The sequence below is a fragment of the Futiania mangrovi genome (genome assembly GCF_024158125.1).
Lineage (GTDB): Bacteria > Pseudomonadota > Alphaproteobacteria > Futianiales > Futianiaceae > Futiania > Futiania mangrovi.
On record NZ_JAMZFT010000001.1, the window covers coordinates 668,624 to 899,309 of the forward strand.

Consider the following 230,686-nt stretch of genomic DNA (forward strand, 5'->3'; position numbering starts at 1 on the left):
TCGTCTTCGCGGTGCTGGTGCTGGGTCTGCGCGCCAACCAGGTGGCGAGCGGACTGGCGCTGGTGCTCTTCGGCGTGGGGCTCTCGTCGCTCGCCGGGCAGGGCTATGTCGGCCAGTCGCTGGGCGCGGCCTGGCGCCTCTTCCCCGAAAGCTGGCGCGAGATCCCGTTCGTGGGGCCGGCGCTGCTGGCACATGGGCCGGTCGTCTATCTCTCGATCGCGCTGGTGCCGCTGACCGTGTGGTTCCTCTACCGGACGCGGGCCGGGCTGATCCTGCGCGCGGTGGGGGAGAACCACGACGCCGCCCACGGCCTCGGCCACGACGTCGTGCGCACGCGCACGCTGGCGATCCTCTGGGGCGGCGCGCTGGCGGGACTGGGCGGGGCCTATCTCTCGCTCGACTACACGCCCATGTGGGCGGAGAACATGACCGCCGGGCGCGGGTGGATCGCGCTCGCCCTCGTCGTGTTCGCCGCGTGGCGGCCTTGGCGGCTGATGGCGGGGGCCTATCTATTCGGCGGCATCACGATCCTCCAGTTGCATGCGCAAGGGGCGGGCTTCGGCATGCCGAGCCAGGTGCTTTCCATGCTGCCATATCTGGCGACGGTCGCCGTTCTCGTTATCATCTCGTCCAACCGGTCCCGGCTGTCGCTCGCCGCGCCGGGCTCGCTCAACAAGACGTTCCATCCGCCGGCCTGAGGGGGCCGGTTCACGAAAGGGGAGAGGTTCCGCATGACCATCACGAGACGCACCTTCACCGGGCTTGCGGCGGGCACGCTCGCCGCTGCCGCGCTGGGCCCGCGCGCCGCGCTTGCCGCGCCGAAGGTCAAGGCCGGCTTCATATACGTCGGCCCGATCGGCGATCATGGCTGGAGCTACCAGCACAATGCCGGGCGCCTCGGCCTGATGGAGGCGCTGGGCGCGGACGTGGCCACGAGCTTCGTGGAGAGCGTGTCCGAGGGTGCCGATGCCGAGCGGGTGATCCGCCAGCTTGCAACCACGGGCCACGACATCATCTTCACCACCTCCTTCGGCTACATGAACCCGACGCTGAAGGTCGCCCGCCAGTTCCCGAAGGTGAAGTTCGAGCATTGCACGGGCTTCAATCGCGCCGGCAACGTGTCGACCTATTCCGGCCGCTTCTACGAGGGTCGCCATGTGGTCGGCCTCATGGCCGCGAAGATGACGAAGACCAAGACACTGGGCTACGTCGCCTCCTTCCCCATCCCGGAGGTCGTGCGCGGCATCAACGCGATCACGCTCGCGGCCCGTTCCATCGATCCGGAGATCACGACGAAGGTGGTCTGGGTGAACGAATGGTACGACCCGGGCAAGGAAGCCGACGCCGCCAAGGCGCTGATCGACCAGGGCGTGGACGTGCTCTTCCAGCACACCGACAGCCCGGCGCCCGTGCAGGTCGCGCAGGAGCGCGGCATCAAGACGGTTGGGCAGGCCTCCGACATGGCGCGGTTCGGACCCGACGCGCACATGACCGCGATCATCGACTATTGGGACGCCTATTACATCGAGCGGGTGAAGGCCGTCATGGACGGCACCTGGGAGAGCAAGGACACCTGGGGCGGGTTCGCCGCCGACATGGTCCACATGGCTCCGTTCAACCCGAACCTTCCTGCCGAGGTCGTCTCGATGGCCGAAGCGGCTGTCGAGGGCATCACGTCCGGCAAGATCCATCCCTTCGCCGGTCCGGTCGTCAAGCAGGGGGGCGAGGTCGTGGCCAAGGCGGGTGAAACCATCTCCGACGAGGCGTTGCTTTCCATGAACTACTATGTCGAGGGCGTGCAGGGCGACCTGCCGGCCTGACGCGGATTTGCGTGCGGTCCGGGCCGTCCCCTCAGGGGGCGGCCCCAAATCCTGCGAGAAGCGGGCCGTCTCCTCAGGGGGCGGCCCGGCGCCGGTCGCTCGCCCGCCAGACGTATTGCAGCGCCATGGGCAGCAGGTAGATCGGGAACTGCACCAGCGCGAAATAGATCCAGGTATCGTGCGGCACGGCCGCGCCCATGCTGGCGATGCCGAGGCCCATGTTCCGCATGCCGCCCGTGAACGCCAGCGTGCGCGACGTGATCACGCCCGTCGCAGCGAAGGCGGCGCGGATCGCGCCCATCAGGCCTAGGCTCATCCCGAAGGCCAGCGCGACGAGGGCGAGCGTGAAGGCCGGCCGGTCGAGCAGGGTCCACAGCACCCCATCCATCGCTGCTACCGCGAAGATCACGATCATGACGACGGCCGCGCCGTCGATCTGCGGGCGACAGGCGGCGAGCCGCTCCGCCCCCATCCAGCCGCGGATCAGCCGCGCGCTCACTGCCGCCGCGCCAACGAGCAGGGCGAGGCGCATGGCAAGCTCCATCGAGGAGATGTCGACCTCGAATCCCGCGAGCGCCACGACGGCTGGGACCACCAGCGGGCTCAGCGCCGTGCCGAGCAGGGTGAGGACCAGCGACAGCGCTCCGTCGAGGCCCATCAGGTAGCAGGTGCTCGATGCCGAGACGAGCGGCGGCGCGCACGCGAACAGCACCAGGGCGAGCGCCACGTCATGCGAGATGACGTCGCCGAAGGCCGCGAGCAGGCCGACGACGACCAGCGGCGTGCCGACAGTCAGCGCCAGCATGAAGGCGATGACGAGGCCGGGCTTGCGCACGTGCTCCAGCGCGCGCACCATGTCGACGCGCACCAGCACGGTCGTCATCAGCCCGAACACCGTGACCGCGAGGAAGGGGCGCACCGCCTCCGCCGCCGGGGGGAACAGCAGCCCGACGAAGATCGCCACCGCAAAGATCGCGGTTCCATGACGGCCGCAGCGCGCCAGCCCGCGAAGCAGCAGGTCGAGCGGCCAGGCATGCGGCATCGGCGTTCCCCCTCCTGTACGGACCCGCCGTCCGAAAGGAACGGCGGCGCAAGGCATTGGCCGATCATAAGCGGAACCACCCCCCTTCTGTCTCGCGGTGTGCGGCGCATGTCTCGTCTGTGCCGGGGCGATGGGGAATTGGCGCGGGGGCAGTGAGACTGGCCGGCCGCCGCGCGTGTGCTATCTCGACGGCAGTCCCGCGACCCATGCGCGGGCGCCATCCGAGAGAGGGAGGTTTTGCCATGCTCGACCGCCGCACCGTTCTGAAGGGCGCGGGCGCACTGCCGCTCGCCGCCGTGCTTGCCGACCCCGTGCTTGCCGCCGCCGTCGCCGGCTCGCTGCCCGAGGTGACGATCACCACCGCGGGCGGCCGCCAGGTCAGTGCGGCTCTCGCGCTGCCCGCGACGACACCCGCGCCGGCCGTGCTGCTGATCCACGAATGGTGGGGGCTGAACGACCAGATCAAGGCCGTGGCGGCGGAGCTTGCGAACCAGGGCTATGTCGCGCTCGCCGTGGACCTGATGGGCGGCGAGGTCGCGACCACGCCGGAGGGCGCGCGCGCCCTGACCCAGGCGGTGAAGCCGGCGGAGGCGACCGACACGCTCGTCTCCTGGATCGGCTGGCTCCGGAGCCACGAGAAGACCACCGGCAAGGTCGCGACCATGGGCTGGTGCTTCGGCGGCGGCTGGTCGTTCAACGCTTCCGCCGCGACGCCGGTCGACGGCACGGTCATCTATTACGGCCGCGTGCCGGGAGAGGTTGCGGCGGTCTCGACCGTCGAAAGTCCCGTGCTCGGCCATTTCGCGACGCAGGACAAGTTCATCGACAAGCAGATGGTGGATGCCTTCGCGCAAGCGATGGAGAAGGCCGGAAAGCGCCTCACCGTCCATTGGTACGAGGCCGACCACGCCTTCGCCAACCCGACCGGCGCGCGCTATGACGAGGCGGACGCGAAACTCGCGTGGGAGCGGACGGCGGCCTTCCTCTCCGAAACGCTGCGCTGAGGCTTGCCTGCACGACGGGGCGCAGGGGCGCTTGCCCTTTGCGCCCCGTTTGCGCATATGTCCGCCCATCATGCGCGTTGACGAGTTCGACTTCGACCTGCCCGAAAGCCTGATCGCCCTGCGGCCCGCCCGGCCGCGGCGCGCCGCGCGCCTGCTCGTGTGCGAGCCGGGCCCCGCGGACGCGCCCTTCGGCGACGCGCGCGTCGAGGATCTGCCCGACCTGCTGACCCCCCGCGACCTCCTCGTCTTCAACGACACGCGCGTCATCCCGGCCCGGCTGAGGGGGGGGCGCTGGCGCGCGGGGGTGGACCTTCCGGTCTCCTGCGAACTGATGCTGCACCGCCGCCTCGACGAGAGCCGCTGGCTCGCCTTCGCGCGGCCTGCCAAGCGCCTGAAGCCCGGCGACCGTATCCGGTTCGGGGGGGAGGGGGGCGTCTGCCTGCTCGGCACGCTCGAAGCCACCGTCGAGGCGCGGGGAGAGCGCGGCGAGGTGACGCTCGCCTTCGACTTCGCGGGCGCGACGCTGGACGAGGCGATCGCAGCCCTGGGGGAGATGCCGCTGCCCCCCTACATCGAGGGGCGGCGCGCCACCGACGAGGCCGATCTCGCCGACTACCAGACCGTGCTCGCCGCGAAGGACGGCGCGGTTGCCGCCCCCACGGCGGCCCTTCATTTCGACGAGGTGCTGCTCGGCGCGCTCGACGCGAAGGGCGTGGGCCGTGTCACGGTCACGTTGCACGTCGGTGCGGGCACCTTCCTTCCCGTGACGGCGGAGGATACTGAGGACCACAAGATGCATGCCGAGTGGGGCGAGATCGCGCCGGAGGCCGCAGACCGCATCAATGCCGCGCGTGCGGCGGGCGGGCGCATCGTCTCGATCGGCACGACCTCGCTGCGCCTGCTGGAAAGCGCGGCTGGCGAGGACGGCATCGTGCGTCCCTTCCGGGGGGAGACCGACATCTTCATCACGCCCGGCTACCGCTTCCGGGCCGTCGACATGCTGATGACCAATTTCCACCTGCCGCGCTCGACGCTGTTCATGCTCGTCTCGGCCTTCTCTGGCACGGCGCGGATGAAGGCGGCCTACGCCCACGCCATCGCGCAAGGCTACCGCTTCTATTCCTACGGCGACTCGAGCCTTCTGAGCCGCGCCTGATGACCGAAACCTTCCGCTTCCAGCTTCACGCCACGCAAGGGCCCGCCCGCACCGGCCTGATCGAGACGCCGCGCGGAGAGATCCGCACGCCCGCCTTCATGCCCGTCGGCACCGCGGCGACCGTGAAGGCCATGACACCGGAGGGGGTGCGCGCGACCGGCGCCGACATCATCCTCGGCAACACCTATCATCTGATGCTGCGCCCGGGGGCGGAGCGGATGGAGCGGCTGGGCGGCCTGCACCGCTTCATGAACTGGCCGCGCCCGATCCTTACCGATTCCGGCGGCTTCCAGGTGATGTCGCTCGCCAACCTGCGCAAGATCACGGAGGAGGGGGTGCGTTTCCGCTCCCACATCGACGGGTCGGCGCACATGCTGACGCCCGAACGCTCGATGGAGATCCAGCGCATGCTCGGCTCCGACATCGTCATGGCGTTCGACGAGTGCACGCCCTTTCCCGCCACGCACGCGGTGGCGGAGGCGTCGATGGAGTTGTCGATGCGCTGGGCTGCTCGCTCGAGAGAGGCGTTCGGCGACCGGCCCGGCCATGCGCTCTTCGGGATCGTGCAGGGCGGCGTCTACGCGGACCTGCGTGCCCGTTCCGCGGATGCGCTGAAAGCCATCGGCTTCGACGGCTATGCCGTCGGCGGCCTCGCGGTGGGGGAGGGGCAGGAGGCGATGTTCGCCACCCTCGACGTGACCGTGCCGCACCTGCCGGCCGACCGGCCGCGCTATCTCATGGGCGTGGGCAAGCCCTCCGACATCGTGGGCGCGGTCGCGCGCGGCATCGACATGTTCGACTGCGTGCTGCCGACGCGGTCGGGCCGGAACGCGCAGGCCTTCACGCGCGAGGGCACCCTCAACATCCGCAACGCGCGCTTTGCCGAGGATCTCTCGCCGCTGGATCCGGGGTGCGCCTGCCCGACGTGCACGAATTACTCCCGCGCCTATCTGCATCACCTCGACCGGTCGAAGGAGATCCTGGGCGCCATGCTGATGACCCAGCACAACCTCACCTTCTACCAGGACATGATGGCCGCGATCCGCACCGCCATCGCGGACGGCACGTTCGATCCCGCGCGCGCCTATCCGGCCTGAGCCTCGCCAGCCATTTTCCGGCGCATGATCGGTTGACAACCGCCCGCGGATTGCCGATAAGCCCGGCCCACGGCGGGTGTATAGCTCAGATGGTAGAGCAGCTGACTCTTAATCAGCGGGTCCAAGGTTCGAGTCCTTGTACACCCACCAAAAATTCCAAAGAGAATCAGGTGACTAACCGAGGGGCCTAAAGCCCCGGGGGCCGATTGTCGCCCTAGGGTAACAGCAGACACAACCCGCGCCCCCCCCCGCACCCGCCCTATAGGCAACCGCCCAGAGTGCTCCTACGGATGCCGCGCGAGGGCCGCGACGGTCACGCTAGCGCCACCTGAAACCAGCCTGGGGAGGTGCCAGAGATGGGCGGCCTGATCGACGTTGCAGGAGAATTGACCGAGGTCGGGGGTTCGCGCCCTGAACGCGGACTTCATCAGGGCCAGCGCCATACGTGCCGCGTCAAGAGGCCGGACCCATGACCGCACCCCGCAACGCGATCAGCCAACGCTCATTTCGACCCTTGCATCAGCGGAGCCGTCCACACATGACAGCTCCCCTTCGGTGGACACACGCCAGACGAGAGGTATCATCAAGACGACCAGCTGACCTCTCCGGGGGATTCGCTGGAGAAGCCTAGTGCGGTAAGTTTTCCAGTATGATCAGGAACCAAACAATAACTTACATTCGCCGCCAGACTGTCCAAAATTTAGAGACAAGCTCTAGCTGATTTTCTCCAGAGATCATCGCTATTTGACGCGATGGATTTCCGTTCGACGGGACATAAGGATGACTCTGACGAAGCTGATTTCCGTGGTCGCAAGCTGTGTGCTCATTCTGAGTGGTTGCGGTGGCGGTGGCACACCGCAGCCGAAGACGCCGGCGGAACCGACCGTCTTTCTCAACAACGGCCCGTTCGAACAAGGCACCGTCAGCATCTTTCAACCTTACGTAGAGGGACATAGCGGCTTCGCCCGCTTGGCCTTGGAGAAATCGCCGCTGCGGAACGCTGCTGACAGTTACAGATGGACGCAGTCTGGGAAGACAGAATACGCAACTCAGCTCGAGGTCGTCCGCTCGGGCGATGCCTTCGCGTGGCGCCTCTTCCTCTATGGCCCGGGCGTGATCGAGGCACAGGCGGCGCCTGACGGCGAGGGCTACCTCTATGTCTGGCACATGCTCTGGCGTCCCGAAAGCACGATCACCGCCACCGAAATACTCGGCGCGGTTGAGTTCAAACGAATGCAGGCGGTCGAAACGCCAATTGGACGGGCCTTGGTCTCGGACTGGACCTGGTCTCCCGTAGCATACGCCATGCGCAAATCCACACACCCAACAGATCTTGCGTCTATGGACCAAGGCTGGCGGAGCGCTGTGCAAAGCATGTCGAAGGAGCGCCCGATCTATACGCCAGGGAAGACGCGGATCCTGATCGGCTGGGCCGATGTGGACTGGATCGCCGAACATCACGACCGCCAAGTCTTCGGAGACGAGGCGCTCGCTGCCATAACCGAGGCTGAAACCCAGTTTGCCGTGCGTGCACCGGAAGCCGGTGGTCGTGCCAAGATCATCATGTGGCTCAAGGAGAACTTCAATCCTGTCGCGCCCTACACGTCCCTCGAGCGCGCCTGCGGACCGCTTCCCGCCGGCTGGCGCGAAGACGGCATCGCGCCAAGCATACTCTCGGGCGATTACAGCCTTGGCGGAGCGCGGAACCGCGCGCGTGCGCTCGACACCTACGCCGTCTGCGTCGAGAAATTCAAGGAAGCCTACGATGTCGGCCCATATGCGGCGATCTATCCGCAGGTCCTTGAAAAGATCAAGGAATGGCAGTCCCTCGGCGGCGAGTTGGTGACTGACGAGAACGTGCCCAGTGCGGGGTTTATCCGCTCCTACGCCAGTCCGGCCCCCGAGGATGTCGAATACGCTTTCGACCAGCGCATCGCCATGGCCTCCGATCCGCGCGCGAAGGTGCGAACGGAACTTGCGGAAGTCGAACGCAGTGCAGCTGCATACCGCTTCCGCGAGGCGCGGAAGCGCCAGGAGCGGAATGAGGCGGAGCGCCGCCGTCGCATCGCGCTCCAGCAGGCCTATATCGCCAATGCCATGACGCTCAACCAGATGCGTGCCGAGAACGCCCGGCTTGAGCGTCAGACCCAGCGGATGATCGCCAGTTCGCTTAATGAGGGTCGCACGAACAACCGCTCCGGCGCAGGCTCGGGCCAGCGGAGCGCGGCGATCGGGTCCACCGGCGGGTCACCGGCATCGGGCGCTTCCGGCACCGGCGCCTCCTCCACGAGTTCGAACAGAAGTCAGCAGAACGCGCCGGGCGCGACGCAGCAGGCCGCCACGACACCCGAGGCTCCACGCAACGACGTGCTCTTCCTGTCGACTGGAACGATGGAGAAGGGCGGCTTCGACTGGAATATCCGCAAATGCCCGCCCTCGCTGTTCACCGGTGTCGGCATCCAGGAGGTCGCACAGCAGCGGTGTCAGATCGTGAACGAGATCAAGCTGTTCCGTCTGGGTCAACGGGCGCGCATCTGCCGAGAGCATGACGATCCGGAACTGAAATTTCCGGAGGCCTATGGCCCTCAGACCTACACCCACATCGTGCGCATCTCGAACCTCACTTCGGAGGAATCGAGCAAACTCCTCAGCCGGTATGGCGGTGCGAACCGCTATGCCCAGATGGCCGTGTCGAAATCCTCCGCCTCGCTTGCAACCGGGGCCGAGACCGCAATCATCAACGAGTACAACGCCAGGCACATGCGAGCCGCAGGCGAGCCTCATCTTTTCCGAGGCTTGCCGGATATGCAGACTTTCGTTCAGAGCAAGGGGTGCCGCGGCGTGCAGTTCGTTGACGGCTTCATGAACAACGGACGCACGGGGCTTTGATGGCACGAATGTCTGGCAGGTCACGTCAGAAGGAAATTCGTTGAGGCCGACAAGCGACGTCCCCAGCCTCCGCGGGGGCCCAGCCCCTTCCGCTATTTCAGGACTTCGCCGAAGGTCATCCGCCTCGCGGTGGCGATGTGCGTCCGGTTCCCGCGGTTGCTCAGAGCAGGCGACTGACCGATTCAGGCTAAGCCCTTCGTTAAAACGGCGGACGGCTTAAGACTCCCTCCCCTTTATCCCCGCTTCGAAGCAGCGCGCTAAGGCAAACCCCTTGTGCGAGCCGATCGCGTTGCCTGGCGGAGAGGCGGCGCCCAAACCCAAAAACGCTTGGAAGGGTCGGCTGCTTGCTATAGAGTGAATGAACAGTCAATCAAAAGATCGGCGCTGGGTGGCGTAGCGCTCATTCATCAACAGGCGCCGAACGAGGGGAGGACCGACATGAGGATCACCAAGCGTTCGCGACTGGCTGTCGCATGCAGTGTGGCTGCCGTAATGGCCTTGGGAGGCTTCGCAGCAAGCGTCGGCAGCATCGCAGGCGCGCATGCTGCCGAGGTCGAGGGGCCGAAGGTGAAATGGCTGCTGTCCGCCTGGGGCAAGCGCCGCGGCATTACCGAGGGGATCGAGTCCCTGGCCAAGCACGTCTCCGATGCCACGGACGGCAATTTCGAGATCTCCATCCAGTACGGCGGCGTTCTGTCGAAGCCGGCAGAGAACCTCGACGGCCTGAAGATCGGAGCGTTCGAGGCGGCGATGTTCTGCCCGGTCTATCATCCGGGCAAGACGCCGGCGTTGACCGGCCTCGACCTCGCGTTCATGCCGATCTTCGACATGGAGGCCCGCGCGAAGGTGCACGAGGCCTATTTCCAGCATCCGGTCGTGCAGCAGGAGTTCGCGAACTGGAACGCCCGCCCGTTGATCTCCGCCCTGATGCCGGGCTACGAGGTCATGGGCAAGGGCGAGCCGCCGCGCGAGATGAAGGACTGGGAGGGCCTGCGCCTGCATGCCGCGGGCGGAATGGGCGACGTGCTGCGCTCGCTGGGCGCGGTGACGACCACGCTGCCGGCGCCGGAAACCTACCAGTCGCTGGAGCGGGGCGTGATCGACGGACTGGCGTTCCCGTTCACCTATGCCTTCGCCGCCTACCGCCTGCACGAGATCTCCGACTGGTACACGTCGGACCTGGCGCTAGGCTCCACCACGTGCCCGGTGGCGGTCAGCCAGCAGGCGTGGGACGCGCTGCCGCAGCAATACAAGGATCTGATCGAGCGGGTGAAGCCGACCGCCTACAAGGAACAGCGTGAGAAGAACGTCGAGATCGACGCGAAGAACCTCGCGGCCTTCAAGGAGGCGGGCCTGACGCCGGTCAGCTATCCGGCAGAGGTGCGCCAGCAGATCATCGACCGGGTGGCAAAGCAGAGCTGGGAGAACTGGGTGAAGACGCGCTCCGAGCAAGGGCTGCCGGGGCAGGAACTGCTCGACTTCATCCTCGCCGAGGCCAAGAGCGCGCAGGGAAGCTGAGGACAAGTGCTGCGGGGGCGGGTCCTGAAGGGTCCGCCCCGGCCCGCAATTCACCGCTGGCCACCGCTGGCGTCCACGCCGCTACCGGCGAGGGCCGCGGCCGGTACAAGGCTACCGCGCGCCATCCCTGTTCCCGCGGCTCGAGCACAAGGGACCACGCCCCATGCGGCACCCGCTTCAGGCCTTGCACGAGGGTCTCCTGCGCCTCGAGATCGGGGGCGCCCTGGTGTCGGGGGCCTTCGTCCTCGTCATCATGCTCGCGGGCTGCGCCGAGATCGTCGGGCGGGGCCTCTTCAACGCCCCGATCCACGGCTATCTCGACATCATCGAACAGACGATGGTCGCGGTCGCGCTGTTCGGCGTTTCCTACTGCCAGGCGACCCTCGGAAACGTCCGGATGACGCTGCTGATCGGCGCGATGTCGGGACGCCCGCGCTGGGTCGCGGAAGCGGTGTCGCTGCTGGTGTGCCTGTTCGTCGCACTCATCCTGATGCAGGGGAGCTGGAACCATTTCCTGCGGGCCTGGCAGATCGGCGGCAGCACGGCGGAGATCGACATTCCGACCTGGATCAGCACGCTGCTGGTGCCGGTGTCGTTCGCGGTGCTCTCGGTGCGCCTCGTCCTGCAGATCCTCGACGCGGTCCGGGTGGCCGTGAACCCGGACACGGACCCGCTGGTGATCCCGGTGATGGACCATGGCCACGGCGCGGCCGACGAGCCCAAGGAGGATGGCGCATGGACCCCGTGACGCTGGGCTTCATCGGAGTGGGACTGCTGGTCGCGCTGATCGTGATCGGCGTGCCGGTCGCGTTCGCCGCCGCCGTCATCGGCATCGGCGGCCTCTGGTACATGCGCGGGATCGACACGGCCATCGGGCTTTCCGGCATCGTGCCGCACGCGACCTCGACATCCTATGAATTGAGCGTGCTCCCGCTGTTCATCGCTATCGGCTTCCTGGCGCTGCACGCGGGCATCACGCGGGGCGCGTTCCAGGCGGCGCGGCTCTGGCTCGGCCGCGCCCCGGGCGGGCTCGCCACGGCGACCATCTTCGCGAGCGCGGGCTTCTCCGCGGTCTCCGGCGCGAGCACGGCGACGGCGGCGGTGTTCACGCGCCTAGCGGTGCCGGAGATGGAACAGCGCGGCTACGACCGGGCGCTGGCCGCGGGCGTGGTGGCAGTAGGGGGCACGCTGGCTGCGCTGATCCCGCCGAGCGCGATCCTGGTGATCTACGGCATCCTGGTGGAGGAATCGATCGGCCGGCTGCTGCTCGCGGGCATCATTCCGGGCATCATCTCGATGGCCATCTACATGGTCGTCATCACCATCGTGGTGAAGCGCAACCCGTCGCTGGCGCCCAGCCTCGAACCGGTGCGGATGATCGAGAAGTTGAAGTCGCTGACGCAGGTGTGGGGCATCCTCGCGGTCGTTGGCGTGATCCTGGGCGGGGTCTATTTCGGCTGGATGACGCCGACGGAATCAGCGGCAGTCGGCACCGCGATCATCCTCTCCATCGCCGCCACGCGGGGCATGCGCCTGGTCGATCTGAAGGCGGGCCTGCTCGAAACCGTCAAGACGACGGCCATGATCTTCATGGTGATCTGGGGCGTCCTGGTGTTCGTGCGCTTCCTCGCCTTCACGGGCATGCCGGCGATGGTCACGGACGCGGTGCTGGAGCTGGACGTCGCGCCTTGGGTGATCCTGATGGGGGTGATCCTGCTCTATCTCGTGATGGGGATGGTGCTCGACGGGCTCGGCATGCTGATCCTGACGCTGCCGGTGATCTATCCGGCGATCATCGCGCTCGGCTACGATCCGATCTGGTTCGGCGTGCTGGTTGTGAAGATGATCGAGATCGGCCTCATCACGCCGCCGGTGGGCCTCAATTGCTATGTCGTGCACGGGGTCCGGCCGGACATCCCGCTTGAGCAGGTGTTCCGCGGCGTCGCGCCCTTCCTCGTGGGCGAGGTGGTGATCGTCGCGATCCTCGTCCTGTTCCCGGAGGTCGTGCTGTTCCTGCCCGACACGATGATGAACTGAGCCCGCCAGAGGGAGGGTCGCCAATGCGCCAAGCGGGTTTCATCGGCCTCGGCGCGATCGGCTGGCCCATGGCTGAGCGGCTTCTGACAGCCGGCGCTTCACTCGCCGTATGGGGACGCAGCGCCGCCCGCCTTCAGCGTGCGCGAGAGGCGGGCGCCGCTCTTGCGGACGATGCCGCCGCACTGGCCCGCGACTGCGAAACGGTCTTCCTGTGCCTGACCGACACCGACGCGGTGGAGGAGGTCGTCTTTGGCCCCTCCGGCATCGCGGAAGGAGTGGGGCGCGCCGGGGCAGGGCGGGTTCTTGTCGATCTCTCGACCGTCGATCCGGGGCGGACGCGCGTCATGGCCGCAAGGTTGACGGACACGACCGGCATGGGCTGGGTGGACGCGCCCGTCTCGGGCGGGCCGGCCGGCGCGCGGGCCGGAACGCTCGCGGTCATGGCGGGCGGGGCGGCGGCGGACGTGGAGAAGGTCCGGCCTGTGCTCGCCGCGTTCGCAGGCCATGTCACGCACATGGGGCCGGCGGGGTGCGGCCAGGCGACGAAGGCGTGCAACCAGATGATCTCGGCCAGCACGCTGGCGGGCGTGGCGGAGGCGCTGACGCTGGCGCGCGGGTTCGGCCTCGACGTGGAGAAACTGCCGCAAGCGTTGAAGGGCGGGTGGGCGGACAGCCCACTCCTCCAGGCCTACATGCCGCGCATGGCGTCGGGCGACCTGTTCGGCCACACGCGCACGATCCTCAAGGACCTGGGGATCGCCCGTGCGCTGGCGGCGGAGCGGGGGCTGAAGCTGCCGGTGCTCGACCATCTGCTGGCGACCTATGCCCGGGTGCTGGAGATGGGACAGGCGGAGAGCGGAATCGGCGGGCTCATCCACGCCTACGACGCGGACCGGACGGGGCGTGGGAGAGGCGGCGGAGAGGGCGGGGACTGAGCCGCGTCCGCCCGCTCAGCTCCGGGCGCGGGCGGCGAACAGCGGTCCGTCGGTGTGGGCGAGGACCACGATTTCCACGGGGGCGTCGAGCGGAATGGGGCCGTCGTCCTCCACCAGCGCGCAGCAGATGCGCAACCTCTCGTCCAGATCGACGATCCCGACATGGATCGGGGCTTGCTCCGCGAAGACCTTGGGTGCGGCGTGGATCACGGTGCGGGAATAGAGCGTGCCCCGGCCCGAAAGGGCCTCCCAGGCGTGCGCCTTCGACCAGCAGTGCGGGCAGAAGGGCTTGGGCGGGAAGGTGAAGCGGCGGCAGTCCCGGCATTTCGTGGTCTGGAAGCGGCCCTCGGCTAGCGCATCCCAGAACACGCGGGTCAGCGAGGTCGGGCGGGGCGGCCAGGCGCGGGGACGGTCGACGCGCAGGATCTCACAGGTCATCGGACGGCCTCCAGAATATGGACAAGGGCGGCGTTGTAGTTGCCCAGCTCGGCGCTGGTCGCGCCGATGGCGGCGCCCTTCACCTGGCGGTCCCCGGCGCGTCCCATCAGCTGCTCGAACGCCTCGACGGTATTGTAGAGTGGCGTGACATAGGCCGGGTGGCCGCGCGACATCAGGCTGCCGGAGGTGGAGACGGGGATGCGGCCGCCGAGCGCGGTCTGCCCCTCGGCCGCCTGCCGGCCGCCCTGGCCCCGGGGCACGAGGCCCATCGCCTCGGTCGCCAGCACCTCGACGATGGTGCAGGGGGCATAAAGCTCGGCGAAGGCGAGATCGGCGGGCCCGACGCCCGCCATGTCGTAGGCGGTGCGGCTCGCAGCCCTGAGCGCGCCAAGCGCGATCATGTCGTTCGGCTGCTCGCTGATCTGGTGCGCGCCCTCGTGATGGAAGCCGCGTCCGCGCACACGGACGTAGGGCTGACCGCTGGCGCGCGCGACGTCTTCGGATGCGACAACGATGCAAACCGCCCCGTCGCCCCGCGGCGGGACCTCGTAGAGGCCCAGCGGCTCGACGATGGGGCGCTGCGCCAGAACCTCCTCCAGCGTGATGGGGTCACGGTACTGGGCAAGCGGGTTCAGCGCGGCGTGGGCGCGGTTCTTGACCGCAACGCTCGCAAGTTCCGCGCGCGACGAGCCATGCTCATGGATGTAGCGCATGGCGTCCATGGCGTACCAGGCGATGGGCGTGAGACCGAAGGGCACGTGGAAGTCGACGTCCCCGGTCGCGCGCATGGAGGAATTCATGTGCTCGCCCGAGGGGGTCGCGCTCTCGAAATTGACGCCGAGAGCCAGGGCCACGCGGGAGCGCCCGCTCTCCACGTCGCGGATCGCCTGTTCTAGCGCGATGCCGCCCGTCATGCCGTTACCCAGCACCTCCATGACCGAGCCGTCGCAGGGCAGGCGGAGATAGTGCGCCATGAAGGTCGAGAAGTATTTCTGCAGCGTGTAGGGGCGGCACTGGGCGAGAATCAGGCTGTTCACGTCGTCCTTGGCTACACCGGCTTGCGCGATGGCGTCGACCACGAGCCCCGCGAGAAGCTCGTGTTCGAGAACGTGAAGGTCGGAATCCGGCTTCGACTGGAACTTGCCGACGGGCGTCGCCGCAGCGCCGATGATGGCCACCGATTGCGTCATGTTCTGACCGTCTCCCCCCGTGCTCACGGCGGCGCACCTTTCCAAGTGGCGCGCACTCATGTAGAATGAATGATCATTCAGCGGCGCGGGCCTGTCAACACGGCGGAACAGTGCGGGACGGGACAGTCGCAGCTGAGGCGCCGCGAGGCCCAGGATGGCAGATCGAATTGACTGTGTGTTCAGTGTGCGGTGCAGTATCGTGGCTTGAGTCGGTTGCGCCGGCTCGCCTGATGACGCAGGGTGCGCCGCCGCCAAGGGCGTGTGTGCAGAGAAACGAGGAAGCGGGCGGGACAAAATGGCCGGTGTCGGAACGTTGAAGCAAGAGCGTACAGGGAATTCCGAGGGCGGGATCGACCGGCGCCAGCAGTTCGTTGACGCGGCGACGCACCTGTTCTCGCGTAATGGCTATCACGAGACGACGGTCAAGGAAGTGGCCCAGTACGCGGGCGTCAGCCCGGGCCTGATCTACAATTATGTGCGGGACAAGGAGGAGCTTCTTTTGCTGGCGCTTGTCGGCGTGCTCGACAAGTACAAGGAGGAACTGCCCAAGGCGGTTGCACAGCACACCGACCCGATCGATCGGTTCGCCGCCGCGCTGGAGGCCTACTGCCGCGTGGTAGCCGCGATGCCGGAGGCGACGCTGCTGGCCTATCGCTATACCGCGCTGCTGCCGCCCGCCATGCGCGACCGCATCAAGGGCATGGAGATCGAGACGAACGAGATCATCTCGGACTGCATCCGGGAATGCATCGCGGCGGGGTATTTTCGCACGGTCAACGTGGAGTTCGTCACCTACCGCGTGGTCATGGTCGCGCACGGCTGGGCGCTGAAGGCCTGGCGGCTCGCCAAGATGCTGACCATCGACGAGTACATAAACGGCTCCATCGACTTGTTCCTGACGGCGCTGCTGACGCCGAAGGGCTTGCGCCGCTATCGCTCCAAGAGCCGCAAACCCGAAGGCGTCTGAAGTCCAGGCTCTCTCTCTCTCTGATTTCCCTGTTGCTGCCTGTGATCTCAAATCCGGGGCAGACCGCGAGCGCGTGCATGACCCCCGGGTGAGGGCAGCAACGTGCATGGGTGGCATACATCCGGGCTTTGCCGTCTTGACAGTGTTTTGCGGCTGAATGATTGTTCATTCGATATGGTCTGCGTCTCTACGCCGTCCGTCACCGCGAGTGGATGAAACGTGCAGACGCCAAAGCGCCGGAACAGACGGGCGGGCAGAATCCGACGCCGGCGAGCATGCGGGAGGGAATGCGCACGATGGGTGTCTTGCGGCCTGTCTACAGCCATAAGGATCTGCATCGGCTGATCGCGCCGAAGGTCGTGGCAGTCGTTGGTGCTTCTCCCGCTCCGGGGTCATTCGGGGAGCGCACGCTCTCCAATCTCAGCGGATTCGACGGCAAGGTCTATGGCGTCAACCCGAAGTACGAGGAGGCAAACGGGGTCCCGTGCTTCGCCTCGGTCACGGCGCTTCCCGAAACACCCGATTGCGTGATCGTCGCCGTGGCCGCGAAGTTCGTGGAAGGCGTGATCACCGAGTGTGCGGAAAGGGGTGTCGGGGGCGCGATCGTCTATGCTTCCGGCTTCGCGGAGACCGGAACGCCGGATGGGATCGCAGCGCAGGAGCGGCTGGTATCCATTGGACGCGAGGGCGGCGTGCGCATCGTCGGCCCGAACTGCGTCGGGCTGGTCAACACGCACCTGCGCGCGGGCCTGAACTTCATGGCGGGCTTCCAGGACATGAAGCTGGTCACGGGGCCGGTCTCGCTGGTCTCGCAGAGTGGCGGTCTCGGCTACACCATGTTCCAGGGAATGGAACGCGGGATCGGCATCGGCCACTACCTCGCGGCGGGCAATTCGGCCGACGTGGACGTGTGCGACCACATCTCCTACCTCGCCGACGACCCGGACACGAAGGTCATCGTCTGCCTGTTCGAGGGCGTGAAGGACGGAAATCGCCTCGTCGAGGCGGCAGAGCGCGCACGAGACCGGGGCAAGCCGCTGATCTTCTACAAGATGGGGACAGGCGAAGCGGCGCGGGAAACCGCCATGTCACACACGGGCACCATGGTCGGCGCGCAGGAAGCCTACCATGCCGCCTTCGAGCGGGCGGGCGCCATCGCCATCGACCGTCTCGACGGGCTGCTGGAGACGGCGAACTTCTTCGCGCGCTCGGGCGCGCCGCGTTCGGGCCGGGGCGTCGGGGTCATGGCGACCTCGGGGGGAGCAGCGGTCATCACTGCGGACAAGGCCGAACAGCATGGCGTGCCGCTGCCGCCGCTGTCGGATGCAACCGCCGAGGCGCTGAAGCAGTTCGTGCCGGGCTTCGGGTCCGTCGCGAACCCATCGGACCTGACAGCGGAGGTGCTGAAGACGCGGGAAACCTTCGTCGGCTGCTTCGAGGCGTTCGCGGCAGACCCCTCCTTTGACGCGTTGATCGTGCCGCTGGTCTTTGCGAGTCCGGTTAGCTCGGGCGCGCGTGCGCCGCTGATGAGCGAGATGGCGCGGCGGACGGGGCTGCCTATCGTCGGCATATGGATGAACGACTGGCTGCAAGGGCCGGGGAGCGAGGTGCTGGATGCGGATACGCACGCGTCGATCTTCCGGTCCTCCGATCACTGTTTTGAGGCCATTGCGCACTGGTTCCGCTGGCACCGGCGCCGCACGGAGGTGCAGGCGCGTGGCACGCCAGCGCGGTTGAGCGGCCGCCAGGCGGGGGAGGCGGCGCGGGCGGCGCTGACGTCGCTGCCCCGGGACACGCGCAGCCCGGACGAGGTGACGGCGAAGGACATCCTCGCGCGCTATGGCATCGGCATTCTCAAGGAGCGGCTGGCGAAGGACGCGCAGGAGGCGGCGCGGGTGGCGCAGGAGATCGGCTTCCCGGTCGCGCTGAAGATCGCCTCGCCCGACATCGCGCACAAGACCGAGGCCGGCGGCGTGGTCCTGAACCTCGCCGATGAAGACGCGGTGCGCACGGCCTTCACGCAGATCGCTGTGGCAGCGAAGGCCTACAATCCCTCGGCGCGGATCGAAGGGTGCGTGGTGCAGGAGATGGTGCCGGGCGGCCTCGAACTGGTACTGGGCGCGCGGATCGACGCGCAGTTCGGGCCGCTGGTGGCGGTCGGCCTCGGCGGGACGCTGGTCGAGCTGCTGCGCGACACCGCCGTCGGGCTCGCGCCGGTGAGCGCGGCGGAGGCGCGGGAGATGCTCGAAAGTCTCAAGGGCGCGGCGCTGCTGAAGGGCTATCGCGGGTCGGAGCCGGTGGACGTCGATGCGCTGGCCGAACAGGTCGCGCGCTTTTCGGAGTTCGTGGCCGACGCCGCGGACCTCGTCGAGGAGGTCGACGTGAACCCGGTCATCGTGCGCGGCGCGCGCGCCGTCGCGGTCGATGCGCTGATCGTGACGAAAAAACACGAGGGGAGGGGCTGATGGCGAAATATATCGAGGACTTCAAGGTCGGCGAAAAGGCGCAGAGCCCCGGCCGGACCATCACCGAAACGGACGTTGTGCTGTTCTCGGGTCTCTCCGGAGACACGAACCCGGCGCACACCGACGCCGTGCACTCGGCGAAAAGCCCGTTCGGACAGAGGATCGCGCACGGCGCGCTGTGCCTGTCGGTCTGCACGGGGTTGAGCGCGCGGATCGGTGACCTCGACGGCACGGCGATCGCCTTCCTCGGCATCGACGAGTGGCGCTTCCACGCGCCGGTGTTCTTCGGCGACACCGTGACGCTCCATACGACCGTGCTGGAAGCGCGCGTGACGTCGAAGGGCGACCGGGGCGTGCTGAAGCGGAAGATGGAACTGGTCAAGCAGGACGGCACGCTGGTGCAGAGCGGGCTGTTCACGACCATGGTCATGACGAGGGCGGGCGCACAGGCGGCCGGCAAGGCGGAGTGAGCGCGATGATGGAAACCGTCAATCTTTACGGGCTGTCGGAAGAGCAGTTGATGATCCGGAAGAACGTGCTCGACCTGCTGGAGCGCGTGCTGCCGCGGGAGAAGATCAAGGCGCTCGACAAGGCGGGCGAGTTTCCGTTCGAGGCCTACCAGGCGCTCGCCGACGCGGGCTGGATGGGGCTCGCCTACCCCGAGAAGTTCGGCGGCATGGGCGCCACGAACAAGGATCTCGCGGTGCTGATCGAGGCCATGGCCTATCACTATGGCGGGATCGCCACGGCCTATCTCACGACCATCGTCTACGCGGGGATGCATGTCTGCCGGCACGCCTCCGACGAGGTGCGCGAGGAGTTCCTGCCGAAGATCATGAGCGGGGAGGTGAAACTCGCGCTCGGCCTGACGGAGCCGTCGGCGGGCTCGGACGCGGCCTCGATCCGCACCCGCGCGGTGCGCGACGGCGACGAGTACGTGATCAACGGGCAGAAGCTCTACACGACCTGCGCCCACGTCGCGGACTACCTTGTCGTGGTTACCAAGACGAAGCCCGACGCGGGCCAGCGAGGCATGACGATCTTCCTCGTCGACGCGCGCCAGCCGGGCGTCACGATCCGGCCGCTCGACATGCTGGGACGGCACACGACGCACGCCAACGAGGTGTTCCTCGACAATGTGCGCACGCCGGCCTCCTGGATGATCGGGGAGGAGAACTGCGGCTGGTACAACCTGATGGACTGCCTGAACGTGGAGCGGATGTGCATCGCCGCCGTCGGCGCGGGCAACACGTTCAAGGTGCTCGACTACGCGCTCGACTATGCCAAGCAGCGCGAGCAGTTCGGCAAGCCGATCACCAAGTTCCAGGCGATCCAGCACAAGCTCGCCGACATGCGGATGATGGCGGAAACCTCGCGCCTGTTCGTCTACCGGGTCGCGGAACTGCTGGATAACGGGCAGCCAGCGGTGCTCGAAACCTCGATGGCGAAGGTCATCGCCACGGAAAATAATTTCACGTGTGCGAACATGGGGCTGCAAATCCTGGGTGGCGCGGGCTACACCACAGCCTACGACATGGAAATGTTCTTCCGCGATTCGCGCATCGGCCCCATCGGCGCGGGTACGAGCGAGATCCAGCGCAACATCATCGCAAAGATGATGGGCATGTGAGGCGGCGGCCGGGGCGCTCCCTTCCCCGGCCGTTCCTTCGGCCCGAGGGATGACGAGGAGAGGCATGGGACCGCTTGCAGGCATGAAGATCATCGAGTTCGGCGGCATCGGCCCCGGACCGTTCGCTGCCATGATGCTGTCGGACATGGGAGCGGACGTGCTGCGCCTTGACCGGACGGCGCCTAGCGGCCTCGGCGTGCCGCGCGCCATCGAGCACGATACCACGCGGCGGGGGCGGCTTTCGGTCGCGGTCGATCTCAAGGCGAAGGGCGCGCGCGAACTCGTGCTGCGATTGCTCAAGGACGCCGACGGCCTGATCGAGGGGTTCCGGCCGGGCGTGATGGAGCGGCTGGGGCTCGGCCCCGCCGACGTGCACGCGGTCAACCCGCGCCTCGTCTACGGACGAATGACCGGGTGGGGGCAGACAGGTCCGCTCGCGCCCGCGGTCGGTCACGACATCAATTACCTGGCGATCAGCGGGGCGCTGTCGATGATCGGACGGCAGGGCCAGCCGCCTGCGATCCCGCTGAATCTCGTGGCAGACCTGGGCGGCGGTGCGCTCTATCTCGTGGTGGGGATGCTTGCCGCGCTGCACTCGGCGCGCAGCACGGGAAAGGGGCAGGTGGTCGACGCGGCCATCGTCGACGGCATCTCCTCGCTGCTCACGACCTATTACGGCTATCACGCGGCGGGGACGTGGCGGCACCGGCTGGAGAGCAACGTCATCGACGGCGGCGCACCCTGGTACAATGTCTATGAAACGAAGGACCGGAAATACGTCAGCGTCGGCGCAGTCGAGGGCAAGTTCTACAAGGATCTGCTGAAGGGCATGGGGCTTGCCGATGCGGACCTGCCGGACCAGTACGACCGTGACAGCTGGCCCGCGATGAAGGTCCGCTTCGCCGAGGTGTTCGCCACGAAGACGCGCGAGGAGTGGGACGCCGAGATGGAGGGGCTCGACGCCTGCTACGCGCCGGTGCTGAGCCTGCCCGAGGCGATGACCCACCCGCACAATGTTGCGCGCGGCATGGTGCGCGACGTGAACGGCATCGACCACCCCGCGCCCGCGCCGCGCTTCGATGTCACGCCCGCGGACATCAAGGGCCCGCCGCGGCCGGAGGGTGCAGACACCGACGCAGGCCTCGACGCCTGGGGCGTGAGCGCGGAGGAGCGCGAGGCGCTCAGGCAGGCGGGAGTGATCGGTTAGGACCGTGGACGCCACCGGCCCCGGTGAACCGGGAGAGCATAGCGAACGTCTGAAAGCACTGGTGCTGAGGGTCCAGGGCGCCGTGCTGCTGAGCATCATGGGGCTTGCGCTGCTGAAAGGTCTCGGCGGTGTCACCGGGCTCGAACCGCTGGCCTTCGCCCTGATGCTGCCGTTCGGCGCGCTGGTCGCGTTCAACGGCACGCGGGTCGCGCGGGTCTTCCTCGCGGCGGCGGCGCTGGCGGTCGTGGCATTGCTGACGCTGGTAGAGACGCCCGGCCCGGTGTTCGGGGAGGCGGTGCGGCGGTCGCTGCTGTTCGTCTCCTTCTTCTCCGCGATCCTGATCCTGCGGGAGGCCACATTCCGTTCCCATCTGCTGCGGCGGCTCAGCGATTATCTTGTGTCGCAGCCGCCGGGGCGACGGTTCATTTCGCTCCTGCTCGGCAGCCATCTGTTCGGCGTGATGATGAACATGGGCGGCATCGTGCTGCTGGGCGCGGTCGCGACGCAGAAGAGCAGGCGCGACGGCACGGGCCTCAGCCCGTTTGACCAGAGGCAGGCGGCGCTCGCCGTGCTGCGCGGGTTCGCACCCACGGCGATGTGGTCGCCGCTGTCGCTCACGCCGGTCGTCGTCTCCTCGCTGGTGCCGGGGGTGCGGATCGGCCAGCTCGTCGCCTGGGGCATCGGGTTCGCCGCAGCGATCCTGGCCATGTCCTTCGTGGTAAACCGGCTGGAGACCTGGACCGAGCGGCGAAAGCGGCAGGCCACGATGACCGCCGCCGCGGCTGCGCCCCCGCGCCCGCCCACGCCGTGGCGCACGCTGTTCGCCGTACTGGGGGTGGTGCTGCTGATCTTCGTGCTGATCGCGGCGGGAGTGCGCCTGACCGGGGCAGGGATCGCCACCGTGGTGACGCTGGTGCTGCCGGTCTTCACGCTGGGCTGGCTTCTGGTGCAGTGCCGCTACTCGCTGCGGGCGTGCGTGCGCGGGCCGCTTGCCAATGTCGCGGCACGGACGCTGCCGGCGCAGTCGTCGGAGATCACGGTCATGATGGTCGCGGCCTTCGTCGGGCCGGTGATCGTCGCCCTTCTCCCAGCCGGGTTGATCGCGGAATGGCTTGCTGGGCACCATTTCGGAGCCATCGCAATCGTCTATGGCAGTTTCCTGATCGTGCTCGTCTCAGGCGCCATCGCCGTCAATCCGATTGTGACGATTGCCGTCATCATGGGGGTCATCGGCGACCCCAGGGACCTTGGCGTGCACCCGCTCTACATCGCGACGACGCTGACCGCAGCGTGGGGGATGGCGGCGCAATTGTCGCCGGTCACGGCCTGCTCGATGATCTCGGCCGGTGCGTTCGGGGTGACGCCGCGCACCCTCGTCTTCGGATGGAACCGGACGTTCGGCGTCGTCGCCATGCTGGCGGCGCTGGTGGTCATCGTCGGGGTGGGGTTGTTGCAGCAGGGCTAGCCCGCTCACGCGGAGCAGACCGGAACAGGGAGGGACAGGTCATGGACGAGGTCAGGGTGGACGAACCGGCCCCGGGGGTCGTGCGGTTGCGGATCGACCGGCCGGAGAAGCGCAACGCACTCTCCATCGCCGTGCGCAGGCGTATCGTCGACGAACTAGCCCGAATCGACGCCGACCCGGCGCTCCATGCCGCGATCCTGGCGGGCGGGGAGAAGATCTTCGCCGCGGGTGCGGACATCGCGGAACTGAAGGGGCTCACCCCCGTCGGCATGGCCGCGCGAGGCACCGACGCGATGTGGGACGCGATCGCGGGCTTCTCCAAGCCGCTGATCGCCGCGGTGCGCGGGGTGGCGTTTGGCGGCGGCTTCGAGCTTGCGATGTGCTGCGACATGATCGTCGCGGGCGAGGGGGCGCGCTTCGGCCTGCCGGAGGTGAAGCTGGGCCTGATCCCCGGCGGGGGCGGGACGCAGCGCCTGATCCGGCTGTGCGGCAAGCATCTCGCGATGGACGTGCTGTTGACAGGCCGGACGCTCACCGGGCCGGAGGCGGAAGCACGCAACGTGGTGAGCCGCTGCGTTCCCGACGCCGAGGTCGATGACACCGCCGTCGCGATGGCCGCGGCCGCCGCAGCGATGGCCCCGCTTGCCGTGCGGCAGGCGAAGGAGGCCGCCCTGCGCGGCGCCGACGGACCCTTGCCGACGGGGCTCGCGCTCGAACGCAAGGCGATCCAGGTGCTGTGCGGCAGCGCGGACTTCGCGGAAGGGGTCGCGGCCTTCCTGGAGAAGCGGCCCGCCCGGTTCGGAGGACGCTGATCCGGCAAAAGACAGCCCCGCCACACGACGGTCTCGCAGGGCGGGGCAGGTGACAGGGAGCGTCGAGCCGACCCTGGAATCAGCCGCGCAAAATGAAGGTTCATTCAGAATCGGTAGCCTGTCAAGGCCCGATCCGGACCCGGGTCGTGGCCGCGTCCCGCCCCATGCATACCCATGAGATCCTGCATGAGATTTCCCATGGAGATGCATGGGGCAGTGCATGGTTAGGACCGTCCGTAAGGGCTCCCGGCCCCTTGACGGGCTTGTCGCCGTGTGACTGAATGAATGTTCAATAAGGGGTGCGGCCGGGTGCAACGGCCGCCCGCGCGGAGACCGGCCGGGCCGGCCCGCGGGAGCGATGGGAGGAGCCGATGACAGCCACCGGAGGGGCCGCGATGCAGGACGCGCTGTCCGGTGTCCGCGTGCTCGATTTCACGACGATGATGGCCGGGCCCTACGGCACGCGGCTGCTCGCCGACCTCGGCGCGGAGGTGATCAAGATCGAGCCGCCGGATGGCGACTACATGCGCTATCAGCCGCCTGTCAAAAACGGGTGCAGCCGCTATTTCGGCCACCTCAACGCAGGCAAGAAGTCCATCGCGCTCGACCTGAAAGCCAAGGCGGCGCAAGAGGTTGTGGCCCGCATGATCGCGAACGCCGACGTGGTGATCGAGAACTTCCGGCCGGGCGTGATGGCGCGGCTGGGCCTCGGCTACGACGCCTGCGCGGCGATCAATCCACGAATCGTCTATTGCTCGATCTCGGGCTACGGGCAGGACGGTCCGGATGCGGAGAAGCCCGCCTACGCCCCGATGATCCACGCCGCCAGCGGCTACGACGTGACGCTCGCGGGCTACCAGCCGGAGGAGGGGCCGCCCGCCGTGACCGGCGTGTTCGTGGCCGATGTGCTGGGGGGCCTCTACAGCGCCTCGGCGATCCAGACCGCGCTCTTCCAGCGGGAGCGGACGGGCCGCGGCCAGGCCATCGACACGACCCTGATGGAGTGCATGCTGAACCTGCTGATCTACGAGATCCAGTTCGAGCAGCAGCCCTCGAACGCGCGCCGCCCGCGCTACGGGCCGCTGCCGACGCGCGACGGCCACGTCATCGTCCTGCCGATCAATTCGCGCAATTTTCTCAATCTTTGCAAGGCGTTGGGGCATGAGGAGTGGGCCACGGACCCGCTGTTTGCCGCCCCGGCTGACAGGGTCCGTAACTGGGACGCGCTGATGGCCCGGATCGCGGAGTGGACGCGCACCCGCACCGCCGCCGACTGCGAGACGACGCTGATGGCGGGGGGCGTGCCGGCCTCGCGTTACCGCACGGTGCGCGAGGCGATGGAGGATCCGCAGCTTGCCTTCCGCGAAGCCTTCTCGGTCGTGGAGGATGCGGCCGGACCCTTCCGGGTGGTGCGCGGTCCCTACACGATGTCGGGCACCTCGACGGCGGTGCGCGCGCATGTGCCGGCGCTGGCGGAGCATACGGAGGCGCTCTTGCGCGATGTGGCAGGGCTCGACGCCGCCGCAATCGCCCGGCTGAGAGACGAGGACGGAGGTGTCCGCTTCCCCGGCTGAGACGGGCGGTACGGACGCGGGCATAGCGGAGAGGGGACTGACATGAAGGTGCGGCAACTGCACGAATGCACGGCGGTGGTCACCGGCTCGACCGCGAGCATCGGGTTCGAGATCGCGGCCCAGCTCGCCGAGGCCGGCGTGCCGCGCGTGATGCTGAACGGCCGCGAACAGGCGCGCTGCGACGCGGCGGTGGACCGCCTCAAGGCCCGGGCGCCGGATGCCGACGTGCGCGCCTGCACCGCCGACAGCGCAACGCACGCGGGCGCGCGCGCCGTGATCGACGCGGCCGTCGGCGCGTTCGGCGCCATCGATATCCTCGTCACCAGCATTCCGGGGCCGAAGAACCTGACGCCGCGTCCCTTCCACGAACTCGATGCGGAGGAGCTCGACGCCCTCGTCGCCGCGCACATGATGAGCGCGATCTACACTTGCCAGGCCGCGCTGCCGCACATGATCGCGCGCGAGGGGGGCGTGATCATCAACATGTCCTCCGACGCCGCCAAGATCGCAACACCGGGCGAGGTCGTGATCGGGGCGAGCAAGGCGGGCACGCTGATGTTCTCGCGCACGCTCGCGCTGGAACAGTCGCGCCACGGCATCCGCGTGCATGCCATCACGCCCTCCATCGTCGCAGGCACCGAGGCCTACGACCGCCTGATGGAGAAGGAATTCAGCCGCAAGCTCTTCAAGAAGGCCGAGGCGAAGGCAAAGCTCGGCGTGGTCACGCCCGCCGACATCGCACCGCTCGCGGTTTTCCTGTGCTCGCCAGGGGCCGCGAAGATGACCGGGCAGGGGATCAGCGTGAACGGCGGTATCTCGGCTGCCTGAACGCGGCTGCCTGAACGCCATCCGCCAGAGGGGAGAAACGCCATGAAGGTACTGATCACGGGGGCGAGCCGGGGCATCGGCCGGGCGACCGCGCTGAAGATGGCGGTTCCCGGCGCGGGGCTGGCGCTCTGCGGCTCGGCGCACGGCGATGAGCTCGCCGACGTGGTGGCTGAGGCGCGCAAGGCCGGGGCGGACGCGCACGCCTTGCTGGGCGACCTCGCGGACGCTGAGGTTCCCGCCCGTCTGGTGGCGGACGCGGTGGAGAAACTCGGCGGTCTCGACGGCGTGGTGGCCAATGCCGGGATCACGTCGCCCGCGCCCCTGCACGAGCTTGAGATCGCCGACTGGCAGCGGGTGTTCGACGTCAATGTCCGCTCGGTCTGGCTGCTCGCGAAGGCGGCGCGGCCCCATCTGATCGCGGCCAAGGGCGCGATGGTCATCATCAGCTCGATGTCGGGAATGCAGCCCTATCAGAACATGGGGCCCTACAGCGCGTCGAAGGCCGCGGTCTCCATGCTCGCCCGCCAGCTTGCGCAGGAATGGGCGCCGCACGGCGCACGGGTGAACGTGGTCGCGCCGGGCCTTTTCGAGACGGGATTGACCGCCTCCACCTATGCAGATCCCGAGAAGCGCCGGGCGCGCGAGGCGCTGGTGCCCCTGCACCGCATCGGCCAGCCGGAGCGGGAGATTGCGGGCCTCATCGCCATGCTGCTCGGTCCCGACGCGGCCTACACCACGGGGGCGGAACTGCGGGTCGACGGCGGCCTGCTCGACTCCATCCAGACGCACCTCGCCGGGCGTCCCCGGACCGGGAGCTGAGGCCCATGTGGATCCCGCGTCCCGATCCCGGTCGCGCGCGCCGCTACCATGCCGAGGGCTGGTGGCGCGACGTCTCCATCGGACAGGCGGTCGCGGCATCCTGTGCAGCGCGGGCGCATCACGTCGCGGTGCTTGATGCGCAAGGGGGCACGCTCACCTATGCCGAACTCGACGCGGCATCTTCACGCCTGGCGGGCTGGCTGCAGAACCAGGGCGTTGGTTCGGGCGACATCGTCACCATCTGCCTGCCGAACCGGGCGGAGGCCATCGTTGCCTTCCTGGGAGCTCTGAAGCTGGGGGCGGTCCTCAATCCCGTGCCCGTGACCTACGGCCCCGCCGACATGGCCTATGTGATTGGCAAGTGCGCCAGCAAGGCCGTGATCGTCGCGGGCCGGTTTCGCAGTGCCGACTACACCGCCTACATGGCCCGCATCCTTCCCGACCTTGGCCACGCGCCCGCCGTCCTCGTGCTGGGCGAGGGCGCGCATGCGGTCGGAACGGCGTGGGAGGAGGCGCTGGCCAGGGCCCCGCTGGCGGACACTGCGGTGCCTGACGCCGACGGGCCTGCCGCGGTGCTCTTCACCTCGGGAACCGAATCCCAGCCCAAGGGGGCCGTGCACAGCCACAACACGATCCTCTTCGGCGAGCGCGCGATGGCCCGCGCGCTTGACCTGACCGCAGACGACATCGCCTTCATGGCGTCGCCGATCTCCCATGCGACGGGTTTCCTGCACGGGTTCGCGATGACCATGATGCTGGGCGGTACGCTCAGCTTGCTCGACGTGTTCACCGCGCCCGCGGCCATCGCGCAGATGCGCGCCCACAAGGCCAGCTGGACGATGGGCGCGACGCCGTTTCTTACCGATACGGTGCGGGAGCTTGCCGCGCGATCCGAGGCGCTGCCCGACCTGCGCTATTTCCTTTGCGGCGGCGCCCCGGTGCCGGAGGAGGCCGTGCGCCGCGCCGCGGACGCAGATATCCGCGTGCTCAGCATCTATGGCTCGACCGAGAGCCCGCCGCACACGCTCGTCCACCCGGACGATCCGGCCGAGAACGCCTGGACCACCGACGGCCGCCCGCTCGCCGGGATCGAGGTGCGTATCGCCGGGGCCGACGGAGGCGGCGTTGCAACCGGCGAGGTGGGGGAGGAGTGGTCGCGCGGGCCCAACACCTTCCTCGGCTATCTCGACGCGCCCGACCTGACGGCGAAGGCGCTGGATGCCGACGGGTGGGTGCATTCCGGCGATCTCGCGCGCGGCTTTCCCGACGGTTCGATCCGCATCGCGGGCCGGATCAAGGAGCTGATCATCCGCGGCGGCCAGAACATCTCCGTGCGCGAGGTCGAGGAGAAGCTGCTGCGCATCCCCGGCTGCCGCCAGGTCGCGGTGGTCGGCATCCCGCACGAGCGGCTGGGCGAGACGGGTTGCGCCGTCTTCACCGTCGATCCCGGCACCACGATCACGCTCGCCGACGTGCAGCGCTTCCTGATCGAGGCCGGGACCGCGAAGTTCAAGATCCCGGAGCGCGTCGAGGTGTGGGAGCGCCTGCCCATGACACCCAGCGGGAAGATCCAGAAATACCTGATCCGCAAGCAACTGACGGACGGCATCGGCGCGGGAGGCACCAGGCCATGATTTCCTACGAGCGCGAGGGGGACCACGGCGCGATCGTCCTGTCACGCCCCCCCGTTAACGCGATGGGCGCCGATTTCGTCGAGACGTTCCATGCCGCCCTCGACCGGGCAGAGGCCGACGGCCCCCGTGCCGCGCTGGTTATCCGCAGCACCCAGCGCTGTTTCTGCGCCGGCGCGGACCTCGCCATGATTTCCGCGCTCTTCGACGCTCCCGACGGTCCCTTGCGAATGCACGACTACGTCGCCGGCCTTCACGCGCTCTTCGACCGGCTGGAGGCGTTTCCCGCCGTCACCGTCGCCGCGATCAACGGCGCAGCCATGGGCGGCGGCCTCGAACTTGCCCTCGCCTGCGACCTGCGGGTCGTTGCCGAGGAGGCCCGCATCGGCCTGCCGGAGGCCGACGTCGGCATGATCCCCGGCGCGGGCGGCACGCAGCGGCTGACACGCCTGTGCGGGGAGGGGACGGCCAAGCGTCTCATCCTCGCCGCCGAGCTTGTCGGCGGGGTCGAGGCAAAGGCTCTCGGCATCGCGCAATACTGCGTTCCAGCTGCCGGGATCTATGACGCCTCGCGCGCGCTCGCGGCCCGCATCTCCGGCCTGTCGGCAGGCGCCTTGCGCGCGTCCAAGTCCTGCATCGCTGCCGCCCTGGACCCGGCCGCGGACGGTTTCGCGCGGGAGCTTGCCGTCCCCCTCGACCTCATGCGGACCGAGGAGGCGCGCGCCCGCGTGAACGCCTTCTTCGCCCGCCGCGCCCAATCGGCGAAAGCCCACAGCTGAGCAAGGGAAGCAACAGATGAATCTCGACGGAAAGACAGCACTCGTCACGGGCGGGGGATCGGGGATCGGCAAGGCGATCTGCGCGGCCTATGCAGAGGCTGGCGCGCACGTCTTCGTGGCCGACATCAATGCCGAAACCGGGCAAGCCACGGCATCCGAACTGACCGCCGCGGGCCGCTCGGCGGTCTTCCTGCCGCTCGACGTGACGGACCGCGCCTCGGTCGAGGCCGCCGCGGCCACGGTCCGCGAGGGGGGCAGGCTCGACATCCTCTGCAATGCGGCGGGCTGGGACATCATCCAGCCCTTCCTGCAGAACACGCCAGAGTACTGGGAGAAGATCATGGCGATCAACTTCATGGGCCCGGTGACACTGACCCGCGCCGTGCTCGAACTGCTGATCGAGAGCGGGCAGGGCCGCATCGTCAACATCGCGTCGGACGCGGGCCGTGTCGGCTCCATGGGCGAGACGGTCTACGCCGGAGCCAAGGGCGGCCTGATCGCCTTCACCAAGTCGCTGGCGCGGGAGACGGCGCGCTACGGCGTCAACGTCAATTGCGTCTGTCCCGGTCCGACAGACACGCCGCTCTTCGCCAGCCAGCCCGAGAAGATGCGCGAGGCGCTGACACGCGCGATTCCGCTGCGTCGCGTGGGCAAGCCCTCGGAGGTGGCGGACGCCGCCCTCTTCTTCGCGAGCCCGCGCGCCGACTACATCACCGGCCAGGTGCTCAGCGTCTCCGGCGGCCTTACGATGGTGGACTGAGCTCATGGACGAGATCTATTTCGACGACCAGACGGTCGAGATTCGAGACATGGTACGCCGTCTGGCGCGCGAGAAGATCGCGCCCCTCGCGCAGGCCAGCGACGACGAGGACCGCTTCCCGGCGGAACTTGTGCAGCCGCTCTACGACGCGGGCATTCTCACCATGCCCATGGAGGAGGCCTACGGCGGCATCGACGCCCCGACCCAGGTCCTCTCCGTGGTGCTGGAGGAGGTGGGCGCGGCCTTTGCCACCATGGGGCCCGTTCTGCTCTCGACCTTCTCGCCGATCAAGATCGTCGCCATGGCGGGCCTGCCGCACCAGCGTGCGGCGATCTTCTCCGCCATGTCCGCGACGCCCTCGATCGGCGCATTCTGCCTGTCGGAGCCGCATTTCGGGTCCGACGCCCGCTCCATGAAGACCACGCTGACGAAGAAGGGCGACCGCTGGGTGCTGAACGGCACCAAGCGCTGGATCACCAATGGCGGGATCGCGCACTGGTACCTCGTCTTCGCGCGCTGCGGCGAGGGGCACGACGACTATGCGGTCTGCATGATCCCGGCAACGCTGCCCGGCATCTCCTTCGGCAAGAAGGAGAAGAAGATGGGCCTCCGCGGCGGGCCGATGTGCGACGTCATCTTCGACAATGTCGAACTGCCGGAGGAATACCTGGTCGGCAAGCCGGGCGACGGCTGGACCATCCTCGACCGCACGGCGAACACCATGCGCTGCTGGGGCGCGGCCTCGATCTGCGCGGGCATCGCGCGCTCCGCCTACGAGGTCGCCGGGAAATACGCCGCCGAGCGGGAGGCGTTCGGGCGTCCGATCGGCAAGTTCCAGGGCATCGGCTTCAAGCTCGCGGACATGGCAACGAACCTGCGCACCACGCAGCTTCTGATCCGCGACACCAACTACCGCGTCGACCGGGAGCTTCCGACCGTGTCCGCCGGGACCATGGCACAGGTCTCCATGGCCAAGTACCGCGCCGCCGACACCGCCATGTCGGTCTCGCTGGAGGCGGTGCAGATCCTCGGCGGCTACGGCTACATGCAGGAGTACGAGGTCGAGCGGATGATGCGCGACGCCAAGGCGTTCCAGATCCTCGACGGTTCGAACGAGATCCAGCGCCTCATCCTCTCGCGCGACATCCTGCGATCGTTCGCCTGAACGCGATTTTCCGGGCGCGGCCGCCGCCGGCACCCGACCCCACAAGAACGGAGACCGACCGATGAACTACACCGACATCCTCTATGAGGTGAGCGAGGAGATCGCCACCATCACCATCAACCGGCCCGACCGGCTCAACTGCTTCCGGGGCCGCACCATCGAAGAGCTGATCCATGCGTTCAAGGCGGCGTGGGCAGATCGCCGGGTCGCCTGCGTGATCCTGACGGCCGCGGGCGAGAAGGCGTTCTGCGTCGGTGGCGACCAGAAGGAGATGCGCGAGAAAGGTACTTACGGTACCAGCGAGAATGGCCTTTGGGAGATCGACGACCTCCACTCCGTTATCCGCAACATTCCAAAGCCCGTGATCGCGGCGGTCAATGGTTACGCCATCGGCGGCGGTCATGTGATCCACGTCATCTGCGACATCACCATCGCCGCCGAGCACGCGAAGTTCGGCCAGGCGGGTCCGCGCGTCGGGTCCTTCGACGCGGGCTGGGGCACGGCGTATCTCGCCCGCACGGTGGGGGAGAAGCGGGCGCGCGAGATCTGGTTCTTCTGCCGCCAGTACAGCGCGCAGCAGGCGCTCGACTGGGGCCTTGCCAACGCCGTTGTGCCGTCTGCCGACCTGATCCCTACCGCGCGCGCCTGGGCGCGGGAGGCTGCGGCGCTCAGCCCGACCGCGCTGCGCTTTCTGAAACATTCCTTCAACGCCGACAGCGCGCACATCTTCGGGCAGGTCAAGATGGCCGCCGATGGCCTTGCCGCCTTCGTCAAATCGGACGAGGCGCGGGAAGGCAACCAGGCGTTCGTGGAGAAGCGCCAGCCCGACTTCTCGCCCTTCCGCTAGGCGAGAGGCGCATCCGAAGGAGATCGTTTACGGCTCGCCAACTGGCGTGGCGCATGACCGCACCGGCCCCTCGCTCAGCTCTACGGGCGAGGGGCGCCCGCCAGCCCTCGGAGGCATCCGGCCGTGAAGGGGACGCCGTGACGGCGGTCGGGTGTAATCGACCTGCGTCCCGAATTGCTATGGGTGAGGGGCAATGTGGTCCTGGTTGCGCTGTGTTCCTAGCGCCACTCCTAATCAGCGGGTCCAAGATTCGAGTCTTTGTACACCCACCAATCGTCTCAAGGACTTGTGGTGAGTTTGGGCGCGGTGCTGCAGAAGCGCGGTACCACATGGTTGCCACGCGCGCGAAATTCGCTGACCAGGTTCGCACCCCGACTCTTTCCATGGTTCCAGCCGCCCGGATGTCCTGCGCATACCTCGGCTCCTTTCGCTTCACATGGTAAGAGCCGGCGCGGCGGTATGGGCGGCGTTCACTGGCCTCGATGCCGGTCGTGCCCGGGCGATCCGGCAGCGGTCGATGCTGCATGGGCCGGCTGCCAATCGTCCGCGCGCATGATCGCGACTTTCGCCTTGTGTATGAATAAGCGGACAACTAGCGTATATACGAAATTCGAAAAGGCGCTTGCCGCGATATGGTGCAAGTGCCGGCAAGGGCGATGCCGGTCACGGTCCGGGACTGGTTGCGCCTCTCCGTTGCTGGGTAGGGATGGAGGAAGCTGCCGCATGGCATACACGCCCGAGCAGGAAGAAATTCGCACAAACATCAAGAAGTTATGCCTGCGCTTCGGCGATGACTACTGGCTTGAGCGTGATACGGACGGCAAATTTCCCGACGAATTCTGCGACGCAATCGCGCGCGAAGGCTGGCTCGGCATCGCCATGCCGGAGGCTTATGGCGGTAGCGGCCTTGGCATCACCGAGGCGGCGACCATGGTTCAGGCGATCACCGAATCCGGGACGGGGAACGCCGGCTTTACCGCGATCGCCATCAATATATTCGGCTTGAATCCGGTAGTCGTGTTCGGCACGGAGGAGCAGAAGCAACGCTGGCTGCCGCCCATCATCGACCGGACGGACACGGCCTGTTTCGGCGTGACCGAGCCCGATGCAGGCCTCGACACGACCCACATCACGACCCGCGCCGTGCGTCAGGGGGATGGTTATGTCGTGCACGGCCAGAAGACCTGGACCTCCACCGCCCAGAAGGCGAACAAGATCCTGCTGCTCGCGCGCACGAAGGCGCTGGGCGAGACGGCGAAGCCGATCGACGGGCTGTCGCTCTTTTATACCGACCTCGACCGGCGGTATGCTGAGATCCGCGAGATCGACAAGATGGGCCGGAAGTGCGTCGACTCCAACCAGGTATTCTTCGACGGTATGCCGATCCCGCGCGAGGATCTTATCGGCGAGGAGGGCAAGGGCTTCCGCTACCTACTCCATGGCCTGAACGCGGAGCGCATCCTGATCTCCGCCTCGATGGTCGGCCTCGGGAGGTGTGCGCTGGACCGGGCGGCAAAGTATGCGCGCGAGCGGGTGGTTTTCGGCCGGCCGATCGGGATGAACCAGGGCATCCAGCACCCGCTGGCGAAGTCCTGGGCGGACCTTGAGGCGGCGAACCTGATGGCCTTCGAGGCGGCGCGTCTCTACGACGCCGGCAGGGAGTGCGGACGGGAGGCGAACGCCGCGAAATATCTTGCCGGCGAGGCGGCGTTCGAGGCGTGCATGAATGCGGTCATGACGCATGGCGGCATGGGCTATGCCAAGGAATACCACGTTGAGCGCTACTTCAGGGAAAGCCTGATCCACCGGATCGCGCCGATCACGCCGCAGCTCATGCTTTGCTACCTGGCCGAGCGCGCGCTCGGTCTGCCGAAGTCCTATTGAGACCGGCGCCGTGGTTCCCCGTCATCCCGGACGGCGCCCGCATTTGGGAGCGGCTGCATGACGACGACATCGAGGCCGCTCGACGGGGTCCGGATCGTTGACCTCTCGAACATGTTGATGGCGCCCTACACGACCCAGATCCTGGGCGACATGGGGGCCGATGTCATCAAGGTCGAAGCCCCGCCCGGCGGCGATCCGGTGCGGGGCATCGGCCCGTTGAGAAGTCCGGGTATGGGGGCGATCTTCCTCAACACCAACCGCAGCAAGCGCAGCATCGTTCTGGATCTCAGGGCGCCTGGCGGACACGAGGCGATGATGCGCCTGCTGAAAACCGCCGACGTCCTCGTCTACAACCGCAGGCCGGCGGTCATGGAACGGCTGGGCCTCTCCTACGAGACGGTCCGGGAGGCCAACCCGGGTCTGATCTACGCGGGGCTGTTCGGCTACGGCCAGGACGGGCCGTACGGTCACAAGCCTGCCTTCGACGACCTGATCCAGGGGGTCGTGGCGATCCCCAGCATGATGCGCCACCCGGGCGATGCCGAACTCCGCTATGTGCCGACCGCGATCGTCGACCGCGGGGTGGCGCTTTGGGCGGTCGGCCAGATCACCGCGGCGCTCTTCCACCGCAGCCGGACAGGGCAGGGTCAGCGGATCGACATGCCCATGTTCGAGATGATGGCGAGCTTCGTGCTCAGCGATCACATGCAGGGCCTGACGTTCGAGCCCCCGCAGGGCCCTGTCGGCTATGCGCGCCTGCTTTCCCCGGAGCGGCGACCGTTCCGGACGAGCGACGGCCACATCTGCGTTGTCATCTACACCGACACCCACTGGCGGAGTTTTTTCGAGGGTCTCGGCAGGCGCGAGGTGGTCGATACCGATCCCCGCTTCCAGTCCATGACGACGCGGACCCGCAACATCGAGACGATCTACCGCGACCTGGGCGAGATCCTGCGGGGCCGCACCACGGCCGAGTGGTTGCGCTTCTTCGAGGAGACGGACATTCCCGCGATGCCTGTGCACACATTGGAGAGCCTGCTCGACGATCCGCACCTGAAGGCGGTCGGCTTTTTCTCGACGAACTCTCACCCGTCCGAGGGGCAGTTGCGCGAGATGGCGTTCCCCAGCACCTGGTCGGAGACTCAGCCGTCGAGCACGCGCCATGCGCCACTCCTGGGCCAGCACAGCTCCGAGATCCTGAGGGAGCTCGGCTACGCCGAGGCAGAGGTCGCGCGCATGATTGCCGACAGGACGACATTGATTGCGTGAACGCCTGAAGGAGGCGCGGGTGCTGCTGGAGCTGGCGGACCGATTTCGAGAGACCGCCAGGATCACATGAAGTCTGCGAATGGTCTTGTGGCGTGCTGCAAAACTGGCGGCGACATTGCCCACGGCAAGAACGGGGACAGCGACCGCCTGGACAAACCCTAGGGAGGATGAAGGCATGAGGATCAAGTCGACAGCACTTTCGGTGGCGTTGGCATCTGCCATTGCACTGTCGCTGCCTGCGCTGGCGCAGACCGTCGATGGCCCGACGGTGGAGTGGAACATTTCCACCTGGGGCAACAAGAGGGCCTTCACCGCCGGCATGGAGAAAACGGCCGAGCTTGTCGCCGAGCGGACCGGCGGCAAGTTCACGATGAAGATCCACTACGGCGAGGCGCTGTCGAAGTCGCGCGAGAATCTCGACGGTCTCAGCATCGGCGCCTTTCAGGGGGCGTCCGTGTGCGGCTTCTACCATCCCGGCAAGAACCCCGCCTGGTCGGTTCTGACCCTTCCGTTCCTGCCGTTCAGCGACTGGAACGTGTCGCGTACCGTTCGCGACAACATGATGAAGCATCCGGCCCTGGTCGCCGACATGGACCGGTGGAACGCCATCTCGTACATGTCGGGCCTGATCCCGCCGAACGAGGCAATGGGACGTGGCAAGCCCCCGGCGACGCTCTCTGACTGGAAGGGCATGCGCGTCCGTGCCGGCGGCGGGTTGGGCGACGCCATGGAGATCCTCGGCGCGGTGCCGACGACGGTTCCCGCGCCGGACGTCTATACCTCCCTCGAGCGCGGAACCATCGAGGCGGCCGTGTTCCCGTTCACCTATGCGTTCTCGGCCTACAAGCTGCCCGAGATCAGCACCTGGTACACGTCCAACATGTCGCTCGGCGTGACGGAATGCTGGATCGTCTTCGGCAAGACCGCGTACGGAAATCTTCCCCAGCAGTACAAGGACCTGCTGGAAGACATCAAGGATGCGGCCTACGAGGCCCAGATCGCCGCCTATGTCGATATCGACAAGAAGAACGTGCCTGTGTTCCGGGAGAAGCTTCAGGAACTCGTCTACACCGACGAACAACTGGCGGAACTGAGGAGGGTTGCCGGGCAGCCTGTCTGGGACAAGTGGGTTGCGGAGAACCAGGACAAGTTTGACGCCCGCGGGCTCCTGGATGCGCTTCTCGCGGAGATCGAGAAGGCGCAGAAGGGCACCTGAACCCCCCTGCATGGACCTGATCGGAAGGGGGCCGCGCCGCATCCTGCGGCTCCTTTCCGGCGGGCCGGCGCGGCAGCGCGTCAGCCTGTCGTGCCCGTTCCTTGCGAGGCGCGTTTGCGCGCGGGGCGCGCACCTTTCGGTTCCGCCCGATCCTGTTCCGGCACGTAGCCGAGGACGGAGGAGATGTCGGCCGCCGTTTCCTTCGCGATCCTCCGGAAGCGGGTGTTCTCCGCCTTGCCACGGGCGATCGGGGCGCCGATGACGAGGCCCCCGCACACGGCGCCGCTCGCATCGCGGATAGGCGTTGCAAAGCCCGCCGCATCCGAGGAGAAGTCGCCCATGGTGACCGAAATGCCGTCCTGCCTGATGGTTTCCAGCAGCTCTTCGAGCTTGTCGCGGTCCACGATTGTCCTGTCGGTCACGGCCGCCATCTTCACCTTCCTGAAGTAGGCATCCCGTTCCGCGTCCGGCATGAAGGCGAGGAAAAGGCGCCCGCACGCCGTCGGATAGAGCGGTCTCTGCTCCCCGATGTGTGCACAGAAGCGGATGGTCTTCGACGTCTCGACAAAGTCGATATAGGCGAAGGCGGTCTGCCCCGATCCCATCTCTGCCAGAAGGACGGTCTCGCCGCACTCCTGCATTGCCTTTTCGAGGTGGGGCCGGGCGATCTGCCTGAGACTGCGCCCGGACATGATCATCGAGGCGAGCGACAGGGCCTCTTCTCCAAGGAGATAGAGCGCCCCCTGTCGCCTGATGAGTCCCTGGTCCGAAAGCCCCTTCAGCGTGCCGGCCAGCGAACTCTTGGGAACGTCGAGTTGGGCTGCAATGGAAGACAGGTTCAGACCGTTCGGCCTCGTCGCGAGCAGTCTCAGCAGAGCAAACCCGCGCGCCAGTGCCATTGGGCCTTCGTTCTTCGTCGCCATGCTGCTCGCGTCGATGTCTGGGATCCTGGGGCGGTGTTTCTATGCACGAACGCTACTTGCCGTGCAACGCCCCTATGCCGGGTAGCAGAGGGGGGAGGGGCTACATGCCCGCTTATGCAGGCCGCTTCTTCATGAGGGCGGTCCGTTCGCATGTCGCCACCAGCTCGTTCCTCTGGTTGAAGGCCTCGTGGTAGAAAACGACGATGCCCTGGGTCGGCCGGGACTTGCTTTCCCGCTTCGACCGGATCGTGGTTCGGGTGTGTATGCTGTCACCATGGAACACGGGTCTCGGGAAATTGATCTCGCCCATCGAGAGGTTCCCGACCGTGGTTCCAAGCGTCGTGTCCGTGACCGTCATGCCGATCATCAGTGCGAGCGTGAAGAGGCTGTTCACGAGGGGCTGTCCGAACTCCGACTCTCTTGCCTTGTGGAAGTCGATGTGCAGCGGCTGCGTGTTGAGCGTGAGATTGCTGAACCAGAGGTTGTCGGTTTCGATCACCGTGCGGGAGATGTCGTGGTCGATGACCATTCCTGCCTCGAAGTCCTCGAACCACATTCCCGCCATCGCCCTTGTCCTCCAGATCCGCGTTGCACCTTGCTTACGAATTTGCGAAAAAAATACGAATATGCGCATTATCGCCGCGTGGCGGCAATCGTCAACGGGCATCTGCCCGTGAAGGCCGGCCAGGCCTGCCGCAGGGTGGGGGCACAACCAACCGCACCGCGGGAGAGCAGGTGGCAGGATCCGAAACCTCACAACCGCCCGAGGGGGTGAGGATCGCCGACTTCCCGATGCTTCTGCCGGGTCCATTGTCGCGCCTGTGGCGTGAGACGCTGATCATGGGAATTGGAACACCGCACCTTTGCCGGGCAGCGAGACATCGGGGGAGATGACATGAAGCAAGGGAATTTGGCGGGCAGGTCAGTAGTCGTGCTCGGCGGTACCAGCGCGCTTGGGCGTGCGATGGTGGAAAGGCTGGCAAGGCACGGCGCATATGTCACCTTCCAGGGCCGGGACGAGGCGGTCGCGGCGGGCATCGCCGACGCGTGCCGCGGCCTTCAGGGTCGCGTGCTCTTCCGCCCCGCAAACCTGATGGATTACGAGGAGGTGCGCGGAGTTTTCCTGGAGGCCGAGGCGGCGTTCGGCAAGGTCGATGTCTCCGTGTGCAGCGGTGGGTCGCTGGAGCCGGGGCCGATGCTCTTCAAGGACATGAGCGTCGCGGACATGATTGCCTGTACGGAAAGCCGGCTGATCCCCCGTCTCAACGGGTTGAAGGCCGCGAGCGAGGTGATGATCCCGCGCGGGTATGGGAAGGTCATCCTGATCACGACCGATGCAGGCCGCACCCCTACGCCGACGGAAACCATCATCGGTGCGACGGGCGCGTTCCTGATCCACCTGACCCGCGCCGCGGGGAGCGAACTTGCCCGCAACGGCATTCGCGTAAACGCTGTCGCCCTGTCACTGACGGCGGGGACGTCGGCCTACGAGCGACTGACGGGACCGGAGGCCGAGAAGGTTCCGGCCAAGGCCAAGGTGTTCCGGAAGATCCGGGACCGCGCGGTATTCGGCCTCGCACACCCTGAGGACATCGCCGCCTATGTCCACTATCTCGCGTCGCCTGAATCCGACCGCGTGTCGGGATCGACGCTCAGCATCAACGGAGGCGTCTCCTTCCCTGGCTACTGACGGCCGGCGGACCTGGTGCGCCTCGATGCCGGTCCATCGCTAGGGCGGCGAGCATATTGACTTTAGGGTCAGTGTAAGTGACTTTGAAGTTGAAATCGGTCGCCCGCCGACCGCGGCACCGTTCCGCACGCCTCGCGGCCGGGCCGCTGCGAACGCTGGCTCCACCCATCCTGAATCCCTGAGGCCGCAGACATGGGCATCTACATCATCGGCACGGGCATGACGCGGTTCGGACGCCTGCCGGACCTGACGGTGAAGGACATGACGGCGCTCGCCGTCAACCAGGCGCTGCGCGATGCGGGCGTACCCATGGACGCCGTCGAGGCCGCCTATTTCGCCAACACCGCCCAGGGGTACATGGAGGGTCAGACCTTCGTGCGCGGCCAGCTTGCGCTGCGCGACATGGGCTTCGAGGATTTGCCCATCGTGAACGTCGAGAACGCATGTGCGTCGGGATCGACTGCCTTGAACCTTGCCGTGCAGCACATCGCTGCGGGAAGGGCGGACGTGGTCCTCGCCGTGGGGGCGGAAAAGCTGTTCAACCCTGACAAGGCCAAGATGCTCAGCCTGTTCGACAGTGGCTGGGACATTTCGACCGTTGAGGAAAACAAGCGGCACCTCCTGGCGCTGGGCGAGGGTGTGGAGCCACCCCCGGGCACCATGTCGGAGCGGCCCTACAGCGTTTTCATGGACGTCTATGCGGCGTTCTGCAGGTTCCATATGCGTGAGTTCGGCACCACGCAGCGCCAGATCGCGGCCGTCGCTGCGAAGAACCACCAGCACTCGGTCGAGAATGAGCTTGCACAGTACCGTGAGCCGATGACCGTCGACGAGGTGATGGCGGCTCCACCGATCTCCTATCCGCTGACCTTGCCCATGTGCTCGCCCATCAGCGATGGCGCCGCGGCAGCGGTCGTCTGCAACGAGGCCGGGCTCAAGCGCTTCGCCGGCGCGCGGAACCGCGCCATCCGGGTGCGTGCCAGCGTCCTGCAGTCCGGGGTGGCGCGCGCGCCCGAAGACTACCGCCGGCACATCACCGTACTCGCCGCAAGAAAGGCGTACGAAGAAGCAGGGATCGCACCGGAGGATGTTTCGGTAGCCGAGGTTCATGACGCAACCGCGATGGGCGAGATCATCCAGAGCGAGAACCTCGGCTTCTTCGCGTTCGGCGAGGGCGGACCCGCAGCGGAACGCGGCGACACTGCAATCGGGGGGCGCATCCCGATCAATCCGTCGGGCGGATTGGAGTCGAAGGGGCATCCGATCGCCGCGACAGGTCTCGGCCAGATCCACGAGCTCGTCAGCCAGTTGCGCGGCGAGGCTGGCAAGCGGCAGGTCGCAGGCGCGCAGCTGGCGCTCGCCGAGAACGGCGGCGGCCTCTACGGGGTGGAAGAAGCCGTCGCGGCGATCACCATACTGTCGAAGTGACAGCGGGAAGACCGGACGGGATCACGCAGAAGAAAGCGAGGTGGGGCAGTGCGGTTGAAGGACAAGGTGGCGGTGGTGACGGGCGGGGCATCGGGCCTCGGCGAGGCGGTCGTGCGCGATTTCGCCGCGCAGGGTGCACGGGTCGCCATATTCGACCTCAATGCGGATCGCGGCGCCGGGATCGTGGCGGACCTCGGCAGCGACAGGGTCTCGTTTCACGCGGTCGACGTGACGGACGAGGCCTCGGTCACCCGCGCGCTTGACGAGGTCGTTGCCGCCCATGGCGCGGTCCATGTCTGCGTCAATTGCGCCGGCGTCGCGGATCCGGGAAAGATCCTCGACCGCGACGGCAACGCCAACCCGCTCTCGAGTTTCGAGCGCGTGGTGCGCATCAACCTGATCGGCACATACAACGTGATGAGCCAGTGCGCCGCGCGCATGGCGCTCAACCCGCCCGAGGACGGCGAGGAGCGCGGCGTGATCGTCAACACCTCGTCCGGCGCGGCCTACGAGGGGCAGATCGGGCAGCCCGCCTATGCCTCGTCCAAGAACGGCGTGATCGGGCTGAACCTGCCGAGCGCGCGCGAACTGGGCCGCCACGGCATCCGCGTGAACGCGATCGCGCCGGGACTGTTCCTCACGCCCATGGCGGCATCGCTCGGCGAAAAGGTCATCGCCGCGCTCACCGACCGCATCGAGAGCCCGAAGCGGCTCGGCCGGCCCGAGGAGTTCGCGCATTGTTGCCGTTTCCTTGTCGAGAACGCCTACATCAACGGCGAGACCATCCGCCTCGACGCGGCAACGCGCCTCACGGCGAAGTGAGACCCATACGCTTTCGCGAATTTGCATCACGGGCAGGAACGGAACCTCGACATGCGCATGGACTGGAATCTTACCGAAGAGCAGGCCTCCATCCAGGAGACCGCGCGAAAGTTCGCCGAGCAGGAGCTGATTCCCATTTCCCGCGAGATCGACCTGACGGACGGCGTCATCCCCGAATCTGTTCTTCAGAAGATGGCGGACAACGGCTTTTTCGGCATGGGGATCAGCCAGGAGTACGGGGGGCTCGGCCTCGACGTTCTGTCCATCGGCCTCGTGACCGAGGAGCTATGCCGCGGCAACCTCGCCATGGGCAGCGTCATTCAGCGCAACCTGCTCTGCGGCAGCATCCTGGAAGCCTTCGGCACCGAGGAGCAGAAACAGCGCTGGCTCCCGGGCATCGCAAGCGGTGAGATCCAGACCTGCACGGCGGGGACCGAGCCCGAGGCCGGATCCGACGCGGCGAACATCAAGACGCGGGCGCGCCGCGACGGCGACCACTATGTCGTCAACGGCGCCAAGCAGTACACGACCTTTGCCGACCGCGCCGACCTGATCTTCACCTATGTCCGCACCAGCGACCATCACAAGCATCGCGGGATCAGCCTTCTCGTGATCGAGAAGGAGCCGGGGCCGAAGTTCCAGCCGCCGGCCATCGAGGGAAGCCATATCCGGACGCCCGGGTTCCACGGCATGCACTCGTTCAGCCTGTCGTTCAACGACCTGCGCGTGCCGGCGGAAAACCTGATTGGCGGAGAGGAGGGGCGCGGCTTCTACCAGCTCATGAACGGTTACGAGCGCGCCCGCGTGCTGATTGGCTTCCGCTGTCTCGGCATCGCGCAGGCGGCCTATGACGCGGCGTTCCGCTACACGCTGGAGCGCGAGCAGTTCGGCCAGAAGATCGCCGATTTCCAGGCCGTCAAGTTCAAGGTGGCGAACATGGCGGCAGAGCTTACGGCGGCGCGAGCGCTTGCGCATGCCGTCGCCAACACGCTGGACCGCGGCGGGCGCTGCGACGCCGAGGCAGGGATGGTGAAGCTCGTCTGTTCGGAAATGGCCGCCAATGTGACCAAGACGGCCATGCTCCTGCACGGCGGCCTCGGCTACTCGATAGAGAGCGATGCAAACCGCTACTGGCGGGACGGCATCCTGATGACCGTCGGCGAGGGGACGAGCGACATCCAGCGCGAGATCATCTCGCGCAGCCTCTACAGGAACGCCTGAGGCGCGGGCGAGGCCCCTTGAGCGCGGAGGCCCGGCGGCGCGCGGTGGTGTCTAGCCGCCGCGCGGCCTCGTCACACCTGCCTCGGCGAGCCGGGCGATCTCCTCCGCGCTGAAGCCCAGTTCCCCAAGCACTTCTTCCGTGTGCTGGCCAAGCCGCGGCGCCAGGTGCCTGATGTCCGACGGCGTTTGCGAGAACGTTACCGGCGGGGCGGTCATGCGGATCTCGCCCTCGCTCTCGTGCTGGGCGGTCCGGTAGAACCCGACGTCCGCGAGGTGCGGGTCGCCCAGCAACTCCTCGGGCTGCGTCACGGGCACGTTCGGTATGTCGTTGGCGGTCAGCAGCTCGATCCACTCTGCCGTGGTCCGCGACCTCATCTCGTCGGCGAGGAGGGTATAGAGCGCGTCGATGTTGACGGTCCGCGACGCCATGTCCGCGAAGCGCGGATCGGCGGCCAGATCCTCGCGCCCGATGGCGGCAAAGAACTTCCGCCACTGCTTGTCGTTGTAGGGCACGACGGTGAGGTATCCGTCCGCCGTCTCGTAGGGCTTGCGGTTGCGGGAGACGACGCGCGCGTAGACGGGGGTTGAGAGCGGGGGCTCGAACGCCGCGCCCGTCATGTGTTCCGCAAGGACGAAGGCGACCATCGTCTCGAACATCGGGACGTCGATGGACTGGCCCAGCCCCGTGCGCTCGCGGGCGAACAGCGCCGCGACGATCGCGTTGGCGGCCATCGCGCCCGTGACCTTGTCGGCGACGACGGTCCCGCAATAGGCGGGGCTTCCGGTCAGGAGCCCCTGGTAGCCGGCAATACCGGAGATGCCCTGAATGGAGTCGTCGAAGGCCGGCCGGCCGGCGTATCGCCCACCTTCCCCGAACCCGAAGGCCGCGCAATAGACGATCTTCTCGTTCAGGGCGCGCGCCCAGGCATAGTCGATCCCCAGCCGTGCCGCGGCTGCGGGGCGCATGTTGTGAACCATCACGTCACAGGACTGCACCATGCGCGCCAGCGTCTCCATTGCGAGCGGCGACTTCAGGTCCAGCACGCAGCTCCGCTTGTTCCTGTTGACGTTGAGGAACGTCCCTCCCATGCCGCGGGACCGCGACGGGCCGAGGTAGCGGGTCGTATCGCCTCCCGGCGGCTCGATCTTGATGACGTCGGCCCCCATGTCGCCCAGTAGCTGTGTGCAATAGGGGCCCAGAAACACGCTTGTAAGGTCGAGGACCCGCACGCCGTCGAGCGCTCCGGCTGCCGTCTTCCCTGCCATGCCTACTGCTCCTTGAAGTTGGGCTCGTCGCCGGACTTGAGTGCGCGCGCGACCTCCGCGGTGTCGTCCAGGCTCTGAACGACGCCCATGTGGGACGAGATCAGGTCGAGGCTCGTCCGCAGGTCGCAGGCCAGCGACTGATAGGTGGCGCGCTTGATCATGCGGACTGCCGACGGCGACTTCGACGCCAGGATCTGGGCGAACGCCATGGTCTCGGCCATCAGCGCGTCGTCCTCGCAGACCCGGTTGGCAAGCCCGATTTCGAGCGCCTCCGCGGCGCCGACCACGCGACCGCTCAGGAGGAGCTCCAGCGCCTTCGGCAGGCCCACGATCCGAGGAAGGTAGTAGCAGCCGCCGTCGCCCGGCACGACGCCGAGGTTGATGTAGGCCTCGCACATGCGGGCGGATGCTCCCACGAAGCGCATGTCGCACATGAGCGCGAGGTCCATGCCCGCCCCGTAGGCTGGTCCGCCGACGGCTGCGATCACCGGCTTGTCGAAGTCGTCGAGCGCCAGCGCGATCTTGTGCACGCGGTCCATCAGAAGGGATTTCCAGCCGCTGGGCGTCGCGCTGCCGTCGGCCCGCATGCCTTCCATGATCGACAGGTCCACGCCGGCGCAGAACGAGTCGCCGGTGCCCGTGAGGATGATGGCCCGGCACGCGGGATCGCGCCTGAGTCTGAGCAGCGTTGAGGCGATCTCCTCCAGCACCTCCAGGGTGAACGCGTTCTTCTTGTGAGGGCGGTTTATGGCAATGACGAAGACATGGCCGTCCCGTTCCACCAAGACGTCTGACATTTTCTTGTTCCTTGGGCTGCGATCACATCATTCCGGGTAGCCAGAGACTGATCTGCGGAAATGCGACCAGGATAATGAGAATAACGACGTCGACGATGAAGAATGGAAATATCGCGCGGAACACCTTTTCGATCGGTGCGCCTGTCGCGCTCGCCGCGACATAGGCATTCATGCCGAGTGGAGGCGTAATCAGTCCGATCTCCACCGTCTTCGTCACGATGATCCCGAACCAGATCGGGTCCATCTCCCACGACATCACGAGCGGGAAGAACAGCGGCAGCGTCAGGAACAGGATCGCGAGCTGATCCATGAAGAAGCCCAGGCAGATGTAGACGACCAGCAGGATGCAGAACAGGATCATCACCGGCTGGTCGATCTGCTCGACCCAGAGCACCAGGTTCCGCGAGACCTGGGAAGCCGACAGGAAATAGCTGAAGATCATCGCCCCGATGACGATGAGGAAGATCACGCCGCAGATGCGGGTCGCGGAGTCGATCGCGCCTGTCAGCCCCTTGATGCCGATGCGCCGATAGAAAACGGCGATGAGGAAGGCGCCCAGGGCGCCGATCGCGGATGCCTCGGTCGGCGTGATCGCGCCGCTGTAGATGCCGCCAAGAACGATCCCGGCCAGAAGAAGGCCGTCCCATGCGCCGATCACCTGGCGAACCGGACGGACGGTGGGGGTGCTGGGCTCATCCTTCGGTGTTGGAGCAATCTCCGGGCGAAGCCAGACCATCAACCAGATCGCTACACAGTATCCCACCGCGGTCAGGAGTCCCGGCAGGATGCCGGCGATCAAGAGTTTTCCGATCGAGGTCTCGGTGATCACGCCGTAGAGAATCAGAGGGATGCTGGGCGGGATCATGATGGCGAGCGTGCCGGAAACCGAAATAACGCCGAGGCTCAGCCGGTCGTCGTAGCCATGGCGCCTCATCTCCGGCAGTGCGACGGAAGCCATGGCCGCCGTCGTCGCCGTGCTGGAGCCCGAAATGGCCGCCATCACAGCGTTCGCAACGACGGTGCCGATTGCGAGGCCGCCCTTGACCTTCCTCAGAAAGGCGTTGGCTGCCTGGAAGATGCCCGTGGCGATCCCGCTGCGGCTCATGAACTCGGCCATGAGCATGAACATGGGAACGGTCACCAGCAGGAAGCTCGCGGTGCTGCGGTAGGACGTGTTCTGAAGGACGCCGAGGACCGCCATCGGGCCAAGGACGAGCCAGAGACCGATGGCACCGGAGATCGCCATCGAGAAGGCGATTGGCGTGCCTACGGTAATCAGTCCGGCGAGCAGAACAAAGACAGAGAAGATTTCGAATGTCACGGCAGCCTCTCGCTCAATGCTCTGGTCTGTCGCCAGGGACGTCCCTGCCGCATACTTCGAAGACCACTTGCAGCAGCAGGCGCAGGGTCATGGCGCCCGATCCGACGGCCACGAAGAACCAGCCGATCCACGTGGGCAGTGTGACTGCGCCGGATGTGGCGTTGCCCATCTCGAACTGCTGCAGCGCCATGCCACCGGTCTTGTAGGCGATGGCGGCGAACAGAGCCGCGCTGAGAACGCGCCCGGTGACGCGCACGACGCGCCGGACCGGACGCGGCATCGCCAGGAAGATGGCGTGCACCGCGATGTGTTCGTCCAGGCGCTGCGCGCGTGCGATGGACAGATAGACGGTCGCGGTCAGGAGGTAGAGTTCATTGAGCTCGTAAACGCCGCGGACGGGTTGTGTGAAAAGGTATCGGCCCAACGCATCCGCGGAGATCGACACCATCATGAGCGCCAACGCTGCGGCCGCGCCGAGGTAAAGCACCCGTTCGAACCAGTCCAGGCCACGGTCCAGGCTGTTGAGCATGTTGGGTGTTCCCGCATCAAACCGACAGGCGAACGGCCCGGCCGAACGGCCGGGCCGCCATCTCTGCGCCCGTCAGTTGAGCAGCGCGCGCCAGCTCTCCAGAACCTTGCGGGCCGGATAGCCACGCGCTTCGAGGCCGGACGCCCAGTCGTCGGCGATCGGCGCGGTTCTCGCACGGAACTCCGCGAGGATGTCCGCAGGCAGTTCGTAGAGGTCCAGTCCCTTTGCGCGCAGTTCCTCCTCGGCCTTTACCGTCCGCGCATCGACATAGGCTCCGAACGTGCCATTCACCTCATCGCTTGCCTGGCGCATCGCCGACTTCACGTCATCCGGCAGGCCGCCCCAGACGCTCGCGTTGATCACGTAGGTGATGGGGAAGGTCCCGAGGTCGGCGTTGGTCGTGATGGACTTGAGCACTTCGTCGAACGCATAGGGCTGGACGCTGGCGAGCGGTGTGATCGTGCCGTCCACCGTGCCCCGCTGCAGCGCGGCGTAGACTTCCGGACCGGCGATCTGCACGGGGATGCCGCCCAGCGCCTCGACCGTCTTTTCCTGCAGGCCGCCCGAGGAGCGCATCTTCTTGCCCTTCAGTGCGTCGGCCGAGTCGATCTTCGGCCCGTTCATGTTGAACTCGTAACCGGCAACCGTCACCGCCATCAGCGGAACCACGTCCTCGCGCGCGAACTCGACCTCGGCAAGCATGTCGTCGACAAGCTGCTGATACGCTGCCGACTTCTGCACCGCATTCCCCGGAACGCCGGGCAGGGCGACGATGCTCGACAACGGCAGGCGGTCACTGATGTAAAGCGGCGCCGCATAGACGATGTCGGCGATCTGGTTCTTTGCGGCGTCGAGCAGATCCTTCGACTTGGCGAGCGCCTCGCCGGGGAAGTAGCTGAAGGCGACCTTCCCCCCGGTGAGTTCCTCGACACGCTTCATCCACGGGACGATCAGCTGTTTCGATACGTAGTGGTTCTCCGAGAAGGAGTCCGCGACGCGAAGCGTTATCTCCTGCGCTGAAGCCGTTGCGCTGCTGCCCGCGAGAACTGCCGCGCCCAGTACGCCGCTCATCAGCGCGCGCAGGGACGTTCTCCTGTTGATCGCTTTCATTTCCTGTTCCTCCCTTCGATTATTGTTTGCGTGCTCCGATACGCAGGTCACGCGGTCTGATGCGCCGAATGCAACCCGGCGATATCTGCTTCCGCGATGCCGAACTCCTTGAGCACCTCGGCCGTGTGTTCACCCCGTCCCGGCGCCGGCATTGCCCTGCCCGAGGACACACCAGGTACCGGGAACGGGAAATAGCCCTTCGGGATACCCTCCGGCGCCCGCGTCCCAAGACCGAGCGCGCCGAGTTGAGGGTTATCCAGCGCCTCGGATGGGGTGAGCACCGGGGCATAGGGGACGCCGTGCAAGATCAGCAGCCGATCCCAGTCTGCCGCGCTCCTCGATGCGATCACGCCGCGCACACTGGCGCTGAGGCGCTGGCCCGCCTCCAGGTCGTGACGTCCTGCGAAGGCGTCATAGTCCCCCGAAGTGAGGATTTCTTCGCAACCCGCGGCCTCGCAGAAGGCACGCAGAAACTTCGGCTCGACCAGCGCCAGCGAGACGAGCTTGCCGTCCTGCGTCTCGTAGATGTCGTTGAGCGGGTTCAGATGAGGCCAGGAGCCATCCTCGGCCGCCAGGTGGTCCGCCGTCCTGACCTGCGCCCAGCTCATCAGCGCCGGCAGCATCGCCACGTCGAGATAGCGCCCGCGCCCGCTCGCGCGGCTGTCGAGGAGGCTTGCCACGATGCTCAGCGCGGCCGTCATTGCTGCAGAGAGATCGGCGACCGGTAACGCACCCCGTGCGATCTTGCGATCCCATTGGCCGGGTATGGAAAGCACGCCTGAGTAGGCAAGATAGTTGATGTCGTGGCCCGGATGAGCCGCGAGGGGTCCGCACGACCCGAACCCGGAAACGGAGGCGTAGACGATTTGCGGGTTGATCTCGCTGAGTCGCTCGTACCCGATGCCGAGCCGGTCGGCCACGCCGGGCCTGAAGCCTTCGATCACGACGTCCGCCCGTTCCACCATCCGGTCGACGATCGCCAAGGCACCGGGGGCTTTGAGATCGATGGAGACGCTGCGCTTGTTCCTGTTCGCAACGGCGAAGAGGCCCGGCAACATCTCGCGGGCATAATCCCCCTGGGGCCCCTCGATCTTGACGACGTCTGCGCCGAGTTCGGCCAGTTGCATGGTGCAGAACGGACCGGGCAGCAGCCAGGAGAAATCGAGCACCCGGATCCCCCGAAGCGGGGGCCTTGCCGTTGCGCTGCGTCCCGGTGTGTCGTTCATCGATGCCCCAGACCGTGCCTTGATTTGTTCGCCTCGCGATGCCCTTCAGCCTACTGGCGCTGGCCCTGTCGCGCCGTGGCGTCCCGGTGGAATCCGCACCGGGATCCGGCTGCAACCGGGGCAAGCATCGCCCCTCGTCGATTGACACGTACTAACCGTGAGGTTAAACAAACTGACTATGAAGTCAATGTCATTGTGGCGTAGGGCGGTTGGAGAGGTCATCTCTCGGGCGGTGTGCCCAGCCCGGACTGCCCCGGCGCCATGTGCAACACGGAAACCCCGGATCTCCGTGGCAGTTTCAGATGCGGGTCGAAAGGAGACAGGATGTCGGCTTCCGAAGCAGCCACCGAGACCCAGCACGCGACCCTCGGCATCAAAGGCCACGTCGCGGTCATCACGCTGAACCGGCCGGAAAAGCGCAACTCGATTTCCCTGCAGATGCTGGACGACATTGAAGCCTGCCTCGATCAAGCCGTGGCGGCTGGGTGCAGGGTTCTGGTTTTCCGCGGCGCGGGTGGAAATTTCTGTGCCGGCGCCGATCTTGCCTATGTGTCCGGGCTGCTGGCCGAGGCGCCCTGGCGCTTCTCCGAAGAGTTCGTGCCCTACGTGCAGCGCGTCATGAACCGTATAGAGGATCTGCCGATGCCCGTCGTTGCGGCCATCGAGGGGTTCTGTCTCGCTGGCGGGTTCGAACTGGCGCTATGTTGCGACATCGTGGTGGCGGCTCGCACTGCGCGGATCGGCGATGGCCACGCGATCTACGGATTCCTGCCGGGCAGCGGGGGCGCCTATCGGCTGACGCGGAAGGCGGGGGTAAACCGCGCCAAGTACATCGCCTTCAGCGGCGACATCTTCACGCCGGACCAGATGTTCGACATGGGGCTCGTGTCCCGGGTCGTCGATGACAGTGCCTTTGACACGGAGCTTGCCTCGCTGACGGAGAAACTTGCCGCGCGAAGCCCGATTGGCCTGAAGAGGATGAAGGAACTCATTCACCTCTCTGATCAGAGCGATCGCGCATCCGGGCTGACCGCCGAGCGTGTGGCATCGGCTGCGCATACCGGGACCGCCGACATGGCAGAGGGCCTCGCTGCGTTTTCCGAGAAGCGCGCCCCGGTGTTCACGGGGCGCTAGCTGGCCAAGTCCGCGTTCTCCGTGTATGGAGAACCCGGCTTGAGCCGGCCGTGTGGACCGCTCGTCGCTGGCTTTCGGCTCTGTGCACGGAGCCATGGCCGGGCTCTTATGATCTGATCCGGGGGCGTGCGTAGGCAGAGATGAGCAGATGGAACGAGCTGGTCGCCACAACAGAAGACCGGCAGCGAGAGAAGCGCGAAATCGTGATCCGTATGGCTGGCGCCGCATTCGGGCGGAACGGTTTCTACAGCACCACGCTCGAAGATGTTGCAAAAAGTATCGGCCTGACAAAGGCTGCGATCTATTATTATTTCAAGAACAAGAATGAAATCCTTTTCGAGTGCCACAAGCTCGCGATCCAGATTGCTCAGAAAGCCTTGGAAGACGCCGAGTCCGAAGGCCGCAATGGCTTCGAGAAACTGACCCTGACGGTGAGGAACTACATTGTCGGGATGACGTCGGAGCTGAATTTCTCGATTCTCGTGGACGTGTCCGCGCTGAAGCCGGAGGAGCGCAGCTACGTCGTCAGCTTCCGGGACAAGTTCGAAGCGCGGATGCGCAGCTTCGTCGAAGAAGGAATCGCGGACGGCAGTATTGCGCCTTGCGAGCCGAAGTTCGCGATCTTCGCGATCATGGGGGCGGTGAGCTGGGTGCCAAGCTGGTATTCGCCCGCGGGCGAACTGACGGGGGAGCAGGTTGCCGACGTACTGATCGGCTTCCTGTCCAATGGGCTGAGCCCCCGCACCTAGGCCGGCGGGGCCGTCGCCCTGCGCAGGCGTCTTGCGGGTGGGGCGGCGAGACGGCCGCTTGTGGACGCGATTGCGCCAAGCGGCGGCTCCCCATACAGGCAAGTCTCGCTGGATGTCCCAAGGTCATTGGCGGTGCGCCTGCTCCGGCCTGGTAACCGGAACGAGCCACTTCCGCATGCGCCACCCCGAGGGGCTTGTCCTCGTGCCGAACGATCCGGAGGGCTGCGCTCGGTCTGCAATAGCGTGCCGCTGTCCATCTCGTGCGTCCAGCCCGTCCACGGCAGGCGGTCTCGCTTCCAGCAGGCTTCGGCGAGTGCCTCCCGGTCGATGACTGCTTCCCGCCCCCGCCGAGGATCGTCGAGAACCTGCGCCACGAGCGAGGCATCGACATCAGCCACGAACGGTGCGGTTCGGGCGGGGCCGGTTCGGGCTTGTGTCTTTCCGTTTGCGATTGCTCCCCTTGCGCGTGCCGGGACCGCTTTTCCTCGATGTGGCTGCCTGCTGGGCAGAACAAGAAATATTAACCCCTTCCCCCAAGCATGTTTGCCGACTTGATTTCATCGAGCCGGACCGGATTTTCCAAAATTTTGCTGACTGCAGGGGGAGTTGATGAAACTCATCGCGCCATTGATTTGCCTCGCCGCGTTTGTTCTCGCGGGCTGTGCCAGCGAGGCACCAAACGTGACCGCTACGAAGTCATTCGTTAGCGAATTCGGTTCCCCAAACAAGGAGCAATCCCCGCTTTTTCAAAGATTTGGAGAAGGCGGGAAGGGGTACTTCATGGATCGCTACTACGCGACTGCCGAGAACCCCCGCGCGTTCCACACATATCTGCTCAAGGAGAACCTGTCTCCTTCCGGCCAGAACCTGGCGATGGACGTGGGGATCGAGGTGCGCGCGGAAGGCGGGATGCCGATCTACCGCATGGTCCTCGTACCCCGCCGGATGACGCAGGCCCAGATCGACGCCTTGCCGGAATACCTCGTCCAGCACGACACCCAGGTTCGCCCTCCCTTCCTCCCGGGCTATACGGTTGCCAGGTTGCCGGCGGACCGCACGCTGGGACCCGACGGGGAGATCGTGACGGAATGGACCTTTTGCAGGCGCTGCATCGGCTTTGACTCCGTCGATCCTGCACAAGGGACGAAAGCCGTCGCGGAAACGCAGCAGAATGTGGCTTATGTCGCAGGCATCGCAAACCGCGAGTCGAAGTTTGCGGAGCCGCCCTCCAAGCCGAAGCCGGGTGACTTCACGCCCTTCCACAAGCGCATGGCATTCGTCGACGGGGCATCCCTCGATATACCGAAATTGATGGGGGAGCCTTATGGCTTCGGCGAAGAGCAGGCCCGCATGGCAGCCCGCGAGGCGCAGACCATTCTGGCCGCACTGCCAGAAGCGGCCGAGCAGGCACAACGGGAGCGCGAGGCAGCCAGGACCGCCTATCGTGACTTCGTGACCAAGGCCTACGAGCCGCGCCAGATGACGACCCATCTGGACGAGGCGTGCAGCAATCCGAAGTCCGCGTGGCAAGGCGCGCTCAGGGGCTCGGACTATGGGCGTGCGCAGGAGCGCGCCATTGCCTATGCCACCTGCATCGGCGAGCAGGCATCCAACTGGGACCTCGTCTACTACGTCGAGAACTACGCAACCTTTGTCGAGCGGGAAGAGGCGCTCGCCGTTCCCGGCATCACGCGCACGACCATCCGGACGCCGGAACAGCAACTGGGCATTCCGGAAGAGCGGGTGAAGGCGATCGAGCGCGATACCCTCGCCATGGGCGACCGGTTGCAGCGCCAGGCGCGCGCGCGCGCCGAAGAGGAACGCAGGAGCGCGGAAGCCAGCAGGCAGGCCGAGATCGACCGGCAGGTCAAGCGGTGCATGCTGGGGCTTGCGTCGACGGGCTCGCTCACACCTTATTCGCAGGGTTTCTGCCGCGCGCAGGCCGAGCGCGGCCTGGACGGCCTGCAGGCCGCCATAATCGGCAGCGCCGGTGCGACGAGCCGGAACCCCGCCGGTTCGGCCGGCACGTCCCCGGTGACCGGAACGACGGCCAGCGGGTTCGGCTCCTCCGGGTTCACGGGCAACCTGGTGCCGCCGCTCGACATCAACGGCATGATCGCGAACGCCCGCGCGGTGGCCAAGGGCGCGGACCCCGGCCTCCTCTTCAACCGCGACGGAACGGTCCGCACCACGATCGCACCGGAAGCGCTCGCCCGGAGCGCATCAAGCTCCCGCGACAGTGGAGGAACCGGCACTCGGACGGCCTCGGCAGAGCCCTCGCGCGACCGCGCCGCAACCACGTCGCGAACGGGCAGCAACACCGGCCGGACCGCATCAGCCGCGGCATCGCAGGACAAGCCCGCGCCTGACCGCAACTCCGTGGTGTTCTTCTCGCCCGGGACGATGGACAGCCGTCTCTACCACTACGATATCAAGCCTTGCGGCAACATCGGCCTGCCGTCGGGTGCTGCACCCATGTGTCAGATGGTGAACGAGATCCGGCTGTTCCGCCTGGGCCAGAGGGCGAAGATCTGCAGCGAGACGGAAAATCCGGACCTGAAGTTTCCCGAGGCTTATGGCGATGTCCGCTATGCGGGTGTGGTGCGGGTGTCGAACCTTACCCAGGAGGAAGCCGCCCAGATGCTGCGCAAGTGGAATGCCGACAGCGAGATCAGCTGGATGATGGCCTCCACCGACCCCGCGTCGCTCGAGACGGCGCTGGAAGCCAAGATCGTCGACGTCACCAACCGCAAGAGCCGTAGCGTCAGCGGCGAGCCGGAACTGTTCCGCGGGGTGCCCGAGTTGCACAGCTTCGTCACGGGCAAGGGCTGCCGCGGCGTGGAGTTCATCAACGGCTACATGGGGAACGGTCGCACCGGGCTCTGAGCCGGACAAGACGCTGCGCGGGGCATGGGGCGCTATGCCCGTGCCCCGCGCGGATATATGGGCTTTGTCGGAGGAAAATCTGTTGAGCCCGGCGAGCGGGATCCCTAGCTTCGGTGGATGCCCGGCCGCCTCCGCTGTTTCAGGACGTCGACTGAGGTCCTCCGCCTCGCGGCGATGATCTCGTCCGGTCTTTCCGCCCGCTGCGGAGGATACCTCGCCTGGCAGATGAAGGATGTGTCGACGTCGGCGCAGCGGCAAATGTTCAAGGGACCAACCGGCGTGCCCTCCCGTGCTGCTATCAGAACCCTTCTGCTTGCAGGCGTCGGGGCGGCTGTCCTTCTGGCCGGCTGCAATGTCACATTGGGCGATCGCAAATTACCTGAAGACCCATATGGCTGGCATGGCGTCGGAAAGGTCGTGACGCTCGTCGCCCCTGGCGGGAACGCGGAGCTTCGACGTGGCTTTTCCGAGATGGCACGTGGCTCGACGTACTTCGGCGCGCTTCATCTGGATCGGGAAAGCGCAAGCTACGCCTACACGCGAAACTGGAACTCGATCGAAGCTGCGATTTCGATAAGTGCTGCGGTTTGCACCGAGGATGCGGGCCGGCCATGCGTCCTGGCAGCCCTGGTCCTGCCGGAGGCACTGCCGTCCACGACCCGCCGCGCCAAGGGCTTCAGCGTCCAGACGCTCAATCAGTTCCGCTTGCTTTATGCGGAGAAACAGGCATCCGGTCTCTGGGGCGCATATGCCATCTCTCCCTTGGCATCGCAGGGTTTCTCGGCGCAGGAGCAGACAGAGAAAGCAGCCAGAGCCAGTGCCCTGCGCAATTGCGAGTTTCGCCTGCAAGCGGAACTCGCTCAGATCGGACCGGTCGGATCCCTCGCGGCAGCACGGGGCGGCTTCGACCGCTGCGAGATCGTGCACGTGACCTCGCCGTAATCTTGCCTCTCAGGGCCTGGGCTGACGTTGATGTCAGCGCCGCCGATGCATCGCTGGGCAGAACGCGCAATTCGTCGAAAGCCGATGCGGCCTGAAAGTCCTCTTCAGCGCGCACCACGCCAGCGGAATTTTCTCCAGGACCGTCCTCTTCAGCGCTAGCCTCTGCCAATCCGCTATCGGCCGCGCGGTGCAGGGGCGGGTTCAAACAGGGGCCTCCTCTGGCAGGCTGACTGCCGGCGGAGAGGGCGCCGAAACCCGATGAATGCGACATGCGATCTAGTCTCGGGGCCGCTTCTGCCGGTCTGCCGCCAAGGCGGACACTTTACTTGTGGCACGTTCTTGCATGCAGCGTTGGCGGGTCCCCATACCCGAGGATGCGGGACTGGTGTACGGGGGAACGCTGGTTGTCGATGGGCCCGGTGGCTTTCTCCTTTTCGAGGATGATTATATCGCCGAATTCAAGAGGATATCTGTCCGCGACGATCGCGTATTGGCAGACGGCCTGCCTTGTCGACATCTGCCGGATGCCGGGCCGATACAGCATGTCATCATGAGCCTGCACAACGGCCCGATCATCTTCTAGGCTGCACGTTGAGTTGCCAGCGGCGGACGGAGTTCGAGATGGTTTGACTTCGCTTTTGGGGCAGGCAACGTGCGTGAGCCCGATGGCGCCCGGAGGGTCATCATGAGAGGAGCGGGGCGACATTACATGGTGGGGGGTGGCATCGCCGCCCTGGCGGCAGCCGTGCTCCTGTTGCGCGATGGCGGCGTGCCGGGCGAGCGCATCACCATTCTCGAACATCGCGGTTCCGCCGGTGGCAGCCTTGACGGGGCGGGTAGTCCTGAGGGTGGGTATCTGACCCGCGGTGGCCGCATGTTCGAGCCGCAATTCGTCTGCACTCTTGATCTGCTGTCGGGGATCCCGGCGCCCGATGACTCCGCCGTTTCGGTGAGGGACGACATCCTCGCCTTCAACCGCATGGTGCCAAGCTGGGCCGACTGCCGTCTTGTCCGCGATGGCCGCAAGGCCGATGACCGGCTGCACCTCGGCCTCGGGCCGGCGGAGATCGTGGCGCTGAACCGCCTGCTGCTCGCGCGGGAGGGGAGTCTCGGCGGGCAGCGCATCGACAGCTGGTTTGCGCCTGGCTTCTTCGACACGAACTTCTGGATCATGTGGTCCACGATGTTCTCGTTCCAGCCGTGGCATTCTTCGGCAGAGATGCGGCGCTACATGCTGCGGTTTCTCCACCTGTTCCCCGGTCTGACGCGGATCGCCGGCATCCTGCGCACCCGCTACAATCAGTACGACTCGATTGTTGCGCCGATCGTCGGCTGGCTGTCTGCCCGCGGCGTCACGCTGCGCACGAATAGCGAAGTCTCCGACGTGACCATCGCCGGAAACACGGACGCACGGCGGGTGACGGAGCTTCATCTTGCGTCAGGAGAGGTCATCGGCATCGCCCCTGAGGACCGGGTTTACCTGACGCTTGGCTCGATGACGGATGCCACGGTCACGGGCTTGGGCGACACCGCGCCCCCCGCCCGGAATGGGTCGAGCCCAGCCTTTGATTTGTGGAGAAAGCTAGCCGCAAGGCATGACGGGCTCGGCCGGCCCGATGTCTTTTCCGGCGCTGCGGACAAGACATCGTGGACCTCCTTCACCGTTACTCTCGCTTCGCCGGCCTTTGTGACCTTCATGGAGGATTTCAGCGGCAACCGCACGGGCACCGGCGGGCTTGTGACTTTCGCGGATTCGGGTTGGCTCATGTCGATCGTGATGTTCCACCAACCGCATTTCCGGGGCCAACCCGCCGACAGGCCAGTGTTCTGGGGCTACGGCCTGCGCGCCGACCGGCCAGGCGATGCGGTGGGAAAGGCGATGGCAGAGGCGACCGGCGTGGAGATGCTGGACGAACTTGCCCACCAGCTCCGGCTGACTGCGGATCAGCGTCGGGTATTCTTCGACGGCGCGCAGGTGATCCCCTGCCGGATGCCTTTCATCACAAGCCAGTTCATGCCGCGTCACACAGGTGACAGGCCGCCGGTGATCCCCCGCGGGGCCGAGAATTTCGCCGTGATCGGCCAGTTCTGCGAGATGCCGCGCGACTGTGTATTCACGGTCGAATACTCGGTCCGCTCCGCCTGGACAGCCGTGAATGGCTTGACTGATCAAGTGCCGTCCCCGCCGCCCGTGGTCCGAAGCGACCGCAATCCCCGGGCGCTTCTGCGGGCCGCCAGGGTGATGTTGTCGGGTGTTGCGAGAGAAAACTGATTGGCCTTGCCCGCCATCCCGTCCCGATCTCGCCACAACATGAAAGCAGGGAAAAACAGGTGGCTGATGCAATTCGCGGCGTCTAGCCCATCCGGTCGCGGAACCGGACGAGGCTCTTGCCGGGCGCATAGACGAATTCCTCGTGATAGATCTTCTGCCCCCGCGCATCGCGCATGATCCAGTCGTAGCGCATGGCGTCCGGGTCGCCCTTGTGGGTTCGGGCGACCTCCTTCACGCGGATCTCGACGGTTCTGTTCACGGGCTTGCCATCCAGGTATTCGACGGTCTGGAAGGTACGCCGCTCGCCCTCCCGCCACGGGCCAAGGGGGAAGAAGGCGTCGTCCTTGAAGCTGCGGTTCGGCTGGCCGGGCCGGGCGTCGAACACGCGGCCGAGTGCGGCGCCGCCATGCGTGACCGCGAAGAGTTGCAGCTTCTCGCCGCGCGAGGTCGGGTTGATGCGCTTGTAGACCTGCATCCGCTCGCCGGTCTGCGGATGCACCCAGGGATACGGGCCGCTGATCTGGCGCTTGTCGCCGGACCCGGACGCCTCGCGCACGCGCGGGAGCGGCCCCTCGCCGTCGGTCTCGGCCCCGGCCCAGAGCGCGATGGTGAGATCGCGGACCGGCTTGCTGGAAGCGCTGTCCTGTGCCGCGACGGCCTGACGGGGCGGAGACGCCGTTCCAGCGGACGCCGGCACGAAGTCGGAGGCGGTGAGCGCGGATACCTCCTGCTTCACGACCTGCAAGTCCTTCTGCATGGAGTCCACGACCGTGCAGCCGGAAAGTCCCAGCGCAACCGTGGCGAGGACAGCGAGGCGGGAAAGGATGGGAGTGCGTTTCGTCATGGCATGGTCCTCGGTTCGATGTCGTGGGCAAGACGGAGGCTGTCGAGCCAGTCCCCCAGCCGAAGAGGCAGGGCGCCGGCCTTCACGCAGTCGGCAAAGCTGTGGGTGCAGCCGGGCAGAAGCTCGAACGTGACCCGTGGCGCAAGCCCGCGCGACAGGGCGGTCTCGGTCACCGCATGGGTCCACCGGGCCGCGCGCTCGACCCGCGTCGCACCCTGGACGGCGTCGAGGTCCGGATCGACCCGGAACACTTCGTCGCGTTCGAGGTCGAGCGCCCCGACATGGACATGCATGGGCAAGCAGAGGAAGCGGTCGAGATTGGCCCGCGCCGCGGCCGCGCGCGGCTCCTCGCCGTCCAGTCCGAAGGGATAGGACAGACCGGGGTCGGGCAGCGTGTACCAACCCGCCGCACCCAGCCCCAGGGCGGCCACCCGCTCCGGGTGCGCCATGGCGAACCGGTGGGCGAACTGCGCCCCGCCCGAGAAGCCGATGAGGATGACCCGCGCCGCCGTGCTGCCTGTCGCCGCGGCGATCTCCTCCAGCGCGCCGATCAGCGCCACATCGGCTGGCCTGCCGGGCGTGCCAAGCCGTTGATAGCGCGGGTGGCCGGACTTCGTGAACCGCGGCGCGACGAGGATCCGCCCGGTGCGCTCCGCAATGGCCCGATAGGCGCGCAGATGCTCGCCCGCATTGCGGGAAACTCCGTGGACCGCGACGATCGGCGCCGCTCCCGGCACCGCGCGTGCGGGGATGTGCAGGCGGTAGGGCAGACGATGCCCGGCAGAGACGTTCCGGCTGGCGGGGGCAATCGGGGAGACCGGCAGGTGCGTCATGAAACCTCCACGAGATGGACGCTACGGCAGGCGGGCGGATGTGCGCTGTCGGGGGCGCCGCTCTCCTCGGCGATGCGGCCCCGATCAAGCCGCAGCGTGCGCCCGGCGCAAAAGCCCGAACCCTGGTGGCTGGCGAACACGACGGTTCCGGGAAACTCTCCGGCGATGGCAGCAAGCGTCCGGCGCGAAGGGGGGTCGAGATGGGCGTCTGCCTCGTCGAGCAGCAGAACCCGGGGCCGGACCATCAGGGCGCGCGCGAGCGCCAGCCGCATGCGCTCCCCGGAGGAGAGGCCGAAGCCCCCCTCCGCGATCCGCGTGTCGAGCCCCCCCGGAAGGCGGGCGAGCAGACCCTCCAGGCCGCAGCGTTCGAGCATGGCGGTGAGCGCCTCGTCCGGCGCGCCCGGCGCCCCATAGGAAAGATTGAGGCGCAGCGATCCCTTCAGCAGCGGCAGGTCGGGCGATACGAGCGTGATCAGGCCGCGGATATCCTCCTCCCGCATCCGGTCGAGCCGGATGCCGTCGAGCCGCACCCGTCCGCGCACCGGCGCGATCAGCCCCGCCATGACCCTCAGCAGGGTCGACTTGCCCGCACCGTTCGCGCCTGTCACGAGGACGCGCTCCCCGGCGGCGATCTCCAGACCGACGGGGCCAAGCCGCCCGGGCACGCGCACCCGGTCGAGGGTCAGCGGCCCCGCCGCCTGCGGCAGGCGCCGGACCCCGCGTGGCCGCACGCCCGCGGGCCGGATCGCCAGGATCTCCTCGATCTTCGCGCGCGCGACCTCGGCGCCCGTGCGATACTCGTAAACGCGGCCGAGATCCTGGAGCCGCGCCGCCAGCAGACCGCCGACCGCCATCGCGGCCGCGACCGTGCCCGGCGTTGCATGGCCGAGGTGCATGAGCACGCCGCCCGACAGCACTGCGCCGCCCGTCGCCGCGCCCGCACTCGCGTCGGCGAGCGCGCGCATCAGTCCGACGCTCCTGGCGCGCAATAGTGCGGCCCCGCGGACAGCCCGGCTGAGGCGGGCGAAGCGCCGCGCCTCTCGCACCTGCTGTCCGAACGCTTCCACCACGCCAAGCCGGACGATGCGGTCGTTGAGAAATCCGGCGAGCCGTCCGCGCCGCGCCCGCAATTCCCGCGTCGTCCGCCGCAGCGGGCGCCCGGAGGCCAGGATCAGGACGCCGGCCAGGGCCACCGACAGGGCCGTCAGTGCCCCGATGACCGGTGCGACGATGCCGAGCGCGAGCAACGCCAGCACGGTTGCGAGCCCGCTGACCGTCAGCCGCGCAAGGCCCAGCGCCGCCCAGTTGCGCAGGGCGCTCAGGTCGCCCGTGAGGCGCAGCGCGAGGCCGCCGCTGCTCATGGTGCGCGCGCGCTCCTCGCCGAGGGCCAGCACATGGCGGAAGAGGCGCATACGAACCGCGTGCACATAGGCCTGCCCCAGCCGTTCGCCATCCACATGCGCGCGCCCGCGCAGCCACGCGCTCGCGCCCAGTGCCACGGCAAGCGCGCTGCCGAGTGCGAGCGGGGAGGCCTCGCCCGCCGCGCCCGCGGAGAACCCGTCGAAGGTTCTCTGCACCAGCACCGCTGCGCCGGCGGCGAGCAGGGCCTGCGCGACCCCGTTCGCCACCAGAGCGGCAAAGGTCCAGCGCCGCGCACCCGCCAGGATCGCGGGTATGCGGACGGGGCCGGTGTGCCTTGCGGGCACGGTCACGCCGCCGCCCCGGCCGCGCGCCGCGCCGCGAGCGCGGGCGCCAGCCACAGGCCGTTGGTCAAGGCATCCAGCGGCACGATCGGGTGGAAAAGCGCCGCGGCCGCTTCCCGCATGGCAAGCGGGCTCGAGGTCAGCTTGCCTGCGACGGCCAGGACCGGCAGGCCGAGCCGGTCGAGGCAGGCAACACTCGCCACCGCACCCAGCGCATCGCCCGCCGCGACGATCACGCCGTCGATCAGCGTGCGCGCCTCCGGCGTCTCGATCAGGCCGACGGTCTCGGGGAAGAGCAGGCCGTCGGCGATCTCGACCACCGCGACGTCGCAGCCCGCCGCGGCCAGGTGAGCGTGCGCCCGGCGCAGGATCGAGGCCGTCTCGCCGACCGGCACGCGATAGGTGGAGGCATGGCCGAAATCGGTGAAGTCGAGGACGGGGGAGGCGCCCGCATCGACCAGCGCCCAGCGGTCGCCGCCCGCGCCGGTGCCTGTGACCTTCACCGCGCCGGGCCGGAACCCCTGTGCGGCGAGACCCCGCACCAGCGCCGCGGCGGTCGTCGTTTTTCCCGCGTTCATCGAGGTGCCGAGCACGGCGATGGTGTAGGGCGAGCGCCTGTCCGTGCGGCATGTGCCCAGCGCATGGTCGGCGAGGTTCAGGACACGCTTCGCGCGGTCCGCGACGAGCCCCAAGGGCTCGATCCGGGTCGGGGCGCGCGTGGCGGAATGGCGCGAGATCGCGCGTGCCGCGATGCCGCCGCCCGCGACCATCTCGCAGGGGCCGAGGTCGCCGGGCACGAGCGCTTCGAACTGGTCGCTCGCATAGCGCGCGCCATAGCACAGCAGCACCTCGTCGCCGATATAGAGTTCTGCACGCCGGCCCTCCGGCGATTCGATGCGCTTGTGATGACCCAGCTGGACGATCCGCGCGAGCACCAGGTCGCCGGGGCGCGGGCACGCATCGCCGCTCAGCAGACCGTCGGCGCGGGCAAGGTCGATCCGCCGCGTCGCATAGGACCGCTTCGCGGCCTTGAGGCGGCGCTGCAGCGTGTCTAGAGCGATCTGCGTGGCAGGGGTGCCGGCAGGCAGCGCGGGCGCAAGGCCCGCGAGGTCGGGTGTGAGAGCGCCGCTTTCGCGGACATCGAGCATGGCGTGCATGTTTGACGGTTTCCCTCGCTGACTGGACGCGCCGGCGGGCGCGGTCGAGGGAACAACGCGCGCCTTGCGTCTCTATTCCGCGGGAAAATGTGCGCGCCAGCGCCGGGCGTCAGTAGCAGCGGTCCGTCGGGGGCGCCTTCAGCAGGCCCCAGCCGTAGATGTCGTCGCGGCCCGGCTGGCCGAGGTCTTCCGCGCCGGTCGAGAGGATGAGGCGCGCCGCGGCCGCGTCGCCGCCGCTCAGCGCGCGTGCCCGCAGCAGGGCGGCGGCCGCGAAGGGGGCGGCAAAGCTCGTCCCCGTCCAGGCGGTGAAGCCCCCGCCGGGGGCTGCGGCGCGGATGCCGACCCCGGGTGCTGCCAGGTCGATATAGGCGCCGCGCGTGCCCTGCCGGTACGGTCGCTTTCGCGCGTCCACGGCGGCGACTGCCAGGACCTCGGGATAGGCCGCGGGATAGCTGGGCGTGCCGCGCGGCCCGGTGTTGCCTGCCGCCGCGACCAGGTTGATGCCGCGCGCCGCGACGGCCGCGATTGCGGCGCCGAGCACCTTGTTCTCCGCACCCGACAGGCTCATCAGCACGACGCGCGCGTCCCGTGTCGCGGCCCAGTCGAGCGCGCGGACGATGGCAATCGTGTCCGCCTGCTCCTGCCCGTCGCGGTTCCGGACCACTTCCGCCGCGAGCAGCGGCGCGCCGGGTGCCAGCGGTCCTGCCGAACCGACCAGCAGCGAGGCGATGGCCGTCGCATGTCCGCTCGGCGCAGAGCCCGCACCGCCTTCGACGAAGCTGCGCGTCTCGATCCGCGCACCCTCCAGCGTCGCGTGCCGCAGGTCGAGCGGCGTGTCCAGCAGCGCCACGGGGCGGCCGGGGGCGCAGGCCTGCGCATCGAGGCGCGACAGGCCGGTCATGGCCGCTTCGGCGCATTGGGCAGCGCCGCACGCCGCCGCGGCTTGCGGGGCATAGAGGTGGTTCGCGTCGAACACGCCCTCCGGCGCGAGGCTGCGGGCGAGGGAGAGCGCGGCCGGAACCTCGATGTTGCGCGGCGTCGCAAGCCGCACCAGCGTCATGCCAAGCACCTCGGAGCGCGATGTCCCGCGCAGCGAGAACCCTTGTGCGGTCAGCGCATTCAGACCGCGCGCGTCGAGGTTCAGGCCGACGATTTCCCGCGACAGGTAGTCTTCCGCCGAGCCGCCCTCGGGGGTAGAGGCATCCTCGTCGTCGGAGCGGTCGTCGTCCTCATCCCGCGAATCGTCGTCGCTGTCGTCTCCATCGTCTCCATCGTCGCTGTCGTCTCCATCGTCGCCGTCGTCCCCGTCGTCCCCGGAATCGCCGTCGTCGCCGTCATCTCCTCCGCTGCTGTCGCCCCCATCGTCACCGCCGTCATCGCCGCCATCGCCGCCGCTGGCAAATGCAACCGTTCGGATGCCCCCGCCCGGGACGGCGTCCAGAAGGGGCAGCAGGGCATAGACCAATGCGGCGGCGAGCAGGAGAAGGCGCATGCTGATAGGATCCGGATGAGCGGCTGTTCCGCATGACAACGCGAAACCGATAAAATTATTCCCAATGCCTGGAATAGGTCGGTCCGCACCGCGTTGTGGGCTTGGAAAGTAGAGCGTACGGCACCCGATGGAAACCGACATCCGGCACGAGATCGCAGCCCTCACACCCCGCCTGCGCAGGTTTGCCTATGCGCTCGCGGGGTCCATCGACGAAGGAGACGACCTTGTGCAGAGCGCGTGCGTGAAGGCGCTGTCGGGTCTCGATCGCTTCCGGCCGGGCACAAGGCTCGACAGCTGGATGTACCGGATCGTCCAGACGCTCTGGATCGACCGGGCGCGAATGGCACGAAGGCGGGCGACGGCTCCCGACCCGGATGCCGTCGCCGCGGCCAGCGACGATGGGCTCGCTGCACGCAGGCCGGACGACCGCCTGACGCTCGCCCGCGTGCGCCAGGCGGTGCAGGACCTGCCGGAGGAGCAGCGTGCCGTGCTCGTCCTGGTGGCGATCGAGGGGCTGTCCTACCGGCAGGCTGCCGAGACGCTCGACATACCCATTGGCACGGTGATGAGCCGGCTTGCCCGCGCACGGGCCCGTCTCGCACCCATGATCGGGGATTGAACCGATGACGACCGAATGGACCGAGGATGAAATCGTGGCCTATGCCGATGGCTCGGCCGAGGGAGACGCGGCCCGGCGCGCGGCCCGTGCGGTGGAGACGGACCCGCGCGCCCGCGCCATCTTCCAGCGCGTTCGGGAGGCGAACGCGATCCTCCGCGCTGCCTTCGACGCGCCCATGCAGGAGGCGACGCCCGCGCCCATCCTGGCCGCGATCCACGGCGAGCCCGGAAAGGTCGCCGCGCTTCACCGGCGCGCGCCGATGCGCCGCCTCGCGTCGCTCGCGATGGCGGCGAGCGTGGTGCTGGCCGTCGGTCTCGCCGTCTATCTGGAGCCGGGGCTGCTCGGCCAGGGCGGACGCGATGCCGCGCCTGCGCTTGCGCTCGGTCCCGTCGCGCAGGGCACGGCGCTCGCCACGGCGCTGGAGACGCGCGCGGCGGGCGCCCCGGAGGGCACGGTCACGGTGCTCGCAACCTTCCGGACGGAAAATGGCCAGGTCTGCCGCGAGTTCGAGCACATGCCGCAGAACGACAGCATCGTGATCGGGGGGATTGCATGCCGCACGTCCGGCGGCTGGGCCGTCGAGGCGCTTGCCGGGATCGAGGGCGATGCGGCCGGCGCGGGCGGATACACGACCGCCAGCGGCGAGGACGACCCGCTGGCGGGCGTCCTGACACGTCTCGGGGCGGGTCCGGCGCTCCCTCCGGCAGAGGAGGGGCGCCTGCTGCAACGCGGCTGGCGGGAAGGGGCGGGGGGCTGATCCGCCTAGTGCTCTTCCAGGAGCCGCCCGCAACCGCCCTTGCGGTCCCCGATCCCCATGCTGCGCAGCGCATGCCAATAGGTCGCGGTGTTGATCGCGATCACCGGCTTGCCCAGCCGCGGTTCCAGTTGTGCCGCCACGCGCCCCATCGGCAGGTTTGCGCCGAACTGCACGATGGCGTCGACGTCGTCGCCGTCGAGCGCGGTGGCGGCGTCGAACAGCTCCTTCTCCGGCACGAAGGCAATCTCGACCGGTCCCTTGCATTCGAGGTGCCGGGAACGGACGAGGCTATAACCGATCGCCTCGATGAATTCCTTCAGGTGCCCTTCCGCCACCGGATGGTAGGGGGTCAGCAGCGCGATGGACTTGCGCACGCCGAGCGCCTTGAGCGCCGCCGGCAGCGCGTCGGCGGCCTGCGTCACGCCGATGTCGCCGGCGCGCGCGCGGATACGTTCGGCGATCCGGCGTGCAGGCTCCAGCCCGCCGCCCCAGATGCTTTCCGCCGAGATGCCGAGGATCAGCCAGTCGGGCCGGCAGGTCATCACGCGGTCGAGCGATTCCTCCAGCGCGATGTCGATCCGGCGGATCAGCTCGTTGAAGTCGTTGTCGTTGTTCACCGGCTCGTCGGGGATGTGCATCCGCGAGATGTGGTTGGTCACGCCCGGAAAGCGCATGTCGTCGTATTCCGGTTGCACCACCGTGTTGGTGGACGGCGTCATGACGCCGAACTTGCAGCGGTATCCCAGCGTGTCCATTGCGTGTCTCCCCGTTTTAATTGTCGTCGATCCTTGCGCGGATCAGTCCGGAAACCCTGCCTCGCGGCGGTTGATGTAGACCGGGTCGCCCGCATCGCGGGTCCCCAGCACCCAGCCCGCGTGCCCCTCGACCGAGCCGTTGTTCGCCCGGGCGTGGGTCGAATCCACCGCGACCCGGCGCCGGGCGATCCGCCATTCCCCGTCCCGCTTCTCGAAGCGGTCGATGTAGCGGCCGAGCACGTCGACCCGGATGCGCCCCTGCGGCGCGCCCTCCTCGCCATCGCCCATCAGCATCTTTCGGTGGTCTTCCGATTCCGCGCCAAGCTCGAGCAGGACCAGCACATAGGTCTCCACCGCCGCGACCGTGTCGGAGGCGAACTCGATCAGGCTGCTGCCCAGCAGGTGCGACGACATGGGGATACCCGCGTGCCGGTCGCTGATCCACGCGATGAAGGCGTCGCGCGGCCCCTTGAAGTCGGTGTGGTCGTCCGTGCCGTCCTCGAAGAAGGTTGAGCGCGCCAGTTCCCAGTCGCGCCGGTCGACGCCGCGCGCATAGCGGGCGATGACGTTGCGGATGTCGCGTTCGTCCAGCAGCCGCTGCACAGGATCGCTCATGCTTCAATGCCTCCCAAGCCGCAGGTTTCGTTTCTCTCGAGGGGGGCGGCGCGCCCCGGCGTGCGTCAGCCGCCACCCGGCAGGCGCACCTCGCGTGTGATCCGCGCAGGAGGCGACCCCCAGGACGGGCAATAGGCATGCTGCGGGATCGGCACGTCGCCCCCCGCCACAACGATCACGATGTCCTCCGGCGCCTTCGTTGGCGGGATCGCGCCTCGCGCCGCGCCTTCCAGCACCCAGTCCTTCCAGCGTCCTTCCGCGACGAGGGCGGACTTGAACCACGACCGCTCCCAGCTTTCCGCAGGCCAGCGGCCGTGCGTGTGCAGCCACGCGCGCACGTCGTCCTTGCTCATGCCCTTGGCGGCAAGCTCCGCCGCCGTCGCGGGGGCGAGGATCACCGTCGGGCGGCCGCTCCACATGATCTGGAAGGCGGAGGCCGCAGTGCCCATCACGGTCGCGATCTCCTCCAGCCCGCCGGTGACGTTGATGACGGTCTCGGCGCGGGTCAGCGTGACGGCGCTCGCCTCCGCGGGCAGGCCGGCTTCGGTATGGATCGCCGGCCAGGGCGACAGGGCTGCGTTCTCCGCGAGGCAGAGCGTGTAGCGCCCGGCCTGGCCGAGGCCCGCGAAGGAGACGAGGCCCGCGCGCCCGCCGCCGAGGTTCAGCATGACGAGGCGGAGCGCACGCCCGATGGTCGCATTGGCCGCCCAGCCGGGCCCCAGCGCGCCGAAGCTCGCATTGAGGCCGATCCGCTCCACGACCGGGCCTGAGACGATCAGCAGGGGCGCCACGTTCTCGTCCGTGGTCTGCACGCCATTGAGGTTGAACTCAGGGTCGAGCAGGGCGTCCACGGCGGCCAGCACGACCGGGAAATAGGCGGGCTTGCACCCGGCCATCACGGCGTTCGCGGCCACCTTCTCGACCGTTGCGAGACCCTTCAACGGTTCGACCGCCCCCAGCACCTCGTTCGCGGACAGATGTCCCCCGGCGATCATCCGGCGCACGCGGACGGTCGTGGGCGCGACGATGGGCAGGCCGTCGGTCCAGCCGCGCCGCTCGAAGAGATCGCGCACGCGCGCCTCCGGGTCGCCGCCCGCCACTGCCTCGACGCGCTGGCGCGGGAAGTCGCCGGTCAGCGGCGCGGCCGCCATCATGCCGCGCTCCACCGCGCGCGCCTTCAGCGTGTCGTCGATCCAGCCGCCGGATGCCTGCTGCCCCGCGGGGATGACGACCCAGACCGGCGCGCCCGTCTCTCCCATCCCTGCCAGGGCCTCAGCCCTGCTCCTCGAGCTTCGTCTCCCAGTCCTTCGGCAGGGCGACACGCTTGGTCACCGGGAAGCCCAGCATGCCGTTGTGCGTGAAGACGTAGCAGTTCGACCGCATCGGGTCGCCCGCGACCGCGATCATGAAATGCTCCGGCTTCGTCACGATGGGTACGAGGCGGTCCGGATCCTTACCCGCGAAGACCTTGGGCGCCTTGCCGAGCCGAACCTGGTCGTCGAGCGTCCGCTTGCCCGGCACCAGGTTGGTCCAGCGCCAGATGTAGTCCTCGAACCGGTGGGCCGGGATGCGCGCGTGCTCGTAGAGCCAGTCCTGCACGTCCTCCTTGCTGAAGCCCGACTTGGCGATGGTCTCGGCGATCAGCGGCGAGAGCACGAGCAGGGGCCGGTAGGTGCCCTTTGCCATGCCGACCGTGAAGATCAGCTCCCATGTCGTATGCGTCGCCAGCGCATTGGCGAGATAGGGCAGGCACTGTTCCGCCGTGGTGCCGAAGACCGACGCGATCACGTTCCCGCCCGTGTAGCGCGAGATGGTGACGGCGCTGTCCTCGCGCCCGACGCCCGCTTCCTCCGCGATGGACGGCCAGCCGATCTGGTGCAGCCGCGCCTCGTTCTCCGCCAGCACCACGCGCCAGGTGTTGCCGAACGTGCCCTTGTCGGTCTCGTGCAGCAGGAAGCCTGCGACGTTGCGGAGATAGAGCCGCCAGAACCGGCCGATGCTGGTGTTCGGCTGGAAGCCGTCGCGCAGCGCGCCCTGCTCGAAATTGAAGTCGAGCGTGCGGATCAGCGGACCGTTGAGGACGATCAGCGTCTCCGCACCCGGCGTGTTGCCCGAATGCTCGTTGCCATAGTCCGGATCGGCCATCGCCTCGGCAAGCGCGCAGAGGATCGGCATGTATTCCGGCCGGCAGCCCGCCATCACGCCGTTGACGGCGACGTTCCAGACGGTGGCAAGCCGGTTGTCCGGCAGCAGCCTTCCGAACACATGGTCCTTCGGCAGGTCGGTGAAGGCCAGGAACTCTGCGATCTTCCCGTGCGTCGGCGGCACGATGGGCAGCCCGTCGGACCAGCGGTTCTCGACGAACAGACGGTTCACGTCCTCGAAACTGCCAGAGAAGACGATCTCCTCAGGGTCGGGTTCTCGTGTTTCGACGACCTCCGCGACGGCGCCTGTCAGGCATTCCACGATCTGGTCGACCGTCACCTTGCGGATATTGGCCTGCAGCTCCTCCTCGGACTGCACGTCCACGTGGCCCGGCACCATGGCGACGGGCAGGTTCGGGAACCCGAGGCCCACGGACGTCGTCCGGGCCTGGCCAATGAAACCTTCGCAGCAGAGAGCGACCGTGGGGACCCCGGCGGCTTCGGCAATCGCGCTCACCCGCAACACGGCGGGAGTGCACGAACCTCAGCAGCCCATCCCGGAGACGACCGCGTCGATCTTCAGCGACTTCAGCTTCTCCGGCAGCGCCGCGAGCACCTCGTGCTCCTCGTCGCCGTGGGTCGAGCCGAATTCCTCGTAGCCGACGAACTCCATGCCCGGGAAGCGCTTGCCCAGTTCTTCGGTGCAGACGTCCCAGATCTCGTCGCCGCGGAACAGATAATCCCACAGGAAGGCGACCTTCGCGCCTTCCATCGAAGCCAGCCGCGGCGCCAGCGGTTTCACGTCAACCGACTTGGCGCTGCGCGGCCAGACAACGTCATATGTCGTCATGACCCCTCCCTCGAGAGCGAACGGCGCTTCTGCGCGCCTTCGTTGCGCTTCTGCCGACTATGAGGAGCGTGAAGGGCCTGTCAAGGCGCGCGTTGTCCACGCGCAACAAAAATGCTTGATTGACAACAAAAATTTCCCGCCGCTACCCTGTCCGGACAAGGCTGGCATCCGGCATCCGGAACCGGCCCGCGCCGCACCTCGAGGGGAGGGCTCAAGGGCAACGTGTCCAACCGCTTCGACATTGCCGTCATCGGCGGCGGTATTGCCGGGCTGACAGCGGCGCATCACGCGGCGCTTGGCGGCGGTTCCGTCGTGCATGTGCGTGGGGAGGATTTCCCCGGCGGCCTCGTCAGCAATGTCGGGCGCATCGAAGGGTTTCCGTCCGGCGGGCGCGACGTGTCGGGCGCCGATCTGGCGCTGGGCATCGCGGAGGCGAACAAGGCGCTCGGCGTCGAGGAATTGGCCGAGAACGCCACGGCGGTCGCGAAGGCGGGTCGCGGCTTTTCGATCGAGACAGGGCAGGGGACGATCCGCGCCGGCCAGGTGATCGCGGCGACGGGTGCGCGGCTGAAGACGCTCGACGTGCCGGGCGCCGCCGCGCTCGAAGGCAAGGGCGTGTCGCAATGCGCCTGGTGCGACGGGGCGCTGAACCGGGGCCGCGACGTGGTGGTCCTGGGGGCGGGCGATGCCGCGCTGGAGGCTGCGCTCTACCTCGCGCCGCTTGCGCGCAAGGTGACCGTCGTGACCCATGGAGAGGGGGTACGCGGCCGGCAGGCCTATGTGACCCGTCTCGCCGACCATGAGAACGTGGATTTCCGCTGGGCCTGCGAGGTGACGGAGATCGTCGGCGGCAACGGTGTCGAGGCCGTCCGGCTCTCCGATACCGACACCGGCGAGACGGAGGACCTGCCCTGCTACGGTGTCTTCGTCTTCATCGGGCAGGTGCCCAATTCGGGCCTGTTCGCCGGGCTGGCGGAGTGCGATGGCGAGGGCCGGATCCTGACGGACACAAGCATGGAAACGGCCTGCGAGGGGCTGTTCGCCGCCGGCGCGGTGCGCGCGGGCTATGGCGGGCGGCTGGTGCATGCCGTGGGCGAGGCGGCAACCGCCGCGATGGCGGCGGCGGCGCGCTGCGACGATTGAACCGGACGCGGACGATCCGCGCACGGCAATTCAAGCCGCGCACAAGACGCGGCATCGAGCACAAGGGAGGACGCTCAATGAACATGATGCCCAACTGGCGGCTCACTGGGGCCGCTGTCGCACTTTCCGCGGCGCTCGCCGGGTCTGCTGCGGCGGAGACGACCTGGGACCTTTACGCCTTCACCGGCGTGACGCACCCGATCACCGTGCGCTACCAGATGTTCGCCGACGAGGTGGCGCAGGCCACGAACGGCGAGTTGAAGATCATCGTGCGCCCGGCGGGCGAACTGCCGTTCAAGGCGACGGAAGTCGTCAAGGCGACGAGCAGCGGGCAGGTGCAGCTTGCCGCCGCCTATCAGGGCTTCATTTCCGGCGCCGTGCCGGTCGCGTCGATCACCAGCCTTCCGTTCCTCGTGCAGAACGCGGACCAGCTGGAGCAGATCGCGCCGAAGCTGATCGCCGCGGCTGACGCGGAATTCGGCAAGCAGGGTGTGCGGACGCTCTTCTGGCACACCTGGCCGGTGCAGAACATCTTCGGCCGGGGCGAGCCGATCCGCAGCCTGGCCGACTTCAAGGGCCGCAAGATCCGCTCCACGGACGGCAAGCAGGCGGAGATGCTGAAGCAGCTCGGCGCATCCTCGATCAGCCTGACGACGGCCGAGGTGCCGGTGGCGGTCGAGCGCGGCGTGGCCGACGGCTACATCACGGCCGCCTTCAACGTGGTGGGCGCGAAGTGGCAGGAGTTCACCGACTGGGCATGGCTCTGCGAGGTGCACATCGGCGGCCCGTCCTACCTGCTGATGAACATCGACGCCTACAACGCGCTGCCCGACGATGTGCGGGCGAAGCTCGACGAGGTCGCAAAGTCCTTCGGGCCGAAGTTCCGGGCGCTAAACCTCGCCGACGAGAAGACGGCGCTGGAGTCGCTCGAGAAGGAGCACGGGGTGACCATGGTGAAGCCCAGCGACGCTGAGATCGCCGAGCTGATCGACCGCATGACGCCCTATTGGGAGACCTGGGCCACCCAGAACGGTGACGCTGCGGTCAAGCTGCTGGCCGAGGTCCGTTCGGAACTCGGGAAATAGGCACCGGCGCGCCAGGGCAGCCGCGCCCGCCCCCGCGGGCGGGCGCGGCCCCTGACGGCAGCGGTACGGATCCGGGAGGGGGGCTGTGCAGCACGGCAACCGCATGACGGACGATGCATCGGAACCGGGCGGCCCAAGGGGGACGGGGCGCCTGGCCCGTGCCGCGGCCGCGCTCTCCGATGTCTTCGGCGCGCTGGCCGGGGTCGCGCTTGCCGGCATCGTGGTCATCGTCTGCACCGAGATCGTGTTGCGCCTGTTCCGCCATTCGCTTCTCGTGACCGACGAGATGGGGGCCTATCTCAATGCGGCGGTGGTGTTTCTCGGGCTCGCATACAGCCTGCGCCACGGCGCGTTCATCCGCATGGAATTCGTCTACGACCGGCTGAGCCGCCCCGTCCGGCGGCTCGCGACATGGTGCTTCGTGCTGATCACGACGGTGTTCGTCGCCGCGCTCGTCTATGTCGCGTGGAAGCACGTGCAGTACGCCTATGTGCAGGATACCCGCGCGATCTCCGTGCTCGCGACGCCCGAATGGATCCCGCAATCCCTGATGCTGCTCGGCCTCGCGGCGCTTCTCGTGCAACTCGTCGCCTTCATCTGGGAGAGGGTGCGCCATGTCCCCTGACAGCCCGCCGCCGTCCAGCACCCTGGCAGGGGGGCGCCGATGAGCCTCGACCTGCTCGTCGCCGTGCTGATCGGCGGGCTCGCCTTCCTGCTGCTGATCGGCCAGTGGACGGCGTTCGCACTGGGCACCACGGGGGTGGTGATCCTCTACCTCAGCAAGGGCGTGATCGGCCTGGAGGCATTGAGCTCGGTCGTCTGGAACAACACCGCGAGCTACATCCTGGTGGCCGTGCCGCTGTTCCTGCTGATGGGCGACCTCATCCTGCGCAGCGGCGTCAGCGGCTATTTCTACCGAGGCGTCGTCGTTCTGCTGCGATGGCTGCCGGGCGGGCTGCTGCACGCCAACATCATGTCTTGCGCCATCTTCTCCGCCGTCTCGGGGTCGAGCGTTGCGACCGCCGCGACGGTCGGAACCGTTGCCATCCCGGAGATGACGCGGCGCCAGTACGCCCCGCGCATGATCTTCGGCTCGCTGGCGGCTGGCGGTACGCTGGGCATCCTGATCCCGCCCTCTATCGTGATGATCCTCTACGGCGCGCTGGTGGAGGAATCGATCGCCCAGCTGTTCATGGCGGGGCTCATCCCCGGGCTAACGCTCGCCGGCATCTTCATGGCCTATATCGCCGTGCGCATCGCACTCAATCCGGCGCTCGCGCCCGAGGGCAAGGCACGCGAGGACATCGGGCAGGAGGAGGCGGAGGAGGCGGGGGAGGAGCCCGGCTGGCGCGACGCGCTGCACGTGCTGCCGATCTTCGCCCTGCTGGCGGTCGTGCTGGGCAGCATCTACGCCGGCATCGCCACCCCGACCGAGGCGGGCGGGATCGGCGTCGCGGGCGCGCTTCTTCTCGCGGCGGGCTATCGCGGACTGAACTGGGAGGTGTTGCGCGGCTCCCTCATGTCGGCGGTGCGCACCACCTGCATGGTGGTGTTCATCATCGTAGGCGCGCAGATCCTCGCGACCGCGCTGACCTATTCGGGGGCGAGCAGGGCGATCAGCGAGTGGGTGCTCGCGCTCGGCCTGTCGAAGTGGATGTTCTTCGCGATGCTGGTCCTGCTTTACGTGGGGCTGGGGTTCTTCGTGGACGGGCTGTCCATGATCTACATGACCCTGCCGGTGCTTCTGCCCCTGGTGCGCACCTTCGGCTTCGACCTCGTGTGGTTCGGCGTCGTGCTGACCATCCTGATCGAGCTTGGCCAGATCACGCCGCCGGTCGGATTGAACCTGTTCACGATCCACGGGATATCGGGGGGAAGCCGGTTCTCCGAGGTGGTGCGGGGCGCGGCGCCCTATGTGGCGCTGATGCTGGCGATGATCCTTCTGCTCGTGCTGTTTCCCGGCCTCGCGCTGTGGCTGCCGGCGACGATGATGAACTAGACGCTGCGGGGTTGGTGGCGGAAGAGGGTGGGAGTCGAACCCACCAGACGCGGCTTGCGCGCCTCAACGGGTTTGAAGCCCGTGCGGACCACCGGGATCCGATCCTCTTCCTGAAAGCGTGTGTGTCTGCATGGCGGCGCGCGTGCCCGTGCCGTCCCCGGTCCCGAACACGGTGCCGGCGGGCCGGACGGTCTTGCGCGTGCCGCCGTCGCGGCGGGTGAAGCCCAGCCGGTCGAAATATTCCAGCATCTCGATCGTCAGGTTGCGGCCGAGGCCCGACCGGTCGCGGAACTCCGCGGCGGTGAAGCCCTCGTCCGCCGCTTGCCGCGTCCCGTCCTCCGCAAGGTCCGCGAGGCGCCGCAGCGTCGCTTGCGTCAGGTAGCGGTTGGGGGTCACGCGGGTCGCCTCTCCCAACATGGCGGCGCGGGCCAGCAGTGCCTCCGCCCGGTCCTGTGCAATGTCGAGCGCGGCCGCAAGTTCGGAGATCACGGGCGGGCGTCCCGGCGCCTCCAGCAGCGGCTTCGCGCGGGCCCAGAGCGCGCCATCCTCGGCGTTCAGGCGCGGCGCGTGGCTCGCAAGCCGCAGGAAGGGGCCGGCGCGCACGGCCTCGCCCGCTGCCACGAGGCCGGAGACGGCGGCGTCGAGCGCTGCGGGCAGGCAGGGCCGGGGCAGCATCCGTGCCAGCGCGGTGCGGTCGGGGCCCGCCCGTTCCGGCTGGCTGCGGTGATGATGGGCAAGGGCGTCCAGGATGGCGCACCTCAGGGCTTCGGCATGGCCGCGCGTCAGGCCTGCGTCCCCGTCCGCCCCGGAGGCGACCACGGGCACGCGCGCGCGCATCGCCTCTGCCTCGGCCGGATCCAGGTTCCAGGCGGTGTCGAGCGCACCCAGCGGCACACCGCCCGGCATCCCTTCCAGCAGTGACTGCAAAGCCGCCGCTCGGCCGCGGCCGCGCAGTGCGGCCAGCCACGCGAGCCGTGCCGGTGCGCCGCGTCCACGCTGCACGCCTTGCGGGTCGACGATACGGCCGCCGCCCAACGTCTCACGTGCTGACTGGTTGCGCAGGATCACGGCGTCGCCTGCCGCCGCGACGGCCGGGCGCGAGAGGACGATCTGCGCGAGGGCGCTTTCCCCAGGTGCAAGCGTTGCGCGGTCCAGCAGGAACAGCCTCCCGGGGATATCCGCGCTGCCCAGGTGCACATGAACCGGCGTGTCCCGCTTCAGCGGGCGATCGTGCGTGGCGAGCAGGCGGACATCGACGTCGAGGCGCGCCGACGCAGGCGCCACGCGCGGCGCCACCAGCCAGTCGCCGCGGTGAATGTCGGCCTTCTCCACCCGGCCCGCCAGGTTGATCGCGCAGCGGTCGCCGGCGCGGGCCACCTCCGCCTGGCGGTTCTGCACCCTCAGCCCGCGGATCCGTACGTCGCGGCCGCTGGGCTCCAGCCGCAGCGTTTCGCCTTGCCCTGCGCGGCCCGACTGGACGAGGCCGGTGACCACCAGCCCCGTGCCGTCGACATGGAAGGCGCGGTCTATCGCAAGACGGAAGTTTCCACGCGGGTCGGGCGCGGGGGCGCTTTCGGCGAGCGCGCGCAGGCGTGCGGCAAGTTCGGCTACTCCCTCGCCGGTCGTGCTGGAGACGGGCAGCACGGGGGCATCCGCCAGGCCCGTCCCCTCCAGCAGGCGCGCGACCTCCCCGCGGGCCGCGTCGAGGCGGGCGGGGCTCACGCGGTCGGCCTTGGTCAGCGCCACCAGCCCTTCGCGCACCCCGACGAGGTCGAGCACGGCGAGGTGCTCCAGCGTCTGCGGCATCGGACCGTCGTCCGCCGCGATCACCAGCAGCGCCGCCCGTATCCCCGTCACCCCCGCCAGCATGTTGCGGACGAAGCGGCTGTGGCCCGGCACGTCGACGAAGCCGATGGTATGGCCCGGCGCGATCTGCGTGTCGTAGACGAAGCCCAGGTCGATGGTCAGGCCGCGCGCCTTCTCTTCCGGCAGGCGGTCTGCGTCCTGCCTGGTCAGCGCGCGCAGAAGGCTCGTCTTGCCGTGGTCGACATGGCCCGCCGTGGCGATGATCATGGCGCCCCGTCCGAAAGGTCGAGCGCGCCGAGTTGCCCGACGAACGCTGCCTCGTCCTCCAGGCAGCGCAGGTCGAACAGCAGCGCACCGCCCGCGATGCGTCCGATCACTGGGCGCGGCAGGCGGCGGAACGCGCGCGCCAGCGCCTCCACCTTGCCGCCCGCCTTCCGCCCCCCGTGCGGGGTGAGCGCGAGCGCCCGGCTCGGCAGAAGGTCCACAGGCAGGGCGCCGCTGCCGATCTGGCTCCGGCACGCCACGATCTCCACGTCCGCGGCCCCGTCGACTGCGGTGCGCACCGGCCCCGCGAGACGCTCGGCCCGCCCGGCGATCTCCGCTTCCGGAACGGTCAGCATCCGCAGCACGGGCAGCCGCGCGGCCAGGCGTTCGGGGCTCTCGTAGAGGCGCAAAGTCGCCGACAGCCCGGCGAGAATGATCTTGTCGAGGCGCAGCGCGCGCTTCATCGGGTTGCGGCGGATGCGGTCCACGAGATCCGCACGACCGGCGACGATCCCGGCTTGCGGGCCGCCTAGCAGCTTGTCGCCGCTGAAGGTGACGAGGTCCATGCCGGCAGCCAGCGACTCGCCGGGCGTAGGCTCGTGCGGCAGGCCGTAGCGTTCGAGATCGACGAGCGTGCCGCTCCCCAGGTCGCAGACGGCGGGAAGCCCGGCCTCATGGGCGATCCGGGCGACGTCGGCTTCGCTCACGGCGGCGGTGAAGCCGGTGACGGCGTAATTGCTGGCATGCACCTTCATCAGCAGTGCCGTTTCGTCCCCGATCGCGCCGGCATAGTCGCGCGGGTGCGTGCGGTTCGTGGTGCCGACCTCCCGCAGCCGGGCGCCGGCGCGCGCCATCACGTCGGGGATGCGGAACGCGCCGCCGATCTCGACAAGCTCGCCGCGGGAGACGATCACCTCCCGGTCCTGCGCCAGCGTGTTGAGCACGAGCAGCACGGCGGCTGCATTGTTGTTGACGAGGGTCGCGGCTTCTGCCCCGGTCAGGCGGCAGACCTGTGCCTCGACACGCGCGTCCCGGTCCCCGCGGCGTCCGGTCTCGAGGTCGTATTCGAGGTCCGATGGCTCGGCCGCCGCCGCTGCGATCTCGCGGATCGCTTCCTCCGCCAGCGGCGCCCGGCCGAGGTTGGTGTGGATCACGGTGCCGGTGAGGTTGAAGACGCTGCGGACCGCCGGTGCGAGCCGCTCCGCGATCCGCGTCCCTGCCATGCCGGCAAGCGCCTGCGGGTCGGAAAACGTCTCCGCGTCCGCTCCGCCCGCGATCCGCGCTCGAGCTTCGGCGAGCACGTCGCGGACGGCATCGCGCACCGCTGTCGCGCCGTGCGCAAGGACGAGCGGTTCGAACGGCGCGCTCTTCAGCAGGGCGTCGATGGATGGCAGCAGATCGTAACGCGGGCGCGCATGTGTCCTGGCGGCATCCATGTTCCGGCACGTGTTCCGATGGCGGGTTGGCAGCTTCCGGTCAGCCTAGGACCCGCGCCAACTCATTGTCAATCAAGTGAATTTATTGCCTATGCGCAACAAGGAGCGTGCCGATGTCTGCCGCCATCGCGCGCCGACAAGGGCCGTGCCAGCCATGCCGCCTTCGTGTAAGAGGGCGGGGGCGGCATGGGTGATGCGGGGAGCGGGACCGAAACGTGTCGATGGAACGCGCCGATACAGCGGGTGCCGCGGTGCTGGTCGCCCATGGGTCGCCCTCCGATCCGGTGACGCAGGAGGCGGCGGTGCAGGCGCTGGCCCGCGCCGTCGCCGCGGAATTGCCGGGCGTCTGGGCGGTGCGCGCCGCCACCCTGGCCGCGGACGGGGCGCTGGAGCGCGTATTCGACGGCCTCGCTTCGGGCGCGTGCGTGTTTCCCCTCTTCATGTCCGACGGCTGGTTCGTCGGGACCGCGCTGCCGCGCCGCCTGCAGGCGCTTGGGCGGGGCGGGGCCAGGATCCTGACCCCGCTCGGCATGCTGCCGGCCTTCCACGACCTGTGCGCGGAGCTCGTGCTTGCCGCGATCGCCGCCGAAGGCTGGCGGCCCGATGACACCGCCGTGATCCTTGCTGCCCACGGATCGCGCCGCGGCGAGGTTCCCGCCCGGCGGACGCGGGAGGCGGCGGAAGCGATTGCCAGCAGGGCCGGGGTGCGGAGCGTGCAGCCGGGCTTCGTCGAGCAAGCGCCGTTCCTCGCCGATACGCTGCGCGCCGCGCCGCCGCAGGCGCTGTGCCTGCCGTTCTTCGCGGCCGATGCAGGGCACGTGACGCACGACCTGCCCGCCGCCGTCGCGGCGAGCGGCTTTCGCGGACCCGTGCTGCCCGCCGCCGGAACGGCGCCCGGCGTGGTCCGGATCGTTGCGCGTGCATTGTGCGAAATTCCCCGGTCCGATGGGTCTTAGGCGCGGGTCTGGCAGACCGTTTCGCCGCAGGGATAACTCGCACGTCGAAAAAGTTACTCAAGAGTCACAAAAACCACTCGACATTTTTTCGGGTGAATGATGAGCTATTTGCAAGCGGGCTCCGGACGGTCATGTTCCCACGCGGAACAGACCATTTCATCGGAGGGGCGGGGGACGATGTCACGCTGGGCGAACGCAGTACCGGATCGCGAGACGCAGCTTGAAAACAAGCGCAAGGCGATCATTCGCGAGGCGGCGAAGGTCTTCAACCGGCGCGGCTCGCACGGCACGACACTCGACGACGTGGCCGAGCGCCTGGGCGTGACCAAGGCTGCGCTCTACCGCTATGTGCGCAACAAGAACGACCTGCTCTACGCCTGCCACGAGGAGGCGATGGAGATCGCGCGCGAGTGCATGGACCGCGGCGAGGCCGAGGGGCGCACCGGCCGCGAGAAGATCGAGATCGGCATGAAGGGCTATCTGCGCGAGATGATCGGCGCGATGGGCGTGCCCGTGCTGATCCTCGAGGAGAACACGCTCACCGGCGAGCGTGCGCGGCGCATCATCGGCCTGCGCGACGCGTTCGAGGCGCGGATGCGCCGGCTGGTGGAGGAGGGGATTGCCGACGGCTCCATCGCGCAGGTGAACCCCAAGCTCGCGATCTTCATGCTGCTGGGCGCGGTGCATTGGGTGACCAAATGGTACTCGCCCAAGGGGGTCTGGACAGCCGACGACGTCTCCGACGCGCTGATCGAGATGGTCATGCGCGGGCTTTCCGCGGCACCGTCGCCGGCGCTCACCGCCCGTATCCATCACACGACGGTTCCGTTCAAGCGGCCGAAATAAAGAAAACGATCAAGGGAGAGGATGCCCATGGATTTCGACCTGACGCCCGACCAGCAGGCCCTTCAGAACAATGTGCGCGAGTTCGCGCAGGCCGAGATCGCGCCGCGGGCCGAGGCGCTGGACCGTGACGGCGTCTTTCCCACGGACCTCTTCCAGAAGCTGGGCGAACTGGGCGTCATGTCGATCCCGTTCTCGCCCGACTACGGGGGCATGGGCCTCGGCATCACCGAGGCCGTGCTGGCGATCGAGGAGGTGGCGCGCGCCGACCAGTCGCTGGCCGTCTCGGCCATGGTCTCCATGGCGACGGGCCTGACGGTCGCCCGCTTCGGCACCGAAGAGCAGAAGCGCCAATGGCTGCCCGACATCGTTTCGGGCCGCAAGATCTGCTCCATCGCCGGGACGGAGCCGGACGCGGGCAGCGACACCGCGGGCTTCAAGACGCGCGCGACGCAGGTGCGCGACGGCGAGTGGTCGATCACGGGCGAGAAGGCCTACATCACCAATCCGGGCACGGACATTTCCAGCTTCACGCTGATCCTCGCCGTCTCAAGCCCGAAGGAGGAGGCGCGCAAGCAGTTCACGCTCTTCCTCGTGCCGAACGACACGCCCGGCTACACGCGCGGCGAGAAGTACCGGAAGATGGGCTGGCGGTCCTCGGACACGCGCCCGCTCTATCTCGACGATTGCCGCCTGCCGTCGAGCGCCATCGTCGGCCAGCCGCACGGCGGGCGTTTCGTGCTGCACAAGGGCTACCAGGCCGCGCGCCTCTTCCTGGCGGCCTGTTCGCTGGGTCTTGCGCAGGCGAGCCTCGACCACTCCATCGCCTACGCGAAGGAGCGGCAGGCGTTCGGCGGCTCCATCGGCAAGCTGCAACTGATCCAGGAGATGATCGCCAAGATGGCGCTGAAGGTGGACAGCGCGCGCCTCGTCACCTACCGCGCCGCGTGGTCGGTGGACGCGGGCCGCGACGACCTGAAGGCGCTCTCCATGGCCAAGCTGCACGCGACCGAGACGGGCTCGGAGGTCGCCAACATGGCGATCCAGGTGCACGGCGGCTGGGGCTTCATGGACGATTGCCCGGTGTCCCGCTATCTGCGCGACAACCGCATCTGCACCATCGGGGACGGCAGTTCGCAGATCCAGACCCTGCTGATCGCGCGGGAGTGCGGTCTGGATGTGACGTTCCAGTAGCGTACGAAAAACAAAGAGAAAAACGACAAGGCGGCGGGCCGTGAATCCGCTGCGAACGGGAGGAGTGTGCCCATGGTCGGGAAACCGGCGGATGCGGGTGCCGTACTGGAGGCGCATGACCTCTGCCTGCGCTTCGGGGCGGTGGAGGCCCTGAAGTCCGTCTCGCTGAGGGTCATGCCACGGCAGATCCACGCGGTGATCGGGCCGAACGGCGCGGGCAAGTCGAGCCTGCTCAACTGCCTGTCGGGCTTCTACCGTCCGCAGTCGGGCGCGGTGCGCTTCATGGGCGAGGACATCTCCACGCTCGCCCCGCACCGGCGCGCGGGCCTGGGCATCAGCCGGACCTTCCAGGGCATCCAGACCTATCCGTCCATGACCGCGCGGGAAAACATCCTGAGCGGTTTCCACAACCGCATGAAGGGGGGCCTCTTCCGCGCGCTGCTCTACTGGGGACCGGCGCGCAAGGAGGAGGAGGCGTTCGCCGCCAGGGCCGAGGACATCATCGAGTTTCTGGAGCTTGAGCAGGAGCGGCACCATCCCGTGGGCGACATGTCCTATGGCATGCGCAAGCGGGTCGACCTCGGCCGCGCGCTCGCGCTCGACCCGCGCATCCTCATCATGGACGAGCCGATGGCCGGCATGAGCCCGGAGGAGAAGGGCGACCTCGCGCGCTTCGTCCTCGACATCCGCGACGGGCTCGACATCCCCATCGTGCTGGTCGAGCACGACATGGAGGTGGTCATGGACATCTCCGATCGCGTGACCGTGATCGACTTCGGACAGGTGATCGCCAGCGGCACGCCCGACGAGGTGCGCGCCAACCCGGCGGTCATCGCCGCCTATCTCGGGGGAGAGGCGGCATGACGGCCCCGGTCCGCACCATGCGCGCCGAACCGGTGGCGACGCCGCGCCAGTCGAACGGGCGCACGCTGCCGCAGCTTCTGGCCGACAATGCACGCGAATTCGGGTTGAGACCCGCCGTGGTGTCCAAGCGCGCCGGCATCTGGCGGCCCAAGACCTGGGCGCAGATCCTGGACGAGGTGCGCATCTGCGCCCGCGGCCTCGCAGCGGAGGGTCTCAAGCGCGGCGAGGTGCTGGCCTTCATCTCCGAGAACATCGAGGAGCAGTTCATCCTCGAGCTTGCCGCGCAGTCGATCGGCGCGATCGCGGTCAGCGTCTATCCGGACGCGACGCCCGACGAGCTTGCCTATGTGCTCACCCATTCCGGCGCCGCGATGGTTATGGGCGAGGACCAGGAGCAGGTCGACAAGATCCTCGCCTGCATCGATCAGGCGCCGGGCTTGCGCCGCATCCTCTATGTCGACGGGCGCGGCCTCTGGGATTATGCGGAGGAGCGGCTCCTCTCGCTCGACGCCTTGCGCAAGGTGGGCGAAGGCTTCCACAGCGACGCCTGGGCCGACGCGCAGATCTCCGAGGGAAAACAAGGAGATGTCGCGGTCTATTGCTACACGTCCGGCACGACGGGCCGGCCCAAGGCCGCGATGCTGAGCCACGCCTTCATCCTCGACAACGCGCACCGGCTCATGGGCGCGCTCGACGTGAAGCCGGGTGGAAATTACCTCTCCTACATCTCGCCTGCGTGGGCGGCGGAGCAGTTCTTCGGCATCGCGCTGCCGCTGCTCGCGCCCATGGTCGTGCACTTCGCCGAGAAGCCGGAGACGATCCAGAACGACCTGCGCGAGATCGGGCCGGAGTTCCTGATGTTCACCCCGCGCCAGTGGGAGATGCAGGCCTCCGACGTCGAAGCCCGCATGATGGACGCAAGCCCCTGGCGCCGCCGGCTCTACCGCTGGGGTCTGGCGCAGGGCCGCGCGCGCATGAAGGGCGAGGGCGGGCTCTTCCACCGCCTGATCGTCTGGCCGCTCGCCGACCAGCTTGTGCTGAAGGGCATCCGAGACCTTCTGGGGCTGACCCGCGCGCGGGCGGTTCTTTCAGGCGGATCAGGGCTTTCGGCGGAACTCTTCGAGCGCTATCGCGCCTTCGGCGTACCCCTTGGCAACCTCTACGGGTCGACCGAATGCGGCCTCATCTCGACCCACCGGCCCGGCAGCAAGACGCCGGAGACGATGGGCACGCTGATGCCGTCCGACCCCACGATCACGCAGCCCATAGAGGCCTGGGTGGACGACCGCGGGCAATTGCGGCTGAAGGTGCTGGCTTTCTCGGGTTACCTCGGCGACTCGCAGTCGACCGCGGAGATGGGCGATCCTGCCGTGGGCCTCGAAACCGGCGACGCGGTGCGGGTCGACGAAAAGGGCGAGCTGATCTTCCTCGACCGGCTGAAGGATCTGCGCCACCTCAAGAGCGGGCTGAGCTATCCGCCGCAGTTCATCGAGAACCATTTGCGCGCCGACGCCATGATCCGCGACGCCATCGTGATCGGCGACGAGAGCCGCGAGCATGTCGTCGCGCTCGTGAACATCGATCCGGAGATCGCCGGCCGCTTCGCAGAGCTCAACGGCCTCGCCTACGGCACCTTCCCGGAGCTGAGCCAGTTGCCCGCGATCCGCGCAGAGATCGGCAAGGCCATCGCGCGGGTCAATGTGCTGGTCGATCCCTGGGCGCGCGTCGTGGCCTTTGCCAACCTGCCCAAGGAACTCGACGCCGACGAGGCGGAACTGACGCGGTCGCGCAAGCTCCGGCGCGAGCACATCCACGCCCGCTACGCCGCGATGATCGAGGCGCTCTACCGCGGCGACGCCACGCTCTCCACCGAGATCGAGGTCAAGTATCAGGACGGCACGACGAGCCTGCTCAGGGCCGAGGTCGCGCTCAACCGCATCGACGAGACCGGCGTGGCCGGGGAGGGCCGCCCATGACCAACCTCATCCAGATCCTGATCGACGGCGTGCTGGTCGGCCTGGTCTACGGCCTCGTCGCGATCTCCTTCGTCGTCATCTACCGCGCCTCGCGCATCGTGAACCTGGCGCAGGGCGAGGTGCTGGTGTTCGGCGCGCTGTTCCTGTGGACCTTCACGCTGGGGTTGGAGCACGTGGGCGCCGGGCTTCCGCTCGTCGTGGGCATCCTGTTGACGCTCGCCGCTTGCGTGGTGCTGGGCCTGATCCTTGAGCGGTTCGTGTTCCGCCCGCTGATCGGCCAGCCGGCCTTCGCGATCTTCATGGCGAGCATCGCGCTGCTGATCCTGCTGCGCGGCCTCGCACAGCTCGTCTGGACGGCGGAGACGCGCTCCTTCCCCGTGATCCTGCCAGAGGGCGCGTTCGAGATCGGCCCCTTCCTCATCAACACGCGGCTGTTCCTCGGCGCGCTGTTCACGGTAGCGCTGACCTTCGGGCTCCATGCCTTCTTCACCCGCTCGCGCCGGGGCCTGCGCCTCGCGGCGGTGGCGGAGGACCACAACACCGCCCTGTCGCTTGGCGTCTCGGTCCGGGGCGCGATCGCGGTCGCCTGGATCCTGGGCGCGATCGTCGCGACCTTCGCGGCGATGGTGCTGCTGTCGGGCCGCATCGTCTCGCTGGAGGTGGCGACCATCGGGTTCAAGGCCCTGCCCGTGGCCCTGCTGGGCGGGCTCGAATCGATCCGCGGTGCCCCGCTCGCGGGCATCCTGATCGGCGTGGGGGAGGCCTTGGCCATGGCCTACCTCGACCCGCATACCAATGGCGCAGCCTCCGCCGTCCTGCCCTTCTGCGTGATGATCGGCGTGCTGCTGATCCGTCCGCAGGGCCTGTTCGGCTGGAAGAAGATCGAGAGGCTCTGAGATGCTCCCCACCGGCGTCCATTTCGAGACCTATGCGGGCGAGGCGCGCATCCTCAAGACGCGGCGCGCGACCGCCTGGCTCGGCCTGCTCATCCTCGGCCTCGTGATCCTGCCGCAGGCGGTCGGGCCTTACACGGTCGGCGTCTTCACCCACATGTTCATCACGCTGATGGCGGTCTACGGGCTTTATGTCACGGTGGGGCTGGGCGGGCAGATCAACATCGCGCAATCGGCCTTCGTGGGCGTGGGCGCCTTCGCGACGGCGAAGCTTTCGGGCTACGGCCTGCCGTTCTGGGCGGTGATCCCGATGGCGGCGCTGATCACGGGGGCGGTTTCCGTGATCTTCGCGCTGCCGGCGGCGAAGGTGAAGGGCTTCTACCTCGCTTTGACCACCCTCGCGGCGCAGGTCATGTTCCCCATCGTGATCTTCGCACTGCCGATGGACTGGCTGGGCGGGCTCGTCGGCATGGCGGTCGAACCGGTGCGCCTCGGCCCCATAACGCTCGGCAGCCCGGTACACTTCTACTATTTCACGCTGGTTCTCGTGGGCCTGCTCACGGTCGCGGCCTTCAACCTGCCGCGCACCCGCTTCGGCCGGTCGCTGATGGCGGTGCGCGACAATGACGTGGTGGCGGAAGTGATGGGCGTGCCCGTCTTCCGCACCAAGGTGATGGCGTTCTTCGCCGGCTCGCTGTTCGCGGGCGTGGCGGGGGCGTGCACCGCCTATTTCCTGCAGTTCGTGACGGTGGAGAGCTTCACGCTCTTCGCCTCCGTCTGGTACCTCGGCATGCTGATCGTCGGGGGTGCGGCAAGCCCCGTGGGCGCGATCCTGGGCGTCGTCTTCATCACCGCTGTGCAGGAGGGCCTGCACAGCGCCGCAACCGTCATGCTCCAGTCGGGGGCTGCGGGCGGGGGGATGCTGTTCGCGCTCACCTCCATCGTGCTCGGCGGCTGCATCCTCGTCGCACTGATTTTCGAACCGCGCGGACTGGCTCACCGGTGGTCGGTGATCCGGACCGCGTTCCAGCTCTGGCCGTTCCCGCGCAACTGAAGATCGACGCCAGTGCTGCAAGACCGGGGGCGGGAAAGCCTCCGGAACGAAGGGAGGAAAGGACCATGAAGTACAAGTGCGCGATTGTCGCCGGCGCCATGCTGGCGATGGCGAGCGGACCCCTGTCCGCCGCCGAGTACGTGATGAGTGCGAGCGCGGACTATTCCGGCCCGTTCGCGGACGTCATGCCGAACGCCATGTCGGGGATCAACGCGATCGCCGACTGGTGGAACGCCGAGGTCGGCAAGGACCTGGGCGTCACCGTGCAGGTGAAGATCTACGACATGCGCTACGACGCATCCGTGATCGCGCGCACCTGGCCGGCGATTCTCAGTTCCGACCAGCCGATCCTCCACCTGGGCTTCGGCTCGCCGGACCTCGTGACGCTGATGAAGCGCCTGCCGGGCGACAAGGTGCCAATGCTGATCGGCACGGCGATGGTCGGCCTCGTCTGGGCGCCGGACGGCTGGCATTACTCGATCCGCCCGACCTACAGCCACGAGTTCGCAGGCCTGATGTCCGACCTGCAGGAGAAGAAGGGCGACAAGCTGAAGATCGGCGCGGTCAGCACGCAGAAGTCGGCGGGCTTCGTCGACCAGGTGAAGGGCGTGCAGAAGCTGGCGGAGATGTACCCGGAGCGCTTCGAGGTGCTGGAGGTGCAATGGGTCGAAGCCTCGCCCGTCTCCGTCACCAACAACATCCGCGCCATGCTGGACGGCAAGCCGGACGTGATCCTCGTCGGCGGCACCACCGCGCAGGTGATTGCCACGGCGCAGGCACTGGAGGAACTGGGCGCCAAGGTGCCGATCATCTCGTCCACGCACAACGGCCTCTCCGAGGTCGCCAAGGGCATCGACATGGCGAAAATGGAAGGCTCCTTCTCCGCCTTCTCCTTCGCCCCGCCCGCGCGTGACGGCCTGCCGATCCGCGACGTCTACGAGAAGTACAAGAAGGACGGCAACTGGGGCCTGATCACGGCCCAGTCGGCGGCGCAGGCGCTGCTGGCGCTGCGCGTGCTCGAGCATGCGGTGAAGACGGTCGGCGCCGACAACGTCACCGGCGAGGCGATGCGGGCGGCGCTGCTCGACCGCGTCTACACGGAGGAGGAGCTTCTGGGCTCGCTCCCCTCGGTCGACTTCGACACCACCGCGCCCTTCCCGATCGGCGAGATCAAGGCGACGGCGGAGGTCGTGGAGGGCGGCAAGATCGTCCCCTACGGCGAGGGCTGGATGCGGGTCCCGCCGCTCGAGAAGTGGTAAGCGGCGGCTGACGGCGGAAACGGAGAGCAGGCCCATGGGACTGACCCTGAGCAATGTGGACGTGGTCTATGGCGGCGTGATCCAGGTGCTGCGCTCGGCGAACCTGGAGGTGCCCGACGGTGCGATGGTCGTGCTGCTGGGCTCCAACGGCGCCGGCAAGACCACGACGCTCAAGGCCATCTCGGGCCTGCTCCATTCCGACCTGGGGGAGGTGACGGCGGGCCGGATCACGCTCGACGGCACCGACATCACCAATGGCGACCCCTACGACATCTTCGGGCGCGGCGTCGTGCAGGTGCTGGAGGGCCGCAAGGTTCTCGAGCACCTGACCGTCGAGCAGAACCTGATGGTGGGTGCGCACCGGCGCACCGACCAGGCGCAGGTGAAGGCGGACCTCGACCGGGTGTTCAGCTATTTCCCGCGCCTTCCGGACCTTCTGAAGCGCACCGCCGGCTATCTCTCCGGCGGCGAGATGCAGATGCTGCTGATCGGGCGCGCGCTGATGGCGCGGCCCAAGCTGCTGATCCTCGACGAGCCGTCCATGGGGCTCGCGCCGATCCTCGTCGAGCAATTGTTCGAGGCCATCGGCCGCATCAAGCGGGAGGAGGGGCTGACCGTCCTGCTCGTCGAGCAGAACGCGCGCGCCGCGATTGCCCAGTGCGACTATGGCTATGTGATGGAGGGCGGCCGCATCGTGCTGCACGGCACGCGCGAGCAGCTCGAAAGCAACCAGGACGTCCAGGAGTTCTACCTGGGCTTCTCCGGCGAGGACAAGCGGCGCAACTTCCGCGAGGTGAAGCATTACCGCCGCCGCAAGCGGTGGCTCGGATGACCGCGATGCGTGTCACCTCACCCCGTTCACTCGATGGCGCCCGCGGCGCGCAGCGCGGCGATCTCGTCCGCGCCGAAGCCCCATGGCTCCAGCGCCTCGGGCGCGTTGCGGCAGCCCTCCGCGCCCGTGATGGCGATGGCGCCGGGCGTGCGGCTGAAGCGGGGTGCGGGCGCGTGCTGCATCACGCCGTCGACGTCGATGAAGGCGGCGCGCGCGGCAGCCTGGGGGTGGGCTTCGGCCTCCGCCATGTCGAGCACGGGCGTGACGCAACCGTCGGTCCCGTCGAACAGTTTTGCCCAGTGATCGCGCGGCTGGCCGGCGAAGATTTCACCAAGCCTTTCCGTGCAATAAGCCTCGTCCTTCACCTCATTGCTCAGGAAGCGCGGGTCGCTGTCGAGCCCGAGCGTCTTGAGCAGGACCTTGCGGAAGGCGGGCTCGATCGCGCCGACCGCGACGTGACGCCCGTCGGCGCACACATAGGTGCGGTAGAAGTGGCGCCCGCCGTCGATGGTGCTTGTGCCGGGCGGGGTCTGGCCGCCGCCCGCGACCGCCAGCGCCTTGAGCAGGGCATAGAGGCTCGCCGACCCGTCCACGATGGCGGCGTCGACGACCTGGCCTTTGCCGGACTGGCGCGCCTCGATCACGGCCGCCAGCAGGCCGAACGCCATGAACAGGCCGCCGCCCCCCATGTCGCCGATCAGCGGCGGCAGGCCGGTGGCGAGCTTTCCCTGCTCCCCGAAGAGCGACAGCGCGCCCGACAGCCCGATGTAGTTGAGGTCGTGCCCCGCCATGCGCGAAAGCGGCCCGTCCTGGCCCCAGCCGGTCATGCGGACATAGGCCAGCCGCGGATTGGCGGCGAGGCAATCTTCGGGGCCGAGGCCCAGCTTCTCCATGGTGCCGGGGCGATAGCCCTCGATCAGCGCGTCGGCCTCCGCGACAAGGCGCAGGATCAGCGCGCGCCCCTCGACCGACTTGACGTTGACGCGCACCGCGTGGCGGCCCCGGTTGAAGATCGCGGCCGGCCCCATCTTCTCGAAGTCGAGCGTCGGGTCGGGCGGCGGGTATCCGCCGGGGCGGTCGATGCGCAGCACCTGAGCGCCGAGGTCGGCGAGCAGCATCGCGCCGAAGGGCGCAGGCCCGATCCCCGTGAACTCGACGATCTTCAGGCTCGAAAGCGGTCCTTGCCGCATCGTCGCGGTGCCGGTCATGGCGTGGCGTCCCTCCCTCTCGTGGGTGTCCGGCGTGACGCGCCACGCCGCCCCATTTGTTATGATCATCTATGAAGAAACAACGATAATGTACTGTCAATACAAGAATAAGAACCAACAGAATGCGCCGGTCGTTCCGGCCTGCACACGTACCCGCACCGGCGGGAGGGGGTGAGCCATGGCGACGCTGCAAAGCCGCTTCGACCCGAACGATGCGCAAGCGATGGAGAACGCGCGCGCCTATGACGCGCTGCTGGCCGACATGCAGGAGAAGTTTGCCTGGGCGCTGGGCGGCGGGGGCGAGAAGATGGTCGCCCGCCACTATGCGCGGGGCAAGATCCTTGTGCGCGACCGCATCGACCTGCTGGTCGACCCGATGACGCCGTTCCTGGAGCTGACGCCGCTCGCGGCCTGGGGGCTCTACGGCAATGGCGTGCCCTCGGCGGGCATCGTTACGGGTGTCGGCACGATCCGGGGCGTGACCTGCATGATCATTGCCAACGACGCGACAGTGAAGGGCGGCTCCTTCTTCCGCGAGACCGTGCGCAAGCACATCCGCGCGCAGGACATCGCGCTGGAGAACCGGCTGCCGGTCGTCTATCTCGTCGACTGCGGCGGCGCGAACCTGAAGAACCTCGAGGACGTCTTCCCCGACCAGGAGCATTTCGGCGGCACCTTCTACCGCCAGTGCCGCATGTCGGCGGAGGGCCTGCCGCAGCTTGCCGCGGTCTTCGGCGAGTGCACGGCGGGCGGGGCCTATATCCCGGCGCTCGCCGACGAGTTCGTGATGGTCGCAGACAATTCCTCGATCCACCTCGGCGGGCCGCAGATCGTCAAGGCGGCGATCAAGGAGGTGGTGGACCGCGACACGCTGGGCGGGGCGGAGATGCACTCCTGCGTTTCCGGCGTCTCCGATCATTTCGCCGCCGACGAGCGCGAGGCCATCGCCCGCCTGCGCGACATGGTGGGCGCGCTCAATTATCCGCAGAAGGCGCACGGCGATATCCGGAGCCCGCGCGCGCCGCTCTACGATGCGGCGGAAATCCCGGCCATCGTCGGCACCGACCTGTCGCGTCCCTTCGATCAGCGGGAGATCATCGCCCGCATCGTCGACGGCAGCGACTTCCACGAGTTCAAGCCGCTCTATGGCGAAACGGTGGTCTGCGGCTTCGCCCATATTGAGGGCTATCCCGTGGGCTTCATCGCCAACAATGGCGTGCTCTTCTCCGAAAGCACGCTGAAGGCGGTGCACTTCATCGAGCTGTGCGACCAGCGCAACGTGCCGCTCGTCTTCCTGCAGAACACGACCGGCTTCATGGTCGGTTCGGACGCGGAGCGGGGCGGGATCTCGAAGAACTCCGCCAAGCTTGTCTACGCCGTCTCCAACACGCGCGTGCCCCGCTACACGGTGGTCACCGGCGGCTCCTACGGCGCGGGCAACTACGGCATGAGCGGGCGCGGCTTCCGGCCCCGCTTCATGTTCATGTGGCCCAATGCGCGGCTCGGCGGCATGAACCCGGACGTGGGCTCCTCGGTGCTGATGGACCTGCGCCGGGCGAGCATCTCGCGTCACCCCGCGACGGAAGAGGAGCTTGCAGCCTACGAGCAGGAACTGCGCGACATGTTCGAGACCAAGTCCGATCCCTACTACTGCACCGCGCGGATCTGGGACGACGGGATCATCGATCCGCGCGACACCCGCGCCGTGCTCGCCATGTGCCTCGCCGTGGGCGCCATGCAGCCGCCGGAACCGGGCAACCGCCCGGTCTACCGGATGTGAGGGAGGTGCCCATGTCCCGCTTCGCCACGGCGCCCAATCCCATCCGCAGCCTGCTCGTCGCCAACCGGGGCGAGATCGCGGTGCGCGTGATCCGCACGGCCCGCGCGCTCGGCCTGCGCACCATCGCGGTCTACTCCGACGCCGACGCGGGCGCGCCGCACGTGCGCGCCGCTGACGAGGCCGTGCGCATCGGACCTGCGTCCGCTGCCGAGAGCTATCTGAACATCGATGCGATCCTTGCCGCCGCCCGCGCCACGGGCGCGGATGCGATCCACCCCGGCTACGGCTTCCTGTCGGAGAATGCAGGCTTCGTGCGTGCCTGCGACGCGGCTGGCATTACCTTCGTCGGCCCGTCGGCGGACGCGGTCGCGGCGATGGGCTCCAAGATCGCGGCCAAGCGCATCGCCGCCGAACATGGCGTGCCGACCGTCCCCGGCTATCACGGCGACGACCAGAGCCCGGAGACACTGGCGCGGGAGGCCGAACGCATCGGCTATCCCGTCCTCATCAAGGCGTCCGCAGGCGGCGGCGGCCGGGGCATGCGCGCGGTCCACAAGGCGGAGGAGTTTTCCTCCGCGCTCTCCGCCGCGCAGGCCGAGGCGACATCGGCCTTCGGCGACGGGTCGGTCCTGCTCGAACGCTTCATCGGGCGGCCACGCCACCTCGAGGTGCAGGTGGTGGGCGACGCGCACGGCAACATCGTCCACCTTTTCGAGCGCGACTGCTCCGTCCAGCGCAACAACCAGAAGGTCATCGAGGAGGCGCCCGCGCCCAACCTGACGCCCGCGGCGCGCGAGGCGTTGCAGGACGCGGCCCTCAGGCTGGCGCGCGCCATCGGCTACACGTCCGCGGGAACGGTCGAGTTCATCATGGAGGAGGGGAGTGCGGAGCCCTTCTTCCTTGAGATGAACACGCGCCTGCAGGTCGAGCATCCGGTGACGGAGGAGATCACCGGCGTCGACCTCGTCGAATGGCAGCTGATCGTGGCAGCGGGCCTGCCGCTGCCGCTCGCCCAGGCTCAGATCCACGCCAGGGGGCACGCCATCGAGGTGCGCCTCGCCGCCGAGCGTGCGGACCAGGGCTTCGCGCCCGCTATCGGCCGTTTCGTGCGCGTGGGACCGGTGGAGGGGATGCGCCTTGACACCGGCATCGCCGACGGCTCGGAGGTCGGGCTGCACTATGACAGCATGCTCGCCAAGGCGATTGCCTGGGCGCCGAGCCGCGCCGAGGCGGTCGCGCGCCTGTCGGCGGGGCTCGCGCGGCTTCCCGTGCTCGGCACGCCCACCAACCAGGCGTTCCTGAAGGACTGTCTCGCCCGGCCCGATTTCGCGCAGGCGCGCGCCACGACGCGCTTCCTGCCGGAGAACTTCCCCGAGGGCTGGGCGCCGGAGCCCCGCGCGCTGGCCCGTGTCCGCGCGCTCGCGGCAGCCTTCTGGATGTGGGGACCGGGGGGCGGGGCAGCGGCCACGCCGCTCCATGCCCGCACCGGCTTCCGCGTGATGGGCGCGCGCCGGCCCGCGCGCGTCGAACTGGACGTGAGCGACGATTACGGTACGGCGAAGCTCGCACTGATCCGCGGTCCGGAAGGCGCCTCGGCCGAGGTGGAGGGCGAGACGCTGCCTCTCACGCTGCCTTCGGGCGAGGGCTGGGTGCACGAGGGGCTGCCCGTGTTCTCCTTGCGCGACGGCGACACGGTGCACCTCGCGCACGATGCGCTGGCTCTTTCCGCGCAGGTCGGTCTCGCCATCGAGATCGACAGCCTGGCGAAGGTCGAGGGCGCGGGATCGGGCGCGCTGACCGCGCCGTTGCCCGGTCTCGTCACGCAGGTCGCGGTCAGGCCGGGCGACCGGGTCGCGCAGGGCGCGACGGTCTTGCAGATGGAGGCGATGAAGCTCGTCCACACGCTCGCTGCCCACGCCGCCGGTACGGTTGCCGCGGTCCATTGCGCGGCAGGCGACACGGTGCGCGCGGGCGCGCTGCTCGTGGAAATAACCCCCGACGAAGAGGAGGACTGACCGATGGCGGGGCTCTGGTACGAGGATTTCGAGGAAGGCATGGTGTTCGATCACGAGTGGACGCGCACCATCACCGAGGCGGACAACCGCTGGTTCTCGCTGCTGACGATGAACACCCAGCCGGTGCATATCGACGCTCACGCAGCGGCGAAGAGCGTCTGGAAGCGCCCGCTGGTCAACAGCCTCTTCACGCTCGGCCTCATGGTCGGCATGTCGGTGAACGACACCACCTTCGGCACGACCATCGCCAATCTCGGCATGACGAACGTGACCTTCCCGCACCCGCTGTTCGAGGGCGACACGGTCAAGGTGCGCACCACCGTGCTCGGCAAGCGCGAGAGCAAGTCGCGCCCGGGCGAGGGGATTGTCACGCTGAAGCACGAGGTCTTCAACCAGGACGGCGTCATGTGCGGCTCGTGCGAGCGTGCGGCCCTGATGATGAAGCGCCCGCAGAAGGCCGCCTGACCGATCAGGCTGCCGAAATCCCGCCATTGATGCTGATCGTCTGCCCGGTCATCCGGGCTGACGCCGGCCCCGCCAGGTAGACGACCATGCTCGCGAGATCCTCCGGCTCCACGACGCCGAGGCTTGCGAGCGTTTCCGCCTTGCCGAAGATCCGGTTGCAGAACGGGTCGGCCATCAGGTGATCGTAAAGACCCGTTCCCCGCACCACGCTGGGGGTGAGGCAATTGACGCGGATGCCGTTGCGCTTGGCCTCGTACGCCATGCCCCGGCAGAACATCACGATGGCCGCCATGCCCGCGCCCACGACCGTCTCGCCGGGGGTGGCAACCTTGGCGGCGTCCGAGGCGAAGCAAACGACCGAGCCCCCGCCGCGCGCCGTCATGTGCGGCAGGACCGCGCGCGCCGGATGCGTGATGCCGGCCACGAGGCTCGTCAGGATCGGCATCATCTCCTCGATGGGCGTGAGGTGGAGGAGGCGCGGCGTCGGTTCCCCGCCGCCCGCGCTCACCAGCACGTCGATGCCGCCCATCCGGTCGGCCGCCGCGTCCGCCATGGCCTGCGCCGCCAGCGGATCGCGCGCGTCGCATTGCAGAAAGGCGACGTCGGCTTGCGGGAATGCGTCTGCCAGCGCGGCGCGCGCGGCCTCGCCGCGTTCTGCCGAGCGGCCCGCGAGGACCATGCGCGGCACGCCCGACGCCAGCAGAGCCCGCGCGCACGCATGTCCGATTCCGCCCGTGCCCCCGACGATCAGCGTCGCACACTCCTCCAGCGGCCTGGCTGACATCCCCCGTTCCTCCCGTCTTCCTGCGGTGTCCCTGAGGGCAGTCTAGGCGTGCGTCCCGAGCCGCAGAAGCGGAAAAGCTAATCCGCATTCAGGACTCAAATTGCGGATTGTGCAAAAATGAAACGTTAACTAAGCTGATCGGCGGCTAATACATCAGTGGGGTAGTGCAATGTCCGATTTCGATGGGGGCAGTGTGCCCGATGCGATGCCGCCCGCGGACCTGGGCGGCGGTCTGGATGATTTCTCGCTGCCGGACATGACTGGGCCGCAGGTCCAGATGCCGGTCGAGGGGGTGGACGACTTCTCCTTTTCGGGGCCGCAGGTCGTGGACACAGGCGGGTATGTGCCGCCGTCCGATGCCGACTTCACACCCAACCCCTCGATGCAAAGCGCCTTGCAGGGCGCGGCGGACGATCCGTTCCTCGATACGCTCAACGGCACCGCGCCGCCACCCGCGCAGATCCCGATGCCTTCGGTCGACTGGGACGCGCCTGCCGACCTGCCGGATACGGTGACCTACGGCGATCCCTTCACGCCGCTGACGCCGGGGACGCAGCCCACGAACCTCATCACCGGCGAGACGATCCAGAACCCGATGGATGTGGACGGCGCGCTCGACGACATCGGCGCGATGCCCGGTATCGTGCCGAGCCAGCCTGCTGCCACAGCCAGCATCCCGGCCAATGGCCCGGTGATCAGCGATCTCGCCCTCATCGATCCGGTCACGGGCGAGCTGCCGCCCGATCCGCGCGCGGCGCTTCAGAACGTCTATACCGACCCGAACACGGTCCGGATCGGCGCGCTGCCGGAGGGCTATGTGTTCCCGGAACCGGACGACAGCCCTGTCAACCCGGCGCTGCAGTTCGCGGCGGGCTTCGCGCACGAGACGGCGTCCGGCGTGGCCGGAACGATGACGCTTGCCGGCATGGGGCTGAACCTCTTGCCCGGGGACGCAGGGACGCCGCTGACGCAGGCGGGCCAAGCCTACCAGCAACAGATCGACGCTACCTACGGCGGCCCGGACGGCGCCTGGATGCAGAGCCAGTCGTTCCAGACCGGCGCGATGACCAACCGCGTCGCGGGGCTGGGGGAGGCGACGTTCTCCGGTGCGGCCGGGACCGCGTCCGCGGCGGGGCGGGCCGGCCTGCTGGACGACCTGCCGGGCGGCCCGATTCGCCTGGCGGACGATGTGCCCGCACGGCCGGCGCTGGCGGCCGACGATGCGCCGGTCTGGACCGCGCGCGGCGATGGCACCTTCAGCGCCCCCGTAGCGCCCGACGACGCTGCCGCGACCGTGACGGTGCGCGCGGCGACGGTGGCGGACGATGTGCCGCCGCCGGGAGCGGGTGGCGGTGCCAGCCTGCTCGACGGACCGGATGCGACCGTCGCTCCGGTCCGGCTGAGCGGTGCGCCGGACATCCAGCCCACCGTTCCCCCGATGCAGGGCGGCGATGCGGGCGTACCGGTCCGGACACCGGCGCAGGGTGCGCCCTCTGCGCAGTACGTCCCGTTGGACGAGGTGGATGCGCCGGACTCCTTCATGTCGGCGCCATCGTCCACGGGCGGCGACGGGGGCGCGGAGGTCACGCAGGCGCTCAATTCCGGACCCCGCACGGGCAATGTGTTCGGAACGGGCGTCGAGGCCCCGCAGACGCCCAGCGTGATCCGCGACGTTGCGCCGGAAGACCTGCCCGTCGTGCACATGAAGAGGGGGGGCTCGTTCTATCAGGACAGCCTGGCGCTCAAGCCCGGCACAGACGGGTTCGTGTGGACGCCCGAAGACCTCGACGTGTCCATGGTCACCCAGCTCAGCCTGCCGGACAGCGGCAGCCTGACCCTCTATCCGCAGACGGACGTCGGGGCGGTGCTCGACAATGATGCGTTCCGCCAGAATGCGCTGACGCCGCAGCAGACGGCGGCGCTCGAGGTGCTCGACGCGAACCCGGATCTGCGGGCGCTCGCCATGCCCGAGCTTATCCCCGCCGACCAGCTCGACGAGGCGATGACCCGCCAGATCCTGCCCGCCATGCGTGAACTGGGGACGCAGGCGCTGGGGACGGATCCAACCAACTCCATCGAGTTCGGAACCGCCTATGCCCGGCCGGCCAACCAGCCGGATGCGCCCTACCGCCTCGTCGGCTTCTCGGTGGGCGGATCGGGCGAGGTCTCGATGCAGCCCCAGGGAGCCGTGCTGGATAGCAGCCTCAGCAACTTCGATCTTGTGACGGCCCATACTCACCCGATCAAGGCAACGCGCGATGGGCAGCTCGTCCCCAATGGCTTCTTCTCGTCGGGGGACATCGGGTACGCCAATGCCAGAATGGACCAGCAGCTTGCCGACGGCACCGGCGGCCGGTCCGTGACGCACACGCATTACGGCGCCGGGATGCAGGAGGGGACCGGCTTCTACAGATACCAGCTCTCGGGCGCTTCGGACATGGACTATGAGGCGGAGGGGCTGCCCGTCTATCTGACGCAGCCGGTCACGAAGCAGGTGAACTACATTCCCGAAGCTGACGGGTCGCTGCCGCCCGAAACCATCGCCTTCGATGACCTTGGCGATCCCATGGGTGGGAGAAGCGTGGTTCCGACCGGGTCGCTGGTGGATCCGCAGTACGCCGGCACGGCCACGATCGTGCCGCCGGACCAGCACTACCAGACCTGGGCGAGGCCTGAGGATGCATATGCGCGCTTGCTCGCGCCGCCTGAGCCGCGGACACCGGCCGATGCGGCGCCTGCCGCTGTCATACAGCCTGCGCAATATACCCTGCCGCCGGACGCAGCCGCCCAGATCACGCAACTCGGCGGCGGCAGCGCTGACGCGCAGGTCTTGGAGGGCATGATCAAGGAGTTCGTCGCCGGCGGCGCCTCGGCGGACGATGTGGACCTGGGCGAGTGGATCGGGGAATGGCAGAAGGCGGGAGTGGTGTTCGGGGACACGCTGCCCGAGGGGCGCACCCTCGATGACGCCGTGAGATACGTGCATTCGGCGGTCGACGTCGCCGAAGGGTACGCAGACGTGGCCGAGTGGCCCGACGGGACGACGGGACTGGACGAGTTGCCCGTCGCCCTCCAGCCGCGGGAGGAGGTTTTCGAAGGGCTGAGGCTGATTTCCGCCGACAATGGATCGATCAGGTTGTCCAATCCCAACACCGGGGAAACGCTGACGGTCGACGGTTTCCTGTCGCCGCAGCAGGCTGCGGACCTGAAGGGCAAGGACCTGCATCTTGAGGTCGAATACGACCCCCGTGCCAGGACGTGGGAGCTTCTGGACATCGGCGAGCAGGACTGATCCCCCCCGGCCTTGATCGGGCGCAAGGCGGGCGCGTGACGGACGGGGTCTGATGGCCTCTCGATGTTGCGCGCCGGTCTCCGGCCTCGCTTGCGGGGTGTGCGCGCCGGCGCGCCCCGGATGGGGGAGGGCGCCCGATGGCCGACGACGCCTGGCTGAAGCAGCCCTGGATGTGGCCGTGGCTGATGGCCGCACAGATGGGACGCGCGGGCCTCGACGCGGCGTCTGCCGTCCTCAGACCCCACGAGGGCGCTGCGCCGGGGGACGAGCCCACCTGGACGACGCCGGCGGAGTGTCTGCTCGACCTGCCGGCGATGCGCCTGCACAGGTTTTCCGAAGGCACCGGCCCGCCGGTCCTGATCGTCACGCCGCTGGCGCTGCACGGGCCGCTCGTCGCCGACCTCGCGCCCGGGCACAGCCTCGTGGAGCGGCTGGTCGCCGAGGGGGTGGGGGAGGTCGCGCTGCTCTCCTGGCCCTCGGCGACGCCAGAGCGGCGCGGCACCGGCATCGACGACCATCTCGCGCATCTGCTCGTGGCGGTGGAGGAACTGGGCGGGCGTGTGCGCCTCGCCGGTATCTGCCAGGGGGGCGTGCTGGCGATGATGTTCGCCGCGCGCTATCCAGAGAAAGTGGAGCGCCTCGTCTGCGCGGGCGCGCCCGTGGATATGGAGGCCGGTCCTTCCGCGCTGACGGCTGCGGCACGGGCCTGCCCGCAACAGGCGCTCGAAGCCATGATCGAGGCGGGCGGCGGCATCGTCCGCGGAGAGGCCATGCTGAGGTTCTGGCAGATGGGCGGGCTCGACGCGCTGTCCGGCGGTCTGCCCGCGGACATCCTGCAATCCCGCTCGCCGCCGCCGGACCTGCTCGCGCGCTTTTCGGAATGGAATGCCTGGGTCGTGGACCTGCCCGGCGGATACCTGAGGCAGGTGGCGGGCGAGCTTTTCCAGGCCAACAAGCTCGCACGCGGGGAGTTCGTGGCGCTGGGGCGCCGGATTGCGCTCGGCGACCTGCGCGCGCCGCTGCTGCTGCTGGCGGGGGCGGCGGACACGGTCGCGCCCCCCGCGCAGGTGTTCGCGGCCGCGCGTCTCGTCGGCACACCGCGGGGGGAGGTCGTGAAGATCAGGACCGGCGGCGGGCATCTGTCCCTGTTCATGGGCTCGCGCACGCTTTCGGGCCCTTGGCGGCGGATCGCGCGCTGGCTGAAGGGGCAAAGGGCCTGACGGTCGCAGTCTGGAGTTGCCGCGCGGCCCCGCTGCGATACCTTTCTGAAAACAAGGGCGCGCGCGCTTGACCGGCACGTCCGTCCACACGCCCCATGCGACAAGGGAGAGGGTCATGCGCCGCATTGCCATGCTCGTCCTGCTTGCCGTGTTCGCGTTCCTGTCCCCCGGCGCCGGTCCGGCGGAGGCGAGCAAATGTCTTGCCTTCGTGGAAGGCCCTGCGCGCGTGTTGCCTGCCAGCCTCACGCTGGTCCAGGCCGCAGAAACCGTCCAGATCCGCTATGTCGGCCACTCGACCTTCCGCGTGCAGACACCCGCGGGCGTGGTGATCGCGACGGACTATGCAGGCTATGCCGGTCCCGGTCCCGTGCCGACCGTGGTCACGATGAATCACGCGCACGAGACGCACTACACCGACTATCCCGACCCGGCGATCGCGCATGTCCTGCGCGGCTGGAATCCGGCTGGCGACGGCCCGGCGATGCACGACCTGCTGGTCGGCGACGTCTACATCCGCAACGTGCCGAGCGACATCCGCCGATGGGGCTCCGCGGCGGTGGAGCCCGCGGGCAACTCGATCTTCATCTTCGAGGTTGCAGACCTCTGCATCGGGCACCTGGGGCACCTGCACCAGACGCTTTCGCCGGAGCAGCGGGCGCTGATCGGCCGCCTCGATGTCGTGTTCGCGCCGGTCGACGGCAGCTACACGCTCGACATCGCCTCCATGATCGAGGTGCTGAACGACCTCAAGGCCAGCATCGTGATCCCCATGCACTTCTTCGGGACAAGCTCGCTGCAGCGCTTTCTCGCAGGAATGAGCGAGGCCTTCGAGATCGGCTTCGCACCCGCGGAGGTCATCGAGGTCTCGATCGAGAGCCTGCCCGACCGCCCGACCGTGCTGGTGCCGTGGGGAATCCTGAACTGAGGCGCCCCGGTCCGCGCTAGAGTGCGGCGCGGCGGGGCGCAGCGCCGTCGCACACGAGGCGGGTGATGAGGTCGGCAAGCTGCGGGATCGTGCCGCGCTTGGGTGTGTACCATTCCGCCGCACGGTTCATGGCGCCGAGAATGAAGGGCAGGAAGAGACCCAGATCCACATCCTGCGCGATGTCGCCGCGGGCCTGCGCATCCTCGAGCAGCGCGCGCCAGATGTTGGTGTATTCCTGCCGGGCCTTGCGGCTGCGGAACTTCGCGATGGGCGGCAGGTTCGAATAGACGCGGATGTAGGTGCCCGCCTCGTCCCGGTGGTCGAGCATCACCCGAAGATGCGCACGCACGGCGGCATTGAAGCGGTCGCGGAACGCCGCGTCTGCGGGCACACCGGCAAGCGCCGTCTCCACCGACGTCTTGATGTAGACGATGCCGGCGTTCAGCACCTCCTCGAGGATCTGCTCCTTCGACTCGAAGTGGTAATAGACGCTGGCGGGCTTGAGACTGACCTTCTCCGCCACCTGGCGCAGCGTGGTCTCCGCATATCCCTTCTGGCTGAACAGTTGCGCCGCGGCGAGCAGGATCTGCACGCGCGTTACATCCGCCTTCTTGGGCGTGCCGGAGGCTTTTCCGGGTGCGGGGGTGACCTGCCTCATGCTCATGAGCCGGACTATTGAATCTAACGGTCATTAGATAGTTAAATGACCGGACAATCAAGGCGGGGCGGGCAGTTGACGGCTGCAAACCTGCCAAGGGCGGCCTGCAAGGGGGCCGCACGGGACAAGGGGCGGCGTACCAGGCACAACGCCCCGGGGAAGGATGCTGGAGGACACGCCCATGGAATCGCCGTTTCCCCGCAGCCGGCTTCCGCTCTATCGGAACGCCATCGACTGGGAGTGGTTCGACCGGGAGTTTCCGGCACCCGACGTCTATGCCGAGACGATCTTCAAATGGCCCGCCGACCGGCTGCGCGCACTGCAGAACGAGCGCTTCCTCAAGGTCGTGAAGCATGGCTGGAGCAATCCGTTCTACCGGAGGCTCTGGTCGTCGAAGGGGCTGGAGCCGGGCGACATCCGCTCCATCGACGACATCGGCAAGCTGCCGATGTTCAACTCCGACGACATCAAGGACAGCCAGAAGGAGGCACCTCCGTTCGGCGGCTTCACCGGCGTCGACGTGCGTGAGGAACTCACGCGCAATCCGCTCAAGGTGCAGACGAGCGGGGGGACGACCGGCAAGCCACGGCCGACGATCTTCGGCGCGCTGGAGTGGGAGATGAACGGCCTGCAGGTGGCCCGCAGCCTCTATATCCAGGGCGCTCGGCCGGGCCAGATCATGCAGATCCCTGCGACCTGCTCGCTCGCGAACCTTGCCTGGGTGCACTACCACGCGGCGCACAACTACCTCGGCGTGATGCCGGTGACGACGGGATCGGGCGTGGTGACGACGAGCCTGCGCCAGGTCGAGACCGCCTTCGACTTCGGCACCGACATCATCATGAGCTTTCCCGAGTACCTGACCCAGCTTGCCAAGGTCGCGCGCGACGAATACGGCCGAGACATCCGCGAACTGGGCCTGAGCTTCATCCCGACCTACCTGGGGCCCGACACGGACGGCGCCCTGCGGCGCGAACTGGAAGACCTCTACGGCTGCCCGGTCTACGACAATTACGGCACCAACGAGATCTCGCATGCATCGTTCGAGGGGCCGGACAAGGACGGCCTCTACCTGATGGAGGACTGCATCTTCATCGAGGTCATCGATACCGAAACCGGCGAGCCGGTGGAGCCGGGACAGCCCGGCAACCTGGTTGCGACCTCGCTGTTCCGCGGCATCCCGCCGATCATCCGCTTCAACCTGCGCGACCTCGGCCGGATCGTGTCCAACGGCACGCCGAGCGCGCTCGGAAGCTCTTTCCGGCGCATGGACCATTTCCTCGGCCGCAGCGACGACATGGTGAAGATCCGCGGCAACAACATCTACCCGATGGGCTGCCTGTCGGCCGTCCGCTCCGATCCGCGCACCACGGGCGAGTGGATCTGCATCGCGGAGCGGGAGGTGAAGGACCGCGTGATCCGCGACACGATGACGGTCGAGGTGGAGGTGCGAAAGGACGCCGGTGCGCTCGACGGTCTGCGGGAGCACCTGGAGGCGCGGCTGAAGGCCGACCTGGGCCTCAAGGTCGCCGTCCGGCTGGTCGAACCGGGCGCGCTCGACGAGAAGGCCAACCTCGGCCGTGAGGGCAAGCCGCGGCGTCTTCTCGACCTGCGCAACAAGGCGAAATAGCACGCCGAATCAAGGTGCAGGCGGGCGCCGCCTTTGCGAGCCGGAGGCATTCTCCATACCGAACGGTAGTTAGAAAATGCTGGCCTGAGCGCCGGGACTGTGATGAAGTACGGACAAATAAGCGATCCGCGCAAAGCGGGTGTCAGGGAGGAATGACGTTGCGGACTCTCGCCGAGAGCCTTTCGAGCTCGGCCAGGCTGTTGGGAGACCGTCCGTTCATCGTAACGGAGGCGGAAACCATCGGTTTTGCGGAGTTCGACCGCCGGGCCGCGCGGCTTGCCAACGTGCTGGCGGGCAAGGGCGCGAAGCCGGGGGACGTGATCGGGCTCTACATGTCCTCGGTGCCGATGCTCGCCGTTGGCTATTACGCCTGCCAGAAGCTGGGCGCGGTCGCGGCGCCGATCAGCGCGATGAACCGCCAGCGCGAACTGGAGATGATTGTCGGGCGCACGGGCATGGGCCTGATGCTGACGACGCCGGAAACGCTGCCCTATGCGCGCGACGTTGCCGGCCGCCTCGGCAGGCCCGCGACGCTGCTCTGCACTGGCGGGCGGCAGGAAGGGGCGGAAGACGTAGAGGCCGCGATGGCGGCGGCCGCACCCGAATACCCGATCCACGCCGGGCGGGCGGAAGACCCGGCGGCGCTGTTCTTCACTTCCGGCACGACGGGAGCGCCCAAGGGGGCGATCCAGACGCAGGGCAGCCTCTACGCGACATTGCGCGACATGGCGGTGCACGGCCGCTTCCTGTGGGCGGACGAGGTGTTCCTCTGCGCGTTGCCGATCTTCAACAATTTCGGCGCGACCGTGATGATGAACGGCGCGATCTTCATGGGCGCGACCATGGTGATGATGGAGCGCTGGGACACCGCCGAGGTGCTCGACAAGATCACGCGGCACAAGGTGACCTATATCGCGGGTTCGCCGACGATGTTCCTCTACCTGCTGCGCGATTTCGATCCTGCGCGCCACGATCTCTCCTCGATCCGGCTGGGTGCGACGGGCGGGGCGCCTGTCTCTCCCAACATCGTCGAGCAGTTCCAGAAGACGCTGGGCGCGCCGCTGGTCGAGGTCTATGGCGCGACCGAGGTGTCGGGCTATGTGACCGCGGAGCCCGCGGTCGGCGTGCGCAAGCGGGGCTCGGCCGGCCTGCCCATCGGCGGCACGCGCATCGAGATCGTGGACGACGACGGCAAGGTGCAGCCAACGGGCGAGATCGGCGAGGTCCGCATCTCGGGCGACACGGTGGGCGGCGGCTATTGGGACGACCCGGAGGTTACGGCGAAGACCTTCACGGCGAAGGGCTGGCTCAGCGGCGACCTCGGCTATGTGGACGAGGATGGATACCTCTTCATCGTCGACCGCAAGAAGGACGTCATCATCTCCGGCGGCTACAACATCTACCCGCTGGAGGTGGAGGACCTGCTCTACACCCACCCCGACGTGCGGGTCTGCGCGGTGATCGGGCTGCCGGACGAGACCAAGGGCGAAATCCCGGTCGCAGTGGTGATCCCCAATGCGGGCAAGAGCCTCGACGGCAAGGCGCTGATCGCCTTCTGCCGGGAGAACCTGTCGGCCTACAAATGCCCGCGAAAGGTGTTCGGCGTGGACGACATGCCGCTCGGCCCCTCCGGCAAGATCCTGAAGCGGGAGCTTCGGGACTGGGCGAAGGCCGGCCAGTTGAAGGAGCTTGCGTGATGGGCGCGGGGGGCAGGCTCGCAGGCAAGGTCGCGCTGGTGACGGGCGCAGGGGGGCCGATGGGCAGCGCCATCGCGCGGCGCTTTGCCGAGGAGGGAGCGGCACTCGGCCTCGTCGACATCTCCGGCACGCGGCTCGGCGCGGTGCGAGACGACCTCACGGCGGCGTTTCCCGGCGCACGGATCGCGGCGGTGCGGGCGAACGCGGTCGAGGAGGAGGAGGCGCGCGCGGCGGCCTCGGAGATCGAGGCGGCGCTCGGCCCCGTGGACGTGCTCGTCAACGTGGTGGGCGGCATCAAGGGCGGCCCGCTCGCCATGCCGATACTGGGCATGAGCCGGGAGCGTCTCGACACCACCTTCGACCTCAATCTGAAGGCGCTGTTCTGGATGGTGCAGGCCGTCGCGCCCGGCATGGTTGCGCGGGGTGCGGGCAGTATCCTCAACATCTCGTCCGTGACCTATGCGGGCGACAAGGACCAGCCGGAGTACGCCGCGGCGAAGGCGGCGGTCAGTTCGCTGACCCGCTCGCTCGCCATGGAGCTTGCGCCCGCGGTCACGGTCAATTGCATCGCGCCGGGTCTGATCCAGACATCGGTGATCGACCGCGCCGCGCCGGAGTTGGTGCGGCAGTATACGGAGCGTTCGCTGCTGAAGCGCCTCGGCAAGCCCGAGGACATCGCCAACGCGGCCCTGTTTCTGTCGAGTTCGGAGGCGAGTTTCATCACGGGCGCGATCCTGCCTGTTTCGGGGGGGATCTGGGCAACGCTCTGAAGCCGCGTCCTGACCGGTACCGCGAAGGCGGGACCCAATCACAACAACAAGACCAAATGAGTTCGATCTTGGGAGGAACGACCATGTCACTGAAAAGGATTGCAGCAGTCACGGCGACCGCTGCGGCGCTTGCGCTCTCGTCGCTCTCCGGGGCGTCGGCGCAGGAAACGCTGAAGCTCGGCATCTCCGCGCCCATGTCGGGGGCCGCGGCGTCCTGGGGCCTCGGCTTCGAGTGGGCGGCCCAGCAGGCTGCCGACAAGATCAATGCCGAGGGCGGAATCAAGGTTGGCGGCAAGTCCTACAACCTCGAAATCCTGACCTACGACAACAAGTACAATGCAACCGAGGGCGCGAAGGTCGCCCAGACGCTGCTGAACCGCGACAATGTCAATTACATTGTCGGCAGCCTCGGCACCGCGCCGGTGCGGGCGCTGCAGGCGCTGTCGGAGCGCAAGGGCGTGCTGCTCTTCACCACCGCGTGGGGCAAGAGCGTCAAGGGGCCCGAGTTCCCGCTGACCTTCACGCAGATCAACACGCCGTTCGAGGTGCTGCCGCAGCTCTACGGCTACATCAAGCAGCAGCATCCCGACGCCAAGTCCGTGGTGCTGATCAGCCCGAACGACGCGACCGGCCAGGACACCGAGAAGCCCGCCGTCGCGACCTGGAAAAGCCTCGGCGTCGAGGTGCTTTCGAGCGACTGGTACGAGCGCGGCACGACGGAGTTCCAGCCGATCGCCACGAAGATCGCGAGCCTCAATCCCGACATCGTGGACTTCTCCGCCGCCCCGCCGACGGATGCCGGCGCGATCTTGAAGGAGCTGAGCGTGCTCGGCTGGAAGGGCATCAAGTCTGTGTCCGCCGGCACGTCCTCGTCGGCGCTGGTGAAGACCGCGGGCGACTCTGCGGAAGGCGTCTACATGGGCCTCGCGGCGGACTATGACGGCCCGTCGGCAACCCCGATCCAGCGCGAGCTGAACGAGGGTGCCCGCAAGGCGCTGGGCGAGCCGCTCAACGTCATCACCATCGGCACCTGGGACGCCATCATGGCGCTCAAGGCCGCGGCGGAGACGGCCGACAGCCTCGACCCGAAGGTGATCGCGGAGACGCTGCCGAAGATCGTGTTCGAGTCGTCCTATGGGCCCACGGCCTTCGGCGGTGCGGACACCTATGGCAATCCGCAGCAGATGCTCCTGCCGACCATCGTGACGCAGGTGCAGGGCGGCAAGGTCGTCGAGGTGAAGCGGGTCAATCCGCCGGAACTCGACAAGCGCCTGAAGAACTGATCGCGGACACGCGGTCTCTCGACGGCTGTTGCGCCGGCCCGGGACACACCGGGCCGGTGCGGCACCGACAGGACGGGCTGCGCCAACGGTACGCCGGGACATGACGCTTTACATCCAGCTGCTTCTGAACACGCTGCAGATCGGTTCGGTCTACATGCTGTTCGCGCTCGGCCTGACCCTGATCTTCGGGGTCATGAAGGTCGTGAACTTCGCGCACGGAACCTTCTTCACCGCTGCGGCGCTGGCCATCGCCACCGTGATGCCGCCGGCCATGTATCAGCTCGGCCTGCCGGTCTGGGCGGCCTACCTGATCGCCTTCGTCGCGGCCCTGGCCGTCGTGGCGGTGATCGGCATCGTCGTCTACCAGTTCGGTTTCCAGAAATTCCTGCGCGACCTGATCGGCTCGTTCATCCTGTCGATCGGCCTCGTACTGTTCCTCAATGGCTCCTACCTGGCGATCTTCGGCGGCGCGCCGCAGAAGGTGCCGCCGCTGATCGACGTCAACCTGTCGATCTTCGGCGCCTACATCACGGGTCAGCGGCTGCTTCTGGTGGTGGTCGCGGTCGGGGTCACGGTGGGCCTCTACTGGCTCATCCAGAAGACCAAGCTCGGCCTCTCGCTGCGCGCCGTCGCCGAGGACCAGGAGGCGGCGATGCTGCAAGGCATCCAGTTCCGGCGCGTCGCGCTCTACGGCTTCCTGATCGGCACGGTGCTGGCGGCGATCGCCGGCGCGATGATGGCGCCGGTGCACGCGATCACGACGGTCATCGGCGACGAGTTCCTGATCAAGGCCTTCATCATCATCATCGTCGGGGGCCTCGGCAGCGTGGGGGGCGCGATCATCGGCGCCTTCCTGATCGCCTTCATCGAGAGCGTCGGCGGCTATTACTTCGACAACTCCACCGCCACCATCGCTATGTTCGTGCTGGTGATGGTGGTTCTGCTTCTTCGTCCACAGGGGATCATGGGCCATGCTGAACGGTAAGGCGGGGCTCGCCCTCTGCATCCTGGCGGGCCTCGGCGCCATTGCCTTCACGCTGTTCGCCGACAGCCCGTATTACGTGCAGGTGGTCGTCTGGATCTTCACGAACGCGCTGCTGGCGGCATCGCTGCGCTTCGTGCTGCTGATCGGCGAGCTGAACATCGCGACGGCGGCCTTCTTCGGGATCGGTGCCTATACGGTCGGCATCGCGACGACGATCTACGACTGGCCGTTCCTGGTGGCCATCGTGGCCGCGCCGCTCGTGGCCGCAGCGGTCAGCGCGCTGTTCGGCTGGATCACGCTGAAGACCAAGGGTCCGTACTTCCTGCTCATCTCCTTCGCCTTCACGGAGGTCGTCCGCCTCGTCTACTCGAAGTCGAACGCGATCGGCGGCAATTCGGGTCTCATCGGCATCTTCCCGCCGATGGCGCTCGACCCCTGGTTCCCGGCGCTTGTCGTAACGATCATGGGAGGAACCCTGCTGGCGCTCTTCTGGATCGAGAAGACGAACCTCGGCCGGCTGTTCAAGGCCATCCAGAACAACGAGGACATCGTCCGCTCGGTCGGTCTCAACGTCACCTGGCTCAAGGTGCTGTGCGTGATCATCGCGTCGGCCGCCGTGGGTCTCGGCGGCGGCCTGCACGCCTATGCCAACAGCGTCATCACGCCGGGCGACTTCACCTTCTTCGTGGCCGTGCTGGCGCTCGCCTATGTCAAGATCGGCGGCGAGGGGCACGCGCTCGGCCCCATCGTGGGGGCGGTGCTGCTGACCGTCGCCGGGCAATGGGTCGCGGGCCTGGGGATGCAGGAAAACATCTTCTACGGCGCCATCATCATCGGCGCGATCCTGCTGATGCCGCAGGGGCTTGTCGGCATCGCCGCGCGGGTCGCGGGCGTCGCGGTGCGCAAGGGCGGGGAGGGGACACGATGACCGCGAACATCCAGACCCACGAGCCGCACGAGGATTACGCCCAGCGCGACAAGGGCGACGTCATCCTGCGCGCGGAGAAGCTCGAACGGCGCTTCGGCGGCCTCGTCGCCGTCGCCGACTTCAGCTTCGAGATGCACAAGGGCGAGATCCTCGGCCTGATCGGCCCCAATGGCGCGGGCAAGAGCACGACCTTCAACGTCGTCTCCGGCTTCTACAGACCCTCGGGCGGGCGGCTCTGGTTCTGCGGGGAGGAGATCACGGGGAAAAGCGCGCTGCAGATCAGCCGCATGGGCCTCGTCCGTACCTTCCAGCACGACAGCCTGCTGGCCGAGATGACGGTCGAGGACAACATCCTCGTCGCCACCTCCCACCAGTTGCGCAGCCATGCCGACCGCATGGCGCGGGTGCGGGAGACCGCCGGACTGACGGGTCTCTCCGACTATCTGCACGAGAAGGCGGGCAACCTGCCGCACGGCCGCCAGCGGATGCTCTCCATCGCCATCGCGCTGGCGACGCGCCCGACGCTTCTTTGCCTCGACGAGCCGCTGACCGGCCTACAGGGGCAGGAGGTGAAGACGGCCCTGGACCTCTTCGAGATGATCCGCAGCGAGCTTGGCATCTCGATCCTGCTCGTGGAACACAACATGCGCGCGGTCATGCGCATCTGCGACCGCATCCTCGTGCTCAACTACGGCCGTCTGCTCGCCGAGGGGAAGCCCGAGGAGGTGAGCCGCAACGAAGCCGTCATCGAGGCCTATCTGGGTAAGCAGAAATGACAGATCCCGTCCTGGTCGTGGAGGACCTCTACATCGCCTATGACGGCGTGCCGGCCGTCGACGGCGTAAGCCTGGCGGTGGAGCGCGGGCAGATCACCACCATCGTCGGCTCCAACGGGGCGGGCAAGACCACACTGATGAAGGCGGTGGCGGGCCTGCTGAAGCCCACGGGCGGGCGCATCCGCTTCGGTGGCGATGACATCACCGGCCTCAGCGCCGACCAGGTCGTGCTGCGGGGGCTTACCCTGGTGCCGGAGGGGCGGCGCCTCTTCCCGACGATGAGCGTGCGCGACAATCTGAGGACCGGCGCCTACACCCGCAAGGACGAGGCCGCGGTGCGCGCCGACTTCGAGAAGGTGCTGACCTACTTCCCGATCCTGAAGGAGCGGCTGGAGCAGCAGGCGGGGTCGCTCTCGGGCGGGCAGCAGCAGATGCTGGCGGTCGGGCGCGCGCTGATGGCCGCGCCGAAGCTCCTCATGCTCGACGAGCCCTCGATCGGGCTCGCGCCGACGGTGGTGGAGACGATTGCGGAGATCATCCGAACCATCTCGGCCAATGGCGTCGACATCCTGCTGGTCGAGCAGAACGCCCACATGGCGCTGGAGCTGGCCGAGAAGGCCTATGTGCTGGAGAACGGCGAGATCACGCTCAGCGGGTCGGGCGCGGAGCTGATGGAGAGCGACAAGGTACGCGAGGCCTATCTCGGCCTCTGAGCGAGGCCCCGCGCGCGTCTCTCCGCGTATTCAGCCCGCGATGAACTGACCGCCGTCGACCTGGAGCACCTTGCCCGTGATGTAGGCGCCATCCGGCCCGCACAGGAACCGGACCACGCGGGCGATCTCCTCGGGCTGGCCGATGCGCTGGATCGGGAAGCCCTTGATGATCCGCTCGATGGCCTCGTCGCCCCACGCGGCGCGCGCGTCCGCCGTCATGTCCGTGTCGGTGAGGCCGATGGAGACCGCGTTCGCGCGGATGCCGTGGCGGCCTTCCTCCTTGGCAAGCACGCGGATCAGCGCCTCGAGCCCTGCCTTCGCCGCAGCCCCCTGGCTGTTCTTCGGCTGGCACATCTGCGCGGCGATGGAAGAGATGGCGAGCACCGCGCCGCCCTTTCCCGCCTGCCGCATCTGGCGCACCGCCGACTGGATCGTATGGAACGCGCCGCAGAGGTCGGTCGCGATGAAGTCGACCCATTCGTTTGGGTCGTGATCGCGCACGGGCGTCCATTTCACGAGGCTGCCGGCGGTATGGACGAAGGTGTCCAGCGGACCGAACGCCTCCAGCGAGGCTGCAAACGCGCGCTCGATCTGCGCCCGGTCGCGGATGTCGGCGCGGAGCGCCAGGCCCTTTCCGCCCGCCGCCTCGATGGCTGCGCGCGTCTCCTCCGCCGCCTGTTCGTTCGAATGGTAGATGAAGGCGACGTTGGCGCCCTGGCTCGCGAACTCCAGACAGCAGGCCCGGCCGACACCCCGGCCGCCGCCCGCCACGAAAACGGTCTCGACCGCCATGTGCGTTCTCCCTCCCGGTCTTTTGCCTCATCCTAACCGACGAACCGAACGGATGTTAGAAAGAATCCGGGCAATGGGCGCGCACGCAGGCCATGCCGGAATATCGTCCCCGGACGCTTGACCCCCCGGCGCGGCCTGCCTATTGTCCGCCGCGGTCGGGCGGGTAGCTCAGTGGTAGAGCAACTGACTTTTAATCAGTTGGTCGTGGGTTCGATCCCCACCCCGCTCACCAAGGAAAATCCAGAAAATCAGCAGTTTGTCAGCCTCCGGCAGCGGCGGCGCTGCTCCTGAATTGCTCAGGGGTAACGTCAGGGGTAACGCCAGCCCAAGGAGGCGACCGTGACCACGAATAGCCCCATCAATCCTGAAGCCCTGAAGCCCTGAAGCCGATCGAAGACGACCTTTGCGCGAAGCTCGAACTCGTGCGGGTCCTGGAGGGAGCAATCATGAGCATCGGCTACCCCGACCACCCCAGCCATAGTCCCAAGACCGGACATGCACTAAGACTGAAATGGGATCGTCGCATCGGGGCGGGTCACTTTGCTTTGCGAGAGTTCGTCGCATGAGATGCGACATCGACAAGTGGTTGCGCCAGACATGTCGTATGCTTGACGATAGTAAACCAACCCCGCGCACACCGCAGGGGTGCTGCCGCGACGCCCCGAGTAGCGAAATGCTCGGGGGGGCCGTCTGGGCGAACTCTATCTGGGCCTGCGCCCATGCGCGCCGCGTCAACACGCCGGACACATCACCAAACCCCGCAACGCGATCGGCCGATGCTCAGTTCAACCGTTGTGCTGACGTGTCCGTCCTCAGGTGAGATCACCCGCCAAGCTGGTCCGTCCGCTCAATAGATGAGCGAGATGGCGATGCGTTTATGGTCGGCATTGCCGAGCACGACGCGAGCGGCACGCCAGGCCGGCGCGCTCAGGAACCCCTCGGCATTGTTGCTGAAGCCATAGCCTTCGACTGGCACTCCAAAGATGCCTGTGTCCAGCAGGCCGTTGTCGTTCTCGTCGTGGAACACGATGACCGCGTACTCTCCGGGCGGGAGCCGAAAGAACCCGAAACCTTGTGAGCCCTGTCTCGCCCGCCTGGTCCCCGCCGATCTGCCGGGCCTCAGCGCCGCCCAAGCTTTCCGAATTCGCTGTCCAGCAGGGAACGAAGTTTCCTTGCACCGCCGCGCAGGGCTGCTTCGACAGTCGCGTCATGATGGGAGACGGTCTGCGGCTGCATCCCCTCGGGCCGCGCCTCGATGGTGCAGCGAATGTCATCGGCGCCGCCCTTGGCACCGTTGACGTCGGCCAGATGCACCTCGATCCGCGACAGGCGGCTTGTCAGGTGTCCAAGTGCCGAAGCAACGGTGCTTTCGGCCACTTCAGCCAATCGGTCATCACCCTGGATGTTGGCATCCGTATTGAGCTGAAACTGCATGTCGCTCCTCACGTGAATGATCGCTCGCCCAGGCATCGTGGCAGGCTTCGGGATGCGTTGTCGAGGGCCCCGCCGGAACCGGTCTGCCGTGTCGCGGATTCAGCTTCCGCCGCCGTTCGTACCGCGGAACAATACCATGACCAGCACGAGAAGACCCAAGATGAGTGCCACGACCGGGACGACGCCCAACGAGACGCCTGGAGACCGTGCCACGCGGCTTCGCTGACCGCTGCGGGCGGAGCGTTGAGGCAGCAGGTCGACAAGCCTTTGCGCGATCTCCCGATGATCGCGTCGCAGCGCCGGCACATCGCCAAACCGTTCCAGCCGTCCCCCGAGACGGGCGCGCGCGCCGTCGCGCGTCAGACCGGCGAGATTGGCAGCCTCGTTCCAGGGATCGAATCCGAGCCGTGCCAATGCCGAAAGAACGGTGACCATGTTGCCATTCCGGTCCTCTCCGACGCTGGCAAAGAGAAACGCGTCGAACGGGGTTCTGCCCCCACGAAGTTCATTCACTCTGGCCATGAAGCCGTTCCCTTTCCAGCAAGGCTGATGGAGCGCGTGTGACGGTCCGAACGCCTTGCACGCGGCAGGCTGCATCCCGGCCTGTCGCGCCTGGGACATCTTGTACTCCATCGTTGTTTCTGTCGGACTGATGTGGATCAGCGCAGCGGCGTCATGGCACATGCAAGGCGCCAGCGGTCGGCCTCGGCGGCAGCAGAGTCGAGTTGTGCCTGCGGGTCTCGCTGCCGGGCTTTCGAGTACAATGGATCAAGCGTCAATCGGCGGCAGCCGCGAAAGTGTCGCAGGCCCGCAATGCGTCTGCACCATATGCGGCGGCTGGTCCGCCGCCCATGTAGAGCGCCAGGCCTCGAGAACTTCACCCTCGTGATCGACGGCGCGCCAGAGGGAATGCATCTCGCCGCCGATCTTCACGTAGACCTCGTCCAGGTGCCATCGCCACTGGCGAAACCCGCGCAGGAACTGGGCCCGTTTCCTGCGGATCTCGCCGGCGAACATCGGCCCGAACCTGTTCCACCAGAACCGCACCGTCTCGTGGCTGATGTCGATGCCTCGCTCATGCAGCAGGTCTTCGACGTTCCTTAAGGAAAGCGGAAACCGGACGTGCATCATGACCGCGAGGCGGATGACCTCGGGCGATGTCATGAAATAGCGGAAGGGGCTGGGCATCCGGGGAGGCCAGGGATGCCGCCCGGCGGGTTCAACGCTTTTCCTTTGACAAGCCCCGCCGTTCCCCGCGCGCGCTCTCAGTCCCCGGAGGCGGTCCTGAGATGGCGGAGACCCTCGCTGAGGCCGCCCGCCAGCAGCCCGATGTCGTAGGAGTAGGAGACCATCCGGAAGCCTTTGGACATCCAGTGCCGGCCTATCTCGACGGTCGGCGCCATGCAGGCCGCGAACTTGCCGTGCCGTTTGCAGGCCGCGAGCAGGGCGTCCACCGCCGCCTCGATCCGCGCATGGTCCGTCTGACCCGGAATGCCCATCGACAGTGACAGGTCGAACTGCCCGAGGTGCGCGCCGTGCACCCCGTCGACCGCCAGGATCTCGTCGACATTGGCGACGCCCTTCTCGGTCTCGATCATGGCCAGCACGATGGTCCGGTCCTCCGCCACCCGCATCTTTTCCGCGATGTCGCCGGCGGCATAGTCGTCGTGCGCGCCGCCGAACATGGCGCCGCGGACGCCCTTCGGCGGGTAGCGGGTCCAGGAGACGAGCTCGGCGGCTTCCTCCGCGCTCTCGACCATCGGGAACATCAGGCCCATCGCTCCCAGATCCAGCAGGCGCGCGGCGAACTGATACTGCTTGCCGGGCGGGCGCACGATCGGCACGAGGTCCAGCCCACGCGCATAGGCGAACTGGCGTTTCATCTCCTCCACCGAGATCCCGCTGTGCTCCATGTCGTAGAGCGCGTATTCGGCGCCCGCGGCCGAGAGGATGGCGGGCAGGCCGGGCGCCACAAGCTCGAACACCATGGTCCCGAACGCGGCCTCGCCGCGCTGGAGCTTTTCCTTGACCGGATTGGTGCGCATCAGCGTGCGCCCTCCTTCGCGGCTTCCGCCTTGCGGAAGCGATGCAGGCAATCCTCGTCGAGCGGCACGATGGGCGAGAAGTCGCGCGCCGCGAGATACTCCGGCCGGGCGAAGGTCTCTCCGCGATTGTCGACCGTGCAGACATTGAGATAGAGGATCACCCGGCGCAGCGGCGTGATGTTCACCGTGGAGCCGTGTACCACGTTCATATTCATGAACAGCACCGAACCCGCGGGTCCGGTGATCGCCTCCAGCCCGTTCTCGCGGATCAGCGCGTCGAGCGTCTCCAGCGGGATGTCGTAGCGGTACTTCGCCGCGGCGTCGTGATCCTCGGCCTCGGTATTGACGCGCGCCTCCTGCACGATGCCTGCGTGCTGCGTATGCGGCACGAGCATCAGCGGCGCGTTGCAGGCCGTCACCTCGTCGAGCAGGATCGAGATCATCAGGCCCTTCGGCTCCGGCACGCCATCGACCCTGTGATAGGTGCCGAAGTCCTGATGCCAGTCGACGATGGCGCCGCCCATCTGCTTCACGTTCACGCGCGACTGGTGCACGTAGATGTGGTTGCCGAGGATCTGCTCGGCGAGCTTTACCAGGCGCGGGTGGCGGGAGAGGGCGCGGAAGCGCTCGTCGATCAGGTGCATGCCATAGACGACGTGCGGCTCGCCGTTCTTCTCGCGCTTGACCTCGGGCCCGTCGCGCTGGCCGACCTCGCGCACCGCCTCGTCGAGCACGGCAAGCTCCTCGGCATCGAGCAGGTTGGGGACCAGCACATAGCCCTTGTCGTTGTATTCCGCGATCTGTTCAGGGGTGAGTTGCATGGGTCTTGTCCTTTCACTTGAGAGGGCGCGCGCCGCCAGCCATCAGCCCACCAGCCACAGCGCCAGCGGCGGCCAGAACAGCAGCACGCCGAGCGCGACGATCTGGAGGGCGATGAACGGCATCATCGCGGCGAAGATTTCCTGCAGCGTGACGTCGGGCGGGGCCACGCTCTTCAGGAAGAAGGCCGCCGGTCCGAACGGCGGGCTGAGATAGGCGATCTGGACGTTCAGGCAGAACAGCACCCCGAACCACACGGGGTCGAAGCCCAGCTCGTTCACCAGCGGCACGAAGATCGGCATGGTCAGCAAGCAGATGCCGATCCAGTCCATCACCGTGCCGAGCACAAAGACGATCAGCATCATCACCATGATGATGCCGAGCGGGCTGAGCGGCAGACCCGCCATGAGGCCCGCCACGAACTTCGTCCCGCCGATCAGGCCGTAGACGCCGATCAGCGCGCTTGCACCGAAGGTCAGCCACAGGATGGTGCCGCAGATCCGCATGGTCTGGCGCAGCACGGCGACCATCAGTTCGACCGTCAACGCATTGCGCACAGCCGCGCAGATCATGGCCCCCGCAACGCCAACGGCGGCCGCTTCGCTGACCGAGGCAACGCCGCCATAGATGCTGCCGAGGACAAGGGCGGCGACGCCCACCGGCAGAACCAGGCCGCGCAGCAGCGCGATCTTTTCCGCGAGGCTGAGGTTCTGCCCCTCGTTCGAGACGGGCCCAAGCTCCGGGTTCAGCCAGCAGCGGACCCAGATATAGGCGAGATAGAGCGCGGCCAGCAGCAGGCCGGGCCCGATCGAGGCGAGGAAGAGATCGCCGATCGACACGCTGGCCGTCAGGCCGAAGATGATGAGCACGAGCGAAGGCGGGATCATCGTGCCAAGCGCCCCGCCCGCGCAGATCGTGCCGATCGCCAGCTTGCGGTCGTAGTTCAGTCGGAACATCTGCGGCAGCGCCACCATGCCGAGCAGCATGATCTCGCCGCCGACGATGCCTGTCATCGCCGCCATGATGACCGCCGCGATCATGGTCTGAAGGGCGACCCCGCCGCGCAGCTTGCCCGACCAGACGTGCATCGCGTCGTAGAGGTCCCGCGCTACGCCCGCACGCTCGAGGATTCCGGCCATCATCACGAACATCGGCACCGAGACGAGGGCGTAATTGTCGACGGTGGAGTAGATCCGGCTCGCGATCAGCGGCAGCGCGTTGGGGCCGAAGGTCAGCAGGACCGTGACGACCGCGACCGACCCGGTCACGAAGACCAGGTGCACGCCCAGCATCATCAGCAGGACGATCGCCGCTCCCATGAGCAGTGTGATGGTGCCGATATCCATGTGGCGCCTACCGGTTCGGGCCGTTGCGGCACCAGTTGACCAGGATTTGCAGGACCATCGCCGCCGCCGTCAGTACGATCAGCGGCTTGAGGATCGCAGGGGTGGGGGAGTTGAAGGCCGTGCGGGTCCGGTGCCAGTTCGACAACGCCTCCCACGCGTGCGACCAGCCACCCCAGACGATGGCCAGCAGGAAGACCATCGCCAGCCCGATGTTGAGAAGCGCGACCGCCCGCCGCGCGGGACGCGGCAGGCGATCGCTGATGACGGTGACGCGGATGTGCTCCTCGCGCTCCAGGGCATAGAGGCCGGAGACCACGAAGCACGCCGCGCTGAGGAGCACGGTCAGTTCGTGGACCCAGACCGTCGGCGCGTTGAACGCATAACGCAGCACCACCTCGTAAACCGAGATGAGCACGGCGACGAGGAACAGGGGAGCCATCCACTCCCCGAGCGTTGCCGAGAAACGGCTCATTGGATCGCGCACGACCGGGTCCCCTGTTCACCGCGCCTGCGGGCGCCCACCCTCACCTCAGATCAGGCCGATCTGCTTGAGGAAGTCGGTCTGGCTGTCGACGATCTTGCGCGCCATGGGCGAGTCGGCGGCCAGTTCCTGCCAGACCTCGGAGGCCGTGGCACGGAAGCGGCGGCGGTCTTCCTGCGGCCAGTCGATCAGCGTCAGGCCCATGCCCCCGGCCGACTGCGCAACCTTCTGATCCTCGATCATCAGGCGCTGATACATGTCGCGCCCGAAGTCGCGCGTGGCCACCGTCAGGATTTCCTTCAGGTCGTCCGGCAGCGCGTTCCAGCGGTCCATGTTGACGACGATGTCGGTCGCCGGCATCGAGTGGAACCCGGGATAGAGCGCGTAGGGCGCGACCTTCTGGAAGCCGAGGTCGGTGTTCATCGACAGCGTGCCCCAGTCGGTCGCGTCGAGCACGCCGCGCTCCAGCGAGGTGTAGACCTCCCCGCCGGGAATGCTGACCGGCGCGCCGCCGAAGCGTTCCAGGATCTTGCTCACCGCACCGGCGGGTGCGCGCATCTTCACGCCCTTCAGGTCCGCGGTGCCGTTGATCGGAACCTTGCTCGGGATCGACTCCATGCCATGCCAGACCAGGCCGACGTGATAGGTGCCGTGCGCGGCGTAAAGCTCCCGCGCCAGTTCCTTGCCGCCGCCGTACTCGTACCAGGCCTGCATCTGGTCGGGCCGCTCGTAGGCCCCGGCGAGGTCGCCCAGCATGACGAAGGCGATGTCCTTCTGCGCGACATAGCCGCCGCCGCCGTTCTGGCCGTCGAGGATGCCGGTCTGCACCGCATCGTAAAGCTCCATCGCACCGACGACGGAACCGCCCGCCAGCGGCTCGATGGTCAGGCGGCCGCCGCTCATCTTCGCGACGTTCGTGCAAAAGTCGGAGAAGATCTTCATGTTGATCGACCCGGCCGCCCACAATGTCTGGAACCGCCAGGAGAAAGTTTCCTGCGCTCGGGCCGTTCCCGCTCCGAGGCCGAGTGCCACCGGCGCGGCGGCGCCCGCAAGCATGAACGTGCGACGATTGGTCGTAACGTCTCCGTTGGACATCTGCTTTACCCTCCCACCGATTGTTTTTTCTGTCTTGAGCCGGGTCTGCCGGTTCCGGATGAACCAAAGTTCACTCTAGAGGGAAGGCGGCTTGGCTGGCATCCCCCGAATGGGTGAGCTTTTTCTGTATTGGCGTTGTCAGGGACGCCCCCTTCCTGCATCCTCGATTGTCCACTCTGGACGGAGGGGCAGGCGCGATGCAGCCACCGGATCAGCTGGTCGAGCATATCTACGACGCCAGTGTCATTCGGGACGGCTGGCCGCGCGTCGTCGCGGGCATTGCCAGTTTCTGCTGCGCCAGCAGCGCACTCGTTCTCGTCAACGACGGTGAGACCGGGCAATTGTCCTTCGCCGACGAGTTCGGCGTCAGCCCTGACTATCGCACCGCCTATCTTGCGGACCTGAGACGCGACGACCTTCGGCTCGACGACCTCGTCCGCCATCCCGTCGGGACCGTGCGCACGGACACGATGATCCGGCACTACGGCGCCTACACCCGCAGTCGAGCCTACAGGGAACTGTACAGCAAGCTCGGGACCGAACACGCGCTCGGCGCCTTCCTCTATTCCGACGGGCGGCGCGCTGTGGGGCTGCGGGTCTTCCGGTCCCACCGGGACGGCCCATTCGGAAAGATGGAAATCCGCCGCTACCGCAGCCTACTCCCCCATCTGAGACGGGCCTTCCGCCTACGCGGCCTGCGCGAGGCGGAGCACGAGGGGTTCGCCGGTGCCCAGAAGGCTGTCGATCTTCTGTCGTGGGGCGTGTTCTTGGTCGATCCGAAGGGGCGGGTGACGACCCTGAACCGATGTGCCGCGCGTCTGTCCGCGCAGGCCGGTTGGGATATCGAACGGACGCTCGTCCACCTGGGAGGGCAGGCGCTGGCGACGTGGAAGGTCGACGGGCAAACGCGCTTCGTGGCTGCGGTTCCAGGCCGTACGGGCGCGGGCGCGCAGGACGATGCGCTTCACCTGAGCTTGCAGGTCGCCGCACCGGAAACCTCGTCCCTCGACGACGGCACGCCCTTCGCTGTCGCATTCGTGGCCGAACCTGGCGGGCGCGGGCGGGCGTGCGCCGATGGTCTGCGCGCGCTGCACGCGCTGACGCCCTCCGAGGCGGCGGTGACCGAGCAGCTCATCGATGGCTGGCGCCTCTCCGTGGCGGCGGAGCGCCTCGGCATCTCTCATGAAACGGCGCGGAGCCATCTGCGCAGCGTCTTCAACAAGACTGGCATTTCACGCCAGGCCGACCTTGTCCGCGAGGCTTTGCGCGGGCCCGCGCTCGAAGGCGATGCCGCGTCCCGTCCGGCCGCGGCCCTGGGGCCTATCCCGCGGCGCGGATGAGCGGGGCCGGGGCCGCGCCTTCGCCTCAGCCGCAGCGGAAGCGCTGGTGCACTCAGACAAAAGCTAACCAGTCGCAGTTTGCGCAGGGCAAGGGCCTGTCAGGCTACGCCGAGTTGACGCCACGTGTTGAGGGCGGCGGTTCGGCTTTCCTTGAAACTGTCCCTTCCCCGACGGGACAACACGCTTTGATCGGAGAGTGCCGTCGCAAGATGGTGTATCTTGCACGCCTTGGAATTCATCGGGGAGCCCGTCATGTCTCTAAAGGTCATCGGGTCCGGCTTCGGACGGACAGGCACGATGTCGACGAAGCTGGCGCTAGAGCAGTTGGGGTTCGGCCCTTGCCACCACATGGTCGAGGTAATGGAAAACCCGGCCCAGCCGGCCCACTGGAAGGCGATAGCCGCGGGCGAACCCGTAGACTGGACCGCCGTGTTTGAGGGATACCGGGCGCAGGTCGATTGGCCGGGCGCCGCCGTCTGGCAACAGACCATGACCGCCTTTCCCGATGCCAAGGTGGTACACACCGAGCGTCCTGACGAGGACTGGTGGAACAGCTTCAGCGTGACCATCAGCAAGTTTTTTGCCCGGGCACCCGACATGGACCTGCCGCCGCATATCGCAGACATTTTCGCTACGATGTCGGGATGGTTCCTCAAGGACACCTTTGCGGATCATACCGACCGCGCGTGCGCCATCGCTGCCTATCGGGACAACAATCGGAGGGTTCGCGAGCTTGTTCCGCCGGACCGGTTGTTGGTGTTCCGGGTGGCCGATGGCTGGGAGCCGCTCTGCCGGTTCCTGGACGTTCCTGTTCCGGATACTCCCTTCCCGCGAAGCAACCCCAGGGATGAATTCTGGGCTCATTTCGGTGGCGAGCCGGGGTGACGAGCGGACACCGCTGCTGCGGCGCGTCGGGGATCCGAACGGAGCGGCACGACAGCGCTGCGCGAGGGCTATCCAATGGATGCTGAGCGCATGCCGCGGAGACTGACCACGATCCTCGCCGCCGATGTGGTCGGATACTCACGCCTCGTGCGCGTTGATGAGGAGGGAACACTGGCCGTCCTGCGGTCCCTGCGGGACGAGATCGTCGGTCCCGCAATCGCCGCGCGCGGCGGACGCATCTTCAAGCTTATGGGCGATGGGATCCTGGCCGAGTTTCCCAGCGTCGTCGAAGCCGTCTGCGCGGCGTCCGAGGTTCAGGACGCGCTCACCGAGCATCAGAAGGGCGTCGATGAAGCGCGGCGGATCAGGCTCCGGATCGGGGTCAACCTGGGCGATGTCGTGGTCGATGGAGATGACCTGCAGGGCGACGGCGTGAACATTGCCGCCCGGCTCGAGGGGATCGCCGAAGCAGGTGGCATCTGCGTTTCAGCCTCGGTCCACGATCTCGTCGGCGGACGGGTTCCGCTGCATTTCGAGGATCTGGGCGAGCAGGCGTTGAAGAATATCGAACGGCCGTTGCGCGTGTGGAAGGCAGTGAGCGTGTCCGCTGCCCCGGACAGGCAGGGCGCAACCTCGCCGGGGCCGCGGCAGGGGCCATCGATCGCGGTGGTCCCGTTTGCCAATGTCAGTGGCGACCCCGAACAGGACTATTTCGCCGACGGCGTTGTGGACGAAATCATCACGAGCCTCGGGCGTATGCGCTGGTTGACGGTGATCGCACGTAGTTCGACCTTCATCTACAAGGGGAGGTCGCCGAGCGTACAGGAGGTCAGCCGCGATCTCTCCGTGCGTTACGTTGTTGAAGGCAGCGTCCGCAAGGCTGGCCCCCAAGTGCGCATCATTGCTCAGCTCGTCGAAGCCGAGAGTGGCGCGCAGCTTTGGGCGGAGCGGTTCACCGGAGCCCTCGATGACATCTTCGATCTGCAGGACCGGATCACCGCGGGGGTGGTCGCGGCGATCGAACCTTCGGTGCGGCAGGCGGAGATCCAGCGCGCCAAGCGCAAGCGCCAGGACAATCTTGACGCCTATGATCTCTATCTCAGAGCGCTCGATTATTCCTTTCGCTTCTCGCCAGACGCACGGGCCGAAGCTCTGCGCTTGCTGGATGAAGCAATAAAGCTGGATCCCGGCTATGCGGAGGCGCACGGCGTTGCGGCATTCTGCAGGCAGCAGCGATATCTCTGGGGCGGTCGGGACACGGCTGATCGCGAGGCGGCGTTGCGGCATGCCGATGCGGTGGCCAGGGCACAAACCGAAGATGCCACGTCACTTGCGTTCGCGGCCATGGCGCTGAGTGCGTTGAACGGCCTTCACGACAAGGCATTGGCGATGTTGGAGCGGGCGGTCGAATTGAACCCGAATTCCGCCGTCGCCTTCATCGTCCGCGCGGTGGTCGAGGCGATCCTCGGCCGGCGGGAGGAGAGCGCGGCGCATGCGGTAAGGGCCTTGCGCTTGAGCCCTTACGATCCGATGCGCCACATTGCCGAGGGCGCGCTGGCCGTTGCCAAGCTCGCTGCTGGAGAGCCGAATGCAGGTCTCGTGCATGCCCGGCGTGCGGTAGATGCCAACCCGATCTTCACGCCGGCATTGACGGCGCTCGCGCTTTGCCTGGTGGAAGTTGGCCGGGTGGAAGAGGCACGTGAGGCGATCGGAAACATCATGGAGATTGCCCCGGACACCTGCATCGGGAACCTGCAAGAACGGTTTCTTTTGGCCAACGCGATCGGCTTCGAGCGTGTTGCCGCCGCGATGCGAGCGGCGGGGATGCCGCAGTAGTTCGGGCGGAGAAGTCATGTGTCGGGGCCTTGTGGATGCAATGATTGAATTGAGCATCGACTGATCGCGCTTCGGTCCTATGCCCGGCCTGTTGACGTGGCGCGCATGGTCGCTGGCCCTGCAGCGGTCTGCCCGGTGGCTTCATTTGCTCGCCATCGGTTGAAGGCGGAGGACTTGCACGGTTCGATTCAGAGCACAGCCTTGATCCAAAGTTGCGAGAGCAGGCCCGCGACCTCTTCCGGCTTTTGCTTCTTCTGGGGCAGTCCCTCGTCTTCCAAACTGGCTCGAAAGCCTACTTCAGGGAGGACCACTTTTCAGAGGGCAGACCATTCCTCGCTTGGATACCATACCCAGGCAGCCTTCGTCGGAACCCTCGCCGCAGAGCTTGACGCCCTGTTCGGGAGCCTCGCGCGGCAGGCGGCCGGCGAATAGCCTTGCGCGCTTTCGCGGTTCACCACGTCTCGATTGCTGGCCGGATATCCATCTCGTGGGTCCAGGCGGTCCGCGGCTGGCAGTGCAGGTGCCAGTAAGCCTCGGCGATCGCCTCCGGATCGATGAACGCAGCCCTGCCGTGGCGCGCGTACCGGTCGGGCTGGCGCACGTGCGCGGCCTCGCTGTCGATACCGCCGTCGACGACCAGGTGGGCGACATGGATGCCCTCGGGCCCCAGTTCCCGCGCCATGGACTGCGCGAGAGCGCGCAGGGCGTGCTTGGCCCCGGCAAAGGCGGCGAAACCGGACCCGCCCCGCATGCTGGCGGTCGCCCCGGTCATCAGGATCGTGCCCCGGCCGCGCGGGACCATGACCCGCGCCGCCTCCCTGCAAACCAGGAAACCCGCGAGCGCGCTCATCTCCCATACCTTGAAATACTTCTCGCGGGTCATCTCCCGGATCGGGATGCGCACATTGCCGCCGACGTTGAAGACGCAGACCCCGACCGGCCCGATACTCCCCTCGATCTCCGCGAACAGCCGGACCACCTGTTCCTCGTCGCGCGCGTCGAGCGCATGACCGTGCGCGGCATGGCCCTGCGCCTTCAGGCCGTCGATCAGGGGGAGCAGCTTATCGCCGTTCCGCCGGGCAGCGCAGATCGTGAAGCCTTCGCGCGCAAACCGGTGGGCGACGGCGGCGCCGGTGCCGTCGCCGGCACCGACAATCAGACAGACGTCGGACATGGTGCGGCGCTCTCCCTGCACGGGGGCATCAGGCCCGGGCGCTCGGCCGGGACGTGACACGCGACCACCACGCGGCGAGGTTCGGCATATCCTCCGGGATCGGTACCTTGCAGGCCTTGGCGACGAGGAGCGCGCACTGCGCGGTGATGTCGGCCACCGTATAGGTGTCGCCCGCCACGAACTCCCGCTCCGCAAGCTCGCCGTCGAGCCACCGCATGCGGTCGAGCAGGATGTTCCGGCTCCATTCGCCGAAGTCCTTGAACTGCGTCTGCCGCCCGATCCAGAAGGGATGGGTGTGGCGGAACATGTTCGTCACGTGGACCAGGATCTCGTGCTCCATGCGCCGGTTCCACATCTCGACCTGCGCCTGCTCCAACGGGGTGCGCCCGAAGAGCGGCGGTTCGGGATGGAGAGATTCCAGGTACCGGCAGATCGCCACGGATTCCGTGAGCACCGTCCCGTCATCGAGGACGAGCACCGGCAGTTTGCCGAGCGGATTGAGCTTGAGAAACTCCGGCGTCGCATTTTCGCCCGCGGCCATGTCGATAGGGACAATGGGGATGTCGATGCCCTTCTCCGCGAGGAAGATTCGGACCCGGCGGGGGTTCAGGCCGGCCTTGAGATCGTAAAGCTTCATGGCGTTTCCTCAGAAGTTGCGGTTGCGGAGATTGCGGAGGCCTGAAGAGGTGACAGGGCGACCACCTGACGTGAACTCGTGGTCGCGATGTGAAAGGATATCGCATCTCACCGTTCGTGCTGACAGGATACAGCTCGACCTGGGTCGGCATGGCGGTCGCTCCGCGAAGAGCGCAACCAGGCAATACAGCATCACCCTGATCCAGGCCCATGCCATAGGCGTCGAACACGCAGGCGCGGATGCCGGTCAGCATGGGTTCAGCTCCTCGTGCCGCGGATGGGATACTGCCGCTCCTGGATCAGCTTGGCGCCCCGCAGCAGGCCCGCGAGATCGGGCCGTGCGAAGGGCGCGTTCGAGATGTCGACGACCTGCAGCCGCCCCTCGGGATTGATCAGGAACACGCCCGGCTCGGCAAACGGCCGGTCGGTCTCCTGCGGGCTGCGCGGATCGCTGACATAGAGGCCGAGGTCGTGCATCTGCGCCTCCGACAGATCGTGGCCAATGGGGAAGCGCCAGCCGTGCTCGGCCCGGTCCGCCTCGGCCCGGTCGGCCGGGTCGGCGGAGACGGCCATCACCGCGACGCCCGCCGCGGCGAAGTCGTCCATCAGCTCGTCGAGGGTCTTCAGATACCCCTTGCACAGCGGGCAGTGCCTGCCGCGGTAGACGACGAGCAGCCGCCAGCCCTCCATGCCCGCGGGCGAAAGGTCGCCGCCGCCGAGTTTCGGAATGCGGATGTCTGGAAAGGCCGTGCCGGCCGCGAGCTTCGATGCCTGCGTCATGGGGTGTCTCCGTTCGATCGGGATCGTGGATTGCAGGTGTCCTGGGCGCCGGGCGGCAGCAGCGAAAGCGCCTGCCGGGCAACGCCCTCAAGCAGGGCCCGGTCCGGGGAGCCGCGCGCCATCACGCGCAGGCCCAGGACAGTCGAGACGAGCAGCCGTGCGAGATCGTCTGCGTCGCGTTGCGGACCGATGCTGCCGTCCGCCTGTCCGCGGCGGATGCACCGGGCGAAGAACGCCTCGAGCTCCCGCAGCCATTGCGCGACCGTCCCAGCAAACGCCGCCTCGTGCGGGGCAAGCTCGATCGCGGTGTTGACCAGCAGGCAGCCGCGGCGATCCTCCAGCGACCGCTCGACGATGCCGAAGAGGAAGTCGGAAATCGCGTCCAGCGGCGCGCGGTCCTCGCAGTCCGCCATCCGCGCCCGCATCGTACCGTCGAGATAGCGCTGCAGGCACCGGGCGAAGAGCGCCTGCTTGTCCCCGAAGGCGTTGTAGAAGCTGGCGGACCCCAGCCCCATCGCCGCCTCCAGGTCGCGCACTGTGGTGCCCGCGTAGCCGTGCGACCAGAAGCGGCTCACCGCCGCGTCAAGTGCTACATCCTCGTCGAAAGCTCTCGGACGTCCCATGGGTTCCGCCGCATCCGCTGCCGCGCCCGCGTGTTCTTAGGTGCGAGCTTGTTTTATACCGAATGATACAAAATAGAATTAACGATGCAAGCGATGGCTTGGCTCGCATAAGTGTTTCTCGTTTCAGCCAATAGGCCTCATCGCCTGTTGGCTCTGCATTGACTAAGCCTTTGGCCATCTCGGCCGTGGTAGGCGTGTTGCGGCTGCGCTGGCGGGAGGAACACTTCCGGTCGGAATGGTGGCTGTCCGGAGGCAACGTCGCTGCTCAAGAGTTCGTGGCGTCTCGCCAAGCAACCAAACCACTCCCCCGCACCTTGCCAGGGAATGCGCGGTCCGTGATCATGGTCCCTCCGCCCGCCCGGTTTTCTTCGTTCGCATCGTTTGAAGGCGGGGGCCTTGCCGGGCGCAGGACATCGCGGGCGGGCAGGGTAGGGACGTCGGGCGCAAGCGCGCAACGTGCGCGCGCCGCAGGCTGCGTCTGACCGGGGAGGGTGGCGGCCTAGACCTCCGGCGGACCCGACCTGAAAGGCGCCAGCGCGCGCGCGACCATGTCGTGGGTCGGTGCGCTCAGACCGAACGTGGGCGCGAGCCGGGCCACGGCCCCGCTCAGATACTCGACCTCGATCGGCTTACCCCTGTTCAGGTCGTCGAGCATGGACGAGCGCATGCCGGGCGGCGCGTTGTCGAAGAAGTCTAGCACGCCCTGGCCGAGCATCCCTGACAGGCCCGGGCACGCCTTTTGCCCGACGGCGAGCGTTTCCTCGATGGCCCGGCGGAGCAATTCCCGGCACTCCGGGTTGGACCGGACCGGCCCGATGGGCAGCCGGGTCAACGTGGTCAGCGCGCTGAAGGCACTCAGGGCGACGAACTTCTCCCAGATTTTCACCTCGATATCGGAGACCAGCGTCGCCTCGATTCCTGCTGCCTCAAGAAGCCCGAGCAGCTTGGTACAGCGGTCGGTTTGAGCCCCCCCGAACTCACCAAACGTCAGCTTTGCGAAGGGCGCGGAATGGCGGACCACGCCCGGCTCCCGCACGTCGGCGGGGATAAGTGCGGTACCGCCGATCACGTGCTCGGCCCCCACGTCCTCGCCGATCCACGTCCACGCCTCGACACCGTTCTGCAGCGAGAGAACTCCGGTCGACGGCCCGATCAGGGGCGCGATCGCGCGCGCCGCCGTCCGGGTGTCCTGAAGCTTGACGAGAAACAGCACGATGTCGACGGGCCCGACCTCGGCCGGGTCTCCCGTCGCCATGACCTTCGCGAGGTGCAGGTCGCCGAGCGGGCTTTCGATGCGCAGCCCATTGCGCTGCATGGCCTCCAGATGTGCCCCCCGGGCGATAAAGGTCACATCGGCGCCGCTTGCCTGGAGGCGTCCGCCGAAATAGCCGCCGAGCGCCCCCGCCCCCATTACCGCGATTCTCATGCCGCTCTCCTCCTGGTAGATGCGCCACTTCCCGGACCCGCGCCGTCGCGCGCACCCCTTCCAACCCTGCTTTCCGCGCTCCCCGGATCGGGAACAGAGCGGGATGGTCAGACCTCCGCCTCGGCTGTGATTTCCTGCCGCAGCAGGGCATGGCACGCAGCCTCGATCCGGTTCGCCGCGCCGAGCCGGCGGGCAGCGCGGGACACATGGAGGTCGACCGTTCTGGGCGCGATGCCGAGCTGGCGGCCGATCTGCTTGCTCGACATGCCCCGCGCAACCAGGGTCAGGCATTCCCGCTCGCGGCGCGACAGGGGCTTGCGCGGTTCCGGCGGCACGGCGCCGCCCGCCCTTCGCCACGCCGCATGGTGGAAGAGATAGGCCGCAGGCGCGAGGTGGTCCCGGACCAGGGCCGCCCACTCGGAAAATTCGTCCGGGCTGCCGAACCCGATGACGCTCAGGGCGCCGTAGCGGCCATCGACCGGATCGTGGAGCGGAACCGAAATCGCTCTCGATATGCCTTCCTCGCGCAAATGGGTCCACGTCAGTGCATCGCCGTGAGAGAAATCGCGACCAGGGACAAGCGCCTCCCACGATACCGGTGCAATCGATCGTCGGATGGCGGCACGGACCGGGTCACGGCCCCGCAGTTCCGGCCGCGCCACATAACCCTGCCACCAGCGGCCGGCGCGGGGGCCGTGAAGAACCAAGGACGCCCTTGGCGCGTTTGCGTCGCCGGGCCCCTCCATCGTGGGGGCGCCGAACGCATAGAAGAGATCCGCATTGTCAGGAAGGCCCAGAACCGCCGCGAGGCGCGAGAACAACCCCGCCTGCGTGTCCGCAGGTCCCAGCGCATCGAGCAGGTCCGATCCCCGCATCCCCAGTCCCTCCGACGCCATATTAGCGAATTTTGACAGATTGGCACCGATGCATGCGTCGAAAATGCTGTGGAAAGGCGGTATAGGGAGGGGCGGATGACCGTATTCGAGAAATTGATCGCAGGCGAAGTTCCCTGCGCGAAGGTCTTCGAGGACAGCGAGGTCTTTGCATTCATGGATGCCGGGCAGGTCAATCCCGGGCACGTGGTCGTCGCACTCAAACGCCCGGCGGAAACGATCCTCGACATGACCGAGGAGGAGGCTGCGGCTCTGTTCCGCGCAGCCCATCGGATTGCGCGCGCCGTCGACGAGGCATTCACGCCTTCGGGTATCACGATCCTGCAGGCGAACAGGCCGGCGGGCTGGCAGACGGTCCCCCATGTCCACCTGCACGTGCTGCCACGGCACGAGGACGATGGCGTGACGCTTGGATGGCCGCGCAAGAACCCGGATCTGGACCAATTGCGTACGCTTGCGGCGCGGCTTCGGGTCCAGGCGTGAGGTGATTGCACCGCAGGCTACCCCCTAGGGGGTGTCCATCCGTCTGTGGGTAGCCCCGCCTGCGCCAGTCCCGCAAACAGGAGCAGCCGGAAGTCTGGATCCCGGAAGCGCGTTTCCTCGGCAAAGCGGGCAACTGTGAGTGCCGGGTGACGAGCGCGCAAATCTGCCACGACGTCTTCGGCTGCGTGCTGGTCGCCCACCGCAATCAATGCCGGCGCCAGGACGCGGTGACACACCGTAAAGTTCGGATTGGCAGACCGGGCGCGCTTGGCATGTTCCACAGCTTCGGCGGGACGTCCGAGACCAAGCTGGGAAAAGGCAAGACCGGTTAGCGCGCGGAACGCGAATTCATCGATGGGGCTCAGCTCCATCGATTGCTCGAAATGGTCCAGGGCCTCTCCCGGGCGGCCTGCGTAGAGTTGCAGCCAGCCTGCAAAGTCATGGATGCGCGCGGCATTCGGATTGAGTGCCAACGCGTCCCGCAAGTGCGCGAGCCCAAGATCCGGATCACGCCGCAGGAAACCGAGAGCGTAGCCGCCCGTCGACAGCGCCTCGCTGTCGTGTGGCCCCGCAGCGATGGCACGCTCTGCATGGTGTATACCTGCCTCGTGATCGACGCCCTGCCCCTGGGGCAGGCGTAGCGTCATCAGCCATGCGACGAGTCCATGGGCTGCTGCATGCTCAGGATTGCAGCGCAAGGCGGCCTCCAGCAAAGCGAAGGCGCGCTCGTGGTCCGCTGGCGTCATGCTGCGGATCAGCGGTTGGGCCTGCAGGTAGAAATCATAGGCCGTCGGCGTGCCGTGTCTCGCCGCGCTACGCTGTATTTCGACCCGACGCAACCTTGGCTCGACCTGGCCGATGACGCTGCGCGCGATGTTGTCCTGAAGGTCGAAGATTTCCTCAAGAGAACCGGCGAAGCGCTCGGACCAGATCTGACGTCCCGTTGCCGCTTCCACGAGGCGGACCGTCACGCGCAGACGGGGACCGGCCTTTTGCAAGTTCCCGTCCACCAGATACCGCACGCCAAGCTTTCGACCGATCTCCGAGGGGGCGAGACCCCGCAGCGTCTCCGCGAAGGAGGCGGTCTCCGAAGTCACGAAGAACCAGGGGACCTGACCGAGCGTCGTGACAAGCTGGTCCGCGATGCCTTCGCCCAGATACCTGTCTGCGGGGTCAGGGGAGCGCGTTGCGAAGGGCAGGACAGCAACGGAAGCGCCCTCGCGGCGGTCTACTGCAGGGGGCGGAGCATGTACGGGGTCTGTAGGTCCCCCCTCGCCCGCAAGATCAGTGTCGGAGAACGCAGAAACCCACACCTCGACCGGCCGCTCGATGTTCTTCAGCTCCCGTATCCCGAGCGAGGTCAAATGGATATCCGACTTCCCGCGGATCTGAGAGGCAAAGTCGCCCGAAACGGCGATACCGCCCGCCGGGGCAATCGATTCAAGTCGAGCCGCTACGTTCACGCCATCTCCCAGCAGATCCTCCCCCTCGACCAGCACGTCTCCCACGTGCAGGCCGATCCTGAAGGACAGCGGCTTTGGCGTTTCGGGCATCAACCCCCGGGTTTGCCATGCCTGGGCGCACGCGACCGCATTGATCGCGCTACCGAACTCGACGAGAAAGCCGTCCCCCATTGTCTTGAAGAGCCGTCCGCGGTAACGCGCAATCAGTGGTTTCAGCACGTCATCAGTCAATCGCAGGACAAGGCGTACGGTGCCAACCTCGTCACGTGCGACAAGTCGACTGAATCCGACGATATCCGCGCACAGGATCGCCGCAAGGCGTCTTTCCATGTCTTGGTACCGTGCAGGACGGCGGCAGACCTGAGCACAAGATCCTCTGCCGCTTGAGGTTTGGTGTCTATCGATCAGATCATATCCTCAGGGACATACTGCACCCAGCCCCTTTCTCGTTCTGATCGTGACGATGCTGTCAGAGGAAAAGCGTTGAGCCTGCCGGGCGGCATCCCTAGCCTCGGTGGATGCCCAGCCCCTTCCTGTATTTCAGGACGTCGCCCAAGCCTCATCGCGAGGTCGGTGATCGCCTAAGTATACGTTGGTCATGAAGGTCGGGCCTGGGCCACATGGTCAAATCTAGCGTCGCACTTTCCGAGCACTCGAGACTGTCTTCGCGCGGCTCATGGGTTGACATGATTCTTGGCTAATGGCTCAATTTTTAAAGAGATCGCGGCCTCCGGCGCCGCAAACTGGTCTATGCGCGCCAAAAGAGGGGGTAAGCGATGGGAGTTATCCATTCTCTTAAAGCGCTCTCCCAGATATCCTTTTGCGATTTTCGGACATTGCCGTTCCTTTTTGCCTGCCTGTTCTCACTTGCGGGTGCGGGTTCTGCTGCGTCGGAGACGCCTCCGCGCATCCAGCCGCAGTTTGGGGGCATAGGCGTCCAGTCAGACTTGGCCTGCTATTTTGCGGGCCGATGGGTGACGACAGGCCTCGGGACTGCGGTGATCCGGGTCGATGGCCGCCAATTGTCCGGCGTCATGTCCCAGTTCGACGACAGCCTCGCCCAGAACCTCTATCGCATGGAGTTTCGGGCGAATATCGACCCGACGGGCCGACAGGCGAAGGGTGAGCACAGCTACAGCTTCATGACCGGAGCCGGCTTTTCCTATTCCGGATCGATCACACTCACGCTCTCCCCCGACCTGTCCCGGCTGAGCATCGTGTTCACCAATCCGATCCCGATCGAGGACTCCTTCCTCAAGGTGCTCAGCGGAGAATGCCGATGAGAGGATGGCCTTTCCTTCCAGTGGCCTGGTTCGGCGTGGCGCTCACGCTTGCCGGTTGCGGGGCGACCGTTTCGCCCGAGCTGGTCATGTCCCAGCGCAACTTTCAGGCATCGATGGAGAACGCCGCGCGGGACGTTCGCTCGCAAGACTGGGATGGCGCGATCGCGGCAGCCCGTGCCGCGAAGAATACCTTGCCGGTGCAAGGAAGCACCGCAGGGGAAGATGGAAATTTCGCCTATTCGGCCTTTCAAGCCGACGCTCTTGTCGCTTGGGCGATGTTGGCATCAGGTGACACGCAGGCTGCAGAAATCGCCTATCGAAATGTCTTCGATGGAATCCGGAATTTCGAGAACCAACGGGAAGCGCGGTTCCGCGACAAGGTATCTTCGGCCCGCATCTGGGAGGCATTCGGTAGCGCGCTGATGGCTGCCGGGGCGGCATACGATTCGGGCCTCCGAGGCGGAGACGTCTTCCAGCCATCGCTTTATGCGGCCAACAAGACCCTGGCCGCAAACCTCCCCGAGGGGCTCTCTGCGCGGGTCGTCGAGCAAACGGGCATCGACCCGGACGGTATCCGGATTACCCTCATGCCTGCATATGACCCGCTGACCAATATCGGTCGGCTTGTGAGTCCCGAAGGGACGTGCACCGCAAGTCTCGTCGGGCCTGCTCTTGCCTTGACGAACGCACATTGCGTCACGTCCTACCCCCGCCAAAGCAGGTCGGTTAGGGCAGGGCGCTGGCCCGCCAGCACAAGAGACATCCACATCTTGTTCGAAGGGCTTTACTTGCCGGACCGTGTCCGGGTCGTCGATGTCACGCTGAATGACGGAGCTTCCTGGCGCGTGCGTTACGATGGCGACTATTCAAACGACTGGGCCCTTCTGGAGTTGGACAGGCATCCTGCCGGCCGAGGTTGGTTCGGCACGGCCGACCTCTCCCGCAGCGAGGCGCACAGGATCTTCATTGCCGGCCATTCGGGCGATCTAAATGATGGCCGCTTCCTGACCGTTCATTGGGATTGTCTGGGCACCCTGAAGGGCGGGTCGCCGATTCTTCATCACAGCTGCGCCACGGCGCCGGGCAGTTCGGGAACACCTATCCTCCTCACACAAGGCGACAGGAAGCACCACTACATCGTGGCTCTGAACGCTTTCAAATACGAGGATGCGGGTGGCGGTGGTCCCAGAACCAGGCAATTTCAGGATGCAGTGAACAGCAAGCTTGCTGGTATCCGGGGCAGTTGACCCCATCACGGCGGCGGTCATGCTTCCGTAGCCGCCGGGTGCAGCCCGGTCTGCCGGGACGGTTTCACTCCTGACGCCCTGAAGTGGAGTGCTTCATGAAGACACTGACATTCGCTTTGTTTCTGTCCGGTCTGATGTTCGCAGCGGTGCAACCGGCAGAAGGACGTCAGCCGGGTGACTGCGCAGCCGCAGGAGAAGCCAGCACGTGCCTGCTCGCGTCGGCTGAGGCATTGTTGCCCGAAATCGAACCCGTCCAGCGCGCCGGCATTGCGATCGAGATTGCGCGGGTGAGGGAGCAGGGAGGAGGGCAATCCCTTCTGAGGCTGGCAGAAGAGGCGCTGGCCGTCGCCGACCGGAACCCGGACAATTGGCGCAGCAGCCAGTTGATCGCGACGGCTGCGTCGATCGTCTCGGAGATGGGCAATCACGACCGGGCTGCGACGATTATCGCCGAACGGTACAGGGGCGACTTGGGGCCCCTAGGGTCCATCCTCCAGAAGATCGCCGGTCGGAGCCCGCAGGACGCACGGCGCCTCGCAGAAACGATCACCCTCAAGCCGCTTCCGGGCTTGTCTCGCACGAAGTTCAGCGAGGCCGGCTATGCCTATGAGGAGACACGCTTCGTCATCGGGGCCGAGATGGTGCGGGCCGGCGACACTGCCGGCGAGGAGATGATGGACGGTGCGATAGCAGCGCTAAAGGCGATGAACCCGCGTTATGTCGGCCAGTTCCTGCCCTGGCTTGTCCGGGACATGGCAGCCGCCGGCCAGGCGGAACGCGCCGAGGCGCTGATCGCCGACCTCGCGATCTCCACCCACGATGCCGCAAAGGCGCGCATCGCGCTCGCCAGGTTCTTCGTGGAGAAAGCCCAGGAGGCTTACGTCGACCGGCGCGGCGAGGACGTCGAGGCGTTCACCGGCCAAGCGAGAGAGCTCGTCGCCCCGGTCTCCGGCAAGCTGGACAAGGCTGTCGCGGATCTCAAGATCCTCGCTGCTCTTGCCGAGGCGATCCCGGAGGAGGAAGCACGCGCCGGGCTTGAGCAGGCGATGCCTGCGATCTTCGACGCTTCGGACGGCGATGCCAAGCTCGAGGGACTTTTGGCGTTCGCAGAGGCTGCGGCAGCGCTTCCCGACCTCGCAACCGTCCAAAAAGCCGCACAGGACGTCGAGGCGGTAAGCGCGCGACTTCAGTCCAAGGGACGCAAGATCTCGGTCTACGAACCGCAGCGACGCGCCATGCGCATGGTCGCGGTCGCAGCGGCGAGGGACGGCAACGCGGATGTCATGCGCACGGCCCTGTCACGTCTCGATGGTCTCTGGCTGGACTACGCGCATGGAATGGTCGCCTTCGAATTCTGGTTGAAGGGGGACCGCGTAGCGGCGCTGGAGCATGTCGGCCGGATAGAGGCGCCGGATGTGCGGACGCAGCAATTGATCAGCCTCGCCCGGCAAGCGGAAGGCAAGGCCGGCGCCGCACAGTAGCAGGTACGGGAACGGTCCGGGGCCGCCGGCAGAGCAACCAATGCCGGTAAATGTGGGGTGAGAGGGGGAGAACATGGCTGGGCGGTGTCAGAGGAAGCTAATTTGATACCCTATCACCGGGTGACAGGGTGGTTTCAGCAGCGCTGCGGAAGCCAATTCTTTCGGCAGATCAGTTAATTGATGCCCCCAAGCCAGGCGCCAAGGCCCCAAGGGGCATTCTCGGTTCATTCGTCTGACAACGCCGCCGTAACGCCTGGGCGGGCCCGCGTCAGCGTGCGGGCCGGGATGCTTCGGCGGCTCCCGCCAGCAGCCCCGCTGCCAGCATAAGGTGCAGCACGAAACCACCGAAGGCATAAAGGAGGAACAGCAGCAGCAGTCCTGCCGCCCCCGGCATCAGGTCGCGCACGAGCAGGAACGAGGATAGCAGCCCGCTGGATAGGAAGAAGGACGGTATCGCAACGAGTGCCATCCGGTGCAGCGGCGGGCGAAACAGGAACGCAAGCCCCGCCAGGCTTCCGGCGACGGCAAGCGTGACGACGTTCAGGGTGTGCGAGAACACCCCTGCAAGGTTGCGCGCCGGGGTCTCGGCGAGCGCGTCGATACCGGCGCACATCGCGAGCAGGAATGACAGCAGAAGCACGAAAGGTGTCACGATTCCGGATGGAAGGACACGGCCCGCCAACGCGAAGGCAGTCAACGCGCCTGCAAGCAGGGCAAGCGAGACCTCCTGCGCGGGAGCCTTGTCCGGGAAGGCGCAAGCGACGGAGAGGCCCTCGCGCACGCACGCTGCCGCACCCGCCAGGGACAGCAGCCGCGGCGCCATCGCCTGATGCGCGGCGAGCAGAAGCGCGATCAGGAGCAGAAGCATGGCCAGGCGGGCAGCCGGTTTCATGTCAGGCGATCCCCCCGACGCGAATCGCGGTCTCGGCCATCAGGCCGCCGGACCCATGCACCGGCGCACGCAGCACCTGCTCGCGGGCGACCAGGTTGGCCGGCACGCCGTCCCGTCCCAGGTCGATCGGCGCCTCGGCGAGGAAGGCCGATTTCGCGATCACGTCGCCCTCGAACCGTACGTGCGCACAAACCCGCAGCGCGCCCCCGACGATCACCGGCGCACGAAAGACAGACGGCCGCCGGATCACGAGGTCGCCCGCGATCCGGATGATGCCGTCCTCGACCTGCCAGCCCTCCGGTGCGGGCACCTCTGCCCAGCCCCATGGACGGATGCTGAGGCGGTCCGCCTCGATCTGCCGCGCCCGTGCCTGGGCAGCGTGCAGTCTCAGGGTTCCGCCGGAGACGAGCGCCCCCCCGGCGAACCGGGGCGCATCCACGCTCAAGGCCGCGCGCGCCACGATGACGTCCGCCCGTATCGCGCCCCCCGAGGTCAGGTCGATACGGTGGGCGCTCAGGTAGCTCGATACGACCGCTCCCGTCAGCACCAGGTCGTGCATCGAGGCAATGGAGAGCGGCGCGCTGTCGCCGGCGAGTGCCAGCATGACGTCGCCCTGTGCAGAGAAGAGCGGCTCCGGTCCTTCCGGCAGATCGAGGGACGAGACCCGAAGGAGGAGGGCGCCGGAATTGGCCCCTGTGTCGTCCGGTGCGCGCGCGACCAGCGTCTCGTTGAGGCGGGCGTGCATGCCGATGTCGCCGATCCGGGGCATCGGAGTGAGGTGGAGTTGTCCCTCGTCGGACTGCCGGATCGCTGCGTAGGCGCACACCACCGCGCTCAGCGCGATCAGAAGGAAGGGCACGATGGCCGTTTCCGCCAGGGGGGTCATGAGGCCGCACTCCGGTACCGTTGGGTCTTGTCCCACCGCTGGCGGGTCCGGGTCACCGTGTTGTAGACCGCGAGTGCAACTGCCGAGGCAGCCGCCAGCATGCTGATGGTGGAAGAAAGGAAGAGCAGGGGGACGAGGCCCGCCGCAGCCGGCTGTCCGTCAAGCCTGGCCGCTGCCATGATCTGGAAATAGGGCGCGAAGTTCCCGAACCCGATGAAGAACGACATCGCGGAAAGCACCGTCAGGTTCACGGGCGGGTAGGCGAACAGCAACGGATAGACGAGCCCGCATGCCAGCGAGGCGAGCGCCAACGGGGGCAGCAGGTAGAACATCAGCACCAGCGCCGCGTCGAGCCGCTTCCACAGCGGCCGCCCGGGCGCCTTCAGCACGCGCATCACGTGCCGGGCGAAGCACTGGTTGTGTCCATAGGCCCAGCGGCGCACCTGCCGGAAACGGACCTCCCAGGTCTCCGGCGCCTCCTCGTAGCAGGTCGCGTGGTTTAGGTATTCGACCGTGTAGCCCGCGATGAACAGCCGGTAGGTGAGGTCGGTGTCCTCGGCCAGCGCCTCGGCCTGCCAGCCGCCGATCTCCTCCAGCGCGCTGCGCCGCACGGCGCCGACCGTGCCGCCGAACTGCGGCAGAAGCCCCAGCATGGACCGGCCGTGCTGGTCGATCCCGTATCCCGCCCGCCGCTCCAGGTCGATGAGGCGCGTGAGCAGGCTCGCGTTCGTATTGCACGGGACGACGCGGCCCATGGTGGCGCCGACCTGCGGGTCGATCAGCGGTGCGACAAGCTGCTTCACGATGCCGGGGAACGGCAGGTAGTCCGCGTCGAAGAAGACGATCGCCTCGCTCTCGACTGTCGGAATCACGTCGCGCAGCGCTGCAGGCTTGCCCGGCCGCGCGTCGTCTCCGCGATGGACAACGCGGATGCGCGGGTCGCGCCGGGCCCATGCGTCGGCGATCTCTCCGGTCCGGTCCTGCGAGCGGTCGTTGATGACGACGATCTCCAGCCGGCCTTCGGGATAATCGAGCCGGGTCAGCCGTTCGATGCAATTGCCGACCACCTGCTCCTCGTTGTGGCAGGGCACGATCACGGTCACCGTCGGCCAGTGGCTGAGGGCTGCAGCCCGATAGACCGACGGGCGCGGGTTCCGCAGGACGTGGAACGTCAGGAACAGTTGCCGCAGCAGGAAGAACGCCGACAGCACGAATGTCAGCCCCGACACCGCAACGATCGAAGCAAAGAGGAGGTTCGCGGCCATCTGCGGGACGCCATTTCCTGTTTTTCAGGCTGGAGTGGCGGCCCGCACTCTGGCAGGCCGCCGTGGCGGTTGGCTTCAGTAGGTGACCTTGATGCCTGCAAGGCCGCCGATCACGTCGTAGGCGTCGGTATCGATGAACTCGCCCTGCACGAACAGTTCGGTCGCGTCGGACAGCCGGTAACCCACCTTCGGACGCACGCCGAAGAAGTCGTTCTCGATGCTCACGCTGCTCAGGCCCACGGTGTTGTCGTAGGCCATGGTGCCGCCGAACACCTCCGCCCCGGCGGAGTGGCCGTCCCGCGTCACATAGGTGAGAGCCGCACCCGTCTCCCAGCCCGTGTTGCTGCCGGGGGAGACGAAGCTCACATTGCCCTTCACCTGGCCGACGAGGTAGCCGCCGTCCGCGAAGGGACTGAAATACTTTGTCAGGTCCGCGCCGACCGTCGTCTCCTCGACGTCGTTGCGATAGTCGCGATAGGTGACCGCGGGCCGGAGGACGAGGCCCGTCGCCGCCGTGATCTCAAGCGAGCCGTGCGCCAGGAACTGCGGATAGATCGAGTCGTTCGATGTGCTGGTGCCGACCATCGCCTTGGCGCGGATCTCCGGCGTCAGGGCATAGGAGAGACCTGCCGCGCCATAGGCAGCGTCCTCCTCGCGCAGCGCACCTGCAACCTCGCCGTGCAGGCCCAGCTTGCCCAGGTAGGTATTGGCCTGGATGCCGCCATACAGGCGGTCGTCGAAGCCTTCCGACACGCTCGCGCCACCAATATAGGAGGTGACATCTGTTTGCCAGGACTGTTCGGCATGCCCGATAGTCGGGTATACGAGCAAAATACCAACCACAAGTTGCATTGTTTTCGAACTATTTGTGCGCATCAATTCCTCCAGAATCACCTATATTGAAATTAGCAATTTGGAGCGGCCTGGCGCAAATACTAAGCGTCTAAAATTTTATATTACAAATAGCGCACGTATTTTGAGAATTTGGCTTGGATGTTCGATCTCGTGCGGCGTGGAATAAGGGGGTTGGCGAGGGCGTCGCCAATAGGGAGGGAACGCGCGCCATGTCTTCGGCGTTCGAGTATCGCGTGTGCGCGAGCGTAAGGACCGCATGAGGCCGCGGCCCGGTCCGGTCCGGTCCGGTCCGGGGCAGGAGCTAAACATGAGCCTGCGAATCGATGGCCATGACGGCCTGACGGGGCCGCCCCGGTGGACCCCGGCGACCGTCGCCGCGATCTACTTCACGGTGTCGTCTGCCTACATCCTTCTCTCGGACCTCGTGCTCATGCCGGACGAATTCCAGGCGACGGGCGCATGGATGATCGGCGTATCGAAGGGCCTGCTGTTCGTCGTTGCGACGACCCTTCTGCTCCATGTGCTGCTGAGCCGCCGCCATGCCGAGATCGCGCGGCGCGAGCGCTTCCTGTCCGCTATCCTGGAAGGCACCGACGCGGCCATCTTCGTCGTCGACAGCGCCCGCAGGATCGTCGCGGCGAATCCTTCCGCGGAGAGGATCTTCGGCCACCCGAGGGGCGCCTTGCGGGGGGCGAGCACGCGGATCCTGCACGTTTCGGACAGAAGCTGGGAAGATTTTCATCACCATGGCTGGCCGCTGCTCGACGCCGGCCGCCCGTTCACGTGCGATTACCGGATGCGCCGCGCGGATGGCACGGAGTTCCTGGCCTCCATCAACGTCTCGCTGGTGACTTTTCCCGACGGCCAGCACATGGCCGTGAGCATACTCACCGACGTCACCGCGGAGCGGACGCGGGAGGAGGAACTGAGACGCAGCCAGGCGCTTCTGCGTCAGCTTGTCGAGCACATCGACAACGTCTTCTGGCTGTCGACGCCGGACACCTCGAAGATCCTGTACGTCAGTCCCGCGTTCGAGCACATCTGGGGGCAGGAGACCGAAGCGCTCTATGGCGACCCGATGGCATTCACGCGCGCCGTCCATCCGGAGGACCGGGAGCGCGTGCGCAGCTTCGTCGAGCATCAGCCCGTCAGGGACCAGACCGTGGAATACCGCATCGTGCGGCCCGGCGGCGAGGTTCGCTGGATCCGCGACAGGTCGTTCCGCATCCTCGACGAGGGCGGGACCGTCTACCGGTGCGCCGGGATCGCCGAGGACATCACGGAGGAAAAGGAGCGTCAGCGCCAGTTGCTCGCGGCGCAGAAGCGCGAAGCCCTCGGCCAGATCGCGGGTGGCGTCGCTCACGACTTCAACAACATGCTCCTCGTCATTATGGGCAACCTCGAGGCCGCTCTCGACACGGAGGCGGACCCGCGGCGGCGAACCACGCTCGAGACGGCGCTCCGCGCGGGCGAGCGGGGGGCCGAACTGGCCGCACGGCTGCTCGCCTTCGGGCGGGCGGACCATCTCCAGCCGGTGCCCACGGATCTTGCCGATGCCATCCGGGAGGCGGAGGCGATCGTCTCGCGCGCCGTCGGGGCGCGGATCCGCATGGAGATCAGGGCGCGACACGGTCTGCCGCTGGTCGAGGTCGACCGCGGCCAGTTCGAGAACGCCGTGCTCAACCTCGCCCTCAACGCACGCGACGCGATGCCGAAGGGCGGCACCCTGACTTTCGCGGTTGCCGCGCCCGGTCGGGGTGGCGGTGGGGCTGGCGAGGTGCATGTGTCCATTACCGATACGGGGTGCGGTATGGACGAGGACGTGCTCGCGCGTGCGGCAGAGCCGTTCTTCACGACGAAAGCTGGCAAGGGCGGAAGCGGGCTCGGCCTGAGTTCGGTACAGGCGTTCCTGCGCCAGTGCGGCGGGCGGATGACGCTCCGCAGCCGTCCCGGCGAAGGCACGACGGTCACCCTGATCTTTCCTGCAGCATCAGGGGACGCCCCGGGGGCGGATGGCGGTTCCCGTCCGGGTCGCGCAGGCGAAAGGCGCGGCGCCCGCAGTGTGCTCGTCGCGGAGGGCGATCCCCTCGTGGCCGAAACGATCCGGGAGATGATCGAGCGGCTGGGATGCCGTGCCGTCCTTGCGCGGTCGGCCGAAGGTGCCCTCTCCGCCATCCGGGGGGAGAGGGATGTCGATGTCGTCCTTGCCGATCTCCAGATACCGGGTCGCTATGACGGCCGGGACCTGGCGCACCGGCTTCGCGACGAGCGGCCGGACCTCCGCATCTGGTTGATGACAGGCCAGCCCGAAAGCGCGCTCCCGGCCCCGGAAGTCCTGCCGGAAGGGGTGCGCCTCCTGATGAAACCGCTGCGCCGGGACACGCTGCAGAAGATCCTCTGAGGCGCCCGTCGCCGCGGCGGGCGGAACAGCGCATCGGTTGCCCACCTAACCACAGGTTAGGTTCGCCGCCCAATCCACCGGTAGTTGTATAAATAATTGATATTACACAGAAATCTGTTTCGTGTTTACGATCTGTAAGGAAGTTCGGGTAAGGGTTTCCCCGGTGTCGGCACGTCGGTTCGCGCGGGGTTTGGGCCGCAACGGCAGGGGAGAGACGGGCATGGGACGCACTGGACCGGGCCTTGCGGACGGGTGGCAGGCAAGGGTGGCCGAAGCGGTCGCGCCGGGGCTGGCGGGAGAAGGCAGGTTCCGGTGACACGGACAGCGGGAGGGCGGCCGCCAGCCGCTGTCTGGGCCTCTCCCGTCCGCTCTTCCCGCTGTGCCGGCTTCGCAATGCGCCTTTTGGAGGGCGAGGGATGAAAGGAAGTGTGCTGATCGTCGACGACGACAGCCTGGTCCGGGCAACCCTTCGGTTGTTCCTGGAGGGAGACCGGTGGGAGGTGATCGACGCGCGTAACGGAAAGCAGGCGCTCGACCAGCTCCGCGCCCGGGCGTTCGACGCGATCGTGACCGACCTGATGATGCCCGAAATGGAGGGGATCGAGACGATCCTGAAGATCCGGCAGTCGGGCATAAAGGCCCCGATCCTCGTGATTTCCGGGGGCTTCTCCGTGCGGCAGGCGCCGGACGGCTCCGGCGTCGCGGATCTGCTGAGGATGTCGCGGGAGCTTGGCGCGACCGAGACCCTGGCCAAGCCGTTCAAGGCGGCTGAATTCCTGGAACGCATCAACCGTCTGACGGGGGTCGCCGCGTCATGAGCCATCCCGCAAAGAAGACCCGCGGCCCGATCCGGAAGGATGCAGGGCACCCGGCGCAGCCGCGCCCCATTCGATCCGGCAGGATCGCACCGGAGGGCATGGGCATGACGACGAGCACGGATCGTCTCGACAAGAAGGCGCATCCCTTCGACATCTTCGTGGGGACGAAGATCAAGTTGCTCAGGAAGAAGAAGGGGCTGAGCCAGACGGCGCTGGCGCGGGCCCTGGGCATCACGTTCCAGCAGGTGCAGAAGTACGAACGCGGCGACAACCGCGTCAGCGTCAGCAGGCTCTACGACATCTCGAAGGTGCTGGACGTGTCGCTTGCGGTCCTCGTTTCCGGTTTCGACGTGCTGGAAGCGGGGATGCTTGGCACCGGCGCCGAGAAGGAGGAGGTCGAGAACCTGCTGGACCAGCTCAGGTCGGACGAGATCCTCCGGCTGATCGAGCATTACTCCGAGATCGAGGATCCGGGCGTTCGCAGGTCCATCGTCTCCCAGGTGGAGGCGCTTGCACGGGCGGCGATGAAGGAACGCCGCGGATCCGAGCGGGTTCTCGTCGTCGAGGACGACCCGCTGGTGCGCAACCATGTCGCAGCGACGCTGGAGACGCTCGGCTATGGCGTCAGGACATGCGTCGCGGCCGAGGACGCCATGTCGGTTGCGCGCGGCGACGAGCCGTTCGACCTGCTGTTCACCGACATCGTCCTGCCAGGCCGGATGAACGGGATCGAGCTGGCCAGCGAGATTCGCACCCTGCGCCCCAACGTGCGCGTGCTGTTCACGACGGGATTTGCCAACGACGCCGTGAACCATGAGACGCTGACTGGCAGCAAAGCGATCCTTCTCCTCAAGCCCTATCGAAAGCGGAAGCTGGCCGACATGGTGCGCATCGCGCTGGAGGATTGGCCGGGGGCGTGACCGCCCGACGGGCGCCGAGCGCTCGCGGGGGGCCTTGCCCGGCTATTGCCGAAGCGTGCGTCTGATCCGCGCCAGAAGCTCGTCCTTCCGATAGGGTTTCGGCAGGATCTCGAACTGGGGCTGCGTGCCTGCGTGCCGCGCGAGACGGGGATCGGCATATCCGGTCGTGAGCAGGACCTTGAGGCCGGGATGCAGCCTGCGTCCTTCCTCCGCCAGTTCGAGGCCGCTTACCCCGCCGGGCATGACGATGTCGGTGAACAGCAGGTCGACGTCGTCGTTCGCCTCCAGGAACGCCAGGGCGTCGCTGCCCTTCTGCCGGCTGCTGACACGGTAGCCGTGCGCGGCAAGCTGGGCTGCGAGATGCCCGCGCACGAGGTCGTTGTCCTCGACGACCAGGATATGCTCCGAACCGCCCTCCGGCAGCGGGGTGCGGCTGCCGTCTCCGGTATCGGGAACGCTGCGCGGGGAGCAGGGCAGGCGGATCACGACGCGCGTGCCGGCGCCCGGCTCCGACGCCAGCCGCACGTGCCCGCCGGACTGCGTCACGAAGCCGAACACCATGCTGAGGCCGAGGCCGCTGCCCTTTCCGGGCTCCTTGGTGGTGAAGAACGGCTCGAACGCGCGCGCCAGGGTGTCGCGATCCATGCCGGCGCCCGTGTCGGTGATCGTTATCGTCGCGTAGCGGCCGGGAGCGGCACCGTCCTGGCCGGCGGCGGCATGGTCGTCGAGCACCGCATTGGCCGTCTCGATCCGCAGCGTGCCACCCTCGGGCATGGCGTCGCGGGCGTTGATGGCGAGATTGAGGATGGCGACCTCGAGCTGGCTCGGATCGGCCTCGACGGGCCAGAGATCCGGCGCGCCGGCAACCTCGATCTCGATGGCCTCCGGCAGGGTCCGCCGCAACAGGCCGTCCATGCTGGCGATCATGGCGTTCAGGTTCAACGGGCGCGGCTGAAGCGTCTGTTTGCGGGCAAAGGCGAGCAGGCGGCTCGTCAGCTCCGCGCCGCGTTCGGCCGCCTTCAGTGTCATCTCCGCCATCAAGCGAAGCTGCGGGTCGCGGGCGAGCTTGTCGGTGAGTTCCTCGGCGTTTCCGACGATTACGGTGAGCAGGTTGTTGAAGTCGTGCGCGACCCCGCCGGTGAGCTGTCCGATGGCTTCCAGCTTCTGCGATTCCCTGAGCCGGTTCTCGAGATCGCGCTGGTCCGTCACGTCGATCATGCTGCCGATGATGCGCAAGGGGACTCCGCTGCCGTCGCGCAGCACGAAGCCGCGATCCGTCACCGTGGCAAAGCTGCCGTCGGCGCGCATGGCCCGGTACTCGCGCGTCCAGTTTTCCTCGCCCGCGTCCATCGCCCGCCGGATGCAGGCGGATGCTGCCGCGCGGTCGTCCGGGTGGATGCGTTCGAGCCATGACCCGGGTCCATCCTTCAGGGCCTCCGGCGCCAGTCCGAAGACCGTCTGGAGGTTGTCGTTCCACCAGACCTTGCCCGTCTCCAGGTCCCAGTCCCAGATGACCTCGTTCGTTGCCCTGGCGAGCAGGCGAAAGCGTTCCTCGCTCAGGCGGATGCGCTCCTCGGCGCCCTTGCGCTCCGTGATGTCGCGCTGCACCGCGACGAAATGCGTGATCCGGCCCGAAGCGTCGGCGATCGGCGCGATGTCGATCTCCAGCCAGAACGCCGTGCCGTCCTTGCGGTAGTTCACCAGTTCGGCCCGTACCGGGCGACGCGCGGCAAGCGCCGCGCGTATGCGGTCGAGTTCCGTGCGGCTTGTCCGGGGGCCTTGGAGGATCCGGGGCGTCCTGCCCGTCACCTCCTCGCGCGCATAGCCGGTCAGCCGTTCGAAGGCGTCATTCACGTACACGACGCGCGGCCCGCAGGGTCCGTCGATCGGCGCCGCCTCCGTGATCAGCACGATGTCGTTCTGGCGCGCGACCGCCGTTTCCAGCAGGCGCAACTGCTCGGTCCGGGCGCGCTCCTCCGTGACGTCCCGGAAATAGACCGCAAGCCCCTTGGCAAACGGGTGGGCGCCTACCTCGAACCATTTGTCGAGGGGCGGGAAATACGCCTCGAAGCGGGCCGTCTGTCCGGTTTCCGTCGCGCGGGTGTATTCGGCCTGGAAGGCAGTGCCGGCGGCCTCGGGAAACTCCTGCCAGATGTTCCGGCCGATCAGGTCATGCCGGTCGCGCTCCAGCAAGTCCTGGGCGCGGCGGTTGAGGAACGAGAAGCACCAGTTCCGGTCGAGGGTGAAGACAGCATCGGAGACGCTTTCGAGTGTCTGCATCCGCGCCCGGTCGGCGGCGGCTGCCCGTTCCTCGGCGGCGCGAAGTTCGCTGATGTCCTGGAAGGCGCCCTGGATCGCGGCCACCTTGCCGTCCGCGCCGGGCAGCGCGCTTCCGATGGCGCGGACCCAGATGTGCCGTCCGTCCGCCGTGATCAGGGCGCAGACCTCGTCGAAGGGTTCGCCCGTTGCCGCGCACCGCTCGAACGCGCGGTAGATCCGCGGCCTGTCTTCCGGCGCATAGAAGGCGAGGGCTTCCTCCGGCGTCGGTTCGTAGCTTGCGGGCTTGCCGTGGATGGCCGCAGTTTCGGGCGTCCAGATCACGCGCACCGGATCGAGCTCTACCCGCCAGCCGCCGAGCCGGACCTTCTCCCCTGCGAGGCGAAGCAGTTGCTCGGCTTGCGACAGGTTCTGGCGTGCCCGGGCGAGTTCGGTCACGTCCCTGGCCGTGGCGAGCACGGCGTCCCTTCCCTCGAAGGCGACCCGCCGCCAGTGGATCCAGGCTTCGAGAGCCCGGCCATCGCGCGTGTTCAGGCGCCACCAGCCGGCGTCCCCGTCTTCGGCGGTGAAGTTCGCAAGCGTCCGGCGCAAGGCAGGGCGTTCCTCTGCCGGTCGGAGGTCCTCGATGGTCATCGACGAGAGGGTTGCGCGCGGGTAGTCGAGCCACGCGCACGCTGCGGAATTGATGACGAGAATCTTCAGTGTTTGGCGATCGAAAATCCAGATCGGGTCAGGGAGAAGATCGAACCTGTGAAACGCGCGGCGGTTGATTATTTCCGCGCCGGAAGTTGCGTCCTGCACGCCACCATTCATCCCTAAATAATTGTAATTCTAATAAAAATACTGATTCTGGATCCGTTTTCTCGCTGCCTATATGGTGTAATTACATCGTTGGCCCCGGGTCAAGTCTGCAGGTCCCGCTCCCCCGGGTGTCAGGACAGCGCCCACGCCGCTGCGCCTGCGGCCAGCGTACCGATTGCCAGTTTCGCGGCGGCGCGCTTGAGTGGGCCGTCGCCCTCCATCTTGTGGTGATGGGTCCCGTGCGTGCGCCGGTGCCTGCGCAAGAGCCAGAGCATTGCACCCGTCAGGACGATGGCGGCGAGGTTGAGCCAGAAGGTGTAGTCCATCTGGAAGCGCACGACGTCGGAGACGGCCTTGCCGCTTTCCGGCGTGATGCCGAGAAGCGTAAACGCCCCGGTCAGGATCAGCGCCGTCGCCACGATCGAGACGTACATCACCCCGGCAATGTAGAGCGCCGTTCGCCAGCCGTAGTATTTCGCGTTCACCGCGACGAGTGGCGGGACCATCAGGTCCGAGTAGATGAACCCCATGATGCCTGCGAACAGCACGCCATTGGCATTCAGGACGGTCGCCAGCGGAATGTTGCCCATCGAGCCGATGAAGGTCGCCGCCGCCACGAAGGGCGCGACCATGGCGTTTTCCAGCGCGACCAGCCAGCCGGGCAGGGCCGCACCGGCTTCGGTCAGGAAGATGGCCTCCCACGCCGCCGGGGGCACCAGCGTTGCCACGAACCCGGCGATGGTGAAGCCGATCAGGATCTCCTTCCACACCATTTGCCAGTCGTGGGCGAAGTTCGCACCCACCCGCGCCCAGCCGTCGAGCGAGGCGATCCGCTTGCGCCAGTCGAAGTCCGCGTCCTCGTCTTCCGTCTCGGCCTCGACCTTCTCGCGCGCGCGGGCTAGCCAGTGCTCCGGATAGGTCGCGCGGATGATGAGGCTCGAGATCGCGATCAGGACGACCCCGCCGGCGATTTCGGCCGCCAGGAACTGCCAGCCGAGAAAGATCAGGATCAGGATGCCCAGTTCGACCACCAGGTTGGTCGAGGCGAACATGAAGGCGACGGCGGCCACGAAATGCGCGCCCTTCAGGATCAGCGACCGGGCGGCCGCCAGTGCCGCGAAGGAGCAGGAGGAACTCGCCGCACCGAACACGGTGGCCAGTGCGACGGAGCGGAAGTCCGCGCTGCCCATGAAGCGCGTCAGGCGGGCCTTGGGCACGAAGGCCTGGATCATCGCGCTGATCACGTAGCCGAAGACGAAGGCCCAGCCGGATTTCCAGAAAAACCCCATCGCCGTGCGCGTCGCCTCGCCGAACGTGTCGAGAAACGGGTTGATCATGTGGCGTCCCCCTGGCCTCCCCATGCTGCGGACCGCCCAGGGTCAACGCGGGGGCGTGCGATGCGTTCCGGGGCGTTCCGGGAACCTTCGGCGGGTTCCGCTGCTTGACACCCCGGCGCGATTGCGGGACGCCTTGAGCGTCGGGAGCGGCCGGCCATCGCGTGCACGAACCAGGTGACCAAGGACATGCCCATCGCCAGATGTACGCTTTCCGCCCTTGCGGTCCTGTCCGTTCTCCTTGCGGCGCCGGGCGTGCGTGCGGGCGAGAACGGCACGCTCAGCTTCGTGCTGGAGAACGATCTCTTCTACGATGCCGACCGGCACTACACGAACGGCGTGCGTGCCACCTGGCTCTCGCCCCGGCGCGAGCGGTCGAGCCTCGCCGTCCGCGCTGCCCGTCTCTTTCCGCTCTTTCCGCTGTCCGGCGCGGTGCGAACCGAATACGCGGTCGGCCAGAACATGTACACGCCGACCGACATCACGCTGGCCAATCCGCCGCTCGACGACCGCCCCTATGCCGGCTGGACCTACGCCAGTGTCGGACTGGTCGCGGAAACCGGCCGCCGGCTGGACCAGTTGTCGCTGAGCCTTGGCATCGTGGGGCCGGCCTCGCTGGCAGACGAGACGCAGCGGATCGTGCACGAGATCACCGGTGCCGACACCCCGCGCGGCTGGCATACGCAATTGCGCAACGAGCCTGCGGTGTTGCTCGCCTATCAGCGCAGCTGGCGGGGGTATGTCTCCGACACCTTCCACGGGCTCGGCGTGGACGTGACGCCTCACCTCGGAGTGGCCCTCGGCAATGTGTTCACCTATGCGAACGGGGGGCTGACCGTGCGGTTCGGCGAGCGCCTGCCGCTCGACTACGGTCCGCCGCGGATCCAGCCGAGCCTGCCGGGCTCCGGCTTCTTCATCCCGTCCGGAGGGTTCTCCTGGTACCTGTTCGCAGGGGTCGAGGGGAGGGCCGTCGCGCGCAACATCTTCCTCGACGGGAACACGTTCCGCGACAGCCGGAGCGTCGACAGGAAGGTGCTGGTGGGCGACCTGCAGTACGGCCTTGCCGTGATGTGGGACGGCGTCCGCCTGGCCTATACCCACGTCATGCGCACCAAGGAGTTCGACGGACAGGACACGCCGACGGATTTCGGGGCGTTCAGCGTGTCGGTTGCGTTCTGATGGCGGGCCCGCGCCCAGGCTCGACCGGCTGATCTGTCGCCGGCGGGCCGTGGCGGACCGGGCGGATGCCGAGGGGGCGCCCGCTGCCAAGTTCCTCCGAGCCCGTGAGGCGGTGCAGCCGCTGGCGCCCGAACCCCTTGATGTCGGCGAGGCCGATCTCCTCGGTCCGGAAGATGTCCGGCAGCTTCTCCCGCGTCGTGTCGCAGATGACGATCTCCATCGCTTCAGCGTGGGATTCCATGCGCGCCGCCAGGTTCACGCCTGGCCCGAAGACATCGTAGACGTACTTCTGGATGCCGACGATGGAGCCGACGACCGGTCCCGTCGCCACGCCGATGCGCGCCCGCCACTGATGCTGGTGGGTCTCGTTGCGGCGCTCGAGGAAGTGCAGCATCCGCAACGCGACGCCCGCGATGTTGGCGGCGTGCTCGGGCGTTTCCTCCGGCATCCCGGAGACCGCGAGATAGGCGTCGCCGATGGTCTTCAGCCGCTCGCAGCCGAACTGCTCCACAATCCGGTCGAAGGCGGTGAAGATGTCGTTCAGTTCCTGGATCAGGGCGGGCGGGTCGGCGGTCACGGCCATGTCGGTGAAGCCCACGAAGTCGAGCATCAGGATCGTGACATGGTCGAAGCGGCGCGGCGTGGTCACGCCGAACTGGCGCCACTCCTCGTAGACGGTCTTGGGCATGATGTTGAGCAGCACGCGCTCGACCCGTTCCTTCTCCTTGCGCAGGTCGCGGTTCTGCTTCTCCACCATCGTCGAATAGGACTGGATCATGTATTCCAGCTCCCGCAGCTTGGAGACGTTCTGGCATTCGACCAGCAGGACGGTGCCGCCCTCGCGCGCCTCCTCGGTGACCTGGGCGGCGACGCTGATCCGCTTGCGTCCCGCCTGGATCTCCGTCTCGAAGGCGTAGTGGCGTCCCGCGGCGAGGCGGGCGGACATCCGCTCCGGATCGAAGCCGGACAGCAACGCCGGCAGGTGCGCGGCGGCCGCTCCGTCGAGCCCGAACCACTCCCTGAAGCGGGAGTTGGCGAAGATGACGCGCAAGTCTCCCGGCTCGGCGACGGCGAGGCCGACACCTACGGAATCGAGCAGCAGCGTGTGCAGGCGGTCCATGTCCATCGGACTGTCTCCCCGAAACTCAGCCCTGACCCTGCGCGACGACGAGCGTGCGGCGGCTGACGAAGGCATGCAGCACCGTATCGACGTCGGCGGGGTCGAGGTCGAAGTCCTCCAGCGTCTCGCGCAGCAGGACGGCCATCTCGTCGAACGCCTCCCCGCTGATGCCGAGCCGGGCATGCACGCGGCGCAGCGTCTCGTCGTTGAAGCTCGCGGGGCCGCCCATCATCGATGCGAAGAACTTCGTCTGGTGGTCGATGAGGCGCGCCATGTCGATCTCCTCGAAATAGGGCGCGAGGAGATCGCTCTCGCCGACGCGGTCATAGAAGCTCATGACCATGCGGCTGACCCTTGCGAAGCCGCCGCATCGGTCGAAGACGGCAGGGCCTGCGGGGGGCGTGTGTGCGGTCGCGTTCATTGGCGTGGGTCTCCTTGCCTGGTTCTTGCGGCGGGGGACGTGCCGCCAATCAGGGTCAGCACGTCGTTCAGCACCAGGCGCGGGTCGAGGAAGTCGGCGCTGTAGATGTTCCTGACCTGGCCGGCGTCGTCGATCAGCATCACCCGCAGCAGATGGCTGTAGGGGCCGGAGGGATCGGCCGGATTTGCCTTCGCCATCACGGGCTGGTCGTAGGCGTCGAGCACCGGTTCAATCGTCTCCTCGTCCGGCGCGGTCAGGAACAGCCAGCGGGGCGGCCTGGCGTCGTCGGCGCGCAGGTGGCGCGCGTATTCCCCCATGCGGGCGGGCGTGTCGTGGGCGGGGTCGAAGCTGACCGAGACCAGCTGCAACTTTCCCGCCACCTCCGGCATCTCGCCCGCCAGCGCCTGAAGGTCCGTCATCCGCATCGCCGCGACCGGGCAGATGTTGCCGCAGCGGGTGTACATGAACGCCATCACCGTGATCCGGTCCCGGAACAGCCGGGCGAGATGGTGGGCCGCGCCGAACTCGTCCAGCAGGAGGGCATCGGCCGCCGGACGGATGCGCGGCAGGGAATAGGTGCCGGGGGCGGCGAGGGCGAAGGCGTAGCCGTCGGCGGGGCCCGTGACGGTGTGCGTGGGGTTCGCGGCATCGTCGTGGGCGATGGCAGGCGCTGCCAGCAGAAGCGTGGCGAGGGCCGCCAGCAGGGGTGCATTGCGGGTCATGGTCCTTGTCCTCGGAAGGGGCGGTTGCGCGGGGCCGCGAACGGGCGCGGCGCCGCGCGTGGCTGCCGGAGTTCAGCTTCCGTAGAGATCGCGGGAGCCGAACCGCATCAGGTGCGGGCGGCCCAGCCCCTCCGCCAGGAAGTCGATCTCGAAGCGGGGCACCAGTTCCTTGCCGGTCCAGTCGTAGGCCTTCAGGAACTGCTCGTTGTCCGCCCCCGTCTTGTCCCAGTTCGCGAGCAGCGAGCTGGTGTAGTAGACGCGCTCGCCGTCCCAGCTTTGCGAGACCATGTTCACCTGCGCGCCGATCTTCTTCTCGTGGATCAGCTTCGGGGCGAACGGGTCGGTCACGTCGTAGATGCGCGTCATCCCGTCCATGAAGCTGTCTACGAACAGCGTGCTGTCGTCGGCGCTGAGGCTGATGTCGACCGGCAGCGGCATCTTGGAGGGATCGCCCACCTCGCCGACCTTCCGGGCGTGCCATTCCTGGTTCTCGTCCTCGTGGATCAGCCAGATCTCGGAGGTGAGCGCCGTCGTGGTGAAGGCGTAATTGTTGTTCTCGCCCCAGGCCCAGCGGATCTCGAGGGGGACGCCCGGCACCTCGAACACCTTGCGCGGCGTGCGGGCATGGAAGTCCCACAGCACCATGGTGCCGCCGAACGCCTTCATGGCTTCGGGATCGTTCACCACCTCGCCCAACGGCCGCATGTAGTTGTCGAGCCCCGTGAAGGAGGACGTGAGCATCACGTTCCGGCGGGGCAGCACCCGGGCGTCGTAGCCGTAGCCGTCGGCCTTGGCCGCGTTCTCCGCGCCGCGCGGCTCCTCCGCAGTCGGCATCCAGTGCGTCGCGATGTACTCGCCGTCGTTCGTATACTCGACGAGGCCGGTCCGGCCGGTTCCGTCCGTGTTGGACAGGCCCGAGATCATCATGCGCCCGGGCAGGGCGTATGCGCCATGCGGGCCGACGACGCCGCCGCTCTTCTCCACGAAGTCGTCGATGGTGCGGACGAGCTTCGGGTTCGCCGGATCGGTGGCGATGTCGAAGATCCAGATCATGCTGGTGTCGAGGCCCTGCACCCAGAAGTGCCGGCGGTCGTCGGTCAGGCCGCCGTGGTGTGCCTCGTGCTGGCCGCCGACGGAGTCGACGTCGATCACCTGCCCGAAGGTCGGCGAGCCCGAGCGCACGTCCACCGTGACGACCTTGTCGGAGCCGTCTCCGACCCCGTCCATGCCGAGCGTCCAGACATAGACGAACTCCTCCTCGCCGGTGATCTTGGCCATATAGGGGGACTGGCATGTCTCGTCGGCCAGGGCGGGAGCGGTGGCCGACGCCGCGATTGCCGTTGCCGACACGGTGGCCAGAAGCCAGGCGTTTGCATGCTTGCGGAACATCTCTTGCCTCCAATGCACTGGAATATGCCAGCTGTACCGGCCGCGGCTTTCCGCGGCGGGCAGTGACGATCCGACACTAGGGCGTGCCCGGCGCCCTTGCTTGGAGGCTGTCTGGAGATTGCTTGGAGAAGTGCTGGATTCCGGCAATACTGCCCGTGAGGGAGGCGCCGGCATTGCCATGATCCACGCCTTCGAGGATATCACGCTCGATACGGCGTTGTTCGAATTGCGCCGCGCGGGAGACGTGGTGCCGGTCGAGCCGCAGGTGTTCGAGCTTCTGGCCCTCCTTGTGCGCGAGCGTGGCCGGGTCGTCACCAGGGACGAGATCCTCGATGTGGTCTGGAACGGCCGGATCGTCTCGGACGCCGCGCTCAGCAGCCGGATCAAGGCCGCACGCCGTGCCATCGGCGACGACGGCGAACGCCAGCGGCTGATCCGGACCGTGCGCGGGCGGGGCTTCCGTTTCCTGGGCGACGTGCGGGTCGCGGCGCTCCCGGCGGCGGTTGCCGCACCAGCGTTGCCGCCGGAGGGGGAGGGCGATGGGGCCGATCCGGCCCGCGCGGCCGAGGCGCTCTCACTGCCCTTGCTCGACCGGCCCGCCATCGCGGTCCTGCCGTTTTCCGATGCGACCGGCGACGGGCAGGACAACTATCTCGCCGACGGCCTGACGGACGAGGTGATCGCCGCCCTGTCCGCCTGGCGGGTCTTTCCCGTCATCTCGCGCAATACCGCCTTCCGCTTCCGCGGCGCGGGCCAGACGGCGCAGGAGGCGGGCAGTGCCACCGGCGCGCGGTACCTCGTTACGGGCCGTCTCGTCCGCGATGGTCCGCGGGTCCGGCTCTGGGCGGCGCTGATCGATGCGGCGGAGGACCGCCAGCTCTGGAGCGGCCGCTTCAACCGCGCCGCCGACCAGATCTTCGACCTTGAGGAGGAATTGGCAGCCGAAGTGGTGAGTGTCCTCGAGCCGGAAATGCACAATGCGGAGTTCCAGCGCGTGATGCGCAAGCGGCCGGAAAACATGACGGCCTGGGACCTGGCGATGCGGGCCGCCTGGCATGTCAACCGGATGACACCGGCCGATCTCGACGCGGCCGACGACCTGGCGCGGCGGGCGGTCGACCTCGATCCGGCCTGGAGCTATCCGCACGCGCTGATCGCCGTCGCCGCCTTCCAGCGGGCGATGCGGGCATGGTCGGGCGCGGCGGCGGAAACGGCCTTCGTGGAGACCCTGGCCGAGGCGCAGCGGGCGCTGGAGGTCGACCGCAATCTCTGGATGGCGCACGCGCTGGCCGGTGTCGGAGAGTTGTGGACGCACCGTCACTACGACCGGGCGCTCGCCCATGTCTACCGGGCGATCCAGCTCAACCCCAGCGCGGCGTGGTGCTATCACTTCTGCGGCTGCATTGCCGGTTTCGCGGGCGATCTCGACGTTGCGCTTGCACAGGGGCGGCGGGTCTTCCGCGTCGATCCGGCCTACCCCTACACCGCCGTGGTGGAAGCCGATCTCGCGCTCTGGTCCATGCTGTCGGACGATCTGGGCGAAGCGAGCCTGCATATCGAACGTGCGCTGCAGTGGGATCCCGACTATGGGCGCGGCTGGCAGCGCTATGTTGCGCTTCACGGCTTGCGGGGCGACCGCGAGAGCAGCGGCCGGGGCATTGCCCGGCTGCGCGCGCTCGATCAGCCGGTCAGCCGGGACTATCTCGCCTCGACCTATCCGTTCCGGAACCCGGAACATGCAGCGGTCTTCTTCACCGGGCTGCGCCGGGCGGGCGTCAATGTCTGACCGAACCGCCTGGCAGAAGCGCTGCCGGGAACAGGCGCCGCGCCGCGCGTGACAGGCAGTGGCTGCCGGCTGCGAGCGCGCGACGAGACCGCGAGGCCAGGCGCCATGCGGCGGCGCTGCGGCGGACCTGTCCCCGCGCGATGTAATGGCGCGTGTCGATGGCGCCGTCGGGGCTGCGTTGAATGTCGGATGGCATGCCGGTCATGGCGGGGTCCTTTCCGTGTTGGCGTGCCGACATGCTGACGTGGCCCGGCGGCTCCCGCTTGGGGACAGGCTTGCCGTTTCCTGGTGAAGTTGTGGATTTTCCCGTGTGGCGGGGCGCGGGCTGAAGAAGCGTGCTAGGCTCATTTCCATGATCTACCGGTTCGGCACATGCGAGTTGCGTGTCGGAAGCCATGAACTGATCGTCGACGGCGTCCCCATTCCCGTCGAGCCGATGACGTTCGACCTGCTGCGCGTCCTTGCGTCCCGCCCCGGGGAATTGCTCTCGCGGGACTGCCTGATCGCGGAGGTCTGGCGCGGAAGGATCGTCTCCGACGCCGCTGTCGCCTCGCAGATCGCGGCAGCCCGCGCCGCAATCGGCGATGACGGCGCACGTCAGGCGCTGATCCGCACGGTGCCGCGCCGCGGAATTCGTTTTTTGCCCGAGGTGACGGCAACGGCGGAGGGGGAAGCGCCCGCGCCTGGCCCCGACCTGGGCCCCGACCGGGCCCCCTGCACGGGCCCCGAGAGTGGCCCGATGCGGCAGGTGGTGCGCTTCTGCCGGTCCGCCGACGGCACGGCAATCGCCCATGCGGCCTTCGGGTCCGGTCCCCACCTCGTCCGGGCAGGGCATTGGCTGACCCATCTGGAGCATGACTGGCAGAGCCCGCTCTGGCGGCCGTTTCTCGATGCGCTGGGGGCGCGTTTCACCGTGACCCGCTACGACCAGCGGGGCAACGGGCTCTCGGATTGGGATGCAGCGGACTTCACGCTCGACCGCTGCGTCGAGGATCTCGAGGCTGTCGTCGATGCACAGGGGCTCGACCGCTTCGTGCTCTACGGCACGTCCCAGGGCGCGCCCATCGCCGCGGCCTATGCCGCCCGGCACCCCGACCGGGTCAGCCGCCTGGTCCTCCACGGCGGCTACCGGCGGGGCCGCCTCGTGCGCGCGAACGCGGAGGAGCGGGCACAGGGGGAGGCCCTGCTGACGCTCATCCGCCACGGCTGGGGCAAGTCCGGCAGCAGCTTCATCCAGGCCTTCGCCTCGATGTTCATTCCGGGAGGCTCGCGCGAGCAGGTCCTCAGCCTGACCGACCTGCAGCGCCGGACCACCTCGCCGGAGAACGCCGCGCGGCTGAGGGAAGCCATCGACAGGTTCGACGTGACCGGGGCTCTGGGCACGATCTCGGTGCCGACCCTGGTCATGCACGCCCGCGACGACAGCGTCCAGCCGTTGGAGCAGGGGCGCAAGCTCGCCGCATCGATCCCGAACGCCCGGTTCCAGATGCTGGAGAGCGAGAACCACGTCGTGCTGCCGCAGGAACCGGCATGGGAGGCGTTCTTCACGGCGCTGGCAAGGTTTGCGGAGGAGTGAGTCCCAGGCGCACCGCGGCGGCGGTGTGCGGGCGTCAGGCGGTGCGCTTCACGACCTGCGGGCGCCCGTCGGCAATCGCCACGACTTCCACGAGGTCGCCTTCGGCGATCTCCTCGTCGCTTATGGCCGCGAAGCTCGAATCCTGAACCTTGATGCGGCCGCGGCCCGCGGCGAAGGGCGTGATCGCGACATAGCGCCGCCCGATCATCGCCTGAAGCTCGTGGTTGAGAAGCTGGGTCTCGGGCGTCCGGTTGCTCTGCCTCTGGATCATGAAGCCGAGGCCGAGCGAGGAGAGCATCAGCACCGCGAAGAACAGCGCCTGCCAGGCGAACGGCAGGTCGGGGAATAGCGCCAGCACGACGCCCGTCGCGATGGCACCGAGACCGATCCACATGAGGAAGACGCCGGGGATCGCGATCTCCAGCCCGGCGAGGATCAGCCCGCCGATGATCCAGCCCCACGTCAGGTCGAAGAGGTTTTCCATCGCCAGACCCTCCCCCGCCAGGCGAGCTTAGCGCGCCGCCTGTCCTGTGCCCATGGACTTCACCAGTTCGCCCACGCCCGCGATGGCGCCGGTGACGCCCGCGGCCTCGAGCGGCATGAGCACGAGCTTGGAGTTCGGCGAGGAGCCGATCGTTTGCAGCGCCTCGACATATTTCTGGCCGAGGAAGAACTGCACGGCCTGGATGTCGCCCTCCGCAATGGCGCGGGAGACCATGGTGGTGGCCTTGGCGTCGGCTTCGGCGGCGCGCTCGCGTGCTTCGGCCTCGAGGAAGGCCGCCTCGCGCAGGCCCTGGGCGCGCAGGATCTCGGCTTCCTTCTGTCCTTGCGCCTTTAGGATCTCGGCTTCCCGCAGACCGTTCGCTTCGGTCACCGAGGCGCGGCGGCGGCGTTCGGCGGTCATCTGCAGGTTCATGGCGTCCTGCAGTTCGTCCGACATGCGCAGGTCGCGGATCTCGATCCGCATGATCTTGACGCCCCAGGGGTTGGTCGCCTCGTCGATGATGCCCATGAGGATCTCGTTGATCTCCGCCCGCTTCGACAGCGTGTCGTCGAGGTCCATGGAGCCGATCACCGAGCGCAGGTTCGTCGTCGTGAGATTGACGATGGCATCGTGCAGGTTCTGCACCTGGTAGGCGGCGCGCGCCGTGTTGTCGACGCGGAAGAAGACGACGCCGTCTGCGATGACTGCGGCGTTGTCCTTGGTTATGACGGTTTGCTCGGGCACGTCGAGCACCTGCTCCATGATGCTCAGCCGCTTGCCGACCTGGTCGACGAAGGGGACGATCACGCGCAGGCCGGATTCCAGCGTGCGGGTGTAGCGGCCGAACCGCTCCACCGTCCATTGCTCGCCCTGCGGAACGGTCTTGATGCCCGCGTAGATGATCGCGACGGCGATGACCGCGACGATCAGGGTGGCGATCATGAAGGGCGTGACGATCATGGGCGGTGCCTCTCCCTTGGCAAGACGGCGGCGCATGGACCCCTTGCGGTCCGCAACCGGCATCGATTCTCTTGCCCCGAGTGTATCTAAGGAAGCCTTAAACCCTCACGCGAAAACGCCGCCCGGAGCCTGAGCCCGGGGCGGCGTCCTGTTCCGGGCGGGAGAGGAGCCGTCAGGCGGCCTCGTCGCGTTTGACCGCGGGGTCGGGAAGGCCCGTGCCGATCATGCAGTCGCGGGTGACGATGGCGGCCAGTGCCTCCTCGCTCCAGCCCTCGGTACCCTCGGGCCGCGCCGGCAGCACGAGGAAGCGCAGGTCGGCGGTCGAATCCGAGACGCGCACCTCCTGGGCATCCGGCAGGGTCACGCCGAACTCCGCCAGCACCGCGCGCGGTTCCCGCACCACGCGGGAGCGGTAGTCGACGGCCTTGTACCAGGCCGGCGGAATGCCGAGCAGCATCCGCGGGTAGCAGGAGCACAGCGTGCACACGACGACATTGTGCACCTCGGGCGTGTTTTCCAGCACCACGAGTTCGAGCGGCGTGGTCATGTCCATGCCGAACGTGTCCTGGATGGTCTTCAACGGATGGGCGAGCAGCCGTTCCTTGAAGTCCGGGTCGGTCCACGCCCGCGCCACGACGCGCGCGCCGAGCGCGGGGTTGCGGCTGTCGACGATGTCGATCTGGCGGTGCACGTCCTCCGCCGAGATGACGCCCTTCTCGATCAGAAGTTCGCGGATCGCGGTCTCGAGGATGCGATCCTCGATGGGCGCTGCTGCCACTTCCTCGATGGGCGCATGGTCATGGTCATGGTCGTGATGATGATGGTCACCCATGGGAGGACTCCCCGGTATCGCTCCCGTCTGCGGGCAGGAGCCAGTGTTCGTAGATGTCGGCGGCGACGCTGTCGGGGCTGCCGGACACGCCCTCCCACACGTCGTCCTGGCGGAAGCAGACGCGGTAGAGCGGGATCACCGGCAGGCCGGGCTTGTGGAAGGCGAGCAGCGACGGGTTGCGGTAGGCGCCGGTGACGGACATCACGACGCCCGGCTTGCCGCGCAGGTAGCTGGGGGTGCGGCAGTGCCGCTCCGCCGGTTGCTGCGCCACCCGGACACGGTCGCCGGGCTTGTAGCGATAGGGCACCTCAAGCATGGGCCTCTGCCTCCATCCGCTTGCGGACGTCCGCCATCTTCGCCTCGATCTCGTCCTCGGTCAGCACCGCTTGCTCGACGAGAAGCTGGCGCACCGCCTTCAGCCATTTCGAGTAATAGCCGAGGCTCGCGTACTCCTGCGGCGTGTTCTCCTCGATGGCGCGGCGCAGCGAGTCGACCGTGAAGGCCCCGATGCGCGGATTGACCATCAGCATCACCAGTGCGTCGACGCGCTTCTCGTGCAGCGTGTTGGCGTGTTCGTGCAGGTCGATGGGCCCGCCGGGCAGGCCGCCCACGTCGTTGACCTTGCGTTCGTTGTCGCTCATGGCGTCCTCCCTTCGTTTTTTCTTCGGCTCAGGATGCCTCGACGAGGATCAGGTGGCGAGAGGGCAGGTGCAGGCGCACGGGCGCGCCGCGCGCAACGCCGGCATCTGCCAGCCGCGCGGGCTCGGTGCGCACATGGAAGCGCCGCCCCGTGCCGGAGAGCGCGATGACGTCCGCGAAGGCGCCCTTGTAGACGATCTCCTCGACCTGCGCGTCGACGGCGTTCTCGCCCGCGTCGGCGTCCGCGGGCAGAAGGGCGATATGCTCCGGCCTTATGCCGAGCGTGACCGCCCGGCCTGGCCGCAATCCCTCGATGTGCGCGGAAAGCCGCGTGCCGCAGTCGCAGGCAATGGCGACGCTGTCGCCCGCGGCCTCCGCGGTCCCGGAGAGCGTGTTGACCGCGCCGAGGAAGTCCATGACGCGGGCGCTGTCGGGCGCTTCGTAGAGCCGGTCGGGCGCGTCGAGCGCGTGCAGCCGCCCGTCGAACATGACCGCGATCCGGTCGGAGAGGGAGAGCGCCTCCTCCTGGTCGTGGGTGACGATGATCGTGGTGATGCCGAGGCTGCGCTGAAGCTGCTTCAGTTCCACCTGCATGGCGTCGCGCAGCTTGCGGTCGAGCGCGCCCAGCGGCTCGTCCAGCAGCAATATGTCGGGCCGGATCACGATGGCGCGGGCAAGCGCCACTCGCTGCTTCTGCCCGCCCGAAAGCTGCTGCGGGTAGCGCCTGCCGAAGTCGCCGAGCCGGACGAGGTCGAGGGCTTCCGCCACGCGGCCCTCGCGTTCCGCCTTCGCCACCCCGCGCATCTCGAGGCCGTAGGCCACGTTCTCCGCCACCGTCATGTGCGGAAAAAGCGCGTAGTCCTGGAACACGATGCCGACATTGCGCTTGTTCGGGGCCACGCGCGCGATGGAGGCGCCGCCGACGCGCACGTCGCCCGTGTCCGGCTGGATGAAGCCCGCGACCGTGCGCAGCGTCGTGGTCTTGCCGCACCCCGATGGACCCAGCAGCGCGATGCACTCGCCCTCCTCGACGGTCAGGGACAGGTCCTGCAGGACGTGGTTGCCCCCCAGCCAGACGTTCACGCGGTCGAGTTCGAGACGGGCCATCTGGACCTCACGAGCGGGGAATGGACAGCGACATGATGCGGTAGCGGTACTCTGCCGCCGCGATCACCACGCTGATGACGAGGATGTAGACGGTCGAGAACGCCGCCGGTGTCGGGTCGAAATTGTTCGAGATGTAGTTGAACACCTCGATGGGCATGGTGGTCAGGTCGCCGCGCACCAGGAACACGCTGATCGGGTAGTTGTCGAAGCTGATCAGGAAGGCGAACAGGAATCCGCTGACCATGCCGGGTTTCAGCTGCGGCAGCGTCACCGTGCGGAAGGCCGTCCAGCGCGAGGCGCCGAGCGAGCGGGCGGCGTCCTCCAGCGAGGTGTCCGACAGCGTCAGCGAGGCGACCAGCGTGCGCACCGGGTAGGCGATCACCAGCACGACATGGCCTGCGGCGAGGCTCCACCAGGTGAACGCCGCGTCGATGGCGATGAAGAACTGAACGAGCGCGATGCCGATTGCCACCATGGGCAGCGTCACCGGCGACAGCAGGAAGGCCGTGATCGCTGGCTTGGCGGGGAAGGGATGACGCGCGATGGCCAGCGCCGCCCCGAGCGCCAGCACCGTCGCCAAGGCCGCCGCCGCGACCGCGATGGTCAGCGAGATCAGCGTCGCCTCCCCGATACGGTGGATCGCGGCGATGTTCTCGTACCAGCGGAAGGAAAACGCCTTGGGCGGAAACTCGATAAAGAAGGAATCGTTGAGCGAGACGACCGCCGTCAGGATCACCGGAAAGACGAGGAACGCCATCGACGCCCAGGCGAGGGCGGCGAGCGCGATGCGGAAGGGGCTCCTCTCAGACATCGACCCGGAACACCTTTCGCACGGCCAGTGCATAGAGCACGACGATGGCGAGCGTCACGACCGTCAGCGTCGTCATGATCGCCGAGCCCCAGGCGAAGTTGAGCTGTACGAGAAGCTGCTCGGCGGCGACCTGCGAGACCATGGCGGTCGAGGGCGAACCCAGCATCAGCGGGGTGACGAACGCGCTCATCGACACCGCGAAGACGAGCATGGTGCCACCGAACACGCCCGGCATGGAGAGCGGCAGGATCACCCGCCACAGCGTGCGCATGCTGGTTGCGCCCAGAGATTGCGACGCCTCCCAGAACGACGAGGGGATACGCAGCAGCGAGCCGTAGATCGGCAGGATCATGAACGGCATCCCGTAATGGACGAGCGCGGTGATGATCGCGCCCTCCGAATAGGTCAGCCGCAACGGAAACTCGGTGAGGCCCAGCGCGATCAGCAGGTTGTTGACCGGGCCGCCGTCGGCGAGGACGACGAGCCAGCCGTAGTTCCGCACGATCAGGCTGGAGGCGAGCGAGATGAACACGACGAGCAGCACGCCCGTGCGCAGCTTCCGGCCCGCGAACAGCAGCCACAGCGCGATGGGGTAGCTCAGCAGGAAGCAGATCGCCACGGACAGGAGCGAGATGCGGAAGGTCCGGACAATGGACCCGGTTGCCCGGCTGCTCTCCAGCGTCTTTTCGTACTGGTAGAGGGTGGGGGTCGCCTTGTCCTCCACCGCGTCTCCCGACCAATAGGTCAGACTCTCGCCCACCATCTGGCCGATGGGGATGAGGTAGAAGATCAGCATGAACGCCATGAGCGGCGCCAGCAGCAACGCCGCCGGCGCATGGCGCTGCCACCGCCCGCCGCGGGGGCGGACGGCGGCAGGTGTCACGGCGGGCGCCGTCGCTGTCATGCCAGGCAACTCCCGAAGGCGCGGGAGGGGCGGGTGCCCCTCAGCCGAAGACCTCGTTCCACTTCTCCGTGATCATGGGCCGGTTCTTCGACAGGAAGGCCCAGTCGGCATAGAGCGTGTTGTTCGGGTCGCCGATCAGTTCGAGCGTGCGGGCCGACGGCTCCACCTCCTTGTGGCCGCAGCGGGCGTGCAGCACGCTGTCGATCTTCGCCTGGAACTCCTTCTCCAGGCTGAGGTTCACGTACACCTCCGCCAGTTCCACGTTCGGCGCGTTCACCGGCATGTTGAGGCCGACGATCTCGCCGTGCGTGCCCTCTGCGAGATTGGGCGCCGGCGCGATGGGCGCACCCTGCGCGATCAGCGGGTTCACGAAGGCACCGTAGAAGGGCACCAGCGGGATCTGCCCGCTTTGCATCATCTGGATCGCCTGCGGCGCGCCCGTGTAGACGGTGACGCCGTTGTCCTTCAGTTCGGCCAGCTTGGCGATGCCCGCCTCGATCTCGTACTGGGCGTCCTTGAAGGGCTTGCCGGTGGCGATCTGCGCCGCCGTCGTCACCATGCGCACGCCGTTGTTCCAGGTCACCGGCGGCATCGCGATCAGGCCCTTGTTGGCCGGATCCCAGAGGGCAGCCCAGCTGGTCGGCGCCTCCTTCACGCGCTGCGTGTTGTAGTGGATCGTGTGCATCGCGTCGATGCAGCCGGCGGAGTAGTTGTCGGCCATGTTGAAGGCCGGGCGCAGCATCGCGAAATTCGGGATGTTCGCGGTGTTGTGCTGGCGCAGCAAGCCCTGCTCGGCGGCGATGAAGACGCCGGCTTCGGAGAACTGCATCAGGTCCGGCGGATTGTCCTTCTGCGTCTTGAGCATCGCCAGCATGTTGGACGTCACCGACTGCTGGACGTTCAGGCTGGCGCCCGTCAGCTTCTCGAACTTCGGGTTCAGTTCGTCGATCCAGAGCTTGGCGAGCAGGCCCTGGTTCAGGACGATGTTGAGCGTGCCGGCGGCGCGCGCCTTCGTGGTGACCCAAGGCATGGCGATGGCGACCGCGCCGGCCGCGGCGGTCGTCTTGAGGAAGCCGCGGCGCGTGGTCCCGGCGGACGCGGCGTCGCTGCGCGTGGCGGACTGAGTGCCCTTGTCGGAGCGTGTCATGGTGAAACCTTCCCTGTTCGGCCATTGGCTGGCGCGTCTTGCCGTGGTGGCGCGTCTCGAGGGCGGGGACGCACGGCCCATCCCCCGCCCGCTCGCCGGCGCGATTTCCCTCCGTCCAGGCGCACCGGTTGATCCGGCTTTTGCGGCGTCCCGCGGTCTGCGGCGGTTTCGCCTTTTGGGTGCAAGATTCAGGGCCTTCCGTGGAGACGGGCAGCCCCGACATTGCATACAATAGGGTCAGTCTGTGGCCCCTTCGGGCGTGGCGTCAAGGCTAAAAACATCGCGTGAGGGGGTAGATCCCTGATTTCAGCGCGCTTGGCGAACAGGTTTGTATGCAATCTATTGCCGGTTGTGCGGTCTTGCCTGCGCAGGCAAGGCCATTGGCGTCGCTGCCCGCAGATGGGATAGCCTCACCGCTGGGCGGACGGCTGCGGATGCGTGCTGCTGGCCGGGGTCCGTTTGCATGTTAGGTGTTGGTGCGAGGTGCTGTCCGATTTGCGGGAGTGGTGCGGTCCGGTGACGGTGAGGCATATCTTCAGGGCAGCCGTGCTCATGGCAGCGGCATTGCTGTTGCCGGGCTGCGGATTGTTCGGCGGTGGGGACCAGCGTGCCGGCTTCCTCGCGCCCGAGGTCGAGGGCGGCATCGTCTACGAGACCCGTATCGAGGGCCTCGACGACCCCGCGCTGGTGGAACTGGCGGAGGATTCCCTGCGCCTCTACACGCTCGCGGCCCGCAGGCCGCAGAGCCTTGCGCGGCTGAGCAGGCGTGCGGAGGCGGATGCGGAGACGCTCGCCGCGATTCTCCGCTCGCGCGGCTATTACCAGTCGAAGGTCACGGTCGAAGTGACGGATACGGGCGAACGTGTTCGTCCGCCCGACGGTGCGTCGGAGGTGGAGGACGTCCGCACCGGCACGAGCGTCCCGGTCCGCGGCGACGCGGAGGCAGAACAGACCGGCGCCTCCCAGACCGACCCGACGGCGCAGGTGGTTCTGAGCGTGACGCGCGGGCCGCTGTTCCGGCTGGCCGAGGTGGCCTACCCGCTGCCCGACGGCTACCGGGGCCCCGCCTTGCCGAAGCAGGCGCGGCTCGGCATTCCCTTAGGCCATCCCGCCATCGCGGAGGACATCGTGGCCGCGGAGGGAGCGGTGCTCGTCTTCCTGCGGGAGCGCGGGCACCCATATGCGCGTGCGGGCAAGCGCACCGCGCTGGCCGATCCGGAGGCGCAGACGATCACCGTCTCGACCCTGATCGACCCCGGGCCGCGCGTGAGCTATGGCGAGACGCGGGTGGAGCGGCTGGACAGCCTGGAGCCGGACTATGTCGCGGGCTTTGCCGAGTGGGAGGCGGGCGCACTCTCCGACCAGCGCGATCTCTCCGATGTGCAGCGCGCGCTCGCCGCATCGCGCCTGTTCGACGTGGTGACCGTCCGCCTGCCGGAGGAGGCGCCGGCGGGCCTGGGCGCGGGCGACAGCGTCACGCTTCCCGTCACCATCAGGGCGGAGGAAGCGCCCCATCGCACCATCGGCGGCGGCTTGCGCTATTCGACCGACGGCGGGCCGGGCGTGCGTGCCTATTGGGAGCACCGCAATCTCTTCGGGCGGGGCGAACGGTTCCGCACCGAGCTCGACGCCGACCTCGTCGCCCAGACGCTGGAGAACCGCTTCGTCAAGCCGCGCTTCCTGCGGCCCGACCAGGACCTCTTGGCGGGCCTCGCGTTCGAGCGGGAAGACGACGACGCCTATGAACTGATCGGCGCGACGGCGAGCATCGGCCTGGAGCGGCGGGTGTCGGCCCGCTGGATCGCAGGCGCCGGCGTGCTGGGCGAGGTTCAGGAGATCACGGACGATACCGGACGGCGGATGAGCTATCTCGTCGGCCTGCCGCTCTTCGCCGCCTACGACAGTTCCGACAATCTTCTCGACCCGACGCAGGGCGCGCGGGCGCGGGCGACGGCGACGCCGTTCGCGGGCGTGTCGGACGGCGTGGCGCTGAGCTTCCTCGTGCTCGACGCGACGGCTTCCACCTATTGGGCGCTCGACGACGACGACCGCTACATCGCCGCCTTCCGGGGGCGGATCGGAAGCATCCTCGGCGCCTCGCGTGCAACCATTCCGGCACCGCGGCGCCTCTATTCGGGCGGCGGCGGGTCCGTGCGCGGCTACCAGAGCCGGTTCATCGGCCCGCTCGACGCCAACAACGATCCGCTCGGCGGCCGCTCTGTCGTGGAGTTCGGCATGGAGATGCGCGCGCGCGTCACCGACACCGTCGGCGTCGTGCCCTTCGTGGACATGGGCTCGGTCAGCACGACGGAGTACCCCGACTTCAACGAGGGGCTGCAATATGCGGCAGGCCTTGGCCTGCGTTACTACAGCCCCATCGGCCCGATCCGCGCTGACGTCGCGGTCCCGCTCAATCCGCGCGACGCGGACAATGCGTTCGAGTTCTACATCTCCATCGGGCAGGCATTCTGATGCGGCATGCGGCGATCCTTCTGGCCCTCGTGGGCATGCTGCTGCTTCCGGCGGGGCCGTCGGCGGCCTTCCTGTCGTTCGAGGGGGTGACGAACAGCTTCATCCAGTTCGTCATCCGCCAGATCAACGTGCCGGGCGAGTTCGAACTGACGGTCGGCAATCTGATCGAGGGGGAGGACGGCTTCACGACGCTCGAAGGCTTCTCGGTCGCCGACCGCGAGGGGGTGTGGCTGTCGGCGGAACGGGTGGCGCTCGACTGGTCGCCCTCCGCGCTGCTGCGCGGCGAAATCAACCTGTCGCTGCTGCGGCTGGAGGACGTCGACCTGAAGCGGCTGCCCGTGACGGGCGATGCGCCTGAGAACGGGGGCGGTGACGAGGCGGCGGGCGGCATCCGCTGGCCGCGCGCACCGCTCGGCGTGGAAATCGCCGAGCTTGTGCTGACCCGGCTCACCGTCGCCGACACGATCCTGCCAGAGGCCGCGACGCTCACCGCCGCCGGTGCCTTCCGCGACATCGGCGACGTGCAGTCGATCCGGCTGGAGGCGGAACGGACCGACGGGGTGGGTGCGACGCTCGACCTTGACATGACGCGGGACTTCGTCGCCGACACGCTGAAGGCGCGCGTGCGTTTCGCCGAACCGCAAGGGGGGCTCGTCGCCCGGCTCGTGGGACTGCCCGATGCGCCGGCGGTGTCGCTGGCGCTCGACGCCGACGGTCCCCCGACGGACTGGGGCGGGGCGCTTGCGGCAAGCGTCGAGGGATACGGGGCGGTCGACGGCACCGCGTCCGCGGCCTGGGCCGGCCCCTTGTCGGTCGCTGCCGACGTGACGCTGACGCCGGGGGACCGGCTTGCCCCGGAGATCGCCGCGGCGATCGGCCAGGCCGCACACCTCGACATCGCCGCGCGCGAGGGCGGGGACGGGCGCGTCGCGCTGGAGCGGGCGCGGTTCCGCCTCGCCGCGGGCCGCCTCGACGCGCGGGGCGATTTCGCACGGACCTTGAACGACATCGCCATCGACATGCGCGCCGATGTGCCGGAGGAGGGTGCCCGTCTGCTCGATCCCTTCCTTGCGCCCGCGACGGTGAAGGGCGCGGGTCTCGACATCGCGGTGCGCGGATCCGCCGCCGCGCCCCGTTTCTCGGTTCAGGGCCGGGTCGAGGAGGTAGCGACGCCGGATGCCGCCGCGGCCTCCCTCGACCTCGATGCCCGTGTTGCGGTCTCGGGAGGCGCCGTGGAAGGCGACGCAAGCCTGGTCGCGCGCGGTCCGGGACTCGCCGGCCGGCCCGACCTGACCGCCTTGCTCGGCCCGGAGATCGCGGTGGAGGCAGAAGGGCGGTACGCGGCCGGTATCGCCGAGGTCGCCCGCTTCTCGGTCGCCTCGCGCGTGGTCGAGGCACGTGGGGAGGGCCGCTTCGACACCGGCGCGGGAGAGGCAAGCGGGCGGCTGCGCATCGCGGCGACGGATCTTGCCCCGCTGGCAGCGTTCGCCGGGCAGGATCTCCGGGGTGGGGCGACGCTGACTGCGGACGTGCGCCGCGCGCGTCTCGATGGCGCGCTCGATGCCGACGTGCAGCTTGCCGGACGGGGGCTCGACAGCGCGGACGCGCTGATCGCGGCGGTTCTCGCGGGGCGCGTGGATGCGGTGGCGACGGTGCGGACGGACGATGCGCGCGTCGTGCGGCTTTCGCCCGCGCGGATCGAGACGGGCGCGCTGACCGCCACGGCGGAGGGCGAGGCCGATCTGGAAGCGCAGCGGGGCGACCTCGACTACACCCTCTCGGTGCCCGACGTGGCGGGGATCGCGGGCGCCGCGGGCGCGGATGCGCGCGGGGCGCTCTCGGCAGAGGGCCGTGTCCGCGGCCCCCTCCTGGCCCCGGCGGCGGTTGGCGAGGTGCGCCTCGCGGAAGCCCGTATCAACGGTGCGCAGCTGGGGCGCGTGAGCCTTGCCCATGATGTTGCAATGGAAGACGGGGGCCCCAGGGGTTCGGTGCGCCTGGAGGTCGCGGGCAGCCAGCTTGGCGACGGTGCGGGTGAGGCGCGTTTCCGGACCGTGGACGGGGTTCTCGACCTTGCGCGGATCGAGGCGTCGCTGCTCGGCCTCGCAGCGAGCGGAAAGGCCCGGGTTCCACTCGATGGGCGGCCGGCAACGGGCAGCCTCGCGCTCACCGCGCGCGATCTCGGGGGAGTGGGACGGCTCGCGGGCCTCGACCTCGCGGGGACGGGCCGGGCGGACTTGCAGCTGGCAGCCAACGGACGGGCGCAGGCGGCGCGCGTGGTCGTGGATGCACGCGACGTGCGCAGCGGCGCGGCGGAGATCGCCGGGCTGAGGGCGGCAATGCGCGTGGGCGACGTCGGGACCATGTCCGGCATCGATGCGGTCGTCACCGCCGACAGCGTGTCGCTGCCGCGCGCCGGGTTCTCGCGGGTGACGGCAAGCGCGGACGGCCCGCTCGCCGGGCTCGTGTGGGAGGTGGCGGCGGACGGGCGGACCTCGGCGCCGGTGGCGGCGCCCCTTCTGGTCTCCGGGGGCGGGACGGCCGACCTCGCGGGAGACGCGCCCCGGGTGGAGGTGCGCCGGCTCGACGTGCGCTATGCGGAGGAGCATTTCGCGCTCGCCGACGCGCTCGACGTGAGGCTCGGCGGCGGTCAGACGCGGTTGGAGGGGCTCGATCTGCTGGCTGCAGAAGGGCGGATCCAGGGCCAGCTTTCGGCCGGCGCGCGCGCCATCGCCGCGGACCTTGCGCTGGAGGGGGTGCCGCTGCGGCTGGTGCGGGCGGCGTCTGGGCGCACGGGTCTTGCGGGCACGCTCTCGGGCCGCGTGGACGTGCGTACCGGCGGGCGCGACGCTGGCGGGACGGTCAGGCTTGCGACCGACGGGCTGAGCGCGGGCGGCGCGGGGGACGGCGGCCTCGACCTCGCGCTGGAGGCGGACTGGGACGGGCGCATGCTGGGCGCGGGACTGACGGCCAGGGCGGGGGAGGCAGCACCCGTGCGCGGGCGGCTTTCGCTGCCGCTCGTCCCCGGGCGCAGAGGTCCGGTGCCTGTTGTCGTGCCGAAGGGGGCGGAGATCGACGGAGCGCTCGACTGGCAAGGCGACGTCGCGCCGCTGTGGGCGCTTGCCCCCCTGCCGGACCATATCCTCGAGGGGCAGGGCGTCATCGACCTGAAAGTGGCGGGCAGCATCGAGACACCGCGGGTTTCCGGTCAGGTGCGTCTGGCCGACGGAGTCTACGAGAACCTCGTCTCGGGCACCTATCTGGCGGACCTGCGGCTCGAGACCGACCTTGCCGGTACCGATGCCGTATCGTGGCGGCTGACGGGAACCGACGGCGCGAAGGGCCGCGTCGAGGGGGAGGGGCGCCTGACACTCGGCGGGGAGGAGGTTTTCACCCTCGACACCGGTCTCCGGTTCGACAATGCGCTTCTGGTGCGCCGGGACGAGGCCGTGGCGCAGATGACGGGGGAGGTGCGCGCTTCGGGCGACGGGCGCGAGCTGGCCGTGACCGGCAGGCTTGCCGCCGACTTCGTGGAAGTGCGTCTGCTGAACAAGCTTCCGCCCAGCATCGTCACGCTGGACGTGCGCTTCCCCGGCGATCCGCCCGAGGCAGAGGGCCGTGCCCGCCAGGACCGTGCCATCCGCGTGCCGCTCGATATCGCCGTGGAGATGCCCCAGCGGGTGTTCGTCCGCGGGCGCGGGCTCGAAAGTGAGTGGGGCGGGGCGCTGAAGATCGGTGGCACCGCTGCGGCGCCCCGCGTCGTCGGCACGATCGAGGCGCGCCGCGGCTATCTCGACTTCATCGGGCGCAGCTTCGAGATCGAGCGGGGCGAAGTGCGCTTCTCGGGCGCGACCCCGCCGTCGCCCGCCGTGGATCTTGTGCTGACCCGGGAGGCGAACGACGTGACGGGCCGGATCGAGATCTTCGGCACCGCGACCGCGCCGGAAATCGCGTTTTCCTCCACCCCCGGCCTGCCGGAGGACGAGGTGCTGCCCCGGGTCCTGTTCGGCAAGTCGGCACAGTCCATGAGCGCGCTGGAGGCGCTGCAGCTTGCCTCGGGCGTGGCCACGTTGCTGTCTGGGGAGGCGGGGGTGATCGACAGCCTTCGCGGCGCGCTGGGAGTGGACGTGCTGCGGGTCGAGGGCGGCGAGGCCGAAGGCGAGGCGGCAAGCGTCTCGGTCGGGAGCTATGTCGCCGAAGGCGTGTTCGTCGGCACCAAGCAGCCGCTCGACGGGCGCGGCGGTTCGGTGCTCGTCGAGGTGGAGATCACCGACCGGATCACGGTTGACACCGAGGTGGGCCAGGAGGGCAACACCAGCGCCGGCGTCAACTGGCGCTACGACTATTGAGCGTGCCCGCCCGTCCGCAGCGGCCCTGCCGTCAGCGCCCCTTGTAGACCGGCGGCCGCTTGGCCAGGAAGGCGGCGACGCCCTCGGCGAAATCGTCCGTGTTGCCCGCGGACTTCTGGGCCACCCGCTCGTGATGAAGCTGCGCTTCGTAGCCGTTCTCGAGGCTCGCCCAATAGGCCTTGCGGATCAGCCCCAGTGCAACGGTCGGCCCCGCGGCAAGCTGGCGGGCGAGTGCGGTTGCCTCCTCCCGCAGCCGCGCATCCGGCACGACGCGCGTGACGAGGCCCCATTCGCGGGCGGTCCCGGCGGGCAGCTTTTCCCCCAGCATCGAAAGCTCCAGCGCGCGCGCCCGTCCGACGAGGCGCGGCAGAAGCCACGTCGCCCCGCCGTCGGGGACGAGGCCGATGTGCCGGAACGCCTGCAGGAAATAGGCGCTTTCGGCGGCGATCACGATGTCGCCCATCAGCGCGAAGCTCATGCCCACACCGGCGGCGGCCCCGTTGACCGCGGTGACGACTGGCATCGGCAGGTCGCGCAGCCTGAGCATGAGGGGATTGTAACAGCGTTCCAGCACCTGGCCGACGTCGCGGCTGCCGTCGGGGCCGGGCGCGATGAGACTGGCGTCGGAGAGATCGGCGCCCGCGCAGAACCCGCGGCCCTCCCCCGTCAGCAGCAGACAACGCACGCCTGCCGCGGGGTCGGCGATCTGCCTGAGCGCCTGATCGAGGTCGTCGAGCATCTGGCGGTTGACCGCGTTCATCGCCTGCGGGCGGTTGAAGGCGAGCACGGCGAGGCCGTCCTCGATGGCGAGCGTCAGCGTGGAATAGGTCATGGCCGCGGCGTTCCCCCTTGCGTGGCCGCAAGGGTGCGGGCAAGCGCGCCGGGCGGTCAAGCAGGGACGGGGGCAGATACCTGCGAAGGCCGGCTCAGGCGGCGCCCCGGACCGATGCGGAAGCCGGGGGCGGAACGGTCGCGTCCTGGCCCAGTTCGTCCTCGCCGACGGTGATGTTGCGGCCGCGCATCTTCGCCACGCGCAGGGCACGCTCGGCCCGCTGCAGCATGTCGCCCATCCGTTCGCCCGCGTGGTACTCGACCGCGCCGAAGGACATGGTGATACGCCCCAGGGTCTCGCCGGTCGATTTCTTGACGATCTTCTTGCGTTCGACGGTCTGGCGGATGTGGTTGGCGACGATGCGCGCACCCTTCAGCCCCGTCTGCGGGAAGATCACCGCGAATTCCTCGCCGCCGAAGCGTGCGGCGATGTCGCGGCCCTTCACGTTCTCGCTGAGACAGCCGCCGACGAGCCGCAGTACCTGGTCGCCGGTCAGGTGGCCCCAGGTCTCGTTGAAGGCGTTGAAATGGTCGATGTCGCCAAGGATCAGAGACAGCTGCTGCTTGTTCTCGACGGCCTCGCGCACGGCGCGCTGCAGCTTTTCCTCGAAATAGTGACGGTTGGCAAGGCCGGTCAGGGTATCGGTGGTGGCCTCGCGCTTCGTTGTCTCCAGCGTGTCCCGCAGGCGCTTGATCTCGGTGACGGAGGTCTCGAGTTCGGTTTCGAGCGCGCGCGACTTGGCTTCCATCTTGCGGGACGCATCGACGAGGCGGGCGACCACGGTGCGCAGGGCGGCAGGGTCCGTTTCCCCCTCCACCGAGCTTGTCACGCCTTCCAGCGCATTGCTGAACGCATTGGAATCGTGAGCCGCCCGCTCGAGGTGCTCGACGATCCGGTCGATGTGCCCGGCCATCTGCTCCGAGGCCTGCTCGATCGCCTCGTTTGTCGCATGGCGGCCGCAATACTGGCGCCACAGCGTCTCCGAGACCTCGCCGGTGATGGCGTTGCCGTTCTTCTGCAGGTGGTTGTCGATGGCCCGCGTCAGGTCGGCATTGGTGCCGGCGGCATAGGTGTACCACACCTCGTAATGGACCGGGTGCGGATCGATGCCGAACCGTGCCATCAGGGCCATTGCCCGCGAGCAATAATCGACCGTCTTGCCGATTTCGTCGATGTCCGTCACCGCCAGCCTCGTTGATCATGACAGATTGCAGTGCAACTGCACGTCATGAGTGTGGAGGTGCGTTGGTAAAGAATGCCTTTACCGTGCGCGGCGGTTCATCCGCTCAGCTTTCGCTGGCAGCGTCGGCAGCCTTCTTCGTGCGCCGGGCAGCAGGCTTGCGCGCGGGAGCCTTCTTCTTCGCGGCGGGTGCGGTGTCGTCGCCGGCGGCCGCGGGTGCTTCCGCCCCCTCTGCCTTCGCGGCCTTTGCGGGCTTGGCCGCCTTGGCGCGGGACGGCTTGGCTGCCTTCGCAGATGCCGTCCGTGCCGGCGCCGCCTTCTCCGCAGGCTTCTCCTTCTCCGAAGACGCGGTCGGGAAGACGGGCCGCAGCAGGAAGTCCGGAACGTGGTCGCCCAGACCCTTCACCGGTTCGTCGCGGTCGCGGTCGCGGTCACGGCCGCGGTCGCGGTCGCGCCCACGATCGCGCCGGTCGCCCTTGCGGTCCTGCTGCCGGTCCTGCTGCGTGGGCGCCTCGCGCCGGGGCTCGCGCGCAGCGGGTGCCGCCTCCTCCCGCGGTTCCGGCTGCCGGGCGGGTGCAGCGGTGTCCTGGACGGGCTTGCTGCCTTCGCCCCTGCGGCCCTTGCGCCGGTCCTTGCCCTTGTCGGCGCTCTTCTCGGCAGGCGTCTCGCCGGCGGGGGAGGGCTCTTGTCCGGCGGCCTTGTGCGCCGGGGCGGGTTTGCTGCCCTCGCGCGGGATCTCGCGCTGGATCAGCTTCTCGATACGGTCGACGTACTTCGCCTCGTCCTCGGTCGCGATGGTGATCGCCTTGCCGGACTTTCCCGCCCGGCCGGTGCGGCCGATGCGGTGGACGTAGTCCTCCGGGTGGATCGGGACGTCGTAGTTGACGACATGGCTCACCGCCGGGATGTCGAGGCCGCGCGCGGCCACGTCGCTGGCCACAAGGATCTGGATCTGGTCGGTCTTGAACTGGTCGAGCACCTTCATCCGCACGCTCTGGTCGAGGTCGCCATGAAGCGCGCCGGCGGTGAAGCCGGCCTTCTCCAGCGACTTGGCCAGCGTGCCGACATCGCGCTTGCGGTTGCAGAAGACGATGGCGTTCTTCACGTCCTCCGCCTTCAGCGCCTCGATCAGCTTGCCACGCTTGGCGGTGCGCGTCGTCTGGATGAGCGACTGGGCGACCGTTTCCGCGGTCGTGGAGGCGCGCGCCACCTCGATCTTCACCGGGTTCGTCAGGAAGGCGGAGGTGATGCGCTGGATCTCCGGCGGCATGGTCGCGGAGAAGAACAGCGTCTGGCGCGTGAAGGGGGTCAGCTTGCAGATGCGCTCGACATCCGGGATGAAGCCCATGTCGAGCATCCGGTCCGCCTCGTCCACGACGAGAACCTGCACACCCGTCAGCAGGACCTTGCCGCGCTCGAAATGGTCGAGCAGGCGGCCGGGCGTGGCGATCAGCACGTCGACGCCGCGGTTCAGCTTGGCTTCCTGGTCGGCGAAGGACACGCCGCCGATGAGAAGCGCCATGGTCAGCTTGAGGTGCTTGCCGTAGACCTCGAACGATTCTGCGACCTGGGCGGCCAGTTCCCGCGTCGGCTCCAGGATCAGCGTGCGCGGCATGCGTGCCTTGGAGCGGCCCTGCGCGAGGATCGTCAGCATCGGCAGCGTGAAGGATGCGGTCTTGCCCGTGCCCGTCTGGGCGATGCCCAGAACGTCGCGGCCGGCGATCACCTGGGGGATCGCCTGCTCCTGGATGGGGGTGGGCTTTTCGTACCCGGCCTCGCGGACCGCGCGAAGAACCTCGGGGTGGAGGCCGAGAGTGTCGAAACTCATGTGGGTCTTACGTGCTCCATGCGCCGCCCCGGACATTCCGGGGAACTGGTCGTCGGTCCAGGCGGCAGATCCGGCGCGCGCGACGATTGCCTCCGGATCTCTCCGGCTGAACCGCCCGCACCATATTGCTTTTCCCTATATTGTCAAATCGTTCCAATCTTGCGCCCAAGTTGCGGGTTGACCGGCCCCGGAATTCGGTGTCTGCGTTGCCCGCCACAGGACATGAACGGACTATTCGGGATGGATCGACAGAACCTTGTGCTGGTGCCCGGCCTGATCTGCACGGACGCACTCTATGCGCCGCAGATCGATGCGCTCTCGCCCTATGCCGACATCATGGTGGCGGACCACCGCCGCCACGACAGCATGGCCGCGATCGCCGCCGCGATCCTGGAGGAGGCGCCGCGCTTCTTCGCGCTGGGGGGCTTGTCCATGGGCGGCTACATCGCCTTCGAGATCATGCGCCAGGCGCCGGAGCGGGTGACGAAGCTCGCTCTCATGGACACATCCGCCCGGCCCGACACCGACGAGCAGCGCAAACGCCGCGCCGGCCTGATCGACCAGGCCGACCACGGGAAGTTCAAGGGCGTCACCCGCGGGCTCCTGCCGCTCTTCATCCACGAGGACCGGCTGCACGATGCCCCGCTGGTCGAGACGATCATGCAGATGGCGAAGGACACCGGCCGCGAGGCGTTCAAGCGGCAGCAGACCGCGATCATGGGCCGCGCCGACAGCCGCCCGCTGCTGCCGTCGATCCAGTGCCCGACAGTCGTCGTCTGCGGCCGGCAGGATGCGCTGACGCCGCTGTCGCTGGCCGAGGAGATGGCGGACGCCATCCCCACGGCGCGGCTGGAGATCGTCGAGGACTGCGGCCACCTGCCGACGCTGGAGCGGCCGGAGGCGGTGAACGCCATCCTCAAGGACTGGCTGGTCGGCTGATCCCCGTCAGGGGTGTCGCCTTCAGTCGTTCCACTCCCGCCCGTCAAGCTCGATATGCGGATTGACCGCGGGCATCATCGCCACGAACACGTCGCGCATGCTCTGCGCGTAGCCGGGCGCGCCAGGACCGGGAACGGCGCTGTTGGTCACCATACCGTGCGCATAGGCGAACCCGCCGTAGCACAGCACGGCCGTCACCTTCAGCCCGCCGTCGCGGGCCGCCACCGGCGCATCGCCGAGGCAGATCGATTTCTCGTTGGCGGGCCGCGCCGGGTTGAACACCAGGACGAGGCGGTTCTTGACCGTGCCGGGCTCGACGGGGCGGAGGCCCGCGCCGCCCACATAGGCCGGAAGCGTCAACCCTTGCGTGGCCGCAACCGGGTCTGCGCCGATCACCTCGGTCGGCATGCCGCCGACGGACGCCGTCCTCACCAGGCCCGGCGAATAGAAGGTGTCCCAGTCGACCCGGCTGACCGTCGACATGCCTGCACATCCTGCGAGAAATGCACCGCCAGCCACGGCCAGAACCGCCGACCTGATCCCCGACATGCCCATGTTCGCCTCTCCCGCCTGAAAAGCGTTGGTGTTCCCGTTTCAGCGAATATGGGAGCACGCAAGCGTCTTGGGGAGAGGGGTCAGATGTCGATGTCGGTCACGAAGGCGGCGTTTTCGGAGATATAGGCGAAGCGCCGCTCCGCCTTCTTGCCCATCAGCTGCTCGACAAGCTCGCCCGTGTCCATGCGCTCCGCCATCGGGATGGTGACGCGCAGGAGGGAGCGGGTCTTCGGGTCCATCGTGGTTTCGCGCAGCTGGGCGGGCATCATCTCGCCCAGGCCCTTGAAGCGGCTGACCTCGACCTTCGTGCTGCCCTTGAACTCCTGCGCGACGATCTCGTCCCGGTGCGCCTCGTCGCGGGCATAGAAGCTGCGCCCGCCCTGGCTCAGCCGGTAGAGCGGCGGGATCGCGAGATAGAGGTGGCCCTGGTCGATCAGGCTGCGCATCTCCCGGTAGAAGAAGGTCATCAGCAGCGAGGCGATGTGTGCGCCGTCGACGTCGGCGTCGGTCATGATGATGACCTTGTCGTAGCGCAGGTCGTCCTCGCGGTATTTCGTCCCGGTGCCGCAGCCCAAGGCCTGCACGAGGTCCGAAAGCTCCCGGTTGGCGTCGAGCTTGCCCGCGCCCGCGCTCGCCACGTTCAGGATCTTGCCGCGCAAGGGCAGGACGGCCTGGTTCGCCCGTGCGCGCGCCTGCTTGGCCGACCCGCCGGCGGAATCGCCCTCGACGATGAAGATCTCGGTCCCCTGGCGCTCCGCGGCGGTGCAATCGGCGAGCTTGCCCGGAAGCCTGAGCTTGCGCGTGGCCGTGCGGCGGGAGACCTCCTTCTCCGCGCGCCGTCGTGTGCGCTCCTCCGCCCGGTCGATGACCCATTCCAGCAGCGCGTCCGCCATCGCCGGATGGCCGGAGAGCCAATGGTCGAAATGGTCGCGCACCGCATTCTCGACGACGCGGGCGACCTCGGCGGTCGCGAGCTTCTCCTTGGTCTGGCCCTGGAACTCCGGCTCCCGGACGAAAACGGAAATGAGGCCCGCGACCGTGCCCATCACGTCGTCAGGCTGGACGATGCCCGCCTTCTTGACGTTCTTCAAAGCGCCATAGGCCTTGAGCCCCTTGGCGAGCGCGGCGCGCAGGCCCTGCTCGTGCGTGCCGCCCTGCGGCGTGGGAACCGTGTTGCAGAAGGAGGAAAGCCCCGCCTCCACGTCGAGCGTCCACGCGACCGCCCATTCGACCGAGCCCGGCCGGTCGGCGAACTTCACCACGCCCGAGAACGGCTCCGGCGTGACGGTGCGCGCATCCTCAAGCTCGACGGCGAGGAAGTCGGCAAGCCCGCCGGGGAAGTGGAAGCTGTCCGTCTCCGGCGGCCCGTCCTTGCCCGCCAGCAGTTCCGGCGCGCAGGTCCAGCGGATCTCGACCCCGCGATAGAGGAAGGCCTTCGACCGCGCCATGCGGTAGAGGCGGGCAGGGCGGAAGCGCGCTGCCTCCCCGAAGATTTCCGGGTCCGGGTGGAAGCGGACGAGCGTGCCGCGCCGGTTCTGGATCGGTCCCTTGTCTTCCAGCGCGCTCGTCGGGTGGCCGCGCGAATAGGTCTGGCGCCACAGGCGGCGGTCGCGCACCACCTCGACCTCCAGCCTGTCGGACAGCGCGTTCACGACCGAGATGCCGACGCCATGAAGGCCGCCCGACGTCTCGTAGGCCTTGCTGGAGAACTTTCCGCCCGCGTGCAGCGTGGTCATGATGACCTCGAGCGCGGAGGTGTCCGGGTGGCGTGGGTGCGGGTCGATCGGGATGCCGCGTCCGTTGTCCCGGATGGCAAGCGTGCCGTCGGCGGAAAGCTCGATCTCGATGCGGCTCGCATGGCCCGCGACCGCCTCGTCCATCGAGTTGTCGAGCACCTCGGCCGCCATGTGGTGATAGGCGCGCTCGTCGGTGCCGCCGATGTACATGCCCGGGCGGCGGCGGACGGGCTCCAGCCCCTCCAGCACCTCGATGTCGCGGGCGGTGTAGCTGCTGCCCGTGTCCGCGGATGGATCTGCGAAAAGATCGACGTCGCTTGCCATATGCTGCCCACGCGCCAGGGAATCGCTCGGTGAAGTCTAGGACGCGGGGTATCGCACGCCAAACCCGGAAACGGCAATGCCGGCCGGGAGGGGGACCGGCCGGCATTGCGCGCCTTGCGGAGGAGGTCGAGGGTCGCGCCCTGTGCGGGGGACGCGGCCTGGAGAGGAGAGAGACCTCGTGGAAATGGTATTGCGAGGAGCGTGCCAAACTCCCGGCTCCGGATGGCACGGCCGCGAGGTGTTAAATATACTCATGTAAATCAGTGGGTTGCCTGTTTGCGACACGGTTGCGAATTCCCAACGCTGCGGGCGTGATCTATGTTGTAAGGCAGGAATGTGCCGCGTGAGTACATGCCGCTATCGGGCCGCTTGTGCCGAAGGGAGACAGGTCGCATGAGGATCGTGGGTGCACTGGCCGCGGCAGCAGCCGCCATCGTTCTTTCGGGATGCGAATCGACGGCGCAAAAGGAAACGCTCGCCGCCCAGTCCCTGCTTGTCGGGATGCCCAAGACGACACTGCTGGAATGTGCAGGTGCGCCGACCGCGACGGCGGCAGCGGACGGGCTGGAGTATTACACCTACGAGCTTTCGGGCTACGAGACCTGGGGCAGCCCGAGCGTCGGGGTGGGCGTCGGCAGCGTGTTCGGCGACCGGCGCAGCTTCGGCGCGTTCGGACTGGGCTTTCCGCTCTATGGCTACGACCGGGTGGACAGTGCCGTTTGCCGGACGACCTTCGTGCTGGAGCGGGACCGGGTGAAGGCCGTTCGCTATTCCGGCGCCGGGCCGACCTATGAGCGCACGCGCCTCTGCCACGCGATCGTTGCGCCCTGCCTGCCGCGCCCGGCGAACTAGGGGCACGCAGTCGGGGCAGAACGGCAAAGACCGCCCCGGTTGCCCGGAGCGGCCTTCCTCATACGCGCATCCTGCGTGCGATCCGGCGAGGGATCAGACGCTGTAGTACATCTCGAACTCGACCGGGTGCGGCGTGTGCTCGAAGTTGTACACCTCTTCCATCTTCAGCTCGATGTAGGCATCGATCTGGTCGTCGGTGAACACGCCGCCCTTCTTCAGGAACTCCCGGTCGCCGTCGAGGGCTTCCAGCGCCTCGCGCAGGCTGCCGCAAACGGTCGGGATGTCCTTCAGCTCTTCCGGCGGCAGGGCATAGAGGTCCTTGTCCATCGGGTCGCCCGGATGGATCTTGTTCTCGATGCCGTCGAGGCCCGCCATCATCAGCGCCGTGTAGGTCAGGTACGGGTTGCCCGAGGGATCGGGGAAGCGGCACTCGATCCGCTTGCCCTTCGGCGAGGGCGAGTAGGGGATGCGGATCGACGCCGAGCGGTTGCGCGCGGAGTAGGCCAGCAGCACCGGCGCCTCGAAGCCCGGGATCAGGCGCTTGTAGGAGTTCGTCGAGGCGTTCGAGAAGGCGTTGATCGCGCGGGCGTGCTTGATGATCCCGCCGATGTAGTAGAGGCACGTCTCCGACAGGTCTGCGTAGCCCGAACCCGCGAACAGCGGCTTGCCGTCCTTCCAGATCGACTGGTGCACGTGCATGCCCGAGCCGTTGTCGCCCTTCACCGGCTTCGGCATGAAGGTCGCCGTCTTGCCGTAGGAGGCCGCCACCTGGTGGATGGCGTACTTGTAGATCTGCATCATGTCGCCGCAGCGCGTGAGCGTGGAGAACTTGAAGCCCAGCTCATGCTGCGAGGGCGCCACCTCGTGGTGGTGCTTCTCGACCTCGACGCCCATCTCGGCCATGGCCGAGAGCATCTCGGAGCGGATATCCTGGGCGCTGTCGACCGGCGGGACAGGGAAGTAGCCGCCCTTGATGCGCGGACGGTGGCCGAGGTTGCCCGGCTCCATCATGCGGTCGGTGTTGTAGGGGCCCTCGTCGCTGTCGATCTCGACCGCGACCTTGTTCATCGCGACCTTCCAGCGGATGTCGTCGAACATGAAGAACTCGGCTTCCGGGCCGCAATAAACGGTGTCGCCGACGCCCGAGGCCTTCAGGTAGGCTTCCGCCTTCTTCGCGGTCGTGCGCGGGTCGCGGCCATAGGCCTCGCCCGTGAACGGCTCCAGCACGTCGCAGGTGATCGACATGGTCGTCTGCGCGAAGAACGGGTCGATGAACGCCGTCGCCGTGTCAGGCATGAGGACCATGTCCGACTCGTTGATCGCCTTCCAGCCGGCGATGGACGAGCCGTCGAACATCTGGCCGTCCTCGAAGAACGACTCGTCGACCATGCCGACGTCGAAGGTGACGTGCTGCCACTTGCCCTTGGTGTCGGTGAAGCGCAGATCGACGTACTTGACGTCCTTGTCCTTAATTTCCTTCAGAAGCTTCTCAGCCGAGCTCATTGATCCATCGCCCTTTTTCGGTTCGAGTTGCTGGTTCTTGTCATCGTTGGGGCTGTCGCCCCGGACCTGGTCCGGTTTCCGCGTCCCGCGAGGGGGTGCGGCGTCCGGCCCGGCCTGTCCGCGTGCGGCCGGTCGCCCCGCCGCCCGCGAAGTTCCTCGATCTCTCTCTGCCCGCCCGTGCGCCCGCGCGTGGCTTGCGCGGCGGGCCCCTTCAGATCGCCTCCGTCCCGGTCTCGCCGGTGCGGATGCGCACGGCCTCCTCGACATTCGTCACGAAGATCTTCCCGTCGCCGATGCGGCCCGTGCGCGCGGCGTTGGTGATCGCCTCGATCGCCCGGTCGACGAGGCCGTCGTCCAGCACGATCTCCAGCTTCACCTTGGGCAGGAAATCGACGACATATTCGGCGCCGCGATAGAGTTCCGTATGGCCCTTCTGGCGGCCGAAACCCTTCGCCTCCGTCACCGTGATGCCCTGAAGGCCGACCTCCTGCAGCGCCTCCTTCACATCGTCGAGCTTGAAGGGCTTGATGATCGCCTCGATCTTCTTCATGGACGCCTGTTCTCCTCGCCGGCAAACGCGCTCTGCCCAAGTTCGTCGGGCCTGATTAAGCATGCCGCGTGCCAGTTTGCCGTGAGCTTGCGCAAAGGCCGTTCTGACGCGCTTTTGGGCATCCGCCGCGTCCCCGACCCATCGCCCTTTGCCGAAAAAGAAGGCAAGCGTGGCGAAAGATTGTGCAGCCGGTGCCGATGGAGGCATCCTGGCGTCGCTTGCGAGGTTCGGCTTTGACCTGGAGCAAGCCGTAAGCGACCCTCGCCGGCGCGGATGCGATCCTGGCGGAGCGGCGGACATGCAGGAGCTTTTCGGCCTCGACGACTGGGCGGCCCCGGTGCCGCTCCTGACCCCGCGCGAGATGGGGCAGGCGGACGCCGCGGCCATCGCCGCGGGCACGCCGGGCACCGTGCTCATGGCCAGGGCGGGGCGCGCGGTCGCGGACGCCGTGCTGCGCCGCCTCGGCCACCGGCAGGGCAGGCGGGCGGCCGTTCTCTGCGGGCCGGGCAACAATGGCGGGGACGGCTTCGTCGCGGCGCGGCTGCTGGCGGAGGAAGGCGTGGAGGCCACGGTCTATCTGCTCGGTGCGCGCGGGGATCTGGGAGGCGACGCCGCGGATGCCGCGCGGCAATGGCTGGGCGAGGTGCATCCGCTCCAAGCCGCCCTCGACCTGGCGGGCCTGGACGAGGCCAGCCAGCCGCACGTCTGGATCGACGCGCTGTTCGGGGCGGGTCTGTCGCGCCCGCTGGAGGGGGTGGCGCGGCGCCTCGTCGAGGCGCTGGACGCAAGCGATGCGGATATCGTGGCGGTCGACGTGCCCTCCGGCCTCGACGGGGCGACGGGCGAGGTGCGGGGCGCCGCGGCGCGTGCCGTGGAGACGGTGACCTTTGCCACGCTCAAGCCCGGCCACCTGCTCTATCCGGGGCGTGCGCTCTGCGGGGCGCTGACGGTCGCGGACATCGGCATTCCGGAGGCGGCGGTGACGGGTCTCGCGCCCAAGGCGTTTGCCAATGCGCCGGGCCTGTGGCGGGGCGCGTTCCCGGTGCCGGAGGCGGCCGGGCACAAATATACCCGCGGTCACCTGGGCGTGCTGAGCGGCCCGGCGGTGCAGTCGGGCGCCGCCCGCTTGGCGGCGCGCGGGGCCTTGCGTGCGGGCGCGGGCCTCGTCTCCATGATATGCGCGCCCTCGGCCGCGATGGTGCTCGCGAGCCATCTCACCGCGGTCATGGTCAAACCCGTGCGGGCGGGAGAAGCCGCGGCGAACCTGATGGCGCGGCACCGCATTTCGACGCTGGTCGCCGGGCCGGGTCTCGGCACGGACGAGAGCGCGCGCGAGCGGCTTCTCGCCGCACTGGCGGCCCCGGCGGAGGGGGAGGGGCTGACCGGCCTCGTGCTAGACGCGGATGCGCTGACGCTGCTTGCGGAACGGGGCGAGGGGATCGCGGACCGGATGCCCCCACGGACGGTACTAACCCCGCACGAGGGGGAGTTCGCGCGTCTCGTCCCCGATCTCGGCCTGCAGGCCGCCGGACAGCGGTTGAGCCGCCTCGACCGGGCGCGGACGGCGGCGGAGAGGCTGGGTTCGGTCGTGCTGCTGAAGGGGCCCGACACGGTGGTGGCCGCGCCGGACGGGCGCACGGCCATCGCGGCCAATGCGCCGGCATGGCTCGCGACGGCGGGTTCGGGCGACGTGCTGGCGGGCATCGTCGGCGGGCTGCTCGCGCAAGGGATGCCCGCGTTCGAGGCCGCGTGCGCCGCAGCCTGGATGCACGGGGCGGCGGCGGAGGTCTGCGGTCCGGGCCTCATCGCCGAGGACCTGCCCGAGGCGCTGCCGCAGGTCGCCGCCGCGCTGATCGGGGATGCGGGCCTGCCGCCGCCGATCCATCTCGCGCCCGCGTCCGAACCGTGATACTCCCACGCCCCGGAGTGGTCATGTTGCGGGCGTGGCGGAACTGGTAGACGCGCCAGGTTTAGGTCCTGGTGCCGCAAGGCGTGGGGGTTCGAGTCCCTCCGCCCGCACCATCGGGGAGCGCGCGGCGCGCCTCACCCGATTTCGCCCCCGTTCCGCAAGGGGGCTTGAGACGCGCGCGCCATCCTTATAGATAGGCGGCTCGATTTTCCTCACACCGAACGGATGCAAGGGCGCCATGGACGTCAAGGAACTGAACCGCGAAGGCCTGTCCCGCGAATATGCGGTGACGATTCCGGCCACCGAACTCGACGCGCAGATGAACGGCCAGCTCGAGGAGCTTGCGGCCAACGTCCGCATGAAGGGGTTCCGCCCCGGCAAGGTGCCCTTGGCGCTGCTGCGCAAGCAGTACGGCCGCCAGATCATGGGCGACGTGATCCAGAAGTCGGTGACCGAAAGCTCGCAGAAGCTGCTGAGCGACGAGGGCATCCGCCCGGCCGGCCAGCCCTCGATCGAGGTCACGAAGTTCGAGGAAGGCGGCGACCTCGAGTACAAGATCGCGATCGACGTGATGCCCGAGATTCCGGAGAAGGACTTCGGTACGCTGAAGCTGGAGCGTCCGACGCTGAAGGACGCGGACCTCGACCAGGAGGTCGAGGCGACGCTCAAGCGGCTCGCCGAATCCAACACCGCGTTCGAGCCGCGCGGCAAGACGGCGCAGGCAAAGTCGGGCGACCAGGTGCTGATCGACTTCGTGGGACGCATCGGCGGCGAGGCGTTTGAGGGCGGCGCGGCGGACGACTATGAGCTGACGCTCGGCTCCGGCGCGTTCATTCCCGGCTTCGAGGACCAGCTGATCGGCAAGAAGACCGGCGCCAAGACCGACGTGACCGTCAGCTTCCCGGAGAACTACGGCGCGAAGGAACTGGCCGGCAAGGAGGCCGTGTTCGAGGTCACCGTGAAGGAGGTGCGCGCGCCCAAGCCGGTCGACGTGGACGATGCCTTCGCCACGCAGTTCGGCGCGAGCGACCTCGAGAACCTCAAGCAGATGATCCGCGACCAGCTGTCGCGCGACTTCGGCGGGGTCTCGCGCGGGCGCCTGAAGCGCAAGCTGCTCGACGCGCTCGACGATCTCTACGATTTCGAGCTGCCGGCCCGGATGCTGGAGAACGAGGCGAAGGACGTCGCCCGCCAGCTGACACCGCAGGAAGAGCACAGCCACGATCACGATCACGATCACGATCATGATCACGACCATGACCACGATCACGACCATGCGCACGAGGCGAAGGAGCCCGAGGTTACCGAGGAGCACCGCAAGCTCGCCGAGCGGCGCGTGCGCCTCGGCCTCGTGCTGGCCGAGATCGGGCAGAAGAACGCCATCACCGTCTCCGACGAGGAGGTGAACCGCCTGATCATGCAGGAGGCGCGGCGCTTCCCCGGCCAGGAGCAGCAGTTCCTCGACTACGTGCGCCAGAACCCGCAGTATGCGGCGCAGTTCCGCGCACCTCTTTTCGAGGACAAGGTCGTGGACTATCTGCTGGAGCGGGCCGAGATCACCGACAAGCCCGTCTCCAAGGACGAGCTGATGTCCGACCCGGACGAGGACGGCGAGGGCTGAGAGGCGGCCCCGGCGGGGCATGCCGCGCGCGGCCCTCGCGGATTAACCGGCTCTTTTCCGGTCGCGTGGCAAGGTCCGGCCAGAACGGCGGCGTGCGGGGCGGTTCGATATCGCCCCGCGGCGCAGTTAAAGAACAGGTCAAGCAAGAGGCGGGCGCGTTGCCATGAGAGACCCCATCGACACCTACATGAACACCCTGGTCCCGATGGTGGTCGAGCAGACCAGCCGCGGCGAGCGGGCGTTCGACATCTATTCCCGCCTCCTGAAGGAGCGGATCATCTTCCTGACGGGCCCGGTGGCGGACGGCGTGTCCAGCCTTATCGTGGCGCAGCTTCTCTTCCTCGAGGCGGAGAACCCGAAGAAGGAAATCAGCTTCTACATCAACTCGCCGGGCGGCGTGGTGACCTCGGGCATGGCGATCTACGACACCATGCAGTACATCAAGCCGAAGGTCTCGACGCTGTGCATCGGGCAGGCGGCGTCCATGGGCTCGCTGCTGCTGGCAGCCGGCGCTCCGGGGATGCGTTTCGCGCTGCCGAACGCGCGCGTGATGGTGCACCAGCCGTCGGGCGGCTTCCAGGGCCAGGCCTCCGACATCGAGCGGCACGCCCGCGAGATCCTCGAGCTGAAGAAGCGCCTCAACAATGTCTATGTGGAGCACACCGGCCGCACCATGGAGGAGATCGAACGCGCGCTCGACCGCGACACCTTCATGACCGCGGACGAGGCCAAGGCCTTCGGCATCGTGGACGAGGTCGTCACCCAGCGCCCCGGCAAGGCCGAGGACGAGGGCGACAAGTCCAAGTCCTCCTGACGGGACCGGGGCGGCCCGTGCGGCACGGTTCCGCCCCGTCCGCCCCTTGTTTCGGGCCGGTAATGGCTTATTGATCCTAGTGTGACTATCGTGCTCGTATTGGCCGACGGTGACTCGGACGGCCCGGTGCGGCACGGATCGTGCATCGGACCCGGCAAGGGCCACGGAAGACGACGCGAAGCGTCCGCCGGATCGGCCGCGGGATGACAGAAGCCCCCGGCAACATGCAGGGCGCGCAGGGGTGTAAGGAGTGAGCATGAGCAAGGTCAGCGGCAGCAACACCGGAGCAGGCGGCGGCAGCGGCGACTCCAAGAACACGCTCTATTGCTCCTTCTGCGGCAAGAGCCAGCACGAGGTGCGAAAGCTCATTGCCGGCCCGACCGTGTTCATCTGCGACGAGTGCGTCGAGCTGTGCATGGACATCATCCGCGAGGAGAACAAGACCTCGCTGGTGAAGTCGCGCGACGGCGTGCCGACGCCGCAGGAAATCCGCAAGGTGCTCGACGACTATGTGATCGGCCAGGACTTCGCCAAGAAGGTCCTCTCGGTCGCGGTTCACAACCACTACAAGCGCCTCAACCACGCCACCAAGAACAACGATGTCGAACTGGCGAAGTCGAACATCCTGCTGATCGGCCCGACGGGCTGCGGCAAGACGCTGCTGGCGCAGACGCTGGCGCGCATCCTCGACGTGCCGTTCACGATGGCCGACGCCACCACGCTCACCGAGGCGGGCTATGTCGGCGAGGACGTGGAGAACATCATACTCAAGCTGCTGCAGTCGGCCGACTACAATGTCGAGCGTGCGCAGCGCGGCATCGTCTACATCGACGAGGTCGACAAGATCAGCCGCAAGTCGGACAACCCCTCGATCACCCGCGACGTGTCGGGCGAGGGCGTGCAGCAGGCGCTGCTGAAGATCATGGAGGGGACGGTTGCCTCGGTGCCGCCGCAGGGCGGGCGCAAGCATCCGCAGCAGGAATTCCTGCAGGTCGACACGACCAACATCCTCTTCATCTGCGGCGGCGCGTTCGCGGGCCTGGAAAAGATCATCGCGAGCCGCGGGACGGGCACGTCCATCGGTTTCGGTGCGGAGGTCAAGGCGGCGGAGGACCGGCGCACCGGCGAGCTGCTGCGGCAGGTGGAGCCTGAGGATCTGCTGAAGTTCGGCCTGATCCCGGAATTCATCGGCCGGATGCCCGTCCTTGCGACGCTGGAGGACCTCGACGAGGATGCCCTCATGGACATCCTGCAGAAGCCGAAGAACGCGCTCGTGAAGCAGTACCAGCGCCTGTTCGAGATGGAGGATGTGAGCCTCACCTTCTCCGATGACGCGCTGCGCGCCATCGCGCGCAAGGCCATCGCCCGCAAGACGGGTGCGCGGGGCCTGCGCTCCATCCTCGAGGGCATCCTGCTGGAACCGATGTACGACCTGCCGTCGATGAACGGCGTGGAAGAGGTCGTCATCAACGGCGAGGTGGTGGAAGGGCGCGCGAAGCCGCTGCTCATCTACGCCGACCGCCGCGAGGATGTCGGGACGTCCGCGTGAGGCTGACGGGCACAAGCACTGGCTTGTCGCGCGCGGACTTGATCCCACATCTTGTCGATACCACGTCATCCCCCAGGATGACTGAACCGGTCGCCCATCCGGGGGCCGGACCCCTCCAGATGCGAGTTCGCCATGACTGAACAGTACGAAGCGACTTCTGGCGTCTACCCGGTGTTGCCGCTCAGGGACATCGTTGTGTTTCCGCACATGATCGTGCCGCTCTTCGTGGGGCGCGACAAATCCGTGCGGGCGCTCGAGGACGTGATGAACAACGACAAGCAGATCCTGCTTGCGACCCAACGGGATGCCTCGAACGACAATCCGCAGAAGGGCGACATCTTCGACGTCGGCACGATCGCGTCGGTCCTGCAGCTTCTGAAGCTGCCGGACGGCACGGTGAAGGTGCTGGTCGAGGGGGTCAAGCGCGCCCGCGTCACAGGCTATCTGGAGAACGAGGAGTTCTTCGAGGCCGAGGCCACGCCGCTCGACGAGCCGGCGGAGGACGCGCGCGAGATCCAGGCGCTGATGCGCACGGTCTCAACGCAGTTCGAGCAGTATGTGAAGCTGAACAAGAAGGTGCCGCCGGAGGTTCTGGTCACGGTCAGCCAGATCGACGAGGCCTCCAAGCTCGCCGACACCGTCGCGGGCCACCTCGCGGTCAAGATCGCCGAAAAGCAGGCGCTCCTCGAACTGCCGACCGTGAAGGAGCGGCTGGAGAAGGTGCTCGAGCTGATGGAGGGCGAGATCGGCGTCCTCCAGGTGGAGAAGCGTATCCGCAACCGCGTCAAGCGGCAGATGGAGAAGACGCAGCGCGAGTACTACCTCAACGAGCAGATGAAGGCGATCCAGCGCGAGCTGGGCGAGGGCGAGGACGGCCGCGGCGAGCTGGACGAGTTGGAAGAGAAGCTGGCCAAGGCCAAGCTCAGCAAGGAAGCGCGCGAGAAGGCCGACCAGGAGCTGAAGAAGCTCAAGCAGATGAGCCCGATGTCGGCCGAGGCGACGGTGGTGCGCAACTACCTCGACTGGATCGTGTCGCTGCCGTGGAAGAAGCGCGCGAAGCTGAAGAAGGACATCCACCTGGCCGAGGAGGTGCTGGACACCGACCATTACGGCCTGGAGAAGGTGAAGGAGCGGATCGTCGAGTACCTCGCGGTCCAGAGCCGGATGAACAAGCTGAAGGGCCCGATCCTGTGCCTCGTCGGCCCGCCCGGCGTGGGCAAGACGTCGCTCGGCCGCTCTATCGCGCGGGCCACGGGACGCGACTTCGTGCGCGTGTCGCTGGGCGGCGTGCGCGACGAGGCGGAGATCCGCGGCCACCGGCGCACCTACATCGGCTCGATGCCCGGCAAGATCATCCAGTCGATGAAGAAGGCGAAGTCGTCGAACCCGCTGTTCCTGCTCGACGAGATCGACAAGATGGGCCACGACTTCCGCGGCGATCCCTCCGCGGCGCTGCTCGAGGTGCTGGATCCGGAGCAGAACGCGACCTTCAGCGACCATTACCTGGAGATCGACTACGACCTGTCCGACGTGATGTTCATCACGACGGCGAACACGCTCAACATGCCGCAGCCGCTGCTCGACCGGATGGAGATCATCCGCATCCCCGGCTACACCGAGGACGAGAAGGTCGAGATCGCGCGCCGGCACCTCATTCCCAAGCAGCTCAAGAATCACGGGCTGAAGGAAGGGGAGTGGGAGGTCAGCGACACCGCGCTCCGCGACCTGATCCGCTACTACACGCGGGAGGCGGGCGTGCGTAACCTCGAGCGCGAGATCGCCAACCTCTGCCGCAAGGCGGTTAAGAAGCTGGTGGCGGGCGAGGTTCTCGATGTCAAGGTGACGCCGGAAAACCTCGGCGACTTCGCGGGCGTGCGCAAGCACCGCTTCGGCGAAGTGGAGCGCGAGGACCAGGTGGGCGTCGTCACGGGCCTCGCCTGGACCGAGGTCGGCGGCGACCTGCTGCAGATCGAGGCGGTGACCCTGCCCGGCAAGGGCAAGATGAAGACCACCGGCAAGCTCGGCGACGTGATGCGGGAATCGATCGAGGCCGGCTCGTCGCTCGTGCGCGCCCGCGCGGTGTCCCTCGGTATCCGCCCCGACGTGTTCGAGAAGCGCGACATCCACGTCCACGTCCCGGAAGGGGCGACCCCGAAGGACGGCCCGTCGGCCGGCGTGGGCATGGTGACGGCGATCGTCTCGGTCCTCACCGCCAACCCGATTCGCCGCGACGTGGCGATGACGGGCGAGATCACGCTGCGCGGCCGCGTGCTCGCGATCGGCGGCCTGAAGGAGAAGCTGCTCGCCGCGCTGCGCGGCGGCATCACCACCGTCGTGATCCCGAAGGAGAACGAGAAGGACCTGGCCGACATCCCCGACAATGTGAAGGAGGGGTTGAAGATCGTGACGGCCGAGGGAATCGACGACGTTCTCAAGGTCGCCCTGACCCGTCCCCTCGTGCCCATCGAGTGGGACGAGGAGAAGGAGGAGGCCGCCCCGCGCGAGGACAAGGCGGAAGACGGCTCGAACACGCTCATCACCCACTGAGCGACGCATTGATCTGTGGAAAAGCCGCGGGAATCGGGCGATTCGCGCGGCTTTTCCTTTGACCTGTCCGCGCGGGCGCGCCTACACTCCCTGCGCGTTTTGTAGTCTCACACGTCTAGCGGGGAGAAGCTGTGAACAAGAACGAACTCGCTTCGGTCGTCTCGGACAAGACCGGGCTGACCAAGGCCGATGCAGCGAAGGCTGTTGACGCCGTGTTCGATGCCATCACCGACGCCCTCAAGCAGGGGGACGAGGTTCGCCTCGTCGGGTTCGGGTCCTTTGCCGTCGCGGCGCGCGAAGCGAAACAGGGCCGCAACCCGCAGACCGGGGCGACCATCACGATCCCCGCGTCGAAGCAGCCGAAGTTCAAGGCTGGCAAGGGCCTGAAGGACGCGCTGAACTAAGCGCGCCACGGCGGCACGCCTCTCAGATCGTACGGCTGCATTCTGCAGGAAGCGCAGGGTGCAGCCGTTCGTGTATCATGCAGAAATTCCAGGCCGGGACAGGCCAGGCCATTCCGCGGGATGGCGTCCCTGCCGCGCGTGTCCGTTCGCGGGCACGTCGACTGGCGCATCATGCAGCGTGCATGGGCGATTAGCTCAGTGGTAGAGCGTCTCGTTTACACCGAGAGGGTCGGAGGTTCGAATCCTTCATCGCCCACCATTTGCATCCCGGACGGATCCGCAAGCGGTCCCGGTGCGTAGAGACTGACAGGCAGCATCGGAGCAGGTCATGAGCGCCGTCATCTCTCCGGACATGGGATCTGTTCTCGTCACGGGAGCGTCCGGCTTCATCGCCCGGCATGTCGTCCTCCAGTTGCTCGAGGCGGGATACCGCGTGCGCGGCACCGTCCGCTCGGCATCGAAGGGGGAGGATTTGCGCGGCGCACTGGCCGGGCAGGGCGCGGATGCCGCGCGGTTCTCATTCTGCGAGGCCGATCTCGACCGCGAGGACGGCTGGGCCGAGGCGGTTCGGGGCTGTGTGGCAGTCCTGCACGTGGCGTCGCCCTTTCCGCTCGGCAATCCGCGCGACCGCGAGGCGCTTGTGGGCCCCGCGCGCGCCGGTACGCTGCGTGTCTACGAGGCCGCGATGGCAGCCGGTGCCGCGCGCTTCGTGGCAACGTCCTCAATCGTGGCAATGGTCTACAGGGCGAACCGCCCGGCAGAGATGAGGTTCGGGGAGGGCGACTGGACCGACCCGGAATGGGCGCCGCTCACGGCCTATGCGGTCTCGAAGACGAGGGCCGAGCAGGCGTTGTGGGCGCAGGCGCGCAGCGACGGCACCCTCGAGCGCATCACCACGGTCAACCCGGGCTTCGTTCTCGGGCCCGCGCTCGACGGCGTGTTCGGAACCTCGCTCGAGGTGATCGGCATGATTCTCACAGGCAAGTATCCGGCCGTGCCTCCGACCGCCTATCCGGTTGCGGACGTGCGTGATGTGGCAGGCGTCCACGTGCGCGCCCTGCAGACGGGGGAGGCGGCGGGGCGCCGGTTGCTCGCGGCGGGTGAGACGCTTTCGCTGAAGGAAATGGCGGAGACGTTGCGCGCTGCCTTCCCTGGCCGTGCGCGGCGGATTCCGCGGCTGCAACTTCCGGTCTGGGCCGTGCGGGCGCTGGCGGTTGCCGATCCCGCCCTGCGTGCGGTGCGGGCGGATTTCGGCGTGCGGCCGTTGGCCGATGCCGCCTATGTCACGGAGATGACGGGCGTGCGCTTCCGCCCCTCAGGCGAGGCGGTCGTCGCGGCGGCGCAATCGCTGATCGACACGGGCAAGGTCTAGGAGCCGGATCGGGACGGGTGGGCGGCAGGGCGCATCGGCCCCGCCGCCGTGTGGTCCATGCGTCAGGCCATCCGGCGCCGGCGCAATCCGCCGAGCGCGAGGCCCGCAAGCCCGAGACCCATGAGCCCGGCCATCGACGGTTCGTCGACGCGCGCGCGTGCCGTCTCGAACTCCGACGCCGCCATCGAGACGAAATAGCTGTCGACGTTCGCCACGCTGTACTGGAAGGCGATAGGCATGCCCGTCGCCGGGTTCCAGGACAGGATGAAGTCGTCCACGCCGCCCGGCGTCGACAGCGCGCCGCCCGGGATGCCGCCGACGACCGACTCGCCGACGAGATTCTGGAAGGTCACTTCCGAGATGTCGTACGTCTTGCCTGCGATTGTCAGGGTAATGGACACGAGCGCATCGATCGGCGAGGTCGCGGAAGCCCCCTCCCAGACGACGAGACCGCTCACCGGATCCTGCGGAACGGCCGGGCAGATTCCGCCGGGGCAGAGGCCCACATCAAAGGCCTCGAAGGTAAACGCGGTCTCGAAAACGGCCGCGTTGGCCCCGCCTGCGAGGCCGGCCGTCATGGCCGCACCCGCGACGGCCGCGAGAAGATGACGTCGTTTCATGATACTCAACTCCCATGTTGCGCAACAATGCGCGCAGGACGAGCAAGGACCGTGCCGCAAGCGCCGCGCGCCACAGCAGCGCCGTCCGCGGGCGGGGTGCACTTTGGCCGTCTGCGGGTGCTTGACAGGCCGGGGCGCGTCGAATACTTACCCCTCACCGCGCGAGACGCGGTCGCCCGCGGGGGTGTAGCTCAGTTGGTTAGAGTGCCGGCCTGTCACGCCGGAGGTCGCGGGTTCGAGCCCCGTCACTCCCGCCATTTTCTCCTTTCAGTCCAGTGCCGTTTACGGCCTGCGCCCAGGCAGGGCGCGGTGCATTTGGCCGCGGTGCGGTGCCGCACGGGGGTGGCCGTGCAACCATGGACGCTTTAGGGTGTCCAGGTGCGGCAAGGGGCGTTTTCCTGCAATGCGGGAAGAGCCCACAGCGCCATGCAGATTTCGCAGGCGAGGCGGATTGCGTTTTGAAGGCATCCGCCTATGATGCCGCCGACTTCGGACAGGCGGGTGCCGGACGATCAGGTCCGGTCCGCGGGCAGCAAGGGGCGATCCATGGACGGTCTGCTCGTCGAATATCTTCCGATCCTGATCTTTCTCGGCCTCGCGCTGGTGCTGGGGATTGCGCTCATGGCGGCCGCCTGGCTCGCCGCGCCGCAGATGCCCGACGCGGAGAAGCTGTCGGCCTACGAGTGCGGCTTCAACGCCTTCGACGACAGCCGCATGAAGTTCGACGTGCGATTCTATCTTGTGGCGATCCTGTTCATCATCTTCGACCTGGAGGTCGCGTTCCTCTTCCCCTGGGCGATCACGCTGGGCGAGGTCGGGCTCTTCGGCTTCTGGTCGATGATGGTGTTCCTGGGGATCCTGACTATCGGCTTCATCTACGAGTGGAAGAAAGGGGCGCTGGAATGGGAGTGACGACACCCGCGGCGGCCACCGCGGCCGGCGCCGCCCAGCCGCACGACGACGCCTATTTCCGCCAGATCTCGGACGAGTTGGCGGACAAGGGCTTCCTCGTCACCAGCCTCGACGACGTGATCACCTGGGCGCGCACCGGCTCGCTGTTCTGGATGACGTTCGGCCTGGCGTGCTGCGCGGTGGAGATGATGCAGGCCTCCATGCCGCGCTACGACCTGGAGCGGTTCGGCACCGCTCCGCGGGCCAGCCCGCGCCAGTCCGACCTGATGATCGTGGCCGGCACGCTGACCAACAAGATGGCGCCGGCGCTGCGCAAGGTCTACGACCAGATGCCGGAGCCGCGCTACGTGATCTCGATGGGGTCGTGCGCGAACGGCGGCGGCTACTACCACTATTCCTACTCGGTCGTGCGCGGGTGCGACCGGATCGTGCCGGTGGACGTCTATGTCCCCGGCTGTCCGCCCACGGCTGAGGCGTTGCTCTACGGCATCCTCCAGCTGCAGCGGAAGATCCGGCGCACCGGCACGATCATCCGCTGAACCGGGCGACGGGGACAGGCATGGACGACCAGCTTCACGAGCTTGGCGAGCACATCGCCACGTCTCAGGACACCGCGGTGATCGGCTACTCGGTCGCCCATGGCGAATTGACGGTGACGGCGCATGCCGACTTCATCGGACGCCTGCTGACCTTCCTGCGCGACGATTCCTCGTGCCAGTTCAAGCAGCTGATCGACGTGACCGCGGTCGACTGGCCGGAGCGGGGCAAGCGATTCGACGTGGTCTATCACCTTCTGTCGATGCACCAGAACCAGCGTGTCCGCGTGAAGGTCGAGGCGGACGAGGAGCACCCGGTCCCCAGCGTCATCGGCGTCTTCCCGACCGCCAACTGGCTGGAGCGGGAGGTGTTCGACATGTTCGGCGTCCTGTTTTCCGACCATCCCGACCTGCGCCGGATCCTGACGGACTATGGCTTCCGCGGCTATCCGCTGCGCAAGGACTTCCCGCTGACGGGCCATGTCGAGGTTCGCTACGACGAGACCGCCAAGCGCGTGGTGTACGAGCCCGTCCAGCTCGCGCAGGAGTTCCGGAGTTTCGATTTCATGAGCCCGTGGGAAAGCGCCGAATACATCCTGCCGGGCGACGAGAAGGCGGGGGGCGCCTGAACCATGGCCGAGCAGCGCATCCGCAACTTCAACATCAACTTCGGGCCGCAGCACCCGGCCGCGCACGGCGTTCTCCGCCTGGTGCTGGAGCTGGACGGCGAGGTCGTCGACCGTGTCGACCCGCACATCGGCCTGCTGCACCGCGGCACCGAGAAGCTGATCGAGTACAAGACCTATCTCCAGGCGATCCCGTACTTCGACCGGCTCGACTATGTCGCGCCGATGAACCAGGAGCATGCATTCTGCCTCGCCGCGGAGCGTCTCCTGGGGATCGAGGTGCCGCGCCGCGGGCAGCTGATCCGCGTGCTCTATTCGGAGATCGGGCGGCTTCTTTCGCACCTTCTCAACGTGACCACGCAGGCCATGGACGTCGGCGCGCTCACGCCCCCGCTCTGGGGCTTCGAGGAGCGCGAGAAGCTCATGGTCTTCTACGAGCGGGCGAGCGGCAGCCGGATGCACGCGGCCTATTTCCGCGTCGGCGGCGTGCACCAGGACCTGCCCGAGGAACTGGTCGACGATATCGACGCCTTCTGCGACAGCCACCCGGCGGTGCTCGACGACATCGAGGGGCTGCTGACCGACAACCGCATCTTCAAGCAGCGCAACGTCGACATCGGCATCGTGCCGCCGGAGGACGTGTTCGCCTGGGGTTTCACCGGCGTCATGGCGCGGGGATCGGGCCTCGCGTGGGACCTGCGCCGCGCGCAGCCCTACGAGTGCTATTCGGAGATGGAGTTCGACGTTCCCATTGGCAAGAACGGCGACTGCTACGACCGCTATCTCATCCGCATGGAGGAGATGCGCCAGTCCCTGCGCATCATGAAGCAGTGCATCAAGGGCCTGCGGGAGACGAAGGGCCAGCCCTTCTCGGCGGTGAACAACAAGGTGGTGCCGCCCAAGCGGGGCGAGATGAAGCGCTCGATGGAGGCGCTCATCCATCACTTCAAGCTCTACACCGAAGGCTTCCACGTGCCGGCGGGGGAGGTCTATGCCTGCGTCGAGGCGCCGAAGGGCGAGTTCGGCGTCTACCTCGTGTCCGACGGCACCAACAAGCCCTATCGCTGCAAGATCCGCGCGCCCGGCTTCGCGCACCTGCAGGCGATGGACCACCTGACCCGCGGGCACATGCTGGCCGACGTTTCGGCCGTGCTGGGTTCGCTTGACATCGTGTTCGGGGAGATCGACCGCTAATGGCTCTTCGCCGTCTCCATCACGAGCAGCCCGAAAGCTTCGCCTTCACGGCGGAGAACAAGGACTGGGCCGCCGGCCAGATCGCCAAGTACCCGGAAGGGCGCCAGGCGTCGGCCATCATTCCGCTTCTGTGGAAGGCGCAGGCGCAGGCGGGCGGCTGGCTGCCCCGCCCGGCGATCGAGCACGTGGCGGACATGCTGGGCATGCCCTACATCCGCGCGCTCGAGGTTGCGACCTTCTACTCGATGTTCAACCTCGCGCCGGTGGGCAAGTTCTTCGTGCAGGTCTGCGGCACGACGCCCTGCATGCTGCGCGGGTCGGACGACGTGATCGCGGTCTGCAAGGACAAGATCGGGCCGGAGGGCAAGGTGTCTGCCGACGGCACCTTCTCCTGGCTGGAGGTCGAGTGCCTGGGCGCCTGCTGCAACGCGCCGATGGTGCAGGTCAACGACGACTACTACGAGGACCTGACGCGGGAGAATTTCTCCGAACTCCTCGACGACCTGAAGGCAGGCAAGGCGCGCACGCCGGGCTCGCTGATCGGCCGGAAGACGTCGGAGCCGGTGGGCGGGCTCACCTCCCTGACCGATCCCGCGGTCTACAACGGCACCGCGACGGCCACGAAGGCGGCCGGCCCGAAGGCCGACGATCAGGCGCCGAAGAAAGCCGCCAAGCCGAAGCCGCAGGCCCAGGAAGGCGCACCTGCGCTGAAGGATCCGGGCGAGGGGGCGGCGGCGGAGGCCGCGCCCGAACTGCTGAAGGCGCCGAAGGGCGAGGCGGACGATCTCAAGAAGATCAGCGGCGTAGGCCCGAAACTTGAGACGCTTCTGAACGAGATGGGCTTCTGGCACTTCTCGCAGATCGCGGCGTGGACGCCGGAGAACGTGGCTTGGGTCGACGCCCGGCTGAAGTTCAAGGGCCGGATCGAGCGGGACGACTGGATCGGCCAGGCGAAGATCCTCGCCGGGGGCGGCGAGACGGAGTTTTCGAAGCGGGTGGAGAAGGGCGACGTCCCCTCCAGCAAGGACTGATGCGCGCACGGGCGCGCCGGACCGGCGGCCGTCGATTGAAGGACTGAAGGCATGCTGTCAGACAAGGACCGCATTTTCACAAACCTCTACGGGTTCGGCGATCCGGGCCTTGCGGGGGCGCGCGCACGCGGCGACTGGGACGGCACCAAGGCGCTGATCGAGAAGGGCCGCGACTGGGTCATCTCCGAGATGAAGGAGAGCGGTCTGCGCGGGCGCGGCGGCGCGGGCTTCCCGACCGGCCTCAAATGGTCCTTCATGCCGAAGGAGAGCGACGGGCGCCCGCACTATCTCGTCGTCAACGCCGACGAGTCGGAGCCCGGCACCTGCAAGGACCGCGAGATCATGCGCGGCGATCCGCACAAGCTGATCGAGGGGTGCCTGATCGCCTCGTTCGCGATGGGCGCGCACGCCTGCTACATCTACATCCGCGGCGAATACATCGCCGAGCGCAAGGCGCTGCAGCGCGCGGTGGACGAGGCCTACGAGGCCCGCCTGATCGGCAAGAACAACGTCCACGGCTGGGACTTCGACCTCTACGTCCATCACGGCGCGGGCGCCTATATCTGCGGCGAGGAAACGGCGCTGCTGGAAAGCCTCGAGGGCAAGAAGGGCATGCCGCGCCTCAAGCCGCCGTTCCCGGCGAACGTCGGCCTCTACGGCTGCCCGACGACGGTCAACAACGTTGAATCGATCGCGGTCGCGCCGACCATCCTGCGCCGCGGCGCGTCCTGGTTCGCGGGCTTCGGCCGCCCGAACAACACCGGCACCAAGGTGTTCTGCATCTCCGGCCATGTGGAGCGGCCCTGCAACGTCGAGGAGGCCATGTCGATCCCGCTGCGCGAGCTGATCGAGAAGCATTGCGGCGGCGTGCGCGGCGGCTGGGACAATCTGCTGGCGGTCATTCCGGGTGGCTCGTCCGTCCCGCTGATCCCCAAGGAGATCTGCGACGACGTGCTGATGGACTTCGACGCGCTGCGCGAGGTGAAGTCGGGCCTCGGCACCGCGGCGGTCATCGTCATGGACAAGTCGACCGACGTGATCCGCGCCATCGCCCGGCTCGCCCGCTTCTACAAGCACGAGAGCTGCGGCCAGTGCACGCCCTGCCGCGAGGGCACGGGATGGATGTGGCGCGTCATGGAGAAGCTGGTGCGCGGCGAGGCCGAAGTCAGCGACATCGACATGCTGCTCGACGTCACGACGCAGGTCGAGGGCCACACCATCTGCGCCCTCGGTGATGCGGCGGCGTGGCCCATCCAGGGCCTGATCCGGCATTTCCGCCCGGTGATCGAGGAGCGTATCCGCTCCACGAAGACGCGGGTGGCCGTTCCGGCCGCAGCGGCAGAGTAAGGGGAAGGGCGATGAGCGATACCCGCAAGGTCGTCGTCAACGAGACCGAGATCGAGGTTCCGGCCGGCTACACGCTGCTGCAGGCGTGTGAGGCGGCGGGCGTCGACATTCCGCGTTTCTGCTACCACGAGCGGCTGTCGATCGCCGGCAACTGCCGCATGTGCCTCGTCGAGGTGCCGGGCACGCCGAAGCCGCAGGCGTCGTGCGCGCTCGGCGTGCGCGACCTGCGCCCCGGCCCGAACGGGGAACCGCCGCGCATCCTGACCAACACGCCCGCCGTCAAGAAGGCGCGCGAGGGCGTGATGGAGTTCCTGCTGATCAACCATCCGCTCGACTGCCCGATCTGCGACCAGGGCGGCGAGTGCGACCTGCAGGACCAGGCGATGGCCTTCGGCGTCGACCACACGCGCTATGCGCTCAACAAGCGCGCGGTCGAGGACAAGGAGATGGGGCCGCTCGTCAAGACGATCATGACGCGCTGCATCCATTGCACGCGCTGCGTCCGCTTCGCGACCGAGGTTGCGGGCGTGCCCGAACTGGGCGCGACGGGCCGCGGCGAGAGCATGGAGATCACGACCTATCTGGAGCAGGCTCTGACGTCGGAGCTTTCGGGCAACGTGATCGACCTGTGCCCGGTCGGCGCGCTGACCTCGAAGCCCTACGCCTTCACCGCGCGGCCCTGGGAGCTGAAGAAGACCGAGAGCGTCGACGTGATGGACGCGCAGGGCGCCAACATCCGCGTCGACAGCCGCGGGCGCGAGGTCATGCGCATCCTGCCGCGCCTCAACGAGGACGTGAACGAGGAGTGGATCTCCGACAAGTCGCGCTTCGTCTGGGACGGGCTGAAGCGCCAGCGTCTCGACCGCCCTTATGTGCGCGAGAACGGCAAGCTGCGCCCCGCAAGCTGGGACGAGGCGTTCGCCGTCGTCGCCGACAAGCTCGCGGGCACCGCGCCGGAGAAGGTCGCGGCCATCGCCGGCGACCTGTGCGACACCGAATCCATGTTCGCGCTCAAGGGGCTGCTCGAAAGCTTCGGGGTCACGAGCCTCGACTGCCGTCAGGACGGGGCGAAGCTCGACCCGGCGAACCGGTCGTCGTGGCTCTTCAACTCCGGCATCGCTGCCATCGAGCAGGCGGATGCGCTGCTGCTCGTCGGCACCGATCCGCGCGCCGAGGCTTCGGTTCTGAACGCGCGCATCCGCAAGCGCTGGCTCGCCGGGCCGTTCCCGGTGGGCGCCATCGGTACCGTCGGCGACCTCACCTATGAGGTGGAGCGCCTGGGGGCCGGCCCCGACACGCTCGCGGAACTCGCGGCGGGCAAGCATTCCTTCTTCGAGACGCTCAAGAAGGCCGAACGGCCGATGATCGTCGTCGGGCAGGGCGCGCTCGCCCGAGCCGACGGGGCCGCTGTCTGGTCGGCGGTCGCCAAGCTGGCTGAGGCCGTGGGGGCGGTGACGGACGGCTGGACCGGCGTCAATGTGCTGCACACGGCGGCCGCGCGCGTGGGCGGGCTCGAGGTCGGCTTCGTGCCGGGCGAGGGCGGCCGCGACCGCGACGCGATCCTCGCCGGCGCGCAGTCGGGCGAGGTCGAGGTGGTGTGGCTGCTCGGCGCCGACGAGATTCCGGGCGACCGTTTTGGCAAGGCCTTCGTCATCTACCAGGGCAGCCACGGCGACCGCGGCGCGCACCGCGCCGACGTGGTCCTGCCGGGCGCGGCCTATACGGAGAAGGACGGCCTCTACGTCAACATGGAAGGCCGCCCGCAGCTCGGCTTCCGGGCGATCTTCCCGCCGGGCGACGCGCGGGAGGACTGGGCCATCGTGCGGGCGCTGTCGGCGGTCGCGGGCAAGACGCTTCCCTACGATTCGCTGCGCCAGCTTCGTGCGAAACTGTTCGAGGCGGTGCCGCACCTGGCGGAGATCGACACGGTGCACGCCGCCCCGTGGCAGGCGCCGCAGGGCGGGGGTGACATGAGCGCGGAGCCCTTTGCAAATGCGGTCGAGGACGTGTACCTGACGAACCCGATCGCGCGCGCAAGCCGCGTGATGGGCGAATTGTCGGCGCTGAAGGCGGCGCGGGCCAAGGCGGGGGCGACGGGGACCCATGGGTGAGGCGATGGCGGACGCTGGTATCTGGACGACCTATGGCTGGCCGCTCCTGGTGATCGTGGCGCAATGCCTTGCGCTCACCGTCGGGCTGCTCGTCTCGCTGGCGTTCCTGCTCTACGCCGACCGCAAGGTCTGGGCGGCGGTGCAGATGCGCCGGGGCCCGAACGTGGTCGGCCCCTTCGGCCTGCTGCAGTCGTTCGCCGACTTCATCAAGTTCATCGTCAAGGAAACGGTCGTGCCCGCGGGCGCGGACAAGATCGTGTTCCTAGCGGCACCGCTCATCACCTTCGTGCTGGCGCTGATCGGCTGGGCGGTGGTGCCGGTCGCGGACGGCTGGGTGATCTCCGACATCAATGTCGGCATTCTCTACCTCTTTGCGATCTCCTCGCTCGGCGTCTACGGCATCATCATGGGCGGCTGGGCGTCGAACTCGAAATACCCGTTCCTCGGCGGCCTGCGGTCGGCGGCGCAGATGGTCTCCTACGAGGTCTCCATCGGCTTCGTGATCGTGACCGTGCTGATGGTTGTGGGCTCGCTCAACCTCTCCGACATCGTGCGCGCGCAGGAGGGATCCTGGGGCCTGTTCTCCTGGTTCTGGCTGCCGCTCTTCCCGATGTTCGTGGTGTTCTTCGTCTCGGCGCTGGCGGAAACGAACCGCCCGCCCTTCGACCTGCCGGAAGCGGAATCGGAACTCGTTGCCGGCTACCAGGTCGAGTATTCGTCCGTTCCCTACCTGCTCTTCATGATCGGCGAGTACATGAACATCGTGCTCATGTGCTCCATGCTGACGATCCTGTTCTTCGGCGGCTGGCTGCCGCCCGTTCCGGGGCTCGACTTCGTGCCGGGGATCGTCTGGTTCATCGTGAAGGTCTGCTTCTTCTTCTTCCTGTTCGCGATGGTGAAGGCGATCGTGCCGCGCTACCGCTACGACCAGCTCATGCGGCTCGGCTGGAAGGTGTTCCTGCCCCTGTCGCTCGCCTGGGTGGCGGTGACGGCGGGCGTCCTCGTCGCGTTCGATCTCGCGCCGAAGCTCGGTTGAGGGAGGCATTGCCATGACCAGCCTCGCACGCTCCGCACGCCAGTTCCTGCTGGCCGATTTCGTCGGCGGCTTCTTCCTGGGCCTGAAGTATTTCTTCAGGCCGAAGGCGACGCTCAACTATCCCTTCGAGAAGGGACCGCTGTCGCCGCGTTTCCGGGGCGAGCACGCGCTGCGCCGCTATGCCAACGGCGAGGAACGCTGCATCGCCTGCAAGCTGTGCGAGGCGATCTGCCCGGCGCAGGCCATCACGATCGAGGCGGAGCCGCGCGCCGACGGCAGCCGCCGCACGACGCGCTACGACATCGACATGGTGAAGTGCATCTATTGCGGGTTCTGCCAGGAGGCGTGCCCGGTGGATGCGATCGTCGAGGGACCGAACTTCGAGTTTGCGACCGAGACGCGCGAGGAACTGCTCTACGACAAGGAGAAGCTGCTCGCCAACGGCGACCGGTGGGAGCGGGAGATCGCGAAGAATCTGGAACTCGACGCGCCCTATCGCTAAAAGGGCGGCGCCTCGCGGGGGCGGGGTTCCAGGGACGAGGGAGAGGGCGGGCGCTCGTTTGCGCCGGCCCGACATGAACGTGTTTCGGGCGCGGGATGCCGTGCCCGCCGGGACGCATCTGAGGGGGCAACCCGCATGATCGAGGCGCTGGCCTTCTATCTCTTCTCCGGAATCGCCGTGGCCGCGGGCCTGATGGTGATCGCGGCGCGCAACCCCGTGCACTCGGTGCTGTTCCTGATCCTCGCCTTCTTCAACTCGGCGGGGCTCTTCGTCCTCCTGGGGGCGGAGTTCCTGGCGATGATCCTGGTCGTCGTCTATGTCGGCGCGGTCGCGGTGCTGTTCCTGTTCGTCGTGATGATGCTCGACGTCGACTTCGCGCGGCTGCGCCAGGGCTTCCTGAACTATCTGCCCATCGGCGCGACCATCGGCCTGATCCTGCTGATCGAGATCCTGCTTGTGGTGGGCGGCTGGGCCATCGCGCCGGAGGCGGTGGGCCAGGCGGCCGCGCCCATCCCGGATCCGTCGCAGATCACCAACACGCACGCGCTCGGCCTCGTGCTCTACACGCGCTACGCCTACTTCTTCCAGGCCGCGGGCGTGATCCTGCTGATCGCGATGATCGGGGCGATCGTGCTGACGCTGCGCCACCGCGAGGGGGTGCGCCGGCAGAACATCTCGGTGCAGGTCCTGCGCCGCCGGGAAGAGGCGGTCGAGCTGAAGAACATCAAGCCCGGCCAGGGGATCTGAGGGGGACTATCGGATGGAAATCGGACTGGGCCACTATCTGACGGTCGCCGGGATCCTGTTCACGCTGGGCATCTTCGGCATCTTCCTGAACCGGAAGAACGTGATCGTCATCCTGATGTCGATCGAGCTGATGCTGCTGGCGGTGAACATCAACCTCGTGGCCTTCTCGGCCTTCCTGAACGATCTCGTCGGGCAGGTGTTCGCGCTGTTCGTGCTGACGGTCGCAGCCGCCGAGGCAGCGATCGGGCTTGCGATCCTCGTCACCTATTTCCGCAACCGCGGCACGATCGCCGTGGCCGACATCAATCTGATGAAGGGCTGAGGCGGGCATGTACTCTCTCATCGTATTCCTGCCGCTCGTCGGGGCCATCGTCGCGGGGCTGTTCGGCCGGCTGATCGGCGACCGTGCGGCCATGGGCGTGACCACAGGCGGCGTGATCGTCTCCGCGGTGCTTTCGGCCGTCGCCTTCTTCACGGTGCCGGGGGGCGAGACGCAGATCGTGCCCGTCCTGCCCTGGATCGCGTCGGGCGAGTTCGTGGTGGACTGGAGCCTGCGGATCGACACGTTGACGGCGGTCATGCTGATCGTGGTCAACGGGGTCTCGGCGCTCGTCCACGTCTACTCCATCGGCTACATGAGCCACGACCCCCACCGGGCACGGTTCTTCGCCTATCTGTCGCTCTTCACCTTCGCCATGCTGATGCTGGTGACGGCGAACAATCTGCTGCAGATGTTCTTCGGCTGGGAGGGCGTGGGCCTCGCGTCCTACCTGCTGATCGGTTTCTGGTACACGCGGCCCTCGGCCAACGCGGCCGCCATGAAGGCCTTCATCGTCAACCGGGTCGGCGACTTCGGCTACGCGCTCGGCATCATGGCGATCTTCTTCATGTTCGGGTCGATCGAGTTCGACGCGATCTTCGCTGCCGCTCCAGACATGGCGGATGCGACCTTCACCTTCCTGTGGATGGAGGTGCACGCGCTCACCGCGATCTGCGTGCTGCTGTTCATCGGCGCGATGGGCAAGTCGGCGCAGCTTTTCCTGCACACCTGGCTGCCGGACGCGATGGAGGGCCCGACGCCCGTCTCCGCGCTGATCCATGCCGCGACCATGGTGACCGCGGGCGTGTTCCTCGTCTGCCGCATGTCGCCGCTGTTCGAGATGGCGCCCTACGCGCTGGCGATGGTCGCCTTCATCGGGGCGACGACGGCGTTCTTCGCGGCGACCATCGGCCTCGTGCAGAACGACATCAAGCGGGTGATCGCCTATTCGACCTGCTCGCAGCTCGGCTACATGTTCTTCGCCGCGGGCGTTGGCGCCTACCAGGCGGCGATGTTCCACCTGTTCACGCACGCCTTCTTCAAGGCGTTGCTGTTCCTGTGCGCGGGCTCGGTGATCCACGCCCTGCACGACGAGCAGGACATGCGCCGGATGGGCGGCATGCGGAAGGTCATTCCGCACACTTTCTGGCTGATGGTGATCGGCACGGTGGCGCTGACGGGTATCGGTATTCCGGGCACGCCCATCGGCCTTTCGGGCTTCTTCTCGAAGGACATGATCGTCGAGGTGGCGTACGCGAGCGAGAACGCCTTCGCCAACTATGCCTTCTGGCTGGGGGTGATCGGCGCGGGCTTCACGTCCTTCTATTCGTGGCGCCTGATTTTCATGACCTTCTTCGGGGAGTACCGGGGCGACCCGCACGCCATGGAGAAGGCGCACGAAAGTCCGGCCGTCATGCTTGTGCCGCTCTACATCCTTGCGGTCGGCTCGGTCCTGGCGGGCGGGCTGTTCTGGGGCCGCTTCGTCGGCGTTGAGGAGCAGGTGCACCACTTCTGGAACGCGGCGATCGCGGGCGGGCTGGAGGTGCTGGAGGCAGCGCACCACGTGCCCTTCTGGGTGAAGGCCGCGCCGTTCGTGGCGACGATGATCGGGCTCGCGCTCTCCTGGCAGTTCTATATCCGCAAGCCGGAGATCCCGGTGCGCCTCGCGCGCGAGCAGGACATTCTCTACCGCTTCCTGCTCAACAAGTGGTACTTCGACGAGATCTATGACGCGCTGATCGTGCGCCCGGCGCTCTGCCTCGGCCGGCTGCTCTGGAAGGGCGGCGACGGGCGGATCATCGACGGGACGATCGACGGTATCTCGATGCGGATCGTGCCCTACATCACCGGCCGCGCGGTCCGGCTGCAATCGGGTTACGTCTACCACTACGCCTTCGCCATGCTGATCGGGGTTGCCGTGCTCGTCAGCTTCTTCCTCATGACCTCGGGAGGCCACTGATGGGCATGGGGCTTCTGACCCTCACCACGTTCCTGCCGCTGCTGGGGGCGCTGATAATCCTCCTGATCCGCTCCAATGACCCGGAGCAGGAGCGGCGGAACATCCGCAACATGGCGTTGTGGACGACGGTGGCGACCTTCATCGCCTCGCTGTTCGTGTGGCGGGCGTTCGATCCGGCCAACCCGGGCTTCCAGCTTGTCGAGGAGAGCGCCTGGCTGGGCGAGACGATCCGCTACAAGATGGGCGTGGACGGCATCTCGATCCTGTTCGTGCTGCTGACGACCTTCCTCATGCCGCTGTGCATCCTGGCCAGCTGGGAGGTGAAGAAGCGCGTCAAGGAATACATGATCGCCTTCCTCGTGCTGGAGACGCTGATGCTCGGCGTGTTCTGCGCGCTGGACCTCATGCTGTTCTACCTGTTCTTCGAGGGCGGCCTCATCCCGATGTTCCTCATCATCGGCATCTGGGGCGGCGCGCGGCGCATCTACGCGAGCTTCAAGTTCTTTCTCTACACGCTGCTCGGCTCCGTCCTGATGCTGGTCGCGCTGATCGCGATGTACTGGGACGCAGGGACGACCGACATCCCGACGCTGATGGCGCACGGCTTCGATCCGCGCTGGCAGGTCTGGCTGTGGCTGGCGTTCTTCGCGTCCTTCGCGGTGAAGATGCCGATGTGGCCGGTGCACACCTGGCTTCCCGACGCGCACGTCGAGGCGCCGACCGCGGGCTCGGTCATCCTGGCGGCGATCCTGCTTAAGATGGGCGGCTACGGCTTCCTGCGCTTCTCGATCCCTATGTTCCCCGTTGCGACGGAGATGTTCGCGCCGATGGTCTTCGCGCTGTCGGTAGTGGCGATCGTCTACACCTCGCTGGTGGCGATCGTGCAGCAGGACATGAAGAAGCTGATCGCCTATTCCTCGGTCGCGCACATGGGCTACGTGACCATGGGTCTGTTTGCGCTGAACGTGCAGGGCCTGCAGGGCGGCATCTTCCAGATGATCAGCCACGGCATCGTGTCGGGCGCGCTGTTCCTCTGCGTGGGCGTCGTCTACGACCGGATGCACACGCGCGAGATCTCGGCCTATGGCGGCCTCGTGCAGCGGATGCCGGTCTATGCGGCCGTGTTCATGCTGTTCACGATGGCCAATGTCGGCCTGCCGGGGACGAGCGGTTTCGTGGGTGAGTTCCTGACGCTGCTGGGCGTCTTCCAGGTCAACACCTGGGTTGCGGCGCTCGCGGCCACCGGCGTGATCCTTTCGGCGGGCTATGCGCTGTGGCTCTACCGGCAGGTGGTGTTCGGCGCGCTGACCAAGGACACGCTGAAGGCCATCACCGACATGAACGGGCGGGAGGTGCTGACCTTCGCCCCGCTGGTGGCGCTCACCATCCTGTTCGGCGTCTACCCGATGCCGGTGCTCGATGCGTGTGCGGCCGCCGTCGACCAGCTTGTCGCCAATTACGAGCAGGCGATCACCGCCTATCACGCCGGCGCCGGCGGGCAGTCGCTCGCCGCGCTCGTGCTGCGCTGAGGGGGAGGAGTACCCATGGATCCCGCGACCTTCGTCTTCGCGCTGCCCGAGATCGTGCTGGCGCTGGGCGCGATGGCGCTGCTGATGGTCGGCACCTTCCGGGGGGAGGGGTCGGCGCGCTTCGTCGGCATCCTGGCCGTGGCGCTGGTAATCGTGGCGCTGGTGATCACCCTGTCGCTGCAGGGCACCGCCAGCGTGTTCGACGGCGCCTTCACGGTCGACGGCTTCACCCGTTTCGTGAAGGCGCTGATCCTGATCGGCGTCATCGGCTCCATCGTGATGATGCTGGGCGAGATGCAGTCGGACAGCGGCCTCAACCGGTTCGAGATGCCGGTGCTGCTGGTTCTGGCCACGCTCGGCATGTGCATGATGGTGTCGGCGGGCGACCTGATCGCGATCTACCTCGGTCTCGAACTGCAAAGTCTGGCGCTCTACGTGATCGCGGCGCTGAAGCGCGATAGCGCGCGGGCGAGCGAGGCGGGCCTGAAGTACTTCGTCCTCGGCGCGCTGTCGTCCGGCATGCTGCTCTATGGCATGACGCTGATCTACGGCTTTACCGGCACCGTCTCGTTCGAGGGGATCGCTGCGCACGTGGCGGCGAACGGGTCTGGCCTCGGCCTGCTGGTGGGCCTCGTGTTCCTCACCGCGGGTCTTGCCTTCAAGGTTTCCGCCGTGCCCTTCCACATGTGGACGCCGGACGTCTACGAGGGGGCGCCGACCCCGGTCACCGCCTTCCTGGCGGCGGCCCCCAAGGTTGCGGCGCTCGCGCTCTTCGTGCGCGCGGTGATCGAGCCGTTTGCCGAGATCACGGGTGACTGGCGGCAGATCCTGAGCTTCCTTGCCGTTGCCTCCATGCTGCTCGGCTCCTTCGCGGCGATCGGCCAGACGAGCCTTAAGCGCCTGATGGCCTATTCCTCGATCGGCCACATGGGCTTCGCGCTGGTCGGCCTCGCGGCGGGCACGGTGGCGGGCGTGCAGGGCGTGCTGATCTACGCGACGATCTATCTCGCCATGACGCTCGGCACCTTCGCGGTGCTGCTGGCCATGCGCCGTCCGGAAGGCCCGGTCGACACCATCGCCGACCTCGCGGGTCTCGCCCGCACCCGCCCCCTGATGGCGCTTGCGCTCGGCATCCTTATGTTCTCGCTGGCGGGTATCCCGCCGCTCGCGGGCTTCTTTGCGAAGTTCTACGTCTTTGCGGCGGCGGTGGAGCAGGGGCTCTACGCGCTCGCCATTGTCGGCGTGCTGTCGAGCGTGGTGGGCGCCTTCTACTACCTGCGCATCGTCAAGGTGATGTACTTCGACGAGCCTGCCCCGGCGTTCGAGCCGACGAAGGGCGAGCTTGGCTTCATCATGACGGTTGCGGCGGCCTTCGTGACCTTGTTCATCGTGATGCCGGGGCCGCTGGTCCGCACGGCGGAGGCCGCGGCCAAGGTCCTCTTCCCCTGAGCGGGGCGGGGCTGGCTTCCAGCGCCGCGTCTCCGCTCTCTGCGGCGGAGGTGGCGGCGAGCCTGCCCGGCCGGCTTGCCGACGGGACGCCCGTCCGGGCGTTCGCGGAGGTCGACAGCACGATGCGCCTGGCGCGTGAGGCCTTCGCCGCGGGCGAAACCGGCCCCCTGTGGATCGTTGGCGCGATCCAGACCGCGGGGCGGGGCCGCGCGGGCCGCGCGTGGTCGAGCGAGGCGGGCAACTTCGCGGGAACCCTGCTGCTCACCCTCGACGCCGCGCCTGCGCTTCTCGGCACGCTCAGCCTCGTGGTTGCCGTGGCGGTCGCCGAGACGCTGGAAGAGGCAGGTGTGCCCGGCCTCTCGCTCAAATGGCCGAACGACGTGCTCGCGGGCGGCGCCAAGATCGCGGGCATCCTGATCGAGACTGCGGGGGCGGGGGGCCCAGCCGGCGCGACGCGGGCCGCCATCGGCATTGGCATCAACCTCGCCCATCACCCTGAAGGCATCGCATATCCGGTTACCGATGCGGCGTCGGAGACGGGCCGCGCGCCCGCGGTGGCGGACGTTCTGGCGGCGCTGTCTGCCCGGCTGCGCGCCCGCATTGCGGAGTGGGAGCATGAAGGCTTCGCCCCCGCCCGCGCGCGCTGGCTCGCGCTCGGGCCGCAGGCCGGTGCGATGCTGACCGGCAGCGGTCCGGCGGGTCCCGTGACGGGCAGCTATGACGGGCTCGACCCCGACGGCGCCTTGCGTCTCGCCACGCCATCGGGGATCGTCCGCATCACGGCCGGGGACGTGATCCCGGCCCAAGAAACCTGAGGGATAGGGCAATGCTCCTCGCCATCGACGCCGGCAATACCAACACGCTCTTCGCCATCCACGACGGGACCGCGTGGCGGGCGCAGTGGCGCACCTCGACCTCGACGATCCGGACGGCGGACGAATACATCATCTGGCTGACGCAGCTGATGGCGCTGAAGGGGCTGAAGCCCGCCGACATCAACCGCTGCGTGATCTCGACCGTGGTGCCGCAGTCGCTCTTTCACCTGCGCAATCTCTCTCGGCGCTATTTCGGCATCGACCCGCTTGTGGTGGGCGACGACCAGGACGTGGACCTCGGCATCGGGGTCAACATAGACAACCCGAAGGAGGCGGGCGCCGACCGTCTCGTCAACGCCATCGGCGGCCACGTCGCCTACCCGGGCGCGCTGCTCATCATCGACTCCGGCACGGCGACGACCTTCGACGTGATCTCCTCAGCGGGCGATTTCGAGGGGGGCGTCATCGCGCCCGGCATCAATTTGTCGCTGATCGCCTTGCACAATGCGGCGGCGAAGCTTCCGCGCATCGAGATCCGCCGCCCCGCGCACGCCATCGGCCGCAACACGGTCGAGGCGATGCAGTCCGGCGTGTTCTGGGGTTATATCGCGCTCATCGAGGGGATGTGCGCGCGCATCCAGTTGGAATATCCCGAGAAGCTGACCGTGGTTGCGACGGGCGGCGTCGCCTCGCTCTTCGAAGGCGCGACGAACGCCATCCATCACTTCGACCACGACCTTACCATCCGCGGGCTGCTGGAGATCCACGCCCGCAACGCCCATGTCGCCGACGACCGCCGCAAGCGCTTCAAGGCAGACTAGAGAGGTTCCGTGAGCAAGAAGGACAGGCTCGTCTTCGTTCCGCTGGGCGGGTCGGGTGAGATCGGCATGAACCTCAACCTCTACGGCTTCGGGCCGGAGGGGGATGAGACCTGGATCGTCGTCGACTGCGGCGTGACCTTCGCGGGCGACGGGGAGGCTCCGGGCATCGACCTGATCTTCGCCGACCATGCCTTCATCGCGCAGCGGCGCGACCGGCTTGCCGCGATCATCCTGACCCACGCGCACGAGGATCACGTGGGCGCCATCGCCCACATGTGGCCCGACCTGCGCGCACCGGTCTACGCGACCCGCTTCACGGCGCTGATGGCGCGGGAGAAGCTCGCGGAGAAAGGGCTGAACGGGCAGGTCGAGATCCACGAGGTGCCGCTCGGCGGAACCGTGAAGGCCGGGCCTTTCTCCGTCGAGTACATCTCGATCACCCATTCGATCCTCGAACCCAACGCGCTCGCGATCCGCACGCCGCTCGGGACTGTGATGCACACCGGCGACTGGAAGATCGACCCCGACCCGCTGGTGGGCGGCGCGACCGACGTCGACCGGCTGCGCCAGGTGGGCGCCGAGGGTGTGCGCGCCATCGTCTGCGATTCCACGAACGCGCTGAGCCCCGGCCGCTCGGGGTCCGAGGCCGCCGTCCGCCGCGGCCTGATCGAGGAGATAGGAAAGCACAAGGGCCGCGTCGCGGTCACCACCTTCGCCTCCAACGCCGCGCGGATGCAGACCATCTTCGAGGCCGCCGCCGCCAACGACCGCACCGTCGTCGTCGCCGGCCGCTCGATCCACCGGATGCTGCGGATCGCGAAGGATTCGGGCTACCTCCAGAACGTGCCCGACCCGGTGGACGAGCAGGATGCGGGCTACATCCCGCGCGAGAACACGCTGATCCTGTGCACCGGCAGCCAGGGAGAGGCGCGCTCGGCCCTGTGGCGCATCGCGACCGGCCAGCACTCCGACATCAGGCTGGAGCTGGGCGATACCGCCATCTTCTCCTCCAAGGTGATCCCCGGGAACGAGAAGTCGATCTTCCGCCTCTACAACACGCTCGCCCGTCTCGGCGTGACCATCGTGACGGAGAAGCAGGCGCCGATCCACGTCTCCGGCCACCCGTGCCGGGACGAGCTGAAGGACATGTACGGCTGGATCCGGCCGGAGATCGCCGTGCCCGTCCATGGCGAGGCGCTGCACATGATCGAGCACGCAAAGCTCGCCCGCGATATGGGGGTGCCCGTGACCGTCGTGCCGCACAACGGCATCGTGATCGAGCTTGCGCCCGCAGAGGGCAAGGTGGTGGGGGAGGTGACCGCAGGCCGCCTCTATGTCGACGGCAATGTGCTGACCGATGCCGAGACCGGGCCCGCGAGCATCCGCCGCCGCATGGGCTTCGCGGGCGCGATGAGCGTCGTGGTGGTGCTGGGGCGCAACGGGTCGCGCCGGGCCGAGCCCGCGGTCGCCCTCCACGGCGTGCCGGAGCTGTTCGACCGGCACGAGGGCGGCGTCGTTCCCCTCATCGAGGCGGAGGTTGCCCGCGCCATCGACCGCATGGATGCCGACGACCGCATGTCGGACGATCGCGTGGTCGAGGTCGCGCGCCAGGCTGCGCGCCGTCCGTTCCGCATCGACTGGGGCAAGAAGCCCATGACGGAGGTGCGCGTCATCCGCCTTGGCTCTTGATCGCGCGGGCAAAGGCGCGTATCGCTTCGCCCGTGATGAGCAACGCGCACACCATCTTCATTTGCCCGATCATTTGCCGCTGAGCGACCCAGCCCGCGGCTCGACCCTCCTTTCCTGACCGAAAGACCGGACGGACCCCGCGGGCGCCAGGCCCCCCGACGGGACCTTTTGCTTCGCGGTGCAGGAACGAGGGACGAGACATGGCCGAGGCGAACGCGCCGGTTCTGACGCTCTACAACACCGCGACCCGGCGGAAGGAGCCGTTCCAGCCGATCGACCCCGGCAACGTGCGCATGTATGTCTGCGGGCCGACGGTTTACGACTACGCCCACATCGGCAACGCGCGCCCCGTCGTCGTGTTCGACGTGCTCTACCGCCTGCTACGCCACCTTTATGGCGAGGGCCGCGTCACCTATGCCCGCAACATCACCGACGTCGACGACAAGATCATCGACCGGGCGAGGCGCGACGGCGTTGGCATCGACACCCTCACGAAGACGACCGCGAAGCAGTTCCAGGAAAACATGGCGGCACTCGGCTGCCTGCCCCCCACGCTGGAGCCGCGTGCGACCGACCATATCGGCGGGATGATCGCGATGATCGAGGCGCTCATCGCCAACGGCCACGCCTATGAAGCGCAAGGTCACGTGCTCTTCGACGTGCCGTCCTGGCCCGCCTATGGGCGTCTCGCCAACCGCACGCTCGACGAGATGATCGAGGGCGCGCGGGTTGAGGTCGCGCCCTACAAGAAGGACCCGATGGACTTCGTGCTCTGGAAGCCCGCGAAGGAGGGCGAGCCGGGGTGGGAGAGCCCGTGGGGGCGAGGCCGTCCCGGCTGGCATATCGAATGTTCCGCCATGAGCAAGGCGCACCTCGGCGACTGCTTCGACATTCACGGCGGCGGCGTCGACCTCGTCTTCCCGCACCACCAGAACGAGGTCGCGCAGAGCGTCTGCGCCCACGGCGGCTGCGATCACCTGCCGGACGGGCGGCAGGACTTCGCGCAGGTCTGGATGCACAACGGCTTCCTGCAGGTCGAGGGGCAGAAGATGTCGAAATCCCTCGGCAACTTCCTGATCGTCAACGAGCTGCTGAAGGAGTGGGCGGGGCCTGTCCTGCGCCTCAACATGCTGATGACCCACTACCGCCAGCCGCTCGACTGGACCGAGCGGCGGTGCCTTGAGGCGCGCCGCCGTCTCGCGGGTTGGCTCGGACCACATGGGAGCCGCGGCGTGCCGGAAAAGGGCGGCGTCAGCGCGGACGTTATCGCCGCACTGGCCGACGACCTCAACACCAGCGAAGCCTTCATGGCCGTCGACGCGCTGGCCGAGCGTGCCCGGTCGGCTACCGACCCTGGCAATGCGGCGAACGATCTGGCCGCGACCCTCGTCTGGCTCGGGCTGGCGGACGCACAGGAAGATTTCGCGGTGTCGCGCGCCGACAGCGACGACCTTCGCAAGGAGATCATGGCCAATCTTGCGGGCGTGAACCGCTCCGAGATCGAAGAGACCGTGAACCACCGTTTGGCCCTCATCGCCGAGAAGAACTGGGCCGAGGCCGACCGCATCCGCGACGAGCTTGCCGCCCAGGGCATCCAGCTGAAAGACGCCAAGGACCCGGAGACCGGCGCCCGCGTGACCACATGGGAGGTCAAGCGGTGACCGCCATCAGGCCCACGCCCCGTAATCCTTCCCAGGGAGCGCGCCCATGACCCGCGAGCGCATCTATCTCTTCGACACCACGCTGCGCGACGGCGCACAGACGCAAGGGGTCGACTTCTCCGTCACCGACAAGCGGCTGATCGCGGAGGCGCTCGACGGGCTGGGCATCGATTACATCGAGGGCGGCTGGCCCGGCGCGAACCCGACCGACACGGCCTTCTTCGGCGAGCCGCCCGCGCTGCGCACCGCAAGGCTCACCGCGTTCGGCATGACGAAGCGGGCAGGCCGCTCCGTCCAGAACGACCCGGGCCTTGCCGCCGTGCTCGATGCGAAGACCCCTGCCGTCTGCCTCGTCGGCAAGACGTGGGACTACCAGGTCGACGTGGCGCTCGGCGTACCGCGCGAGGACAATCTCCGCGCGATCTACGACAGCATCGCCGAGGTTGCGCGCCGGGGGGCCGAACCCCTGTTCGATGCCGAGCATTTCTTCGACGGCTGGAAGGCGAACCGCGATTACGCGCTCTCCTGCCTCGTCGAGGCGCTGGAGGCCGGTGCGCGCTGGATCGTGCTGTGCGACACCAACGGCGGCACCGTGCCGGGCGAGGTGTTCGAGATCGTGTCGGAGGTCGCAAAGACCATCCCCGGCGACCGGCTCGGCATCCATGCCCACAACGACACCGAGAACGCGGTGGCGAACTCGCTCGCCGCCATCGAGGCGGGCGTGCGCCAGGTCCAGGGCACGCTCAACGGGCTGGGGGAGCGATGCGGCAACGCGAACCTCTGCTCGCTCATCCCGAACCTGATGCTGAAGGACCGCTATGCGAAGCGCTTCGAGACGGGCATCGGCGAGGACGCGCTCGCCCGCCTCACCTCCGTGTCGCGCCTGCTGGACGAGATCCTGAACCGCCACCCGAACCGCCATCTGCCCTACGTCGGCGGCTCCGCCTTCGCGCACAAGGGCGGCCTGCACGTCTCCGCCGTGCTGAAGGCGCCGGAGACCTATGAGCACGTGAAGCCCGAAAGCGTCGGCAACCGGCGCATCATCCCGGTCTCCGACCAGTCCGGCCGGTCGAACATCGTCTCGCGCCTGCGCGATGCCGGGATCGAGGTGCGCGCCGACGACGACCGCATCGGCCGCCTGCTGGAGATCGTGAAGGAGCGGGAGTTCCAGGGCTATGCCTACGACGCGGCGGAGGCCTCGTTCGAGCTTCTGGCCCGGCGCACGCTCGGCCAGTTGCCGGCCTTCTTCTGTGTCGACGGCTTCCGCGTGCTGGTAGAGCGCCGCTTCAACGCGGTGGGCGAACTTGTGACCGTTTCCGAGGCGGTCGTGAAGGTCCGTGTCGACGACGAGGTGCTGATGTCGGTGGGCGAGGGGAACGGCCCCGTCAACGCGCTTGACCAGGCGCTGCGCAAGGACCTCGGCCGCTACTCGCAATTCATCGAGGACCTGACGCTCGAGGACTACAAGGTCCGCATCCTGACCAGCGGCACCGAGGCTGTGACCCGCGTGCTGATCGAGAGCCGCGACGCCAAGGGCCGCCGCTGGGGCACGGTCGGGGTCTCTCCGAACATCGTCGATGCCTCCTTCCAGGCCTTGTCCGACGCCATCGTCTACAAGCTGCTGCGCGAGGGCGCGCCCGCATCCGGTGCGGCCGTTGCGCCGAAGGGCGGATCGGCCTCCTGGGCAGGCGGCTGTTGAGCGCGCAGCCCGAAAGCGGGCCGGCCCCGGTGCGGCCAACGCGCGAGGATCCGGGCGGGCTGGCGGCCGCTTTCGGGGCCTATGCGCTCTGGGGCGTGCTGCCGGTGCTGTGGAAGGAATACGATTTCCTCCCCGCCATCGACACGGTGGCGCACCGGGTCATCTGGTGCCTTCTTCTGCTGCTCGCGATTCTCCCCTTCCGGGGCACGTTCGGAAATTTCCTCGCCGGCCTGCGCGACCCGCGCCGGATGGCGGTGCTCACGGTCACGGCGGCGGTCATCGGGCTCAACTGGACGGTCTTCATCTGGGCCGTCGGTGAAGGCCATATTCTCGAGGCCTCGCTCGGCTATTTCCTCAACCCGCTGTTCAGCGTGCTGCTGGGCTTCCTGCTGCTGGGGGAGAAGCTGACCCGCCTGCAATGGCTCGCGATCCTCATGGCCGCCGCGGCGGTGGCGAACCAGATCGTCGCGGTCGGCGCCTTTCCCTGGGTCGCGCTGGGCGTGGCGGGCAGCTTCGGTCTCTACGGCTATCTGCGGAAGATCACCCCCGTGGGGCCCGCGGTTGGCCTCGCGACCGAGAGCCTGATCGGCCTGCCGGTCGCGGTGGGCTGGCTCCTGCTCTTCGGCGCGCGGGAGGCGGGGAGCGATGTGCTCGCGGGTTTCGACAGCGGCTGGCACGTCTTCCTGCTGCTGATGACCGGCCCTGCGACGGCCGCGCCCCTGCTGCTGTTTGCGACCGCGGCCCGGCGCATCCGGCTTGCGACGGTGGGCATCCTCCAGTACGTCGCGCCGAGCATCATGTTCGCCCTCGCCGTCTTCCTCTACGGGGAGCCGCTGGACGCGGGCAAGCTCGCGACCTTCGCGCTGATCTGGGCCGCGCTTGCCCTCTACACCTGGGAGATGCTGCGCCCGCGCGGACCCGTGCCTATTCCTCCGACAGGCCCAGCCGGCGGCTGAGCGCGGAGAGGTCCGGCAGAAGCTCGTAGAACTCGTGCACGTCCGGCTTCAGGAAGCCCGCCTCGGTCATGTGGCAGAACAGGTCGATCAGCGGCCGCCAGAAGCCCTCGTGGTCGACCAGGAAGACGGGCTTCTCGTGCCGCCCCAACTGCCGCCAGGTCAGCATCTCGACCGTTTCGTCCAGCGTGCCGATGCCGCCCGGCAGCACCACGAAGCCGTCCGACATGTCGAACATCATGCGCTTGCGGGTGTGCATGTCGTCGACGACGTGCAACTCGGTCAGGTCCTCAAGTGCCACTTCGCGCGCGCGCAGGAACTCCGGGATGATGCCGACCGCCTCGCCCCCGGCGTCGAGCGCGGCGCGCGCCGCCGCCCCCATCAGCCCGACATTGCCCCCGCCGTAGACCAGCCGGATGCCGTTCGCGCCCAGCAGACGGCCCGTCGCCTCCGCCAGCCTCACATAGGCGTGATGTGTCCCGGGGCTCGATCCGCAGTAGACACACAGGGAAGCGAAGGGAGGGGCCATGCTCTGCAAACTCCTGACATGCGGTGTCGTCTTCGCCGCCATCATAGCGTCTTCCGGTGCCGTCCGGGCAGGCGAAGCGGACGTGGTCGACGCCCGCGTAACGCGCGATGGCGACGGACGCTACCGATTCCTTGCGACGGTTGAGCACACCGACGCGGGCTGGGACCATTACGCCGACCTGTGGGAGGTCCGCGCCCCCGGCGGGACGGTGCTGGGCTCCCGCACGCTCCTGCACCCGCACGTCGACGAGCAGCCCTTCACCCGGTCGCTCTCGGGCGTGGTGATTCCCGAAGGCGTGCAAATGGTCGAAATTCACGCGCGTGACAGCGTTCACGGCTTCGGCGGGGCGGTCTTCACGCTCGAAATCCCCCGCTGAGCGCCGGTTTCGGCACAAAACGGTCACGAATCTTATCCCCGCTCGGCCAAGCTGATACATACTCTGCGCACAAGACGCAGGGGTGCAGGGAGGCGGGGCCTGGATGAGCCGTTCTTCGCGATCGTCCGCAGGCATCATCGTGGCGATTGTCGCGTTCGTTGTGGCGCTTGCCGCCATCGTGTTCGCGACGTGGCGCTATGCGCCGGACCGGGAGGCGTCTCGGCAGCCGGAGACGGCGTCCACGCCGTCCGCGAGCGCTTCCGTCGAGCCGCGCCCCGAACAACGCTCGGAAACCGCGCCCCGATCCGCACTTTCGCAGGACGCTCCGGCCAAGGACGCTCCGTCCCGGGACGAGGCCGCCCCGCGGGAGGAGCCCTCCGCGCAGGACAATGCGGCCACCGGGACGTCCGCGACGGGTGAGCGGCAGTCGGACGGGGAGGGTGACCGCACCCGCCTCGACGTGACCGAAACGCAGGAGGAGACGCCGGGCGCGCCCGCCCTCGACATCGTGCGGGTCGAGCCTGACGGTGCCGCCGTCATCGCAGGCCGTACCCGGCCGCGCGCCGAGGTGGAGATCGTCGCCGACGGGGAGGTGATCGGCCGCACCCAGGCCGATGCGGGCGGCAGCTTCGCGGCCTTCGTCGAGGTGCCGATGAAGCGGGAGGGCACCGGCGTCGGCGTCCGCGCCCGCGACGGCGAGGAGACGCTGGAGGGCCGCCAGCAGATCACCGTCACCCCGCCACCGTCCCGGGAGCGGCAGCAAGCAGGCGCGGGTGAGGGCGGTCCTGGCGGGGCCTCCTCCCAAGGCGGCACCGGATCGCAGGAAACCGCCAGCCTCCAGCCGCGCCCGCAGCAGCAGCGCCAGCCCCTCGTCACCGTCACCACGCCGGGCGAGGGGACGGAGGTGCGCCAGGGGCCGCCCACTCTCGGTCCCGTCAGCGTCGCGGTCGGCGGGCCGGCGGGGCTCTCCACGGTCGACTACGACGAGCAAGGGGGCTTGCGCCTCTCCGGCACCGGCACGCCGGGGGCGGAGATCGCCGTTTCGATCGGCAAGGTGGCCCTCGGCGAGACGCAGGTGGAGGAGGACAGCCGCTGGGCGCTCACGCCGAAGATCGACGTGCCGCCCGGCCGGTATATGTTGAGGATCAGCGAGCGCGTTCCGGGCACCGACCGCGTGATCGACCGGGAGTTTCCGTTCGAGCGGGCAGCCCCCGAAGACGTCGTCGTCCGCGAGGGCAGCGTCGTCGTTCAGCCGGGCAACAGCCTGTGGCGCATCGCCCGTCATGTTTATGGACAAGGGATCCAGTACACCGTGATCTACGAGGCGAACGCCGACCAGATCCGCGACCCGGACCTCATTTTCCCGGGCCAGATCTTCAAGGTGCCCGACGCGCGCGGGGACCGCTGACCCTCCATGTCTCCGCGTAACCGCCCGCCCGCGCCCCCTGATGCCCGGCGCGCCGCCCACATGGGCGTCGTGCGCGACGTGCTGCCCTATCTCTGGCCGAAGGACGATCCCGGCCTGCGGGCCCGCGTCGTCCTCTCGCTCGTCTCGCTTGCGCTCGCCAAGGCGCTGACCGTCGTCGTGCCCTATTTCTACAAGGGCGCGGTCGACGCCCTGGACACCGGCACCGGCACCGCGCTCGGCATCGCGGCCGCACCCGTGTTCATGATCCTTGCCTACGCGGTCGCGCGCATCCTCAACCAGGCCTTCGCCCAGGCGCGCGATGCGATCTTCGCGCGCGTCGGCCAGCGCGCCTTGCGCCGTCTCGCGCTGCGCACATTCCGCCATGTGCACAGCCTCTCGCTCCGCTTTCACCTGACGCGGCGGACGGGCGGGCTCTCCCGCATCATCGAGCGCGGCACCAAGGGCGTCGATTTCCTGCTGCGCTTCATGCTCTTCTCGGTCATCCCGACGCTGATCGAGATCGGCCTGGTGGTCGCGGTCTTCTGGGTGCATTTCGGCGGTCTCTACGCCGTCGTCCTGCTGGTGACCGTCGCGCTCTACGTCGTCTTCACCTATGTGGTGAACGAGTGGCGGGCCCGCTTCCGCCGCCAGCTCAACGAGACCGATACCGACGCCAACACCAAGGCGGTCGACAGCCTGCTGAACTACGAGACGGTCAAGTATTTCGGCAACGAGGAGAGGGAGGCCGCGCGCTACGACCGCGCCATGGCTGGCTACGAGGAAGCTGCCGTGCGCACCCAGATGTCGCTCGCGGCCCTCAACCTCGGCCAGGGCGCGATCATCGCGGTGGGCCTCGCGATCATCATGCTGATGGTCGCCTCGGGCGTTCAGGAGGGGCGTTTCACCATCGGCGACTTCGTGCTCGCCAACACCTTCCTCATCCAGCTCTACATGCCGCTCAATTTCCTCGGCACCGTGTTCCGGGAGATCAAGCAGTCGTTGATCGACATGGAGACGATGTTCACGCTCCTGGGCGAGCCGGTGGAGGTCGTCGACCGTCCGGACGCGCGCACCTTCACCCCCGGTCCGGGCGAGGTGCGGTTCGAGGGCGTCTCGTTCGCCTACGATCCCGACCGTCCGATCCTGAAGGACGTCAGCTTCACCATCCCCGCGGGCCGCACGGTCGCCCTCGTCGGCCCCTCGGGCGGCGGCAAGTCGACCATCGCGCGGCTGCTCTTCCGCTTCTACGACACGGGCGCGGGGTGCATCGCGATCGACGGGCAGGACATACGCGAGGTGACGCAGGCAAGCCTGCGCGCGGGTCTCGGCGTCGTGCCGCAGGACACCGTCCTCTTCAACGACACGATAGGCTACAACATCCGCTACGGCCGCCTCGACGCCACCGATGCGGAGGTCGAGGCAGCCGCCGCCCAGGCCCAGATCCACGACTTCGTGAGCCGCCTGCCCAAGGGGTACGCGACCGAGGTGGGGGAGCGGGGCCTGAAGCTCTCCGGCGGCGAGAAGCAGCGCGTCGCCATCGCCCGCACCATCCTCAAGGATCCCTGCGTGCTCATCCTCGACGAGGCGACGTCCGCCCTCGACGTCGATACGGAGCGGGAGATCCAGTCTGCGCTGGGTGCCGTGTCGCGCGGGCGCACGACGCTCGTCATCGCGCACCGTCTCTCCACCGTTGTCGATGCCGACGAGATCCTCGTCATCGCCGATGGCCGGATCGAGGAGCGGGGCACCCACGCAGCCCTCCTGGCGCGCAAGGGCCGCTACGCCGCCATGTGGTCGCGCCAGCGCGCGGCGGCCGAGGCGCGCGCCGTCCTCGCCGAGGCGGGGGAGGGGAGCCGGTCGCACCCCGCCGCCCTTGATGACCCGGCCTGATCCCAGCGGGTGCGGCGGCGTGCGCCGGTCGCCCGCCGCTTGCATCCCGCTGCGCACCGTGCGAAAGCGATCCTTGCCATGGATGTGTTGAAAGCCATCGTCTTCCCGCTCGACCGTGAGGGGCCGCGCTTCGTCGGCATCTTCGCCGTCATCGCGCTCGCGCTCTTCTTCGTGTGGGAGGGGCTGGGCCTTCTCGGCCTCGTGCTCACCGTCTGGTGCTACTATTTCTTCCGCGATCCGGTGCGCATCGTGCCGCAGGGCGAGGGGCTGGTCGTCTCGCCCGCCGACGGCAAGGTCTCGCTGATCGTGCCGGCCGTGCCGCCGGCGGAACTTGGCCTGGGCGACGCCCCGCGCACCCGCGTGTCGGTCTTCATGAACGTCTTCAACTGCCATGTGAACCGCGTCCCCTGCGCGGGCGAGGTGGGCGCCATCGTCTACACGCCCGGCAAGTTCCTGAACGCGGAACTCGACAAGGCGTCGGAGTTCAACGAGCGCAATGCGCTCGCCCTGCACCTGCCGGGCGGGCAAAGCCTTGCCGTGGTTCAGATCGCGGGCCTCGTCGCCCGGCGCATCCGCTGCGACGCGCGCACCGGCGACCGCTTCGGGACCGGCGACCGCTTCGGCATCATCCGTTTCGGCAGCCGTCTCGACGTCTACCTGCCCGAGGGGGTGGAACCGCTCGTCGCCGTAGGCCAGACCGCGGTCGCGGGCGAGACCGTGATCGCCGACCTGACGGGCGCGCAACTTCCCCGCGCGGGTCTCTCGAAATGACGGGTCTCTCGAAATGACCGGGCTCGGCGGGCCTCGTCTGCGCGGCCGGTTGTCGTTGCGCTCACTTGCGCCCAACATCCTGACCGTGCTCGGCCTCGCAGCGGGCCTCTCCTCGATCCGCCTCGGTCACGAGGGCCGGTTCGAGGCGGCGGCCACCATGATCGTGCTGGCCGCGATCTTCGACGGCCTCGACGGGCGTGTGGCGCGCTGGCTCAAGGGCACCAGCAAGTTCGGTGCGGAACTCGACAGCCTCGCCGATTTCGTGAGCTTCGGCGTGGCGCCCGGTGTGGTCATCTACGCCTGGACGCTGGGCGACCTGGGCGGGATCGGCTGGATCGTCGCGCTGGCCTATGCGATCTGCTGCGCGCTACGCCTTGCCCGCTTCAACGTGATGAGCGCGGAGGGCACCAAGCCGCCGTGGGCCAATGACTTCTTCGTCGGCGTGCCGGCGCCCGCGGGTGCGGCGCTGGCGTTGTTGCCGATGTTCCTCTCGCATTTCGGCCTCGACTGGATCCGCGAGGCGCCGGCGGCGATCGCCGTCTACATGGGGGGTGTGGCGGCGCTGATGGTCAGCCGTGTGCCCACTTGGTCCTTCAAGCGCATGGCCTTTCCGCGCGACCAGGCCGTGCTGATTCTCCTCGTGGTCGGCCTGTTCGGCGCCGTGCTCGTCATCTATCCCTGGGCGACGCTCTCCATGCTCGGAATCGCCTACCTGGCGAGCATCCCGATCAGCTGGCGCGCGTTCCGGGAGCGTTGGCACACCGGCCCGCCGGAACCGCCGACGGATCTGCGCTAGGCCGCTCGTTCCGCCGCAGCATTTGCATGGCGTGCGTGCGCGTCGTAACCTTTGCGACGACAGGATGACATGAGCGTCGGGCGCGCCGTCCCGGAGAGGTCCGGTGCGCGGACGGGAACAGGGCAGAACTGGTGGATCGCACGGGTGCGACCCCGCGGGATGCTGCGAACGGCGGTGTCGCGGCGGGAGAGCCGTACGGCAAGCGGAAAGGGCGCGGGCAGGGCCGCCGCGGGCGGTGGGAACATGTGTTCGCCGCGCTCGATCTCGGTACCAACAATTGCCGTCTGCTGGTCGCCCGGCCGGAGGGCGAGACCTTCCGCGTCATCGACGCCTTCTCGCGCATCGTCCGGTTGGGGGAGGGGCTGGCCGCCACGGGCCGCCTGTCGGAGGCCGCGATGGACCGCGCGGTCGAGGCGCTGGCGATCTGCGCCGACAAGATGGCCCGCCAGGGCGTGACCCGTGGCCGCGCGATCGCTACGGAGGCGTGCAGGCTAGCGGGTAACGGACCCGACTTCGCCGACCGTGTCCGCCGCGAGACGGGGCTCGAGCTGGACATCATCACCAATGCGGAGGAGGCGCGCCTCGCCGTCACCGGCTGTGCGGCGCTGCTCGACCGCGCGTGCGAACGCGCGCTGGTGTTCGACATCGGCGGCGGCTCCACGGAACTCATCTGGCTCGACCTCGCGGGGCGGCGCACGCCGGACGGGCGCGAGCCGCGCTTCTGGCAGCCGCGTATTCTCGACTGGGTGTCGCTGCCCTGCGGCGTCGTCACCCTGTCTGAACAGTTCGGCGGCATCGACGTGTCGCCCGACGGCTATGTTTCGATGGTCGGTCATGTGAGTGCGCTGCTCGAGCCGTTCCGGCAGCGCTGCGCCGAGATGGAGGGCGGGGAGGACCGGCAGATGCATCTGCTGGGCACCTCCGGCACCGTGACGACGCTTGCCGGCATGCACCTGCGCCTGCCGCGCTACCAGCGCCACCGGGTCGACGGGCTGTGGATGTCGGATGCGGACCTCGCGCGGGTCACTGGCCGCCTCGTCAAGCTTCCGCCCGCGCTGCGCGTGGCGGAGCCTTGTATCGGAGAGGATCGTGCCGATCTCGTGATCGCGGGTTGCGCGATCCTCGATGCGCTGCGAGAAGCATGGCCCGCACCGCGCCTGCGCGTGGCTGACCGGGGCTTGCGCGAAGGCATGTTGTACGCCCTCATGCGCAAGGCCGACCGGGAGGGTGGGCGCCGGCGGTCCCGCCGGGGCCGTTCGCGCCGCAGGGGCGGCAAGGGCGGGGGCATCCCCCCCTCGGACGCTTGAGAACGGAACACGAGAGATCATCATGGCCAAGGCGCCGGACAGCCGCCCTCTGAAGGTGCGGGTGAAGACCGCGCGGAAGCGCTCGAACTCCTCGACGCGCTGGCTGCAGCGGCAGTTGAACGATCCGTATGTGCAGGCGGCGCAGCGCGCGGGCCTGCGCTCGCGCGCGGCCTTCAAGCTCATGGAGATCGACGACAAGTACCGCATCCTGAAGCCCGGCCAGGTCGTCGTCGACCTCGGCGCGGCCCCTGGCGGCTGGCTGCAGGTCGCGGTGGAGCGGGTGAAGGCGCTCGAAGGCCGCGGCCGCGTCGTCGGCATCGACCTTCTGGAGATCGAGCCCGTGCCGGGCGCCGACGCCATCGTCTTCGACTTCATGGCCGAGGGGGCGGAGGAAAAGCTGAAGGAGATGATGGGCGGACCAGCCGACGTCGTGCTCTCCGACATGGCGGCGTCGGCGACCGGGCACCGCCAGACCGACCATATGCGCATCATGGCGCTGTGCGAGGCGGCGCACACCTTCGCGGCAGATGTGCTGCGCCCGGGCGGCGCCTTCCTCGCCAAGGTGCTGAAGGGCGGGACGGAGAACGAATTGCTCGCCCGGCTGAAGCGCGATTTCGCCGTCGTCCGGCATGTGAAGCCCGCCGCCTCGCGCAAGGATTCAGCCGAGGCCTATGTGCTCGCCACCGGCTTTCGCGGGGGTGCTGGCAGCGATGCGGAAGACGCGGGCGAAGGACGCTAGGAATCTCCCGCAAGGGGTGTTAGTAGGCACCGCCAACATCCGACACCGGCACCCGTGCCGCCCGCGCCCCTCCGGGGACCGCGGACCCATCCGGAGATTGGCCCATGCGCGAAGCCCTCACCTTCGATGACGTCCTGCTCGTTCCCGCGGCGTCAGACATCCTGCCGACCAAGGTCGACACGCGCACCCGCGTGACGCAAACCATCGAGCTTGGCATCCCCCTCATCTCGTCGGCGATGGACACGGTGACCGAGGCGCCCATGGCCATCGCCATGGCGCAGGCCGGCGGGATCGGCGTTCTCCACCGCAACCTCACCATCGAGGAGCAGGCCGCCCAGGTCCGCCAGGTCAAGCGGTTCGAGAGCGGCATGGTCGTCAACCCCATCACCATCGGCCCGGACGAGCCGCTGGCCCACGCGCTCGCCCTGATGGACCGGCACGGCATCTCCGGCATCCCGGTCGTGGAGCCGGGCACGGAGAAGCTCGTCGGCATCCTCACCAACCGCGATGTGCGTTTCGCCTCCAACCCGCAGCAGCCCGTGCGCGAGCTGATGACGAAGGAGCGGCTGATCACCATCTCCGGCGACGTCAACATGGCGGAGGCCAAGCGCCTCCTGCACGCCAACCGGATCGAGAAGCTGCTGGTCGTGGACGACACCTACCGCTGCGTCGGCCTCGTGACGGTGAAGGACATCGAGAAGGCGCGCCTCTACCCGAACGCCAGCAAGGACGCGCAGGGCCGCCTGCGGGTCGCCGCGGCGACCAGCGTGGGCGACGAGGGCGTCGCGCGGACCGAGGCCCTGATCGACGCGGGCGTCGACCTCGTCGTCGTGGACACTGCGCACGGCCACTCCATGCGCGTGCTGGAGACGGTGCAGCGGGTCAAGAAGCTCTCCAACGCGGTGCAGGTCGCCGCCGGCAACGTCGCCACCGCCGACGGCGCGAAGGCGCTGATCGACGCCGGCGCGGACGCGGTCAAGGTCGGCATCGGCCCGGGTTCGATCTGCACCACGCGCGTCGTCGCGGGCGTCGGCGTGCCGCAGCTCACCGCCATCATGGACGCCGTTTCCGTCGCGCGCGACGCGAACATCCCCGTGATCGCCGACGGCGGCATCAAGTTCTCGGGCGACCTTGCCAAGGCCATCGCGGCGGGCGCGCATTGCGCCATGGTCGGCTCGCTGCTCGCAGGCACCGACGAGGCGCCGGGCGAGGTCATTCTCTACCAGGGCCGCTCCTACAAGGCCTATCGTGGCATGGGCTCGGTCGGCGCGATGGCGCGCGGCTCCGCCGACCGCTATTTCCAGGCGGAGGTGAAGGACACGCTCAAGCTCGTGCCCGAAGGGATCGAGGGGCGCGTGCCATACAAGGGCCCGGCGGGCGGCGTCCTGCACCAGCTCGTCGGCGGCCTGCGCGCGGCGATGGGCTACACGGGCTGCGCCACCATCGAGGATCTGCATGCCAACGCGCAATTCGTGAAGATGAGCGGCGCGGGCTACCGCGAGAGCCACGTCCACGACGTCGCGATCACGGCCGAGGCGCCCAACTACCGCGTCGAGAGCTGATCGCCCGCATGCGCCCGGGCGCCCATCTTTCCGCCGCCATCGAGGTGTTGGCGGACATCGCCGGTCACCGCCGCCCCGCGGCGGACGCCCTGCGCGACTGGGCGCGGACGCACCGCTTCGCGGGCTCGGGCGACCGGGCGGCCATCGGCACGCTGGTGCACGACGTGCTGCGCCGCCGCGCCTCCATCGCCGCACACATGGGAAGCGACCACCCGCGCGCCCTTGTCCTCGGCGCGTTGCACATGGTCTGGGGACTTTCCCCGGCCGAGGTGGCGCGGCTCGCGGAAGACGGCCCGCACGCGCCCGGCGCACTGGGCGAGGACGAGATGGCGCGGCTCTCAGCGCCGCCCGGTCCCGTGTCCGATCCTGACGCGGCGGATGTGCCCGCGTGGTGCTGGCCGCATTTCGCCCGCGTCTTCGGTCCCCGTGGGGTCGAGGTGGGCGCCGCGCTCGCCGCCCGCGCGCCCGTCGACCTGCGCGTCAACACGCTGAAGGCCACCCGCGAGAAGGTGCTCAAGGCGCTCTCCCGCTTCGGCGCGGTCGAAACCCCGCTGTCGCCGCTTGGCGTGCGCATCGCGCACCCGGCCCGCGGCGGCCGGCCGCCCGCGGTGGAGGCCGAGGCCGCGCACGGCAAGGGCTGGTTCGAGGTGCAGGACGAGGGCTCGCAGCTTGCCGCTGCCCTGACCGACGCGCGGCCCGGAATGCAGGTGCTCGACCTCTGCGCGGGCGCAGGCGGCAAGACGCTCGCGCTCGCCGCCGCTATGGAGAACACCGGCCAGCTCTTCGCTTATGACGCCGACGCCCGTCGCCTGCGCCCGATCTGGGAGCGGCTGAAGCGCGCGGGCGTGCGCAATGTCCAGGTGCTCGACGCCCACGACGCAGAGGCGCTGTCGGCGCTCGAGGGCCGCATGGACCGTGTTCTGGTGGACGCGCCCTGCACGGGCTCGGGCGTCTGGCGCAGGAAGCCCGACGCGAAGTGGCGCATGTCGCCTGACGCGCTCACCCGCCGCATGGCGGAGCAGGACGCGGTCTTCGACTCCGCGGCGCCGCTCGTCAAGCCCGGCGGCCGCCTCGTCTACGTCACCTGCTCGCTCTTCGCGGAGGAGGGGGAGGACCGGGTCGCCGCCTTCCGCGCCCGTCATTCGGCGTTCGCGCCCGTGTCCGCCGCGGGCGTCTGGGCGGCCGCGTTCGGCACGCCGGCGCCCGAGGGCATCGCGGAGGTCGCGCGCCTCGATCCCGCCGCGCACGGCACCGACGGTTTCTTCATTGCCATTCTCGAACGGACAGCCTAGAGCCAGCCCCATGACCGACACCGTTCTTATCCTCGATTTCGGCAGCCAGGTGACGCAGCTCATCGCCCGGCGCGTCCGCGAAGCCGGCGTCTACAGCGAGGTCGTGCCCTTCGACAAGGGAGCCGACGCCCTGAAGCGCCTGAAGCCCAAGGCCGTGATCCTGTCGGGCGGGCCTGCCTCCGTTACCGTCGACACGACGCCCCGCGCCCCGCGCGAGGTGTTCGAGGCGGGCATCCCCGTTCTCGGCATCTGTTACGGCGAGCAGACGATGGTCGCCCAGCTCGGCGGCGTCGTGGAAGGCGGCCACCATCGGGAGTTCGGCCGCGCCGACATCGAGGTTGTGGATCATTGCCCGCTGTTCGACGGCGTGCTCCTGCCCGGCGACAGCGAACCGGTGTGGATGAGCCACGGCGACCGCGTCGTCTCGCTGCCGGAGGGGTTCAAGGCCGTCGCCACCTCGCGCGGGGCGCCCTTCGCCGCCATCGCGGACGAGGCGCGGCACTTCTACGGCGTGCAGTTTCACCCGGAGGTGACGCACACCCCGCGCGGCAAGGACATTCTCTGGAACTTCGTGCACCGCATCGCGGGCTGCTCCGGCGACTGGACCATGTCCGCCTTCCGCGAGGCGGCCATCGCTCGCGTGCAGGAGCAGGTGGGCGAGGGGCGCGTCATCTGCGGCCTTTCGGGCGGCGTCGATTCCTCCGTCGTCGCGGTCCTGCTGCACGAGGCGATCGGCGACCAGCTGACCTGCGTTTTCGTCGATACGGGCCTCATGCGCGCGGGCGAGGCGGACGAGGTCGTGAGCCTGTTCCGCGACCATTACAACATCCCGCTCGTTCACGTGGACGCGGGCCCGCTGTTCCTCGGCAAGCTCGACGGCGTGTCGGACCCGGAGACCAAACGCAAGATCATCGGTGCGACCTTCATCGACGTGTTCGAGGCGGAGGCGAAGAAGATCGGCGGCGCGGACTTCCTGGCGCAAGGTACCCTCTACCCGGACGTGATCGAGAGCGTGTCGTTCTCCGGCGGCCCCTCCGTCACGATCAAGTCGCACCACAATGTGGGCGGCCTGCCGGAGCGGATGAACATGAAGCTCGTGGAGCCGCTGCGGGAGCTTTTCAAGGACGAGGTTCGCGCGCTCGGCCGCGCGCTGGGCCTGCCCGACGCCTTCGTCGGTCGTCATCCCTTCCCGGGACCCGGTCTCGCGATCCGCGTGCCGGGCGAGATCACGCCGGAAAAGGTAGACATCCTGCGCAAGGCCGACCGCATCTATCTGGAGGAAATCCGCGCCGCGGGCCTCTATGACGAGATCTGGCAGGCCTTCGCCGTGCTGCTGCCCGTGCGCACCGTGGGCGTGATGGGCGACGAGCGGACCTACGACTATGTCTGCGCGCTTCGCGCCGTCACCTCGACCGACGGCATGACGGCGGACTATTTCCCCTTCAGCCACGATTTCCTTGGCCGTACCGCGACCCGGATCATCAACGAGGTGAAGGGCATCAACCGCGTCGTCTACGACGTGACCTCCAAGCCTCCCGGCACGATCGAGTGGGAATAGGGCGAGTGGGAATAGGGCGAGTGGGAATAGGGCGAGTGGGAATAGGGCGAGTGGGAATAGGGCGAGTGGGAAGGGCCTAGACCCCCAGCGATACCGGGCGCCGGGCCCATGGCTCAGGCTCCCGTTCCGTCTCCCGGTCCACCTGCCCATTCAGGAAACGGCAACGTCCGGCGTGCGATGCTCGCGCGAGTGCGGCACGCGCGGAACGGTTCCGCGCGCCGCCTCCGTTGCGTTGCGGGAGTGTTGCGATGCCCACGTCTTCCCAGATTCTGCCGCGGATCGCGGCTGCGGCCGCCTTCGCCGCGCTTGCCGGCGCCGCCACGGGCGCCTCCGCCACGATTTACAGCTTCGAGGATTCGTCCGGCCGCTGGACGGGGGGCGGCATCCTGACCGAATCCTTCTCCGCCAGCTATGACACGGACCGGCAACGTCTCGACTTCAGTGCGACGGTGAACGGGTCCGCCTCGCACGCCACAGCGGACGGCTTCTGGCTCGTGCTCAGCGACGGTCCGAACCCGAAGACCCACGTGAACGAATACGCCATCCTCTATGGCGACGCGGTCAACAACCGGCTGACGGCCTATGTCTACGACGGCGTCAACAGCGCCGACAGCTACCGTGACGTGCGCCGCTACATCACCTCATACAGCGGAGTTCTGGACTACACCGACCTCGGCGACGGCCGGTCGAGTTTCTCGGTCTCGGGCCTCGACGTCTCGACGATCAACAATTACACGCCCTGGTTTGGCGGCACGAACGACTGGGACGGCGTCGCCTTCGGGGAGCAGATCGGCGTCTGGTTCCACCCCGCGATGATGGAGAGCCTGACCTACGCCTGCACCCTGCTCGTGAAGTTCAGCCACGAGGTGCAGGGCTGGTACGATTTCGCCGGTCAGCCGACGGTCAGCAGCAGCACGTCCACGGGTGGCGGCTCGACCGGTGCCGGATCCACGGGGGGCAGTTCGATGGGTGGGAACTCCACGGGGGGCGGCTCGACGGGGGGCTCTTCGGGTACCGGGACGACGGGGGGCAGCAGCGGCGCGACGCCGGTGCCCGCGCCGGCGACAGTGAGCCTGCTGCTTGTCGGCATGTTGGGACTTGCCGCCTTCTCGGTCCGCGGCCGCAGGGCTGATACCGCCTGACCCCGCCTGCCGGGTCCGGAAGTCGTGAAAGGGGCGTCTTTCGGGCGCCCCTTTTCCTTTCTGCTGGCACGGGGGAGAGGTCATTTCGGGATTCAACTGTAAGGAGAGCCGCGCTCGGTGTTAATCCCATCTTACATTCAGGCCGCATAATGGGAGCGAAAATGGCACAACATCCGCAAGCTTTCCGGTGGTTCTGCCATCCGCACAAAACTGGCATCCATCTTGCTCAATCTGGTTGGGACTTCGACACGGCACTCAGGGCTGAGTTTCGTTCGTAACAGGGTACAAACTGGAGTTAAGTCACATGCGTACAATCGATTGGACCAAGGGTGCCATTGCCGCGGCTGCGTTCGCGGGCGCCACCCTCGTTGCGGGCGCGGCCTCGGCCACCGTCTACACCTATGACGATCCGACCGGCCGCTATTCCGGCGGCCACATCCTGACCGAGAGCTTCCGCACGGTCTATGACGACCGGAACGAACTGCTCTCGTTCAAGACGACGGTGAAGGCGACGAACCCGCACGTCACGCCGAACGGCTTCTGGCTGGTTCTCAGCGACGGCCCGAACCCGCGCAGCGCCACGAATGAATATGCGATCCTCTACGGCGATACGGTCAACAACCGCATCACGGCCTACGTCTACAACGGCGACAGCTGGAGCGACAGCTACCGCAACCGTCACAACTACATCGAGACGTTCAACGGTGCGCTGCAGACCACGAACCTCGGCGGCGGCCGCGTGACCTTCGAAGTGTCGAACCTCGACGTCTCCGGCGTGAATGCCTTCGTTCCGACGAACGGCAATCCGAACGCTTGGGAAGGTGCGCAGTTCGACGGCCAGATCGGCGTCTGGTTCCATCCGGCGCTCGTTTCCAGCATCCAGTACTCGGGCGGCGTGCTGACGAACTACGTCCCGGGCGCGGCCGGCTACTACGACTTCGCCAACCGCGGCACCTTCTCGTCGCCGAGCCCGTCGACCTCGGGCGGTTCCACGGGCGGTTCCACGGGCGGCTCCACGGGCGGTTCGACGGGCGGCTCGACCGGCGGCTCGACGGGTGGTTCGACGGGCGGTTCCACGGGCGGTTCCACGGGCGGCTCCACGGGCGGCTCCACGGGCGGTTCGACGGGCGGCTCGACCGGCGGCTCGACCGGCGGCTCGACCGGCGGCTCGACGGGTGGTTCGACGGGCGGCTCCACGGGCGGCTCGACTGGCGGCTCGACGGGTGGTTCCACGGGCGGTTCTTCGGGTGGCATCCAGGTGCCGGCTCCGGCTCCGCTCAGCCTGATCGCCCTCGGCCTGGTGGCTCTGGGTGCGCGGATGCGCCGCAAGGCCTGATCCCGGCCAGCTTGAGGATAGAGAATGCGGGTGCTGCCTCCGGGCAGCACCCGTTTTCTTTTGTGCAGGGCTTTTCCGCGAACTGTGCATTCCTCTCGCGGCTGTGTTTGCCTTCGCGACCCGTGCACGGTATTTTCCGCCGGCCTCGGGCAACCGCCCGGCACGCCGCCCCAGACGCTGAAGGGAGCCGATCGCCTTGGCCGACATTTTCAGGGAAGTTGACGAGGACGTGCGCCGCGATCGCGCGGTCGACCTTTGGTCGCGGTACGGCATCTATGTGATCGCTGCCGTGGTGCTCGTTGTCACGGTCGCTGCGGGTCTGGCGGCCTGGCGCCATTGGGAGCAGGAGAGCCGCCGCGATGCAGCCGCCGCGTATCTGGCCGCGACCGCACCGTCGACCTCGGACCGGCTCGGTGCGCTTGCCGGCATCGCCGATGCGCGGGACGGCATCTATGCGGAGATGGCGCGGCTGCGGGCGGCGGGAGAGCTGGCGGCTGCCGATCCTGCCCAGGCCATCGCCGCCTATGACGCAATCTCGGCCGATGCGGGCGTTCCTGCGCGCCTGCGTGCGCTCGCTGCCGTCCGTGCACTGATTCTCGCGGCGGATGTCGAAACGCCTGACCAGGCGATCGCGCGCGCCGGCATGCTGATCGGCGACAATGCGCCGTTCCGTGCCCAGGCGCGGGAGGTTCTGGCGACGGCAGAGATGAAGCGCGGCAACGACGCTGCGGCACGCGCGGTGCTGGAGCAGATCGTGGGCGATCTTTCAGCCCCCCTTTCGTTGAGGGAGCGGGCGGCGCTCATGCTCGACCTCGTCCGCGCGCCGGAGGCCGGATCGTGAGCCCGAGACGGCTTCTCCGTCTGTACCGTCCGCTTGCGCTTGCGCTCGTGGCCTTGCCGCTTGCCGGCTGCGGCGCTTATGAGAGCATTTTCGGCGGCGAGGATGAGGCGCGCCTCGAAGGAACGCGGATTCCCGTCCTCGGTACCGGCGGCGGCCTCGTCGCCGATCCGGCCGTGGCGGGTACTGCCGTGCGGGTACCGCCGCCCGTTGCGATCTACGACTGGCCGCAGACCGGTGTCACCCCTGGACATGCTGTGGGCGCGCTTGCCGGTCCGTCGAGCTTCGACGTGCGCTGGAGCGTCAATGTCGGCGACGGCGGCGGGTCCGACACGCCGGTCCTGTCTCAGCCGGTGATCGTGGGCGAGCGCATCTTCGTGAAGGATGGCGAGGCTGGCGTCCACGCGCTGGCGCGGGCGTCGGGAAGCACGATCTGGTCCGTCGACCTGACCCCGGAGGGGGAGCGGTCGGATACCGGTTTCGGTGGCGGGCTCGCCTATGACGCGGGGCGCCTCTTCGTGACCATGCCGTTCGGTTTCGTTGCCGCGCTGGATCCGCAAACCGGCAACGAGCTGTGGCGCGCGTCCCTGGGGGTGCCCATGCGCGGGGCACCTGCTGCTGCGGGCGGGCGGGTCTATGCCGTCACCCACGACAACCAGCTTTACGCCCTCGACCAGTCTAGCGGGACGGTGCTGTGGAGCTATCGCGCGATCGTGGAGCCCGCGGGCCTTCTCAAGACGGGCGTCCCCGGCTTGCGCGACGACCTCGTCGTGGCGCCGTTCGGCTCGGGTGAGATCGTCGGGCTGCGGCCTGCGAATGGCGCGGTGCTGTGGGGCGACACGCTGGCGCGCACCGGTCTCGTCACGCCGCTGGCCGCGCTCAGCGCGGTGGCGGGCTCGCCGGTGGTCGAGGGGGACCGGGTCTACGCGATCAGCCATGGCGGCCGGTTCGTGGCGCTCGACGCGCTGACCGGGCGCCGGATCTGGACCATCGACGTAGCCGGGACCGAGATGCCTTGGAGCGCGGGGGACCATCTGTTCGCCGTCACCACCGAGGCGCAGGTGATTGCCGTGCGCAAGGCCGATGGCCGCATCCGCTGGGTGTCATCTCTTCCGGCGTTCGAGGATCCGGACGACCGGGAGGATCCGATCTTCTGGTCGGGGCCGGTGTTGGCGGGCGGCCAGCTTGTGCTCACCGGCAGCGACGGGCGCCTCGTCGCGCTCTCGCCGTTGGACGGCAGCATCGTGCGCGAGGCGGATGCGCCGGCGTCCTTCCTGGCGCCGGTCGTCGCGGGCGACACGCTCTATGTCCTCGGGCGTGACGGCACGCTCGCGGCGTTCCGCTGACGGGCGGGCGGCGAAAGGTAGCCTTCATGCGCACCCTGGCGATTGTCGGACGCCCCAATGTGGGCAAGTCGACCCTGTTCAACCGGCTCGCCGGCAAGCGCCTGGCGCTCGTCGACGACCGTCCAGGCGTGACCCGCGACCGGCGCGAGGGGGAGGGGCGTCTCGGCGACCTGAGCTTCCGGATCATCGATACCGCGGGCTTCGAGGAGGCGGACGCCGAGAGCCTCGAGGGCCGGATGCGCCAGCAGACCGAGCGCGCGATCGCCGAAGCCGACCTCTGTCTTTTCATGATCGACGCGCGCGCCGGGCTCACTCCGCTCGACCAGCATTTCGCCGCCCTCCTGCGCCGGTCTGGCAAGCCTGTCATCCTGCTCGCCAACAAGGCGGAAGGGGCCGCTGGCGACGCGGGCCTGGTGGAGGCCTATGCCCTGGGCTTCGGGGAGCCCGTCGCCATCTCCGCCGAACATGGGGAGGGCATGGCCGACCTTGCGGTCGCCCTCATGCCCTTCATCGACGAGGAGATGGAGAGCTTCGACGAAGCCGCCGCGGGGGGCGGTGGCGACGATGAGGACCGTGCCGACCGGCCCCTGCGCCTTGCGGTCATGGGGCGGCCCAATGCGGGCAAGTCGACCCTCATCAATCGCCTCCTGGGCGAAGAGCGGTTGCTCACCGGGCCCGAGGCGGGCATCACCCGCGACGCGATCTCCGTGCGATGGATGTGGGAGGATCGCCCGGTCACGCTGCACGACACCGCCGGTCTGAGGCGCAAGGCACGCATTTCCGACAAGCTGGAGAAGCTGTCGGTTGCCGATGCGCTGCGCGCCATCCAGTTCGCCGAGGTCTGCGTCATCCTGATCGACGCGACGCATCCGCTGGAAACGCAGGACCTGCGCCTGGTCGAGCTTGCGGCGGAGGAAGGCCGCGCCATCGTCATCGGTTTCAGCAAGTGGGACCTGATCGAGGAGCGGCAGGCCACGCTCGCCGAGTTGCGCCAGGAGGTGGAGCGTCTGTTGCCACAGGTCCGCGGCGTCGAGATCGTCGCGCTCTCCGCCGTGACCGGAGAGGGGCTCGACCGCCTGATGCCTGCCGTCTTCCGGGCGGAGCGGGCGTGGAACGTTCGCGTCTCCACGGGCCAACTCAATCGCTGGATGCAGGAAGCGACGGACCAGCATCCGCCGCCCGCCGTCCGCGGCCGCCGGATCCGCATGCGCTATGCGACGCAGGTGAAGACCCGCCCGCCGACCTTCGTGGTGTTCGCAAGCCAGGCCGACGAGGTGCCGGAAAGCTATCGCCGTTATCTCGTGAACGCGCTCCGCGACAGCTTCGACATGCCGGGCGTGCCGATCCGCCTGACATTGCGCCAGCCGAAGAACCCTTACGCGGAGAAGAAGCGGCGCTAGGGGCGAAAGCCCGGCTCAGCGCGGCTGGAAGCGGACGATCTCGCCGTTGCGGATCTCTTCCGCGCGTGCCAGTTCGACGAACAGCGGCGCGATGTCCTCCGGCGTCTTCAGCGTCATCGGGTCCTCGCCGGGCATGGCCTCGGCGCGCATGTCGGTGCGCAGCGGGCCGGGATCGACCAGGTTCACGCGGACAGGCGACTTCGCGCTTTCCGCCGCATAGGTCAGCACCATTTCCTCCAGCGCTGCCTTGGTGACCGCGTAGCCGCCCCAATATGGCCGGTGCAGGCCCGCCGCACGCGAGGTCACGAAGATCGCACGGCCGGAAGGCGACGCCCGCAACAGCGGATCCACCGACCGGATCAGGCGGTAGTTCGCGGTGACATTGATCTCCAGTAGGTCCTTCCACTGGCGCGGCTTGATGTGGGCGAGCGGCGTCAGCGTGCCGAGGATCGCGGCATTTCCCACCACCACGTCGAGGCGCCCCCACCGCTCGAAGATCGACGCGCCGAGCCGGTCCAGCCCGTCGGCATCCTTCAGGTTGAGCGGTACGAGCGTCGCCTGGTAGCCCAGTGCCTGGATCTCGTCGTCAAGCTCCTCCAGCCCGCCGACGGTCCGGGCAAGCGCGATGACATGAGCGCCCGCGCGCGCATAGGCCAGCGTGACCGCGCGACCGATCCCGCGCGACGCACCCGTGACGAGCGCCACCCGCCCTGCGAGCGGGCCTTCCGCCGTCGTTTCGGTCATGGTCAGACGCTCTCCGTCAGCAGCGACAGCTGGTTTCCCGTCGCCTCGTCCTCATGGTCGGTCAGCGTGGTCGGATAGTCGCCGGTGAAGCAGGCATCGCAGTATTGCGGCTGCTGGGAATTGCGGCCCGGCTCCCGCATCGCGCGGTAGAGACCGTCGATGGAGATGAAGGCGAGGCTGTCGACGCCGATGTGCTTCGCCATGTCCGCGACCGACATGCGGGAGGCCAGCAGCTTCGACCGCTCCGGCGTGTCGACGCCGTAGAAGCAGGAATGGGTCGTCGGCGGGCTGGCGATGCGCATGTGCACCTCTGTCGCGCCTGCCTCGCGCACCATGTTCACGATCTTGACGGAGGTGGTTCCGCGCACGATCGAATCGTCGACCAGGATCACGCGCTTGCCTTCAAGCAGTGCCCGGTTGGCGTTGTGCTTCAGCTTCACGCCGAGGTGCCGGATGTTGTCCGTCGGCTCGATGAAGGTGCGGCCGACATAATGGTTGCGGATGATGCCCAGCTCGAAGGGAATTCCCGCCTCGCTCGCATAGCCGATGGCCGCTGGCGTGCCGCTGTCGGGAACCGGGATCACGATGTCGGCGTCGGCGTGGGATTCGCGGGCAAGTTCCATCCCGATGCGCTTGCGCGCCTCGTAGACGCTCGACCCTTCCATGTAGCTGTCGGGCCGCGCGAAATAGACATATTCGAAGATGCAGAAGCGGTGCGACTGCGCCGGGAAGGGGCGCAGCGTTTCCACGCCCGTCTCGCGGATCACCACCATCTCGCCGGGGTCGAGGTCGCGCACGAAGTCCGCCCCGATGATGTCCAGCGCGCAGGTCTCCGACGCGAGGATCCAGGCGTTCTCCAGCTTACCGAGGGACAAGGGGCGCACGCCCAGCGGGTCGCGCACGCCGATCATCGCGTCGGGTGTCAGCGCCACCAGCGAATAGGCACCCTCGACCTGCTTCAGCGCGTGAATCATTCGGTCGGTCAACCGCCCGAACCCGCTCGTCGCGATCAGGTGGACGATGGTCTCGGTGTCCGACGTCGACTGGAAGATCGATCCGCGCTTGACCAGTTCGTGCCGCAGCGCCTGCGCATTCGTCAGGTTGCCGTTGTGCGCGACGGCAAAGCCGCCCTCCGCGAGGTCGGCGAAGAGCGGCTGGACGTTCCTCAGGATCGTGTCGCCGGTCGTGGAATAGCGCGTGTGACCGATGGCCCGCTCTCCCGCGAGGCGCCGGATCACGTCCTCGCGCGAGAAATTGTCGCCGACGAGGCCGAGCCGGCGTTCCGACATGAACTGCTTGCCGTCCTGACTGACGATGCCGGCGGCCTCCTGCCCGCGGTGCTGCAGCGCGTGCAGCCCCAAGGCGGTCAGCGCGGCCGCGTCCGGGTGTCCGAACACGCCGAATACGCCGCATTCCTCATGCAGTTTGTCGTCGTCGAAAGGTGTCTCGTGGCGCATTGACGCTCCGCCGTCAGGGTGGGGTGGCTCAGCGCTCCGCCGACGCGGGCTGATCCGTCTCCCCGGTCACCGATTGCAGGGCGCGCTCCAGCGCCTGCCGGTCGCGCGCGTTATAGCCCTGTGACGCTTCCGTGTCATCTGTCCTTGTCGGACCCGAGCCCGTTCCCGAGCCCTCGCGCGGCGTGAGACCCGGCACGTTCGGCAGCGGCGGGGCTTCCGACGGCAGCAAGTTGTCGATGAAGGCCGCACTCTCGGAGACGAGCGGCAGGAGACGCGCGTCGCGCACCCAGGCGGGGTGCTGCTCCGGCGCAGGAACCAGCTTCACGAAGACGAGGAACAGCACCGCCAAAACCGCCAGACCGCGAACCGCGCCGAAGATGAAGCCGAGCGTCCGGTCGATCGCGGAAACGGGCGAATCCTCGATCTTGCTTGAGAACCAGTGGCCGATCATCGCCGCCACGAACCAGACGACGAGGAAGATGCCGACCGCCGAGGCCCCGTCTGCCACCGTGTCCGGCTGGATATACTGCCGGGCATAGGGCGAGACGTGCCCGAACCCGAAATAGGCCGCTGCCAGCGCCGCCGCGAGCGCGCCGAGGCCCAGGATCTCGCGGGTGAAGCCCCGGACCATGGCCAGCAGCGCGGACAGCAGGACCACGCCGATGATGACGATGTCGCCGATGGTGAAGGTGCTGGCGTCCATGGACGTTCAGGTTCCTTTCGCGCGGGCGGGCCGGGGCAGGTCCCCGAAACGCGCCACAAGCTGGGCCAGGTCGCCGATCTCGACGACAGGGAGAGGGGTGGACCCGAGTTTCAACCCGGACGGTGTCCACGCGCTCTTGAAACCAAGTTTGGCGGCTTCTTTCAAGCGCGCTTCTGCTTGTGCCACCGGCCGGATAGCACCCGAGAGGCTGACCTCGCCGAATACGACCACGTCCAACGGCAGCGGGCTGTC

200 protein-coding genes, 6 tRNA genes and 2 pseudogenes (2 of these 208 cut by a window edge) are annotated in these 230,686 nt (G+C 67.7%); 132 read left to right on the plus strand and 76 right to left on the minus strand.

Translation table 11 applies throughout. The annotated features are described in order from the left end of the window. On the plus strand, positions 1–698 hold the 3' portion of the coding sequence (locus NJQ99_RS03320) for an ABC transporter permease (protein WP_269331376.1). Its footprint begins 223 nt before the window's first position; only the last 698 of its 921 coding nucleotides appear in the window; its start codon lies beyond the left edge, outside the window; the stop codon is at positions 696–698. A gap of 33 nt (positions 699–731) precedes the next feature. Further along, complete coding sequence (locus NJQ99_RS03325) at positions 732–1,820, plus strand: BMP family ABC transporter substrate-binding protein (RefSeq protein WP_269331377.1); 1,089 nt, start codon at positions 732–734, stop codon at positions 1,818–1,820. Positions 1,821–1,893: 73 nt separating this feature from the next. Here NJQ99_RS03325 and NJQ99_RS03330 read toward each other — a convergent pair whose 3' ends face one another. Further along, positions 1,894–2,862 (minus strand): hypothetical protein, encoded by a 969-nt coding sequence (locus tag NJQ99_RS03330; RefSeq protein ID WP_269331378.1) that lies wholly within the window; start codon positions 2,860–2,862, stop codon positions 1,894–1,896. Between the two features lie 242 nt (positions 2,863–3,104). Here NJQ99_RS03330 and NJQ99_RS03335 point away from each other — a divergent pair, with 242 nt between their 5' ends. From NJQ99_RS03335 to NJQ99_RS03380, 10 genes and pseudogenes are all read left to right on the plus strand, one after another. Then, positions 3,105–3,866, plus strand: coding sequence for a dienelactone hydrolase family protein (locus tag NJQ99_RS03335; protein WP_269331379.1), 762 nt, complete (start codon positions 3,105–3,107; stop codon positions 3,864–3,866). 70 nt (positions 3,867–3,936) lie between these two features. Then, positions 3,937–5,022, plus strand: a complete 1,086-nt coding sequence (gene queA / locus NJQ99_RS03340; RefSeq protein WP_269331380.1) for a tRNA preQ1(34) S-adenosylmethionine ribosyltransferase-isomerase QueA — start codon at positions 3,937–3,939, stop codon at positions 5,020–5,022. Then, positions 5,022–6,119, plus strand: coding sequence for a tRNA guanosine(34) transglycosylase Tgt (gene tgt / locus NJQ99_RS03345; protein WP_269331381.1), 1,098 nt, complete (start codon positions 5,022–5,024; stop codon positions 6,117–6,119). Before queA ends, tgt begins: the two co-directional genes overlap by 1 nt. A gap of 74 nt (positions 6,120–6,193) precedes the next feature. After that, positions 6,194–6,269: transfer RNA gene (locus NJQ99_RS03350), tRNA-Lys, on the plus strand. Positions 6,270–6,899: 630 nt separating this feature from the next. Next, the gene (locus NJQ99_RS03355) at positions 6,900–9,008 is read left to right on the plus strand and encodes a hypothetical protein (protein WP_269331382.1); all 2,109 of its coding nucleotides are present in this window, start codon (positions 6,900–6,902) and stop codon (positions 9,006–9,008) included. An 81-nt stretch (positions 9,009–9,089) separates the two neighbouring features. Continuing rightward, positions 9,090–9,173, plus strand: a pseudogene (locus NJQ99_RS16340) (IS6 family transposase); the annotation flags it as partial. Positions 9,174–9,446: 273 nt separating this feature from the next. Further along, entirely contained in the window at positions 9,447–10,526 is a 1,080-nt protein-coding gene (gene dctP / locus NJQ99_RS03365; RefSeq protein WP_269331383.1) for a TRAP transporter substrate-binding protein DctP, read from the plus strand. Positions 10,527–10,689: 163 nt separating this feature from the next. After that, complete coding sequence (locus NJQ99_RS03370; protein WP_269331384.1) at positions 10,690–11,274, plus strand: TRAP transporter small permease subunit; 585 nt, start codon at positions 10,690–10,692, stop codon at positions 11,272–11,274. Then, positions 11,262–12,563, plus strand: a complete 1,302-nt coding sequence (locus NJQ99_RS03375) for a TRAP transporter large permease (RefSeq protein WP_269331385.1) — start codon at positions 11,262–11,264, stop codon at positions 12,561–12,563. Before NJQ99_RS03370 ends, NJQ99_RS03375 begins: the two co-directional genes overlap by 13 nt. Before the next feature lie 23 nt (positions 12,564–12,586). Continuing rightward, the gene (locus NJQ99_RS03380; RefSeq protein WP_269331386.1) at positions 12,587–13,498 is read left to right on the plus strand and encodes an NAD(P)-dependent oxidoreductase; all 912 of its coding nucleotides are present in this window, start codon (positions 12,587–12,589) and stop codon (positions 13,496–13,498) included. A 15-nt stretch (positions 13,499–13,513) separates the two neighbouring features. Here the strand turns inward: NJQ99_RS03380 and NJQ99_RS03385 are convergent, their stop codons facing one another. Next, positions 13,514–13,936, minus strand: coding sequence for a Zn-ribbon domain-containing OB-fold protein (locus tag NJQ99_RS03385; protein ID WP_269331387.1), 423 nt, complete (start codon positions 13,934–13,936; stop codon positions 13,514–13,516). Continuing rightward, positions 13,933–15,153, minus strand: coding sequence for a thiolase family protein (locus tag NJQ99_RS03390; protein WP_331283245.1), 1,221 nt, complete (start codon positions 15,151–15,153; stop codon positions 13,933–13,935). Before NJQ99_RS03390 ends, NJQ99_RS03385 begins: the two co-directional genes overlap by 4 nt. Before the next feature lie 268 nt (positions 15,154–15,421). On the opposite strand from NJQ99_RS03390, the gene NJQ99_RS03395 reads away from it, so the two are divergent. The 18 genes from NJQ99_RS03395 (at position 15,422) to dctP (NJQ99_RS03480) (ending at position 36,444) form a co-directional block, all read left to right on the plus strand. Next, positions 15,422–16,093, plus strand: a complete 672-nt coding sequence (locus tag NJQ99_RS03395) for a TetR/AcrR family transcriptional regulator (protein ID WP_269331388.1) — start codon at positions 15,422–15,424, stop codon at positions 16,091–16,093. Between the two features lie 296 nt (positions 16,094–16,389). Beyond that, positions 16,390–18,558: an acetate--CoA ligase family protein gene (locus tag NJQ99_RS03400; protein WP_269331389.1), complete on the plus strand. Its 2,169-nt coding sequence runs from the start codon at positions 16,390–16,392 to the stop codon at positions 18,556–18,558. After that, positions 18,558–19,028 carry a MaoC/PaaZ C-terminal domain-containing protein gene (locus NJQ99_RS03405; protein ID WP_269331390.1) on the plus strand — a complete coding sequence of 157 codons (471 nt, stop codon included), beginning with the start codon at positions 18,558–18,560 and terminating at the stop codon, positions 19,026–19,028. The genes NJQ99_RS03400 and NJQ99_RS03405 overlap by 1 nt, the downstream gene beginning before the upstream one ends. Positions 19,029–19,033: 5 nt before the next feature. Further along, the gene (locus NJQ99_RS03410; RefSeq protein WP_331283246.1) at positions 19,034–20,188 is read left to right on the plus strand and encodes an acyl-CoA dehydrogenase family protein; all 1,155 of its coding nucleotides are present in this window, start codon (positions 19,034–19,036) and stop codon (positions 20,186–20,188) included. 64 nt (positions 20,189–20,252) lie between these two features. After that, positions 20,253–21,395, plus strand: coding sequence for a CaiB/BaiF CoA transferase family protein (locus tag NJQ99_RS03415; RefSeq protein ID WP_269331391.1), 1,143 nt, complete (start codon positions 20,253–20,255; stop codon positions 21,393–21,395). 4 nt (positions 21,396–21,399) lie between these two features. Beyond that, on the plus strand, positions 21,400–22,860 hold the full coding sequence (locus tag NJQ99_RS03420) for a hypothetical protein (protein ID WP_269331392.1): 1,461 nt from the start codon (positions 21,400–21,402) through the stop codon (positions 22,858–22,860). Between the two features lie 41 nt (positions 22,861–22,901). Then, complete coding sequence (locus NJQ99_RS03425; protein ID WP_269331393.1) at positions 22,902–23,672, plus strand: enoyl-CoA hydratase-related protein; 771 nt, start codon at positions 22,902–22,904, stop codon at positions 23,670–23,672. A gap of 371 nt (positions 23,673–24,043) precedes the next feature. Continuing rightward, positions 24,044–25,246 (plus strand): CaiB/BaiF CoA transferase family protein, encoded by a 1,203-nt coding sequence (locus NJQ99_RS03430; protein WP_269331394.1) that lies wholly within the window; start codon positions 24,044–24,046, stop codon positions 25,244–25,246. 42 nt (positions 25,247–25,288) lie between these two features. Further along, positions 25,289–26,074 carry an SDR family NAD(P)-dependent oxidoreductase gene (locus NJQ99_RS03435; protein WP_269331395.1) on the plus strand — a complete coding sequence of 262 codons (786 nt, stop codon included), beginning with the start codon at positions 25,289–25,291 and terminating at the stop codon, positions 26,072–26,074. Positions 26,075–26,116: 42 nt separating this feature from the next. Further along, positions 26,117–26,893, plus strand: a complete 777-nt coding sequence (locus NJQ99_RS03440; RefSeq protein WP_269331396.1) for an SDR family NAD(P)-dependent oxidoreductase — start codon at positions 26,117–26,119, stop codon at positions 26,891–26,893. 5 nt (positions 26,894–26,898) lie between these two features. Further along, on the plus strand, positions 26,899–28,527 hold the full coding sequence (locus NJQ99_RS03445; protein WP_269331397.1) for an AMP-binding protein: 1,629 nt from the start codon (positions 26,899–26,901) through the stop codon (positions 28,525–28,527). Next, complete coding sequence (locus NJQ99_RS03450; protein ID WP_269331398.1) at positions 28,524–29,303, plus strand: enoyl-CoA hydratase/isomerase family protein; 780 nt, start codon at positions 28,524–28,526, stop codon at positions 29,301–29,303. The genes NJQ99_RS03445 and NJQ99_RS03450 overlap by 4 nt, the downstream gene beginning before the upstream one ends. Before the next feature lie 16 nt (positions 29,304–29,319). Beyond that, the gene (locus tag NJQ99_RS03455) at positions 29,320–30,063 is read left to right on the plus strand and encodes an SDR family NAD(P)-dependent oxidoreductase (RefSeq protein ID WP_269331399.1); all 744 of its coding nucleotides are present in this window, start codon (positions 29,320–29,322) and stop codon (positions 30,061–30,063) included. A gap of 4 nt (positions 30,064–30,067) precedes the next feature. Beyond that, positions 30,068–31,228 carry an acyl-CoA dehydrogenase family protein gene (locus NJQ99_RS03460; RefSeq protein ID WP_269331400.1) on the plus strand — a complete coding sequence of 387 codons (1,161 nt, stop codon included), beginning with the start codon at positions 30,068–30,070 and terminating at the stop codon, positions 31,226–31,228. 61 nt (positions 31,229–31,289) lie between these two features. Continuing rightward, the gene (locus tag NJQ99_RS03465; protein WP_269331401.1) at positions 31,290–32,075 is read left to right on the plus strand and encodes an enoyl-CoA hydratase-related protein; all 786 of its coding nucleotides are present in this window, start codon (positions 31,290–31,292) and stop codon (positions 32,073–32,075) included. A gap of 723 nt (positions 32,076–32,798) precedes the next feature. Continuing rightward, positions 32,799–33,959: an acyl-CoA dehydrogenase family protein gene (locus NJQ99_RS03470; RefSeq protein WP_269331402.1), complete on the plus strand. Its 1,161-nt coding sequence runs from the start codon at positions 32,799–32,801 to the stop codon at positions 33,957–33,959. 57 nt (positions 33,960–34,016) lie between these two features. After that, the gene (locus NJQ99_RS03475; RefSeq protein WP_269331403.1) at positions 34,017–35,228 is read left to right on the plus strand and encodes a CaiB/BaiF CoA transferase family protein; all 1,212 of its coding nucleotides are present in this window, start codon (positions 34,017–34,019) and stop codon (positions 35,226–35,228) included. A 175-nt stretch (positions 35,229–35,403) separates the two neighbouring features. Further along, positions 35,404–36,444 (plus strand): TRAP transporter substrate-binding protein DctP, encoded by a 1,041-nt coding sequence (gene dctP, locus NJQ99_RS03480; RefSeq protein WP_269331404.1) that lies wholly within the window; start codon positions 35,404–35,406, stop codon positions 36,442–36,444. Positions 36,445–36,524: 80 nt separating this feature from the next. Here the strand turns inward: dctP (NJQ99_RS03480) and NJQ99_RS03485 are convergent, their stop codons facing one another. Continuing rightward, positions 36,525–37,367 carry an IclR family transcriptional regulator gene (locus tag NJQ99_RS03485; protein ID WP_269331405.1) on the minus strand — a complete coding sequence of 281 codons (843 nt, stop codon included), beginning with the start codon at positions 37,365–37,367 and terminating at the stop codon, positions 36,525–36,527. A gap of 112 nt (positions 37,368–37,479) precedes the next feature. After that, positions 37,480–37,932, minus strand: a complete 453-nt coding sequence (locus tag NJQ99_RS03490) for a MaoC family dehydratase (protein ID WP_269331406.1) — start codon at positions 37,930–37,932, stop codon at positions 37,480–37,482. Between the two features lie 330 nt (positions 37,933–38,262). Between NJQ99_RS03490 and NJQ99_RS03495 the strand changes: the two genes are divergently transcribed. The 4 genes from NJQ99_RS03495 to NJQ99_RS03510 all read left to right on the plus strand — a co-directional run bounded on the left by NJQ99_RS03495 (position 38,263) and on the right by NJQ99_RS03510 (position 42,528). Next, positions 38,263–39,057 (plus strand): SDR family NAD(P)-dependent oxidoreductase, encoded by a 795-nt coding sequence (locus NJQ99_RS03495; RefSeq protein WP_269331407.1) that lies wholly within the window; start codon positions 38,263–38,265, stop codon positions 39,055–39,057. 192 nt (positions 39,058–39,249) lie between these two features. Then, positions 39,250–40,485 (plus strand): thiolase family protein, encoded by a 1,236-nt coding sequence (locus NJQ99_RS03500; RefSeq protein WP_269331408.1) that lies wholly within the window; start codon positions 39,250–39,252, stop codon positions 40,483–40,485. A 48-nt stretch (positions 40,486–40,533) separates the two neighbouring features. Then, positions 40,534–41,307, plus strand: a complete 774-nt coding sequence (locus tag NJQ99_RS03505; RefSeq protein ID WP_269331409.1) for an SDR family NAD(P)-dependent oxidoreductase — start codon at positions 40,534–40,536, stop codon at positions 41,305–41,307. 57 nt (positions 41,308–41,364) lie between these two features. Continuing rightward, entirely contained in the window at positions 41,365–42,528 is a 1,164-nt protein-coding gene (locus NJQ99_RS03510; RefSeq protein ID WP_269331410.1) for an acyl-CoA dehydrogenase family protein, read from the plus strand. 51 nt (positions 42,529–42,579) lie between these two features. Here the strand turns inward: NJQ99_RS03510 and NJQ99_RS03515 are convergent, their stop codons facing one another. From NJQ99_RS03515 to NJQ99_RS03540, 6 genes are all read right to left on the minus strand, one after another. Beyond that, positions 42,580–43,794, minus strand: coding sequence for a CaiB/BaiF CoA transferase family protein (locus NJQ99_RS03515; protein ID WP_269331411.1), 1,215 nt, complete (start codon positions 43,792–43,794; stop codon positions 42,580–42,582). 2 nt (positions 43,795–43,796) lie between these two features. Then, entirely contained in the window at positions 43,797–44,591 is a 795-nt protein-coding gene (locus NJQ99_RS03520) for an enoyl-CoA hydratase/isomerase family protein (RefSeq protein ID WP_269331412.1), read from the minus strand. 22 nt (positions 44,592–44,613) lie between these two features. Then, on the minus strand, positions 44,614–45,912 hold the full coding sequence (locus tag NJQ99_RS03525) for a TRAP transporter large permease (RefSeq protein WP_269331413.1): 1,299 nt from the start codon (positions 45,910–45,912) through the stop codon (positions 44,614–44,616). A gap of 13 nt (positions 45,913–45,925) precedes the next feature. After that, a complete protein-coding gene (locus tag NJQ99_RS03530) occupies positions 45,926–46,441 on the minus strand; it encodes a TRAP transporter small permease (RefSeq protein ID WP_269331414.1) in 516 nt (171 codons plus the stop codon). A 72-nt stretch (positions 46,442–46,513) separates the two neighbouring features. Next, entirely contained in the window at positions 46,514–47,551 is a 1,038-nt protein-coding gene (locus tag NJQ99_RS03535) for a TRAP transporter substrate-binding protein (RefSeq protein ID WP_269331415.1), read from the minus strand. A 47-nt stretch (positions 47,552–47,598) separates the two neighbouring features. Next, a complete protein-coding gene (locus NJQ99_RS03540) occupies positions 47,599–48,777 on the minus strand; it encodes a CaiB/BaiF CoA transferase family protein (protein WP_269331416.1) in 1,179 nt (392 codons plus the stop codon). A gap of 324 nt (positions 48,778–49,101) precedes the next feature. Here NJQ99_RS03540 and NJQ99_RS03545 point away from each other — a divergent pair, with 324 nt between their 5' ends. From NJQ99_RS03545 to NJQ99_RS03570, 6 genes are all read left to right on the plus strand, one after another. Beyond that, the gene (locus tag NJQ99_RS03545) at positions 49,102–49,911 is read left to right on the plus strand and encodes an enoyl-CoA hydratase/isomerase family protein (RefSeq protein WP_269331417.1); all 810 of its coding nucleotides are present in this window, start codon (positions 49,102–49,104) and stop codon (positions 49,909–49,911) included. A 140-nt stretch (positions 49,912–50,051) separates the two neighbouring features. Further along, positions 50,052–50,660, plus strand: coding sequence for a TetR/AcrR family transcriptional regulator (locus NJQ99_RS03550; protein ID WP_269331418.1), 609 nt, complete (start codon positions 50,052–50,054; stop codon positions 50,658–50,660). Positions 50,661–51,269: 609 nt separating this feature from the next. Further along, the gene (locus tag NJQ99_RS03555; RefSeq protein ID WP_269331419.1) at positions 51,270–53,546 is read left to right on the plus strand and encodes a hypothetical protein; all 2,277 of its coding nucleotides are present in this window, start codon (positions 51,270–51,272) and stop codon (positions 53,544–53,546) included. A 225-nt stretch (positions 53,547–53,771) separates the two neighbouring features. Beyond that, on the plus strand, positions 53,772–54,488 hold the full coding sequence (locus tag NJQ99_RS03560) for a hypothetical protein (protein WP_269331420.1): 717 nt from the start codon (positions 53,772–53,774) through the stop codon (positions 54,486–54,488). A 385-nt stretch (positions 54,489–54,873) separates the two neighbouring features. After that, positions 54,874–55,071, plus strand: coding sequence for a hypothetical protein (locus NJQ99_RS03565; protein ID WP_269331421.1), 198 nt, complete (start codon positions 54,874–54,876; stop codon positions 55,069–55,071). A 126-nt stretch (positions 55,072–55,197) separates the two neighbouring features. Then, entirely contained in the window at positions 55,198–56,760 is a 1,563-nt protein-coding gene (locus NJQ99_RS03570; RefSeq protein WP_269331422.1) for an oleate hydratase, read from the plus strand. Between the two features lie 82 nt (positions 56,761–56,842). Here NJQ99_RS03570 and NJQ99_RS03575 read toward each other — a convergent pair whose 3' ends face one another. From NJQ99_RS03575 to NJQ99_RS03595, 5 genes are all read right to left on the minus strand, one after another. Further along, positions 56,843–57,604, minus strand: coding sequence for a hypothetical protein (locus tag NJQ99_RS03575; protein ID WP_269331423.1), 762 nt, complete (start codon positions 57,602–57,604; stop codon positions 56,843–56,845). After that, the gene (locus tag NJQ99_RS03580; RefSeq protein ID WP_269331424.1) at positions 57,601–58,437 is read right to left on the minus strand and encodes a PHB depolymerase family esterase; all 837 of its coding nucleotides are present in this window, start codon (positions 58,435–58,437) and stop codon (positions 57,601–57,603) included. The genes NJQ99_RS03575 and NJQ99_RS03580 overlap by 4 nt, the downstream gene beginning before the upstream one ends. Beyond that, positions 58,434–60,149: an ATP-binding cassette domain-containing protein gene (locus tag NJQ99_RS03585; protein ID WP_269331425.1), complete on the minus strand. Its 1,716-nt coding sequence runs from the start codon at positions 60,147–60,149 to the stop codon at positions 58,434–58,436. Before NJQ99_RS03585 ends, NJQ99_RS03580 begins: the two co-directional genes overlap by 4 nt. Beyond that, a complete protein-coding gene (locus NJQ99_RS03590) occupies positions 60,146–61,297 on the minus strand; it encodes a DUF1611 domain-containing protein (protein WP_269331426.1) in 1,152 nt (383 codons plus the stop codon). Before NJQ99_RS03590 ends, NJQ99_RS03585 begins: the two co-directional genes overlap by 4 nt. Positions 61,298–61,406: 109 nt before the next feature. Then, positions 61,407–62,789: a S8 family serine peptidase gene (locus NJQ99_RS03595; RefSeq protein ID WP_269331427.1), complete on the minus strand. Its 1,383-nt coding sequence runs from the start codon at positions 62,787–62,789 to the stop codon at positions 61,407–61,409. Positions 62,790–62,916: 127 nt separating this feature from the next. Here NJQ99_RS03595 and NJQ99_RS03600 point away from each other — a divergent pair, with 127 nt between their 5' ends. Both NJQ99_RS03600 and NJQ99_RS03605 read left to right on the plus strand, forming a co-directional pair. After that, on the plus strand, positions 62,917–63,408 hold the full coding sequence (locus NJQ99_RS03600) for an RNA polymerase sigma factor (protein WP_269331428.1): 492 nt from the start codon (positions 62,917–62,919) through the stop codon (positions 63,406–63,408). A gap of 4 nt (positions 63,409–63,412) precedes the next feature. Beyond that, a complete protein-coding gene (locus NJQ99_RS03605; protein WP_269331429.1) occupies positions 63,413–64,165 on the plus strand; it encodes a hypothetical protein in 753 nt (250 codons plus the stop codon). A gap of 5 nt (positions 64,166–64,170) precedes the next feature. Here NJQ99_RS03605 and NJQ99_RS03610 read toward each other — a convergent pair whose 3' ends face one another. The 4 genes from NJQ99_RS03610 to NJQ99_RS03625 all read right to left on the minus strand — a co-directional run bounded on the left by NJQ99_RS03610 (position 64,171) and on the right by NJQ99_RS03625 (position 68,529). Beyond that, a complete protein-coding gene (locus NJQ99_RS03610) occupies positions 64,171–64,920 on the minus strand; it encodes a maleate cis-trans isomerase family protein (protein ID WP_269331430.1) in 750 nt (249 codons plus the stop codon). A gap of 42 nt (positions 64,921–64,962) precedes the next feature. Beyond that, positions 64,963–65,535 (minus strand): nuclear transport factor 2 family protein, encoded by a 573-nt coding sequence (locus NJQ99_RS03615; RefSeq protein ID WP_269331431.1) that lies wholly within the window; start codon positions 65,533–65,535, stop codon positions 64,963–64,965. 65 nt (positions 65,536–65,600) lie between these two features. Next, positions 65,601–66,794 (minus strand): hypothetical protein, encoded by a 1,194-nt coding sequence (locus NJQ99_RS03620; RefSeq protein ID WP_269331432.1) that lies wholly within the window; start codon positions 66,792–66,794, stop codon positions 65,601–65,603. Between the two features lie 13 nt (positions 66,795–66,807). Next, positions 66,808–68,529, minus strand: a complete 1,722-nt coding sequence (locus NJQ99_RS03625; RefSeq protein ID WP_456237670.1) for a UGSC family (seleno)protein — start codon at positions 68,527–68,529, stop codon at positions 66,808–66,810. A gap of 222 nt (positions 68,530–68,751) precedes the next feature. Between NJQ99_RS03625 and NJQ99_RS03635 the strand changes: the two genes are divergently transcribed. From NJQ99_RS03635 to NJQ99_RS03650, 4 genes are all read left to right on the plus strand, one after another. Further along, a complete protein-coding gene (locus NJQ99_RS03635; RefSeq protein ID WP_269331435.1) occupies positions 68,752–69,672 on the plus strand; it encodes an NAD(P)/FAD-dependent oxidoreductase in 921 nt (306 codons plus the stop codon). Between the two features lie 77 nt (positions 69,673–69,749). Beyond that, positions 69,750–70,757, plus strand: a complete 1,008-nt coding sequence (locus NJQ99_RS03640) for a TRAP transporter substrate-binding protein (RefSeq protein WP_269331436.1) — start codon at positions 69,750–69,752, stop codon at positions 70,755–70,757. Positions 70,758–70,860: 103 nt separating this feature from the next. Further along, positions 70,861–71,382: a TRAP transporter small permease subunit gene (locus tag NJQ99_RS03645; protein WP_269331437.1), complete on the plus strand. Its 522-nt coding sequence runs from the start codon at positions 70,861–70,863 to the stop codon at positions 71,380–71,382. Positions 71,383–71,421: 39 nt separating this feature from the next. Continuing rightward, positions 71,422–72,756 (plus strand): TRAP transporter large permease, encoded by a 1,335-nt coding sequence (locus tag NJQ99_RS03650; protein WP_269331438.1) that lies wholly within the window; start codon positions 71,422–71,424, stop codon positions 72,754–72,756. 15 nt (positions 72,757–72,771) lie between these two features. Here NJQ99_RS03650 and NJQ99_RS03655 read toward each other — a convergent pair. The 3 genes from NJQ99_RS03655 to selA form a co-directional block, all read right to left on the minus strand. Further along, a tRNA-Sec gene (locus NJQ99_RS03655) sits at positions 72,772–72,867 on the minus strand. Then, on the minus strand, positions 72,820–74,829 hold the full coding sequence (selB, locus tag NJQ99_RS16345; protein ID WP_407933355.1) for a selenocysteine-specific translation elongation factor: 2,010 nt from the start codon (positions 74,827–74,829) through the stop codon (positions 72,820–72,822). Before selB ends, NJQ99_RS03655 begins: the two co-directional genes overlap by 48 nt. Continuing rightward, complete coding sequence (gene selA / locus NJQ99_RS03665) at positions 74,826–76,262, minus strand: L-seryl-tRNA(Sec) selenium transferase (RefSeq protein ID WP_269331440.1); 1,437 nt, start codon at positions 76,260–76,262, stop codon at positions 74,826–74,828. Before selA ends, selB begins: the two co-directional genes overlap by 4 nt. 221 nt (positions 76,263–76,483) lie before the next feature. On the opposite strand from selA, the gene NJQ99_RS03670 reads away from it, so the two are divergent. From NJQ99_RS03670 to NJQ99_RS03710, 9 genes are all read left to right on the plus strand, one after another. Further along, a complete protein-coding gene (locus tag NJQ99_RS03670; protein ID WP_269332069.1) occupies positions 76,484–77,218 on the plus strand; it encodes a CbiX/SirB N-terminal domain-containing protein in 735 nt (244 codons plus the stop codon). 177 nt (positions 77,219–77,395) lie between these two features. Beyond that, the gene (locus NJQ99_RS03675) at positions 77,396–78,064 is read left to right on the plus strand and encodes a TetR/AcrR family transcriptional regulator (protein ID WP_269331441.1); all 669 of its coding nucleotides are present in this window, start codon (positions 77,396–77,398) and stop codon (positions 78,062–78,064) included. A 27-nt stretch (positions 78,065–78,091) separates the two neighbouring features. Further along, positions 78,092–79,255: an acyl-CoA dehydrogenase family protein gene (locus tag NJQ99_RS03680; RefSeq protein ID WP_269331442.1), complete on the plus strand. Its 1,164-nt coding sequence runs from the start codon at positions 78,092–78,094 to the stop codon at positions 79,253–79,255. Positions 79,256–79,327: 72 nt separating this feature from the next. After that, positions 79,328–80,119 carry an ABC transporter ATP-binding protein gene (locus NJQ99_RS03685; protein WP_269331443.1) on the plus strand — a complete coding sequence of 264 codons (792 nt, stop codon included), beginning with the start codon at positions 79,328–79,330 and terminating at the stop codon, positions 80,117–80,119. After that, a complete protein-coding gene (locus NJQ99_RS03690) occupies positions 80,116–82,095 on the plus strand; it encodes an AMP-dependent synthetase/ligase (RefSeq protein ID WP_269331444.1) in 1,980 nt (659 codons plus the stop codon). The genes NJQ99_RS03685 and NJQ99_RS03690 overlap by 4 nt, the downstream gene beginning before the upstream one ends. Beyond that, complete coding sequence (locus tag NJQ99_RS03695) at positions 82,092–82,991, plus strand: branched-chain amino acid ABC transporter permease (protein WP_269331445.1); 900 nt, start codon at positions 82,092–82,094, stop codon at positions 82,989–82,991. Before NJQ99_RS03690 ends, NJQ99_RS03695 begins: the two co-directional genes overlap by 4 nt. 1 nt (position 82,992) lies before the next feature. Then, positions 82,993–84,042, plus strand: a complete 1,050-nt coding sequence (locus tag NJQ99_RS03700) for a branched-chain amino acid ABC transporter permease (protein ID WP_269331446.1) — start codon at positions 82,993–82,995, stop codon at positions 84,040–84,042. Between the two features lie 65 nt (positions 84,043–84,107). After that, the gene (locus tag NJQ99_RS03705) at positions 84,108–85,301 is read left to right on the plus strand and encodes an ABC transporter substrate-binding protein (protein ID WP_269331447.1); all 1,194 of its coding nucleotides are present in this window, start codon (positions 84,108–84,110) and stop codon (positions 85,299–85,301) included. Positions 85,302–85,335: 34 nt separating this feature from the next. Next, the gene (locus NJQ99_RS03710) at positions 85,336–86,133 is read left to right on the plus strand and encodes an ABC transporter ATP-binding protein (protein WP_269331448.1); all 798 of its coding nucleotides are present in this window, start codon (positions 85,336–85,338) and stop codon (positions 86,131–86,133) included. Between the two features lie 26 nt (positions 86,134–86,159). Here NJQ99_RS03710 and NJQ99_RS03715 read toward each other — a convergent pair whose 3' ends face one another. Next, positions 86,160–87,341, minus strand: a complete 1,182-nt coding sequence (locus NJQ99_RS03715; protein ID WP_269331449.1) for a CaiB/BaiF CoA transferase family protein — start codon at positions 87,339–87,341, stop codon at positions 86,160–86,162. A 178-nt stretch (positions 87,342–87,519) separates the two neighbouring features. Here NJQ99_RS03715 and NJQ99_RS03720 point away from each other — a divergent pair, with 178 nt between their 5' ends. Genes NJQ99_RS03720 through NJQ99_RS03730 form a run of 3 tightly spaced genes read left to right on the plus strand, consistent with a single transcriptional unit; the run spans position 87,520 to position 91,601 of the window. Further along, positions 87,520–89,121 (plus strand): acyl-CoA carboxylase subunit beta, encoded by a 1,602-nt coding sequence (locus tag NJQ99_RS03720; protein ID WP_269331450.1) that lies wholly within the window; start codon positions 87,520–87,522, stop codon positions 89,119–89,121. Between the two features lie 11 nt (positions 89,122–89,132). Continuing rightward, complete coding sequence (locus NJQ99_RS03725) at positions 89,133–91,136, plus strand: ATP-binding protein (RefSeq protein WP_269331451.1); 2,004 nt, start codon at positions 89,133–89,135, stop codon at positions 91,134–91,136. Between the two features lie 3 nt (positions 91,137–91,139). Then, the gene (locus tag NJQ99_RS03730; protein WP_269331452.1) at positions 91,140–91,601 is read left to right on the plus strand and encodes a MaoC family dehydratase; all 462 of its coding nucleotides are present in this window, start codon (positions 91,140–91,142) and stop codon (positions 91,599–91,601) included. Positions 91,602–91,605: 4 nt separating this feature from the next. Here the strand turns inward: NJQ99_RS03730 and NJQ99_RS03735 are convergent, their stop codons facing one another. Next, on the minus strand, positions 91,606–92,385 hold the full coding sequence (locus NJQ99_RS03735) for an SDR family NAD(P)-dependent oxidoreductase (protein WP_269331453.1): 780 nt from the start codon (positions 92,383–92,385) through the stop codon (positions 91,606–91,608). 169 nt (positions 92,386–92,554) lie between these two features. Here NJQ99_RS03735 and NJQ99_RS03740 point away from each other — a divergent pair, with 169 nt between their 5' ends. The 3 genes from NJQ99_RS03740 (at position 92,555) to NJQ99_RS03750 (ending at position 97,822) form a co-directional block, all read left to right on the plus strand. Then, positions 92,555–95,677, plus strand: a complete 3,123-nt coding sequence (locus NJQ99_RS03740; RefSeq protein ID WP_269331454.1) for a hypothetical protein — start codon at positions 92,555–92,557, stop codon at positions 95,675–95,677. Positions 95,678–95,814: 137 nt separating this feature from the next. Beyond that, positions 95,815–96,897: an alpha/beta fold hydrolase gene (locus tag NJQ99_RS03745; protein WP_269331455.1), complete on the plus strand. Its 1,083-nt coding sequence runs from the start codon at positions 95,815–95,817 to the stop codon at positions 96,895–96,897. 115 nt (positions 96,898–97,012) lie between these two features. Then, the gene (locus NJQ99_RS03750; protein ID WP_269331456.1) at positions 97,013–97,822 is read left to right on the plus strand and encodes an MBL fold metallo-hydrolase; all 810 of its coding nucleotides are present in this window, start codon (positions 97,013–97,015) and stop codon (positions 97,820–97,822) included. A 16-nt stretch (positions 97,823–97,838) separates the two neighbouring features. Here NJQ99_RS03750 and NJQ99_RS03755 read toward each other — a convergent pair whose 3' ends face one another. After that, a complete protein-coding gene (locus NJQ99_RS03755; protein WP_269331457.1) occupies positions 97,839–98,486 on the minus strand; it encodes a TetR/AcrR family transcriptional regulator in 648 nt (215 codons plus the stop codon). Between the two features lie 175 nt (positions 98,487–98,661). On the opposite strand from NJQ99_RS03755, the gene NJQ99_RS03760 reads away from it, so the two are divergent. From NJQ99_RS03760 to NJQ99_RS03795, 8 genes are all read left to right on the plus strand, one after another. After that, entirely contained in the window at positions 98,662–100,110 is a 1,449-nt protein-coding gene (locus tag NJQ99_RS03760) for a phenylacetate--CoA ligase family protein (RefSeq protein WP_269331458.1), read from the plus strand. A gap of 152 nt (positions 100,111–100,262) precedes the next feature. Then, the gene (locus tag NJQ99_RS03765; RefSeq protein WP_269331459.1) at positions 100,263–101,807 is read left to right on the plus strand and encodes a class I adenylate-forming enzyme family protein; all 1,545 of its coding nucleotides are present in this window, start codon (positions 100,263–100,265) and stop codon (positions 101,805–101,807) included. Continuing rightward, the gene (locus tag NJQ99_RS03770; protein WP_269331460.1) at positions 101,807–102,577 is read left to right on the plus strand and encodes an SDR family NAD(P)-dependent oxidoreductase; all 771 of its coding nucleotides are present in this window, start codon (positions 101,807–101,809) and stop codon (positions 102,575–102,577) included. Before NJQ99_RS03765 ends, NJQ99_RS03770 begins: the two co-directional genes overlap by 1 nt. A gap of 83 nt (positions 102,578–102,660) precedes the next feature. After that, positions 102,661–103,860 (plus strand): ABC transporter substrate-binding protein, encoded by a 1,200-nt coding sequence (locus NJQ99_RS03775; protein WP_269331461.1) that lies wholly within the window; start codon positions 102,661–102,663, stop codon positions 103,858–103,860. Between the two features lie 100 nt (positions 103,861–103,960). Continuing rightward, complete coding sequence (locus NJQ99_RS03780) at positions 103,961–104,845, plus strand: branched-chain amino acid ABC transporter permease (RefSeq protein WP_269331462.1); 885 nt, start codon at positions 103,961–103,963, stop codon at positions 104,843–104,845. Beyond that, positions 104,832–105,773, plus strand: coding sequence for a branched-chain amino acid ABC transporter permease (locus NJQ99_RS03785; protein ID WP_269331463.1), 942 nt, complete (start codon positions 104,832–104,834; stop codon positions 105,771–105,773). The genes NJQ99_RS03780 and NJQ99_RS03785 overlap by 14 nt, the downstream gene beginning before the upstream one ends. Next, positions 105,770–106,549, plus strand: coding sequence for an ABC transporter ATP-binding protein (locus NJQ99_RS03790; RefSeq protein WP_269331464.1), 780 nt, complete (start codon positions 105,770–105,772; stop codon positions 106,547–106,549). Before NJQ99_RS03785 ends, NJQ99_RS03790 begins: the two co-directional genes overlap by 4 nt. After that, the gene (locus tag NJQ99_RS03795) at positions 106,546–107,262 is read left to right on the plus strand and encodes an ABC transporter ATP-binding protein (RefSeq protein WP_269331465.1); all 717 of its coding nucleotides are present in this window, start codon (positions 106,546–106,548) and stop codon (positions 107,260–107,262) included. The genes NJQ99_RS03790 and NJQ99_RS03795 overlap by 4 nt, the downstream gene beginning before the upstream one ends. 30 nt (positions 107,263–107,292) lie before the next feature. Here NJQ99_RS03795 and NJQ99_RS03800 read toward each other — a convergent pair whose 3' ends face one another. Next, a complete protein-coding gene (locus NJQ99_RS03800) occupies positions 107,293–108,054 on the minus strand; it encodes an SDR family NAD(P)-dependent oxidoreductase (RefSeq protein WP_269331466.1) in 762 nt (253 codons plus the stop codon). Positions 108,055–108,211: 157 nt separating this feature from the next. Between NJQ99_RS03800 and NJQ99_RS03805 the strand changes: the two genes are divergently transcribed. Next, positions 108,212–108,286 (plus strand) — tRNA-Lys (locus NJQ99_RS03805). A gap of 615 nt (positions 108,287–108,901) precedes the next feature. On the opposite strand, the gene NJQ99_RS03810 is transcribed toward NJQ99_RS03805, so the two are convergent. From NJQ99_RS03810 to NJQ99_RS03850, 9 genes and pseudogenes are all read right to left on the minus strand, one after another. Further along, positions 108,902–109,198 carry a DUF2141 domain-containing protein gene (locus NJQ99_RS03810; protein ID WP_331283280.1) on the minus strand — a complete coding sequence of 99 codons (297 nt, stop codon included), beginning with the start codon at positions 109,196–109,198 and terminating at the stop codon, positions 108,902–108,904. Further along, positions 109,174–109,488, minus strand: coding sequence for an HPF/RaiA family ribosome-associated protein (locus tag NJQ99_RS03815; RefSeq protein WP_269331467.1), 315 nt, complete (start codon positions 109,486–109,488; stop codon positions 109,174–109,176). The genes NJQ99_RS03810 and NJQ99_RS03815 overlap by 25 nt, the downstream gene beginning before the upstream one ends. A gap of 99 nt (positions 109,489–109,587) precedes the next feature. Beyond that, positions 109,588–110,121: a hypothetical protein gene (locus NJQ99_RS03820; protein ID WP_269331468.1), complete on the minus strand. Its 534-nt coding sequence runs from the start codon at positions 110,119–110,121 to the stop codon at positions 109,588–109,590. Positions 110,122–110,352: 231 nt separating this feature from the next. Further along, positions 110,353–110,676, minus strand: a pseudogene (locus NJQ99_RS03825) (IS6 family transposase); the annotation flags it as partial. A 77-nt stretch (positions 110,677–110,753) separates the two neighbouring features. Next, on the minus strand, positions 110,754–111,533 hold the full coding sequence (locus tag NJQ99_RS03830) for an HpcH/HpaI aldolase family protein (protein ID WP_269331469.1): 780 nt from the start codon (positions 111,531–111,533) through the stop codon (positions 110,754–110,756). Beyond that, positions 111,533–112,354, minus strand: a complete 822-nt coding sequence (locus NJQ99_RS03835; RefSeq protein ID WP_269331470.1) for a phytanoyl-CoA dioxygenase family protein — start codon at positions 112,352–112,354, stop codon at positions 111,533–111,535. The genes NJQ99_RS03830 and NJQ99_RS03835 overlap by 1 nt, the downstream gene beginning before the upstream one ends. 42 nt (positions 112,355–112,396) lie before the next feature. Then, positions 112,397–113,698: a TRAP transporter large permease gene (locus NJQ99_RS03840; protein WP_269331471.1), complete on the minus strand. Its 1,302-nt coding sequence runs from the start codon at positions 113,696–113,698 to the stop codon at positions 112,397–112,399. Between the two features lie 7 nt (positions 113,699–113,705). Beyond that, positions 113,706–114,182, minus strand: a complete 477-nt coding sequence (locus NJQ99_RS03845; protein WP_269331472.1) for a TRAP transporter small permease subunit — start codon at positions 114,180–114,182, stop codon at positions 113,706–113,708. A 45-nt stretch (positions 114,183–114,227) separates the two neighbouring features. Next, positions 114,228–115,274, minus strand: a complete 1,047-nt coding sequence (locus tag NJQ99_RS03850) for a TRAP transporter substrate-binding protein (protein ID WP_269331473.1) — start codon at positions 115,272–115,274, stop codon at positions 114,228–114,230. Positions 115,275–115,471: 197 nt separating this feature from the next. Between NJQ99_RS03850 and NJQ99_RS03855 the strand changes: the two genes are divergently transcribed. The 3 genes from NJQ99_RS03855 (at position 115,472) to NJQ99_RS03865 (ending at position 119,335) form a co-directional block, all read left to right on the plus strand. After that, entirely contained in the window at positions 115,472–116,614 is a 1,143-nt protein-coding gene (locus tag NJQ99_RS03855; protein ID WP_269331474.1) for a helix-turn-helix transcriptional regulator, read from the plus strand. 252 nt (positions 116,615–116,866) lie between these two features. Further along, on the plus strand, positions 116,867–117,499 hold the full coding sequence (locus NJQ99_RS03860; protein ID WP_269331475.1) for a sulfotransferase family protein: 633 nt from the start codon (positions 116,867–116,869) through the stop codon (positions 117,497–117,499). 90 nt (positions 117,500–117,589) lie between these two features. Then, entirely contained in the window at positions 117,590–119,335 is a 1,746-nt protein-coding gene (locus tag NJQ99_RS03865) for an adenylate/guanylate cyclase domain-containing protein (protein ID WP_269331476.1), read from the plus strand. A 451-nt stretch (positions 119,336–119,786) separates the two neighbouring features. On the opposite strand, the gene NJQ99_RS03870 is transcribed toward NJQ99_RS03865, so the two are convergent. From NJQ99_RS03870 to NJQ99_RS03895, 6 genes are all read right to left on the minus strand, one after another. Next, positions 119,787–120,509: an SDR family oxidoreductase gene (locus NJQ99_RS03870; protein WP_269331477.1), complete on the minus strand. Its 723-nt coding sequence runs from the start codon at positions 120,507–120,509 to the stop codon at positions 119,787–119,789. Positions 120,510–120,537: 28 nt separating this feature from the next. Then, positions 120,538–121,146 carry a glutathione S-transferase family protein gene (locus tag NJQ99_RS03875; protein WP_269331478.1) on the minus strand — a complete coding sequence of 203 codons (609 nt, stop codon included), beginning with the start codon at positions 121,144–121,146 and terminating at the stop codon, positions 120,538–120,540. Positions 121,147–121,403: 257 nt separating this feature from the next. Further along, on the minus strand, positions 121,404–121,925 hold the full coding sequence (locus NJQ99_RS03880) for a redoxin domain-containing protein (RefSeq protein WP_269331479.1): 522 nt from the start codon (positions 121,923–121,925) through the stop codon (positions 121,404–121,406). Further along, on the minus strand, positions 121,922–122,548 hold the full coding sequence (locus NJQ99_RS03885) for a TetR/AcrR family transcriptional regulator (RefSeq protein WP_269331480.1): 627 nt from the start codon (positions 122,546–122,548) through the stop codon (positions 121,922–121,924). The genes NJQ99_RS03880 and NJQ99_RS03885 overlap by 4 nt, the downstream gene beginning before the upstream one ends. Before the next feature lie 499 nt (positions 122,549–123,047). Then, the gene (locus tag NJQ99_RS03890) at positions 123,048–123,974 is read right to left on the minus strand and encodes a ketopantoate reductase family protein (protein ID WP_269331481.1); all 927 of its coding nucleotides are present in this window, start codon (positions 123,972–123,974) and stop codon (positions 123,048–123,050) included. Positions 123,975–124,081: 107 nt separating this feature from the next. Then, a complete protein-coding gene (locus NJQ99_RS03895; protein ID WP_269331482.1) occupies positions 124,082–124,795 on the minus strand; it encodes a helix-turn-helix transcriptional regulator in 714 nt (237 codons plus the stop codon). A gap of 150 nt (positions 124,796–124,945) precedes the next feature. On the opposite strand from NJQ99_RS03895, the gene NJQ99_RS03900 reads away from it, so the two are divergent. Then, the gene (locus tag NJQ99_RS03900; protein WP_269331483.1) at positions 124,946–125,350 is read left to right on the plus strand and encodes an HIT family protein; all 405 of its coding nucleotides are present in this window, start codon (positions 124,946–124,948) and stop codon (positions 125,348–125,350) included. 17 nt (positions 125,351–125,367) lie between these two features. Here NJQ99_RS03900 and NJQ99_RS03905 read toward each other — a convergent pair whose 3' ends face one another. After that, a complete protein-coding gene (locus NJQ99_RS03905; protein ID WP_269331484.1) occupies positions 125,368–127,143 on the minus strand; it encodes an adenylate/guanylate cyclase domain-containing protein in 1,776 nt (591 codons plus the stop codon). 644 nt (positions 127,144–127,787) lie between these two features. On the opposite strand from NJQ99_RS03905, the gene NJQ99_RS03910 reads away from it, so the two are divergent. The 3 genes from NJQ99_RS03910 (at position 127,788) to NJQ99_RS03920 (ending at position 130,824) form a co-directional block, all read left to right on the plus strand. Continuing rightward, positions 127,788–128,096, plus strand: a complete 309-nt coding sequence (locus NJQ99_RS03910) for a hypothetical protein (RefSeq protein WP_269331485.1) — start codon at positions 127,788–127,790, stop codon at positions 128,094–128,096. Further along, positions 128,087–129,343 (plus strand): trypsin-like serine peptidase, encoded by a 1,257-nt coding sequence (locus NJQ99_RS03915; protein WP_269331486.1) that lies wholly within the window; start codon positions 128,087–128,089, stop codon positions 129,341–129,343. The genes NJQ99_RS03910 and NJQ99_RS03915 overlap by 10 nt, the downstream gene beginning before the upstream one ends. 95 nt (positions 129,344–129,438) lie before the next feature. Next, entirely contained in the window at positions 129,439–130,824 is a 1,386-nt protein-coding gene (locus NJQ99_RS03920; protein WP_269331487.1) for a hypothetical protein, read from the plus strand. Between the two features lie 268 nt (positions 130,825–131,092). Here the strand turns inward: NJQ99_RS03920 and NJQ99_RS03925 are convergent, their stop codons facing one another. The 4 genes from NJQ99_RS03925 to NJQ99_RS03940 form a co-directional block, all read right to left on the minus strand. After that, the gene (locus NJQ99_RS03925) at positions 131,093–131,716 is read right to left on the minus strand and encodes a hypothetical protein (RefSeq protein WP_269331488.1); all 624 of its coding nucleotides are present in this window, start codon (positions 131,714–131,716) and stop codon (positions 131,093–131,095) included. 1 nt (position 131,717) lies between these two features. After that, on the minus strand, positions 131,718–132,602 hold the full coding sequence (locus NJQ99_RS03930; RefSeq protein WP_269331489.1) for a hypothetical protein: 885 nt from the start codon (positions 132,600–132,602) through the stop codon (positions 131,718–131,720). Beyond that, a complete protein-coding gene (locus NJQ99_RS03935; protein WP_269331490.1) occupies positions 132,599–133,867 on the minus strand; it encodes a glycosyltransferase in 1,269 nt (422 codons plus the stop codon). The genes NJQ99_RS03930 and NJQ99_RS03935 overlap by 4 nt, the downstream gene beginning before the upstream one ends. A gap of 75 nt (positions 133,868–133,942) precedes the next feature. Then, complete coding sequence (locus NJQ99_RS03940) at positions 133,943–134,620, minus strand: hypothetical protein (RefSeq protein WP_269331491.1); 678 nt, start codon at positions 134,618–134,620, stop codon at positions 133,943–133,945. Between the two features lie 409 nt (positions 134,621–135,029). Here NJQ99_RS03940 and NJQ99_RS03945 point away from each other — a divergent pair, with 409 nt between their 5' ends. The 3 genes from NJQ99_RS03945 (at position 135,030) to NJQ99_RS03955 (ending at position 138,861) form a co-directional block, all read left to right on the plus strand. Beyond that, positions 135,030–137,123 carry a PAS domain S-box protein gene (locus NJQ99_RS03945; protein WP_269331492.1) on the plus strand — a complete coding sequence of 698 codons (2,094 nt, stop codon included), beginning with the start codon at positions 135,030–135,032 and terminating at the stop codon, positions 137,121–137,123. 416 nt (positions 137,124–137,539) lie between these two features. Continuing rightward, entirely contained in the window at positions 137,540–137,941 is a 402-nt protein-coding gene (locus tag NJQ99_RS03950; protein ID WP_269331493.1) for a response regulator transcription factor, read from the plus strand. A 104-nt stretch (positions 137,942–138,045) separates the two neighbouring features. Further along, entirely contained in the window at positions 138,046–138,861 is an 816-nt protein-coding gene (locus NJQ99_RS03955; RefSeq protein WP_269331494.1) for a response regulator, read from the plus strand. 42 nt (positions 138,862–138,903) lie between these two features. Here the strand turns inward: NJQ99_RS03955 and NJQ99_RS03960 are convergent, their stop codons facing one another. Both NJQ99_RS03960 and NJQ99_RS03965 read right to left on the minus strand, forming a co-directional pair. After that, a complete protein-coding gene (locus tag NJQ99_RS03960) occupies positions 138,904–141,939 on the minus strand; it encodes a PAS domain-containing hybrid sensor histidine kinase/response regulator (RefSeq protein WP_269331495.1) in 3,036 nt (1,011 codons plus the stop codon). Between the two features lie 131 nt (positions 141,940–142,070). Next, positions 142,071–143,276, minus strand: a complete 1,206-nt coding sequence (locus NJQ99_RS03965; protein ID WP_269331496.1) for a permease — start codon at positions 143,274–143,276, stop codon at positions 142,071–142,073. 186 nt (positions 143,277–143,462) lie between these two features. Between NJQ99_RS03965 and NJQ99_RS03970 the strand changes: the two genes are divergently transcribed. Then, positions 143,463–144,452, plus strand: a complete 990-nt coding sequence (locus NJQ99_RS03970; protein ID WP_269331497.1) for a lipid A deacylase LpxR family protein — start codon at positions 143,463–143,465, stop codon at positions 144,450–144,452. Here the strand turns inward: NJQ99_RS03970 and NJQ99_RS03975 are convergent. The 4 genes from NJQ99_RS03975 to mtoX all read right to left on the minus strand — a co-directional run bounded on the left by NJQ99_RS03975 (position 144,430) and on the right by mtoX (position 148,104). Beyond that, positions 144,430–145,578, minus strand: coding sequence for an adenylate/guanylate cyclase domain-containing protein (locus NJQ99_RS03975; protein WP_269331498.1), 1,149 nt, complete (start codon positions 145,576–145,578; stop codon positions 144,430–144,432). The genes NJQ99_RS03970 and NJQ99_RS03975 overlap by 23 nt on opposite strands. Positions 145,579–145,597: 19 nt before the next feature. Next, on the minus strand, positions 145,598–145,993 hold the full coding sequence (locus NJQ99_RS03980; protein WP_269331499.1) for a group I truncated hemoglobin: 396 nt from the start codon (positions 145,991–145,993) through the stop codon (positions 145,598–145,600). Next, positions 145,990–146,715, minus strand: a complete 726-nt coding sequence (locus NJQ99_RS03985; RefSeq protein ID WP_269331500.1) for an SCO family protein — start codon at positions 146,713–146,715, stop codon at positions 145,990–145,992. Before NJQ99_RS03985 ends, NJQ99_RS03980 begins: the two co-directional genes overlap by 4 nt. Positions 146,716–146,787: 72 nt before the next feature. Beyond that, on the minus strand, positions 146,788–148,104 hold the full coding sequence (gene mtoX / locus NJQ99_RS03990) for a methanethiol oxidase (RefSeq protein WP_269331501.1): 1,317 nt from the start codon (positions 148,102–148,104) through the stop codon (positions 146,788–146,790). A 178-nt stretch (positions 148,105–148,282) separates the two neighbouring features. On the opposite strand from mtoX, the gene NJQ99_RS03995 reads away from it, so the two are divergent. Continuing rightward, positions 148,283–149,890, plus strand: a complete 1,608-nt coding sequence (locus NJQ99_RS03995; protein ID WP_269331502.1) for a winged helix-turn-helix domain-containing protein — start codon at positions 148,283–148,285, stop codon at positions 149,888–149,890. On the opposite strand, the gene NJQ99_RS04000 is transcribed toward NJQ99_RS03995, so the two are convergent. Beyond that, entirely contained in the window at positions 149,880–150,095 is a 216-nt protein-coding gene (locus NJQ99_RS04000; RefSeq protein ID WP_269331503.1) for a hypothetical protein, read from the minus strand. The genes NJQ99_RS03995 and NJQ99_RS04000 overlap by 11 nt on opposite strands. Before the next feature lie 147 nt (positions 150,096–150,242). On the opposite strand from NJQ99_RS04000, the gene NJQ99_RS04005 reads away from it, so the two are divergent. Continuing rightward, complete coding sequence (locus NJQ99_RS04005; RefSeq protein WP_269331504.1) at positions 150,243–151,466, plus strand: alpha/beta fold hydrolase; 1,224 nt, start codon at positions 150,243–150,245, stop codon at positions 151,464–151,466. 34 nt (positions 151,467–151,500) lie between these two features. Here the strand turns inward: NJQ99_RS04005 and NJQ99_RS04010 are convergent, their stop codons facing one another. The 9 genes from NJQ99_RS04010 to NJQ99_RS04050 all read right to left on the minus strand — a co-directional run bounded on the left by NJQ99_RS04010 (position 151,501) and on the right by NJQ99_RS04050 (position 158,350). Then, on the minus strand, positions 151,501–151,950 hold the full coding sequence (locus NJQ99_RS04010; RefSeq protein ID WP_269331505.1) for an NfeD family protein: 450 nt from the start codon (positions 151,948–151,950) through the stop codon (positions 151,501–151,503). Between the two features lie 27 nt (positions 151,951–151,977). Then, complete coding sequence (locus tag NJQ99_RS04015) at positions 151,978–152,892, minus strand: SPFH domain-containing protein (protein WP_269332071.1); 915 nt, start codon at positions 152,890–152,892, stop codon at positions 151,978–151,980. Positions 152,893–153,082: 190 nt separating this feature from the next. Further along, positions 153,083–153,742 (minus strand): nitrile hydratase subunit alpha, encoded by a 660-nt coding sequence (gene nthA, locus NJQ99_RS04020; RefSeq protein WP_269331506.1) that lies wholly within the window; start codon positions 153,740–153,742, stop codon positions 153,083–153,085. Next, positions 153,735–154,058, minus strand: coding sequence for an SH3-like domain-containing protein (locus NJQ99_RS04025; protein ID WP_269331507.1), 324 nt, complete (start codon positions 154,056–154,058; stop codon positions 153,735–153,737). The genes nthA and NJQ99_RS04025 overlap by 8 nt, the downstream gene beginning before the upstream one ends. Next, complete coding sequence (locus tag NJQ99_RS04030) at positions 154,051–154,383, minus strand: SH3-like domain-containing protein (RefSeq protein WP_269331508.1); 333 nt, start codon at positions 154,381–154,383, stop codon at positions 154,051–154,053. The genes NJQ99_RS04025 and NJQ99_RS04030 overlap by 8 nt, the downstream gene beginning before the upstream one ends. Positions 154,384–154,411: 28 nt before the next feature. Further along, positions 154,412–155,488, minus strand: coding sequence for an ABC transporter ATP-binding protein (locus NJQ99_RS04035; RefSeq protein WP_269331509.1), 1,077 nt, complete (start codon positions 155,486–155,488; stop codon positions 154,412–154,414). Between the two features lie 7 nt (positions 155,489–155,495). Beyond that, a complete protein-coding gene (locus NJQ99_RS04040; RefSeq protein WP_269331510.1) occupies positions 155,496–156,299 on the minus strand; it encodes an ABC transporter permease in 804 nt (267 codons plus the stop codon). Next, a complete protein-coding gene (locus tag NJQ99_RS04045) occupies positions 156,292–157,203 on the minus strand; it encodes an ABC transporter permease (RefSeq protein ID WP_269331511.1) in 912 nt (303 codons plus the stop codon). Before NJQ99_RS04045 ends, NJQ99_RS04040 begins: the two co-directional genes overlap by 8 nt. A gap of 40 nt (positions 157,204–157,243) precedes the next feature. Beyond that, positions 157,244–158,350 carry an extracellular solute-binding protein gene (locus NJQ99_RS04050; protein WP_269331512.1) on the minus strand — a complete coding sequence of 369 codons (1,107 nt, stop codon included), beginning with the start codon at positions 158,348–158,350 and terminating at the stop codon, positions 157,244–157,246. Positions 158,351–158,866: 516 nt separating this feature from the next. Between NJQ99_RS04050 and NJQ99_RS04055 the strand changes: the two genes are divergently transcribed. Then, positions 158,867–160,822, plus strand: coding sequence for an autotransporter assembly complex protein TamA (locus NJQ99_RS04055; protein ID WP_269331513.1), 1,956 nt, complete (start codon positions 158,867–158,869; stop codon positions 160,820–160,822). Beyond that, the gene (locus NJQ99_RS04060; RefSeq protein WP_269331514.1) at positions 160,822–165,168 is read left to right on the plus strand and encodes a translocation/assembly module TamB domain-containing protein; all 4,347 of its coding nucleotides are present in this window, start codon (positions 160,822–160,824) and stop codon (positions 165,166–165,168) included. The genes NJQ99_RS04055 and NJQ99_RS04060 overlap by 1 nt, the downstream gene beginning before the upstream one ends. Positions 165,169–165,199: 31 nt before the next feature. Here the strand turns inward: NJQ99_RS04060 and NJQ99_RS04065 are convergent, their stop codons facing one another. From NJQ99_RS04065 to NJQ99_RS04075, 3 genes are all read right to left on the minus strand, one after another. Further along, positions 165,200–166,000 carry an enoyl-CoA hydratase/isomerase gene (locus NJQ99_RS04065; protein WP_269331515.1) on the minus strand — a complete coding sequence of 267 codons (801 nt, stop codon included), beginning with the start codon at positions 165,998–166,000 and terminating at the stop codon, positions 165,200–165,202. 94 nt (positions 166,001–166,094) lie between these two features. Continuing rightward, a complete protein-coding gene (locus NJQ99_RS04070) occupies positions 166,095–167,183 on the minus strand; it encodes a GGDEF domain-containing protein (RefSeq protein ID WP_269331516.1) in 1,089 nt (362 codons plus the stop codon). Between the two features lie 103 nt (positions 167,184–167,286). Beyond that, entirely contained in the window at positions 167,287–169,008 is a 1,722-nt protein-coding gene (locus NJQ99_RS04075; RefSeq protein WP_269331517.1) for a DEAD/DEAH box helicase, read from the minus strand. Positions 169,009–169,248: 240 nt separating this feature from the next. Between NJQ99_RS04075 and NJQ99_RS04080 the strand changes: the two genes are divergently transcribed. Next, the gene (locus tag NJQ99_RS04080) at positions 169,249–169,947 is read left to right on the plus strand and encodes an alpha/beta fold hydrolase (protein WP_269331518.1); all 699 of its coding nucleotides are present in this window, start codon (positions 169,249–169,251) and stop codon (positions 169,945–169,947) included. Between the two features lie 21 nt (positions 169,948–169,968). Here NJQ99_RS04080 and NJQ99_RS04085 read toward each other — a convergent pair whose 3' ends face one another. After that, positions 169,969–170,430: a hypothetical protein gene (locus NJQ99_RS04085; RefSeq protein ID WP_269331519.1), complete on the minus strand. Its 462-nt coding sequence runs from the start codon at positions 170,428–170,430 to the stop codon at positions 169,969–169,971. 152 nt (positions 170,431–170,582) lie between these two features. After that, positions 170,583–172,562: a DNA topoisomerase IV subunit B gene (gene parE / locus NJQ99_RS04090; RefSeq protein ID WP_269331520.1), complete on the minus strand. Its 1,980-nt coding sequence runs from the start codon at positions 172,560–172,562 to the stop codon at positions 170,583–170,585. A gap of 393 nt (positions 172,563–172,955) precedes the next feature. On the opposite strand from parE, the gene NJQ99_RS04095 reads away from it, so the two are divergent. Further along, positions 172,956–173,414, plus strand: a complete 459-nt coding sequence (locus NJQ99_RS04095) for a hypothetical protein (protein ID WP_269331521.1) — start codon at positions 172,956–172,958, stop codon at positions 173,412–173,414. 93 nt (positions 173,415–173,507) lie between these two features. Here NJQ99_RS04095 and glnA read toward each other — a convergent pair whose 3' ends face one another. Both glnA and NJQ99_RS04105 read right to left on the minus strand, forming a co-directional pair. Next, positions 173,508–174,917 carry a type I glutamate--ammonia ligase gene (gene glnA, locus NJQ99_RS04100; RefSeq protein ID WP_269331522.1) on the minus strand — a complete coding sequence of 470 codons (1,410 nt, stop codon included), beginning with the start codon at positions 174,915–174,917 and terminating at the stop codon, positions 173,508–173,510. A gap of 211 nt (positions 174,918–175,128) precedes the next feature. Then, positions 175,129–175,467 (minus strand): P-II family nitrogen regulator, encoded by a 339-nt coding sequence (locus NJQ99_RS04105; RefSeq protein WP_269331523.1) that lies wholly within the window; start codon positions 175,465–175,467, stop codon positions 175,129–175,131. Positions 175,468–175,765: 298 nt separating this feature from the next. On the opposite strand from NJQ99_RS04105, the gene NJQ99_RS04110 reads away from it, so the two are divergent. From NJQ99_RS04110 to NJQ99_RS04150, 9 genes are all read left to right on the plus strand, one after another. After that, entirely contained in the window at positions 175,766–177,376 is a 1,611-nt protein-coding gene (locus NJQ99_RS04110; RefSeq protein ID WP_269331524.1) for an NAD(P)H-hydrate dehydratase, read from the plus strand. A 28-nt stretch (positions 177,377–177,404) separates the two neighbouring features. Beyond that, positions 177,405–177,489, plus strand: a tRNA-Leu gene (locus NJQ99_RS04115). Positions 177,490–177,614: 125 nt separating this feature from the next. Then, positions 177,615–178,997 carry a trigger factor gene (gene tig, locus NJQ99_RS04120; RefSeq protein ID WP_269331525.1) on the plus strand — a complete coding sequence of 461 codons (1,383 nt, stop codon included), beginning with the start codon at positions 177,615–177,617 and terminating at the stop codon, positions 178,995–178,997. Positions 178,998–179,160: 163 nt separating this feature from the next. Then, a complete protein-coding gene (gene clpP / locus NJQ99_RS04125) occupies positions 179,161–179,811 on the plus strand; it encodes an ATP-dependent Clp endopeptidase proteolytic subunit ClpP (RefSeq protein ID WP_269331526.1) in 651 nt (216 codons plus the stop codon). Positions 179,812–180,067: 256 nt separating this feature from the next. Next, positions 180,068–181,360 (plus strand): ATP-dependent Clp protease ATP-binding subunit ClpX, encoded by a 1,293-nt coding sequence (gene clpX, locus NJQ99_RS04130; protein WP_269331527.1) that lies wholly within the window; start codon positions 180,068–180,070, stop codon positions 181,358–181,360. A 132-nt stretch (positions 181,361–181,492) separates the two neighbouring features. Further along, positions 181,493–183,907, plus strand: a complete 2,415-nt coding sequence (gene lon / locus NJQ99_RS04135) for an endopeptidase La (RefSeq protein ID WP_269331528.1) — start codon at positions 181,493–181,495, stop codon at positions 183,905–183,907. A 131-nt stretch (positions 183,908–184,038) separates the two neighbouring features. Further along, positions 184,039–184,311 (plus strand): HU family DNA-binding protein, encoded by a 273-nt coding sequence (locus NJQ99_RS04140; protein ID WP_269331529.1) that lies wholly within the window; start codon positions 184,039–184,041, stop codon positions 184,309–184,311. Positions 184,312–184,495: 184 nt separating this feature from the next. Beyond that, positions 184,496–184,570 (plus strand) — tRNA-Val (locus tag NJQ99_RS04145). Positions 184,571–184,639: 69 nt separating this feature from the next. Next, positions 184,640–185,683, plus strand: a complete 1,044-nt coding sequence (locus tag NJQ99_RS04150; protein WP_269331530.1) for an NAD-dependent epimerase/dehydratase family protein — start codon at positions 184,640–184,642, stop codon at positions 185,681–185,683. 62 nt (positions 185,684–185,745) lie between these two features. On the opposite strand, the gene NJQ99_RS04155 is transcribed toward NJQ99_RS04150, so the two are convergent. Further along, entirely contained in the window at positions 185,746–186,303 is a 558-nt protein-coding gene (locus tag NJQ99_RS04155) for a hypothetical protein (protein WP_269331531.1), read from the minus strand. Positions 186,304–186,483: 180 nt separating this feature from the next. On the opposite strand from NJQ99_RS04155, the gene NJQ99_RS04160 reads away from it, so the two are divergent. The 21 genes from NJQ99_RS04160 to rarD all read left to right on the plus strand — a co-directional run bounded on the left by NJQ99_RS04160 (position 186,484) and on the right by rarD (position 209,243). After that, positions 186,484–186,560 (plus strand) — tRNA-Asp (locus NJQ99_RS04160). Between the two features lie 289 nt (positions 186,561–186,849). Continuing rightward, positions 186,850–187,215, plus strand: coding sequence for an NADH-quinone oxidoreductase subunit A (locus NJQ99_RS04165; RefSeq protein WP_269331532.1), 366 nt, complete (start codon positions 186,850–186,852; stop codon positions 187,213–187,215). Then, positions 187,206–187,754 (plus strand): NuoB/complex I 20 kDa subunit family protein, encoded by a 549-nt coding sequence (locus tag NJQ99_RS04170; protein ID WP_269331533.1) that lies wholly within the window; start codon positions 187,206–187,208, stop codon positions 187,752–187,754. Before NJQ99_RS04165 ends, NJQ99_RS04170 begins: the two co-directional genes overlap by 10 nt. A gap of 20 nt (positions 187,755–187,774) precedes the next feature. Beyond that, a complete protein-coding gene (locus tag NJQ99_RS04175; protein WP_269331534.1) occupies positions 187,775–188,380 on the plus strand; it encodes an NADH-quinone oxidoreductase subunit C in 606 nt (201 codons plus the stop codon). Between the two features lie 3 nt (positions 188,381–188,383). After that, positions 188,384–189,571, plus strand: coding sequence for an NADH-quinone oxidoreductase subunit D (locus NJQ99_RS04180; RefSeq protein ID WP_269331535.1), 1,188 nt, complete (start codon positions 188,384–188,386; stop codon positions 189,569–189,571). After that, positions 189,571–190,602, plus strand: coding sequence for an NADH-quinone oxidoreductase subunit NuoE (gene nuoE / locus NJQ99_RS04185; RefSeq protein ID WP_269331536.1), 1,032 nt, complete (start codon positions 189,571–189,573; stop codon positions 190,600–190,602). The genes NJQ99_RS04180 and nuoE overlap by 1 nt, the downstream gene beginning before the upstream one ends. A 51-nt stretch (positions 190,603–190,653) precedes the next feature. Beyond that, positions 190,654–191,949 (plus strand): NADH-quinone oxidoreductase subunit NuoF, encoded by a 1,296-nt coding sequence (gene nuoF / locus NJQ99_RS04190; protein WP_269331537.1) that lies wholly within the window; start codon positions 190,654–190,656, stop codon positions 191,947–191,949. A gap of 11 nt (positions 191,950–191,960) precedes the next feature. Beyond that, positions 191,961–194,060: an NADH-quinone oxidoreductase subunit NuoG gene (gene nuoG, locus NJQ99_RS04195; RefSeq protein ID WP_269331538.1), complete on the plus strand. Its 2,100-nt coding sequence runs from the start codon at positions 191,961–191,963 to the stop codon at positions 194,058–194,060. A gap of 4 nt (positions 194,061–194,064) precedes the next feature. Next, positions 194,065–195,096 carry an NADH-quinone oxidoreductase subunit NuoH gene (gene nuoH, locus NJQ99_RS04200; RefSeq protein ID WP_269332072.1) on the plus strand — a complete coding sequence of 344 codons (1,032 nt, stop codon included), beginning with the start codon at positions 194,065–194,067 and terminating at the stop codon, positions 195,094–195,096. A gap of 13 nt (positions 195,097–195,109) precedes the next feature. Continuing rightward, on the plus strand, positions 195,110–195,598 hold the full coding sequence (gene nuoI / locus NJQ99_RS04205) for an NADH-quinone oxidoreductase subunit NuoI (protein ID WP_269331539.1): 489 nt from the start codon (positions 195,110–195,112) through the stop codon (positions 195,596–195,598). A gap of 135 nt (positions 195,599–195,733) precedes the next feature. After that, complete coding sequence (locus NJQ99_RS04210; protein WP_269331540.1) at positions 195,734–196,345, plus strand: NADH-quinone oxidoreductase subunit J; 612 nt, start codon at positions 195,734–195,736, stop codon at positions 196,343–196,345. Positions 196,346–196,358: 13 nt separating this feature from the next. Further along, the gene (gene nuoK / locus NJQ99_RS04215; RefSeq protein WP_269331541.1) at positions 196,359–196,667 is read left to right on the plus strand and encodes an NADH-quinone oxidoreductase subunit NuoK; all 309 of its coding nucleotides are present in this window, start codon (positions 196,359–196,361) and stop codon (positions 196,665–196,667) included. A 7-nt stretch (positions 196,668–196,674) separates the two neighbouring features. Further along, positions 196,675–198,624: an NADH-quinone oxidoreductase subunit L gene (gene nuoL, locus NJQ99_RS04220; protein WP_269331542.1), complete on the plus strand. Its 1,950-nt coding sequence runs from the start codon at positions 196,675–196,677 to the stop codon at positions 198,622–198,624. Next, the gene (locus NJQ99_RS04225; protein ID WP_269331543.1) at positions 198,624–200,153 is read left to right on the plus strand and encodes an NADH-quinone oxidoreductase subunit M; all 1,530 of its coding nucleotides are present in this window, start codon (positions 198,624–198,626) and stop codon (positions 200,151–200,153) included. The genes nuoL and NJQ99_RS04225 overlap by 1 nt, the downstream gene beginning before the upstream one ends. Positions 200,154–200,168: 15 nt before the next feature. Next, entirely contained in the window at positions 200,169–201,602 is a 1,434-nt protein-coding gene (gene nuoN, locus NJQ99_RS04230; RefSeq protein WP_269331544.1) for an NADH-quinone oxidoreductase subunit NuoN, read from the plus strand. A gap of 50 nt (positions 201,603–201,652) precedes the next feature. Beyond that, complete coding sequence (locus NJQ99_RS04235) at positions 201,653–202,417, plus strand: biotin--[acetyl-CoA-carboxylase] ligase (protein ID WP_269331545.1); 765 nt, start codon at positions 201,653–201,655, stop codon at positions 202,415–202,417. Between the two features lie 11 nt (positions 202,418–202,428). After that, on the plus strand, positions 202,429–203,238 hold the full coding sequence (locus NJQ99_RS04240; RefSeq protein ID WP_269331546.1) for a type III pantothenate kinase: 810 nt from the start codon (positions 202,429–202,431) through the stop codon (positions 203,236–203,238). 9 nt (positions 203,239–203,247) lie between these two features. After that, on the plus strand, positions 203,248–204,927 hold the full coding sequence (locus NJQ99_RS04245; protein WP_269331547.1) for a ribonuclease J: 1,680 nt from the start codon (positions 203,248–203,250) through the stop codon (positions 204,925–204,927). A gap of 200 nt (positions 204,928–205,127) precedes the next feature. Next, positions 205,128–206,588: a cysteine--tRNA ligase gene (gene cysS / locus NJQ99_RS04250; protein WP_269331548.1), complete on the plus strand. Its 1,461-nt coding sequence runs from the start codon at positions 205,128–205,130 to the stop codon at positions 206,586–206,588. Between the two features lie 46 nt (positions 206,589–206,634). Beyond that, positions 206,635–208,287, plus strand: a complete 1,653-nt coding sequence (gene cimA / locus NJQ99_RS04255; RefSeq protein WP_269331549.1) for a citramalate synthase — start codon at positions 206,635–206,637, stop codon at positions 208,285–208,287. After that, a complete protein-coding gene (gene rarD, locus NJQ99_RS04260) occupies positions 208,284–209,243 on the plus strand; it encodes an EamA family transporter RarD (protein WP_269331550.1) in 960 nt (319 codons plus the stop codon). The genes cimA and rarD overlap by 4 nt, the downstream gene beginning before the upstream one ends. Here rarD and NJQ99_RS04265 read toward each other — a convergent pair. Continuing rightward, a complete protein-coding gene (locus NJQ99_RS04265; protein ID WP_269331551.1) occupies positions 209,212–209,769 on the minus strand; it encodes an LOG family protein in 558 nt (185 codons plus the stop codon). The genes rarD and NJQ99_RS04265 overlap by 32 nt on opposite strands. Here NJQ99_RS04265 and NJQ99_RS04270 point away from each other — a divergent pair. The 15 genes from NJQ99_RS04270 to der all read left to right on the plus strand — a co-directional run bounded on the left by NJQ99_RS04270 (position 209,768) and on the right by der (position 227,530). Next, positions 209,768–210,145: a hypothetical protein gene (locus tag NJQ99_RS04270; protein ID WP_269331552.1), complete on the plus strand. Its 378-nt coding sequence runs from the start codon at positions 209,768–209,770 to the stop codon at positions 210,143–210,145. The genes NJQ99_RS04265 and NJQ99_RS04270 overlap by 2 nt on opposite strands. Positions 210,146–210,248: 103 nt before the next feature. Continuing rightward, a complete protein-coding gene (locus NJQ99_RS04275) occupies positions 210,249–211,553 on the plus strand; it encodes a LysM peptidoglycan-binding domain-containing protein (protein ID WP_269331553.1) in 1,305 nt (434 codons plus the stop codon). A gap of 6 nt (positions 211,554–211,559) precedes the next feature. Continuing rightward, positions 211,560–213,443: an ABCB family ABC transporter ATP-binding protein/permease gene (locus NJQ99_RS04280; RefSeq protein ID WP_331283250.1), complete on the plus strand. Its 1,884-nt coding sequence runs from the start codon at positions 211,560–211,562 to the stop codon at positions 213,441–213,443. Between the two features lie 39 nt (positions 213,444–213,482). After that, entirely contained in the window at positions 213,483–214,214 is a 732-nt protein-coding gene (locus NJQ99_RS04285; protein ID WP_269331554.1) for a phosphatidylserine decarboxylase, read from the plus strand. A 13-nt stretch (positions 214,215–214,227) separates the two neighbouring features. Next, positions 214,228–215,010 (plus strand): CDP-diacylglycerol--serine O-phosphatidyltransferase, encoded by a 783-nt coding sequence (gene pssA / locus NJQ99_RS04290; protein ID WP_269331555.1) that lies wholly within the window; start codon positions 214,228–214,230, stop codon positions 215,008–215,010. Between the two features lie 131 nt (positions 215,011–215,141). Next, a complete protein-coding gene (locus NJQ99_RS04295) occupies positions 215,142–216,317 on the plus strand; it encodes a Ppx/GppA phosphatase family protein (protein WP_269331556.1) in 1,176 nt (391 codons plus the stop codon). A gap of 22 nt (positions 216,318–216,339) precedes the next feature. Beyond that, a complete protein-coding gene (locus NJQ99_RS04300) occupies positions 216,340–217,056 on the plus strand; it encodes an RlmE family RNA methyltransferase (protein WP_269331557.1) in 717 nt (238 codons plus the stop codon). A gap of 104 nt (positions 217,057–217,160) precedes the next feature. Further along, a complete protein-coding gene (gene guaB, locus NJQ99_RS04305) occupies positions 217,161–218,618 on the plus strand; it encodes an IMP dehydrogenase (protein WP_269331558.1) in 1,458 nt (485 codons plus the stop codon). An 8-nt stretch (positions 218,619–218,626) separates the two neighbouring features. Next, entirely contained in the window at positions 218,627–219,910 is a 1,284-nt protein-coding gene (locus NJQ99_RS04310; protein ID WP_269331559.1) for an RsmB/NOP family class I SAM-dependent RNA methyltransferase, read from the plus strand. A 10-nt stretch (positions 219,911–219,920) separates the two neighbouring features. Then, positions 219,921–221,468, plus strand: coding sequence for a glutamine-hydrolyzing GMP synthase (gene guaA / locus NJQ99_RS04315; RefSeq protein ID WP_269331560.1), 1,548 nt, complete (start codon positions 219,921–219,923; stop codon positions 221,466–221,468). Between the two features lie 248 nt (positions 221,469–221,716). Next, on the plus strand, positions 221,717–222,610 hold the full coding sequence (locus tag NJQ99_RS04320) for a hypothetical protein (protein WP_269331561.1): 894 nt from the start codon (positions 221,717–221,719) through the stop codon (positions 222,608–222,610). 304 nt (positions 222,611–222,914) lie between these two features. After that, on the plus strand, positions 222,915–223,946 hold the full coding sequence (locus NJQ99_RS04325; protein ID WP_269331562.1) for a hypothetical protein: 1,032 nt from the start codon (positions 222,915–222,917) through the stop codon (positions 223,944–223,946). A gap of 196 nt (positions 223,947–224,142) precedes the next feature. Then, complete coding sequence (locus NJQ99_RS04330) at positions 224,143–224,787, plus strand: tetratricopeptide repeat protein (protein WP_269331563.1); 645 nt, start codon at positions 224,143–224,145, stop codon at positions 224,785–224,787. Beyond that, positions 224,784–226,130, plus strand: coding sequence for an outer membrane protein assembly factor BamB family protein (locus tag NJQ99_RS04335; protein WP_269331564.1), 1,347 nt, complete (start codon positions 224,784–224,786; stop codon positions 226,128–226,130). Before NJQ99_RS04330 ends, NJQ99_RS04335 begins: the two co-directional genes overlap by 4 nt. Positions 226,131–226,156: 26 nt before the next feature. Then, complete coding sequence (gene der / locus NJQ99_RS04340) at positions 226,157–227,530, plus strand: ribosome biogenesis GTPase Der (protein ID WP_269331565.1); 1,374 nt, start codon at positions 226,157–226,159, stop codon at positions 227,528–227,530. A gap of 15 nt (positions 227,531–227,545) precedes the next feature. On the opposite strand, the gene NJQ99_RS04345 is transcribed toward der, so the two are convergent. The 4 genes in view from NJQ99_RS04345 to radA are tightly spaced (at most 28 nt apart) and all read right to left on the minus strand, a layout consistent with a single transcriptional unit that may run on beyond the window. Further along, positions 227,546–228,274, minus strand: a complete 729-nt coding sequence (locus tag NJQ99_RS04345) for an SDR family NAD(P)-dependent oxidoreductase (protein ID WP_269331566.1) — start codon at positions 228,272–228,274, stop codon at positions 227,546–227,548. 2 nt (positions 228,275–228,276) lie between these two features. Next, the gene (gene purF, locus NJQ99_RS04350) at positions 228,277–229,731 is read right to left on the minus strand and encodes an amidophosphoribosyltransferase (RefSeq protein ID WP_269331567.1); all 1,455 of its coding nucleotides are present in this window, start codon (positions 229,729–229,731) and stop codon (positions 228,277–228,279) included. Between the two features lie 28 nt (positions 229,732–229,759). Continuing rightward, entirely contained in the window at positions 229,760–230,434 is a 675-nt protein-coding gene (locus NJQ99_RS04355; protein WP_269331568.1) for a CvpA family protein, read from the minus strand. A gap of 6 nt (positions 230,435–230,440) precedes the next feature. Continuing rightward, positions 230,441–230,686: the 3' portion of a DNA repair protein RadA gene (radA, locus tag NJQ99_RS04360; RefSeq protein ID WP_269331569.1), read on the minus strand. It continues 1,146 nt past the right edge of the window; the window shows 246 of its 1,392 coding nt (coding positions 1,147–1,392); its start codon lies off the right edge, out of view; its stop codon occupies positions 230,441–230,443.

Coding starts and splice junctions, on each gene's coding strand:
- NJQ99_RS04030 (WP_269331508.1), bottom strand. CDS start 154,383: ATGAGCGACAACGAACGCAAGGTCAACGACGTGGGCGGCCTGCCCGGC.
- NJQ99_RS04155 (WP_269331531.1), bottom strand. CDS start 186,303: ATGAAACGACGTCATCTTCTCGCGGCCGTCGCGGGTGCGGCCATGACG.
- tgt (WP_269331381.1), top strand. CDS start 5,022: ATGACCGAAACCTTCCGCTTCCAGCTTCACGCCACGCAAGGGCCCGCC.
- der (WP_269331565.1), top strand. CDS start 226,157: ATGCGCACCCTGGCGATTGTCGGACGCCCCAATGTGGGCAAGTCGACC.
- purF (WP_269331567.1), bottom strand. CDS start 229,731: ATGCGCCACGAGACACCTTTCGACGACGACAAACTGCATGAGGAATGC.
- NJQ99_RS03370 (WP_269331384.1), top strand. CDS start 10,690: ATGCGGCACCCGCTTCAGGCCTTGCACGAGGGTCTCCTGCGCCTCGAG.
- NJQ99_RS04355 (WP_269331568.1), bottom strand. CDS start 230,434: ATGGACGCCAGCACCTTCACCATCGGCGACATCGTCATCATCGGCGTG.
- NJQ99_RS04050 (WP_269331512.1), bottom strand. CDS start 158,350: ATGACACGCTCCGACAAGGGCACTCAGTCCGCCACGCGCAGCGACGCC.
- NJQ99_RS03425 (WP_269331393.1), top strand. CDS start 22,902: ATGGACGAGGTCAGGGTGGACGAACCGGCCCCGGGGGTCGTGCGGTTG.
- NJQ99_RS03355 (WP_269331382.1), top strand. CDS start 6,900: ATGACTCTGACGAAGCTGATTTCCGTGGTCGCAAGCTGTGTGCTCATT.
- NJQ99_RS04265 (WP_269331551.1), bottom strand. CDS start 209,769: ATGGCCCCTCCCTTCGCTTCCCTGTGTGTCTACTGCGGATCGAGCCCC.
- NJQ99_RS03675 (WP_269331441.1), top strand. CDS start 77,396: ATGTCACGCTGGGCGAACGCAGTACCGGATCGCGAGACGCAGCTTGAA.
- NJQ99_RS03535 (WP_269331415.1), bottom strand. CDS start 47,551: ATGAAAGCGATCAACAGGAGAACGTCCCTGCGCGCGCTGATGAGCGGC.
- NJQ99_RS03430 (WP_269331394.1), top strand. CDS start 24,044: ATGACAGCCACCGGAGGGGCCGCGATGCAGGACGCGCTGTCCGGTGTC.
- NJQ99_RS03820 (WP_269331468.1), bottom strand. CDS start 110,121: ATGGAGTACAAGATGTCCCAGGCGCGACAGGCCGGGATGCAGCCTGCC.
- NJQ99_RS03735 (WP_269331453.1), bottom strand. CDS start 92,385: ATGTCAGCCAGGCCGCTGGAGGAGTGTGCGACGCTGATCGTCGGGGGC.
- nuoF (WP_269331537.1), top strand. CDS start 190,654: ATGCTGTCAGACAAGGACCGCATTTTCACAAACCTCTACGGGTTCGGC.
- NJQ99_RS04225 (WP_269331543.1), top strand. CDS start 198,624: ATGGGCATGGGGCTTCTGACCCTCACCACGTTCCTGCCGCTGCTGGGG.
- NJQ99_RS04325 (WP_269331562.1), top strand. CDS start 222,915: ATGCGTACAATCGATTGGACCAAGGGTGCCATTGCCGCGGCTGCGTTC.
- NJQ99_RS04165 (WP_269331532.1), top strand. CDS start 186,850: ATGGACGGTCTGCTCGTCGAATATCTTCCGATCCTGATCTTTCTCGGC.
- NJQ99_RS04015 (WP_269332071.1), bottom strand. CDS start 152,892: ATGATCGCCACCCTGATCGTCGCGGTCATCGCCGTCGCGATCATCTAC.
- mtoX (WP_269331501.1), bottom strand. CDS start 148,104: ATGTTCCGCAAGCATGCAAACGCCTGGCTTCTGGCCACCGTGTCGGCA.
- NJQ99_RS04280 (WP_331283250.1), top strand. CDS start 211,560: ATGTCTCCGCGTAACCGCCCGCCCGCGCCCCCTGATGCCCGGCGCGCC.
- NJQ99_RS03750 (WP_269331456.1), top strand. CDS start 97,013: ATGCGCCGCATTGCCATGCTCGTCCTGCTTGCCGTGTTCGCGTTCCTG.
- NJQ99_RS03780 (WP_269331462.1), top strand. CDS start 103,961: ATGACGCTTTACATCCAGCTGCTTCTGAACACGCTGCAGATCGGTTCG.
- NJQ99_RS04025 (WP_269331507.1), bottom strand. CDS start 154,058: ATGCTTGAGGTGCCCTATCGCTACAAGCCCGGCGACCGTGTCCGGGTG.
- NJQ99_RS03920 (WP_269331487.1), top strand. CDS start 129,439: ATGAAGACACTGACATTCGCTTTGTTTCTGTCCGGTCTGATGTTCGCA.
- NJQ99_RS03645 (WP_269331437.1), top strand. CDS start 70,861: ATGACGGACGATGCATCGGAACCGGGCGGCCCAAGGGGGACGGGGCGC.
- NJQ99_RS03560 (WP_269331420.1), top strand. CDS start 53,772: ATGAAGGATGTGTCGACGTCGGCGCAGCGGCAAATGTTCAAGGGACCA.
- NJQ99_RS03955 (WP_269331494.1), top strand. CDS start 138,046: ATGACGACGAGCACGGATCGTCTCGACAAGAAGGCGCATCCCTTCGAC.
- NJQ99_RS03720 (WP_269331450.1), top strand. CDS start 87,520: ATGGCGACGCTGCAAAGCCGCTTCGACCCGAACGATGCGCAAGCGATG.
- NJQ99_RS04065 (WP_269331515.1), bottom strand. CDS start 166,000: ATGACCTATTCCACGCTGACGCTCGCCATCGAGGACGGCCTCGCCGTG.
- NJQ99_RS03475 (WP_269331403.1), top strand. CDS start 34,017: ATGACGACGACATCGAGGCCGCTCGACGGGGTCCGGATCGTTGACCTC.
- NJQ99_RS03650 (WP_269331438.1), top strand. CDS start 71,422: ATGAGCCTCGACCTGCTCGTCGCCGTGCTGATCGGCGGGCTCGCCTTC.
- NJQ99_RS03985 (WP_269331500.1), bottom strand. CDS start 146,715: ATGACCCGCAATGCACCCCTGCTGGCGGCCCTCGCCACGCTTCTGCTG.
- NJQ99_RS03715 (WP_269331449.1), bottom strand. CDS start 87,341: ATGACCGGCACCGCGACGATGCGGCAAGGACCGCTTTCGAGCCTGAAG.
- selB (WP_407933355.1), bottom strand. CDS start 74,829: ATGATCATCGCCACGGCGGGCCATGTCGACCACGGCAAGACGAGCCTT.
- NJQ99_RS03600 (WP_269331428.1), top strand. CDS start 62,917: ATGGAAACCGACATCCGGCACGAGATCGCAGCCCTCACACCCCGCCTG.
- NJQ99_RS03995 (WP_269331502.1), top strand. CDS start 148,283: ATGATCCACGCCTTCGAGGATATCACGCTCGATACGGCGTTGTTCGAA.
- NJQ99_RS03520 (WP_269331412.1), bottom strand. CDS start 44,591: ATGTCAGACGTCTTGGTGGAACGGGACGGCCATGTCTTCGTCATTGCC.
- NJQ99_RS03855 (WP_269331474.1), top strand. CDS start 115,472: ATGCAGCCACCGGATCAGCTGGTCGAGCATATCTACGACGCCAGTGTC.
- NJQ99_RS03935 (WP_269331490.1), bottom strand. CDS start 133,867: ATGGCCGCGAACCTCCTCTTTGCTTCGATCGTTGCGGTGTCGGGGCTG.
- NJQ99_RS03915 (WP_269331486.1), top strand. CDS start 128,087: ATGCCGATGAGAGGATGGCCTTTCCTTCCAGTGGCCTGGTTCGGCGTG.
- NJQ99_RS03725 (WP_269331451.1), top strand. CDS start 89,133: ATGTCCCGCTTCGCCACGGCGCCCAATCCCATCCGCAGCCTGCTCGTC.
- NJQ99_RS03905 (WP_269331484.1), bottom strand. CDS start 127,143: ATGGAAAGACGCCTTGCGGCGATCCTGTGCGCGGATATCGTCGGATTC.
- NJQ99_RS03705 (WP_269331447.1), top strand. CDS start 84,108: ATGAAGTACAAGTGCGCGATTGTCGCCGGCGCCATGCTGGCGATGGCG.
- dctP (WP_269331404.1), top strand. CDS start 35,404: ATGAGGATCAAGTCGACAGCACTTTCGGTGGCGTTGGCATCTGCCATT.
- NJQ99_RS03590 (WP_269331426.1), bottom strand. CDS start 61,297: ATGCACGCCATGCTCGATGTCCGCGAAAGCGGCGCTCTCACACCCGAC.
- NJQ99_RS03885 (WP_269331480.1), bottom strand. CDS start 122,548: ATGGGACGTCCGAGAGCTTTCGACGAGGATGTAGCACTTGACGCGGCG.
- NJQ99_RS03335 (WP_269331379.1), top strand. CDS start 3,105: ATGCTCGACCGCCGCACCGTTCTGAAGGGCGCGGGCGCACTGCCGCTC.
- NJQ99_RS03795 (WP_269331465.1), top strand. CDS start 106,546: ATGACAGATCCCGTCCTGGTCGTGGAGGACCTCTACATCGCCTATGAC.
- nuoH (WP_269332072.1), top strand. CDS start 194,065: ATGGCGGACGCTGGTATCTGGACGACCTATGGCTGGCCGCTCCTGGTG.
- clpX (WP_269331527.1), top strand. CDS start 180,068: ATGAGCAAGGTCAGCGGCAGCAACACCGGAGCAGGCGGCGGCAGCGGC.
- NJQ99_RS04210 (WP_269331540.1), top strand. CDS start 195,734: ATGATCGAGGCGCTGGCCTTCTATCTCTTCTCCGGAATCGCCGTGGCC.
- nthA (WP_269331506.1), bottom strand. CDS start 153,742: ATGGGTGACCATCATCATCACGACCATGACCATGACCATGCGCCCATC.
- NJQ99_RS03485 (WP_269331405.1), bottom strand. CDS start 37,367: ATGGCGACGAAGAACGAAGGCCCAATGGCACTGGCGCGCGGGTTTGCT.
- NJQ99_RS03555 (WP_269331419.1), top strand. CDS start 51,270: ATGAAACTCATCGCGCCATTGATTTGCCTCGCCGCGTTTGTTCTCGCG.
- NJQ99_RS03545 (WP_269331417.1), top strand. CDS start 49,102: ATGTCGGCTTCCGAAGCAGCCACCGAGACCCAGCACGCGACCCTCGGC.
- NJQ99_RS03865 (WP_269331476.1), top strand. CDS start 117,590: ATGCCGCGGAGACTGACCACGATCCTCGCCGCCGATGTGGTCGGATAC.
- NJQ99_RS03470 (WP_269331402.1), top strand. CDS start 32,799: ATGGCATACACGCCCGAGCAGGAAGAAATTCGCACAAACATCAAGAAG.
- NJQ99_RS03400 (WP_269331389.1), top strand. CDS start 16,390: ATGGGTGTCTTGCGGCCTGTCTACAGCCATAAGGATCTGCATCGGCTG.
- NJQ99_RS03490 (WP_269331406.1), bottom strand. CDS start 37,932: ATGGCGGGAATGTGGTTCGAGGACTTCGAGGCAGGAATGGTCATCGAC.
- NJQ99_RS03945 (WP_269331492.1), top strand. CDS start 135,030: ATGAGCCTGCGAATCGATGGCCATGACGGCCTGACGGGGCCGCCCCGG.
- NJQ99_RS03550 (WP_269331418.1), top strand. CDS start 50,052: ATGAGCAGATGGAACGAGCTGGTCGCCACAACAGAAGACCGGCAGCGA.
- NJQ99_RS03530 (WP_269331414.1), bottom strand. CDS start 46,441: ATGCTCAACAGCCTGGACCGTGGCCTGGACTGGTTCGAACGGGTGCTT.
- NJQ99_RS04240 (WP_269331546.1), top strand. CDS start 202,429: ATGCTCCTCGCCATCGACGCCGGCAATACCAACACGCTCTTCGCCATC.
- NJQ99_RS03930 (WP_269331489.1), bottom strand. CDS start 132,602: ATGACCCCCCTGGCGGAAACGGCCATCGTGCCCTTCCTTCTGATCGCG.
- NJQ99_RS03925 (WP_269331488.1), bottom strand. CDS start 131,716: ATGAAACCGGCTGCCCGCCTGGCCATGCTTCTGCTCCTGATCGCGCTT.
- NJQ99_RS03325 (WP_269331377.1), top strand. CDS start 732: ATGACCATCACGAGACGCACCTTCACCGGGCTTGCGGCGGGCACGCTC.
- NJQ99_RS03515 (WP_269331411.1), bottom strand. CDS start 43,794: ATGGCAGGGAAGACGGCAGCCGGAGCGCTCGACGGCGTGCGGGTCCTC.
- NJQ99_RS04300 (WP_269331557.1), top strand. CDS start 216,340: ATGGCCAAGGCGCCGGACAGCCGCCCTCTGAAGGTGCGGGTGAAGACC.
- NJQ99_RS03765 (WP_269331459.1), top strand. CDS start 100,263: ATGACGTTGCGGACTCTCGCCGAGAGCCTTTCGAGCTCGGCCAGGCTG.
- parE (WP_269331520.1), bottom strand. CDS start 172,562: ATGGCAAGCGACGTCGATCTTTTCGCAGATCCATCCGCGGACACGGGC.
- NJQ99_RS03785 (WP_269331463.1), top strand. CDS start 104,832: ATGCTGAACGGTAAGGCGGGGCTCGCCCTCTGCATCCTGGCGGGCCTC.
- NJQ99_RS04080 (WP_269331518.1), top strand. CDS start 169,249: ATGGATCGACAGAACCTTGTGCTGGTGCCCGGCCTGATCTGCACGGAC.
- NJQ99_RS03410 (WP_331283246.1), top strand. CDS start 19,034: ATGATGGAAACCGTCAATCTTTACGGGCTGTCGGAAGAGCAGTTGATG.
- NJQ99_RS03965 (WP_269331496.1), bottom strand. CDS start 143,276: ATGATCAACCCGTTTCTCGACACGTTCGGCGAGGCGACGCGCACGGCG.
- NJQ99_RS04060 (WP_269331514.1), top strand. CDS start 160,822: ATGCGGCATGCGGCGATCCTTCTGGCCCTCGTGGGCATGCTGCTGCTT.
- NJQ99_RS03380 (WP_269331386.1), top strand. CDS start 12,587: ATGCGCCAAGCGGGTTTCATCGGCCTCGGCGCGATCGGCTGGCCCATG.
- NJQ99_RS03435 (WP_269331395.1), top strand. CDS start 25,289: ATGAAGGTGCGGCAACTGCACGAATGCACGGCGGTGGTCACCGGCTCG.
- NJQ99_RS04270 (WP_269331552.1), top strand. CDS start 209,768: ATGCTCTGCAAACTCCTGACATGCGGTGTCGTCTTCGCCGCCATCATA.
- NJQ99_RS03790 (WP_269331464.1), top strand. CDS start 105,770: ATGACCGCGAACATCCAGACCCACGAGCCGCACGAGGATTACGCCCAG.
- tig (WP_269331525.1), top strand. CDS start 177,615: ATGGACGTCAAGGAACTGAACCGCGAAGGCCTGTCCCGCGAATATGCG.
- lon (WP_269331528.1), top strand. CDS start 181,493: ATGACTGAACAGTACGAAGCGACTTCTGGCGTCTACCCGGTGTTGCCG.
- NJQ99_RS03850 (WP_269331473.1), bottom strand. CDS start 115,274: ATGTCCAACGGAGACGTTACGACCAATCGTCGCACGTTCATGCTTGCG.
- guaB (WP_269331558.1), top strand. CDS start 217,161: ATGCGCGAAGCCCTCACCTTCGATGACGTCCTGCTCGTTCCCGCGGCG.
- NJQ99_RS03800 (WP_269331466.1), bottom strand. CDS start 108,054: ATGGCGGTCGAGACCGTTTTCGTGGCGGGCGGCGGCCGGGGTGTCGGC.
- NJQ99_RS03405 (WP_269331390.1), top strand. CDS start 18,558: ATGGCGAAATATATCGAGGACTTCAAGGTCGGCGAAAAGGCGCAGAGC.
- NJQ99_RS03385 (WP_269331387.1), bottom strand. CDS start 13,936: ATGACCTGTGAGATCCTGCGCGTCGACCGTCCCCGCGCCTGGCCGCCC.
- NJQ99_RS03500 (WP_269331408.1), top strand. CDS start 39,250: ATGGGCATCTACATCATCGGCACGGGCATGACGCGGTTCGGACGCCTG.
- NJQ99_RS03695 (WP_269331445.1), top strand. CDS start 82,092: ATGACCAACCTCATCCAGATCCTGATCGACGGCGTGCTGGTCGGCCTG.
- NJQ99_RS03755 (WP_269331457.1), bottom strand. CDS start 98,486: ATGAGCATGAGGCAGGTCACCCCCGCACCCGGAAAAGCCTCCGGCACG.
- NJQ99_RS03540 (WP_269331416.1), bottom strand. CDS start 48,777: ATGAACGACACACCGGGACGCAGCGCAACGGCAAGGCCCCCGCTTCGG.
- NJQ99_RS03605 (WP_269331429.1), top strand. CDS start 63,413: ATGACGACCGAATGGACCGAGGATGAAATCGTGGCCTATGCCGATGGC.
- NJQ99_RS03740 (WP_269331454.1), top strand. CDS start 92,555: ATGTCCGATTTCGATGGGGGCAGTGTGCCCGATGCGATGCCGCCCGCG.
- NJQ99_RS03620 (WP_269331432.1), bottom strand. CDS start 66,794: ATGGGAGAGACGGGCGCGCCGGTCTGGGTCGTCATCCCCGCGGGGCAG.
- NJQ99_RS03975 (WP_269331498.1), bottom strand. CDS start 145,578: ATGGACATGGACCGCCTGCACACGCTGCTGCTCGATTCCGTAGGTGTC.
- NJQ99_RS03680 (WP_269331442.1), top strand. CDS start 78,092: ATGGATTTCGACCTGACGCCCGACCAGCAGGCCCTTCAGAACAATGTG.
- NJQ99_RS03510 (WP_269331410.1), top strand. CDS start 41,365: ATGGACTGGAATCTTACCGAAGAGCAGGCCTCCATCCAGGAGACCGCG.
- NJQ99_RS03700 (WP_269331446.1), top strand. CDS start 82,993: ATGCTCCCCACCGGCGTCCATTTCGAGACCTATGCGGGCGAGGCGCGC.
- NJQ99_RS04005 (WP_269331504.1), top strand. CDS start 150,243: ATGATCTACCGGTTCGGCACATGCGAGTTGCGTGTCGGAAGCCATGAA.
- nuoI (WP_269331539.1), top strand. CDS start 195,110: ATGACCAGCCTCGCACGCTCCGCACGCCAGTTCCTGCTGGCCGATTTC.
- NJQ99_RS03615 (WP_269331431.1), bottom strand. CDS start 65,535: ATGAGCGATCCTGTGCAGCGGCTGCTGGACGAACGCGACATCCGCAAC.
- NJQ99_RS04000 (WP_269331503.1), bottom strand. CDS start 150,095: ATGACCGGCATGCCATCCGACATTCAACGCAGCCCCGACGGCGCCATC.
- NJQ99_RS04175 (WP_269331534.1), top strand. CDS start 187,775: ATGGACGACCAGCTTCACGAGCTTGGCGAGCACATCGCCACGTCTCAG.
- NJQ99_RS03860 (WP_269331475.1), top strand. CDS start 116,867: ATGTCTCTAAAGGTCATCGGGTCCGGCTTCGGACGGACAGGCACGATG.
- selA (WP_269331440.1), bottom strand. CDS start 76,262: ATGGATGCCGCCAGGACACATGCGCGCCCGCGTTACGATCTGCTGCCA.
- NJQ99_RS03415 (WP_269331391.1), top strand. CDS start 20,253: ATGGGACCGCTTGCAGGCATGAAGATCATCGAGTTCGGCGGCATCGGC.
- NJQ99_RS04085 (WP_269331519.1), bottom strand. CDS start 170,430: ATGTCGACGGTCAGCCGGGTCGACTGGGACACCTTCTATTCGCCGGGC.
- NJQ99_RS03970 (WP_269331497.1), top strand. CDS start 143,463: ATGCCCATCGCCAGATGTACGCTTTCCGCCCTTGCGGTCCTGTCCGTT.
- NJQ99_RS04320 (WP_269331561.1), top strand. CDS start 221,717: ATGCCCACGTCTTCCCAGATTCTGCCGCGGATCGCGGCTGCGGCCGCC.
- NJQ99_RS03670 (WP_269332069.1), top strand. CDS start 76,484: ATGGAACGCGCCGATACAGCGGGTGCCGCGGTGCTGGTCGCCCATGGG.
- NJQ99_RS03575 (WP_269331423.1), bottom strand. CDS start 57,604: ATGACGAAACGCACTCCCATCCTTTCCCGCCTCGCTGTCCTCGCCACG.
- cysS (WP_269331548.1), top strand. CDS start 205,128: ATGGCCGAGGCGAACGCGCCGGTTCTGACGCTCTACAACACCGCGACC.
- NJQ99_RS04180 (WP_269331535.1), top strand. CDS start 188,384: ATGGCCGAGCAGCGCATCCGCAACTTCAACATCAACTTCGGGCCGCAG.
- nuoN (WP_269331544.1), top strand. CDS start 200,169: ATGGATCCCGCGACCTTCGTCTTCGCGCTGCCCGAGATCGTGCTGGCG.
- NJQ99_RS03900 (WP_269331483.1), top strand. CDS start 124,946: ATGACCGTATTCGAGAAATTGATCGCAGGCGAAGTTCCCTGCGCGAAG.
- NJQ99_RS04095 (WP_269331521.1), top strand. CDS start 172,956: ATGAGGATCGTGGGTGCACTGGCCGCGGCAGCAGCCGCCATCGTTCTT.
- NJQ99_RS03770 (WP_269331460.1), top strand. CDS start 101,807: ATGGGCGCGGGGGGCAGGCTCGCAGGCAAGGTCGCGCTGGTGACGGGC.
- NJQ99_RS04110 (WP_269331524.1), top strand. CDS start 175,766: ATGCAGGAGCTTTTCGGCCTCGACGACTGGGCGGCCCCGGTGCCGCTC.
- NJQ99_RS03450 (WP_269331398.1), top strand. CDS start 28,524: ATGATTTCCTACGAGCGCGAGGGGGACCACGGCGCGATCGTCCTGTCA.
- nuoK (WP_269331541.1), top strand. CDS start 196,359: ATGGAAATCGGACTGGGCCACTATCTGACGGTCGCCGGGATCCTGTTC.
- NJQ99_RS03640 (WP_269331436.1), top strand. CDS start 69,750: ATGAACATGATGCCCAACTGGCGGCTCACTGGGGCCGCTGTCGCACTT.
- NJQ99_RS03950 (WP_269331493.1), top strand. CDS start 137,540: ATGAAAGGAAGTGTGCTGATCGTCGACGACGACAGCCTGGTCCGGGCA.
- NJQ99_RS03875 (WP_269331478.1), bottom strand. CDS start 121,146: ATGAAGCTTTACGATCTCAAGGCCGGCCTGAACCCCCGCCGGGTCCGA.
- glnA (WP_269331522.1), bottom strand. CDS start 174,917: ATGAGCTCGGCTGAGAAGCTTCTGAAGGAAATTAAGGACAAGGACGTC.
- NJQ99_RS04045 (WP_269331511.1), bottom strand. CDS start 157,203: ATGACAGCGACGGCGCCCGCCGTGACACCTGCCGCCGTCCGCCCCCGC.
- NJQ99_RS03610 (WP_269331430.1), bottom strand. CDS start 64,920: ATGGACACGCTGGGATACCGCTGCAAGTTCGGCGTCATGACGCCGTCC.
- NJQ99_RS04040 (WP_269331510.1), bottom strand. CDS start 156,299: ATGTCTGAGAGGAGCCCCTTCCGCATCGCGCTCGCCGCCCTCGCCTGG.
- NJQ99_RS03830 (WP_269331469.1), bottom strand. CDS start 111,533: ATGCGCACCAATCCGGTCAAGGAAAAGCTCCAGCGCGGCGAGGCCGCG.
- NJQ99_RS04170 (WP_269331533.1), top strand. CDS start 187,206: ATGGGAGTGACGACACCCGCGGCGGCCACCGCGGCCGGCGCCGCCCAG.
- NJQ99_RS03775 (WP_269331461.1), top strand. CDS start 102,661: ATGTCACTGAAAAGGATTGCAGCAGTCACGGCGACCGCTGCGGCGCTT.
- NJQ99_RS03595 (WP_269331427.1), bottom strand. CDS start 62,789: ATGCGCCTTCTCCTGCTCGCCGCCGCATTGGTCTATGCCCTGCTGCCC.
- NJQ99_RS03980 (WP_269331499.1), bottom strand. CDS start 145,993: ATGAACGCGACCGCACACACGCCCCCCGCAGGCCCTGCCGTCTTCGAC.
- NJQ99_RS04075 (WP_269331517.1), bottom strand. CDS start 169,008: ATGAGTTTCGACACTCTCGGCCTCCACCCCGAGGTTCTTCGCGCGGTC.
- dctP (WP_269331383.1), top strand. CDS start 9,447: ATGAGGATCACCAAGCGTTCGCGACTGGCTGTCGCATGCAGTGTGGCT.
- NJQ99_RS03690 (WP_269331444.1), top strand. CDS start 80,116: ATGACGGCCCCGGTCCGCACCATGCGCGCCGAACCGGTGGCGACGCCG.
- queA (WP_269331380.1), top strand. CDS start 3,937: ATGCGCGTTGACGAGTTCGACTTCGACCTGCCCGAAAGCCTGATCGCC.
- clpP (WP_269331526.1), top strand. CDS start 179,161: ATGAGAGACCCCATCGACACCTACATGAACACCCTGGTCCCGATGGTG.
- NJQ99_RS03395 (WP_269331388.1), top strand. CDS start 15,422: ATGGCCGGTGTCGGAACGTTGAAGCAAGAGCGTACAGGGAATTCCGAG.
- NJQ99_RS04310 (WP_269331559.1), top strand. CDS start 218,627: ATGCGCCCGGGCGCCCATCTTTCCGCCGCCATCGAGGTGTTGGCGGAC.
- NJQ99_RS03580 (WP_269331424.1), bottom strand. CDS start 58,437: ATGACGCACCTGCCGGTCTCCCCGATTGCCCCCGCCAGCCGGAACGTC.
- guaA (WP_269331560.1), top strand. CDS start 219,921: ATGACCGACACCGTTCTTATCCTCGATTTCGGCAGCCAGGTGACGCAG.
- NJQ99_RS03465 (WP_269331401.1), top strand. CDS start 31,290: ATGAACTACACCGACATCCTCTATGAGGTGAGCGAGGAGATCGCCACC.
- NJQ99_RS03685 (WP_269331443.1), top strand. CDS start 79,328: ATGGTCGGGAAACCGGCGGATGCGGGTGCCGTACTGGAGGCGCATGAC.
- nuoG (WP_269331538.1), top strand. CDS start 191,961: ATGAGCGATACCCGCAAGGTCGTCGTCAACGAGACCGAGATCGAGGTT.
- NJQ99_RS03815 (WP_269331467.1), bottom strand. CDS start 109,488: ATGCAGTTTCAGCTCAATACGGATGCCAACATCCAGGGTGATGACCGA.
- cimA (WP_269331549.1), top strand. CDS start 206,635: ATGACCCGCGAGCGCATCTATCTCTTCGACACCACGCTGCGCGACGGC.
- NJQ99_RS04035 (WP_269331509.1), bottom strand. CDS start 155,488: ATGGCCCGTCTCGAACTCGACCGCGTGAACGTCTGGCTGGGGGGCAAC.
- NJQ99_RS03745 (WP_269331455.1), top strand. CDS start 95,815: ATGGCCGACGACGCCTGGCTGAAGCAGCCCTGGATGTGGCCGTGGCTG.
- NJQ99_RS04345 (WP_269331566.1), bottom strand. CDS start 228,274: ATGACCGAAACGACGGCGGAAGGCCCGCTCGCAGGGCGGGTGGCGCTC.
- NJQ99_RS03890 (WP_269331481.1), bottom strand. CDS start 123,974: ATGAGAATCGCGGTAATGGGGGCGGGGGCGCTCGGCGGCTATTTCGGC.
- NJQ99_RS03375 (WP_269331385.1), top strand. CDS start 11,262: ATGGACCCCGTGACGCTGGGCTTCATCGGAGTGGGACTGCTGGTCGCG.
- NJQ99_RS03455 (WP_269331399.1), top strand. CDS start 29,320: ATGAATCTCGACGGAAAGACAGCACTCGTCACGGGCGGGGGATCGGGG.
- NJQ99_RS03730 (WP_269331452.1), top strand. CDS start 91,140: ATGGCGGGGCTCTGGTACGAGGATTTCGAGGAAGGCATGGTGTTCGAT.
- NJQ99_RS03570 (WP_269331422.1), top strand. CDS start 55,198: ATGGTGGGGGGTGGCATCGCCGCCCTGGCGGCAGCCGTGCTCCTGTTG.
- nuoE (WP_269331536.1), top strand. CDS start 189,571: ATGGCTCTTCGCCGTCTCCATCACGAGCAGCCCGAAAGCTTCGCCTTC.
- NJQ99_RS03760 (WP_269331458.1), top strand. CDS start 98,662: ATGGAATCGCCGTTTCCCCGCAGCCGGCTTCCGCTCTATCGGAACGCC.
- NJQ99_RS03440 (WP_269331396.1), top strand. CDS start 26,117: ATGAAGGTACTGATCACGGGGGCGAGCCGGGGCATCGGCCGGGCGACC.
- NJQ99_RS04150 (WP_269331530.1), top strand. CDS start 184,640: ATGAGCGCCGTCATCTCTCCGGACATGGGATCTGTTCTCGTCACGGGA.
- nuoL (WP_269331542.1), top strand. CDS start 196,675: ATGTACTCTCTCATCGTATTCCTGCCGCTCGTCGGGGCCATCGTCGCG.
- pssA (WP_269331555.1), top strand. CDS start 214,228: ATGACCGGGCTCGGCGGGCCTCGTCTGCGCGGCCGGTTGTCGTTGCGC.
- NJQ99_RS03495 (WP_269331407.1), top strand. CDS start 38,263: ATGAAGCAAGGGAATTTGGCGGGCAGGTCAGTAGTCGTGCTCGGCGGT.
- NJQ99_RS03710 (WP_269331448.1), top strand. CDS start 85,336: ATGGGACTGACCCTGAGCAATGTGGACGTGGTCTATGGCGGCGTGATC.
- NJQ99_RS03460 (WP_269331400.1), top strand. CDS start 30,068: ATGGACGAGATCTATTTCGACGACCAGACGGTCGAGATTCGAGACATG.
- NJQ99_RS03880 (WP_269331479.1), bottom strand. CDS start 121,925: ATGACGCAGGCATCGAAGCTCGCGGCCGGCACGGCCTTTCCAGACATC.
- NJQ99_RS03870 (WP_269331477.1), bottom strand. CDS start 120,509: ATGTCCGACGTCTGTCTGATTGTCGGTGCCGGCGACGGCACCGGCGCC.
- NJQ99_RS03840 (WP_269331471.1), bottom strand. CDS start 113,698: ATGGATATCGGCACCATCACACTGCTCATGGGAGCGGCGATCGTCCTG.
- NJQ99_RS03835 (WP_269331470.1), bottom strand. CDS start 112,354: ATGCAACTCACCCCTGAACAGATCGCGGAATACAACGACAAGGGCTAT.
- NJQ99_RS04010 (WP_269331505.1), bottom strand. CDS start 151,950: ATGGAAAACCTCTTCGACCTGACGTGGGGCTGGATCATCGGCGGGCTG.
- NJQ99_RS04105 (WP_269331523.1), bottom strand. CDS start 175,467: ATGAAGAAGATCGAGGCGATCATCAAGCCCTTCAAGCTCGACGATGTG.
- NJQ99_RS04275 (WP_269331553.1), top strand. CDS start 210,249: ATGAGCCGTTCTTCGCGATCGTCCGCAGGCATCATCGTGGCGATTGTC.
- NJQ99_RS03330 (WP_269331378.1), bottom strand. CDS start 2,862: ATGCCGCATGCCTGGCCGCTCGACCTGCTGCTTCGCGGGCTGGCGCGC.
- NJQ99_RS03445 (WP_269331397.1), top strand. CDS start 26,899: ATGTGGATCCCGCGTCCCGATCCCGGTCGCGCGCGCCGCTACCATGCC.